General features: G+C 72.6%; 215 protein-coding genes, 1 tRNA gene, 1 rRNA gene and 1 riboswitch (1 of these 218 cut by a window edge). Of the genes, 128 read left to right on the top strand and 89 right to left on the bottom strand.

Going from position 1 to position 226,300, the window contains the following annotated elements; translation table 11 throughout:
* Both J3P41_RS18175 and J3P41_RS18170 read right to left on the bottom strand, forming a co-directional pair.
* Positions 1 to 602: the 5' portion of an LppX_LprAFG lipoprotein gene (locus J3P41_RS18175; protein ID WP_210652132.1), read on the bottom strand. 118 nt of this gene lie to the left of the window's left edge; the window shows 602 of its 720 coding nt (coding positions 1–602); the start codon lies at positions 600 to 602; the stop codon falls past the left edge of the window.
* A gap of 4 nt (positions 603 to 606) precedes the next feature.
* Positions 607 to 3,135, bottom strand: a complete 2,529-nt coding sequence (locus J3P41_RS18170) for a DNA topoisomerase (ATP-hydrolyzing) subunit A (RefSeq protein WP_210652128.1) — start codon at positions 3,133 to 3,135, stop codon at positions 607 to 609.
* Between the two features lie 311 nt (positions 3,136 to 3,446).
* Between J3P41_RS18170 and J3P41_RS18165 the strand changes: the two genes are divergently transcribed.
* Genes J3P41_RS18165 through J3P41_RS18155 form a run of 3 tightly spaced genes read left to right on the top strand, consistent with a single transcriptional unit; the run spans position 3,447 to position 7,903 of the window.
* Positions 3,447 to 6,161 carry a bifunctional GNAT family N-acetyltransferase/acetate--CoA ligase family protein gene (locus J3P41_RS18165; RefSeq protein WP_210652127.1) on the top strand — a complete coding sequence of 905 codons (2,715 nt, stop codon included), beginning with the start codon at positions 3,447 to 3,449 and terminating at the stop codon, positions 6,159 to 6,161.
* 27 nt (positions 6,162 to 6,188) lie between these two features.
* Positions 6,189 to 6,770 (top strand): DUF5998 family protein, encoded by a 582-nt coding sequence (locus tag J3P41_RS18160; RefSeq protein WP_210652126.1) that lies wholly within the window; start codon positions 6,189 to 6,191, stop codon positions 6,768 to 6,770.
* On the top strand, positions 6,767 to 7,903 hold the full coding sequence (locus tag J3P41_RS18155) for an alkaline phosphatase family protein (protein WP_210652125.1): 1,137 nt from the start codon (positions 6,767 to 6,769) through the stop codon (positions 7,901 to 7,903). Before J3P41_RS18160 ends, J3P41_RS18155 begins: the two co-directional genes overlap by 4 nt.
* A 48-nt stretch (positions 7,904 to 7,951) precedes the next feature.
* Here the strand turns inward: J3P41_RS18155 and J3P41_RS18150 are convergent, their stop codons facing one another.
* The gene (locus J3P41_RS18150; protein ID WP_210652124.1) at positions 7,952 to 8,605 is read right to left on the bottom strand and encodes a thymidine kinase; all 654 of its coding nucleotides are present in this window, start codon (positions 8,603 to 8,605) and stop codon (positions 7,952 to 7,954) included.
* Positions 8,606 to 8,659: 54 nt separating this feature from the next.
* On the opposite strand from J3P41_RS18150, the gene J3P41_RS18145 reads away from it, so the two are divergent.
* Positions 8,660 to 9,502, top strand: a complete 843-nt coding sequence (locus tag J3P41_RS18145) for a sulfurtransferase (protein WP_210652122.1) — start codon at positions 8,660 to 8,662, stop codon at positions 9,500 to 9,502.
* A gap of 27 nt (positions 9,503 to 9,529) precedes the next feature.
* Here J3P41_RS18145 and J3P41_RS18140 read toward each other — a convergent pair whose 3' ends face one another.
* Positions 9,530 to 10,363 carry an MOSC domain-containing protein gene (locus J3P41_RS18140; RefSeq protein ID WP_210652120.1) on the bottom strand — a complete coding sequence of 278 codons (834 nt, stop codon included), beginning with the start codon at positions 10,361 to 10,363 and terminating at the stop codon, positions 9,530 to 9,532.
* 2 nt (positions 10,364 to 10,365) lie between these two features.
* Positions 10,366 to 11,322, bottom strand: a complete 957-nt coding sequence (gene sepH / locus J3P41_RS18135) for a septation protein SepH (protein ID WP_210652117.1) — start codon at positions 11,320 to 11,322, stop codon at positions 10,366 to 10,368.
* Positions 11,323 to 11,511: 189 nt separating this feature from the next.
* On the opposite strand from sepH, the gene J3P41_RS18130 reads away from it, so the two are divergent.
* Positions 11,512 to 12,147 carry a trimeric intracellular cation channel family protein gene (locus tag J3P41_RS18130; RefSeq protein WP_210652115.1) on the top strand — a complete coding sequence of 212 codons (636 nt, stop codon included), beginning with the start codon at positions 11,512 to 11,514 and terminating at the stop codon, positions 12,145 to 12,147.
* Between the two features lie 419 nt (positions 12,148 to 12,566).
* On the opposite strand, the gene J3P41_RS18125 is transcribed toward J3P41_RS18130, so the two are convergent.
* Both J3P41_RS18125 and J3P41_RS18120 read right to left on the bottom strand, forming a co-directional pair.
* Positions 12,567 to 13,898: a D-arabinono-1,4-lactone oxidase gene (locus J3P41_RS18125; RefSeq protein ID WP_210652112.1), complete on the bottom strand. Its 1,332-nt coding sequence runs from the start codon at positions 13,896 to 13,898 to the stop codon at positions 12,567 to 12,569.
* On the bottom strand, positions 13,895 to 15,079 hold the full coding sequence (locus tag J3P41_RS18120) for an MFS transporter (protein WP_210652109.1): 1,185 nt from the start codon (positions 15,077 to 15,079) through the stop codon (positions 13,895 to 13,897). Before J3P41_RS18120 ends, J3P41_RS18125 begins: the two co-directional genes overlap by 4 nt.
* A 33-nt stretch (positions 15,080 to 15,112) precedes the next feature.
* On the opposite strand from J3P41_RS18120, the gene J3P41_RS18115 reads away from it, so the two are divergent.
* The 3 genes from J3P41_RS18115 to J3P41_RS18105 all read left to right on the top strand — a co-directional run bounded on the left by J3P41_RS18115 (position 15,113) and on the right by J3P41_RS18105 (position 17,556).
* Positions 15,113 to 16,228, top strand: a complete 1,116-nt coding sequence (locus tag J3P41_RS18115; protein WP_210652103.1) for a ferrochelatase — start codon at positions 15,113 to 15,115, stop codon at positions 16,226 to 16,228.
* Positions 16,225 to 17,040, top strand: a complete 816-nt coding sequence (locus J3P41_RS18110) for an inositol monophosphatase family protein (protein ID WP_307862068.1) — start codon at positions 16,225 to 16,227, stop codon at positions 17,038 to 17,040. Before J3P41_RS18115 ends, J3P41_RS18110 begins: the two co-directional genes overlap by 4 nt.
* 225 nt (positions 17,041 to 17,265) lie before the next feature.
* Positions 17,266 to 17,556 (top strand): DUF4193 domain-containing protein, encoded by a 291-nt coding sequence (locus J3P41_RS18105; protein WP_056600397.1) that lies wholly within the window; start codon positions 17,266 to 17,268, stop codon positions 17,554 to 17,556.
* An 82-nt stretch (positions 17,557 to 17,638) separates the two neighbouring features.
* Here the strand turns inward: J3P41_RS18105 and J3P41_RS18100 are convergent, their stop codons facing one another.
* Positions 17,639 to 17,932, bottom strand: coding sequence for a DUF4235 domain-containing protein (locus tag J3P41_RS18100; RefSeq protein ID WP_210652102.1), 294 nt, complete (start codon positions 17,930 to 17,932; stop codon positions 17,639 to 17,641).
* 10 nt (positions 17,933 to 17,942) lie between these two features.
* The gene (locus tag J3P41_RS18095) at positions 17,943 to 18,407 is read right to left on the bottom strand and encodes a DUF3093 domain-containing protein (RefSeq protein WP_210652101.1); all 465 of its coding nucleotides are present in this window, start codon (positions 18,405 to 18,407) and stop codon (positions 17,943 to 17,945) included.
* Between the two features lie 27 nt (positions 18,408 to 18,434).
* Here J3P41_RS18095 and dut point away from each other — a divergent pair, with 27 nt between their 5' ends.
* From dut to J3P41_RS18075, 4 genes are all read left to right on the top strand, one after another.
* Positions 18,435 to 18,893 carry a dUTP diphosphatase gene (gene dut / locus J3P41_RS18090; protein WP_210652100.1) on the top strand — a complete coding sequence of 153 codons (459 nt, stop codon included), beginning with the start codon at positions 18,435 to 18,437 and terminating at the stop codon, positions 18,891 to 18,893.
* Positions 18,894 to 18,965: 72 nt separating this feature from the next.
* Positions 18,966 to 19,607, top strand: a complete 642-nt coding sequence (locus J3P41_RS18085; RefSeq protein WP_210652099.1) for a DUF3710 domain-containing protein — start codon at positions 18,966 to 18,968, stop codon at positions 19,605 to 19,607.
* A 2-nt stretch (positions 19,608 to 19,609) separates the two neighbouring features.
* Entirely contained in the window at positions 19,610 to 19,972 is a 363-nt protein-coding gene (locus J3P41_RS18080) for an OB-fold nucleic acid binding domain-containing protein (RefSeq protein WP_210652097.1), read from the top strand.
* Entirely contained in the window at positions 19,969 to 20,670 is a 702-nt protein-coding gene (locus J3P41_RS18075) for a DUF3159 domain-containing protein (RefSeq protein WP_210652095.1), read from the top strand. Before J3P41_RS18080 ends, J3P41_RS18075 begins: the two co-directional genes overlap by 4 nt.
* A gap of 31 nt (positions 20,671 to 20,701) precedes the next feature.
* Here the strand turns inward: J3P41_RS18075 and J3P41_RS18070 are convergent, their stop codons facing one another.
* On the bottom strand, positions 20,702 to 21,373 hold the full coding sequence (locus tag J3P41_RS18070; protein WP_210652094.1) for a TrkA family potassium uptake protein: 672 nt from the start codon (positions 21,371 to 21,373) through the stop codon (positions 20,702 to 20,704).
* Positions 21,374 to 21,435: 62 nt separating this feature from the next.
* On the bottom strand, positions 21,436 to 22,098 hold the full coding sequence (locus J3P41_RS18065) for a TrkA family potassium uptake protein (protein ID WP_210652091.1): 663 nt from the start codon (positions 22,096 to 22,098) through the stop codon (positions 21,436 to 21,438).
* Positions 22,099 to 22,135: 37 nt separating this feature from the next.
* Here J3P41_RS18065 and J3P41_RS18060 point away from each other — a divergent pair, with 37 nt between their 5' ends.
* The gene (locus J3P41_RS18060) at positions 22,136 to 24,190 is read left to right on the top strand and encodes an APC family permease (RefSeq protein WP_307862067.1); all 2,055 of its coding nucleotides are present in this window, start codon (positions 22,136 to 22,138) and stop codon (positions 24,188 to 24,190) included.
* Positions 24,187 to 25,428, top strand: a complete 1,242-nt coding sequence (locus J3P41_RS18055) for a class I SAM-dependent RNA methyltransferase (protein WP_210652088.1) — start codon at positions 24,187 to 24,189, stop codon at positions 25,426 to 25,428. The genes J3P41_RS18060 and J3P41_RS18055 overlap by 4 nt, the downstream gene beginning before the upstream one ends.
* Positions 25,429 to 25,485: 57 nt before the next feature.
* Here the strand turns inward: J3P41_RS18055 and J3P41_RS18050 are convergent, their stop codons facing one another.
* Both J3P41_RS18050 and J3P41_RS18045 read right to left on the bottom strand, forming a co-directional pair.
* Entirely contained in the window at positions 25,486 to 26,562 is a 1,077-nt protein-coding gene (locus J3P41_RS18050; protein WP_210652087.1) for a GTP-binding protein, read from the bottom strand.
* Positions 26,559 to 26,813 (bottom strand): type B 50S ribosomal protein L31, encoded by a 255-nt coding sequence (locus J3P41_RS18045; protein ID WP_210652085.1) that lies wholly within the window; start codon positions 26,811 to 26,813, stop codon positions 26,559 to 26,561. Before J3P41_RS18045 ends, J3P41_RS18050 begins: the two co-directional genes overlap by 4 nt.
* 94 nt (positions 26,814 to 26,907) lie before the next feature.
* Between J3P41_RS18045 and J3P41_RS18040 the strand changes: the two genes are divergently transcribed.
* The 7 genes from J3P41_RS18040 to J3P41_RS18010 all read left to right on the top strand — a co-directional run bounded on the left by J3P41_RS18040 (position 26,908) and on the right by J3P41_RS18010 (position 33,870).
* Entirely contained in the window at positions 26,908 to 27,186 is a 279-nt protein-coding gene (locus J3P41_RS18040; RefSeq protein ID WP_210652083.1) for an HU family DNA-binding protein, read from the top strand.
* Positions 27,187 to 27,265: 79 nt separating this feature from the next.
* Positions 27,266 to 27,625, top strand: a complete 360-nt coding sequence (locus J3P41_RS18035) for a hypothetical protein (protein WP_210652082.1) — start codon at positions 27,266 to 27,268, stop codon at positions 27,623 to 27,625.
* Between the two features lie 135 nt (positions 27,626 to 27,760).
* Positions 27,761 to 30,664, top strand: a complete 2,904-nt coding sequence (locus J3P41_RS18030) for an aconitate hydratase (protein ID WP_210652080.1) — start codon at positions 27,761 to 27,763, stop codon at positions 30,662 to 30,664.
* A gap of 1 nt (position 30,665) precedes the next feature.
* Positions 30,666 to 31,238, top strand: coding sequence for a hypothetical protein (locus tag J3P41_RS18025; RefSeq protein ID WP_210652078.1), 573 nt, complete (start codon positions 30,666 to 30,668; stop codon positions 31,236 to 31,238).
* A gap of 84 nt (positions 31,239 to 31,322) precedes the next feature.
* Entirely contained in the window at positions 31,323 to 32,672 is a 1,350-nt protein-coding gene (locus J3P41_RS18020) for a hypothetical protein (protein WP_210652075.1), read from the top strand.
* On the top strand, positions 32,659 to 33,189 hold the full coding sequence (locus J3P41_RS18015) for a SigE family RNA polymerase sigma factor (protein WP_210652074.1): 531 nt from the start codon (positions 32,659 to 32,661) through the stop codon (positions 33,187 to 33,189). The genes J3P41_RS18020 and J3P41_RS18015 overlap by 14 nt, the downstream gene beginning before the upstream one ends.
* Before the next feature lie 9 nt (positions 33,190 to 33,198).
* A complete protein-coding gene (locus J3P41_RS18010; RefSeq protein ID WP_210652073.1) occupies positions 33,199 to 33,870 on the top strand; it encodes a DUF3105 domain-containing protein in 672 nt (223 codons plus the stop codon).
* Positions 33,871 to 33,888: 18 nt separating this feature from the next.
* Here the strand turns inward: J3P41_RS18010 and J3P41_RS18005 are convergent, their stop codons facing one another.
* Entirely contained in the window at positions 33,889 to 34,725 is an 837-nt protein-coding gene (locus J3P41_RS18005) for an alpha/beta fold hydrolase (RefSeq protein WP_210652069.1), read from the bottom strand.
* 218 nt (positions 34,726 to 34,943) lie between these two features.
* Here J3P41_RS18005 and J3P41_RS18000 point away from each other — a divergent pair, with 218 nt between their 5' ends.
* The 8 genes from J3P41_RS18000 (at position 34,944) to J3P41_RS17965 (ending at position 42,672) form a co-directional block, all read left to right on the top strand.
* Entirely contained in the window at positions 34,944 to 35,261 is a 318-nt protein-coding gene (locus tag J3P41_RS18000; protein WP_210652068.1) for a thiamine-binding protein, read from the top strand.
* A 55-nt stretch (positions 35,262 to 35,316) separates the two neighbouring features.
* Entirely contained in the window at positions 35,317 to 35,940 is a 624-nt protein-coding gene (locus tag J3P41_RS17995) for a DUF6518 family protein (RefSeq protein ID WP_307862066.1), read from the top strand.
* Positions 35,941 to 36,063: 123 nt separating this feature from the next.
* On the top strand, positions 36,064 to 36,468 hold the full coding sequence (locus J3P41_RS17990) for a YjbQ family protein (RefSeq protein WP_210652065.1): 405 nt from the start codon (positions 36,064 to 36,066) through the stop codon (positions 36,466 to 36,468).
* Between the two features lie 91 nt (positions 36,469 to 36,559).
* Complete coding sequence (locus J3P41_RS17985; protein ID WP_210652063.1) at positions 36,560 to 36,976, top strand: hypothetical protein; 417 nt, start codon at positions 36,560 to 36,562, stop codon at positions 36,974 to 36,976.
* Between the two features lie 20 nt (positions 36,977 to 36,996).
* Entirely contained in the window at positions 36,997 to 38,277 is a 1,281-nt protein-coding gene (locus J3P41_RS17980) for an NUDIX domain-containing protein (RefSeq protein ID WP_210652057.1), read from the top strand.
* On the top strand, positions 38,274 to 39,200 hold the full coding sequence (locus J3P41_RS17975) for an SMP-30/gluconolactonase/LRE family protein (protein ID WP_210652056.1): 927 nt from the start codon (positions 38,274 to 38,276) through the stop codon (positions 39,198 to 39,200). The genes J3P41_RS17980 and J3P41_RS17975 overlap by 4 nt, the downstream gene beginning before the upstream one ends.
* A gap of 16 nt (positions 39,201 to 39,216) precedes the next feature.
* Positions 39,217 to 41,115 (top strand): 1-deoxy-D-xylulose-5-phosphate synthase, encoded by a 1,899-nt coding sequence (gene dxs / locus J3P41_RS17970; RefSeq protein ID WP_210652055.1) that lies wholly within the window; start codon positions 39,217 to 39,219, stop codon positions 41,113 to 41,115.
* 54 nt (positions 41,116 to 41,169) lie between these two features.
* Positions 41,170 to 42,672: an amino acid permease gene (locus J3P41_RS17965; protein ID WP_210652054.1), complete on the top strand. Its 1,503-nt coding sequence runs from the start codon at positions 41,170 to 41,172 to the stop codon at positions 42,670 to 42,672.
* 112 nt (positions 42,673 to 42,784) lie between these two features.
* On the opposite strand, the gene J3P41_RS17960 is transcribed toward J3P41_RS17965, so the two are convergent.
* Both J3P41_RS17960 and J3P41_RS17955 read right to left on the bottom strand, forming a co-directional pair.
* On the bottom strand, positions 42,785 to 44,860 hold the full coding sequence (locus J3P41_RS17960; protein WP_210652053.1) for a 3-hydroxyacyl-CoA dehydrogenase NAD-binding domain-containing protein: 2,076 nt from the start codon (positions 44,858 to 44,860) through the stop codon (positions 42,785 to 42,787).
* Complete coding sequence (locus tag J3P41_RS17955; protein ID WP_210652051.1) at positions 44,857 to 46,071, bottom strand: acetyl-CoA C-acyltransferase; 1,215 nt, start codon at positions 46,069 to 46,071, stop codon at positions 44,857 to 44,859. The genes J3P41_RS17960 and J3P41_RS17955 overlap by 4 nt, the downstream gene beginning before the upstream one ends.
* Before the next feature lie 120 nt (positions 46,072 to 46,191).
* Between J3P41_RS17955 and J3P41_RS17950 the strand changes: the two genes are divergently transcribed.
* From J3P41_RS17950 to J3P41_RS17940, 3 genes are all read left to right on the top strand, one after another.
* Positions 46,192 to 47,133: a PAC2 family protein gene (locus J3P41_RS17950; RefSeq protein WP_210652049.1), complete on the top strand. Its 942-nt coding sequence runs from the start codon at positions 46,192 to 46,194 to the stop codon at positions 47,131 to 47,133.
* Entirely contained in the window at positions 47,133 to 47,999 is an 867-nt protein-coding gene (locus J3P41_RS17945) for an acyl-CoA thioesterase II (protein ID WP_210652046.1), read from the top strand. Before J3P41_RS17950 ends, J3P41_RS17945 begins: the two co-directional genes overlap by 1 nt.
* A 154-nt stretch (positions 48,000 to 48,153) precedes the next feature.
* The gene (locus tag J3P41_RS17940) at positions 48,154 to 49,371 is read left to right on the top strand and encodes a M23 family metallopeptidase (protein WP_210652044.1); all 1,218 of its coding nucleotides are present in this window, start codon (positions 48,154 to 48,156) and stop codon (positions 49,369 to 49,371) included.
* A 4-nt stretch (positions 49,372 to 49,375) separates the two neighbouring features.
* Here J3P41_RS17940 and J3P41_RS17935 read toward each other — a convergent pair whose 3' ends face one another.
* Positions 49,376 to 50,257: a MaoC/PaaZ C-terminal domain-containing protein gene (locus tag J3P41_RS17935; RefSeq protein WP_210652042.1), complete on the bottom strand. Its 882-nt coding sequence runs from the start codon at positions 50,255 to 50,257 to the stop codon at positions 49,376 to 49,378.
* A complete protein-coding gene (locus J3P41_RS17930) occupies positions 50,257 to 51,591 on the bottom strand; it encodes a 3-oxoacyl-ACP reductase (RefSeq protein WP_210652040.1) in 1,335 nt (444 codons plus the stop codon). The genes J3P41_RS17935 and J3P41_RS17930 overlap by 1 nt, the downstream gene beginning before the upstream one ends.
* Before the next feature lie 223 nt (positions 51,592 to 51,814).
* On the opposite strand from J3P41_RS17930, the gene J3P41_RS17925 reads away from it, so the two are divergent.
* The 5 genes from J3P41_RS17925 to J3P41_RS17905 all read left to right on the top strand — a co-directional run bounded on the left by J3P41_RS17925 (position 51,815) and on the right by J3P41_RS17905 (position 56,958).
* Positions 51,815 to 53,095, top strand: a complete 1,281-nt coding sequence (locus J3P41_RS17925; RefSeq protein ID WP_210652039.1) for an acetyl-CoA C-acetyltransferase — start codon at positions 51,815 to 51,817, stop codon at positions 53,093 to 53,095.
* A 145-nt stretch (positions 53,096 to 53,240) separates the two neighbouring features.
* Positions 53,241 to 53,807: a bifunctional pyr operon transcriptional regulator/uracil phosphoribosyltransferase PyrR gene (gene pyrR, locus J3P41_RS17920; RefSeq protein ID WP_210652038.1), complete on the top strand. Its 567-nt coding sequence runs from the start codon at positions 53,241 to 53,243 to the stop codon at positions 53,805 to 53,807.
* Complete coding sequence (locus J3P41_RS17915) at positions 53,804 to 54,742, top strand: aspartate carbamoyltransferase catalytic subunit (RefSeq protein ID WP_210652037.1); 939 nt, start codon at positions 53,804 to 53,806, stop codon at positions 54,740 to 54,742. Before pyrR ends, J3P41_RS17915 begins: the two co-directional genes overlap by 4 nt.
* A complete protein-coding gene (locus J3P41_RS17910) occupies positions 54,742 to 56,025 on the top strand; it encodes a dihydroorotase (protein ID WP_210652036.1) in 1,284 nt (427 codons plus the stop codon). Before J3P41_RS17915 ends, J3P41_RS17910 begins: the two co-directional genes overlap by 1 nt.
* Before the next feature lie 300 nt (positions 56,026 to 56,325).
* Positions 56,326 to 56,958 carry a pyridoxamine 5'-phosphate oxidase family protein gene (locus J3P41_RS17905; protein WP_210652034.1) on the top strand — a complete coding sequence of 211 codons (633 nt, stop codon included), beginning with the start codon at positions 56,326 to 56,328 and terminating at the stop codon, positions 56,956 to 56,958.
* Between the two features lie 15 nt (positions 56,959 to 56,973).
* Here the strand turns inward: J3P41_RS17905 and J3P41_RS17900 are convergent, their stop codons facing one another.
* The gene (locus tag J3P41_RS17900) at positions 56,974 to 58,212 is read right to left on the bottom strand and encodes an acetyl-CoA hydrolase/transferase family protein (RefSeq protein WP_210652032.1); all 1,239 of its coding nucleotides are present in this window, start codon (positions 58,210 to 58,212) and stop codon (positions 56,974 to 56,976) included.
* Positions 58,213 to 58,434: 222 nt separating this feature from the next.
* Between J3P41_RS17900 and J3P41_RS17895 the strand changes: the two genes are divergently transcribed.
* From J3P41_RS17895 to J3P41_RS17810, 18 genes are all read left to right on the top strand, one after another.
* Positions 58,435 to 60,069 (top strand): ABC-F family ATP-binding cassette domain-containing protein, encoded by a 1,635-nt coding sequence (locus J3P41_RS17895; RefSeq protein ID WP_307862065.1) that lies wholly within the window; start codon positions 58,435 to 58,437, stop codon positions 60,067 to 60,069.
* A gap of 166 nt (positions 60,070 to 60,235) precedes the next feature.
* A complete protein-coding gene (gene carA / locus J3P41_RS17890) occupies positions 60,236 to 61,339 on the top strand; it encodes a glutamine-hydrolyzing carbamoyl-phosphate synthase small subunit (RefSeq protein ID WP_210652236.1) in 1,104 nt (367 codons plus the stop codon).
* Complete coding sequence (gene carB, locus J3P41_RS17885) at positions 61,339 to 64,680, top strand: carbamoyl-phosphate synthase large subunit (protein WP_210652031.1); 3,342 nt, start codon at positions 61,339 to 61,341, stop codon at positions 64,678 to 64,680. The genes carA and carB overlap by 1 nt, the downstream gene beginning before the upstream one ends.
* A gap of 4 nt (positions 64,681 to 64,684) precedes the next feature.
* Positions 64,685 to 65,764 carry a quinone-dependent dihydroorotate dehydrogenase gene (locus J3P41_RS17880; RefSeq protein ID WP_210652029.1) on the top strand — a complete coding sequence of 360 codons (1,080 nt, stop codon included), beginning with the start codon at positions 64,685 to 64,687 and terminating at the stop codon, positions 65,762 to 65,764.
* The gene (locus J3P41_RS17875; protein WP_210652027.1) at positions 65,757 to 66,572 is read left to right on the top strand and encodes a hypothetical protein; all 816 of its coding nucleotides are present in this window, start codon (positions 65,757 to 65,759) and stop codon (positions 66,570 to 66,572) included. Before J3P41_RS17880 ends, J3P41_RS17875 begins: the two co-directional genes overlap by 8 nt.
* On the top strand, positions 66,569 to 67,408 hold the full coding sequence (locus tag J3P41_RS17870; RefSeq protein ID WP_210652025.1) for a tRNA-dihydrouridine synthase: 840 nt from the start codon (positions 66,569 to 66,571) through the stop codon (positions 67,406 to 67,408). Before J3P41_RS17875 ends, J3P41_RS17870 begins: the two co-directional genes overlap by 4 nt.
* The gene (gene pyrF / locus J3P41_RS17865; protein WP_210652022.1) at positions 67,405 to 68,235 is read left to right on the top strand and encodes an orotidine-5'-phosphate decarboxylase; all 831 of its coding nucleotides are present in this window, start codon (positions 67,405 to 67,407) and stop codon (positions 68,233 to 68,235) included. The genes J3P41_RS17870 and pyrF overlap by 4 nt, the downstream gene beginning before the upstream one ends.
* Positions 68,232 to 68,678 carry a hypothetical protein gene (locus J3P41_RS17860; protein WP_210652020.1) on the top strand — a complete coding sequence of 149 codons (447 nt, stop codon included), beginning with the start codon at positions 68,232 to 68,234 and terminating at the stop codon, positions 68,676 to 68,678. Before pyrF ends, J3P41_RS17860 begins: the two co-directional genes overlap by 4 nt.
* Positions 68,679 to 68,801: 123 nt before the next feature.
* Positions 68,802 to 69,125, top strand: a complete 324-nt coding sequence (mihF, locus tag J3P41_RS17855; protein ID WP_210652018.1) for an integration host factor, actinobacterial type — start codon at positions 68,802 to 68,804, stop codon at positions 69,123 to 69,125.
* Between the two features lie 80 nt (positions 69,126 to 69,205).
* Entirely contained in the window at positions 69,206 to 69,763 is a 558-nt protein-coding gene (gene gmk / locus J3P41_RS17850) for a guanylate kinase (RefSeq protein ID WP_307862077.1), read from the top strand.
* Positions 69,764 to 69,778: 15 nt separating this feature from the next.
* Positions 69,779 to 70,090 (top strand): DNA-directed RNA polymerase subunit omega, encoded by a 312-nt coding sequence (rpoZ, locus tag J3P41_RS17845; protein ID WP_210652014.1) that lies wholly within the window; start codon positions 69,779 to 69,781, stop codon positions 70,088 to 70,090.
* 13 nt (positions 70,091 to 70,103) lie between these two features.
* Complete coding sequence (gene coaBC, locus J3P41_RS17840) at positions 70,104 to 71,318, top strand: bifunctional phosphopantothenoylcysteine decarboxylase/phosphopantothenate--cysteine ligase CoaBC (RefSeq protein ID WP_210652012.1); 1,215 nt, start codon at positions 70,104 to 70,106, stop codon at positions 71,316 to 71,318.
* Positions 71,319 to 71,389: 71 nt separating this feature from the next.
* Positions 71,390 to 72,592, top strand: coding sequence for a methionine adenosyltransferase (gene metK / locus J3P41_RS17835; protein ID WP_210652009.1), 1,203 nt, complete (start codon positions 71,390 to 71,392; stop codon positions 72,590 to 72,592).
* Between the two features lie 78 nt (positions 72,593 to 72,670).
* Positions 72,671 to 74,680, top strand: coding sequence for a primosomal protein N' (locus J3P41_RS17830; protein ID WP_210652008.1), 2,010 nt, complete (start codon positions 72,671 to 72,673; stop codon positions 74,678 to 74,680).
* Between the two features lie 92 nt (positions 74,681 to 74,772).
* Positions 74,773 to 75,318 (top strand): peptide deformylase, encoded by a 546-nt coding sequence (gene def / locus J3P41_RS17825; protein WP_210652006.1) that lies wholly within the window; start codon positions 74,773 to 74,775, stop codon positions 75,316 to 75,318.
* A 13-nt stretch (positions 75,319 to 75,331) separates the two neighbouring features.
* Positions 75,332 to 76,258, top strand: a complete 927-nt coding sequence (gene fmt, locus J3P41_RS17820) for a methionyl-tRNA formyltransferase (protein WP_210652004.1) — start codon at positions 75,332 to 75,334, stop codon at positions 76,256 to 76,258.
* Between the two features lie 10 nt (positions 76,259 to 76,268).
* The gene (locus J3P41_RS17815) at positions 76,269 to 76,694 is read left to right on the top strand and encodes an MmcQ/YjbR family DNA-binding protein (protein ID WP_210651994.1); all 426 of its coding nucleotides are present in this window, start codon (positions 76,269 to 76,271) and stop codon (positions 76,692 to 76,694) included.
* Positions 76,687 to 77,997, top strand: coding sequence for an RsmB/NOP family class I SAM-dependent RNA methyltransferase (locus J3P41_RS17810; RefSeq protein ID WP_210651992.1), 1,311 nt, complete (start codon positions 76,687 to 76,689; stop codon positions 77,995 to 77,997). The genes J3P41_RS17815 and J3P41_RS17810 overlap by 8 nt, the downstream gene beginning before the upstream one ends.
* Before the next feature lie 21 nt (positions 77,998 to 78,018).
* Here the strand turns inward: J3P41_RS17810 and J3P41_RS17805 are convergent, their stop codons facing one another.
* On the bottom strand, positions 78,019 to 78,756 hold the full coding sequence (locus J3P41_RS17805) for an AAA family ATPase (protein ID WP_210651991.1): 738 nt from the start codon (positions 78,754 to 78,756) through the stop codon (positions 78,019 to 78,021).
* Between the two features lie 186 nt (positions 78,757 to 78,942).
* On the opposite strand from J3P41_RS17805, the gene J3P41_RS17800 reads away from it, so the two are divergent.
* From J3P41_RS17800 to J3P41_RS17775, 6 genes are all read left to right on the top strand, one after another.
* Entirely contained in the window at positions 78,943 to 80,091 is a 1,149-nt protein-coding gene (locus tag J3P41_RS17800; protein WP_210651990.1) for a hypothetical protein, read from the top strand.
* Between the two features lie 22 nt (positions 80,092 to 80,113).
* Positions 80,114 to 81,088: a non-homologous end-joining DNA ligase gene (gene ligD / locus J3P41_RS17795; RefSeq protein WP_210651989.1), complete on the top strand. Its 975-nt coding sequence runs from the start codon at positions 80,114 to 80,116 to the stop codon at positions 81,086 to 81,088.
* Between the two features lie 68 nt (positions 81,089 to 81,156).
* Complete coding sequence (locus J3P41_RS17790; protein ID WP_210651988.1) at positions 81,157 to 82,128, top strand: lipid kinase; 972 nt, start codon at positions 81,157 to 81,159, stop codon at positions 82,126 to 82,128.
* 9 nt (positions 82,129 to 82,137) lie between these two features.
* The gene (gene rpe, locus J3P41_RS17785) at positions 82,138 to 82,800 is read left to right on the top strand and encodes a ribulose-phosphate 3-epimerase (protein WP_210651987.1); all 663 of its coding nucleotides are present in this window, start codon (positions 82,138 to 82,140) and stop codon (positions 82,798 to 82,800) included.
* Positions 82,800 to 83,186 (top strand): hypothetical protein, encoded by a 387-nt coding sequence (locus J3P41_RS17780; protein ID WP_210651986.1) that lies wholly within the window; start codon positions 82,800 to 82,802, stop codon positions 83,184 to 83,186. The genes rpe and J3P41_RS17780 overlap by 1 nt, the downstream gene beginning before the upstream one ends.
* Entirely contained in the window at positions 83,183 to 83,596 is a 414-nt protein-coding gene (locus tag J3P41_RS17775; RefSeq protein WP_307862064.1) for a hypothetical protein, read from the top strand. The genes J3P41_RS17780 and J3P41_RS17775 overlap by 4 nt, the downstream gene beginning before the upstream one ends.
* A gap of 246 nt (positions 83,597 to 83,842) precedes the next feature.
* Here the strand turns inward: J3P41_RS17775 and J3P41_RS17770 are convergent, their stop codons facing one another.
* Together J3P41_RS17770 and J3P41_RS17765 are read right to left on the bottom strand one after the other, a co-directional pair.
* Positions 83,843 to 84,070, bottom strand: coding sequence for a DUF5703 family protein (locus J3P41_RS17770; RefSeq protein WP_210651984.1), 228 nt, complete (start codon positions 84,068 to 84,070; stop codon positions 83,843 to 83,845).
* Positions 84,071 to 84,093: 23 nt separating this feature from the next.
* Positions 84,094 to 85,041: an aldo/keto reductase gene (locus J3P41_RS17765; protein ID WP_210651982.1), complete on the bottom strand. Its 948-nt coding sequence runs from the start codon at positions 85,039 to 85,041 to the stop codon at positions 84,094 to 84,096.
* Positions 85,042 to 85,108: 67 nt separating this feature from the next.
* Here J3P41_RS17765 and J3P41_RS17760 point away from each other — a divergent pair, with 67 nt between their 5' ends.
* The gene (locus tag J3P41_RS17760; protein WP_210652233.1) at positions 85,109 to 85,930 is read left to right on the top strand and encodes an undecaprenyl-diphosphate phosphatase; all 822 of its coding nucleotides are present in this window, start codon (positions 85,109 to 85,111) and stop codon (positions 85,928 to 85,930) included.
* Here the strand turns inward: J3P41_RS17760 and J3P41_RS17755 are convergent.
* Positions 85,896 to 87,128 (bottom strand): MFS transporter, encoded by a 1,233-nt coding sequence (locus J3P41_RS17755; RefSeq protein WP_307862062.1) that lies wholly within the window; start codon positions 87,126 to 87,128, stop codon positions 85,896 to 85,898. The two genes, J3P41_RS17760 and J3P41_RS17755, sit on opposite strands and share 35 nt — an antisense overlap.
* Positions 87,125 to 88,105, bottom strand: a complete 981-nt coding sequence (gene corA / locus J3P41_RS17750; RefSeq protein WP_210651979.1) for a magnesium/cobalt transporter CorA — start codon at positions 88,103 to 88,105, stop codon at positions 87,125 to 87,127. The genes J3P41_RS17755 and corA overlap by 4 nt, the downstream gene beginning before the upstream one ends.
* 32 nt (positions 88,106 to 88,137) lie before the next feature.
* Between corA and J3P41_RS17745 the strand changes: the two genes are divergently transcribed.
* Genes J3P41_RS17745 through mshC form a run of 4 tightly spaced genes read left to right on the top strand, consistent with a single transcriptional unit; the run spans position 88,138 to position 91,535 of the window.
* Complete coding sequence (locus J3P41_RS17745) at positions 88,138 to 88,881, top strand: histidine phosphatase family protein (protein WP_210651977.1); 744 nt, start codon at positions 88,138 to 88,140, stop codon at positions 88,879 to 88,881.
* Positions 88,882 to 88,891: 10 nt separating this feature from the next.
* Positions 88,892 to 89,476 (top strand): DUF3090 domain-containing protein, encoded by a 585-nt coding sequence (locus J3P41_RS17740; protein ID WP_210651975.1) that lies wholly within the window; start codon positions 88,892 to 88,894, stop codon positions 89,474 to 89,476.
* Positions 89,466 to 90,260: an SCO1664 family protein gene (locus J3P41_RS17735; RefSeq protein ID WP_307862061.1), complete on the top strand. Its 795-nt coding sequence runs from the start codon at positions 89,466 to 89,468 to the stop codon at positions 90,258 to 90,260. The genes J3P41_RS17740 and J3P41_RS17735 overlap by 11 nt, the downstream gene beginning before the upstream one ends.
* Positions 90,261 to 90,296: 36 nt before the next feature.
* Positions 90,297 to 91,535, top strand: a complete 1,239-nt coding sequence (gene mshC / locus J3P41_RS17730; RefSeq protein WP_210651972.1) for a cysteine--1-D-myo-inosityl 2-amino-2-deoxy-alpha-D-glucopyranoside ligase — start codon at positions 90,297 to 90,299, stop codon at positions 91,533 to 91,535.
* Positions 91,536 to 91,960: 425 nt separating this feature from the next.
* On the opposite strand, the gene J3P41_RS17725 is transcribed toward mshC, so the two are convergent.
* Entirely contained in the window at positions 91,961 to 92,806 is an 846-nt protein-coding gene (locus J3P41_RS17725; RefSeq protein WP_210651963.1) for a PAC2 family protein, read from the bottom strand.
* A 171-nt stretch (positions 92,807 to 92,977) separates the two neighbouring features.
* Here J3P41_RS17725 and metH point away from each other — a divergent pair, with 171 nt between their 5' ends.
* Entirely contained in the window at positions 92,978 to 96,754 is a 3,777-nt protein-coding gene (gene metH, locus J3P41_RS17720) for a methionine synthase (protein WP_307862060.1), read from the top strand.
* Between the two features lie 50 nt (positions 96,755 to 96,804).
* Here the strand turns inward: metH and J3P41_RS17715 are convergent, their stop codons facing one another.
* Positions 96,805 to 98,211: a GntP family permease gene (locus J3P41_RS17715; RefSeq protein ID WP_210651961.1), complete on the bottom strand. Its 1,407-nt coding sequence runs from the start codon at positions 98,209 to 98,211 to the stop codon at positions 96,805 to 96,807.
* A gap of 129 nt (positions 98,212 to 98,340) precedes the next feature.
* Between J3P41_RS17715 and J3P41_RS17710 the strand changes: the two genes are divergently transcribed.
* Positions 98,341 to 99,045: an HAD family phosphatase gene (locus J3P41_RS17710; protein ID WP_307862059.1), complete on the top strand. Its 705-nt coding sequence runs from the start codon at positions 98,341 to 98,343 to the stop codon at positions 99,043 to 99,045.
* Positions 99,046 to 99,067: 22 nt separating this feature from the next.
* Here J3P41_RS17710 and J3P41_RS17705 read toward each other — a convergent pair whose 3' ends face one another.
* The gene (locus J3P41_RS17705) at positions 99,068 to 99,979 is read right to left on the bottom strand and encodes a PD-(D/E)XK nuclease family protein (protein ID WP_210651959.1); all 912 of its coding nucleotides are present in this window, start codon (positions 99,977 to 99,979) and stop codon (positions 99,068 to 99,070) included.
* An 82-nt stretch (positions 99,980 to 100,061) separates the two neighbouring features.
* On the opposite strand from J3P41_RS17705, the gene J3P41_RS17700 reads away from it, so the two are divergent.
* The 5 genes from J3P41_RS17700 to J3P41_RS17680 all read left to right on the top strand — a co-directional run bounded on the left by J3P41_RS17700 (position 100,062) and on the right by J3P41_RS17680 (position 105,021).
* Positions 100,062 to 101,228 carry a site-2 protease family protein gene (locus J3P41_RS17700; RefSeq protein ID WP_210651958.1) on the top strand — a complete coding sequence of 389 codons (1,167 nt, stop codon included), beginning with the start codon at positions 100,062 to 100,064 and terminating at the stop codon, positions 101,226 to 101,228.
* A gap of 34 nt (positions 101,229 to 101,262) precedes the next feature.
* Positions 101,263 to 102,222 (top strand): tRNA (adenine-N1)-methyltransferase, encoded by a 960-nt coding sequence (locus J3P41_RS17695; protein WP_210651956.1) that lies wholly within the window; start codon positions 101,263 to 101,265, stop codon positions 102,220 to 102,222.
* Positions 102,223 to 102,246: 24 nt separating this feature from the next.
* On the top strand, positions 102,247 to 102,789 hold the full coding sequence (locus J3P41_RS17690) for a GrpB family protein (protein WP_210651954.1): 543 nt from the start codon (positions 102,247 to 102,249) through the stop codon (positions 102,787 to 102,789).
* Positions 102,790 to 102,923: 134 nt separating this feature from the next.
* The gene (gene arc / locus J3P41_RS17685) at positions 102,924 to 104,669 is read left to right on the top strand and encodes a proteasome ATPase (protein ID WP_210651952.1); all 1,746 of its coding nucleotides are present in this window, start codon (positions 102,924 to 102,926) and stop codon (positions 104,667 to 104,669) included.
* 7 nt (positions 104,670 to 104,676) lie between these two features.
* Complete coding sequence (locus tag J3P41_RS17680) at positions 104,677 to 105,021, top strand: hypothetical protein (protein ID WP_210651951.1); 345 nt, start codon at positions 104,677 to 104,679, stop codon at positions 105,019 to 105,021.
* A gap of 150 nt (positions 105,022 to 105,171) precedes the next feature.
* Here J3P41_RS17680 and J3P41_RS17675 read toward each other — a convergent pair whose 3' ends face one another.
* On the bottom strand, positions 105,172 to 105,795 hold the full coding sequence (locus tag J3P41_RS17675; protein ID WP_210651949.1) for a class I SAM-dependent methyltransferase: 624 nt from the start codon (positions 105,793 to 105,795) through the stop codon (positions 105,172 to 105,174).
* A 3-nt stretch (positions 105,796 to 105,798) separates the two neighbouring features.
* Between J3P41_RS17675 and dop the strand changes: the two genes are divergently transcribed.
* From dop to prcA, 4 genes are all read left to right on the top strand, one after another.
* Positions 105,799 to 107,319, top strand: coding sequence for a depupylase/deamidase Dop (gene dop / locus J3P41_RS17670; RefSeq protein WP_210651947.1), 1,521 nt, complete (start codon positions 105,799 to 105,801; stop codon positions 107,317 to 107,319).
* Between the two features lie 79 nt (positions 107,320 to 107,398).
* On the top strand, positions 107,399 to 107,596 hold the full coding sequence (locus J3P41_RS17665; protein ID WP_210651945.1) for a ubiquitin-like protein Pup: 198 nt from the start codon (positions 107,399 to 107,401) through the stop codon (positions 107,594 to 107,596).
* Between the two features lie 4 nt (positions 107,597 to 107,600).
* A complete protein-coding gene (prcB, locus tag J3P41_RS17660) occupies positions 107,601 to 108,431 on the top strand; it encodes a proteasome subunit beta (RefSeq protein ID WP_210651943.1) in 831 nt (276 codons plus the stop codon).
* 12 nt (positions 108,432 to 108,443) lie between these two features.
* Positions 108,444 to 109,412: a proteasome subunit alpha gene (gene prcA, locus J3P41_RS17655; RefSeq protein ID WP_210651942.1), complete on the top strand. Its 969-nt coding sequence runs from the start codon at positions 108,444 to 108,446 to the stop codon at positions 109,410 to 109,412.
* Positions 109,413 to 109,416: 4 nt separating this feature from the next.
* On the opposite strand, the gene J3P41_RS17650 is transcribed toward prcA, so the two are convergent.
* Entirely contained in the window at positions 109,417 to 109,920 is a 504-nt protein-coding gene (locus J3P41_RS17650) for a hypothetical protein (RefSeq protein WP_210651941.1), read from the bottom strand.
* 98 nt (positions 109,921 to 110,018) lie between these two features.
* Here J3P41_RS17650 and pafA point away from each other — a divergent pair, with 98 nt between their 5' ends.
* The 12 genes from pafA (at position 110,019) to J3P41_RS17590 (ending at position 122,678) form a co-directional block, all read left to right on the top strand.
* Positions 110,019 to 111,380 (top strand): Pup--protein ligase, encoded by a 1,362-nt coding sequence (gene pafA, locus J3P41_RS17645; RefSeq protein ID WP_210651940.1) that lies wholly within the window; start codon positions 110,019 to 110,021, stop codon positions 111,378 to 111,380.
* A 100-nt stretch (positions 111,381 to 111,480) separates the two neighbouring features.
* Positions 111,481 to 112,437: an FKBP-type peptidyl-prolyl cis-trans isomerase gene (locus tag J3P41_RS19385; protein WP_307862058.1), complete on the top strand. Its 957-nt coding sequence runs from the start codon at positions 111,481 to 111,483 to the stop codon at positions 112,435 to 112,437.
* 69 nt (positions 112,438 to 112,506) lie between these two features.
* Entirely contained in the window at positions 112,507 to 113,463 is a 957-nt protein-coding gene (locus J3P41_RS17635; protein WP_246862422.1) for a YafY family protein, read from the top strand.
* The gene (locus J3P41_RS17630) at positions 113,460 to 114,518 is read left to right on the top strand and encodes a YafY family protein (protein WP_210651938.1); all 1,059 of its coding nucleotides are present in this window, start codon (positions 113,460 to 113,462) and stop codon (positions 114,516 to 114,518) included. The genes J3P41_RS17635 and J3P41_RS17630 overlap by 4 nt, the downstream gene beginning before the upstream one ends.
* Positions 114,515 to 114,799 (top strand): twin-arginine translocase TatA/TatE family subunit, encoded by a 285-nt coding sequence (gene tatA, locus J3P41_RS19080; RefSeq protein ID WP_210651937.1) that lies wholly within the window; start codon positions 114,515 to 114,517, stop codon positions 114,797 to 114,799. Before J3P41_RS17630 ends, tatA begins: the two co-directional genes overlap by 4 nt.
* A gap of 18 nt (positions 114,800 to 114,817) precedes the next feature.
* Positions 114,818 to 115,654: a twin-arginine translocase subunit TatC gene (gene tatC / locus J3P41_RS17620; protein WP_210651936.1), complete on the top strand. Its 837-nt coding sequence runs from the start codon at positions 114,818 to 114,820 to the stop codon at positions 115,652 to 115,654.
* Positions 115,655 to 115,666: 12 nt separating this feature from the next.
* Entirely contained in the window at positions 115,667 to 116,074 is a 408-nt protein-coding gene (locus tag J3P41_RS17615) for a hypothetical protein (RefSeq protein WP_210651935.1), read from the top strand.
* A 9-nt stretch (positions 116,075 to 116,083) separates the two neighbouring features.
* The gene (locus J3P41_RS17610; protein ID WP_210651932.1) at positions 116,084 to 116,989 is read left to right on the top strand and encodes a diacylglycerol kinase family protein; all 906 of its coding nucleotides are present in this window, start codon (positions 116,084 to 116,086) and stop codon (positions 116,987 to 116,989) included.
* Entirely contained in the window at positions 116,986 to 119,790 is a 2,805-nt protein-coding gene (locus J3P41_RS17605; protein ID WP_210651930.1) for an RNA helicase, read from the top strand. The genes J3P41_RS17610 and J3P41_RS17605 overlap by 4 nt, the downstream gene beginning before the upstream one ends.
* A gap of 87 nt (positions 119,791 to 119,877) precedes the next feature.
* Positions 119,878 to 121,242, top strand: coding sequence for a hypothetical protein (locus J3P41_RS17600; protein WP_210651927.1), 1,365 nt, complete (start codon positions 119,878 to 119,880; stop codon positions 121,240 to 121,242).
* A gap of 38 nt (positions 121,243 to 121,280) precedes the next feature.
* Entirely contained in the window at positions 121,281 to 122,216 is a 936-nt protein-coding gene (locus tag J3P41_RS17595) for a 5'-3' exonuclease (RefSeq protein WP_246862421.1), read from the top strand.
* Positions 122,217 to 122,225: 9 nt separating this feature from the next.
* A complete protein-coding gene (locus J3P41_RS17590) occupies positions 122,226 to 122,678 on the top strand; it encodes an Lrp/AsnC family transcriptional regulator (protein ID WP_307862057.1) in 453 nt (150 codons plus the stop codon).
* Between the two features lie 115 nt (positions 122,679 to 122,793).
* Here the strand turns inward: J3P41_RS17590 and J3P41_RS17585 are convergent, their stop codons facing one another.
* Positions 122,794 to 123,741 carry a type IV toxin-antitoxin system AbiEi family antitoxin domain-containing protein gene (locus J3P41_RS17585; protein ID WP_210651924.1) on the bottom strand — a complete coding sequence of 316 codons (948 nt, stop codon included), beginning with the start codon at positions 123,739 to 123,741 and terminating at the stop codon, positions 122,794 to 122,796.
* Positions 123,742 to 124,024: 283 nt separating this feature from the next.
* The gene (locus tag J3P41_RS17580; RefSeq protein WP_210651922.1) at positions 124,025 to 125,479 is read right to left on the bottom strand and encodes a KamA family radical SAM protein; all 1,455 of its coding nucleotides are present in this window, start codon (positions 125,477 to 125,479) and stop codon (positions 124,025 to 124,027) included.
* Between the two features lie 164 nt (positions 125,480 to 125,643).
* On the opposite strand from J3P41_RS17580, the gene J3P41_RS17575 reads away from it, so the two are divergent.
* The 7 genes from J3P41_RS17575 (at position 125,644) to J3P41_RS19070 (ending at position 132,746) form a co-directional block, all read left to right on the top strand.
* Complete coding sequence (locus tag J3P41_RS17575; RefSeq protein WP_246862420.1) at positions 125,644 to 126,723, top strand: L-erythro-3,5-diaminohexanoate dehydrogenase; 1,080 nt, start codon at positions 125,644 to 125,646, stop codon at positions 126,721 to 126,723.
* Entirely contained in the window at positions 126,723 to 128,321 is a 1,599-nt protein-coding gene (locus tag J3P41_RS17570) for a lysine 5,6-aminomutase subunit alpha (RefSeq protein WP_210651920.1), read from the top strand. Before J3P41_RS17575 ends, J3P41_RS17570 begins: the two co-directional genes overlap by 1 nt.
* Positions 128,318 to 129,070, top strand: a complete 753-nt coding sequence (locus J3P41_RS17565) for an OAM dimerization domain-containing protein (RefSeq protein WP_210651918.1) — start codon at positions 128,318 to 128,320, stop codon at positions 129,068 to 129,070. Before J3P41_RS17570 ends, J3P41_RS17565 begins: the two co-directional genes overlap by 4 nt.
* On the top strand, positions 129,067 to 129,465 hold the full coding sequence (locus J3P41_RS17560) for a hotdog domain-containing protein (RefSeq protein WP_210651915.1): 399 nt from the start codon (positions 129,067 to 129,069) through the stop codon (positions 129,463 to 129,465). The genes J3P41_RS17565 and J3P41_RS17560 overlap by 4 nt, the downstream gene beginning before the upstream one ends.
* Positions 129,466 to 129,882: 417 nt before the next feature.
* Positions 129,883 to 131,409, top strand: coding sequence for an apolipoprotein N-acyltransferase (gene lnt / locus J3P41_RS17555; RefSeq protein ID WP_210651914.1), 1,527 nt, complete (start codon positions 129,883 to 129,885; stop codon positions 131,407 to 131,409).
* Between the two features lie 36 nt (positions 131,410 to 131,445).
* Complete coding sequence (locus tag J3P41_RS17550) at positions 131,446 to 132,168, top strand: polyprenol monophosphomannose synthase (RefSeq protein WP_210651909.1); 723 nt, start codon at positions 131,446 to 131,448, stop codon at positions 132,166 to 132,168.
* The gene (locus tag J3P41_RS19070; protein ID WP_210651908.1) at positions 132,165 to 132,746 is read left to right on the top strand and encodes an FxsA family protein; all 582 of its coding nucleotides are present in this window, start codon (positions 132,165 to 132,167) and stop codon (positions 132,744 to 132,746) included. The genes J3P41_RS17550 and J3P41_RS19070 overlap by 4 nt, the downstream gene beginning before the upstream one ends.
* A gap of 24 nt (positions 132,747 to 132,770) precedes the next feature.
* On the opposite strand, the gene J3P41_RS17540 is transcribed toward J3P41_RS19070, so the two are convergent.
* The 3 genes from J3P41_RS17540 to J3P41_RS17530 all read right to left on the bottom strand — a co-directional run bounded on the left by J3P41_RS17540 (position 132,771) and on the right by J3P41_RS17530 (position 135,532).
* Positions 132,771 to 133,151: an RNA polymerase-binding protein RbpA gene (locus J3P41_RS17540; protein ID WP_129454004.1), complete on the bottom strand. Its 381-nt coding sequence runs from the start codon at positions 133,149 to 133,151 to the stop codon at positions 132,771 to 132,773.
* Between the two features lie 216 nt (positions 133,152 to 133,367).
* A complete protein-coding gene (locus J3P41_RS17535) occupies positions 133,368 to 134,723 on the bottom strand; it encodes an MFS transporter (RefSeq protein ID WP_210651906.1) in 1,356 nt (451 codons plus the stop codon).
* Entirely contained in the window at positions 134,720 to 135,532 is an 813-nt protein-coding gene (locus J3P41_RS17530) for a glycerophosphodiester phosphodiesterase (protein WP_210651905.1), read from the bottom strand. Before J3P41_RS17530 ends, J3P41_RS17535 begins: the two co-directional genes overlap by 4 nt.
* A gap of 45 nt (positions 135,533 to 135,577) precedes the next feature.
* On the opposite strand from J3P41_RS17530, the gene J3P41_RS17525 reads away from it, so the two are divergent.
* The gene (locus J3P41_RS17525) at positions 135,578 to 135,829 is read left to right on the top strand and encodes a zf-TFIIB domain-containing protein (RefSeq protein ID WP_210651904.1); all 252 of its coding nucleotides are present in this window, start codon (positions 135,578 to 135,580) and stop codon (positions 135,827 to 135,829) included.
* A gap of 42 nt (positions 135,830 to 135,871) precedes the next feature.
* Here J3P41_RS17525 and J3P41_RS17520 read toward each other — a convergent pair whose 3' ends face one another.
* Positions 135,872 to 137,395: a UDP-N-acetylglucosamine 1-carboxyvinyltransferase gene (locus tag J3P41_RS17520; RefSeq protein ID WP_210651903.1), complete on the bottom strand. Its 1,524-nt coding sequence runs from the start codon at positions 137,393 to 137,395 to the stop codon at positions 135,872 to 135,874.
* A gap of 120 nt (positions 137,396 to 137,515) precedes the next feature.
* Between J3P41_RS17520 and J3P41_RS17515 the strand changes: the two genes are divergently transcribed.
* Together J3P41_RS17515 and J3P41_RS17510 are read left to right on the top strand one after the other, a co-directional pair.
* Positions 137,516 to 138,532 (top strand): zinc-dependent alcohol dehydrogenase family protein, encoded by a 1,017-nt coding sequence (locus J3P41_RS17515; protein ID WP_210651902.1) that lies wholly within the window; start codon positions 137,516 to 137,518, stop codon positions 138,530 to 138,532.
* The gene (locus J3P41_RS17510) at positions 138,529 to 140,298 is read left to right on the top strand and encodes an alkaline phosphatase D family protein (protein WP_210651900.1); all 1,770 of its coding nucleotides are present in this window, start codon (positions 138,529 to 138,531) and stop codon (positions 140,296 to 140,298) included. The genes J3P41_RS17515 and J3P41_RS17510 overlap by 4 nt, the downstream gene beginning before the upstream one ends.
* Here the strand turns inward: J3P41_RS17510 and J3P41_RS17505 are convergent.
* Positions 140,285 to 140,431, bottom strand: a complete 147-nt coding sequence (locus J3P41_RS17505) for a hypothetical protein (RefSeq protein WP_210651898.1) — start codon at positions 140,429 to 140,431, stop codon at positions 140,285 to 140,287. The two genes, J3P41_RS17510 and J3P41_RS17505, sit on opposite strands and share 14 nt — an antisense overlap.
* A 226-nt stretch (positions 140,432 to 140,657) precedes the next feature.
* On the opposite strand from J3P41_RS17505, the gene J3P41_RS17500 reads away from it, so the two are divergent.
* On the top strand, positions 140,658 to 141,767 hold the full coding sequence (locus tag J3P41_RS17500) for a DNA glycosylase AlkZ-like family protein (protein ID WP_210651896.1): 1,110 nt from the start codon (positions 140,658 to 140,660) through the stop codon (positions 141,765 to 141,767).
* Positions 141,768 to 141,790: 23 nt separating this feature from the next.
* Here the strand turns inward: J3P41_RS17500 and J3P41_RS17495 are convergent, their stop codons facing one another.
* Entirely contained in the window at positions 141,791 to 143,026 is a 1,236-nt protein-coding gene (locus J3P41_RS17495; protein WP_210651894.1) for a serine hydrolase, read from the bottom strand.
* Between the two features lie 209 nt (positions 143,027 to 143,235).
* Here J3P41_RS17495 and J3P41_RS17490 point away from each other — a divergent pair, with 209 nt between their 5' ends.
* Together J3P41_RS17490 and J3P41_RS17485 are read left to right on the top strand one after the other, a co-directional pair.
* Positions 143,236 to 144,495, top strand: a complete 1,260-nt coding sequence (locus tag J3P41_RS17490; RefSeq protein ID WP_210651888.1) for a sensor histidine kinase — start codon at positions 143,236 to 143,238, stop codon at positions 144,493 to 144,495.
* Positions 144,483 to 145,130 (top strand): response regulator transcription factor, encoded by a 648-nt coding sequence (locus tag J3P41_RS17485; protein WP_210651887.1) that lies wholly within the window; start codon positions 144,483 to 144,485, stop codon positions 145,128 to 145,130. The genes J3P41_RS17490 and J3P41_RS17485 overlap by 13 nt, the downstream gene beginning before the upstream one ends.
* A gap of 11 nt (positions 145,131 to 145,141) precedes the next feature.
* Here J3P41_RS17485 and J3P41_RS17480 read toward each other — a convergent pair whose 3' ends face one another.
* Positions 145,142 to 145,936: a hypothetical protein gene (locus J3P41_RS17480; protein ID WP_210651886.1), complete on the bottom strand. Its 795-nt coding sequence runs from the start codon at positions 145,934 to 145,936 to the stop codon at positions 145,142 to 145,144.
* A 16-nt stretch (positions 145,937 to 145,952) separates the two neighbouring features.
* Complete coding sequence (locus J3P41_RS17475; RefSeq protein ID WP_210651885.1) at positions 145,953 to 146,435, bottom strand: pyridoxamine 5'-phosphate oxidase family protein; 483 nt, start codon at positions 146,433 to 146,435, stop codon at positions 145,953 to 145,955.
* Positions 146,436 to 146,586: 151 nt separating this feature from the next.
* On the opposite strand from J3P41_RS17475, the gene J3P41_RS17470 reads away from it, so the two are divergent.
* On the top strand, positions 146,587 to 148,947 hold the full coding sequence (locus tag J3P41_RS17470; RefSeq protein WP_210651884.1) for an excinuclease ABC subunit UvrA: 2,361 nt from the start codon (positions 146,587 to 146,589) through the stop codon (positions 148,945 to 148,947).
* A 10-nt stretch (positions 148,948 to 148,957) separates the two neighbouring features.
* On the opposite strand, the gene J3P41_RS17465 is transcribed toward J3P41_RS17470, so the two are convergent.
* A complete protein-coding gene (locus J3P41_RS17465) occupies positions 148,958 to 149,749 on the bottom strand; it encodes an Fpg/Nei family DNA glycosylase (protein WP_210651882.1) in 792 nt (263 codons plus the stop codon).
* Positions 149,750 to 149,847: 98 nt separating this feature from the next.
* Positions 149,848 to 152,034: an RNA polymerase recycling motor ATPase HelR gene (helR, locus tag J3P41_RS17460; protein ID WP_210652211.1), complete on the bottom strand. Its 2,187-nt coding sequence runs from the start codon at positions 152,032 to 152,034 to the stop codon at positions 149,848 to 149,850.
* A gap of 148 nt (positions 152,035 to 152,182) precedes the next feature.
* Between helR and J3P41_RS17455 the strand changes: the two genes are divergently transcribed.
* The 3 genes from J3P41_RS17455 (at position 152,183) to J3P41_RS17445 (ending at position 153,970) form a co-directional block, all read left to right on the top strand.
* Positions 152,183 to 152,611 carry a hypothetical protein gene (locus J3P41_RS17455; RefSeq protein WP_210651880.1) on the top strand — a complete coding sequence of 143 codons (429 nt, stop codon included), beginning with the start codon at positions 152,183 to 152,185 and terminating at the stop codon, positions 152,609 to 152,611.
* A gap of 60 nt (positions 152,612 to 152,671) precedes the next feature.
* Entirely contained in the window at positions 152,672 to 152,881 is a 210-nt protein-coding gene (locus tag J3P41_RS17450; protein ID WP_210651879.1) for a sigma factor-like helix-turn-helix DNA-binding protein, read from the top strand.
* 483 nt (positions 152,882 to 153,364) lie between these two features.
* Positions 153,365 to 153,970 carry an SGNH/GDSL hydrolase family protein gene (locus tag J3P41_RS17445; RefSeq protein ID WP_210651877.1) on the top strand — a complete coding sequence of 202 codons (606 nt, stop codon included), beginning with the start codon at positions 153,365 to 153,367 and terminating at the stop codon, positions 153,968 to 153,970.
* On the opposite strand, the gene J3P41_RS17440 is transcribed toward J3P41_RS17445, so the two are convergent.
* Positions 153,958 to 155,166: a radical SAM protein gene (locus tag J3P41_RS17440; RefSeq protein ID WP_210651875.1), complete on the bottom strand. Its 1,209-nt coding sequence runs from the start codon at positions 155,164 to 155,166 to the stop codon at positions 153,958 to 153,960. The two genes, J3P41_RS17445 and J3P41_RS17440, sit on opposite strands and share 13 nt — an antisense overlap.
* Positions 155,167 to 155,249: 83 nt before the next feature.
* On the opposite strand from J3P41_RS17440, the gene J3P41_RS17435 reads away from it, so the two are divergent.
* Genes J3P41_RS17435 through J3P41_RS19065 form a run of 3 tightly spaced genes read left to right on the top strand, consistent with a single transcriptional unit; the run spans position 155,250 to position 157,321 of the window.
* On the top strand, positions 155,250 to 155,672 hold the full coding sequence (locus J3P41_RS17435) for a hypothetical protein (RefSeq protein WP_210651872.1): 423 nt from the start codon (positions 155,250 to 155,252) through the stop codon (positions 155,670 to 155,672).
* A 46-nt stretch (positions 155,673 to 155,718) separates the two neighbouring features.
* Positions 155,719 to 156,558, top strand: a complete 840-nt coding sequence (locus J3P41_RS17430) for an aldo/keto reductase (RefSeq protein ID WP_210651871.1) — start codon at positions 155,719 to 155,721, stop codon at positions 156,556 to 156,558.
* A 25-nt stretch (positions 156,559 to 156,583) separates the two neighbouring features.
* A complete protein-coding gene (locus tag J3P41_RS19065; RefSeq protein ID WP_210651870.1) occupies positions 156,584 to 157,321 on the top strand; it encodes a peptidylprolyl isomerase in 738 nt (245 codons plus the stop codon).
* Here the strand turns inward: J3P41_RS19065 and J3P41_RS17420 are convergent.
* Both J3P41_RS17420 and J3P41_RS17415 read right to left on the bottom strand, forming a co-directional pair.
* Entirely contained in the window at positions 157,308 to 157,742 is a 435-nt protein-coding gene (locus tag J3P41_RS17420; protein WP_210651869.1) for an OsmC family protein, read from the bottom strand. The two genes, J3P41_RS19065 and J3P41_RS17420, sit on opposite strands and share 14 nt — an antisense overlap.
* Before the next feature lie 62 nt (positions 157,743 to 157,804).
* A complete protein-coding gene (locus J3P41_RS17415) occupies positions 157,805 to 157,948 on the bottom strand; it encodes a hypothetical protein (protein ID WP_210651867.1) in 144 nt (47 codons plus the stop codon).
* 174 nt (positions 157,949 to 158,122) lie between these two features.
* On the opposite strand from J3P41_RS17415, the gene J3P41_RS17410 reads away from it, so the two are divergent.
* From J3P41_RS17410 to J3P41_RS17390, 5 genes are all read left to right on the top strand, one after another.
* Positions 158,123 to 158,950, top strand: coding sequence for a formate dehydrogenase accessory sulfurtransferase FdhD (locus J3P41_RS17410; RefSeq protein ID WP_307862056.1), 828 nt, complete (start codon positions 158,123 to 158,125; stop codon positions 158,948 to 158,950).
* A gap of 69 nt (positions 158,951 to 159,019) precedes the next feature.
* On the top strand, positions 159,020 to 160,210 hold the full coding sequence (locus J3P41_RS19380; RefSeq protein WP_210651866.1) for an exonuclease SbcCD subunit D: 1,191 nt from the start codon (positions 159,020 to 159,022) through the stop codon (positions 160,208 to 160,210).
* A 47-nt stretch (positions 160,211 to 160,257) separates the two neighbouring features.
* Positions 160,258 to 163,191 (top strand): AAA family ATPase, encoded by a 2,934-nt coding sequence (locus J3P41_RS17400; protein ID WP_374192897.1) that lies wholly within the window; start codon positions 160,258 to 160,260, stop codon positions 163,189 to 163,191.
* Between the two features lie 17 nt (positions 163,192 to 163,208).
* A complete protein-coding gene (locus J3P41_RS17395) occupies positions 163,209 to 164,729 on the top strand; it encodes a TldD/PmbA family protein (RefSeq protein ID WP_210651864.1) in 1,521 nt (506 codons plus the stop codon).
* Positions 164,729 to 166,126, top strand: a complete 1,398-nt coding sequence (locus tag J3P41_RS17390) for a metallopeptidase TldD-related protein (protein ID WP_210651863.1) — start codon at positions 164,729 to 164,731, stop codon at positions 166,124 to 166,126. Before J3P41_RS17395 ends, J3P41_RS17390 begins: the two co-directional genes overlap by 1 nt.
* Positions 166,127 to 166,139: 13 nt before the next feature.
* On the opposite strand, the gene J3P41_RS17385 is transcribed toward J3P41_RS17390, so the two are convergent.
* The 13 genes from J3P41_RS17385 to J3P41_RS17325 form a co-directional block, all read right to left on the bottom strand.
* The gene (locus J3P41_RS17385; protein ID WP_210651862.1) at positions 166,140 to 167,429 is read right to left on the bottom strand and encodes a serine hydrolase; all 1,290 of its coding nucleotides are present in this window, start codon (positions 167,427 to 167,429) and stop codon (positions 166,140 to 166,142) included.
* Positions 167,430 to 167,462: 33 nt separating this feature from the next.
* Positions 167,463 to 170,324 carry an aminomethyl-transferring glycine dehydrogenase gene (gene gcvP, locus J3P41_RS17380; RefSeq protein WP_210652208.1) on the bottom strand — a complete coding sequence of 954 codons (2,862 nt, stop codon included), beginning with the start codon at positions 170,322 to 170,324 and terminating at the stop codon, positions 167,463 to 167,465.
* Positions 170,325 to 170,410: 86 nt separating this feature from the next.
* Positions 170,411 to 170,518, bottom strand: a riboswitch (glycine riboswitch).
* A 114-nt stretch (positions 170,519 to 170,632) separates the two neighbouring features.
* The gene (locus J3P41_RS17375; protein WP_210651861.1) at positions 170,633 to 171,244 is read right to left on the bottom strand and encodes a MerR family transcriptional regulator; all 612 of its coding nucleotides are present in this window, start codon (positions 171,242 to 171,244) and stop codon (positions 170,633 to 170,635) included.
* A 206-nt stretch (positions 171,245 to 171,450) separates the two neighbouring features.
* Positions 171,451 to 171,918 carry a bifunctional nuclease family protein gene (locus J3P41_RS17370; protein ID WP_210651860.1) on the bottom strand — a complete coding sequence of 156 codons (468 nt, stop codon included), beginning with the start codon at positions 171,916 to 171,918 and terminating at the stop codon, positions 171,451 to 171,453.
* Positions 171,919 to 172,015: 97 nt separating this feature from the next.
* Positions 172,016 to 172,765: a MerR family transcriptional regulator gene (locus tag J3P41_RS17365; RefSeq protein WP_210651859.1), complete on the bottom strand. Its 750-nt coding sequence runs from the start codon at positions 172,763 to 172,765 to the stop codon at positions 172,016 to 172,018.
* Positions 172,766 to 172,768: 3 nt separating this feature from the next.
* The gene (locus tag J3P41_RS17360) at positions 172,769 to 173,281 is read right to left on the bottom strand and encodes an FHA domain-containing protein (protein WP_210651858.1); all 513 of its coding nucleotides are present in this window, start codon (positions 173,279 to 173,281) and stop codon (positions 172,769 to 172,771) included.
* A 165-nt stretch (positions 173,282 to 173,446) separates the two neighbouring features.
* Complete coding sequence (gcvH, locus tag J3P41_RS17355; RefSeq protein WP_210651857.1) at positions 173,447 to 173,833, bottom strand: glycine cleavage system protein GcvH; 387 nt, start codon at positions 173,831 to 173,833, stop codon at positions 173,447 to 173,449.
* Positions 173,834 to 173,894: 61 nt separating this feature from the next.
* Positions 173,895 to 174,686 (bottom strand): DUF881 domain-containing protein, encoded by a 792-nt coding sequence (locus tag J3P41_RS17350; protein ID WP_210651856.1) that lies wholly within the window; start codon positions 174,684 to 174,686, stop codon positions 173,895 to 173,897.
* Positions 174,679 to 175,011: a small basic family protein gene (locus tag J3P41_RS17345; RefSeq protein WP_210651855.1), complete on the bottom strand. Its 333-nt coding sequence runs from the start codon at positions 175,009 to 175,011 to the stop codon at positions 174,679 to 174,681. Before J3P41_RS17345 ends, J3P41_RS17350 begins: the two co-directional genes overlap by 8 nt.
* Positions 175,008 to 175,895 (bottom strand): DUF881 domain-containing protein, encoded by an 888-nt coding sequence (locus J3P41_RS17340; RefSeq protein WP_210651853.1) that lies wholly within the window; start codon positions 175,893 to 175,895, stop codon positions 175,008 to 175,010. The genes J3P41_RS17345 and J3P41_RS17340 overlap by 4 nt, the downstream gene beginning before the upstream one ends.
* Positions 175,888 to 176,487, bottom strand: a complete 600-nt coding sequence (locus J3P41_RS17335) for a CDP-alcohol phosphatidyltransferase family protein (protein ID WP_210651852.1) — start codon at positions 176,485 to 176,487, stop codon at positions 175,888 to 175,890. The genes J3P41_RS17340 and J3P41_RS17335 overlap by 8 nt, the downstream gene beginning before the upstream one ends.
* A gap of 9 nt (positions 176,488 to 176,496) precedes the next feature.
* Complete coding sequence (locus J3P41_RS17330; protein ID WP_210651851.1) at positions 176,497 to 177,564, bottom strand: hemolysin family protein; 1,068 nt, start codon at positions 177,562 to 177,564, stop codon at positions 176,497 to 176,499.
* On the bottom strand, positions 177,557 to 178,915 hold the full coding sequence (locus tag J3P41_RS17325; RefSeq protein WP_210651850.1) for a hemolysin family protein: 1,359 nt from the start codon (positions 178,913 to 178,915) through the stop codon (positions 177,557 to 177,559). The genes J3P41_RS17330 and J3P41_RS17325 overlap by 8 nt, the downstream gene beginning before the upstream one ends.
* Before the next feature lie 234 nt (positions 178,916 to 179,149).
* On the opposite strand from J3P41_RS17325, the gene J3P41_RS17320 reads away from it, so the two are divergent.
* Positions 179,150 to 180,673: a sulfatase gene (locus J3P41_RS17320; protein ID WP_210651845.1), complete on the top strand. Its 1,524-nt coding sequence runs from the start codon at positions 179,150 to 179,152 to the stop codon at positions 180,671 to 180,673.
* Positions 180,670 to 181,593: a threonine/serine dehydratase gene (locus tag J3P41_RS17315; RefSeq protein WP_210651843.1), complete on the top strand. Its 924-nt coding sequence runs from the start codon at positions 180,670 to 180,672 to the stop codon at positions 181,591 to 181,593. The genes J3P41_RS17320 and J3P41_RS17315 overlap by 4 nt, the downstream gene beginning before the upstream one ends.
* A gap of 33 nt (positions 181,594 to 181,626) precedes the next feature.
* Here J3P41_RS17315 and J3P41_RS17310 read toward each other — a convergent pair whose 3' ends face one another.
* Positions 181,627 to 182,763, bottom strand: a complete 1,137-nt coding sequence (locus J3P41_RS17310; RefSeq protein ID WP_210651841.1) for a CDP-glycerol glycerophosphotransferase family protein — start codon at positions 182,761 to 182,763, stop codon at positions 181,627 to 181,629.
* A 61-nt stretch (positions 182,764 to 182,824) separates the two neighbouring features.
* Positions 182,825 to 184,303: a glutamine synthetase beta-grasp domain-containing protein gene (locus tag J3P41_RS17305; protein WP_210651839.1), complete on the bottom strand. Its 1,479-nt coding sequence runs from the start codon at positions 184,301 to 184,303 to the stop codon at positions 182,825 to 182,827.
* Between the two features lie 228 nt (positions 184,304 to 184,531).
* On the opposite strand from J3P41_RS17305, the gene J3P41_RS17300 reads away from it, so the two are divergent.
* From J3P41_RS17300 to J3P41_RS17285, 4 genes are all read left to right on the top strand, one after another.
* Positions 184,532 to 185,227: a hypothetical protein gene (locus tag J3P41_RS17300; RefSeq protein ID WP_210651837.1), complete on the top strand. Its 696-nt coding sequence runs from the start codon at positions 184,532 to 184,534 to the stop codon at positions 185,225 to 185,227.
* Between the two features lie 574 nt (positions 185,228 to 185,801).
* A complete protein-coding gene (locus J3P41_RS17295) occupies positions 185,802 to 186,116 on the top strand; it encodes an SAV_915 family protein (protein WP_210651835.1) in 315 nt (104 codons plus the stop codon).
* Positions 186,113 to 186,382: a hypothetical protein gene (locus J3P41_RS17290; protein WP_210651832.1), complete on the top strand. Its 270-nt coding sequence runs from the start codon at positions 186,113 to 186,115 to the stop codon at positions 186,380 to 186,382. Before J3P41_RS17295 ends, J3P41_RS17290 begins: the two co-directional genes overlap by 4 nt.
* A complete protein-coding gene (locus J3P41_RS17285) occupies positions 186,379 to 187,443 on the top strand; it encodes a hypothetical protein (protein WP_210651831.1) in 1,065 nt (354 codons plus the stop codon). The genes J3P41_RS17290 and J3P41_RS17285 overlap by 4 nt, the downstream gene beginning before the upstream one ends.
* 503 nt (positions 187,444 to 187,946) lie before the next feature.
* Here the strand turns inward: J3P41_RS17285 and J3P41_RS17280 are convergent.
* Entirely contained in the window at positions 187,947 to 188,132 is a 186-nt protein-coding gene (locus J3P41_RS17280; RefSeq protein WP_210651828.1) for a hypothetical protein, read from the bottom strand.
* A 131-nt stretch (positions 188,133 to 188,263) separates the two neighbouring features.
* On the opposite strand from J3P41_RS17280, the gene J3P41_RS17275 reads away from it, so the two are divergent.
* Together J3P41_RS17275 and J3P41_RS17270 are read left to right on the top strand one after the other, a co-directional pair.
* A complete protein-coding gene (locus J3P41_RS17275; protein ID WP_210651826.1) occupies positions 188,264 to 189,217 on the top strand; it encodes a GlxA family transcriptional regulator in 954 nt (317 codons plus the stop codon).
* 50 nt (positions 189,218 to 189,267) lie between these two features.
* A complete protein-coding gene (locus J3P41_RS17270) occupies positions 189,268 to 189,627 on the top strand; it encodes a hypothetical protein (protein ID WP_210651821.1) in 360 nt (119 codons plus the stop codon).
* 143 nt (positions 189,628 to 189,770) lie between these two features.
* Here the strand turns inward: J3P41_RS17270 and J3P41_RS17265 are convergent, their stop codons facing one another.
* Positions 189,771 to 191,792 carry a cell wall metabolism sensor histidine kinase WalK gene (locus tag J3P41_RS17265; RefSeq protein WP_210651819.1) on the bottom strand — a complete coding sequence of 674 codons (2,022 nt, stop codon included), beginning with the start codon at positions 191,790 to 191,792 and terminating at the stop codon, positions 189,771 to 189,773.
* A 103-nt stretch (positions 191,793 to 191,895) separates the two neighbouring features.
* The gene (locus J3P41_RS17260) at positions 191,896 to 192,594 is read right to left on the bottom strand and encodes a response regulator transcription factor (protein ID WP_210651817.1); all 699 of its coding nucleotides are present in this window, start codon (positions 192,592 to 192,594) and stop codon (positions 191,896 to 191,898) included.
* On the opposite strand from J3P41_RS17260, the gene J3P41_RS17255 reads away from it, so the two are divergent.
* Positions 192,514 to 192,687 (top strand): hypothetical protein, encoded by a 174-nt coding sequence (locus J3P41_RS17255; RefSeq protein ID WP_210652246.1) that lies wholly within the window; start codon positions 192,514 to 192,516, stop codon positions 192,685 to 192,687. The genes J3P41_RS17260 and J3P41_RS17255 overlap by 81 nt on opposite strands.
* Entirely contained in the window at positions 192,684 to 193,328 is a 645-nt protein-coding gene (locus tag J3P41_RS17250; RefSeq protein WP_210651815.1) for a hypothetical protein, read from the top strand. Before J3P41_RS17255 ends, J3P41_RS17250 begins: the two co-directional genes overlap by 4 nt.
* Before the next feature lie 162 nt (positions 193,329 to 193,490).
* Here the strand turns inward: J3P41_RS17250 and J3P41_RS17245 are convergent, their stop codons facing one another.
* The 13 genes from J3P41_RS17245 to J3P41_RS17185 all read right to left on the bottom strand — a co-directional run bounded on the left by J3P41_RS17245 (position 193,491) and on the right by J3P41_RS17185 (position 205,429).
* Complete coding sequence (locus tag J3P41_RS17245) at positions 193,491 to 194,102, bottom strand: hypothetical protein (protein ID WP_210651813.1); 612 nt, start codon at positions 194,100 to 194,102, stop codon at positions 193,491 to 193,493.
* Between the two features lie 209 nt (positions 194,103 to 194,311).
* Positions 194,312 to 194,385: transfer RNA gene (locus J3P41_RS17240), tRNA-Pro, on the bottom strand.
* 112 nt (positions 194,386 to 194,497) lie between these two features.
* Positions 194,498 to 195,853: a ribosome biogenesis GTPase Der gene (gene der, locus J3P41_RS17235; protein ID WP_210651811.1), complete on the bottom strand. Its 1,356-nt coding sequence runs from the start codon at positions 195,851 to 195,853 to the stop codon at positions 194,498 to 194,500.
* Positions 195,854 to 195,859: 6 nt separating this feature from the next.
* Positions 195,860 to 196,609, bottom strand: coding sequence for a 1-acyl-sn-glycerol-3-phosphate acyltransferase (locus J3P41_RS17230; protein WP_210651809.1), 750 nt, complete (start codon positions 196,607 to 196,609; stop codon positions 195,860 to 195,862).
* On the bottom strand, positions 196,606 to 197,298 hold the full coding sequence (gene cmk / locus J3P41_RS17225; protein ID WP_210651807.1) for a (d)CMP kinase: 693 nt from the start codon (positions 197,296 to 197,298) through the stop codon (positions 196,606 to 196,608). Before cmk ends, J3P41_RS17230 begins: the two co-directional genes overlap by 4 nt.
* A gap of 10 nt (positions 197,299 to 197,308) precedes the next feature.
* Entirely contained in the window at positions 197,309 to 198,394 is a 1,086-nt protein-coding gene (locus tag J3P41_RS17220) for a prephenate dehydrogenase (RefSeq protein ID WP_210651806.1), read from the bottom strand.
* Positions 198,387 to 198,764 (bottom strand): chorismate mutase, encoded by a 378-nt coding sequence (gene aroH / locus J3P41_RS17215; protein WP_210651805.1) that lies wholly within the window; start codon positions 198,762 to 198,764, stop codon positions 198,387 to 198,389. Before aroH ends, J3P41_RS17220 begins: the two co-directional genes overlap by 8 nt.
* 72 nt (positions 198,765 to 198,836) lie before the next feature.
* On the bottom strand, positions 198,837 to 199,640 hold the full coding sequence (locus J3P41_RS17210) for a pseudouridine synthase (protein ID WP_210651804.1): 804 nt from the start codon (positions 199,638 to 199,640) through the stop codon (positions 198,837 to 198,839).
* Complete coding sequence (gene scpB / locus J3P41_RS17205) at positions 199,637 to 200,434, bottom strand: SMC-Scp complex subunit ScpB (protein WP_307862055.1); 798 nt, start codon at positions 200,432 to 200,434, stop codon at positions 199,637 to 199,639. The genes J3P41_RS17210 and scpB overlap by 4 nt, the downstream gene beginning before the upstream one ends.
* Entirely contained in the window at positions 200,431 to 201,324 is an 894-nt protein-coding gene (locus J3P41_RS17200; protein ID WP_210651803.1) for a ScpA family protein, read from the bottom strand. The genes scpB and J3P41_RS17200 overlap by 4 nt, the downstream gene beginning before the upstream one ends.
* Complete coding sequence (locus J3P41_RS17195; protein WP_307862054.1) at positions 201,321 to 201,677, bottom strand: hypothetical protein; 357 nt, start codon at positions 201,675 to 201,677, stop codon at positions 201,321 to 201,323. Before J3P41_RS17195 ends, J3P41_RS17200 begins: the two co-directional genes overlap by 4 nt.
* On the bottom strand, positions 201,662 to 202,576 hold the full coding sequence (locus J3P41_RS17190; RefSeq protein ID WP_307862053.1) for a ParA family protein: 915 nt from the start codon (positions 202,574 to 202,576) through the stop codon (positions 201,662 to 201,664). Before J3P41_RS17190 ends, J3P41_RS17195 begins: the two co-directional genes overlap by 16 nt.
* Before the next feature lie 243 nt (positions 202,577 to 202,819).
* Positions 202,820 to 205,429 carry an RNA helicase gene (locus tag J3P41_RS17185; protein ID WP_210651802.1) on the bottom strand — a complete coding sequence of 870 codons (2,610 nt, stop codon included), beginning with the start codon at positions 205,427 to 205,429 and terminating at the stop codon, positions 202,820 to 202,822.
* Between the two features lie 82 nt (positions 205,430 to 205,511).
* On the opposite strand from J3P41_RS17185, the gene J3P41_RS17180 reads away from it, so the two are divergent.
* Positions 205,512 to 206,579 (top strand): ATP-binding cassette domain-containing protein, encoded by a 1,068-nt coding sequence (locus J3P41_RS17180; protein WP_210651800.1) that lies wholly within the window; start codon positions 205,512 to 205,514, stop codon positions 206,577 to 206,579.
* The gene (locus J3P41_RS17175) at positions 206,576 to 207,403 is read left to right on the top strand and encodes an ABC transporter permease (RefSeq protein WP_246862418.1); all 828 of its coding nucleotides are present in this window, start codon (positions 206,576 to 206,578) and stop codon (positions 207,401 to 207,403) included. Before J3P41_RS17180 ends, J3P41_RS17175 begins: the two co-directional genes overlap by 4 nt.
* Here J3P41_RS17175 and J3P41_RS17170 read toward each other — a convergent pair.
* The 4 genes from J3P41_RS17170 to J3P41_RS17155 all read right to left on the bottom strand — a co-directional run bounded on the left by J3P41_RS17170 (position 207,387) and on the right by J3P41_RS17155 (position 213,331).
* Complete coding sequence (locus tag J3P41_RS17170) at positions 207,387 to 210,530, bottom strand: BTAD domain-containing putative transcriptional regulator (protein WP_210651798.1); 3,144 nt, start codon at positions 210,528 to 210,530, stop codon at positions 207,387 to 207,389. The genes J3P41_RS17175 and J3P41_RS17170 overlap by 17 nt on opposite strands.
* A gap of 46 nt (positions 210,531 to 210,576) precedes the next feature.
* Positions 210,577 to 211,497 (bottom strand): site-specific tyrosine recombinase XerD, encoded by a 921-nt coding sequence (gene xerD, locus J3P41_RS17165; RefSeq protein WP_307862052.1) that lies wholly within the window; start codon positions 211,495 to 211,497, stop codon positions 210,577 to 210,579.
* 19 nt (positions 211,498 to 211,516) lie between these two features.
* The gene (gene ald / locus J3P41_RS17160; RefSeq protein WP_210651797.1) at positions 211,517 to 212,632 is read right to left on the bottom strand and encodes an alanine dehydrogenase; all 1,116 of its coding nucleotides are present in this window, start codon (positions 212,630 to 212,632) and stop codon (positions 211,517 to 211,519) included.
* 78 nt (positions 212,633 to 212,710) lie between these two features.
* Positions 212,711 to 213,331: an NUDIX domain-containing protein gene (locus J3P41_RS17155; protein ID WP_210651794.1), complete on the bottom strand. Its 621-nt coding sequence runs from the start codon at positions 213,329 to 213,331 to the stop codon at positions 212,711 to 212,713.
* A gap of 45 nt (positions 213,332 to 213,376) precedes the next feature.
* Between J3P41_RS17155 and pepN the strand changes: the two genes are divergently transcribed.
* Entirely contained in the window at positions 213,377 to 215,824 is a 2,448-nt protein-coding gene (gene pepN / locus J3P41_RS17150) for an aminopeptidase N (RefSeq protein ID WP_210651791.1), read from the top strand.
* Here the strand turns inward: pepN and J3P41_RS17145 are convergent, their stop codons facing one another.
* The 8 genes from J3P41_RS17145 to J3P41_RS17110 are packed head-to-tail and all read right to left on the bottom strand — an operon-like array spanning position 215,825 to position 224,409.
* Positions 215,825 to 217,519 carry a CTP synthase gene (locus J3P41_RS17145; RefSeq protein WP_210651789.1) on the bottom strand — a complete coding sequence of 565 codons (1,695 nt, stop codon included), beginning with the start codon at positions 217,517 to 217,519 and terminating at the stop codon, positions 215,825 to 215,827.
* A gap of 11 nt (positions 217,520 to 217,530) precedes the next feature.
* Entirely contained in the window at positions 217,531 to 218,427 is an 897-nt protein-coding gene (locus J3P41_RS17140; protein WP_210651784.1) for a copper transporter, read from the bottom strand.
* Positions 218,424 to 219,623 carry a putative cytokinetic ring protein SteA gene (steA, locus tag J3P41_RS17135; protein ID WP_210651783.1) on the bottom strand — a complete coding sequence of 400 codons (1,200 nt, stop codon included), beginning with the start codon at positions 219,621 to 219,623 and terminating at the stop codon, positions 218,424 to 218,426. The genes J3P41_RS17140 and steA overlap by 4 nt, the downstream gene beginning before the upstream one ends.
* 15 nt (positions 219,624 to 219,638) lie before the next feature.
* Positions 219,639 to 221,411 carry a DNA repair protein RecN gene (recN, locus tag J3P41_RS17130; RefSeq protein ID WP_210651782.1) on the bottom strand — a complete coding sequence of 591 codons (1,773 nt, stop codon included), beginning with the start codon at positions 221,409 to 221,411 and terminating at the stop codon, positions 219,639 to 219,641.
* A complete protein-coding gene (locus J3P41_RS17125) occupies positions 221,404 to 222,348 on the bottom strand; it encodes an NAD kinase (RefSeq protein ID WP_210651781.1) in 945 nt (314 codons plus the stop codon). The genes recN and J3P41_RS17125 overlap by 8 nt, the downstream gene beginning before the upstream one ends.
* The gene (locus J3P41_RS17120) at positions 222,345 to 223,184 is read right to left on the bottom strand and encodes a TlyA family RNA methyltransferase (protein WP_210651780.1); all 840 of its coding nucleotides are present in this window, start codon (positions 223,182 to 223,184) and stop codon (positions 222,345 to 222,347) included. Before J3P41_RS17120 ends, J3P41_RS17125 begins: the two co-directional genes overlap by 4 nt.
* 6 nt (positions 223,185 to 223,190) lie before the next feature.
* Positions 223,191 to 223,379, bottom strand: coding sequence for a hypothetical protein (locus J3P41_RS17115; RefSeq protein WP_210651774.1), 189 nt, complete (start codon positions 223,377 to 223,379; stop codon positions 223,191 to 223,193).
* A 10-nt stretch (positions 223,380 to 223,389) separates the two neighbouring features.
* Positions 223,390 to 224,409 (bottom strand): HAD-IIA family hydrolase, encoded by a 1,020-nt coding sequence (locus tag J3P41_RS17110; protein ID WP_210651773.1) that lies wholly within the window; start codon positions 224,407 to 224,409, stop codon positions 223,390 to 223,392.
* A gap of 48 nt (positions 224,410 to 224,457) precedes the next feature.
* On the opposite strand from J3P41_RS17110, the gene J3P41_RS17105 reads away from it, so the two are divergent.
* Positions 224,458 to 225,576 (top strand): DUF1015 family protein, encoded by a 1,119-nt coding sequence (locus J3P41_RS17105; protein WP_210651772.1) that lies wholly within the window; start codon positions 224,458 to 224,460, stop codon positions 225,574 to 225,576.
* Here the strand turns inward: J3P41_RS17105 and J3P41_RS18805 are convergent.
* Both J3P41_RS18805 and rrf read right to left on the bottom strand, forming a co-directional pair.
* A complete protein-coding gene (locus tag J3P41_RS18805; RefSeq protein WP_307862051.1) occupies positions 225,551 to 226,033 on the bottom strand; it encodes a single-stranded DNA-binding protein in 483 nt (160 codons plus the stop codon). The genes J3P41_RS17105 and J3P41_RS18805 overlap by 26 nt on opposite strands.
* 185 nt (positions 226,034 to 226,218) lie before the next feature.
* Positions 226,219 to 226,300: ribosomal RNA gene (gene rrf / locus J3P41_RS17095) — 5S ribosomal RNA — on the bottom strand; the annotation flags it as partial.

The following is a 226,300-nucleotide window of genomic DNA, read 5'->3' as shown; positions in this document are numbered from 1 at the left end:
TCGGTGATCTGCCACTCGACGTCGAAGGAGTCGCCCGACGAGGAGGGGATCACGGCGTCCATGGCGTCGCCCGGCACGGTGCCCGAGTACGTCGTGAGCACCTCGGAGTTGTCCGACCCGCCGCGCACGCTCTCGCCCGCTTCCGGGGACTCCGTGAGCTCGAGCAGGCCGGCGAAGCCGTCCTCGCCGACGAGACCGGAGGGATCCGGCGCGCCGTACTCCTTCGGGTTGACCTCGTTCCAGCCCGGGGTGAACGGCAGCTGGGCGTAGACGGTGTCGTCGACCGCGATCACCGGTACGTCGACCGTCTGTCCGGCGAAGACGACGGTGATGGAGCCGTCGAAGGCCGGCGCGCTCGTCACGGTGCCGACGGCCCGGGTAATGCCGGTGACGCCGTCCGGCAGCGCGTCGGTCGACAGCGTCACGTCGACGCCGCTCGTCTCGGCGAGCGTGGCCGACGCCTCGGCCAGCACCTTCTCGGGCGACTCGCCCTCCTCGGCCGGGGTGTCGTCGCCGGAGCAGGCGGCGAGGGCGGGCAGGGCCAGCAGGACCGCGGCCGCGGTGGCGGCGAGACGTCCGGAGGTCCGGGCACGAGCGAGCATGGGCTCAGCCTTCCACAGGAGCGGAAGCCGCACCGTCGACGTCGGAGGCGACCTGGGATGCGACCTGGGATGCGACCTGGGATGCGACCTGGGATGCGACGGGCGAGGCCACCGCTGCGATCGGCTGGGCGGCGGGGATGCCGGACCCGTCGCGCCGGCCGGTGGCCTCGGGCAGGTCGACGGGGGCACCGCTGGACGCGGCCGCGCGCGCCGGCCCTCGTCCGGCCCAGGCCGTGACCAGCGTGTCCTCGCCCTTGAGGAACCGGTGGCTGCGGACGCCGCCGGTGGCCCGGCCCTTGCCGGGGTACTCGCTGAACGGCGTGACCTTGACCGACCCCGCCTCGGTGCCCGGCAGGGCCGTCGACGAGCCGGAGGCGGTGACCACGACGGCGCCGGCGGGGTCGAAGGCGCCGAAGAAGGCCACGTGCTGACCGGCGCCGAGCTTGATCCCCGTGATGCCGCCGCCAGCGCGGCCCTGCGGGCGGACGCCGGAGGCGGGGAAGTGGAGAAGCTGCGCGTCGGTGGAGATGAAGCACAGCTCCTCCTCGCCCGTGGTGAGCTCGACCGCGCCGACGACCTCGTCGCCGTCGCGCAGGCCGATGACCTCCCACTCGTCGCGTGCGAGGACTTCCGGATTGACCCGCTTGACCACGCCGTCGCGGGTGCCCAGGGCGAGGCCGGGTCCCTCGGTGGTCAGCGACGTCAGCGCCAGGGCGCGCTCGCCGGGCGCGAGCGGGAGCATCTCGCTGAGGGGGTAGCCGCCCTGGAGGTTGGGGTCGTTGGCGGAGTCGGGCAGTTCGGGCATGTCGAGCACGCCGACCTTGACCAGCCGTCCGCGGTTGGTGACGACCCCGACCTCGCCCCGCGCGGTGGTGCGCACCGCGCTCACCACCACGTCGTGGTTGGCGCGGCCCTCGCCGTGCCCGGGCGCGGTCGCGGACGTCGTACGGGCCAGGAGCCCGGTCGACGACAGCAGCGCGAAGCACGGGTCGTCGGCCACCTCGACCGGCGTCGCGGCGGTGACGGCCGTCCCGGCCGAGGCCAGCAGGACCGTACGTCGCGGCGTGCCGTGCTCCTTGGCGACGTCGGTGAGCTCGTCGGACACGACCCTGCGGAGCAGCTGCTCGTCGGCGAGGATCGCGTCGAGGTGCTCGATGGTGCGCTCGAGCTCGTTCTTCTCCTTCTCCAGCTCGAGCTTGGAGAAGCGGGTCAGCCGGCGCAGCGGCATGTCGAGGATGTAGTCGGCCTGGACCTCGGACAGGTCGAAGACCGAGATGAGGCGCTCCTTGGCGGCGGCGGCGTTGTCGGAGGAGCGGATCACCTGGATGACCTCGTCGATGTCGAGGATCGCGATGAGCAGCCCCTCGACGAGGTGCAGCCGGTCGGCGGCCTTGGCCCGGCGGAACGCGGAGCGGCGGCGTACGACGTCGAAGCGGTGCTCGAGGAAGACCTCGAGCAGCTGCTTGAGCCCGAGGGTGCGCGGCTGGCCGTCGACGAGCGCGACGGCGTTGATGCCGAAGGAGTCCTCCATCGGGGTCTGGCGGTAGAGCTGCTCGAGGAGCGCCTCGGGGACGAAGCCGTTCTTGACCTCGATGACCAGCCGGAGCCCGTTGTCGCGGTCGCTGAGGTCCTTGATGTCGGCGATGCCCTGCAGCTTCTTGGCCAGCACGAGCTTCTTGATCTGCTCCATGACGCGCTCGGTCCCGACGCCGTAGGGCAGCTCGGTGACCACGATGCCCTTGCGGCGCGCGGTCACCGCCTCCACGCGCGCGGTGGCGCGCATCCGGAACGTGCCGCGGCCGGACTCGTAGGCGTCGCGGATCCCGTCGAGCCCGACGATCTTGCCGCCCGTGGGCAGGTCCGGACCGGGGATGAAGCGCATCAGGTCGTCCAGCGAGGCCTGCGGGTGGGTGATGAGGTGCTTGAGGGCCTGGACGACCTCGACGAGGTTGTGCGGCGCGATGTTGGTGGCCATGCCGACCGCGATGCCCGCCGAGCCGTTGACCAGGAGGTGCGGGATCGCGGCGGGGAGGACGACCGGCTCCATCTCCCGCGAGTCGTAGTTGGGCTTGAAGTCGACGGTGTCCTCGTCGATGGAGGCCGTCATCGCCACCGCGGCCGGCGCCATCCGGCACTCGGTGTAGCGCATCGCGGCGGGGGCGTCGTCGGGGGAGCCGAAGTTGCCGTGGCCGTCGACGGTCGGCAGCCGCATCGACCAGTGCTGCGCCATCCGGACGAGGGCGTCGTAGATCGCGCCGTCGCCGTGCGGGTGCAGCCGGCCCATCACCTCGCCGACGACGCGGGCGCTCTTCACGTGCCCGCGGTCGGGGCGCAGGGACATCTCGTCCATCGTGTAGAGGATGCGGCGCTGGACCGGCTTGAGGCCGTCGCGCGCGTCGGGCAGGGCACGCGAGTAGATGACCGAGTAGGCGTACTCCAGGAACGACGTCTGCATCTCGTCGCGGATGTCGGTGTCGAGGATGTGCTCCTCGAAGTCGTCCGGGAGGGGCTGCTTCGTCGTACGTCGTGCCATGCGCGCCATTCTTCCCGGTGCTCCCGCGTCTCGGGCCCGGGGCTCGCCGGTACGCCCCGAGCAGTCCTGCGGCGCGGCTCCGCTCCGCGGGCCGGCGGGGTGCGGGCGCCGGTGCCGGGCTCGGGGCGAGGTGGGGTTCCCCGGCTAGCCGGGGATCCCTGCAGGATCGTGGAGGATCCGAGTCACCCAGCGACACGGATCCTCCACGATGAGCGTTCGAGCCGATCGGGGCGCAGGAGGCGGCGCGGCGTACGGGCGACCGGTTGGTCGCTGCTCGGGCTTCGGGTGTGCGTTCCGGATAGATTGCAGCCGTGACCGAAGCGGACGCCCTGCCGACGACGCCGCCCCCGCCGCGCCACTGGGAGGCGGACGTCCTGCTGCGCGACGGCCGCACCGCGCACATCCGGCCGATCCAGCCGGAGGACCGCGAGCTGCTCGTCGAGTTCTACAGCCGGGTCTCCGACCAGTCGAAGTACTACCGGTTCTTCTCCCCGATGCCCGAGCTGTCCGACCGCGACCTCGACCGCTTCACCCGCGTCGACCACCGCGAGCGGGTCGCGATGATCCTGCTGGTCGCGGGCCAGATGATCGCCGTCGGCCGCTACGACACCATCCGCCCCGGCTACGCCGAGGTGGCGTTCCTGGTCGAGGACAAGCACCAGGGTCGCGGGATCGGCCAGCTCCTGCTCGAGCACCTCGCGCAAGCGGGTCGCGAGCGCGGGATCGAGGAGTTTGTCGCGGAGGTGCTTCCCGACAACCAGGCGATGATCCACACGTTCAAGGACGCCGGCTACCAGGTCAAGAGCGCGTTCGAGGACGGCGTGATGGAGCTGGTGTTCCGCATCGACCCGACCGACACCGCGATCGGGGTGATGGAGCAGCGCGAGCACCGGGCCGAGTACGCCTCGATCGAGCGCTTCTTCGCGCCCCGGTCCGTGGCGATCATCGGCGCCAGCCGGCGCCAGGACACCATCGGTCGTGCGCTCGTGCGCCACCTCGTGCTCGGCAACTTCTCCGGCCGTATCCACGTGGTCAACCCGAGCGCCGACTCGGTCGCGGGGATGCCGGCGTGGAAGTCGGTGGGGGAGATCCCCGGTGACGTCGACGTCGCGATCGTCGCCGTCCCCGCCGACGCGGTGCAGGACGTCGTCCTCGACTGCGCCGCCAAGGGCGTCCACGGCCTGGTCGTGATCTCCTCCGGCTTCGCCGAGACCGGCGAGGAGGGCCGGCTACGCCAGCGCCGCCTGGTCGGGCTGTCGCGATCGTACGGCCTGCGGCTCATCGGCCCGAACGCCCTGGGCATCATCAACACCGACCCCGACGTCTCGCTCAACGCGTCCCTGTCCTCCGTCATGCCGCCGCGAGGTCGCGCCGGGTTCTTCTGCCAGTCCGGCGCGCTGGGCTCGGCGATCCTGGAGAAGGTGCAGAACCGCGGTCTCGGCCTCACCACGTTCGTCAGCGCCGGCAACCGCGCCGACGTGTCGGGCAACGACCTCCTGCAGTACTGGGAGGAGGACGACGCGACCGAGGTCGTGCTGCTCTACCTGGAGTCGATCGGCAACCCGCGCAAGTTCTCCCGCATCGCCCGCCGGGTCAGCCGCCGCAAGCCGATCGTGGCGGTGCGCTCGGGCCGCAGCTCCCAGGGCGTGCCGATGGGACACGCGGTCCGCAAGATCGGTGCGCCGCCCGAGGCCGTGGACGCGATGTTCCGCCAGGCCGGCATCATCCAGGTCGAGTCGCTGGAGGAGATGTTCGACGTCGCCCAGCTGCTGGCCCACCAGCCGCTGCCACGCGGTCGGCGGGTGGCGATCGTGGGCAACTCCGACGCGTTGGGGCTGCTCGCGACCGACGCGGCCAACGCGGTCGGGCTGGTCGTCAACAAGCAGGTGGCACTCGGCGCCGACGCCACGGCCGAGGACTTCGAGGACGCCCTCGACGCCGCCATCGACGACCCCGAGGTGGACGCGGTGGTCGCGATCTTCATCCCGCCGCTCAACGTCGACGGCGCTCGCGAGGACGTGGCCAACGTGCTGGCCGCCGTCGGCGAGCAGTCCGACAAGCCGATCGTCTCGACCTTCCTCGGGACCGAGGGCGTCCCGGAGCTGCTGCGGGTCCCCGACGTCGCCGGCTCGAGCGCCGGGCGCGGGTCCGTGCCGTCGTACCCCGCCGTGGAGGCCGCCGTCCGCGCCCTCGCCCGCGTCGTGGACTACGCGGTGTGGGTGCGGGTGCCGCAGTCGCCGGCGGTGGAGGTCGCCAGCAACGATCGCGACGCCGCGCGCCACCTCGTCAACGAGGTCCTGATGAACCATCCCGAGGGGCGCGACCTCGACTTCGAGGAGCAGCGCCGCCTGCTGCGGGCCTACCACATCGACCTGTGGGAGACGTACGCCGTGGAGTCGCTCGACGAGGCGACGGCGGCGGGGGAGGCGCTGGGCTGGGACGTGGTGCTCAAGGCCACCGCCGACCACCTGCGCGACCGGCCCGACCTCGCCCACGTGTGGCGCAACATCGACAACCAAGCCGAGATGGCCGTCGCCTGGCGCTCCCTGAACTCGCTCATCACCGACCCCGAGCGCGCCGGCTTCGTCGTCCAGCGCAACGCGCCGCCGGGCGTCCCGGTCACCATCGCCACGATGGAGGACCCGCTGTTCGGGCCCGTGCTGTCGTTCGGCATCGGCGGGCCGCTGACGGAGCTGCTCGGCGACCGGTCGTTCCGGATCCCGCCGCTCGCCGACCACGACGCGCAGGACATGGTGCGCGAGATCAAGGCCTCGCCGCTGCTGTTCGGCTACCGGGGCAGCGAGATCGTCGACGTGGCCGAGATCGAGCGCCTGCTCCGGCAGGTCGCTGCGCTCCAGCACGACCTGCCGCAGGTGCGCGCGCTCCAGCTGCCGCTGGTGCTGGCCGGCGCCGCGGGCGCCACCGTGCTGGGCGCCAACGTGCGGGTCGAGCCGGTGAAGGACTCCCGTTCCGACTGGTTCGTGCGGCGGCTCAGCACGATGCCGGGGGACACTCTTCCCGACTGACGCGCGCGAGCGTGACAGACTGCGACCATGCCCCGCTCCACCCGTGACGCGGACGTCTCCTCCGAGCTCCGCCAGGCGATCCACCGCACCGGCTACTACCCCGAGGTCGTCACCGACGGCGTCTTCTCCGCCGCAGGCGGCGAGGAGGTGCTGTCGTACTTCGTGCACCACGAGACGACGTTCGACCACGAGGAGGTACGCCGCCACCTGACGGCGCTGCTGCTCACCCCGACGCGCTTGGTGATCGCCCACACCGACGAGCACCCCGGCGACGACATGCTCCCCGAGCCCTACACGTCCACCACGACCGAGGCGGTCACGCTCACTTCGATCCGCACCGTCGTGGTGACCCGGATGGTGGCCAACCCGACGGCCGGCGTCGCGCCGCCGGCCGAGGCCGTGCTGACCATCGGCTGGGGCGGCGTCGGGCGACTCGACCTCGAGCCGGCCGCCTGCTCGGACCCCAACTGCGACGCCGACCACGGCTACACCGGCACGCTCGCCGGTGACGACTACACGCTGCGCGTCTCCGCCGCGGCGGAGGGCGCCGACGCCGTGGCCGGTCTCCTCGCCTTCTCCGACGCGCTCTCCTCGCGCACGCGCGGGTGACCACGGCGCCCGACCGGCCGGGGTTCACGCCGCCGGCCTACGGTGACCGCTCGCTCGCCGACGTGGTCCCGTCGGTCGCACGCGCCCTCGGCGTCGCGCTCGACGCTCACCCCGACGGCCTCGAGCTGCCGCCCGCGCCGTCGTACGTGCTGTTCCTCGTCGACGGCATGGGCGCCGAGCTCCTCGCCCGGCACGCCCACGCTGCGCCGTACCTGTCCTCGCTGCTGGGCGAGGACTCCACCGGCACGGCGGGAGTGCCGTCGACGACGGCGACCTCGCTGACGTCCCTCGGGACCGGGCTGCCACCGGGCGCCCACGGGCTGGTCGGGTTCACCGCCCGGATCCCCGGCACCGACCGCCTGCTCAACCACCTCGGGTGGGACAAGTCCATCGACCCCCTCGAGTGGCAGCCGCACCCGACGGCGCTCGGCCGGCTCGCGCACGCCGGCGTGCACGTCACCTCGGTCAACAAGCGCGAGTTCGCGGGAACGGGGCTGACGCTCGCCTCGCAGCGCGGGGCGTCGTACGTCGGCGCCGACCGCGTCGGCGAGCGCATCGCCGCGACCGTGAGCGCCTCGGGCCACGAGCCGTCCCTGACCTACGTCTACGACTCCGACCTCGACTGGACCGGGCACAAGTTCGGCGTGGCCTCGACGCAGTGGCTGCAGCAGCTGGCCATGGTCGACGCCGAGGCCGAGCAGCTGCGCGAGGCGCTGCCTCCGCAGACCCGGCTGCTCGTGGTGGCCGACCACGGCATGGTCGACAGCCCCCGCGAGGCGCGCGTCGACGTCGACGAGGTCGACGGGATGCGCGACGGCGTGGCGCTGCTCGGGGGCGAGGCCCGGTTCCGCCACCTCTACTGCTCGGCCGGGGCGGTCACCGACGTGGTGGCCGCCTGGCGCGAGGTGCTCGGGGACGCCGCGACGGTGCTGGCGCGCGAGGAGGCGGTCGAGCGGGGATGGTTCGGCGCGGTCGCACCGGGCGTGCTGCCGCGCCTCGGTGACGTCATGGTCGCCTGCCACGGCGACACCGCGGTCGTCTCGACGCGCGACTTCGCCTACGAGGACACCCTGGTCGGGCTGCACGGCTCCCTGACGTCGGCCGAGATGCTCATCCCGATCCTGGTCGGCTGAGCCGGGCGCGCCGGCCAGCACGACGTCGCGACCGCGACCGGTGAGCGCTCAGCCGAAGGGCAGCGGCTCGGGGGCCAGGCTGACGGCCTTGGCGCGCGCCGCGGTGAGGCGGCGCCGGTGGTGCTGGCGGCACAGCACCTCGTAGGCGACGTCGGCGGCGGGCTCGTCGACCTGGTCGACGTCGCCCACGACGATCACCTCGCCTTCGACGACCATCGCGCCGTTCTCGGTGCGGGCGTTGTGGGTGGCCCGCTTGCCGCACCAGCACAGCGCCTCGACCTGCAGGACGTTCATCCGGTCCGCCAGCTCGACGAGGCGGGCGCTGCCGGGGAACAGCACGGTGCGGAAGTCGGTGAGGATCCCGAAGGCGAACACGTCGATCTGCAGCTCGTCGACGACCTTGGCGAGCTGGTCGATCTGGGCGGCGGAGTAGAACTGGGCCTCGTCGCAGATCAGGTAGTCGATGCGTCCTCCGCGCGTCAGCGTGTCGACGACGTAGCTCCAGAAGTCGAACGCCGCGTCGACCTCGAGCGCCTCGTGGGTGAGCCCCAGCCGGCTGGACAGCACGGCCTGGCCGGCTCGGTCGTGGGTGGTGAAGATGCGGCCGACGCGTCCGCGGGCGGCGTGGTTGTGGTTGGTCTGGAGCGCCAGCGTGGACTTGCCGGAGTCCATCGTGCCCGTGAAGAAGTGCAGTTCAGCCATGTCCCGGGGATCTTGTCACAGCGACCGCCCGCCGCGACGGCTACCGTGCCGCGCATGGACCAGGACTTCGCCGGGACCGCCGGATCCGGACCGCTGATCACCACCGACGAGCTCGCGGCCCGCCTCGGGGACGTGACCGTCCTCGACGTCCGCTACGCCATGGGCGGCCCGCCGGGCCGCGACGAGCACGCGGCCGGCCACGTGCCGGGCGCCGCGTACGTCGACCTCGACCGCGACCTGGCCGATCCGCCGGGCGCCGACGGGCGCCACCCGCTGCCGGACGAGGCGCGGTTCGAGGCGGCGATGCGCCGCTCGGGCGTCTGCGGCGACCGGACCGTCGTCGTGTACGACGACTGGCAGGGGCGAGCGGCGGCCCGGGCGTGGTGGCTGCTGCGCCACCACGGCCACCGCGACGTACGCGTGCTCGACGGCGGCTGGACCGCGTGGCTCGAGGACGGGCACCCGGTCGAGTCGGGGGAGAGCGCGCCGGAGCCGGGTGACTTCACCGTCTCGACGATCAAGCACATGCCCGTCGTGGAGGCCGAGACCCTGGGCGACGTGGACGTGCTCGTGGACGCCCGAGCGCCCGAGCGGTACGCCGGGGAGACCGAGCCGGTCGACGCCGTCGCCGGGCACATCCCCGGCGCGGCCAACGTGCCCACGACCGAGAACCTCGACGAACGTGGCCGGTTCCGGTCCCGCGCGCAGCTGCGCGAGGCGTACGCCCGCGTCGGCGCGCACGCCGCCGGGTCGGTCGCCGCCTACTGCGGGTCCGGCGTCACCGCGGCCCACGACGTGCTGGCGATGGAGCTGGCGGGGATCGAGGCGGCGCTCTACCCCGGCAGCTGGAGCGGCTGGATCACCGACCCGGACCGGCCCGTCGCCACCGGCCGCTGAGGTGTTGGCGCGGGCAGGCTGACGGGCTCACGAGGCGCGGACGGCGTCGCCGACCTGGATGCGGCCGCCCGCCTCGGGGACCAGGTGGACGGCGAACATCGTCTTGCCGCCGACCCGCCGGTGTCGCGCCAGCGTGCGGATCGGCTCCCGGGCCGTGGTGAGGGTGGCGGGGTCGATGGTCGTCATCACGCAGCGGCTCGTCGGCTTCGCGACGCGGAACCGCACGGCGCCCACCTGCAGTCCCGTCCAGTCGTCCTCGGCGAAGGGCTCCTCGCCGTCGACCACCAGGTTGGCGCGGAACCGCTCGACCGGCAGCGGCCCCGGTTGCTCCTCGCCCAGCTCGAGGGCCCGCTCGGCGATCCAGTCGTCGAGCCGCCGGAGAGAGGAGAGCGAGGCGAGGGTGACGGGGAAGGAGTCGGCGAAGGACGTGTGGTCGCCCGGCTGCGAGTAGCCCGGTTGCAGCACCCGTCGCGCCGGGTCGTGGCACCACACGAGCCGTACGTCCGGGCGCCCCAGCACGGCGGCGATCCAGGCGTCCGCCTCGGGCACGGGGATGGCGCGCAGGTCCAGGGAGAAGAGCCGGACGGGCACCGGATGGCCGTCGGGCCGGCCCAGCAGCAGGTCCTCCACCCCCGGCGCCCGCAGGCGAAGCGCATGACTCACCCTCGGGTCGGTCGCCGGGGTGTCCGCGACGATCCGGAACGTCGCGTGGGCCTCACGGGCCGAGACCAAGCGGCCGTCACCGTCGACGAGCATCCACGACCGGTCGTCCTGGAGGCCACCGGGGAGCACCGTGGCGGCCTCCACCGGGCGTACGGCGCCGGACTTGAGGGGGTGGACGTTGAGCCCGACCAGCCGCACGGTCAGTCGTTCTTGCCGCCGCCGAACATGATCTCGTCCCAGCTCGGCACGGATGCGCGACCGCGCTTCCTCGCCGGGCGGGAGCGGGGCTCGGCAGGAGCCTCGGCGGCGGGCTCCTGCGCGGCCGGGGCGGGCTGCGACGGGGCGGGCTCGTCGCCTCTCTCGTCGAGGGCCTCGACGGGCCGCTCGGCGCCGAGCTCGGTCAGGTCCATGGTGGTCTCGTTGGCGGTCGGGTCGGCGGTCTCGTCACCGGGGTCGCTGCCGGTCCTGTCGCCGGCCACCAGCTCGATCGCGTCCGCACCGAGGTCGTCGCCCCCGACCGCGCTCAGCCGCCGCTGGCGAGCGGCGGCGAGGTCGTCGGCGGCGGGACCCGCGGGCTCGGCGGGCGCGCTGTCGCCGACCAGCCAGCGGGCGTCCTCGTCGTCGACGGTGACGAAGCTGCCGCGCGGGTCGTGGGAGAAGGTCGCGATCCCGGAGCGGCCGGCGACGTCGTACATCGCGGTCAGGGTCCAGCGGCCGTCCTCGCGGCGCCAGGCGTCCCACTCGATCGAGTCCGGGTCGGTGTTGTGCGCGCGCAGGTGCGCGCTCACCGCGTCGCCGAGGGTGCGGGCGCCGGACTCGGTGGCGCGGCGACGCAACGAGGCGAGCTGGGCGCGCTGCGCGACGTGTGCGCGCTCGGCCAGAACGGGGGCGGCGAACGGCATGATCTTCTCGACCGACGTGCCGGCGGCGTGCGCGACCGACTCGGCGCTCTCGCCGGCACGGATGCGCGCCTGGATGTCGCGGGGGCGGAGGCTTGATTCCATCGGGATCTCCAACTGGCCGTTGCTGTCGGGCACGCCGGTGATGGCGCGGCGGAGGCGGGCGTCGACGACCAGGAAGTGCTCCTGTCCCGACCCGTCCACCAGCAGCAGGCGCTTGCCGTCCCGGCTGCGTCCGGTGAACGTCAGCTTGGCCATGGACGGCGGGCTCCTGCCTGCGTTGATGGTGGTCGTCGATGCGCCGGGCATCCGTTCCGGCGAGCCTACGCCAGCGGCGCCCGCGCGAGGGGCAGGCCCGCGGCGCGCCGGACCCCCACCCGCCCGGGGACGCCGGCCGCACGATGGCCGGCTTGGGCCGGTGCCGTCCCGCGTCCTAGCCTTCGGCACGTGCCTGACACCGAGCTCGCCACGACCCTCGTCGTGCTCGACCTCGTGGGCATCTTCGTCTTCGCCGTGACCGGTGGCCTCGTCGCGGTGCGCAAGAACCTCGACCTGTTCGCGGCCACGGTCCTCGCCGGCGTCACCGGACTCGGCGGGGGCTTCGTGCGCGACGTGCTGATCGGCGCCACGCCGCCGGCCGCGCTCGCGGACTGGCGCTACCTCCTCGTGCCGGTGGCCGCCGGGCTGCTGACCTTCTTCTTCCACCCCGCCATCGGGCGGCTCGAGCGGCTCGTGACCCTCTTCGACGCCTGCGGGCTCGCGCTGTTCTGCGTCACCGGGGCGCTCAAGGCCCTCGATCACGGGCTCGGCCCGCTGCCGGCCGCGCTGATGGGGATGGTGACCGGCATCGGGGGCGGCATCCTGCGCGACGTCCTCGCCGGCCGGGTGCCGGTGATCTTCGAGGGCGTGCTGTACGCCACGCCCGCGCTCGCCGGCGCCGGCGTCGCGGTCCTGCTCGACCGCAGCGGCGTACCTCTCGGCGTGGTGGCCGCGGCCGGCTTCACGACGTGCCTCGGGTGGCGGCTGCTCGCGCTCGTACGGGGTTGGCAGGCGCCGCTGCCTCGGGGGCCGGCCAACGTCTGAGCTCGCCGCCTCGGCGGGCGGTGTGTGAGCCACGTTCCGGGGCGCCGCGATGTGGGTGGCTCACCGCCGCCGCGGCGGGCGGTGTGTGAGCCACATTCTCGGGCGCTGCGATGTGGGTGGCTCACCGCTGGGCGCGGCGGGCGGTGCGTGAGCCACATTCCGGGGCGCTGCGATGTGGGTGGCTCACCGCTGGGGCGCCGGGCGGTGCGTGAGCCACATTCCGGGGCGCTGCGATGTGGGTGGCTCACCGCTGGGGCGGCGGGCGGTGTGTGAGCCACATTCCGGGGCGCTGCGATGTGGGTGGCTCACCGCTGGGGCGGCGGGCGGTGTGTGAGCCACGTTCCGGGGCGTCGCGATGTGGGTGGCTCACCGCTGGGCCGGGACCAGCCAGCGGGCCCCAGCCAGCGGGCGCAAGGACGTCAGTCGCCGAGCACCCGACGCAGGTACGCGTTGGCGAAGACGCGGTCGGGGTCGAGGCGCTCGCGCATCGCAAGGAAGTCGTCGAACCGGCTGTACGCCGGCGCGAGGTCGGCCGCCGTGCGCGTGTGCACCTTGCCCCAGTGCGGGCGGCCACCGGCCTCGCGCAGGACCGGTTCCAGGCCACCGAAGTACGCCGTGTGGTCGGTGTCGTGGGGCACGTGGAAGGCGAGGTAGAGGCTGTCGCGCCCGTGCGCGGTCGACAGCGGGACGTCGTCGGCCGGCGCGGTGCGGACCTCGACCGGGAAGGCGATGCGCCAGTCGCTGGCGTCGATCACCCGCCGGCACTCGCGCAGCACGTCGAGGCCGACCTCGCGGGGGACGGCGTACTCCATCTCGCGGAAGCGCACCCGCCTCGGCGACACGAAGACCCGGTGCGCGAGGTCGCTGTAGCGGCGCTCGGACAGCGCGCGCCCGGCCAGCCGGTTGATGCGGGGGACCAGGCCCGGCGCCCGCGAGCCCACCCGGCACAGCGCACCGAAGACGGTGTTGGAGACCAGCTCGTCCTCCCACCAGGCCGCGAGCCGCGAGGGCGGTTCCTGCTCGCCGGGCTCGAGGTCGGTGCGCACGTTCTGCTTGACCACCAGCCGGTCGGTGTGCGGGAACCAGTACATGTCGACGTGATGAGCCTGCGCGGTCATCTCGTCGAAGGAGCCGAGCGCCCGGTCCCAGGTCATCGGCTGCTCGTGGGCCTCGAGGACGAAGAGCGGCTCGACGTGGAAGGTGAGGCTGGTCAGGATCCCCAGTGCGCCGAGACCGACGCGAGCCACGTCGAAGACGTCCGGGTTCTCGGTGGCGGAGGCCCGCAGCACCTCGCCGGTCCCGGTGACGAGCTCGAGCGCGGCCAGCTGGGCGGACAGTCCCGCGGCCGTGCCCCCGGTCCCGTGGGTGCCGGTGGAGGTGGCGCCGGCCAGGGTCTGCTCGGCGATGTCGCCCATGTTGTGCAGGCAGAGGCCGAGCCGCTCCAGGGCGAGGTTGAGCTCCTTCAGCGGCGTGCCGGCGCGAGCCGTCACCGTCATCGCCCGGCGGTCCACCTCGAGGACCCCGGTGAGTGCCTCGGGCCGCAGCAGCGTGTCCTCGGGCGCCGCGATGGCGGTGAAGCTGTGCCCCGCGCCCGCCATCTTCACCGTGCCGCCGGCCACGCGCGCTCGCCGTACGGCGGCGACCACGGCCTCGACCGACCCGGGAGTCTCGACGTGGCGCGCGTCGGCCTCCTCGAGACCCGACCAGTTGCTCCAGTGGGCGCCGAGGCTCGGTCGGACAAAGGTCGTCATGCTCGCACGGTAGGGGATCGGGGCGCGGTCTGGGCCGCGAGCGCACCGAGGACGCCGCCGGCCAGCGCGACGACGTACGCCGCCGAGGCGCCGCTGTGGTCGACGACGAAGCCCGCGATGCTCGCGCCGGGCGCCACGCCGGCGACGATGCCGGTGTGCAGGATCGCCATCCCCTCGGTGAGCCGGCCGGACGGCACGCCCTGCTCCACCATCGTCATCGCGCTGATCATCGTGGGCGCGATGGCGAGGCCGCCGACCAGCAGCACGACGGCCATCAGCGGGACCGAGGAGATGAAGGCCAGCGGCGCCATGGCCAGCGCCATGGCGGCTGAGCCCCACCGCAGTCGGACGTCGGGGCCGCGGCGCCAGACGATCGCCCCGGTGACGAGGCCGGCGACGAGGCTGCCCAGCGACCACACGGCCAGCAGCCAACCGGCCACCCACCGCTGTCCTGCCTCCTCGGCGAACGCCACGGTCGTGACCTCCGCAGCGCCGAAGAGCGCCCCCAGGGTGAGGCAGACCAGCGCCAGCGGGAGGACCAGTCGCCACGGCATCGGGGCGCGCACGGCTGCCGCGGTGGCGCGCCCGGCGGGCGGCTCGGTGGCCCGCTGCGCGGCGAAGGCGAAGGTCCCCACCACCCCCGACAGCAGGGCGAACGTCAGACCAGCGACCGGGTGCCAGCTGGTGGCCAGCAGCGTCACGACGACCGGCCCGACCACGAACACGACCTCGTCGAGCACCGCCTCGAGGGCGAAGGCGGTCTGCTTCTCGCCGTCGTCGTCGAGCAGGTGCGACCAGCGGGTGCGCACGCTCGCGCCCACCTGCGGCAGCGCCGCCCCGGCGACGGCCGCGAAGACGTAGGTCCACACCCGCGGCCAGTCCTGCTCGACCGCGAGCATCATCAGGGCGAGCCCGGCGCCGAAGACCGAGATCGCGAGGGGCAGCACGCGCGACTGCCCGAAGTGGTCGACCCACCGACCGTGCAGCACCGCGAAGGCGGCCTCGGCCAGCACGAACACCGCGGAGACGGTGCCGGCCAGGCCGTAGGAGCCGGTGCGCTGCTCGACGAGCAGCACGATGCCCAGCCCCACCATGGAGATGGGCAGCCGCGCCACGAGGGCGGCGCTGCTGAAGGCGAGCGCGCCCGGGCGCGCCAGCACCCGGCGGTAGGAGTCGAGCATCGCGGCGATGGTAGGGCCGCCTACGCTGGCGGCATGAATCCTGCGGGTCACCCCGACGTGAAGCCGTACGACGCGCTGCTGGTGCTCTCCTTCGGAGGTCCCGAGCGGCCCGAGGACGTGGTGCCGTTCCTCGAGAACGTGACACGGGGGCGGGGGATCCCCCGCGAGAGACTGGCGCAAGTGGGGGAGCACTACTTCCTCTTCGGGGGCAAGAGCCCGATCAACGACCAGAACCGGGCACTGATCGCGGCCCTGGAGCAGGACCTCGCCGAGCAGGGCATCGACCTGCCAATCTACTTCGGCAACCGCAACTGGGACCCCTACCTCGCCGACACCCTCGCCCAGATGGTGGCCGACGGTGTGTCCCGCGCCGCGGTGTTCACCACCTCGGCGTACTCGTCGTGGTCCTCGTGCCGGCAGTACCGCGAGAACCTGTGGGACGCGGTCGAGCAGACCCCGGGCGCCCCGCAGCTGGACAAACTGCGGCAGTACTACAACCACCCCGGCTTCGTGGAGCCGGTCGTCGACGCGTGCCTCGCTGCGCTGGCGGAGCTGTCCGACGACGAGGCCGCCCGGCTCGTCTTCGTGACGCACTCGATCCCCACCGAGATGGCGGAGACCAGCGGCGCGCCGCCCGAGTCCGACGCCCAGCCGCGGGGAGCGTACGTCCTGCAGCACCGCAGTGCGGTCGAGGAGGTGGCGCGCCGGGTGCGCGAGGCGACCGGCCGCGACCACGAGCACGACCTGGTCTACTGCTCGCGATCCGGCGCCCCGTCGACGCCGTGGCTCGAGCCGGACGTCAACGACCACCTGGCCGCGCTGGCCGCGGAGGGGGTGAGGCAGGTGGTGATGGTGCCCATCGGCTTCGTCTCCGACCACATGGAGGTCATCTACGACCTCGACACCGAGGCGATGGCCACCGCCGAGGAGCTCGGCCTGCGGGCCGTCCGGGCGGCCACGCCCGGCGTCGACCACCGCTTCGTCGCCATGGTCCGCGACCTGCTGCTCGAGCGGGCGGCCGCCGAGCGCGGCGAGCACCCGGAGCGCCCCGCGCTCGGGTCGCTGCCGGCCGGCCCCGACCTGTGCGGCGCCGGGTGCTGCCCCAACCCCCGCGGCCCTCGGCCGGCCCTCTGCGGGCGCGACGCGTGACGCGCCCCGCCGACCCGGCCGAGCTGCGCGACGTCGCGCTCACCGTGGCCCGTGAGGCGGCCGCGCTCGCCCGGCGGATGCGCGAGGAGGGCGTGGACGTCGCCGACACCAAGTCCAGCGACACCGACGTGGTGACGCGTGCCGACCGTGCCGTGGAGGACCTGCTGCGCCGACGGCTGCTCGAGCTCCGGCCCGACGACGCCATCCTCGGCGAGGAGGGCGACGACCACGCGGGCACCAGCGGTGTGCGCTGGGTCGTCGACCCGATCGACGGGACGGTCAACTATCTCTACGGCATCCGGGACTGCGCGGTGTCCGTGGCGGCCGAGCAGGGTGGCGAGCCGGTCGCCGGCGCGGTGGTCGGCATCGGCGTCGACGTCGAGTACGTCGCCGCGCTCGGCCACGGCGCCACCCGCGACGGACGTCCGATCAGGGTCCGGCCGAGCCCCCCGCTCGCCCAGCGGCTGGTCATGACCGGGTTCGGCTACCGACCGGAGGTCCGCACCCACCAGGCCCGGTGCCTGGCCGCGTTGCTCCCGGTGGTCCGCGACATCCGCCGGATCGGGACCAGCTCCCTGGACATCTGCCACGTCGCCGACGGGTCCGCGGACGCCTACGTCGAGGAGGGTCCCCACCCGTGGGACTACAGCGCCGCGGCGGTGGTGCTCCGGGAGGCGGGCGGTCGGTTCGGCGTGCTGCCGGGCACCTTGGACCTCGACGACTGGCCCCACGACGGCGTGGTCGTGGCGACGCCGGCCGACGGGTGGGACGCCTTCGTCGAGGCTCTCAGGACGGCCCGGTTCCTCGCCTGAACACCCGCTGGAGACGGCCGCTCGACGGGTCTGGACAAACATTGACCAACACGCGCGAGGGCGGGGAATAGCGGGCAGTCGGGCACTGTTCAGGCGACACGTCGCGGACCGGCTCACCAAGGAGCCGGTTCATGGTGCACACTTTGGCGCCGACGACGCGCACAACTGGTTCGGCCCGAGCCGCGATCCGGCGGGTACGAGCCACTGCATGGGGAGAGGGAATCGATGGCCACCGACTACGACGCACCACGCAAGTCCGAGGAGGACCAGAGCGAGGAGAGCATCGAGGAGCTCAAGGCCCGGCGCCACGACAAGAACTCCGGCAAGGTCGACGAGGACGAGACCGAGGCGGCCGAGTCGTTCGAGCTCCCCGGTGCCGACCTGTCGCACGAGGAGCTCGCGGTCGAGGTCATGCCGCGCCAGGACGACGAGTTCACCTGCATGAGCTGCTTCCTGGTCCACCACCGCTCGCAGCTGGCGGACGAGAAGAAGCTCATCTGCCGCGACTGCATCTGAGCCGCGGCCGTTCCCGGACGGCGACGAGGCCCCGACGCTCCTGAGCAGGAGCGTCGGGGCCTCGCGCGTTCGGACTGGAGGTCTAGGCCTTGTCGCCGGCGCGCAGGCCGGGCGGGCGGTGCCCGGTGGACCTGGTGTAGTAGCCCGCGGCGCGCCGCTGGGCGAACATCCGTGCCAGCGCGACGAGGGCGCCCGTCACGGCGGCCCAGGCCACAGCCTCACCGACCGAGACGTCGGGGTCGGCGGGGTTCTCCGGGGGGTTCTTGCCGGTGGCCATCCGCCAGCCCTTGTCGATCGCCTTGCGGGCGACGCTGGCGGCGCCGAGGGCGCTCACCAGGGAGAAGACGGACCAGACCTTCGAGCTCTCCGCTGCCATGGCGGCAACCTTACCCAGCGGACTTCCGCGCGCGGGTCGCCTCTAGGGCTGAGACCAGGTCGTGGGGGCGCCGGCAGCTCACCAGCCAGTAGGGCGTGGGGTCGGCGGGGTCGGTGATCTCCACGCGTACGCCGCGCTTGAGGTAGGGACGGAGCAGGAGGTAGGCGCGCGCGTCGGCCTCGACCCCGGCCAGCCGGCGTACGGCGTCGGCGTCGAGCGCCGTGACCTCGCCGACGTGGCGCAGCGGGACGTGCGCGCGCCCCGCGCGGAGCGTGCCGTCGCTGACGACCACGCGGGGGCTGCCGTAGCCGACCAGCAGGGCGACCAAGACGGCGATCGCAACCGCGGTCACCGTCCAGGCGATCGCCTCGGCCTCCGGCGTGGCGGCGAGGACCGCCAGCCACAGGGACGCCACGAACATCGTGCCCTGCGCCCACCAGCGCAGCGGGACGGTGAGGCGTTCGGCGTAGTCCACGGCGCAGAGCCTATAGATTGCCTCCTCGTGCCCGACCACGACCTCGACATCGCCGTCGTCCGCCTCGACCCGGACCTGCCGCTGCCGTCGTACGCCCACCCCGGCGACGCGGGCGCCGACCTGCACACGACCGTCGACCTGACGCTGGCCCCCGGCGAGCGGGCCCTGGTCCCGACGGGCATCGCCATCGCGCTGCCGGACGGCTACGTCGCCCTGGTGCACCCCCGCTCGGGGCTCGCGGCGCGGCACGGGCTCTCGATCGTCAACGCCCCGGGCACCGTCGATGCGGGCTACCGCGGCGAGGTCAAGGTGCTGCTCGTCAACCACGACCCGGTCGAGCCGGTCACGCTGTCGCGCGGGGACCGGATCGCCCAGCTGGTCGTCCAGCGGTTCGAGCGCGCCCGGTTCGTGGAGGTGGGGGTGCTGCCAGCCTCGGCGCGCGGCGCCGGGGGTTACGGTTCTACGGGTACCGGTTCGCGTCCGTGAGCCGGGACGCCTCGCACGCAGGGTGACGAGACGGAGTGCTGACCAGACGGTGTGTGACGAAGGAGTGCTGACGTGAAGTTCCGCCGCAGGGCAGAGACCACCGAGACGTCCGCGGAGGCGTCCGCGGCGGCTGGGGACCGCCCCGGGTCGACCGAGCCCGTGGCGCCGAGCACCGGCCCCTTCGACGTGCGGCAGGTCGAGGGCGACGGCACCGACCGCGCCGACCTCGGCTCGCTGCTCGTGCCCCCGATCGCCGACCGGGAGCTGCGCCTGCAGGTCGACGAGGCGAGCGGCCAGGTCCGCGCGGTGATGCTCGCCGGCTCCGACGGCGCCTGCGAGTTCCAGGCCTTCGCCGCGCCTCGCAACGGCGACCTCTGGTCCGAGGTGCGGCCCCAGATCGCCCAGGACATGGTCCGCCGCGGTGGTCAGGTCACCGAGCGGGAGGGCCGCTGGGGCACCGAGCTGGTGTGCCAGGTGCCGGTGCGGCGTCCCGACGGCACCACCGCCACGCAGCCGTCGCGGATCCTCGGCATCAACGGCGACCGCTGGATGCTGCGCGCCTCGTTCCTCGGTCGCCCCGCCCTCGAGCCGGACGCCACGGGCGAGTGGGAGGACGCGCTCGCCCAGGTCGTCGTACGTCGCGGCGACACCGCCATGCCGGTCGGCGAGCCGCTGCCGGTCAAGCTCCCGGACGACGCACGACGGGTGCGGTAGCGGTGGGCGAGAAGAGCCGACTGCGGCAGGCCCTGTCGAGGTGGGCCGACAGCTCGGAGGCGCACCAGCGCGACCTGCGCCAGAGCCACGCGACCGGTGAGGCGGTGGCGATCGCCGACGCTCCCGAGCGCGAGCACGTCGTCGTCAACGGCGTGCTGCGCACCGTCACGCTCCGTCCCCGCGGGGGCGTGCCGGCGCTGGAGGCCGAGCTCGACGACGGCTCCGGGGTCATCACCATCGTGTGGCTCGGTCGTCGCCGGATCAGCGGCGTCGATCCCGGTCGGTCCGTGACGGTCGCCGGGTGCATCGGCAAGCAGAGCGGCGTGCCCATCATGTTCAACCCGCGCTACGAGCTGCGCCCATGACGACGACCGCAGACACCGACACCGTCGAGGCGGTGGTGCGCCAGCAGCTCTCGAAGGCCCTGGGCGGGCGCCGCGGCATGGCGGAGGCGGCCGTCCCCACGATCCTGTTCACCCTCACCTGGCTGACGATGCGCGAGCTCGAGCTGGCCCTGGGGGTCAGCATCGGTGCCGCGCTGGTGCTGCTCGCGATCCGTCTGGTGCAGCGCTCGACGGTGCAGTTCGTCGTCAACGCGCTGATCGGCATCGGCATCGGCTGGTTCTTCGTGCAGCGCTCGGCCGCCTCCGGCGGATCCGAGCAGGACCAGGCCCTGGCCTACTTCCTGCCGGGCATCCTCTACAACGGCGGGTACGCCGTCGTGCTGGCGTTCACCTGCCTCATCGGCTGGCCGCTCGTGGGCTTCATGGTCGGCAGCATCACCGGCGACCCGACGGCCTGGCACGCCGACCGCCAGGTCGTACGGCTGTGCAGCCGGCTCACGTGGCTGCTGGTGCTGCCGTGCCTGGTGCGCGTCGCGGTCCAGGCCCCGATCTGGCTGGCGGGGCACTCCGGGTCGATGGATCCCGACGCCGCCGTGGCGGCGCTCGGGGTGCTGAAGATCGTCCTCGGCTGGCCGCTGCAGCTGGCTGCGCTGGGCACGATGGTGTGGCTGCTCTCGCGCAACCGTACGCCGGTCTCGCCCGACGCCGCGCCCGCCTGAGGCGCAGCTCGCGGAGCCCGGCCGGCGGGTGTCAGCCCGGGTGGCTGCCGGGGGAGAGCAGACGCTCCAGCTCGGCCTCGATCTCGGCCGGCACCACGAACAGCAGCTCGTCACCGGACTCCAGCGGCTGCTCGGCGTCGGGGGTGTAGACCTGGCCGTCGCGCAGGATCGTGACGAGCGCGCAGTTGTCGGGGAAGGGCACCAGGCCACTGGGGGTGCCGACGTAGGGCGAGTCGGCGGACAGGGTCAGCTCGACGAGGTTGGCGTTGCCCTGCCGGAAGGTGAACAGGCGGACCAGGTCGCCCACCGAGACCGCCTCCTCCACCAGGGCCGACATGATCCGCGGCGTGGAGACGTTGACGTCGACGCCCCAGGCCTCGGTGAAGAGCCACTCGTTGTTGGGGTGGTTGACCCGGGCCACCGTGCGCGGCACGCCGAACTCGGTCTTGGCCAGCAGGGAGGTGACCAGGTTGACCTTGTCGTCGCCGGTGGCGGCGATGACCACGTCGCACTTGCCCAGCTGCGCCTCGGCGAGGGAGGACAGCTCGCAGGAGTCGGCGAGCAGCCACTCGGCGTCGGGGACGCGCTCGGGACGGATCGCACCGGGGTTCTTGTCGACGAGCAGGACCTGGTGACCGTTCTCGATCAGCTCGCGGGCGATCGAGCGACCCACGGCTCCGGCTCCGGCGATGGCGACGCGCATGTGTTCGGTGCTCCTGGCTGGCAGTTCGAGTGCGGTTCGGGGAGGGGCGGGTCTGGCTCGGGTCAGTCGTTGTCGGGGCCGGCCTCGAGCACGGCGTAGGCGTGCGCGGCGTGCTCCTCGCGGATCACCAGGTGCAGCATGTCGCCCTCCTGCAGCACGGACTCGCGGGTCGGCAGCATGCCCTCGCCCAACCGGTCGATCCACGCGATCCGGCTGCGCGACTGCATCTGCAGCTCGACCGTCCGGTTCCCGATCCACGACTCCGGGACTTGGACGTGGTCGACGCGGATGGTGCCCGAGGGGTCGCGGAAGTCGGGCTCGGCGCCGGCGGGCAGGATGCGCCGCAGCACCTGGTCGGCCGTCCACTTGACGGTGGCGACCGTGGTGATGCCGAGGCGCTGGTAGACCTCGGCGCGACCGGGGTCGTAGATGCGGGCGACGACCTGCTGGAGGCCGAAGGTCTCCCGCGCGACCCGGGCCGCGATGATGTTGGAGTTGTCGCCACTGGAGACCGCGGCGAACGCGTCGGCGCGGCGGATGCCCGCCTTCTCGAGGACCTGCTGGTCGAAGCCGTAGCCGGTGATTTTGTCACCGTTGAACTCCGGGCCGAGCCGACGGAACGAGTCGGGCTCGCTGTCGATGACGGACACCGTGTGGTTGCGGTCCTCGAGGCTGCGCGCGAGCGTCGATCCGACGCGGCCGCAGCCCATGATCACGACGTGCACCCCAGCACCGTACCGTGCTGCGTCTAGGCTGCGGCTCGTGAGTGTCGGCGACGTCTCGAAGCGCATCCTGCTGGGGCGCAAGCTGCGGAGCAGCCAGCTGGGGGAGACCCTCCTCCCGAAGCGGATCGCCCTCCCGGTCTTCGCCAGCGACGCGCTCTCCTCCGTGGCGTACGCGCCTGACGAGGTCTTCATCATGCTGGCCGTCGCGGGAGCGTCGACGTACGTGTGGTCGTGGAAGGTCGGCCTGGCGGTCGCCCTCGTGATGTTCACGGTCGTCGCCAGCTACCGCCAGACCGTGCACGCCTATCCCTCCGGCGGCGGGGACTACGAGGTGGCCACGGTCAACCTCGGCCGCAACGCCGGGGTCACCGTTGCGAGCGCGCTGCTCGTCGACTACGTCCTGACCGTCGCGGTGTCGATCTCCTCAGCCGCGCAGTACGCCGCCGGCGCTGTGCCGCCGCTCATCGGGCACGAGGCGACCGTCGGGGTGGTGGCGGTGGCCCTGCTGACCGCGATGAACCTGCGCGGGGTGCGCGAGTCGGGCTCGTTCTTCGCGGTGCCGACCTACCTGTTCATGATCGCCATCCTCGGCATGTGCGCCTACGGCCTGCTCCGGCTGCTGGCCGGCGACCTGCCGGCGGCCGAGAGCGCGGGTCTCGTCATCGAGCCGCAGGAGGGCTGGGAGGAGCCGCTGACCCAGGTGGGGCTGATGTTCCTGCTCGCCCGCGCGTTCTCCTCCGGCTGTGCCGCCCTGACCGGGGTCGAGGCGATCAGCAACGGCGTCCCCGCCTTCCGCAGGCCCAAGAGCCGCAACGCGGCCACCACGCTGCTCCTGCTCGGGATGATCGCGATCTCGATGATGATGAGCGTCATCGTGCTGGCCAAGCAGATGGCGATCCGCTACGTCGACCCGCACGAGCTCGACCGGCTGCGGACGGCGTCCGGCGCGGCGCTGCCCGCCGACTACGAGCAGCACCCGGTGATCTCCCAGATCGCGGCAGGCGTCTTCGACCACTTCCCGCCCGGCTTCTACTTCGTCGTCACGGTGACCGGCGTCATCCTCGTGCTGGCGGCCAACACCGCCTTCAACGGCTTCCCGGTGCTCGGCTCGATCCTCGCCCAGGACGGGCTGGCGCCCCGGTCGCTGGGCTCGCGGGGGGACCGGTTGGCCTACAGCAACGGGATCGTGTTCCTGGCCGCGATGTCGATGCTGCTCATCTGGATCTTCGACGCCGAGACCACCAAGCTCATCCAGCTCTACATCGTCGGTGTCTTCGTCTCCTTCAACCTCAGCCAGCTCGGGATGATCCGGCACTGGACCCGGCACCTGCGCACCGAGCAGGACCCGGCCGCACGTCGCCGGATGCTGCGCTCGCGGGCCATCAACACCTTCGGTCTCGGCATGACCGCCGTGGTGCTGGTGATCGTCCTCCTCACCAAGTTCCTCGCCGGCGCCTGGATCACGATCCTGGCGATGGGCTTCTTCTTCCTCCTGATGAAGGCGATCGGGCGGCACTACGCCCGCGTCGAGCTCGAGCTGGCCGCGGACGAGCAGGACAAGGTGATGCCGACGCGCGTGCACGCGATCGTGCTCGCCGCAAAGCTCCACAAGCCGACGCTGCGCGCGCTGGCCTTCGCGCGCGCCACCCGCCCCAACGTCCTGGAGGCGATCTACGTCAGCATCGACCCCCAGGCCACCAGCCGGCTGCTGGAGGAGTGGGACGAGCGCCACCTCGACATCCCGCTCAAGGTGCTGCACTCGCCCTACCGCGAGGTGGTGCGCCCGATCGTCGAGTACACCCAGGAGATCCGCCGGGCGAGCCCGCGCGGGGTCGTCGCGGTCTACATCCCGGAGTACGTCGTGGGCCGGTGGTGGGAGCAGCTGCTCCACAACCAGACCGCCCTGCGGCTCAAGGGCCGCCTGCTGTTCACGCCCGGCGTCATGGTCATCTCGGTGCCCTACCAGCTGCGCTCGTCCCAGGTCGCCCGGGAGCGCGACCTGCGCGACGAGGTGCGGGTGCACGCCGGCGACCTGCGTCGCGGCCGGGTCGGCTCGCGCAGCAGCTCCAGCGGGGCCGGCGACGACGCATGAGCCGCACCAATCGGCCCCGGAGGGCGCGCGGCCGCTCCCGCGTGGGGGAGCGCTTCGAGGTCGAGGTGGGCCCGGTCGCCCACGGCGGCCACTGCGTGGCCCGGCTGCCCGAGCCTGAGTCCCGGGTGGTGTTCGTGCGCCACGCGCTGCCCGGCGAGCGGGTCGAGGTGGAGGTCACCGACGGGACCGACGGCGACCGCTTCTGGCGCGGCGACGCCGTGTCGGTGCTCGTCCCCTCGCCGGACCGGGTGGAGCCGCCGTGCCCCGTCGCGCGTCCGGGCCTGTGCGGAGGCTGCGACTTCCAGCACGTGGCGCTCGACGCCCAGCGCGACCTCAAGACGGCGGTGGTGCGCGAGCAGCTCGTACGGCTCGGCCGCCTCGACCCGGACTCGGAGCTGGTGGCCGCGCTGCACGTCGAGGCCGTCCCGGTCCCCGGGCGCCCCGACGACGGGCTGCGCTGGCGCACGCGCCAGCGCTACGCGGTCACGCCCGACGGGCGTCCGGCGATGCGGGCGCACCGCTCCCACCGGCTGGTCCCGATCGAGGACTGCCCCATCGCCGTCGAGGAGGCCAGGCCCGTGCCGGGCGCCGAGGCGGGACAGCACGGCGGGTGGTCGCCGGGCCAGCCGGAGGCCGTCACGTCCTCGCACGACGTCACCGTGGGCAGCGCGACGCATCCGTTCAGCGTCGCGGTCGACGGGTTCTGGCAGGTCCACCCCGAGGCGCCCCGCGTGCTGGTCGAGTCCGTCATGGAGCTGCTCGCTCCGGCGCCGGGCGAGCGGGCGCTCGACCTCTACGCCGGCGTGGGTCTCTTCGCGCGGTTCATCGGCGAGGCCACGGGCGCGCGGGTCGTCGCAATCGAGGCCGACCGCACCGCCTGTCAGCACGCCCGCGCCAACCTCTCGGCCCTCGAGGGAGCCGCGGTCACGTGCGGTCCGACCGAGCGGGTGCTCGCCTCGGACCTCGACGAGCCCTTCGACCTGGTCGTCCTCGACCCGCCCCGGGAGGGTGCCAAGCGCGCCGTGGTGGAGCAGGTCGTCGACCGCCGGCCCCGCGCGGTGGCGTACGTCGCCTGCGACCCGGCGGCGCTCGGGCGCGATGTCGCGATCTTCGCCGAGCACGGCTACTCCCTGACCGCGGTCCGCGCCTTCGACCTGTTCCCGATGACGCACCACGTCGAATGCGTCGCGCTGCTGGAGACCACCGGGCCCGACCTGCGGCGCGGCGACCCGAGCTGAACCCGTACTAGCGGACAGCTCCTGCACGGCGCGTCCGCCCCGCGTGGGTCGCGTGGTTCAGGCTGCGCCGCGGATGTCGCCGAGCCAGGGCTCGAGGCCGTCCTCGAGCACGTCCCAGCGGCGCGGGTCGCGGTTGAGCTCATCGGGGGAGAGGAGCAGGTCGTCGAAGGCGGCGGCGAGCTCGGTCGGGGCTGTGCCGACGCCGGTGAAGATGAGCCGGGTCAGGGGCGTGCGGCGGCCCCAGCTGCTGTGGCTGCCGATGCTCAGCTGGCCGCCGGCCCCGGACCACTCCAGCGCGACGCCGGGTCGCGTCGGCACCCAGAAGCAGCCGCGGGAGCGGTGCGCGCCGGTGCCGAGCCGCTCGATCTGGTCGAGCAGCCGTTCGGGGTGGAACGGGCGGTCGGAGGTGAGGTGGAGCCGCCAGGCCCGGCTCTCTCCGAGCGTCGGGAGCTCTGCCGTCACGGCGGGGGAGCGCCAGGCGTCGGCCGGCCTGTGCTGGTGCCGGTGTGCTGCCAGCGCTGCGCCCTCGAGTCGGTCGAAACCTGGGACGACCGCGACCTCGGGCCGGGCGAGGGCGCGGAGCAGGTCGCGTGCCTGGCGAGTCGGGTCGCGGTCGACGACCACCAGGTCGGCGTACTCCACCTGGGCGCAGGCGACCTCGCCGACCCCGCGGTCGTCCCAGGGGTTGCTGTGCCAACCGCGCTCGCGGAGCAGGTCGTCGGCGAGCAGGTCGTGGACCAGGTGCTCCCCGCCGAGGGCGCTGACGACGGTGCTGAGCCGGATGTGCCGCGCCAGCCTGCTGTTGGTGGCCAGGACGCTGCCGAGCTGGGCGGCCTCGGTGCCGGCCGGCAGGGCGGCCACGATCGTGCTCCACCGCCGGTCGCGAGCGACTCGCTCCAGTGTGGGGAGGATGTCCTCGCGCAGGGCGCAGGAGACACACGCGTGCTCGAGCGGGATGTCCTCACGCTCCACGATGCCCTGGGCGTCGCTGACCGTCCGGGTGAGGACCTGTGACTCGGGGTCGATCACGTGCCGTACGGCGACGGCTCGGGGCAGGTCCCACGACAGGCTCAGCATCGCAGCGTCGATGGCTGCCGGGTCGACGCCGGTGACCACGACGAGCGGGACCCTCATGACGTCCTCCCGTAGCGGCGCTGGAACTTCTCCACCCGACCTTCGCTGTCCAGGGTGCGGGCGGTACCGGTCCAGAAGGGGTGGCTGTCGCTGGTGACGTCGACGTCGACGACGGGGTAGGTCTCGCCATCGATGTCGACCGTCCTGTCGATGTCGCTGCCGGCCAGCGTGGAGCGGGTCGCGAAGACCCGCCCCGTGGCCCGGTCCCGGAACGCCACCGGTCCGTAGGGGGGATGGATGTCTCGCTTCACAGCTTCCTCCTCTTAACAAGAATCATTCTCAGTATGGCATAGTCCGGGTTCCGGGCGACCAGCCCCGGGTCCACTGACAGCAAGGAGCACGTGCATGAATCGCAAGGACCTCGTCGAGACCATGGCGCGGGAGACAGGCTTGACCGCGGGGCAGGCGGACGCGGCACTGACCGCGGCGCTCGACGGTGTCGCGGCAGCCGTGGCCGCGGGGGAGCGGGTCACGCTGCCGGGCTTCGGCACCTTCGAGCGGCGCAGTCGCGCCGCGCGCACGGGACGCAACCCGCAGACCGGCGAGGTGCTGGAGATCGAGGCCAGCCAGGCGCCGGCGTTCAAGCCGGCGGCCGCCTTCAAGCAGGCGGTCGCCGGACGGTGAGCCGGCTCGGGTGGCCGCCGCTCCGGCGGCGGTCCACCCGGGGCTTGCCAGCACCCGGGTCGCCGGGTTGGCTGGTCCGGTGGCAACCTACGCCGTCAACGACGACGCCGTCACCCACGCCCGACGGCTGATCGACGCCCGCCAGTACGTGCTGGACAGCGACTGGGGGCAGGCGCAGCCGGGCGCCGCGGCGGAGAACGCCTACCTCGAGCGCCACTCGTGGCAGGACTACGCCGCCTGGCACCTCGGGCTGACCGAAGGCGCCAACGACGGGACGAAGGCGAGGTACGCGTTCGTCTACGGCGACCTGCGGCGGGTGCACCGCAGCGGGCTCATCGCCTGCGTCTACCGGGCGGCGGAGTGGCGCCACAAGCGGGTCGAGCTGGCCGCGCACGAGCTGTTGCAGCACCTGGACCGGGTCGCGGGCATCGGCGACTGACGCTCGCCTGTCGTCCGTGTGGTATCTTGACGTCAAGATAATGCGAGCCCGACTTAGGGTCGCCTGCCTTCCGGTCCCTCCGGGTACGACGGCAAGATGGGCGTGAACCCGCGAACTCCCGAGGAGATGTGGCTGATGGCCAGTCAGGACAGCTTCGGTGCCAAGGGCACCCTGGACGTGGACGGACAGTCCTACGAGATCTATCGCCTCGACAAGGTGGTGGGCGAGGGGCTCGACGTCGACAGCCTGCCCTTCTCGCTCAAGGTGCTGCTGGAGAACCTGCTCCGCACCGAGGACGGCGCCGACATCACCGCCGACCACGTCAAGGCGATCGCCGGGTGGGACGCCAGCGCGCAGCCCGACCAGGAGATCCAGTTCACGCCGGCGCGCGTGATCATGCAGGACTTCACCGGCGTCCCGTGCGTCGTCGACCTCGCCACCATGCGCGAGGCGATGGCGGACCTCGGCGGCGACCCGACGAGGATCAACCCGCTCGCGCCCGCCGAGATGGTCATCGACCACTCCGTCATCGCCGACGTCTTCGGCACGCCGGAGGCGTTCGAGCGCAACGTCGAGATCGAGTACGAGCGCAACCGCGAGCGCTACCAGTTCCTGCGCTGGGGCCAGGGCGCCTTCGACGACTTCAAGGTCGTCCCGCCGGGCACCGGCATCGTCCACCAGGTCAACATCGAGCACCTCGCCCGCGTGGTCATGGTGCGCGACGGCGTCGCCTACCCCGACACGTGCGTCGGCACCGACTCCCACACCACGATGGTCAACGGCATCGGCGTGGTCGGCTGGGGCGTCGGCGGCATCGAGGCCGAGGCCGCGATGCTCGGCCAGCCGGTCAGCATGCTCATCCCGCGCGTCGTCGGCTTCAAGCTCAACGGCGACCTGCCCGAGGGTGCCACCGCCACCGACCTGGTCCTCACGATCACGGAGATGCTGCGCGAGCACGGCGTCGTCGGCAAGTTCGTCGAGTTCTACGGTCCCGGCGTCTCGGTGCTGCCCCTGGCCAACCGCGCCACGATCGGCAACATGAGCCCGGAGTTCGGCTCGACCATCGCGGTCTTCCCCATCGACGACCAGACGATCGACTACCTGCGCCTGACCGGTCGCGACGAGCAGCAGCTCAAGCTCGTCGAGGCGTACGCCAAGGAGCAGGGCCTCTGGCACGACCCGGACGCCGAGCCCCGCTACTCCGAGCGTCTCGAGCTCGACCTCGCCACCGTGGTGCCGTCCCTCGCCGGCCCGAAGCGTCCGCAGGACCGCGTCGCACTGTCGGAGGCCAAGGACGCGTTCCGCACCGCGCTGGCCGACTACGTGAGCGCCGACGAGACCGGCGGCGAGTCCCGCAAGCCCGGGGTCCCGCAGAACGACAAGCCGTTCGGCGTGCAGTCGACGGTCGACGAGGCCTCGGCCGAGTCGTTCCCCTCCAGCGACTCGCCTGCCTCGAACGGCAGTGGCGGCGCGTCGGGGAGCAACGGCGCCGGTGCGCCCGACGACTGGCACGACCACGCGGTCGCCGCCTCCGAGGGCCGGCCGAGCAACAAGGCGTCGGTCCGGCTGGGCGACGGGACCGAGTTCGAGATCGACCACGGCGCCGTCGCGATCGCGGCGATCACGTCGTGCACCAACACGTCCAACCCGTCGGTGATGATCGGCGCCGCGCTGGTGGCCAAGAAGGCGGTCGAGAAGGGCCTGCAGCGCAAGCCGTGGGTCAAGACCACGCTGGCCCCGGGCTCGAAGGTCGTCTCGGACTACTACGAGCGCGCCGGCCTCACGCCGTACCTCGACAAGCTCGGTTTCAACCTCGTCGGCTACGGCTGCACCACCTGCATCGGCAACTCCGGCCCGCTCATCCCCGAGGTCAGCCAGGCCGTCAACGAGAACGACCTCGCCGTCGTCTCGGTGCTGTCGGGCAACCGCAACTTCGAGGGCCGGATCAACCCGGACATCAAGATGAACTACCTGGCGTCCCCGCCGCTGGTCGTCGCATACGCCCTCGCGGGGTCGATGGACGTCGACCTGTTCAACGACCCGCTGGGCCAGGACGCCGACGGCAACGACGTGTTCATGCGCGACATCTGGCCGACGGCCAAGGAGATCGAGGACGTGATCGCGCAGGCGATCAACTCCGACATGTTCGACTCCAGCTACGAGGACGTCTTCGCCGGCGACGAGCAGTGGCGCTCGCTGCCCACCCCCGAGGGCAACACCTTCGAGTGGGACCCCGAGTCGACCTACGTGCGCAAGCCCCCGTACTTCGACGGGATGCCGGACGAGCCCGAGCCGGTCATTGACATCGTCGGCGCGCGGGTGCTGCTCAAGCTGGGCGACTCGGTGACGACCGACCACATCAGCCCGGCCGGTGCCATCAAGAAGGACAGCCCCGCCGGCAAGTACCTCGCCGAGCACGGCGTCGAGCAGCGTGACTTCAACTCCTACGGCTCGCGCCGCGGCAACCACGAGGTCATGATCCGCGGCACGTTCGCCAACATCCGCCTGCGCAACCAGCTCGCGCCGGGCACCGAGGGCGGCGTGACCAAGGACTTCACCCGCGACGGCGAGGTCACCAGCGTCTTCGAGGCCAGCCAGAACTACCAGGAGGCCGGCACGCCGCTGGTCGTGCTCGCCGGCAAGGAGTACGGCTCCGGCTCCTCGCGTGACTGGGCCGCCAAGGGCACCGCGCTGCTGGGTGTGAAGGCCGTCATCGCCGAGTCCTACGAGCGGATCCACCGCTCGAACCTGATCGGCATGGGCGTCATCCCGCTGCAGTTCCCGCAGGGCAAGACCGCCGACGACCTCGGCCTGACCGGTGCCGAGATCATCAGCATCAGCGGGATCACCGAGCTCAACGACGGCACGACGCCCAAGACGGTCACCGTCAAGGTCGAGCCGGCCCCCGGCACCGACCAGGCGCACGGCGAGACCAGCGAGTTCGAGGCCGTGGTGCGCATCGACACCCCCGGCGAGGCGAACTACTACCGCAACGGCGGGATCATGCAGTACGTCCTGCGCAGCCTGCTCAAGGGCTGAGGTGCAGGAGTTCCTCGACCGGGCGCAGGCGGCCGTCGGTGACGACGGCCGCCTGCGGCTCGGCCGCATGCCGGAGTGGGAGGTGTTCCCCTTCGAGCGCGACGGGCTGCGGGCCAGGCCGCTGACCGAGTACGCCGACCCGGAGCCGGACCGTCGCCGGGATCCCGCCGACTGCCGGACGTGCCGAGCGCTGTCCAGCGCAGCGCAGGTGCTGCACACCGGCGACCGGCTCGCAGTCATCCGGCCCGGGGCCACCAGCCTGCCGTTCGTCGCCAACGTCGTGGCGCGCGAGCACGAGCTGCTCGACGACGTCGACGACGACGCCCACGCCGAGCTCGGCCGCCTGCTCGCACGCACCTACCTCGCGGTGCAGGCGCTCGACGGCGTCGGCAACGTGCACATCACCAAGTGGGAGAACGGCAGCGGGCACCTGTCGGTCAACGTCATGGCCCGACCCCGCGGCGTCCTCCAGCTCCGGGGCTCGAACCTGCCCGTGTGGGCCGACATGCTGCCCGACATCCCGCAGGACGAGTACGACGCGCGCGCCGAGGCCGTGCGAGCCGCGCTGGCCTGAGCCGCCACGGTCGCGGCGTGCTCCAACCTTTCCGCTCTGTCGAGGCGTAGGTGTCTGTGAGGATGCCGAGGGCGAGGGGGACCAGTGGATCTGCGCGAGGGCTTCGCGGTGCTCGACCGAGACGCCGGTGCGGTTGTCGAGGCGACGGTCGCGCCGCCAGCCGGCGACCTCTGGACGCGCGGTGAGCGTTGGCGGCGCCGCCGTCGGCGCGGGTCGGTGGCCGCGGCCGCGCTCGGCGCGGTCCTTCTGGCCTCACTGTCCGTGCTGTGGTGGCAGCGCGCGGCACCTGTCGCCCCCGTGGTCAGTCCCGGCAGCCGGCCGACGCTGCCGGACCGGGTCTACGACGTCTCACCGTGGCTTCCCGTCGGGATGCCCCGGGAGCCGGTGGTGGCGGCACGCCTCGCCGAGCGCCGCACGTGGACGGGGTCTGTCCCGGCGATCGCTGTCATCACAGGCTCTGGGCGCTACCTACACCTGGGTGCGCCGGACCTCGCCGGCCAGGGCGCCGTCGCGCTGTCGTCCGACGGGCGGCGGCTCGCGTACTGGCGTGGCGGCACCCCGAACGGGTCGCCGCGTACGAGTCAGGGCCGGTCGACGCCAGTGACCGGGGTGACCGTGATCGACCTCGTGACGGGCGGCGTCGACAGTCAACACTTCTCGACCGAGCACGGCCTCTCGCCGGATGCGTTGCTGTGGGCCGACCAGGACACGCTGCTCCTGGCCTACGGCCAGTGGCGCGCCGGCGACGACGGCGACCCGTTGCTCCATGGGTCGGCGGCGGGTGGCCCAGCCTTGCGCTGGGACGTGGGTGGTTCGCAAGGCCCGATCGAGCTGAGCCGGGTGCCGCTCGACGGCTTCAGCGAGTCGGCGGAAGGACGGCTGCTGGTCGGTCGTCGGTTGCACAACTTGGCCACCGGCGACGTAGAACGGCTGCCAGTCCGCAGTGGGAGCGGGGCGGTCGGGTCAACCGGGTCCAGCGCATTCCTCCGACCAGACGGCGTGCTGGCACAGCTGGGCGGACGTGGTCGGCCGGACGCCGTTCCCAACGTGGTGACGGTCTCGGACCTCGACGCTCCGGCGGCCGGGCAACGGGTGGTGCCGGGCGTTGCCGAGGCCTGGCAGGTGCTCGGATGGCGAGGCGGGGACCTGCTCGTGACCCACCGCCGGAGCGGATCCCGGGATCTCCCAGAGACGCAGCCCTGGCAGCTGCTGGCCGTGGACACCACCACGGGCGAGTCCAGTGTCGTTCTGCGCGGCGCGGACTCTCTGCTCGGCTGGAGCTGGGCGGAGGATCTCCTGGGGAACGCACCAGTCGTCGACGCGGTCGAGCCGCCCGATCCGCTTGACCCGCGGAGCGTCGTCGCCCTCGCGACCGCGATTGTGACCGGGACGGTGGCCGGCGTTGTGATCTGGAGGCGCCGTGCCCGCCCGTGACGACTTCGAGGACTTCGTCGCAGCCCGCTACGGGGCTCTGCTGCGGACGTCGTACCTCCTCACTGGGCACCGCGCCGACGCCGAGGATCTCCTGCAGACCGCACTCGCGCGCTGCGTCCCCGTCTGGCACCGCATCAGCGGTGACCCGGAGCCCTACGTCCGTACGGTGCTGGTGCGGGAGAACGTCACTCGATGGAGGCGGCGCCGCTGGCGCGAGCTCGCCACCGACCCGGTGGACCACTCGTTGGAGAGGAGCGTCGAGGATCCGTCGGTCGCTGACCGGGTGGTACTCCTCCAAGCTCTCGCACGCCTGCCTCCCCGACAGCGGGCGGCCGTGGTGCTCCGCCACGTCGAGGGTCGACCGGAGCGGGAGGTCGCTGCCGCCATGGGTTGCTCCGTCGGCACGGTGAAGTCCCAGACGCACGCCGGGCTGGCCCGGCTGCGCCTGCTGCTCGGCGATACCGGTTCGTCGTTACAGGCACCGGCTGCGGCAAGCGGGCGTGCCGCTCGCCAGTAGCCTGACGCGGTGGACGACACGGTGATCCCCGCGCCCGATCGAGCGCCTGCCGACCCGGCGACGAGACCCGCCCCGGCATACCCAGAGGAGCCGCCGCGCCCGAGCCGGCTCCCGCTCCTGCTCGCGACAGGCGCAGCGATGCTCGTCCTCGGTGCCGCTCTCGCGGCGCCGCTCGTCGACCGGGCGCTGCGCGGCGAGGAGCAGGTGCAGAGGGCGCTCGACCTGAGCCTGGTCGAGACTTGGGAGATCACCGACCGGCTGCACACCGACGGCGACGTCACCTACCCGCAGGACCCGCCCGCGGGCGGTGCCCATGCGCCGGTCTGGCTGGCGTGCGGGGTCTACGACGAGCCCGTGCGCGAGGAGAACGCCGTGCACGACCTCGAGCACGGCACAGTGTGGATCACCCACGACCCGGACCTGTCGGCAGACGACGTGGAGGAGCTGGCAGCCCAGCTGCCCGACAACGGCATCCTGTCGCCCCGCGAGGGGCTGCCCTCGCCGGTGGTGGTCACCGTCTGGGGTGCCCAGCTGCAGCTCGACGGCGCGCACGACGCCCGTCTGGGGTTGTTCCTGGAGGAGTACGGCGACGGCCACACCGCCCCCGAGCTGGGCGTCACGTGCCACGGCGGGACGCCCGACCCGCAGGGCCGCGTGCCGGGGGAGGGCGTCGACGCCTGAGCCGCTCCGCCACCGGGCTCAGCGCTCGAGGAAGTGCAGGAGCGTCCGGTTGAACTCAGCCGCATGGCTCACGTTGAAGCCGTGCGGGGCGTCCTCGACGATCACCAGGTCGGAGGAGGCGATCGCCTCGTGCGTGCGCCGACCGGAGCCCTCCACGGGAACGGTCGCGTCGCTGTCGCCGTGGATGACCAGCGTGGGCACGGTGACCTTGCCGAGGTCCTCGCGGAAGTCGGTGGTGCCGAAGGCGGCCATGCAGGCCAGGGCCGCCTTCTGGTCGCTCTGGTGGCACAGCGCCAACGCCTCCTGCCGCTGCTCCTCGCTGACCTTGAGGACACCGTTCGCCGAGAAGAAGTCGCGCATGAAGTCGTCGAAGAACGCGATGCGGTCCGCTTCCAGCGCGGCCGTCATCTCGGCGGCCGCCTCCTTCGTGAGGGGCCCCTCCGGGTTGTCGTCGGTCTTCAGGAGGTACGGCGGGACGGCGGCGGCGAACACGACGGAGCGGATGCGGTCCTCGCCGTGCCGGGCGACGTAGCGAGCCACCTCGCCGCCGCCCATCGAGAAGCCGACGAGCGTGACGTCGGTGAGGTCGAGCTCGGAGAGGACGCCGTCGAGGTCGTCGGCGAGGGTGTCGTAGTCGTAGCCCTTGGCCGGCTTGTCGCTGCGGCCGAACCCGCGGCGGTCGTAGGCGACCACGCGGTAGCCCGCGGCGTGCAGCGGGCGGACCTGCTCGTTCCAGGACTCGGCCGAGAGCGGCCAGCCGTGGATCAGCACGACCGGCCGGCCGGGCCCGCCGGAGTCCTCGACGTGGACCTTGGTCCTGCTCAGCAGTCCGGAGCTGGCGGTGATGTCAGGCACGTGGTGTCCGTTCCTTCGTTGGGGGCCCTCGCCGACGGGCCGTTCGCGGGTACTTCGAACGTAGGCACGCGCGCGGATGGGTCGTACCACCCCGGCGGGTGGTCACACCCGTGCCCTAGCGTGGCCACGTGCTCGTCTCCTCCTGGCTGCCGCCGATGCGCAGCGAGGGCTGATGGTCGCTCAGGAACATGACGTCACTTCCACCGAAGGAGTTTCCGATGCTCGTAGCGTTCTCGGTCGCACCCAGCGGGACAGGGCGGGAGGACGCCTCCGTGGCCGACGCTGTCGCGGCGGCGGTGCGGGTCGTGCGCGAGTCGGGGTTGCCGAACCGGACCGACGCGATGTTCACGACGGTCGAGGGGGACTGGGACTCGGTCTTCGACGTCGTGAAGCGCGCGACGGAGGCGGTCGCGCCGTACGGGTCCAGGGTGTCGTTGGTGCTGAAGGCCGACATCCGGCCGGGGTTCGAGGGCGAGATCGACGCGAAGGTCAGCCGACTCGAGGCCGCGCTCACCGACGACGGGCAGTCTGACTAGGTCCGTGAACGCGGTCGCGGACCGCGGGAGTGCGCACGGACACTAGCCTTCGCTCGTGCACCCGACCTCCAGTCTCGAAGAGCCCGCTACGCAGCAGCAACCGCGACTCAGCAGGATGTTCCTCGCCGTCGCACTCGGTATCGCCGTGGGCGTTCTCACCTCACTCCTGCAGAAGTACCTCGACTACCCCTGGCTGGCACTGGTCAACGCCGCGAGCCCGTGGCTCACCACCGCCTTCGTCGCAGGAGCGCTCCAGTCGCGACTCTCCATCGCGGTGGTGGTGGGGGTGGCTGCGACGATGATGCAGGTCGTCGCCTACTACGTCACCGCGGACCTGCGCGGCTTCGGCGTCTCGATGACCTACGTCGTGGTGTGGACGGTGTGCGCGGTGGTGGGTGGCCCGATCTTCGGAGCCGCAGGCCACGCATGGCGGCGCGCGGCTCCCGCCGGCGTGGGAGCCGCCCTCCTGGTCGCGGCGTACGCGAGCGAGGCCGTGGTCCTCTACCACTTCGAGCTCGGCTACACCGCCACCGCGTGGTTCTTCGGCGCCATCGGCCTCGCCCTGGCGCTCGGCCTCGGTCGGCATCGACGCCAGTACCCCGCGCTCGCGCGCTGGCTGGTCCCGGCGTTCATCGCGGGGGTAGCAGGACACGTGGTCCTGGGACTGGTGCTGGCGTGACTCCGACACGTTCGCGAGCCGCCGCGCCCGTAGACTCCGCTCCAGGAGTCCGCCTGCCGTGCCCGTGGCGCCCAGGCGGCGGTCCGGGTGACGGCGGCGGAGCGGATCGAGGAGGCCTGCGCCATGCACAGTGAGACCCGCACCTACCGCACCGGCGGCGAGGAGGTCGTGCTCGACCTGACCGACGACGCCGCCGCGATCGTGGCCGGGCGCGGCGACGGCTTGCTGCAGGTCTTCGTGCCGCACGCCACCGCCGGCCTGGCGATCATCGAGACCGGCTCCGGCTCCGACGACGACCTGCTGGCCGCACTGGGGGACCTGCTGCCGGCCGACGACCGGTGGCGGCACCGCCACGGGTCTCCCGGCCACGGCCGCTCGCACGTGATGCCGGCGATCGTGCCTCCCCACTGCACCGTCCCGGTCCTGGGCGGCCGCCTGGCGCTCGGCACCTGGCAGAGCATCTGCCTGGTGGACCTCAACGTCGACAACGCCCGGCGCGAGGTGCGCTGGTCGTTCCTGGCGGGCTGAGGGCGCCGGGCTGCGGCGCGGGGCTGCGGCACTGGGCTGGGGCACTGGGCTGCGGCGTCACTATCGAACGGGTGTTCGATAACCTGGGGACGTGTTCGGTCCTCCTCCGCCCCGGCAGCGGCCCACGCCGCCTCCCGGGCATCGCGGCGTCGCTCCTCCCGGGTGGCCGCGCCAGGTGCGGCCGCCGGACGCGCCGGACTGGGAGGTGACGGCCGCCAACTGGCTGCTCGACCTGTGTCCGCCGGACTACCGCCGGTTCTCGGGACTGCGCCGGCACGTCGTGGTGCTGGCCCGGTTCGCGGTGCTGCACGTCGAGGCCCAGCAGCTGGCCACCCGTCGGGGCCTGAGCGAGATCCGCGGCGACCTCAAGGACGTCGCCAACGAGGCGGTCGTCGAGGCAGCCGTCCAGACCTTCCGGCTGGAGGACGCACGCCTGCTCGCCGTGCGTCGCGAGGTCGGGCTCGTCGAGGACGCGCTGCGGGGGCGTCGCTACCGGGTCCGGATGTGAGCGCTGGCTAAGGTCGGGCGATGCACCGTTTCGCCGCCGTCGCGGTCGTCGACGCCCACGGCCGGCTGCTCCTGCAGGAGCGCGACGAGCGTGCGCTCCACGATCCGGAGCGCTGGGGCTACCCCGGCGGCGACCTCGAGCCCGGGGAGGACTTCCTCGCTGCCGCCGTGCGTGAGCTGCAGGGGGAGACCGGGCTCGCGGTCGAGCCGGAGCGCCTGGAGTCGCTCGGCGTACGACGCTTCCGGAGCCGGTCCTGCGGCGAGGACGACGAGTTCGAGCTCTTCGCGGTCCGGCTGGCGATCACCGATCAGGACGTGGTCTGCGGCGAGGGGCGTCAGATGCGGTTCGTCGACCCGTCGGACCTCGGCGGCCGCGACCTGCACCAGGCCACGGCGCTGACCCTCGACCGGGTGCGCGCGTGGCAGGCGCGAGCCGTGCGCACAGACTTCGTACAGGTCACGCTGGTCGACCCACGAGGACGGGTGCTGATGCAGGAACGCGACGAGCACGCCCCCGTGTGGCCGGACATGTGGTGCTTCCCCGGCGGCGGGCTCGAGGAGGGCGAGGCGCCGGCGGCCGGGGCCGTGCGCGAGCTGGCCGAGGAGACCGGCGTCGCCCTCGCAGTGGACGACCTCGCCGACCTCGGCCGCTTCGAGCTCGTCACCGACGACCGCGGCACCTTCCAGTTCCACGCCTTCGTCGCACGCACGACGCTCAGCAGCCGCGACGTGGAGTGCCACGAGGGTCGGCAGATGGTCTTCGTCGACCCCGACTCGCTGGCCGGGCTCGACCTCGTCCCATCGACCGCGCTGGTCGCGCCCGCGCTGTCGGCATGGGTCGCGGACCACCCCTACGTCCCGGTCTCGGAGCCCAGACGCTTCGCGGGCGTGCTCCTCGTCGATGCCCGGGGCTGGATCCTGCTGCAGGAGCGCGACGAGCACCCGAGGATCGACCCGGAGAAGTGGGGGCTGGCCGGCGGCCACGTCGACCCCGGCGAGGACTTCGAGGCGGCCGCGTACCGCGAGCTCGAGGAGGAGACCGGCGTGCGGCTGCCGGCCGGTGGGCTCGACCTGTTCAGGGAGTTCGTCGTCGACCACCGCCAGGCCTACGGCACCTGGGACGCCATGCAGGTCTTCGTCGCGGCCACCGACCTCACGGACGCCGACATCGACTGCCGCGAGGGCCGCCAGATCGTCTTCGTGGATCCCGCGGTGGCGCGAGGCCTCGACCTCACCGCGGCCGCCACGGACATCGTCCCGGCCTTCCTCGACAGTGACCTCTACGCCAGCATGGCGCCATGAGTCAGCGCCCCACCTTCACCGTGCATCCCGTCCCGGCCATGGGCGCGGAGGACGTGCTCGTCGGCCCGGACGGCACCGTGTACACCGGCACCGAGGACGGCGCGCTGTGGGCGCTGGACCCCCCGAGCGGCAGCACCCGACGCGTCGCGGACACCGGCGGCCGGCCGCTGGGCATCGAGCTGCTCCCCGACGGCGCCTTGCTCGTGTGCGACGCCCACCGCGGCCTGCTGCGGGTGGACCCCGGCTCCGGAGCGGTCGAGGTGCTTCTGGACCGGGTCGAGGGCCGGCCCATGGCGTTCTGCAACAACGCGGCCGTCGCGGCCGACGGCACCATCTGGTTCAGCGATTCCTCGCTCCGCTTCGGCATCGAGCGGTGGAAGGACGACTTCGTCCAGGACACCCGCACCGGCCGCCTGCTGCGCCGCGACCCGGACGGCGCCGTCACCGTCGTCCTCACCGGACTCGCCTTCGCCAACGGGGTCGCCCTCGCCACCGACGAGTCCTACGTGAGCGTGGCCGAGACGCGCGGGCGCACCGTCGTACGCCTGTGGCTGACCGGGCCGCGAGCCGGCGAGCGCGACCACCTCGCCGCCGACCTGCCGGGCTACCCCGACAACATCAGCCGCGGCAGCGACGGGCTCGTCTGGGTCACCATCGCCAGCCCGATCGACGGCCTGGTCGAGCGGCTCGGCGCCGCCCCGATGGTGCTGCGCCGGGCGATCACCAAGATCCCCGAGGGGCTGCAACCCGCGCCGGCGCGGACGATCCGGGTCCAGGCCTACGCCGACGACGGGCGGCTCGTCCACGACATCGCCCTCGACGAGCCCGGGTTCCACATGGTCACCGGCGTCCGCGAGCACCGCGGCAGGGTCTGGATGGGGAGTCTCCACGAGCCGTCGGTGGCCGTCCACGACCTGGCATGAAATAGACTCGGCCGACATGGCACTCCTCGACTCGATCGCGTCGCCGCGCGACCTCCGTGGACTCTCGGCGGAGCAGCTCGACGAGCTCGCGGTCGAGATCCGCGACGTGATGATCCGCACGGTCGCGACCAACTCGGGGCACCTCGGTCCCAACCTCGGAGTCGTCGAGCTGACCCTGGCGATCCACCGGGTCTTCGACTCCCCGCGCGACCGCGTCGTCTTCGACACCGGCCACCAGTCCTACGTGCACAAGCTCGTCACCGGCCGCCACGCCGCGTTCGGCACGCTGCGCAAGGAGGGTGGCGTCAGCGGCTACCCCAGCCAGGCCGAGTCCGAGCACGACATCGTGGAGAACTCGCACGCCTCGACGTCGCTGTCGTACGCCGACGGCCTCGCGAAGGCCTACGCGATCCGCGGCGAGGACCGCCACGTCGTCGCCGTCATCGGTGACGGTGCCCTCACCGGCGGCATGGCCTGGGAGGCCCTCAACAACATCGCGATCGCCAAGAACAGCCGGCTGGTCATCGTCGTCAACGACAACGAGCGCTCCTACACCCCCACCATCGGCGGCCTGGCTACCGCGCTGACCTCGCTGCGCACGAACCCGCGCTACGAGCAGGTGCTCGATCTCGTCAAGAAGCGTCTCAACGCCGTGCCCGGGGTCGGCCACGCCGCCTACGACGCGCTGCACGCGGTCAAGAAGGGCATGAAGGACGCCATCGCGCCCCAGGGCCTGTTCGAGGACCTCGGCCTCAAGTACGTCGGCCCCGTCGACGGGCACGACCGCGCCGCGATGGAGCAGGCGCTGACCAACGCCAAGCGCTTCAACGGTCCCGTCATCGTCCACGCCATCACCCGCAAGGGACAGGGCTACGACCCGGCGCTGCGCCACGAGGCCGACCAGTTCCACGCGCCCGGCCCCTTCGACGTGCAGACCGGCGCGGAGAAGCCGAAGGGCAAGATCTGGACCGACCACTTCTCCGAGGCGATCGTCGACCTGGGCGAGCGGCGCGAGGACGTCGTGGCCATCACCGCGGCGATGATGCACCCGGTCGGCCTCGACGCGTTCGCCGCGAAGTACCCCGAGCGCACCTTCGATGTCGGCATCGCCGAGCAGCACGCCGTGACGTCGGCCGCCGGCTTGGCCATGGGCGGCCTGCACCCCGTCTTCGCCGTCTACGCCACCTTCCTCAACCGTGCCTTCGACCAGGTGCTGATGGACGTGGCCCTGCACCGGTGCGGCGTCACCTTCGTCCTCGACCGCTCGGGCGTGACCGGTGACGACGGCGCCAGCCACAACGGCATGTGGGACATGTCGATCCTGCAGGTCGTGCCGGGCCTTCGCCTCGCCGCGCCGCGCGACGTGACCCGGCTGCGCGAGCTGCTCGACGAGGCCGTGGAGGTCGACGACGCCCCGACCGTCGTGCGCTTCCCCAAGGGCCCCCCGCCGGCCGACGTGCCCGCGATCGACCGCGCGGGCGGTGCCGACGTCCTGGTCCGCGAGGGCGCGCCGGACGTGCTCGTCGTGGCGGTCGGCGCGATGGCCACCACCGCCGTCGAGGTCGCGCAGCGGCTGACCGCCCAGGGCATCGGCGTGACCGTCGTGGACCCGCGCTGGGTCAAGCCGGTCGATCCCGTGATCGTCCAGCTGGCGCGCGAGCACCGGCTCGTGATCAGCGTCGAGGACAACGGGCGCGTCGGCGGCTGCGGCGCCGCGCTGCTCCAGACCCTCAACGAGGCGGACGTGCGTACGCCGTTCCGACTCCACGGCATCCCGCAGGAGTTCCTCGACCACGCCAAGCGCGACGCGATCCTGGCGCGGATCGGCCTCGACGCGCAGACCATCGCCCGCGCGATCGTGGAGGACGTCACCGCGCTGGACGAGGGCCTGACCCTGGTCGAGCACCCCGCCTGACCACGAGGTGGGCCCGACTAGCCGGTAACCGAGGCGGCGGCCTAGGTTGCTGCGATGAGCGTCTTCCGCACCAAGTCCGTCGAGCAGTCGATCGCCGAGACCGAGCACCCCGAGCATCGACTGAAGAAGAACCTCGGCGCGCTCGACCTCACGATCTTCGGGGTCGGGGTCATCATCGGCGCCGGCATCTTCGTCTACACCGGCCAGGTCGCCGCGACCAACGCCGGTCCCGCGATCGCGCTCTCGTTCCTCATCGCCGGCCTCGCCTGCGCCCTCGCGGCGCTGTGCTACGCCGAGTTCGCGTCCACCGTCCCGGTGGCCGGCAGCGCCTACACGTTCTCCTACGCCACCTTCGGCGAGCTGATCGCGTGGATCATCGGCTGGGACCTCGTGCTCGAGTTCACCGTCGGTGCCTCGGCGCTGGCCGCCGGGTTCTCCGGCTACCTCCAGAACGTGCTGGACGGCACGCCGCTGGAGGTGCCGGCCTCGCTCGCCTCGGCGAGCGACGGCGTCGTCAACCTGCCGGCCGTGGTCATCTCCCTGCTCGTCGCCGCCGTGCTCATCGGCGGCATCAAGCTGTCCAGCCGCGTCAACCAGCTCGTCGTCGCGATCAAGCTGGCCGTCGTCGGCCTGGTGATCGTGATGGGCATCGGCTACATCAAGGTCGCCAACTACACGCCGTTCGTCCCGCCCAGCCAGCCCGCCGGCGACTCCGAGGGCACGTTCTGGTCCCTGCCGCTGGTCACGTCGATCTTCGGCCTCGAGCCCGCGGTGTTCGGCATCGCCGGCGTCATCGCGGGGGCGGCGATCGTCTTCTTCGCCTTCATCGGCTTCGACGTGGTCGCCACGACCGCCGAGGAGACCCGCAACCCCCAGCGCGACGTACCGATCGGCGTGCTCGGGTCCCTGGCCATCGTCACCGTGCTCTACATCGCCGTGTGCTTCGTGGTCACCGGGATGCAGGACTACTCCACGATCGATCCCTCGGACGCGGCGCCGCTGGCGACCGCCTTCGACGCGGCGGGGGTCGAGTGGATCGGCAACGTCATCGCCGTGGGCGCCACCATCGGCCTCACGGTCGTGGTGCTGATCTTGATGATGGGCCAGACGCGGGTCGCCTTCGCGATGGCGCGCGACGGGCTGCTGCCGACCTCGCTGGCCAAGGTCCACCCGCGCTTCGGCACCCCGTACCGGCTCACCGCGATCACCGGCATCGGCGTCGCCCTGCTGTCCGGCTTCGTCGACTTCGAGACGCTGGGCCACCTGGTCTCGATCGGCACGCTGTTCGCCTTCGTGCTCGTCTCCATCGGCGTCGTCGTGCTACGCCGGACCCGCCCGGAGCTGCCGCGCGCGTTCCGTACGCCGGCGGTGACCGTGGTGGCGTCGCTGTCGGTGCTGCTGTGCTTCTACCTGATGCTCAACCTGACCGGCGAGACCTGGGTGCGGTTCCTGGTGTGGATGGCGATCGGCCTGGCCGTGTACTTCCTCTACGGCCGCTCCCACAGTCGGCTGGGGCGCGGCGAGCTCGCCGGCACCGCGCGGACGGACGCCGACTGAGGCTGCGGGCGGCGTACTTGCCCCAACGCGCCGAGGGGCGGTGCCCCAGCCACGATCCGTACCTACGGGATGTGGCTGGGACACCGCCCCAGCGGGTCAGCCGGTCAGCCGGTCAGTGGAAGCGGCGCCCCGTGACCTTCTCCGAGATGCCCCGGACGTCGAGCATGAAGGTCAGGCCGCCGTTCCAGAAGGAGAAGCCGGCGCCGGTGATCATCGCCAGGTCGATGTCCTGCGGGGCGGCGACGACCCCGTCGTCGAGCATCAGGCGCGCCTCCTCGGCCAGACCGGCCAGCGTCCGCTCGCGCACCTCCTCAGCGGTCAGGACGACGGGCGACGCGGGCTTCTCGAGCAGGGCCTCGACCTCGGGGTCGAGAGCGCCGTCGGGACCGTAGTACGACGCCTTCCCGGCCGCCACCAGCCGCTCGAGGGCGGGGGAGACGTAGAAGCGGTCGGGGAAGGCGGCCTTCAGCGTCTCGTTGTTGTGCAGCGCGATCGCGGGACCCACCAGCGAGAGCAGCACGAACGGCGGCATCGGGGCGATGCCCGCGAACGCGCCGTCGGCCACGGAGACCGGCGTGCCCTCGTCGACGATGCGTCCGACCTCGCTCATGAAGCGGCCGAGCAACCGGTTGACGATGAACGACGGGCTGTCCGTGACCAGGATCGTCGTCTTCTTCAGCGCCTTGCCCGTCGCGAAGGCGGTGGCCAGGGTCGCGTCGTCGGTGGCCTGACCGCGGACGATCTCCAGCAGTGGCATGACGGCGACCGGGTTGAAGAAGTGGAACCCCACGACCCGCTCTGGGTGCTGGAGGTCGGCGGCCATCTCGGTGATCGACAACGACGACGTGTTGGTCGCCAGCACGCACTCGCTGCTGACGACCTTCTCCACGTCGGCGAAGACCGACTTCTTGACCGCCATCTCCTCGAAGACCGCCTCGATCACGAAGTCGGCGTCGCCGAAGGCGACCTGCTTGTCGGTCTCGCCGGAGACCAGCGCCTTGTGCCGGTTGGCCTTGTCCTGGTTGATCCGGCCCTTCGCGAGCAGCTTGTCGATCTCCGCGTGGACGTAGGCGACGCCCTTGTCGGCGCGCTCCTGGTCGAGGTCGGTGAGCACGACCGGCACCTCGAGGCGGCGTACGAGCAGCAGCGCCAGCTGGCTGGCCATCAGTCCGGCACCCACGATGCCGACCTTGGTCACCGGCCGGGCGAGGGACTTGTCCGGCGCGCCCGCCGGGCGCTTGGCCCGCTTCTGCACCAGGTCGAAGGAGTAGAGGGAGGCCAGCAGCTCGGGGGTCTGCGAGAGCGCGTGGAGGGCCTCGTCCTCGGCCGCGAAGCCGGCGTCACGGTCGGTGTCCCGCGCGGCGGCGATGAGCTCGACGGCCTTGGCGGCCGCAGGCGAGGCTCCGCCGGTCCGGCTCGCCACGACGCCTCGGGCGCGCTCGAGGGCTGCGTCCCAGGCCGCACCGCGGTCGACGTCGGGCCGCTCGACGACGGTCTCACCGCGCAGCACGGACGCCGCCCAGAGCAGGGACTGCTCGATGAAGTCGGCGCCGCCGAAGACCGCGTCGGCCAGGCCGAAGTCGTACGCCGCCTGCCCGCCGAGCGTCCTGCCCTGGTTGAGCGGGTTCTCGAGAATGAGCGTGACCGCCTTGTCGGCGCCCAGCAGGTTGGGCACGAGCCATGCCCCGCCCCATCCGGGGACGAGACCGAGCATGACCTCGGGCAGGCCCAGCGCCGGCGCGGAGTCGATCACGGTGCGGTAGGTGCAGTGCAGCGCCACCTCCAGCCCGCCGCCGAGGGCGAGCCCGTTGATGAAGCCGAACGACGGCTTGCCGCCGTCCTGGAGCTTGCGGAAGGTCGCGTGCCCGAGCTCGGCCACGATCCGCACGGCCTCGGGCCCGCCGCCCCGGATCGAGGTGAGGTCCGCTCCGGCGGCGAGGATGAACGGCTTGCCGGTCACCGCGAGGGCGTCGACCGAGTCGTCGGCCAGTGCCTCGTCGATGGCGGCGTTCAGGGCGAGCAGGGAGGCGGGGCCGAACGTGTTGGGCTTCGTGTGGTCCTCGCCGTTGTCCAGCGTGATCAGGCCGATGGTCGCCCCGGGCAGCGCGATCCGGCGCAGGTGTGCTCGGGTGACCCGCTCCGCGTCGGAGACGATCGCCTCGGCGCGCTCGAAGATGTCGGTGCTCACTTCGCTTCTCCGTTCGACGTGTGGCCCTGCCAGTGGGGGTTCTCCCAGATCACGGTGCCGCCCATGCCGATCCCGATGCACATCGTGGTCAGGCCGTAGCGGACCTCCGGGCGCTCCTCGAACGCGACGGCGAGCTGGGTCATCAGGCGTACGCCGGAGGAGGCCAGCGGGTGGCCCACCGCGATCGCGCCGCCGTAGGGGTTCACGCGGGCGTCGTCGTCGGCGATGCCGAAGTGCTCGAGGAACGCCAGCACCTGGACGGCGAACGCCTCGTTGACCTCGAACGCGCCGATGTCGTCGATGCTCAGGCCGGCCAGGCGCAGCGCCTTCTCGGTGGCCGGGATCGGGCCCGCGCCCATCACCTCGGGATCGACGCCGACGAAGGCGTAGGTGACCAGCCGCATCCGCACCGGCAGGCCGAGCTCGCGGGCGGTCTCCTCGTTCGCGAGCAGTGCGGCGGTGGCGCCGTCGTTGAGGCCGGCGGCGTTGCCCGCCGTCACGTTGCCGTGGGCGCGGAACGGCGTCTTGAGCCCGGCGAGCGACTCGAGCGTCGTGTCGGGACGCATCGGCTCGTCGACCGTGGCCAGGCCCCAGCCGGCGTCCGCGGAGCGGGTGGCGACCGGGACGAGGTCGGGCTGGATGCGGCCGGCGTCATAGGCGGCCCGGGTCCTCTGCTGGCTGCGCACGGCGTAGGCGTCGACGCGCTGCTTGGTGATGGTCGGGTAGCGGTCGTGCAGGTTCTCGGCCGTCTTGCCCATCACGAGGGCGTCGGGGTCGACGATCCGCTCGGACAGGATCCGCGGGTTGGGGTCGACGCCCTCGCCCATCGGGTGGCGTCCCATGTGCTCGACCCCGCCGGCGATGGCGACGTCGTAGGCCCCGAACGCGATGCCGCTCGCGGTCGTGGTCACCGCGGTCATGGCGCCGGCGCACATGCGGTCGATCGAGTAGCCCGGCACGCTCTTCGGCAGGCCGGACAGCAGGGCGGCGGTGCGGCCCAGGGTCAGCCCCTGGTCGCCGATCTGCGTGGTGGCGGCGACCGCCACCTCGTCGACGCGCTCGGGCGGCAGGGCCGGGTTGCGGCGCATCAGCTCGCGGATGCACTTGATGACGAGGTCGTCGGCACGCGTCTCGGCGTACTGGCCCTTGGCCTTGCCGAACGGGGTGCGCACGCCGTCGACGAAGACGACTTCACGCTGTGGACGGGACACGGGTACTCCCAGGCTCGGGGACGGGGGACGGGCGGGCCACACGTTACCTCCCGGTAACAACGCCCGCGCGGCGGGCGGGTGTGTGTCAGGTCACTCGACGACTGTCACTAGGCTGGGGCCATGGCCGAACGTCTCGTGCACATCGTCGACGACGCCGAGGTGCTGGCCGACGCCGGCGACCTGACGATGGTCGTCGTCCTCACCGGGTTCCTCGACGCCGGCAAGTCCGCCGAGCTCGCGGCCACCCACCTCGCGGACCTGTCCGACGGCAAGGTCGTGGCGACCTTCGACGTCGACTCGTTGCACGACTACCGGGCGCGCCGGCCGCCCGTGTCGTTCGTGCGCGACCACTACGCCGACTACGAGGCGCCGCGCCTGGTCGTCCGCGCCCTGCGCGACACCGGCGGTACGCCCTTCCTGCTGCTGGCCGGACCCGAGCCCGACATCCGCTGGGAGGCGTTCGCGCGCGCCGTGCGCGAGGTCGTCGAGCACTTCGGTGTGTCGCGGGTCGTGGGCCTCGGCGCCGTGCCGATGGCCGTCCCGCACACGCGACCCATCGCCATCACGCCCCATGCCAACCGCCCCGACCTGGTCCCGGGCAAGAGCCCCTGGCAGGGCGAGCTCCGCGTCCCCGCGAGCGCCCAGGCGCTGCTCGAGGTGCGCCTGGGGGAGTGGGGCCTCGACGCCCTGGGCTTCGTAGCCCACATCCCGCACTACCTGGCGCAGATGGAGTACCCGCAGGCTGCGCTCGTGCTGCTGGAGCACCTCGAGATCGGCGGACGCCTGACCATCGACCTGACCCGACTGCGCGAGGCAGCCGAGATCACCGAGACCGAGGTCGACCGCTACCTGTCCGCGCACGACGAGGTGAGCGAGGTGGTCCGGGGCCTGGAGCAGCAGTACGACGCGTTCCGCGAGGCCGAGGCCGCCGGGTCCTCCCTGCTGGCCGGGGACGAGCCGCTGCCCACGGGCGAGGAGATCGGCAGCGCCTTCGAGGCGTTCCTCGCCGAGCTCGACGACCCGTCGAAGGACGGCGACGGCCAGGGCTGGGAGGAGCGCTGATGGCCAGCAGTGCCGAGGAGCTCTCCGGCCTGCTCGACCTCGACCGGCTCGAGGTGGACCTCTTCCGGGGCGCACAGGCGGCCACGACGCGACAGCGGGTCTTCGGCGGCCAGGTCGCCGCGCAGGCCGTCGTCGCGGCGACGCGCAGCGTGGACGGCGACTTCGCGCTGCACTCGCTGCACTCCTACTTCCTGCGTCCGGGCGACACCTCGGTGCCGATCGTCTACGACGTCGAGCGCATCCGCGACGGGCGCTCCTTCGTGACCCGCCGCGTGTCCGCACGCCAGCACGGGCGCCCGATCTTCTTCATGACGGCGAACTTCCAGATCCCCGAGCCCGGCCTCGAGCACCAGGACGCGATGCCGGAGGTGGTGCCGCCCGAGCAGGGGCTGCCCCTGGTCGAGCTGGCGCGGGCGCAGGGGCCGGAGACCGCCGCGGACTGGGAGCGCGAGTGGTCCGCGCTCGACGTGCGTCACATCGGGATCACCGGACAGGGGATCGCCGAGGACGAGGAGCACGCCGCGCGGGCGCGACTGTGGATCAAGGTCAACGGCACGCTCTCCGACGACCCGACCGTGCAGGCCGCGGCGTTCACCTACGCCAGCGACCTCACGCTGCTCGGCGCCGCGCTGGTCCCGCACGGGATGCACATCGCCTCGCCGCGCCTGCAGCCGGCGTCGCTGGACCACACGATCTGGTTCCACCGGCCGTTCCGCGCCGACGAGTGGTGGCTCTACGACCAGTTCTCGCCGTTCGCCGGCGGTGCCCGCGGTCTCGCCCTCGCCCGGGTGTTCACGCAGTCGGGCGACCTCGTCGCGACCGTGGCGCAGGAGGGCCTGATCCGCCTGCGTGAGCAGCGCCCTTAGCACTACATCGGTGTAGTTCACGGCATTTGCTGACGGGCGTGTCGTGAAGCCGTAACCTGTGAGCGCTCGTGAGGCGCATGTGGTTGTCGAGGCCGGCGTTACCAGGTCCGGGCACCGGCGCCTCTCCGTTCGCTCCCCGACGAGGACGCTCACCATGGGCCCCACCCCGCGTACGACCGCGCGCGCGATGACGCTGGCCAGCGCGGCGCTCGTGCTGGTCGCCGCGGCCGCGCCAGCCTCGTCGGCCCCGCCCGCGACGCCGTACCAGATGCCCTTCCCGTGCGGCGAGACCTGGACCGGGTCCACCCGGCCCGGCCACAGCCCCAGCGTCCACGCCATCGACTGGAACCGGAACCCGGACCTGGGGGCGCCGGTCGTGGCCGCAGCCTCCGGTGTGGTGACGACCGCGCAGGCCACGCCGAGAGGCGGCTACGGGCGGTGGGTGGTCATCGACCACGGCAACGGCGAGTCGTCGCTGTACGCCCACCTGGCCAGCGTGGTGGTAGGCGTCGGTCAGCGCGTCGACCAGGGCGCGATGATCGGCACCCTCGGCGACAGCGGCAACTCCTCGGGATCGCACCTGCACTTCGAGGAGAAGGTGGGCCGCAGCGTCGTGCCGGCCTGGCTCGACGACAGCCAGTGGCGCAGCGGCGCGCAGACCTCCCGCAACTGCGTCGACGTGCCGCTCGCAGGCAACTTCACCGGCGACCGCGTCTCGGAGGTCGCGGTCTTCCGCCGGGCGAGGAAGTCGTCGTTCGTCGTGAACCTCGGTGCGGCACCGCCGCTGACCGTGCGGTTCGGCAAGGCGTACGACGAGCCGCTGCTCGGCGACTGGAACGGCGACGGCCGCGTCGACGTCGGGGTGCGCACGCCGAAGAAGAGCATGTTCAAGCTCAAGACCCCGACCGGGATCGTCCGGCTCCGATTCGGAGTCACCTCCGACATGCCGATCAGCGGCGACTGGGACGGCGACGGCACCACCGAGATCGGCGTCCGACGTGCCGCCGAGGGCACCTTCTGGCAGCGGATGCCCGACGGCTCGTCCTCGCCGGTCTGGCTCGGCGACGCCGACGACCTGCCGGTCACCGGCGACTGGGACGGCAGCGGCACGACGGACCTCGGGGTCTTCGACCAGGCCACGGCGACCTTCACGCTGCGCAGCGTCGACGGCGCCGGCCTGTCCGTCCTCGAGGTCGTGCCGTTCGGCGCGTCCGGGGACCTGCCCGTCACCGGCGACTGGAACGGCGACGGCGTCACGGACCTCGGCGTGTGGTCACCGGCGACCGCCACCTTCACCCAGGGTGTGGCCCGCACGCCCACCGCGGCGCGCGCGGTCGTGCGCACGGTCCGCTTCGGCACCCCGCGGCGCTGACGGCTCAGGCTGGACGCGTCCGGCCGAGGAGGTGGGGCGCCCCGTCCTTCGGACTCGTCAGCGCGAACGACCAGCCGTCCTCGTCGCGCCGCGCGGCGTACGCCACGGTGCCCGGCAGGAAGACCGGCTTCTTGAACGCCACCTCGACCCTCACCGCCTCGGGCAGCCGGTTCTCGATCGCCGCCACCGAGCGGGCCTTGGTCCACATGCCGTGCGCGATCTGGCGGCGGAAGCCGAGCGCCCGCGCGGTCAGCGGGTAGAGGTGGATGGGGTTGGCGTCGCCCGAGACCGACGCGTAGGTCCGGCCCAGGTCCGCCGGCAGGCGCCACTGCACGCCTCCGGACGGCGGGTCCGGCACGGCAATGCCGGGGACGGCGTCGCCGCCGACCGTGCGGCCGCGCCGCAGGTAGGTCGAGGTGGACTCCCATGCGGTCGCGCCGTCGCCGGAGACCACGGTGACGAAGTCGAGCAGCACGCCTCTGGCGTGCGGACGGGGCGCGCCGACCTCGGTGGTGACGTCCACGGTCTCGCCGACGGCGATCGCGCGGTGCGCCGTGATCGTGTTCTCGACGTGCACCATGCCGATAGCCGGGTAGGGGAACGCCTGGTCGCCCATGATCGCCATGTGGAGGGGGAAGGCCAGCAGGTGTGGATAGGTCAGCGGCACCGTGTCCTTGCGCGGGAACCCGCACACGGCGGCGTACGCCTCGACGCGCGAGCGCTCGGCGACGACCTGTTCGCGACGGTAGGCCAGGCCGGCGACGTCGCCCGCCGACCCCTTGCGCACGCCCGGCAGCCGGTTGACGCCCGGTACGGCGGGCAGCGCCGCCCGCAGCAGCGTGCTCACCCCGCCCGGCTCGCCGCGCAGGAGCTTCGGCGTCGACATCAGGCGCCCAGCATCATCTGGCCGCACACGCGCACGACGTTGCCGTTGACGGCGCCGGAGCCCGCGCTGGCGAGCCAGGCGATGGTCTCCGCAACGTCCACGGGCAGGCCGCCCTGAGCCATCGCGTTGAGCCGCTGGCCGACCTCGCGGGTGGCGAACGGGACGGCGGCGGTCATCTGGGTGATGATGAAGCCCGGGGCCACGGCGTTGACGGTGATGCCGTCGCCGACCTCGTCGCGCAGGCTCTCCACGAACCCGATGACGCCGGCCTTGGAGGCGGCGTAGTTGGTCTGGCCGACGTTGCCGGCGATGCCGGCGATCGAGGCGACGCCGACGATCCTGCCCCCGGCGTTGACGACGCCGGAGTCGAGGAGCTCGCGGGTGATGCGCTCTGGCGCGGTGAGGTTGACGGCGATGACGCTGTTCCAGCGGTCCGCGTCCATGTTGGCGAGCTTCCTGTCGCGGGTGATCCCGGCGTTGTGGACCACGACGTCGACCCCGCCGTGGTGCTCGCGCAGGTGATGGGCGATGCGCTGCGGCGCGTCCTTGGCGGTGATGTCGAGGACGACGTGGTCGCCGTCGAGCTCGGCCATCAGCGTCTGCAGCTCACCGGCCGCCTGCGGCACGTCGAGCCCCACCACGGTCGCACCGTCACGGTGCAGCACGCGCGCGATCTCCGCGCCGATGCCGCGGCTCGCGCCGGTGACGAGGGCGACCTTGCCGGCCAGGGGACGCGTCCAGTCGGCCACCTGGTCGGTCGTCGTGGCCCCGTGCGCGCCGATGCGCACGACCTGCCCGGAGACGTAGGCCGACTTGGGGGACAGGAAGAAGGCGAGCGTGGAGTCGAGGGCGGCATCGGCGGCAGGGGAGACGTAGAGCAGCTGCACGGTGCCGCCGCGGCCGACCTCCTTGCCCAGCGAGCGGGTGAAGCCCTCGAGCGCGCGCTGGACGATGCGCTGCGAGCCCGACGTCAGCTCCGGCGGCGTACCGATCACCAGCACGCGATGGCACGTCTCGAGGCGGCGCATCAACGGCGTGAAGAACTGCTGGAGCTCGACGAGGGCGGCCGTGTCCACGAGGCCGGTGGCGTCGAAGACCAGCGCCTTGGCCCGGGCGTCGTCGGCGAGCCCGGTCGCCGAGGTGATCCCCAGGCGGTCGAGGGTCTGCGGCAGGGAGCCGGCCAGGCGCCCGGAGCCGCCCAGCACGACGAGGCCGTCGACGAGGGGCGCGTCACCGGACCACCGCTCGAGCGCGGTCGGGTTCGGCAGGCCGAGGTTCTTGACCAGCAGCCGGCCGACGGGGGTGGACACGAAGCCTTGGTAGCGGTCGCTCATCGGTGGGGCTCCCTCTGCGGTGACGGACGGGGAAGGCGGACGGGGTGGACGGACGGGTGGTCGACGGACGGGCCCGACGGGATCATGTAACTGGGAGTGCAACTCGGCGTCCACATTTCGTGACGTCCCCCTCAGGCCGTTGGCCGGGGGTGCGGCACCCGCAAGGATAGGAGTCGAGCCACCTCGACCAACCGGACCGACCCGACCGTCCCAGGAGCCCGACATGCAGTCCAGCACCCGCCCCGTCGCCGTCGTCGGCGGCAACCGCATCCCGTTCGCCCGGTCCAACACGGTCTACGCGGAGGCCACCAACCAGGAGATGCTGACCGCCGCGATCGACGGCCTGGTCGCCCGGTTCGGCCTGCAGGGCGAGCGCCTCGGCGAGGTGGTCGCCGGCGCCGTGCTCAAGCACGCGCGCGACTTCAACCTGACCCGCGAGTGCGTGCTGGGCTCGACCCTGGCCCCCGAGACGCCGGCGGTCGACATCCAGCAGGCGTGCGGGACCGGTCTGCAGGCCGCCATCCAGGTCGCCAACAAGATCGCGCTCGGCGTCATCGACGCCGGCATCGCCGGCGGCACCGACACCACCTCGGACGCGCCCGTCGCGATCAGCGACAAGCTCCGTCGCAAGCTGATGAAGGTCAGCTCGGCCAAGGACACCGCGGGCCGGCTCAAGGCACTCGGCTCGATCCGCCCCGGCGACATCGGCCTCGACATCCCGCAGAACGGCGAGCCCCGCACCCGCCTCTCGATGGGCGAGCACGCGGCCCTCACCGCGGTCGAGTGGCGCATCACCCGCGAGGCGCAGGACGAGCTGGCGGCCCGCTCGCACCGCAACCTGGCCCGCTCCTACGAGGAGGGCTTCCAGGACGACCTCGTCACGCCGTTCCGCGGCGTCGAGCGCGACAACAACATGCGGCCGGACTCCACCGTGGAGAAGCTGGCCACCCTCAAGCCGGTCTTCGGCAAGGGGGCGGCGGCGACCATGACCGCCGGCAACAGCACCCCGCTCTCGGACGGCGCGTCCGCGGTCCTGCTCGCCAGCGACGAGTGGGCCGAGGAGCGCGGGCTGCCGGTGCTGGCGCACCTCGTCGACGCCGAGACCACGGCGGTCGACTACGTCAACGGTCACGAGGGCCTGCTGATGGCGCCGGCGTACGCCGTCCCGCGGATGCTGGAGCGCAACGGCCTGACCCTGCAGGACTTCGACTACTACGAGATCCACGAGGCGTTCGCCTCACAGGTCCTCGCCACGCTGGCCGCCTGGGAGGACCCGGTGTTCTGCAAGGAGCGCCTCGGCCTCGACGGACCGCTGGGCTCGATCGACCGCGACAGGCTGAACGTCAACGGCTCCTCGCTGGCCGCGGCGCACCCCTTCGCGGCCACCGGCGGCCGCATCCTCGCGGTCGCCGCCAAGCTGCTCGCGCAGAAGGGCGAGGGCCGCGCCCTCATCTCGATCTGCGCGGCCGGCGGCCAGGGGGTCGTCGCGATCCTGGAGCGCTGAGGCGGTCCGGCGCAGTCCGCAATCGGCTTCATGCGCCGGACCGGCCGCCGGGTCGGCGACCAAGCCGCGCGTTGGTAGGGTCGACCCCGATCGACATCCTTTAACGAGCCGTCCCGTGAGGCGGAGAAGGAGGTCCGGAGCGCAGATGCCTGCCCCCGACAACGCCAGCGAGCCCGGTCCCGGCCGGGGCGACCGCACCGTCCTCGACGCCCGCGACATCTCGCGGGCGCTCACCCGGATCTCCCACGAGCTGCTCGAGCGCAACAAGGGCGCGACCGACCTGGTCCTCTTGGGCCTGCACACGCGCGGCGTGCCCCTCGCGAGGCGCATCGCCGAGAGGATCGCGGCCGTCGAGGGCGCGCCCGTCGCCGTCGGGGAGCTCGACGTGACGATGTACCGCGACGACCTCCGGAGCCAGCCCACGCGACGCGCGCACAAGACGGCCCTGCCGGCGGGCGGGATCGACCGCAAGGTCGTGGTGCTCGTGGACGACGTGCTCTTCTCCGGCCGCACCATCCGCGCGGCCCTCGACGCGCTCGCCGACCTCGGCCGCCCCGCCGCCGTACGCCTCGCGGTGCTCGTGGACCGCGGCCACCGCCAGCTGCCGATCCGCGCCGACCACGTCGGCAAGAACCTCCCCAGCGCCCTCGCCGAGCGGGTCAGCGTGCGGCTCAGCGAGATCGACGGCACCGACGAGGTGACGATCTCGTGAAGCACCTGCTCTCCGTCGACGACCTCACCACCGACCAGGTCCTCGAGCTGTTCGAGACCGCCGCCGACATGCACGACGTGCAGAGCCGCGAGGTCAAGAAGCTGCCGGCCCTGCGCGGGCGCACCGTTGTCAACATGTTCTTCGAGGACTCCACGCGCACCCGGTCCTCGTTCGAGATCGCCGGGAAGTGGCTCTCGGCCGACGTCATCAACGTCAGCGCCAAGGGCTCGAGCACCTCCAAGGGCGAGAGCCTGCGCGACACGGTGCTCACCGTCTGCGCGATGGGCGTCGACGGGCTCGTGCTGCGCCACCCCGCCAGCGGGGCGGCCCTCCAGGTCAGCCAGTGGGTCGACGCCTCGGTGGTCAACGCCGGCGACGGCACCCACGAGCACCCCACCCAGGCCCTGCTCGACGCCTACACCCTCCAGCGGCGCCTGGGCTCGCTCGAGGGCCGGCACGTCGTGATCGTCGGCGACCTCACCCACAGCCGGGTGTTCCGGTCCAACATCCAGTGCCTGACCCGCCTCGGTGCGCAGGTCACCGTCGTGGCTCCACCCACGCTGATGCCGAGCGGGATCGGCGCGTGGTCGGCGTCGGCCGGGTTCGAGACGTCGTACGACGTCGACGCGGTGCTGCCGCACGCCGACGCGGTGATGATGCTGCGCGTCCAGCGCGAGCGGATGACGGGGGCCTTCTTCCCCACCGCGCGCGAGTACACCGTCGGCTACGGCCTGACCCGTGACCGGCTGGCCCTGCTCGGCCCGGACGTGCCGATCTGCCACCCGGGCCCGATGAACCGCGGCCTCGAGATCGCCGCGGACGCAGCCGACGCCGCGCAGTCGCTCGTGCTGGAGCAGGTGTCCAGCGGGCTCGCGATCCGGATGGCCGTGCTCTACCACCTGCTCGCCGGAGAGTCCCAAGGAGGGATGGCCTGATGTCGCTGGTGATCACCGGAGCCTCGCTGCTCGGCGAGAGGACCGCCGACCTGTACGTCGACGACGCGGGGATGCTCGTCGACGCCCCGGTGCCGGGAGCGGAGACGATCGACGCCGACGGACTCGTCGCCCTCCCCGGACTGGTCGACCTGCACACCCACCTGCGCGAGCCGGGCCGCGAGGACGCGGAGACGATCCGTTCCGGGTCGCAGGCCGCGGCGCTGGGCGGCTACACGGCAGTCCTGGCGATGGCCAACACCAGCCCGGTGACCGACACCGCGGAGGCGGCGACGCGCGTGTGGGAGCTCGGCCGCGAGGCGGGGCTGGTGCACGTGCAGCCGGTCGGGGCGGTGACGCGGGGACTGGGCGGCGAGGAGCTCGCCGAGCTCGCGCTCATGCACCGCTCGCGCGCGGCGGTGCGCGTCTTCTCCGACGACGGGCGGTGCGTCCACGACGCCCGGGTGATGCGACGCGCGCTGGAGTACGTCAAGGCGTTCGGGGGAGTCGTGTCGCAGCACGCCCAGGACCCCGCCCTCGCCGGGCCGACGGCCTGCTGCCACGAGGGCGAGCTCTCCGGGCGGCTCGGCCTGCCCGGCTGGCCCGGCATCGCCGAGGAGGTGATCGTCGCGCGCGACGTGATGCTGGCGCGGCACACCGGCTCGCGCGTCCACGTCGCGCACGTGTCGACGGCCGGCTCCGTCGAGGTGCTGAGGTGGGCCAAGGCGCAGGCCGCGCGGGACGGGGGCTGGAGCGTCACCGCCGAGGTCACCCCGCACCACCTGCTGCTGACGACCGACCTGCTCGCCGGCTACGACCCGACCTTCAAGGTGAACCCGCCGCTGCGTCCGCAGGAGGACGTCGACGCGCTGCGCGAGGCGCTGGCCGACGGCACCATCGACGCCGTCGCGACCGACCACGCGCCGCACGCCCGGCACGACAAGGAGCACGCCTTCGTCGACGCCGCCTTCGGGATGCTGGGGCTCGAGACCGCCCTCGGCGTGGTCCGCACCGCGATGCCGGGGCTGTCCTGGTCCGACGTCGCGCGGGTCATGTCGATCGCGCCCGCGCGGATCGCCGGTCTCGGCGACCAGGGACGGTCGCTGGCGCCGGGATCGCCGGCCCACGTCGTGCTCGTGGACCCGGACGCCGACGTGACCGTCGATCGGGACGCCTCCGCCTCGCTCTCGCGCAACAACCCCTGGCACGGCCGGCGGTTGAGCTCACGAGTGGTGCACACGGTGTACGCCGGCCGGGTGACCGTCCGCGACGGCTCGCTGGTCTGACGCCGACGGCGCCGCCCGGCGTACACCCCGTCGTGGTGCTGGCCTCATGGTGGGCCGCTTGACGATGGGCGTGGCGGACGGGTGCTGGTGTGGGCCTTGTGGTGCTGTGCGCTGAACCCCCTGGGCGGTGCGTGAGCCACATTCGGGGGCGCGGGGATGTGGCTGGCTCACCGCCCGGCCGGGCGGGCGGTGCGTGAGCCACATTCGGGGGCGCTGGGGTGTGGCTGGCTCACCGCTAGGCCGGGCGGACGTAGCGTCGAAACCGCCGGGCCTCCTCGCCCAGGCGTAGCGTGCGGGGCCATGAGGACCGACACGAGCGAGATCACCACTGTCCAGGAGCTCGAGGCCCTGGTCGGCGCGCCGGGGGAGCGCGCGCGGACCAAGGAGCGCTCCCGGCTGACCGACATCGACCGCGCCTGGCTGGCCGCCTCACCGTTCTGCGTGCTGTCGACCTCCGACGCCTCCGGCCGGTGCGATGCGAGCCCCAAGGGCGATCCGGTCGGCTCGCTGGTGCACGTCCTGGACGACACGACCATCGCGCTCGCCGAGCGCCCCGGCAACCGGCGGGTCGACGGCTACCGCAACGTGCTGCAGAACCCCTTCGTCGGGCTGGTCTTCGTCATCCCGGGTCGTGGGGACACGCTGCGGATCAACGGTCGAGCCCGGCTCCTGAGCGACGCTCCGTTCTTCGACGCCATGGCGGTGCGGGGCAAGCGACCGATCCTCGCCCTGCTGGTCGAGGTGGAGACGGTGTTCTTCCACTGCGCGAAGGCGTTCCGGCGCTCGCAGCTGTGGGAGCCCGAGACCTGGGACCCCGAGCGGGTGCCCTCGCGCGCGGCGATCGCCCACGAGCTCGAGCCGGTCGCCGGACAGGGGCTGGCCGAGCTCGAGGACTACTACCGGCCGGAGAACTACGACCGCGGCCTCTACTGACGACCGGGCGCGCGCCTAGGCGAGACCGAGGCCGCGTGCCTCCTCGCGCAGGTCGTCACGGACGCTCGGGTGGGCTGCGTGGTCGATCAGGTTGCGCGCCTGTTCCCGCTCGTCGCGCCCCCACATCCAGGCCACCCCCTGCTCGGTGACGACCGCACCGTGCTGGAAGGACGTCACCGGCTCGTCGACCAGCGGCACGATGGTGGACACGTTCGCCTTGGGGTGCCAGCTGCGCAGCGCCATGAACGCGCGACCGCCAGGGGAGTGGCTGGCGCCCACGGTGAAGTCCGTCTGGCCGCCGAAGCCGCTGTGGATCCTGGCCTTGATCCGTGACGCGTTGGCCTGGTCGAACAGGTCGACCTGGAGGGCGGTGTTGATCGAGGTCATCGAGGGTTGCGCGGCGATGCGGGACGGGGCGTTCGTCGTCTCCGTGCGCAGCATCTGCACGCGCGGGTTGTCGTCGACCCAGTCGTAGAGCTCCTGGCTGCCGAACACGAACGACGTACGCACCGGCGTGCCCCGGTCGAGCGCACCGGCCTTCTCGAGCGTCAGCACGCCGTCGCTGAACATCTCCGTCCAGATCCGCAGTCCTCGTCGCTCCAGGACGCCGGCGATCGTGGCATCGGGCACCTCGCCGATGCCCGCCTGCAGGGTCGCGCCGTCGCCGATCTCGGCGGCGACCCGCGAGCCGATGAGGCGTGCGTCGTCGCCCGGGACGCCGGCGGTGTGTGTGGTGAGGGCGGCGTCGACCTCGACGCCGAGGTCGATGTCCTCGACCTGCAGCACGGCGTCGCCGAAGGTCCACGGCATCCGCGGGTTGAGCTGCGCGAGGACGAGCGCGCCGCGGGCTCGGGCCGCCTCGATCGCCGCCGGGAGCACGTTGACCTCCAGACCGAGCGAGACCTGCCCGTCCCGGGGCAGCGTGGTGTGCACGACCACCACGTCGGGTGCCAGCGGGCCGTGGAAGAGGCGCGGCACCATCGACAACCGGCTCGGCACGTACGACAGGCGCGGGTGCCGGCGGAAGCCCGGCCCCACGAACGTCGTCTCCGGCACGACGCCCTCGTGCAGTCGCAGGTCGGGCTGGGCGTTCAGCGCGTGGAGCCGCACCGACGGCAGCTCGGCCAGCAGCGCGTGCAGCAGCGCCACCGGCGAGGCGAAGTTGCCGCTCGCGACGACGCGTGGCACGCCCTCGACGCCACCGCAGTGGTCGCGGACGGTCCGAACGGCTCGCTCCAGGTCGACGACGCGCATGACCCCAGCGTGCCAGTGCGCGCCACGGTGCGCCCGCGCGTCGGCTGCAGCTCGCGGCTCGGCGGAAAAGCGGTTGGCGCGGGCCGCGGCGCCGCCTAGGCTCGCTCGCACCATGTGGATCCAGGACTGACCCGACTCGCGTCCGCGGCGGCGCCCCCGCGCGCCCCTCCTGCCCGGCGAGTCTCATCCGCCGTCCCTGCGGCCAGCTCCTGAGGACTCCACGTGCCCGAGACCATCACCTCCATCGCCCCGCTCGTCGTCAGCGGCCTGTCGGTGACCTACCCCGACCGTACGGTCCTGAGCGGCGTCGACCTGCTCGCCCAGCCCGGCCGGCGCATCGGCCTCGTCGGCGAGAACGGCGTCGGCAAGTCGACGCTGCTGCGCGCCGTGGCCGGGCGCCTCCCTGCGCGCGCACAGGTCTCGGGCACGGTCTCGGCGCCCCGGGACCTGGTGCTGTTGGGTCAGGAGCCCCCGTTCAGCGACGCCGCCACGGTGGCGGAGGTGCTCGCCATGACGCTCGCGCCCTTGCGGGAGGCCGTCGCGGACGTTGAGCGGCTGGCGGCAGGGGTCGGCACGCCGGCGGGCGACGCGGCGTACGCGCTGGCCCTCGAGCAGGCGCTGGCGCACGACGCGTGGGACGCAGACCGGCGCGCGTCGCTGGCCGCCGCCCGCCTCGGGCTCGACGCCCTGGACCGCGAGCGGGTCGTCGGCACGCTGTCCGGCGGGCAGCGCACCCGGCTGGCGCTCGCCACCATCATGACCTCGCGGCCGACCTGCCTGCTGCTCGACGAGCCGACCAACCACCTCGACGACGACGCCGTCGACGTGCTCACCGCCTTCCTGCGCGACCTGCCCGGTGTGGTGGTCCTGGCCAGCCACGACCGCGTGCTGCTCGACGACGTCTGCACCGACCTCGTCGATCTCGACGCCGGCGAGCTCGGCACCGACGGCAGGGGTGGTCGGCGCTTCGGCGGCGGGTGGAGCGCCTACGAGAAGGCTCGAGCGGACGCCCGGCGACGCTGGGAGGAGGCGTACGCCGCCCAACAGGAGGAGCTCGCCCGGCTGCGCGAGGCGACCCGGATCGGCACGGGCGCGATCGCGCACGGCCGTGGCCCGACCGACGGCGACAAGTTCATCCACGCGTTCAAGGGTGCACGGGTCGAGCAGACGCTCGCTCGGCGCAAGAAGGACGCGCAGCGCCGGCTCGAGGTCGTCGAGCGGGAGCAGCTGCCCAAGCCCCCGGCGCGCCTGGTCTTCCGCGGCGACCTCACCGCACCGTCCACCGGAGCGCTGGTGCTGGTCCGCGACGTGGAGGTGGCCGGGCGGATGCGCTGCGAGCGGCTCGACCTGGCAGCGGGGGAGCACCTGCTGCTCACCGGCGGCAACGGCTCGGGCAAGTCCACGCTGCTGGGTGTGCTCGCCGGCCGGGTGGCGGCGACGAGCGGCACGCTCGCGGTGTCCGCGCGGACCGTGCGGGAGCTGACCCAGGACCCGGCGGTCACCGACCCGAGGCGCTCGGCCGCGGCGACGTACGACGCCGCGGTCCGCGGTCTCCCCGACCCGCCGGCCCTGCGCGACCTCGGCCTGCTGCACCCGCGCGACCACCGCACGCCCGTGGGCGGCCTGTCGACCGGGCAGCGCCGCCGGCTCGGGCTCGCCGTCGCCATCGCGGCCGCACCCGACCTCCTCCTGCTCGACGAGCCGACCAACCACGTGTCGCTCGCCCTCGCCGGCGAGCTGGAGGAGGCGCTGGCCACGGCTCCCGGCGGGGTCGTGCTCGCCTCGCACGACCGGTGGCTGCGGCGCCGCTGGCAGGGGCCCGAGCTGACGCTCGCTCTTTGGACCGCTGCCGGGTGAGGGACAGCGGCACGCGTCGGGGCGTCGTGGACACGATGGCGGGCGGGCCGGGCTGCGCTGGTAGGCTCGGCGACGGCTCGAACATCCTTTAACGATCCGTCCCGTGAGGCGGAGAAGGAGGTACGGCGTGGCTCCGCCTGTCCGGACACTGCCTGTCCCAGCGCTCATGGTCCTCGAGGACGGACGCACCTTCCGCGGTGAGTCCTTCGGCGCCGAGGGCGAGACCTTCGGCGAAGCGGTCTTCTCCACCGGCATGTCCGGCTACCAGGAGACGCTCACCGATCCCAGCTACCACCGCCAGATCGTCGTGATGACGGCCCCGCACGTCGGCAACACCGGCATGAACGACGAGGACCTCGAGTCCTCGCGCATCTGGGTCGCCGGCTACGTCGTGCGCGACCCCGCCCGGGTGCCGTCGAACTGGCGCAGCGTCCGCACGCTGTCCGACGACCTGCGTGAGCAGGGTGTCGTCGGCATCAGCGGCGTCGACACCCGCGCCCTGACCCGCCACCTGCGCGAGCGCGGCGCCATGCGCGTGGGCATCTCCACCACGGAGACCGACCCCGAGCGCCTGCTGGCGCGAGTCCGCGAGTCCGCGGAGATGACGGGCGCGGACCTCAGCGCGGCGGTCAGCACCCCGGAGGCCTACGTCGTCCCGGCGCAGGGGACGCGGCGCTTCACCGTCGCCGCGCTCGACCTCGGCATCAAGGCCAACACCCCGCGCATGCTGAGCGAGCGTGGCATCGAGGTGCACGTCCTGCCCGCCACCGCGACGCTCGAGGGGGTGCAGGCGGTCGCGCCCGATGGACTGTTCTTCTCCAACGGCCCCGGTGACCCGGCCGCCACCACCCGCCAGGTCGAGCTGCTGCAGGGCGCGCTGGGCGCCGGCATCCCCTACTTCGGCATCTGCTTCGGCAACCAGCTCTTCGGGCGCGCGCTCGGGTTCGACACCTACAAGCTGAAGTACGGCCACCGCGGCATCAACCAGCCGGTGATGGACCGCACGACCGGCAAGGTCGAGGTGACCGCCCACAACCACGGCTTCGCCGTCGACGCCCCGCTCGAAGGCAGCACCGCGACCGAGTTCGGCGAGGCCACGGTCAGCCACGTCTGCCTCAACGACGACGTCGTCGAGGGGCTCGAGCTGCGCGGCCCCGACGGGGCGCTGACCGCCTTCTCCGTGCAGTACCACCCCGAGGCCGCCGCCGGCCCGCACGACGCGGCGTACCTCTTCGACCGCTTCACCGACCTGATGGGGGGCACCCTCTGATGCCCAAGCGCACCGACATCGAGAGTGTCCTGGTCATCGGCTCGGGGCCGATCATCATCGGCCAGGCGGCCGAGTTCGACTACTCCGGCACCCAGGCCTGCCGCGTGCTGCGTCAGGAGGGCCTGCGGGTCGTCCTGGTCAACTCCAACCCGGCGACGATCATGACCGACCCGGAGTTCGCCGACGCCACCTACGTCGAGCCGATCACGCCCGACTACGTCGAGAAGGTGATCGCCAAGGAGCGCCCCGACGCGCTGCTGGCCACCCTCGGCGGCCAGACCGCGCTCAACTGCGCCATGGCTCTCGACAAGGCGGGCGTGCTGGAGAAGTACGGCGTCGAGCTGATCGGCGCCTCGATCGACGCGATCGAGCGCGGCGAGAACCGCCAGCAGTTCAAGAAGATCGTCGAGCAGCTCGGCGGGGAGTCCGCCCGCAGCACGATCTGCCACTCCATGGACGACCTGCTCGCCGCGGCCGAGGACCTCGGCTACCCGATGGTCGTGCGGCCCTCCTTCACCATGGGCGGCACCGGCTCCGGGATGGCCTACGACGAGGCCGACCTGCGCCGCATCGGTGGCGCCGGCCTCGCCGCCAGCCCGACCACCGAGGTGCTCCTCGAGGAGTCGATCCTCGGCTGGAAGGAGTACGAGCTGGAGGTCATGCGCGACGGCGCCGACAACACGGTGATCGTGTGCTCCATCGAGAACCTCGACCCGATGGGCGTGCACACCGGCGACTCGATCACCGTCGCGCCGGCGATGACGCTCACCGACCGCGAGTACCAGAAGATGCGCGACCTCGCGATCGGCATCATCCGCGCGGTCGGCGTCGACACCGGCGGCTGCAACATCCAGTACGCCGTCAACCCGGCCGACGGCCGGCTGATCGTCATCGAGATGAACCCGCGCGTCTCGCGCTCATCGGCGCTGGCCTCCAAGGCCACCGGCTTCCCGATCGCCAAGATCGCCGCCAAGGTCGCGATCGGCTACACGCTCGACGAGATCCGCAACGACATCACCGAGGAGACCCCGGCGTCCTTCGAGCCGGCGCTGGACTACGTCGTGGTGAAGGTCCCGCGCTTCGCCTTCGAGAAATTCCCCGAGGCCGACCCGACCCTGACCACCCACATGAAGTCGGTGGGCGAGGCGATGGCCATCGGCCGCAACTTCACCGAGGCCCTGCAGAAGGCGCTGCGCTCGCTGGAGAGCAAGCACGCCCCCTTCGACTGGCACAAGCACTTCGACGACGACCTCGCCTCGGCCGAGTCCAAGGCCGCGCTCCTCGAGGAGATCAAGGTCCCGCACGACGGGCGCCTGAGGAAGGTCATGGACGCAATCTGCGCCGGCGCGACGCCGCAGGAGATCTTCGACGCCACGGCGATCGACCCCTGGTTCGTCGACCAGCTGGCCCTCATCAACGAGGTCGCCGTCCAGCTCATCGAGGCGCCCGAGCTCACCCCCGACCTGCTGCGGCTGGCCAAGCGCCACGGCTTCTCCGACGAGCAGATCGGCAGGATCCGCGGGCTCAGCGCCGACGTCGTGCGAGGAGTACGCCACGCCCTGGGGATCCGGCCGGTCTTCAAGACCGTCGACACCTGCGCCGCCGAGTTCGCCGCGCGCACGCCCTACCACTACTCCTCCTACGACGAGGAGACCGAGGTGCAGCCCCGTGCCGAGGGCAAGGAGGCGGTGATCATCCTCGGCTCCGGGCCTAACCGCATCGGGCAGGGCATCGAGTTCGACTACAGCTGCGTGCACGCCTCGCTCGCGCTGGCCGAGGCCGGCTACGAGACGATCATGGTCAACTGCAACCCCGAGACGGTGAGCACCGACTACGACACCTCCGACCGGCTCTACTTCGAGCCGCTCACGCTCGAGGACGTGCTCGAGATCGTCCACGCCGAGCAGCAGGCCGGTCCCGTCGCGGGGGTCGTGTGCCAGCTCGGCGGGCAGACGCCGCTCGGCCTGGCGCAGGGGCTCGCCGACGCGGGCGTCCCGATCGTCGGCACCACGCCCGAGGCGATCCACCTGGCCGAGGACCGCGGCGCCTTCGGCCGGGTCTTGGCCGACGCGGGCCTGCCGGCGCCCAAGCACGGCACGGCGACGTCGTACCCGCAGGCGCAGCGCATCGCGCACGAGATCGGCTACCCCGTCCTCGTGCGGCCGTCGTACGTCCTGGGCGGGCGCGGCATGGAGATCGTCTACGACGACACCGCGCTGGAGGCCTACCTCGAGAAGTACGTCGCCAACGGGCTCATCAACGAGCGGCAGCCGGTGCTGGTCGACCGGTTCCTCGACGACGCGGTGGAGATCGACGTGGACGCGCTCTTCGACGGCGAGGAGCTCTTCCTCGGCGGCGTGATGGAGCACATCGAGGAGGCCGGGATCCACTCCGGCGACTCCTCCTGCGCCCTGCCGCCGATCACCCTGGGCCGCGAGGAGATCGAGCGGATCCGCCGCTCGACCGAGGCGATCGCCCGCGGGCTCGACGTCCGCGGCCTGCTCAACATCCAGTACGCCCTGGCCTCCGACGTGCTCTACGTCCTCGAGGCCAACCCGCGTGCCTCGCGCACCGTGCCGTTCGTCTCCAAGGCGACCGCCACGCCGCTGGCCAAGGCGGCGGCGCGGGTCATGCTGGGCGAGTCGATCGCCGAGCTGCGCACCGCCGGCGTGCTGCCGGCGGAGGGCGACGGCGGCCACCTGGCCGACGGCTCGCCGATCGCGGTCAAGGAGGCGGTCATGCCCTTCGATCGCTTCCGGACCGCCGACGGTCGCACCGTCGACGCGCTCCTCGGCCCCGAGATGCGCTCGACGGGCGAGGTGATGGGCTTCGACGCGTTCTTCGGCACCGCGTTCGCCAAGGCGCAGGCCGCGGCGTACGGATCGCTGCCGCTGTCGGGCCGGGTGTTCGTCTCGGTCGCCAACCGCGACAAGCGGCACATGATCTTCCCGGTCAAGCAGATCGCCGACATGGGCTTCGAGATCCTTGCGACGGCGGGCACCGCGGAGGTGCTGCGGCGCAACGGCGTGCAGGCACGGGTCGTGCGCAAGCAGTCGGAGGGCGAGGGGCCCGACGGGGAGCCGACCATCGTGGGGCTGATCCGCGGCCGCGAGGTGGACCTGGTCATCAACACCCCGCACGGGGCGACCAGCGGCGGCTCACCGCGAGCCGACGGCTACGACATCCGCACGGCCGCGGTGATCACCGACATCCCGTGCATCACCACCATCCAAGGGCTCGGCGCCGCCGTGCAGGGCCTGGAGGCGATGCGCCGCGGCGACATCGGCGTGCGCTCGCTGCAGGACTGGGCGGCGCTGACCACGGCCGGTCGGGCCCGGTGACCCGGTGCGGCCCTACGACGTCCTCTTCGAGCGCGGGCTGACGCGGGTCGACCCCGAGCGCGCCCACCACGCGGCCTTCCGCGCGATCCGGGCCGCGAGCCCGGTGACCCGGCGGGCCCTCCGGGTGCCGAGCGCGCCGGTGCGCGCGCTGGGGCTCACCTTCGCGCACCCGCTCGGCCTGGCCGCCGGCTTCGACAAGAACGCCCTCGGCGTCGACGCCCTGGCGGCGCTCGGGTTCGGGCACGTCGAGGTGGGCACCGTCACGGGTGAGCCGCAGTCGGGCAACCCCCGGCCGCGGCTGTTCCGGCTCACCGCCGACCGCGCCATCGTGAACCGGATGGGGTTCAACAACGACGGCGCCGAGGTGGTGGCCCGCCGGCTGGCCGATCGCGCACGCCGCCTGGCCAGGGCCCGCGCGGTCCACGAGCAGGAGGGCTCCACCTCGTTCGCGGGTGGGCCCGTCCTGGGAGTCAACATCGGCAAGACCAAGGTCGTGGCGGAGGAGGACGCGGCCCGCGACTACGAGAAGTCGGCCGGCCTGCTGGCCCCCTACGCCGACTACCTGGTGGTCAACGTCTCCTCGCCCAACACCCCCGGCCTGCGCGACCTGCAGGCCGTGGAGCGGCTCGAGCCCCTGCTCGCCGCCGTACGCCGACGCGCCGACGAGGCCAGCCCGGGCCGCCGGGTGCCGCTGCTGGTGAAGATCGCGCCCGACCTCAGCGACGACGACGTGATCGCGGTCGCCGACCTGGCCCTCGCCAGCGGGCTGGACGGCATCATCGCCACCAACACCACCATCTCCCGAGACGGCCTCGCCACACCGGCCGGAGTCGTCGCGGACGTCGGCGCCGGCGGCCTGAGCGGTCGCCCGCTCACCCAGCGGGCCGAGGACGTCGTACGCCTGCTGCGCGGCCGCGTCGGCTCGGACCTCACCCTTGTCGGCGTCGGCGGGATCACGACCGTGGCGGACGCGCGGCGCCGGCTGGCGGCCGGCGCCGACCTGATCCAGGCCTACACCGCCTTCGTCTACGAGGGCCCGCTGTGGCCGCGGCGCATCGCCCGGGGACTCGCCACGCATGGCTGACGCGCCCGCACGGGGCCCGGTCCACGTCGACGGAGAGGTGGTCGCCACCAAGAAGGTCGGCGGCTACCGCCACCTGACGCTGGCGGCACCGGGCGTTCCCGAGCGGTTCCGTCCCGGCACGTTCGTGTCGGTGAGCGTCGCCGGTCACGTGACCCGGCGCGCGCTGTGGGTGCACAAGGTGCGCGCCTCCAGCGCCTTCGGGCCGACCCTCGACGTGGTCGTCGAGTCGCGCGGCAGTGGCACCGCGTGGTTGAGCGCCCAGCCGGTCGGGACGCGCGTCGCCGTGACCGGCCCGCTCGGCCGGCCCTTCGCACTTCCCAAACAGGCGGTGTCCTGCCTGCTCATCGGGGAGGGCTACGCCGCGGCGCCGCTGTTCCCGCTGGCCGAGCGGTTGCGCGAGCGGGGCTGCGCCGTGTCGCTCGTCGTGTCGGCGCCCGACGAGGCGCGCCTGCTCTCCGCTCTGGAGGCGCGGCGCTCGGCCCGCTCGGTGACCGTCCTCACCGCCGACGGCTCGGTGGGGCAGCGCGGGCAGGTCGCCGACCACGCCGAGGACCTCGTACGCCGCAGCGGCGCCGACGTCGTCTACGCCGCCGGCCCCGCCGACGTCCTCCGGTCGGCGGCGGTCGCCGCCGAGCGCACCGGCGCGTGGAGCCAGGTCGCGGTGGAGGTCCCGACCCCATGCGGCACCGGTCTCTGCCACGGCTGCCCGCTACCGGTCGTCGGCGAGGACGGCGTCGACCGCGTCGTGCGGGCCTGCACCGAGGGCCCCGTCGTCCGCGGCGACCGCGTCAGGTGGGACGCGCTGTGAGCGGGCGCATACCGGGACCGGTGATGGTGGCGTCCGGCTGTGGCGGCACGGGCCGCGAGCTGTCGGCGTACGCCGGACCCGAGGGGCTCGACGGGCTGGACTTCGTCACCCGGTCCATCACCCTCGACGCCCGCTCCGGCGCCCGCGGGCCGCGGGTCGCGGAGGTGCCGGGCGGGCTGGTCAGCGCCGTCGGCCTGCCCAACCCCGGCCTCGAGCACTTCCTGGCGACCGAGCTGCCGTGGCTGGTGCGGGCCGGCGTGCGGGTCGTGGTGTCGATCGCCGGGGCGACGATGGGGGAGTACGCCGACCTTGCCGGCCGGCTCGGCCGGGCACCGGGCGTGGTGGGGCTGGAGGTCAACGTCGGCGCGCCGGACGAGACGAGCGACGGGCTCTACGAGGTCCGCGAGCCCTACCACGCAGCGAGCGTCGTCGCCGCCGTACGGCGCGAGTTCGCCTCGGACCGGCCCGTGCTGGCCAAGCTCCGCCCCGACGTGTCGCGCGTCGTGGAGGGTGCCCGCGCCTGCCACGAGGCCGGTGCCACCGCGGTGGTGGTCGGCAACGCCGTACCCGCCGCTCTGCCCGACGGCCGCCCCGGCGGCCTGAGCGGACCGGCGCTCGCCCCGATCGCGCTGCGGTGCGTCGCCGCGGTCAGCCGGGCGCTGCCCGCCGTGCCGGTCATCGGCTGCGGCGGCGTGCACGACGTCGACTCCGCGCGCGCCTACCTGGCGGCCGGTGCCACGTCGGTCCAGGTCGGCACCGCGATGCTGCACGACCCCACCACGGTGGCCCGGCTCCGGGCCTCCCTCGACCAGCCACCCCACCAGGAGGACGCATGACATCGACCCCCTTCGGCGCCCGCCTCGCCGCAGCCATCGAGGAGCGCGGCCGCTTCTGCGTCGGCATCGACCCGCACGCCGCGCTGCTGCGCGAGTGGGGCCTGGCCGACGACGTCGCGTCGCTCGAGCGCTTCGCGCTGACCGTCGTCGAGGCGGTCGCGCCGGTCGTCAGCGTGGTCAAGCCGCAGAGCGCGTTCTACGAGCGGTTCGGCAGCCGCGGGATCGCCGTGCTCGAGCGCGTGGTCGAGGAGTCCCGCGCCGCGGGCGCGCTCGTCCTGCTCGACGTCAAGCGCGGCGACATCGGCTCGACCAGCCAGGCCTACGCCGACGCCTACCTCGATCCTTCGTCCCCGCTCGGAGTGGACGCCGTCACGGCCAGCCCGTTCCTCGGGTTCGGCTCCCTCGACCCGATGGTCGAGGCATGTCGCCGTCACGGCGGCGGGCTGTTCGTGCTCGCGCTCACGTCCAACAAGGAGGGTCCGGAGGTCCAGCACGCCCGCGCCGACAGCGGCACGGTCGCCGGCACCGTGCTCGGTCACCTGCGCACCCTGAACGCCGGCGCTGCGCCAGTGGGCTCCTTCGGCGCCGTGGTCGGAGCCACCATCGGGTCCACCCAGGAGGACCTCGACATCAACGGACCGTTCCTCGTTCCCGGCTACGGGGCACAGGGCGGGACGGTCGACGACCTCACGCGGATCTTCGGCGGCTCCGCCCGGTGGGCCCTGCCGAGCTCCTCGCGCGAGGTGCTGGGCGCCGGCCCGGACGTGGCGGCGCTGCGCGAGGCAGCGCGGCGCGGCAACGACGCGGTGCGAGGCTTGGCCGAGTGACCCGTGCCCGTCTCGCCGTGGCCGCGCCGCTGGTGGCGTGCCTGCTGGCGACGGGCTGCTCGGACGACCCGCAGGCCGCCTACTGCCAGGCGGTCGAGGAGCACCAGGCCGAGCTGGGCGAGGCGGCCGCGTCGCAGGACACCGGCGCGATGTTCGACGTCCTCGACGCCTACGACCACCTGAGCCGCGAGGCGCCGCGCGACATCACCGACGACTGGGACGCCGTGCTCGACCCGCTGCACGCCCTCGAGGACGTCCTCGCCGAGCACGGCGTGGACCCCTCGGCGTACTCCGCGAGCAAGCCCCCGGCCGGCGTCGACGACGAGGCACGAGCCGCCATCGAGTCGGCCGCGCGCGAGGTGGGCTCGGAGCGCACGGTGACGGCGATGGCGGCCCTCGAGCAGCACGCGCTCGACGTGTGCGGCACCCCGCTGTCGCGCTAGCACCGGCCCCGACATGGCGAACGTCACGACCAGCGGCGGATGTCGGGGCTCCGATTGCCTGCCTCGTCGCGCTCTGACTAGATTGACCCGCACCAGCCGGACCCCACCCTAAGGAACGCCTCCGTGGCCTTGCCCCCTCTGACGCCCGAGCAGCGCCAGGCAGCCCTCGACAAGGCTGCAGCGTCCCGCCGCGAGCGGGCGGAGGTGAAGAACCGCTTGAAGAACTCAGGCGGCTCGATCCTCGATGTGCTCGAGGAGGGCCGCACCAACGAGGTCATCGGCAAGATGCGCGTCGTCGAGCTGCTCCAGTCGGTCCCGGGCCTGGGTCGCGTGCGTGCGCGCCAGGTCATGCAGCGTCTCGGGATCGCCGAGAGCCGCCGGGTCCGCGGGCTGGGCGTCAAGCAGGTCGCCGCGCTCGAGCGTGAGTTCGGCCCCGACGCGTCGTGACCGGAGCAGCGCACGACGAGGCAGCGCACGACGAGGCAGCGCACGGGACCGCCGGTCAGCCCTCGCGTCGCTCGCGGCTCATCGTCCTGGCCGGTCCGACGGCCGTCGGCAAGGGCACTGTCGCCGCCGCGGTGCGCGAGACGCACCCCGAGGTCTGGATCTCCGTCTCCGCGACGACGCGGCCGCCCCGCCCGGGCGAGGAGAACGGCGTGCACTACTGGTTCGTCTCCGACGAGGAGTTCGACGCCATGATCGACAAGGGCGACCTGCTCGAGTGGGCGGTGGTCCACAAGGCCGCCCGCTACGGCACTCCCCGCGGTCCGGTCGACCTCGCCCTCGCCTCCGGGCATCCCGCGATGCTCGAGATCGACCTCCAGGGCGCGCGCCAGGTGCGCGAGTCGATGCCCGAGGCGCTGTTCGTCTTCCTCAAGCCGCCGTCGTGGGAGGAGCTCGTACGCCGGCTGGTGGGCCGCGGCACCGAGAGCGAGGCCGAGCGTGAGCGGCGCCTCGACACCGCCCGCGCGGAGCTGGCCGCGGAGAGCGAGTTCGACGTCACCATCGTCAACCACGAAGTTCACGCTGCCGCCGACGAGTTGGTAGCCTTGATGGTCGGACCCGTTCCACCCACCTCTGACTAGCGAGGCACCCACACCGTGGCTTCTCCCACCATCGCCGCCGAGGGCGTCACCAACCCCTCGATCGACGACCTGCTCAGCAAGACCGACAGCAAGTACAAGCTGGTGCTCTACAGCGCCCAGCGTGCCCGTCAGATCAACGCCTACTACTCGCAGCTCGGCGAGGGGCTCCTGGAGTACGTCGGCCCGCTGGTCGACACCCACGTGCAGGAGAAGCCGCTGTCCATCGCGCTGCGCGAGATCAACGAGGACCTCCTCACCTGCGAGGACATCGACCCCGCCGCCGAGGCCGCCGCTGCCGAGGCCGCAGCCGGCGACACCACGGAGTGACGCGAGCCGCGCGATGACCTCGCGGGTCGTCCTGGGGGTCTCGGGCGGCATCGCGGCCTACAAGGCCTGCGAGCTGCTGCGCCGGTTCACCGAGTCGGGGCACGACGTGACGGTCGTGCCCACGGCCGCGGCACTGGAGTTCGTCGGCGCGCCGACCTGGGCCGCCCTGTCCGGCAAGCCCGTCGCGACCGACGTGTGGACCGACGTCCACGCCGTGCCGCACGTGCACATCGGGCAGGAGGCCGACCTGGTGGTCGTCGCCCCGGCCACCGCAGACCTGCTCGCGCGGGCCGCGCACGGCCTGGCCGACGACCTGCTGACCAGCACGCTGCTCACCGCCCGCTGTCCGGTCGTGTTCGCCCCGGCCATGCACACCGAGATGTGGGAGCACCCCGCCACCCAGGCCAACGTGGCCACCCTGCGCAGCCGTGGCGCGGTGGTGGTCGAGCCGGCCGAGGGCCGCCTCACCGGCGCCGACACCGGCAAGGGCCGGCTGCCGGACCCGGCCGAGATCTTCGAGCTCGCCGTGGGTGTGCTGCACCGTGGCGCGGCCCCTCAGGACCTCGCCGGCCGCAAGGTCGTGGTCTCGGCGGGCGGCACTCGCGAGTACCTCGACCCGGTGCGCTTCCTCGGCAACCGGTCCTCGGGCCTGCAGGGCCACGCCCTGGCCCGGGCCGCCGCCTCGCGCGGCGCGCACGTCACCCTGGTCAGCGCCAATGTCTCGCTGCCCGACCCGGCCGGCGTCAGCGTCGTACGGGTCGAGACCACCGAGCAGCTGCGCGAGGCCGTCGTGGCCGCCACCGCGACCGCCGACGCCGTCGTCATGGCCGCCGCCCCGGCGGACTTCCGGCCGAGCGCGGTCAGCGACGCCAAGATCAAGAAGGCCGACGACGGGTCGGCGCCGGCGATCGAGCTGGTGCAGAACCCCGACGTCCTCGCCGAGATCTCCCACCACCGGGCGCGCGAGGACGCCGTCATCGTCGGCTTCGCCGCCGAGACCGGCGACGCCACCGGCTCCGTGCTCGATCTCGGCCGCGCCAAGCTCGCCCGCAAGGGCTGCGACCTGCTCGTGGTCAACGACGTGAGCGGAGGAGCGGTCTTCGGCAGCGCGGACAACGAGGCGGTCGTGCTGGCCGCCGACGGCGCGGTCGTCGAGGTCCCCCGCGGGAGCAAGAGCGCGCTCGCGCACGTGATCTGGGACGAGGTCGCCCGGCGATTCGCCGACTGAGACCGGGGTCCCGGATGCTGGGCAGCAGGTACCTTTCCTCCGACCGTTCCACACAAGAATCGAGAGTCACCGTGGCTGGACGCCTGTTCACCTCCGAGTCCGTGACCGAGGGGCACCCCGACAAGATCGCCGACCGGATCAGCGACTCGGTCCTCGACCACCTCATGGCCGAGGACCCCGACCGCGCCAACCTGCGCGTGGCCGTCGAGACGCTGCTCACCACCGGCCTCGTCGTGGTCGCGGGCGAGGTGCGCACCGGTGCCTACGCCCCGGTCGCCGACATCGTCCGCAAGGCGATCCTCGAGATCGGCTACGACTCCTCGGAGAAGGGCTTCGACGGCCACACGTGCGGCGTCCAGGTCGCGATCGGTGCCCAGTCGAGCGACATCGCGGCCGGTGTCGACGCCGGCCACGAGTCCCGCGTCGGCGACAGCGAGGACCAGCTCGACAAGCGCGGCGCCGGTGACCAGGGCCTGATGTTCGGCTACGCGTGCGACGACACCCCCGAGCTGATGCCGCTGCCGATCACGATCGCGCAGCGCCTCGCCCAGCGGCTGACGCAGGTCCGCAAGGACGGCGTCCTCGCCTACCTGCGTCCCGACGGCAAGACCCAGGTGACCATCGAGTACGACGCCGACGACCGGCCGGTGCGCATCGACACCGTCGTGCTCTCCACCCAGCACGACCCCGACATCGAGCACGCCCGGCTCGAGGCCGACATCCAGCAGCACGTCATCGATCCCGTGCTCGCCGGCTTCGACCTGCCCTCGGAGGGCTACCGGATGCTCGTCAACCCGACGGGGACCTTCGTCATCGGCGGCCCGATGGGCGACGCCGGCCTCACCGGGCGCAAGATCATCGTCGACACCTACGGCGGCATGGCCCGCCACGGCGGCGGCGCCTTCTCCGGCAAGGACCCCTCCAAGGTGGACCGCTCCGCCGCTTACGCGATGCGCTGGGTCGCCAAGAACGTCGTGGCCTCGGGCCTGGCCCGCCGCTGCGAGGCGCAGGTGGCGTACGCCATCGGCAAGGCCGCCCCGGTGGGCATCTTCATCGAGACCTTCGGCACCGGCGTCGTGTCGGACGAGAAGATCCAGGACGCCGTGCTCGAGGTGTTCGACCTCCGTCCGGCCGCCATCATCCGCGACCTCGACCTGCTGCGCCCGATCTACGCGCAGACCTCCGCCTACGGTCACTTCGGCCGCGAGCTGCCCGACTTCACGTGGGAGACCACGGACCGGGCCGAGAAGCTCAGGGCCGCTGCCGGCGTCTGAGCGCTGCCGGACACAGCCGGAGGTACGCGGACGCGGACGACGTCCGGTCCGTCGGTGGCCGCTGACACAATCGGCCGCATGACGTCCCGCGAAGCCCCGGAAGCCGACATGCTTCCGGGGCTTCGCGCTGCGGTGGACGATGCGCGCGCCAAGGCGGCAGCGACCCGGCGGCGCCGGGCCGCTGCCTGGGAGCCCGCGGAGACCGACCCCGTCGCCCGCGTGCTGGTCGACATCGCGCTCGCCCACCTCGACCGGCCCTTCGACTACGCCGTGCCCCGCGCCATGGCCGACACGGCCGTCCCGGGCGCCCGCGTCAAGGTGCGGTTCGCCGGCCAGGACGTGGACGGCTTCGTCGTGGAGCGGGCCGGCGAGACCGACCACACCGGCACGCTGCAGCCCCTGCGCCGCGTCGTCAGCCCGGAGCCCGTGCTGGCACCGGAGATCGCCCGGCTCAGCGAGACCCTCGCCCGGAGGTACGCCGGCGCCCGGTCCGACGTGCTCCGGCTGGCGGTGCCCCCGCGTCACGCCACCGCTGAGAAGGCCGCGTCCGAGCCTGCGCCGGCGCCGCCCGTGAGACGCGACCCGACCGCGTGGTCCGACGTGGCGCACGCTCCTGCCTTCCTGCACCACCTCGCCTCGGGCGGGTCGCCGCGAGCGGTGTGGTCCGCGGCTCCGGGCGACGACTGGCCGGTGATGCTCGCCGAGGCGGTCGCCGCGACGTACGCCGCGGGGCGGGGCGCGATCGTGTGCGTGCCCGACCGGCGCGACGTGTCGCGGGTCGACGCTGCCCTCACCGACCTGCTGGGGGAGGGCCACCACGTCTGCCTGACCGCCGACGGCGGTCCGGCGGCGCGCTACCGCGACTTCCTGGCGGTGTCCCGCGGTGCTCGCCGGGTGGTGGTCGGCACTCGCTCCGCCGCATTCGCGCCCGTCCACGACCTCGGGCTCGTCGTGGTGTGGGACGACGGGGACGACCTCCACGCCGAGCCGCGCGCGCCCTATCCCCACGTCCGCGAGGTGCTGGTGACGCGCGCCGAGCAGCAGGGGACCGCCGCGATCGTGGGTGCCGTGGCCCGCACGCCCGAGGCCGCACAGCTCCTCGCGACCGGGTGGGCCCACGAGCTCGCCGTGCCGCGCGAGGTGCTGCGCCGCCGGGTGCGGGTGGAGGCGGTGCCCGCGCAGGACCGGTCGGTGGCCACCCGCATCCCGCGGGCGGCCTACGACGCGATCCGCACCGGGCTGGCCTCCGGTCCCGTGCTGGTGCAGACGCCCCGGGCCGGCTATGCCGTCTCGCTCGCCTGCGACACGTGCCGGGCGCCCGCCCGCTGCGGCGTCTGCACCGGCCCGCTGACGGTGCCCGGACCCGCTCAGCCGCCCCGGTGCCGCTGGTGCGGCCACGTGGAGGCGGCGTGGGCGTGCCCCACCTGCGGTGGTCGCGGGCTGCGGGCGCCCGTGCGTGGCGAGGCCCGCACCGCCGAGGAGCTGGGTCGGACCTTCGCCGGCACCACGGTGCGCAGCTCGAGCGGGGAGCACGTCGTCGAGCGGGTGGGCACGTCGCGGGACCTGGTGGTGGCCACGGTCGGGGCCGAGCCGGTGGCTGCCGAGGGCTATGCGGCGGTCGTGGTGCTCGACACCTGGCTGACGCTGGCCCGCGACGACCTGCGGGCGTCCGAGGAGGCGTTGCGGCGCTGGCTCAACGCCGCAGCGCTCGTGCGCCCCGGCGGGCACGTGGTCGCCGTCGGCGATCCTGCCCACCCGGCCGTCCAGGCGCTCGTGCGGTGGGACCCGGCCGGGTTCGCCCGGCGGGAGGCGGAGGAGCGCTCCCAGGCGCACCTGCCGCCGGCCGCCCGCGTCGCCACCGTCACCGGCGAGCTCGGCGCGCTGGACGACGTGCTGCACCTCCTCGACCTGCCCGAGGCAGCCGAGGTGCTCGGGCCGGTTCCCGTCGAGGACGAGCACCGGGTGGTGCTCCGGGTGCCGTCGTGGCAGGGGACTGCGCTGTCCGCAGCACTCGGCGACCTCCAGCGGATCCGGTCGGCCCGCAAGCTCGACCCCGTGCGCGTCCAGGTCGACCCTCTTTCCATCTAGCGCCGGTTCGGCGGGTGCGGGAGCCGTCCCTAGACTTGGTCACCGCGGTCCGTCCGCGCGTCGTTCCCCCGTCCCGTCCGTCGAGGAGTTCCGTGGCCGTCCAGCCCATCCGCCTGTTCGGCGATCCCGTGCTGCGCCAGCGGGCGATCGAGGTCGACAGCTTCGACAAGGAGCTGCGCCAACTGGTCACCGACCTCACCGACACCATGCTCGCGGCGCCCGGTGCGGGACTCGCGGCGCCGCAGATCGGCGTCGGGCTGCGGGTGTTCACCTGGAACGTCCACGGCGAGATCGGGCACCTGGTCAATCCCTCGCTGGAGCTCTCCGACGAGACGCAGGACGGCGCCGAGGGGTGCCTGTCCCTGCCGGAGCTGACCTACGACTGCCTCCGGGCCCTGTCGGTGGTCGCCACCGGGTTCGACATGCACGGCGAGCCGCAGCGCATCGAGGCCTCCGAGCTCCTCGCCCGCGCGATGCAGCACGAGACCGACCACCTCGACGGCATCTTGTTCATCGACAAGCTCGACACGGCGGCCCGCAAGGCGGCGATGAAGGAGATCCGCGAGTCGGAGTGGTTCGGTCTGGAGAAGCCCACCGTGCGGGTCAGCCCGCACGCCACCCACGGGTTCGCCCGATGAAGGAGCACAGCTGATGCGCGTCGTCTTCGCCGGCACCCCCGAGGTGGCCGTGCCCGCACTCGACGCGATCGCGGCCAGTCGTCACGAGCTCGTCGGCGTGGTGACGCGCCCCGACGCACCGAGCGGCCGCGGCCGCAGGCTGGTGGCCAGCCCGGTGGCGCAGCGCGCGGAGGAGATCGGCGTACCGGTGCTCAAGCCCGAGCATCCGCGCGACCCCGAGTTCCAGGCGGCGCTGGCACAGCTGCGGCCTGACGCCTGCCCGGTCGTGGCCTACGGCGCGCTGCTGCCCCAGTCGGCGCTCGACCTCGTGCCGCACGGCTGGATCAACCTGCACTTCTCGGTGCTCCCGTCCTGGCGCGGTGCAGCGCCCGTGCAGCACGCGCTCTGGGCGGGCGACGAGGTCACCGGCGCCACGACGTTCCGCATCGTCAAGGAGCTCGACGCCGGCCCGGTCTTCGGGGTGATGACCGAGCGGATCCGCCCCGACGACACCGCCGGTGACCTGCTCGCCCGGCTCGCCGACGGCGGCGCGGGACTGCTCGTGCAGACCCTCGACGGGATCGCGGACGGCACGCTCGAGGCGCGGGAGCAGCCCGAGGACGGGGTGTCCTTCGCGCCGAAGATCGCCGTCGACGACGCACGGATCGACTGGGCGCGGCCGGCGGCCGCCATCGACCGCCAGGTCCGGGCCTGCACGCCCGCCCCGGGCGCCTGGAGCACCTTCGGCGGCGAGCGCATCAAGGTCGGGCCCGTCCGTGCGACCGATGGCGCGACGCTGGCCCCCGGGGTCCTCGAGGTCACCAAGAACGCCGTGCTCGTCGGCACGTCGACCACTGCGGTCGAGCTCGGCGAGGTCAAGGCGTTCGGCAAGAAGCAGATGCCCGCCGCCGACTGGGCCCGGGGCGTACGCCTCCAGTCGGGTGTCCGCTTCGGCGACTAGTGTCGAACCGGTGAGCACCTCCACGACGCGCCCGGCACGTCCCGAGGACGTGGACGAGATCTGCGGCGGCCTGCCGGAGACCGAGCTCGGCACCTCCTGGGGCGACCGTCCCACCTGGAAGGTCCCGCGCGGGCCCAAGGGCAAGGGCTTCGTCCTCTACCGTGCGCCGCACCGGAGCGCGGTCGACCCCTCCACGGGCGAGATGTACGACGACCTGGTCGTGATCACGACCCCGACCGAGGTGGAGAAGCAGGCACTGGTGGAGGACGCGTCCACGCCGTTCTTCACCATCGACCACTTCACCGGCCACGCCGCCGTGCTGGTCCAGCTCTCCCGGCTCGGCGAGATCAGCCGCGACGAGCTGGCCGAGGTGATCACCGAGGCGTGGGCGGCGAAAGCGCCGAAGCGACTGGTCCGGGAGCTGTTCGGTGAGTGAGCGCCGCCGGCGCGTCGACCGTCCCCGCCGTGCGGCCCTCGACGTCCTCACCGCCGTGCGCACCGAGGATGCCTACGCCAACCTCGTGCTGCCCCAGGTGCTGCGCAAGCACCGGCTCGAAGGTCGCGACGCCGCGCTGGCCACCGAGCTGGCCTCCGGTGCGATCCGCATGCACGGGCTCTACGACCCGGTCATCGACGCCTGCCTCACCAAGCCGCGGCTCCAGCCCGAGGTGCGTGACGTGCTCCGTCTGGGGGTGCACCAGCTGCTGTCCATGCGGGTGCCCGACCACGCTGCCATCTCGACCAGCGTCGACCTGGTCCGGGCGAGCGTGGGCCGCGGGCCGGCCGGGCTGGTCAACGCAGTCCTGCGCACGATCAGCCGGCGCTCGCTCGCGGAGTGGGTCGGCGAGGTGGCTCCCGACCCTGCGCTCGACCGCACCGGCCACCTCGCGGTGGCCCACTCCCACCCCCGCTGGGTGGTCGAGGACCTGGCCGACGCGCTGAGCGACGACGACGAGCTGGCGGCGCTCCTGGCCGCCGACAACGAGGCGCCGCGAGTCACCCTGGTCGCCCGTCCCGGGCTGTCGACGGTCGAGGAGCTCGAGTCGGCCGGCGGCACCCGCACCGGGCTGTCGCCGTACGGCGTGGTGCTGACCGGCGGCGACCCCGCCGCCGTGCCGGCGGTGGCAGAAGGCCGCGCCGGGGTGCAGGACGAGGGCTCGCAGCTGGTCGCACTCACCCTGGCCAAGGCGCCGCTCGACGGGCGCGACGAGCGCTGGCTCGACCTGTGCGCCGGTCCCGGGGGCAAGGCCGCACTGCTGGGTGCGCTGGCGGCGCAGCGCGGCGCGCACCTCGTCGCCCACGAGCGCCAGCCGCACCGCGCAGCGCTGGTCGCTGCAGCCGTCCGGGCGGTGCCGTCCGGGACGGTGCACGTTCTGGCCGGTGACGGCGCGCGGCCGGCGTGGGTCCCCGGCAGCTTCGACCGGGTGCTCGTGGACGCGCCCTGCTCCGGGCTGGGCGCGCTGCGCCGCCGCCCGGAGTCGCGGTGGCGCCGCAGCCCCGACGACCTGGGCGTGCTGGTGGCCCTGCAGCAGGTGCTGCTCGACGTGGCTCTGGAGTCGGTGCGGCCGGGAGGGGTCGTGGTCTACGCGACGTGCTCGCCGGTGCTGGCGGAGACCACCGAGGTGGTGGCCGCCGTGGTGGGGCGGCGCGACGACACCGAGGAGCTCGACCGGTTCCAGCTCTGGCCCCACCGCGAGGGCACCGACGCGATGTTCGCCGCCACGCTGCGGCGGCGCTGAGCCCTGCGCTGAGCAGCGGCGTCAGTCGTCCTCGAGGTGGCGCAGGTAGGCCCACGGGTCCGCGAGGTACCGACGCCAGTGGTCGACCAGGTCGAGCTCGGCCCACGACGTCTCGCGCAGGCCCCAGGGCCCCGTCTCGAGGATCCGGGCGCCCGGCATCGCGGCCAGCACGGGGGAGTGGGTGGCGCACAGGACCTGACCGCGGCGGGCCACGACCCGCTGCAGGGCTGCCACCAGCCCCAGCGTGGACGAGAACGACAACGCGGCCTCGGGCTCGTCGAGGCAGAAGAAGCCCTCGCCGGTGAACCTCGACTCGAGCACCGCGAGGAACGACTCGCCGTGGCTCATCTCGTGGAACGCGGGATCCGCGCCGCCGTGCTCCTCCATGTAGGTGTACCAGCCGTGCATCGTCTCGGCGCGCAGGAAGAAGCCCCACCTGCTGGCACCGGCCCCGCGCACGAGCCGCAGCGCCTCGCCGAGCGGGGACTCCGTCGGTCGGGTCGAGTGCCTGCTGTGGGTGCTGCCGCCCTCGGGCGACAGGCCGTACGCCGTGGCGACCGCCTCGACGAGGGTCGACTTGCCCGAGCCGTTCTCGCCGACGAGGAAGGTCACTCCGGGTGCCAGGTCCAGCCCGTCGGCCAGCACCTGTGCCACGGCCGGGATGGCGGCCGGGTAGCTGGTCGTCGGAAGCGGGTGGTCGGGGTGCGCCTCGATCCTGCGGACGGGATGGCGCGGGAAGTCGTACCCCCTCGGCGACATGGCGCCAACCTATCGGGCTCCCCCGGAGGGGCGAAGTCGCCCGACATTGCGCGGTTCACCTGCGCGTCACCTGTTCACAACCGAGGCGTACCCGCGCATGATGGACTCCACACGCGCGACGCCGAAGGGGTGTGCGCGTCAGGGGAAGTGGGACGGATGCGGCGCAACACCACGATGGTCTTGGCAGTGACGACGATGCTGGCGGCACTGGGCGCGAGCCCGGCGCAGGCGCAGGAAGCGCGCACCGTCACCGGCCCGGCCACGGGCGACGCCGATGTCTTCTTGACCTACGTCAGCTGCGACGGACTCTTCGACGCGGGCAGCGCACCGCAGTCGCGCCTCAACCTCGGCCCCTACACGGCGCCCCTCGGCCGGCGCTCGCTGGGTCTCGTCCCGTCCGGGAGCGGCACCGCCTCGGGGCCCTATGCCCGCTTCGACTCGCTCGCCGGCGTCGACTCCTCGCTGTCGGTCGCCGCGACCGGCGGCAGCCAGGGTGTCTCGCTCATCATGGCCGTCACGCCGTCCAACCCGCCCGGCACGGCGTGGGCCGGCCGCGCGAGCCTGAGCGCACCAGCCGGTTCCTGGACGCAGGTGTCCGCGGCGTCCTCGACCTACGACTGGTCCCTGGTCGACCTGGCCACCCGCGCCCCGGTCGCTCGGGCCGGCTCGGCCACTCCCGCCGCGTTCGCTGCCGAGCACGGCGACGGCGAGGGCTTCGTGGTGACCGGCTTCGGCTGCGACGGCCAGCCCTTCAACCTCGACGCGGTGCGCGCCTCGGGCTCGACGTTCGACTTCGAGGGCATCGCTCTGAGCACGGTCGCCTCCGTCGACCGCCAGCAGGCCGCCGCGGGCGACCAGGTGACCGTCACGGGCAAGGTCTCCGACGCCGCCGGCCGGGTCACCGGCGACCCGCTGGTGCTCGAGTCGCGCGCCCCGGGTGGTGCCTGGGCTCCGGTCGGCGGGACCGTCCTGGCCGACCGGGACGGCCTCGCCCGCGCCGTCGTACCCGTCACGAGGACCACCGAGTTCCGTTGGCACCGGCCCGAGAGCCAGTACGCCGACCAGGGCTGGTCGGAGCCGGTGACCGTCACGGTCGCCGAGCAAGCGCCGGCGCAGAACGCGCCCGAGCAGAACGCGCCCGAGCAGAACGCGCCCGGGGACAACGCGCCCGGGGACAACGCGCCCGGGGACAACGCGCCCGAGCAGAACGCGCCCGAGCAGAACGCGCCCGAGCAGAACGCGCCCGAGCAGAACGCGCCCGGGGACAAGGCGCCGGGGCAGAAAGCCTCCGGGGACGCGAAGGGACAGCAGGGCTCCGGTCCCGTGAAGCGCTGACCGGCGCCGCGAGGGTCGCCTCGTGGCATCGCCCTTCATCGAGATCGAGGTCGAGGACCGCGTCGTCAAGGTGACCAACCCCGACCGCGTGTACTTCCCCTCGACCGGTCAGGGACGTCCCGGGGCGACCAAGCTCGACCTCGTCGAGTACTACCTCGCCGTCGGCGACGGGATCGTCAACGCGCTCTTCGAGCGACCCTGCATGCTGCACCGCTTCCCGAAGGGTCTGGCGGGCGAGAAGGTGCACCAGAAACGCCTGCCCGCCGGGGCCCCGGAGTGGGTGGAGACCGTCCAACTGTTCTTCCCGCGGTGGAAGCGCACCGCCGACGAGCTCTGCGTGACCGAGCTGGGCAGCGTCATCTGGGCCGTGCAGATGTCGACGGTCGAGTTCCACCCGTGGAACAGCCGCCGCGACGACACCGAGAAGCCCGACGAGTGGCGCATCGACCTCGACCCCGGCCCCGAGTGCGACTGGGCGACCGTGCAGCGCGTGGCCCGCGTGACCCGTGAGGTCCTCGACGAGCTCGGCGCGGTCGGCTTCCCCAAGACCAGCGGAGGCTCCGGGCTCCACGTCTACGTCCGGATCCCGCCCGATCACGGGTTCCAGGACGTACGCCGCGCCGCGCTGGCGTTCGCGCGCGAGGTGGAGCGCCGGGCCGGGGGAGACGTGACCACCGCGTGGTGGCGCAAGGACCGCGACCCCGCGCAGCTGTTCGTCGACTACAACCAGAACGCCCGCGACCACACCATCGCAGCCGCCTACTCGGTGCGCGGGGTGCCCAGCGCCCGCGTCTCCGCGCCGGTCAGGTGGGACGAGGTCGACGCGTGCGAGCCGGACGACTTCACGATGTTCACGATGCCGCAGCGGTACGCCGAGATCGGCGACCTCCACGCCGACATCGACGCCCACCCCTTCGACATCGCGCCGCTGCTGGAGTGGGCCGAGCGCGATGAGGCGGACGGTGCCGCGGTGCCGCCGGAGGACGACCAGGGGTAGCGCGCGCTCACAGCACGAGCACAGGTCGGGCTCATCGTCCTCTCACCCCACGCACCTACCGTGGGGTCATGCCGCCCACGCCCACCCAGCCCGCGGAGCCCACGGACCCCTCGAGCCGGCGCACCGACCGGATCGCCGTCGTCGTCAACACCGCCTCGCGCACCGGCGCCCGCGCCCTTCCGTACGTCGTGGCCGCCCTGCAACGCGCCGCGCGGCAGGTCGACGTGCACCCGGCCCACGGCGGCGCGGGGCTCGCGGGCGCACTGGACGACGCACTGGTCAGCGAGCCGAACCTGCTCGTGGTTGGCGGCGGGGACGGGACGATCGGAGCGGCGGCGGACCGCGTGGCCCACACGGGCACCGCGCTCGGGGTGCTGCCGCTGGGCACCGCCAACGACTTCGCGCGCACGCTGCAGATCCCGGCGTCCCTCGACGCGGCCGTCGACACCGTGCTGCGCGGCCCCGTGGTCGACGTGGACCTGGGCCGCGTCGATGGCCGCGCCTACCTCAACGTCGCCTCGCTGGGCCTTTCGGTCGCGGTCACGCGGCGTCTGACGCCCGGCCTGAAGCGCCGCCTCGGCCGGTTCGCCTACCCCGCGGCGACCTTGGCGGCGTACTCCCGGCATCGGCCCTTCGCCGCGCGCATCGAGCTGAGCGACGGGACCGTCCTCGAGCTCGAGGACCTCATGCAGGTCGCCGTCGGCAACGGCCGCCACTACGGCGGCGGCCTCACCGTCTCGCCGGGCGCGTCGATCGACGATCACCTGCTCGACGTCTACGCCGTCGAGCAGGGGCGTCACCGCGACCACGTCTCGGTCGCCCGGCTGCTGCGCACCGGTCACCTCGTCGACCACGACCGGGTCCACCACCTCACGACGCGGAGGTTGCGCCTGGTCACCGACGAGCCGATGGAGGTCAACCTCGACGGCGAGATCGCCGCCACCACGCCGGCGACGTTCGAGGTGGACCGCAACGCCCTCCACGTCGTCGTACCGGCCGACAGCCGCGCCGCGCGGATGGACGGTCGCGTCAGTCCCTAGGATCGGGGCGTGGGTATCCAGATCACGCCGAGCATCCTCAACGCCGACCTCTCGCGCCTCGCTGACGAGGTGGCGCGGATCCCCAGCGCGGACTGGGTCCACGTCGACGTGATGGACAACCACTTCGTGCCCAACCTGACCCTCGGGCTTCCGGTCGTCGAGGCGCTCGCCCGGCACGCCTCCCAGCCGCTCGACGCGCACCTGATGATCGAGGACGCCGACCGGTGGGCGCCGGCGTACGCCGAGGCGGGTTGCGGGTCGGTGACCTTCCACGCCGAGGCGGCCCGCGCACCGGTCCGGCTGGCCCGGGAGATCCGGGCCCAGGGCGCGCGGGCGTCGATGGCCCTCAAGCCGGCCACCCCCATCGAGCCCTACGAGGCGCTGCTGCCCGAGCTGGACATGGTCCTGCTGATGACCGTCGAGCCCGGCTTCGGCGGCCAGAAGTTCCTCGACCTGTGCCTGCCGAAGATCCGCACGGCCCGTGAGCTGATGCGCAAGCACGGCGTGGAGACGTGGCTGCAGGTGGACGGCGGCATCTCCCTCGAGACGATCGAGCGCTGTGCCGAGGCCGGGGCCGACGTGTTCGTGGCCGGATCCGCGGTGTACTCCGCCGACGACCCGGACGCGATGGTGTCCGCGCTGCGCGAGAAGGCCGAGAAGGCGCGCGTCTGATGCGGTTGGAACACCGCTACGACCGACTGTGGGAGCGCCTGCTCGCGCTGCTGGACACGCTGGGGCAGGTCGACGCCGGCACGCCGGGTCGGCTGCGGCTCCAGGTGGAGAAGCACGACATCGAGATCATGATGAGCGAGAGGGACTGGAGTGAGCTGGTCGGGATCCCGCACGGCTCGTTCGTGAGTGCGGCCGCTGAGCTGCTGCTATCGATCAAGCGCGCGCAGATGGACGGTCACTCCTTCCTCGTCTACGACGACTACACGCTTCACCCGAGCAGGACGACCGTCTCGCCGGTTCGCTTCGAGGCCGAGGACCAACCGCGCCAGCACCCGGGCGTTCAGGGTGAATGGCGCGCGTACCCGCCCGGTACGGAGCCGACGTGAGTCCTCGGGCCACGGTCGACGACATCCACACCACCGCGCGCGCGATGCCGCACGTGAGCGTCCTCCGTCCGGAGCGGAACCCCGTCTACCAGGTCGGCGGCAAGTCGTTCGTCTTCTTCCGCACGCCCCGGCCCGATGCCGTCGACCCGGACACCGGCGAGCGCTACGACGACGTCATCGTCATCTGGGTGGCGTCCGAGGGCGACAAGCAGGCCCTGCTGCAGGACGAGCGCCTGCCGTTCTTCACCACGCCGCACTTCGACGGCCACGCATCGGTGCTGCTGCGCGCGTCCCGGATCGGCGAGATGGCCCGCGACGAGCTCGTCGAGATCGTGCAGGAAGCCTGGCTCGCCCAGGCCTCGGCCCGCCGCCGCCGGGCGTGGCTCGACGCGCGCGGGCTCGCGGACTAGCCCCGTACGACGGCCTTCGACCCGCCGTCGGGCGGCTGCTGGATCGCCTCGTCGTGATCCGGTCGATCGGGAGCACGTCCCGGCCTGTCGGGTTCGGGACCAGCATCGTGGAGGATCCGAGTCACCAGGTGGCACGGAACTTCCACGATCCTGCAGGGATCCCCGGCTAGCCGGGGATTCCCACACGGTCCTGCAGGGATCCACAGCTAGCCGGGGATCCCCACACCCCCGCCCCGCCCCGCCGGATCAGCCGGCGAACAGCGTCAGCCGCTGCCGGATGATCTTGCGGCGCAGGACGACGCGGCGCTTGCCGTCGTTGCCGATGCGGAGCCGGTCGAGCTCCCAGCCGCCGTGCTCGGCGCGCTCGACCAGCATCCGGGTGACCACGTTGCGGGAGAAGTCCTTGGGGAGCACGAGCGTCTCGAACTCCCACTCCACACCCCGCCCCGGGGGACGGCGCTGCGTCCTGGCCATGCGTTCCTCCTCGCTCGGTCGGTTCAGTCCGTGGAGACGTCGTCGAGCGCCTCGACGATCTCGGCGGGCAGGGCCAGCTCCTCGACGCCGAGGGCGCCCTCGAGCTGGGCGGCGGTGCGGGCGCCCACGATGGGGGCGCTCACGCCGGGCCGGTCGCGCACCCACACCAGCGCCACCTCGAGGGGCGACCAGCCCAAACCGTCCGCGGCCCGCGCCACGGCCTCAACGATGCCACGGGCACGGTCGTCGAGGTAGGCGGACACGAAGCGGGCGAAGTGCTCGCTCGCCCCGCGCGAGCCCGACGGCGTACCGGTGCGGTACTTCCCGGTGAGCACGCCCCGGCCCAGCGGGGACCACGGCAGGACGCCGAGTCCCAGTGCCTGCGCCGCGGGCACGACCTCGTGCTCGACCTGGCGGTTGAGCAGGGAGTACTCCACCTGGGTCGAGGCGAGGGGGATGCGCCCCGCGGCCGCGCGCTGCCACGTGGCGGCCTGGGCGGTCTGCCAGCCGGTGTAGTTCGAGATGCCGACGTAGGAGGCCCGGCCGGAGGTCACCGCGAGGTCCAGCGCCGACAGCGTCTCCTCCACCGGCGTCTCGTCGGTCCACACGTGCACCTGCCACAGGTCGACGTGGTCGACGCCGAGCCGCTTCAGCGACGCGTCGAGCGTGGTCAGCAGCGTGCCGCGGGAGGTGTCGGTGACGCGCTCGCCCGTACGCCGGGAGATGCCCGCCTTGGTGGCCAGGACCACCTCGTCGCGGGCGACGACGTCGCCGACGAGCGTGCCGATGAGCTCCTCGCTCGCGCCGTCGCCGTAGCCCGCCGCCGTGTCGAGGAGGGTGCCGCCGGCCTCGGCGAAGGCGATCAGCTGGTCGCGCGCCTCGTGCTCGTCGGTGTCCCGGCCCCAGGTCATGGTGCCGAGCCCCAGGCGGGAGACCTTGAGCCCGGTGGCACCGAGGGAACGCTGCTGCATGGAGGTGAGGGTAGCCACGGGTCCTGCGCGGACGAGCACGGACTCGCCCGTAGGCTCCTGCCCCGTGATCGATCTCCTCAAGGCCGTCGTCCTCGGCATCATCCAGGGACTGACGGAGTTCCTGCCGATCTCCAGCAGCGCCCACCTGCGGATCTTCCCCGAGCTCTTCGGCTGGGGCGATCCCGGCGCCGCCTTCACCGCCGTGATCCAGATCGGCACCGAGCTCGCCGTCCTGATCTACTTCCGTCACGACATCTGGCGCATCGGCACCGCCTGGGTGCGCTCGCTGTTCGGGCCGGAGCACCGCGGCACGCCGGATGCGCGGATGGGCTGGTTCATCATCGTCGGCTCGCTGCCGATCGTCGTGCTCGGCGTGCTGCTCAAGGACCTCATCGAGCGCGACTTCCGCAACCTGTGGATCATCGGCTGCACGCTGATCGTGCTCGGCGTCGTGCTCGGCGTCGCCGACCGCATCGGCAGGACCGACCGCGCACTCTCCGCGATCACCCTCAAGGATGCCCTGTTGATGGGCGCCGCCCAGGCGATGGCCCTGATCCCGGGCGTCTCGCGCTCGGGCGCCACGATCTCGATGGGCCGCTTCCTCGGCTTCGAGCGGGAGGCCGCCACCCGGTTCGCGTTCCTGCTGGCGATCCCCGCGGTCGTCGGGGCCGGGCTCTTCGAGCTCAAGGAGATCCCGCACGGTCACAACGACTTCGGCTGGGGCCCCACCATCACCGCGACCGTGGTGTCCTTCGTCGTCGGGTACGCCGCCATCGCCTGGCTGCTGCGCTACGTCAGCACCCGGTCCTACACGCCGTTCGTCGTCTACCGCATCCTGCTCGGCGCGGGCACGCTCATCCTGCTCGGCGCGGGCGTGCTGAGCGCCTGAACGTGTCGACCAGCAGCGCCAGCGCCACCGCCTGGGTGAGAGCCACCACCACGACCAGGACCAGCAACGAGCGCTCGTAGAGCCACCCGGCGCCCACGCCGCCGAGCACCGCCAGCAGTCCCTGGACGCCGGCGAAGACGCCGTACGCCGTGGCCCGCCGCGGTGCCTCGACGAGGTCGGCGACCACGGCCTTGACGGTGGAGTCCTGGACGCCCTGCGCGAAGCCCCATGCCACCACTCCGGCCAGGACGGCCGCGAGCGTCGAGCCAAGGGCGAGGGCCGGGACGAGGGCCACGAGCACCGGCACGACGAGGAGCACGCGGGTGCCGGCACGGTCGTAGACCGAGCCCACGACCACGGCGGCGACCGCCTCGACGGCCATCGAAGCGGCGTACAGGATGGGCACGGCCGCCACGGGCAGCACACCGTCGACCGTCACGTGGTAGCCGATGATGCCGAAGGTGACGAGCCCGCCCGTCGTCAGCGACGCCGCGACGGCGTAGCGGAAGAAGTCGCCGGAGAGCCCGGCACCGACCGCCTCGGCCCACCAGCCGCGGCGCTCCGCGTCGGCGGCGGCCGGCGGGGACGCGTCGTACGCGCTCGGGTCCGGCACACGCCGACGGAGGGCGAGCAGCAGCACCATCGCGACGGCGCCCGGCACCGCCAGGACCGCCAGTCCCGCCCAGAGCGAGGCGACGGCGACGGCGCCGGCGACCACCAGGGGACCGGCGAGGGCGCCCACCTGGTCCAGCGCCTTGTGCACCCCGAAGCCCCGACCGCGGCCGACCGCCGCCGCCGCGTGCGCCAGCAGCGCGGACTTCGACGGCGACCGGACGGCCTTCCCGAGCCGCTCGAGCAGGATCAGGGTGGCGGCGAACGCCAGCCCGGCGGCACCCAGCCTCGGCGCCAGGGCGAGCAGCGGCACGCAGACCGCGGTCAGGCCGTAGCCGAGGATCGTCAGGGACCAGTAGCGGCCGGTGCGGTCCGCGATCGGTCCGAACGCCAGCCGCAGGACGAGCGCGACGGCCTCGCCCGCGCCGGTCACCAGGCCGACGACCACCGCCGAGGCCCCGAGAGCGGCGAGCACCGGGCCGTGCACCGAGCGCGCGCCCTCGTAGACCATGTCGGCGGCGAGGCTGACGAAGCCGAACCACCACACCACCCGCCAGGCGGTCGGCGCCCCGGCAGGGGCGCTCACAACCACCCGGACTTCTTGAACCAGGCGAAGAGCCCGACGGACACGCCCACCATGAGCGCCAGGGCGAAGGGGTAGCCGTAGGTCCAGTGCAGCTCGGGCATGTGGTCGAAGTTCATGCCGTAGATGCCGGCGATCAAGGTCGGCACGACGACCAGCGCGGCGCCCGCGGAGATCTTGCGCATGTCCTCGTTCTGCTGGACCGAGATCCTGGCCAGGTGCGCGTCGAAGGCCGTCGAGAGCAGCGTGTCGAGGTTGTCGACGACCTCGGAGACGCGCTGCAGGTGGTCGGCGACGTCGCGGAAGTACGTGGCGGTGCGGTCGCTGGTCAGCTCGCCGCCGGGCGTCGCGAACCGCCGCATCGGCTCGCGCAGCGGCATGACGGCCCGGCGGACCTCGGCGATCTCGCGCTTGAGCACGTAGATCCGCGACGAGTCGTCGGTGCGAGCGGGGGAGAAGACCGACTCCTCCACCTCGTCGACGTCGACCTCCAGCGCTGCCCCCACCCGCTCGTACTCGTCGACGACGCGGTCGCACACCGCGTAGAGCACGGCCATCGGACCGTGCTCCAGCACCTGGGCGCGGTGCTCGAGGTCGCGCCGGGAGTCGGCGAGGTCGATCCCCTCGCCGTGCCGGACGGTCACGACGAAGTCGCGCCCGACGAACATGTTGATCTCACCGGTCTCGACGGCGTCCTCCTCGTCGACGTACCAGAGGGTCTTCAGGACGAGGAACAACGTGTCGCCGTAGTGCTCGAGCTTGGGCCGCTGGTGGGAGTCGCCGGCGTCCTCGACCGCGAGCGGGTGCAGCCCGAAGGTCTCGGCGATCAGGCGCAGCTCGTCAGGGCTGGGGTCGTGGACGCCGATCCACTGGAAGTCGCCCGCGTCGCACGGCACCCGTGCGCTGCCCAGGCTCTGGTCGTGGCCCTCGCCGACCGGGACCCGCCTGCCCTGGCGGTAGAGCGCGTTGTCGACGATCACGGCGCTCAGGCTAGTCGCACTAGTGTCTCGACGTGCCCACCGTCATCCTCGTCCGACACGGCCGCTCGACGGCCAACGCCACCGGTGTCCTGGCCGGGCGGCTGCCGGGCGTCCACCTCGACGACGCCGGCGTGCAGCAGGCCGCCGCGGTCGGGGAGCGGCTGGCCGGCGTACGCCTCGCCGCGGCCGTGACCAGCCCGCTCGAGCGGTGCCGCGAGACCGCCCGGGAGATCCTGCGCCGCCAGTCGACGCCGCTGCGGGCGAGCACCGACAAGCAGCTGTCCGAGTGCGACTACGGCGAGTGGCAGGGCCGCCAGCTCAAGGAGCTGGCGCGCGAGAAGCTGTGGAGGACCGTTCAGGCACAGCCCTCGGCGGTCACCTTTCCCGGCGGTGAGTCCATGCGGGGGATGCAGGACCGGGCGGTCGCGGCGGTCCGGCGCCACGACGCCCGGGTCGCGGCCGAGCACGGCGACGACGCGGTGTGGCTGGCGGTCAGCCACGGCGACGTCATCAAGTCGGTGCTCGCCGACGCGCTCGGCACCCACCTCGACCTCTTCCAGCGCATCCACGTCGACCCCGCGTCGGTCTCGATCGTGCGCTACACCGAGTCCCGTCCGTACGTCGTCGGGACCAACACCCACGGTGGCGACCTCGCGTGGCTGACGCCGCTCAGGAGGTCGCGACGGCGCAGCTCGCGCCCGACCCGCGCCGATGCCGAGGTCGGCGGGGGAGCGGGGCCCGGGACCGGGACCGACCCGCAGACAGCCACGCCCTAGGGTGAGTGACATGCCCGTCGTGCACCGCTTCGACCCGCCCGATCGATTCGTCGCCGGCACCGTCGGCGAGCCCGGCCAGCGCACCTTCTTCCTCCAGGCGCGCGAGGGCACCCGGCTGGTCAGCGTCTCGCTGGAGAAGCAGCAGGTACAGGCGCTCGCCGAGCGCATCGACGAGCTGCTCGACGAGCTCATGGACGCCTCGAGCGACGAGGTCGTGATCCCGGCCATCGCGCCCCGCGACCTCGTCGACGGCCAGCCGCTGGACCAGCCGATCGAGGAGGAGTTCCGCGCCGGCACCATGACGCTGTCCTGGGACGCCGCCGAGGAGCGCGTGGTCATCGAGGTCTTCCCGTGGACCGAGGCGGCGGTCGTCTCGCCGGAGCAGCTCCAGGAGGACCTGGAGGACCTGCTCGAGCCGGAGCCCGAGGAGATCTTCCTGGTCCGGATCACCGCCGCCGCGGCGCGTTCCTTCGTCGAGCGCGCCCGCACCGTCATCGGTGCGGGCCGCCCGGACTGCCCGTTCTGCGGGGAGCCGATCGACCCGGACGGCCACCTCTGCGTGCGCGCCAACGGCTTCCGGCGCCGTGATCCCTGACACCAGCTCGCCGGGAGGTCCTCCCGGCGGCTTCCCGACCGGCGAGCTCGTCCTCCACGGCCGGGTGCTGCCCGCCTCCAACGCCACCTTCGTCGGCGAGCTCGGCGGCGTACGCGTCGTCTACAAGCCGATCGCGGGCGAGCGGCCGCTGTGGGACTTCCCCGACGGCACCCTCGCCGCCCGCGAGGTCGGTGCGTACGCCGTGTCCGAGGCGCTGGGCTGGGACATCGTGCCGCCCACCGTCCTCGGCGACGGACCGCACGGCCCCGGCATGGTGCAGCTGTGGCGCGACGAGGTCGAGGACCAGGCGCCCGTCGACATCGTCGCCGAGGGCGAGGTGCCGGCCGGGTTCCGCCACGTCTTCGACGGCCTGGACGCCCACGACCGACCCGTCTCGCTCGTGCACGAGGACTCTGCGCCACTGCGCCGGATGGCGCTGTTCGACGTCGTGGTCAACAACGCCGACCGCAAGGGCGGTCACGTGCTCCCGATGGCGGACGGTCACCGGCACGGCGTCGACCACGGACTGACCTTCCACGTCGAGCACAAGCTCCGCACGGTGCTGTGGGGCTTCGTGGAGGAGCCGCTCGACGAGGAGGAGGCCGAGGGCCTGCGGGGCCTCGCGGCGGCCCTCGACGGCGACCTGGGTCGCCGGCTCGCCGACCTGCTGACCGAGGACGAGCTGGCCACCACCGTGCGTCGCGTCGCGCGGCTCCTCGACCGGGGACGGTTCCCCGCACCGGCCTCGTCGGCGTACCCCGTCATCCCCTGGCCGCCCTTCTGACCGGAGCGCTGCCGAGCGGCCGATAGGCTGCGCGACATGCGTGCCTGGACGTCTCCCGAGGTTCCCTCACTGCCCGTGACGGGCCCCGCCGTGCGGGTGCACGACACCGCGACCGGGGCGCTGGTCGAGACGCGTCCCGAGGGGCCCGCGCGCATGTACGTGTGCGGCATCACGCCGTACGACGCCACCCACATGGGCCACGCCGCGACGTACGTCGCCTTCGACCTGCTCAACCGCGCCTGGCGCAACGCCGGCCACGAGGTCACCTACGTCCAGAACGTCACCGACGTCGACGACCCGCTGCTCGAGCGGGCCACCAGGGTCGGTGTCGACTGGGCGGAGCTGGCCCTGCGCGAGACGCAGCTGTTCCGCGACGACATGGAGGCGCTGCGCGTCCTCCCGCCGGCGCACTACGTCGGCGCCGTCGAGTCGATCCCGCTGGCCGTGGCCGTCATCGAGCGGCTCCAGGCCGCCGGGGCGATCTACCAGGTCGACACGGACCTCTACTACTCGGTCACCGCCGACCACGCCTTCGGCGACGTGTCCGGGTGGGACCGCGACCGGATGCTCGAGATCTTCGGCGAGCGCGGCGGCGACCCGGACCGCGAGGGCAAGAAGGATCCGCTCGACTGCGTCGTGTGGCGCGGCGAGCGGGAGGGAGAGCCGTCCTGGCCGAGCCCCTTCGGCCCCGGCCGGCCCGGCTGGCACGTCGAGTGCACCGCCATCGCGCTGGAGCACCTCGGCGCGGGCTTCGACGTCCAAGGCGGTGGCAGCGACCTTGTGTTCCCGCACCACGAGATGGGCGCCGGGCACGCGCAGGTCGCCGAGCCGGGCGTGTCCTTCGCCCGTGCGTACGCCCACGCGGGCATGGTCGCCTACGACGGCGAGAAGATGTCGAAGTCCAAGGGAAACCTCGTCTTCGTGTCCGCGCTGCGCCGCAGCGAGGTCGACCCGATGGCGATCCGGCTCGTGCTGCTGCGTCACCACTACCGCAGCGACTGGGAGTGGACCGACGACCAGCTGTGGGACGCCGTCGACACGCTCGCGACCTGGCGCCGTGCGCTCGCGCTGGGCGCGGGGGCCGACTCCGCCCCCGTCGTCGAGCGCGTCCTCGCGGCGCTGGCCACCGACCTCGACGCGCCCGCGGCCGTGCAGGCGGTGCAGGACTGGGTCGAGGCGACCCTCGGCACCACCGGGCTCGCCGACACGTCGGACCCCGATGCCGCGGCGACCGTCCACCGGCTGCTCGACGCGGCCCTCGGCCTGTCGCTCTGACGTACGGCGCGCGCTCGGGCGTCGGTCGGGCCAGCGGTGCGTGGGCTACATCGGAGAGCTCCGGGATGTGGCTGGGCCACCGCCCGCCAGCGCCAGCGGTGCGTGAGCCACATCCGCGAGCTCCGGGATGTGGGTGGGCCACCGCCGCCCGCGTCAGCGGTGTGTGAGCCACATCTGAGAGCTCCGGGATGTGGCTGGGCCACCGCCCGCCGCACCAGCGGTGCGTGAGCCACATCGGAGAGCTCCGGGATGTGGCTGGGCCACCGCCCGCCGGCGCCAGCCACCGCCCGCCAGCGCCGGCGGTGCGTGAGCCACATCCGCGAGTTCCGGGATGTGGGTGGGCCACCGCTCGACCGCACCAGCGGTGCGTGAGCCACATCCGAGACCCGCGGAATGTGGCTAGGCCACCGCTCCGACCAGAACGCTCAGTCGGTGTCGCGGCGCTTGAGGTACCGCTCGAACTCCCGGGCGATGGCCTCGCCGCTCGCCTCGGGGAGGTCGGCGGTGTCGCGGGTCTCCTCGAGGGCGCGGACGTAGTCGGCGACGTCCTCGTCCTCGGCGGCGAGCTCGTCGACGCCGCGCTCCCACGCCTTGGCGTCCTCGGGCAGCTCGCCCAGCGGCATCGGCGCCTGGAGCAGCTCCTCGAGCTGGCCGAGCAGGGCGAGCGTCGCCTTGGGACACGGCGGCTGCGCGACGTAGTGGGGCACGGCGGCCCAGTAGGACACCGCCGGGATGTCGAGCTGGGTGCAGGCGTCGTTGAAGACCCCGACGATGCCGGTCGGCCCCTCGTAGGTCGACTGCTCGAGGGCGAGCCGGTCGACGAGCTCGGGCTCGCTCGCGGTGCCGGTGACCGGGATCGGTCGGGTGTGCGGCGTGTCGGCGAGCAGCGCCCCGAGCGTCACCACGAGCTCGGCGCCGAGGTCGTCGCACGCGGCCAGCAGCTCGGCGCAGAACTGGCGCCACTTCATGTTGGGCTCGATCCCGCGCACGAGGATCACGTCGCGGTCCAGCTCGGCGGGACGCGCGACGGCGATGCGGGTCGTGGGCCAGGTGAGGCGGCGGTGGCCGTTGTGGTCGGTCGCGATGACGGGCCGGTTGACCTGGAAGTCGTAGAACTCTTCGGGATCGATCGCGCCGATCACCTCGGCCTTCCACTGGTCCATCAGGTGGTCGACGAGGCCGGAGGCCGCGTCGGCGGCGTCGTTCCACCCCTCGAACGCCGCGATCACCACGGGGGAGACGAGGTCCTGCACGTCGTCGAACTCGATCACCTGCCCAGCCTAGGGCGGATTCCCCAACGCCACCCGGTGACACGGCTGCGGTGATTTCGCGGCCCGTGGCGGCGGTGCCACCATGTGGGAACCGTATCCGCGTCCCGGACCCCGTTCCTAGGCTGGCTGTACGCCGCGCACGGCGTGCGCCCCAGAGGAAGGCCGAGCCCTGTGAGTCCGCAGCACCGCCCCGACGCCACCGACGCCCTCACGGCGATCATGAGCGAGCGGATCATGGTGCTGGACGGAGCCATGGGCACGGCGATCCAGCGCGACCGACCCGACGAGGCGGGCTACCGCGGCGAGCGGTTCGCCGACCACCCGAGCGACCTGGTCGGCAACAACGACCTGCTCTCCCTCACCCAGCCCCAGCTCATCCGGGCCATCCACGAGGACTACCTCAACGCCGGCGCGGACATCATCGAGACCAATACCTTCAACGCCAACGCGATCTCGCTGTCCGACTACGGCCTCGAGAACCTCGCCTACGAGCTGAACCTGGAGTCGGCACGGCTGGCGCGCGCCGCCGCGGACGCGGTGGCCACCGAGGAGCGGCCGCGCTGGGTGGCCGGTGCGCTCGGCCCGACGACCCGGACCGCCTCGATCTCGCCGGACGTCAACGACCCCGGCGCCCGCAACGTCTCCTTCGACCAGCTCGCCGAGGCGTACCTGGTCGCGGCCCGTGGCCTGGTCGACGGCGGGGCCGACCTGCTGATGATCGAGACCATCTTCGACACCCTCAACGCCAAGGCCGCGATCTTCGCCGTCGAGACCCTCTTCGAGGAGCAGGGCCGACGCTGGCCGGTCATCGTCTCCGGCACCATCACCGACGCCTCGGGCCGCACGCTCTCCGGCCAGGTGACCGAGGCCTTCTGGGACTCGATCCGCCACGCCCGCCCCCTCGCGGTCGGCCTCAACTGCGCCCTCGGCGCGCGCGACATGCGCCCGTACGTCGCCGAGCTCTCCCGGCTCGCCGACTCGTTCGTGTCGGTCTACCCCAACGCCGGCCTGCCCAACGCCTTCGGCGAGTACGACGAGACGCCCGACCAGACGGCCGCGGTGCTGGCCGAGTTCGCCGACGCCGGGTTCCTCAACCTGGTGGGCGGCTGCTGCGGCACCACCCCGGACCACATCGCCGCGATCGCCACTGCGGTCGAGGGCAAGGCGCGGCGCGAGCCGGCGGCCGCCACGCCCGTGATGCGGCTCTCCGGGCTGGAGCCGCTGACGATCACCGACGAGAGCCTGTTCGTCAACGTCGGCGAGCGCACCAACATCACCGGCTCGGCGCGCTTCCGCAAGCTCATCAAGGACGGCGACTACGACACCGCCCTCAGCGTCGCCGCGCAGCAGGTCGAGGCCGGTGCGCAGGTCATCGACGTCAACATGGACGAGGGCATGATCGACGGCGTCGCGGCGATGGACCGCTTCCTCAAGCTCATCGCCGCCGAGCCCGACATCAGCCGCGTGCCGGTGATGGTCGACTCCTCCAAGTGGGAGGTCATCGAGGCCGGCCTCAAGTGCGTGCAGGGCAAGTCGATCGTCAACTCCATCTCCATGAAGGAGGGGGAGGAGTCGTTCCGCGAGCACGCCCGCCTGTGCCGCAAGTACGGCGCGGCCGTGGTCGTGATGGCCTTCGACGAGGACGGCCAGGCCGACAACCTCGAGCGGCGCAAGGCGATCTGCGAGCGTGCCTACCGGATCCTCGTCGACGAGGTGGGCTTCCCGCCCGAGGACATCATCTTCGACCCCAACGTGTTCGCGGTCGCGACGGGCATCGAGGAGCACGCGACCTACGGCGAGGACTTCATCGAGGCCACCCGCTGGATCAAGCAGAACCTGCCCGGCGCCAAGGTGAGCGGCGGCATCTCCAACGTCTCGTTCTCCTTCCGCGGCAACAACCCGGTCCGCGAGGCGATCCACGCGGTGTTCCTGTTCCACGCCATCCGCGCCGGCCTCGACATGGGCATCGTCAACGCCGGGGCGCTCGTCGTCTACGACGAGGTCGACCCCGAGCTGCGCGAGCGCATCGAGGACGTCGTCCTCAACCGCCGTCCCGACGCCGCCGAGCGGCTCCTCGAGATCGCCGAGCGATTCAACGTGGCAGCGGACCAGGTCGAGCAGGCGCAGGACGAGTGGCGCGAGCTGCCGCTGCGCGAGCGGATCACCCACGCCCTGGTCAAGGGCATCGACTCCCACGTCGAGGCAGACACCGAGGCGTTGCGCGCCGAGATCGAAGCGTCGGGCGGCCGGCCCATCGAGGTGATCGAGGGGCCGCTGATGGACGGCATGAACGTCGTCGGCGACCTGTTCGGCGCCGGCAAGATGTTCCTGCCGCAGGTCGTCAAGAGCGCGCGCGTGATGAAGAAGGCGGTGGCCTACCTCATCCCGTACATCGAGGCCGAGAAGGCCAAGGACCCGGCGATCGCGGCGCAGAAGGACACCAACGGCACCATCGTCATGGCGACGGTGAAGGGCGACGTCCACGACATCGGCAAGAACATCGTCGGCGTGGTCCTGCAGTGCAACAACTACGAGGTCATCGACCTCGGCGTGATGGTCCCGGCGCAGAAGATCCTGGACACCGCCGCCGAGGTGGGCGCCGACATCATCGGCCTCTCCGGCCTCATCACGCCCTCCCTCGACGAGATGGTCACCTTCGCCTCCGAGATGCAGCGCTTGGGGCTCGACATCCCGCTCCTCATCGGCGGGGCGACGACCTCGCGCGCCCACACCGCGGTGAAGATCGACCAGAAGTACGACGGCCCGGTGGTCTGGGTCAAGGACGCCTCCCGATCGGTCCCCACCGCGGCGGCCCTCCTGCACGCGGACCAGCGCGAGCGGCTGCTGGCAGACGTGCAGGCCGACTTCGAGGCCCTGCGCGCACGCCACGCGGCCAAGCACGACCGGCCGCTGGTGACCCTGGAGCAGGCGCGGGCCAACGCGACCCCGATCGACTGGTCGGGCTACCACCCGCCCAAGCCGCACATGCTGCTGCAGCAGGACCACGCCGTGTCGACCGTCGTCGAGACGCCGGTGACCCAGCACGTCCGGGTGCTGCGCGACTACGACCTGTCGGTCCTGCGCCGCTACATCGACTGGCAGCCGTTCTTCAACGCCTGGGAGATGAAGGGGGCGTTCCCCGACATCCTGAACAACCCCAGCTCCGGCCCGGCGGCGCGCAAGCTCTACGACGACGCGCAGGCGATGCTCGACCGGCTGATCGAGGAGAAGTGGATCCGCGCCCACGGCGTGGTCGGGTTCTTCCCGGCCAACTCGGTCGGCGACGACGTCGAGCTGTACGTCGACGGCGACCGCAGCCAGGTGCGCGCCACCCTCCACCAGCTGCGCCAGCAGGGGCAGCACCGCAACGGCATCCCCAACCGCTCGCTCGCCGACTTCGTGGCACCGCGCGAGACCGGCCTGCCCGACCACGTGGGCGCCTTCGCCGTGACGGCGGGCGACGGGCTCTCCGAGCGAGTCGCGGCGTTCCGTGCCGAGCTCGACGACTACAGCGCGATCCTGCTGGAGTCGCTGGGCGACCGCCTCGCCGAGGCCTTCGCGGAGCGGCTGCACGAGCGGGTGCGCAAGGAGCTGTGGGGCTACGCGCCCGACGAGCAGCTCGACAACGTAGGCCTGATCAAGGAGCAGTACGACGGGATCCGCCCGGCGCCGGGCTATCCCGCGTGCCCCGAGCACACCGAGAAGCAGACTCTGTGGGAGCTGCTCGACGTCGAAGAGCACACCGGCATCACGCTCACCGAGTCGATGGCGATGTGGCCGGGGGCCTCGGTCAGCGGCTTCTACTACTCCCACCCGCAGTCGCAGTACTTCGTGGTGGGCCGCCTGGCCCGCGACCAGGTCGCCGACTACGCCGAGCGCAAGGGCTGGACCCTGGCCGAGGCCGAGCGGTGGCTCTCGCCCAACCTGGGCTACGACCCCGAGGACTGACCCCCGAGGCCCGACCCCGAGGGGGCCCGGCCGTCCGGCTGGGCCGGCTCTCAGAGGGCGAGCGCTGCCAGCATCACCAGCGGCAGCGACACCACCGACGCCACCGAGGTGACCAGCGTGAGCGTCTTCAGCGTGCCCTTGGTCGAGAGCCCGAGCAGCGACTTGAACATCCAGAAGAAGTTGCTGTTGACCTGCAGCGCGAACATGGCGCCCGACGCGATGGCGAGGCCGATCACAAGCGGGGAGATGGTCAGCGAGTCGAGGATCGGCGCGATGATCCCGGCGGCGGTGATGGCCGCGACCGACACCGAACCGATCGCCAGGTGCAGCACGGCGGCGATGAACCAGGCGAGCAGGATGCTCAGCACCACCGGCGCCCCCTCGTCGGCCTGGAACAGATCGCCGAGGACCTTGTCGAGCCCGGTCGCCTCGATGACGGCGCCGAGCGAGCCGCCGACGCCGGTGATGAGCAGGATCTCGCCGGTGGTGTGGAACCCGTCCTCCATCGCCTCGTTCGTCCGCTCGGAGCCGGCGGAGGCGCGCGAGAGCGCGTACGCGCCGACGAGGCCGATGAACAGTGCGATGTTGGCGTCGCCGAGGAACGCGATGAACTCGTTGGACCAGTCGCCCAGCTCGGCGAACGCGCCGAAGGCGATGAGCAGCAGCGGGACCAGGATCGGCAGCATGAGGACCAGCAGCGGCAGGCGTCGTACGCCGCTGCCGGCCTCGGCGTCGGTGCGCCGGATCGCCTCCTCGGAGGAGGACGCCTCCCCGGTCAGGTACGCGCGGTCGGCAGCCTCCTGCTCGACCATCGCCTCGTCGACCTCCTCGTCGGTCTCGGGGTTCCAGAAGCCGCCCGCGTGGAACAGCAGCCGCATGAGCAGTGTCGACACGACCGCCGTCACCAGCCCGATGACCACGCCCCAGACGAGCCAGTCGCCCAGCCGGATGTCCAGGAGCCCGGCGATGGAGATCGCGGCCAGGCCGGGGATCACGAAGACGTAGCCCGCGAAGATCCCGCAGCCGAGCGCCGAGGCGAGCACCGGCAGGCCCACCTTGCCGATGAACGGCGAGGCCGAGCGCGCGACCGGCGCGGCCAGCACGACCTGCACGTCGACGTAGATCGACGGCATCACGACCGCCAGCATCGAGGTGAGCGCGTACGGCAGCCGGCCGGGGCCCACCCGCTGCACGAGCAGGCTCACCAGGCGCCGGAACGCACCGGTGGAGTGGAGCAGCGAGCCGATCAGCACTCCGAAGCCGATCAGGAGCCCGACCTCCGCCATGATCCCGCCGAAGCCCGTGGTGATCGCCTCGACGGTGCCGGCGAATCCGACGCCGGCGGCGAGGCCCAGGTAGAGAGAGCCGACGATCAGCGAGATGACCGGGTCGATGCGCACCCGGATGATGAGCGCGATGACCAGGAGGATCGCGATGGCGGTGTGGACGGCGACCATGGTGTGCTCCTAGCTCCCGGGGTCTCCGGGTCGGCCTCTGTCTACCGGTGTGCGCGCGCGTTGGCCAGCCGGCGTGCCGGGTCGTGGGCACGGTCGGGGGACCGGCTCGGCGGTCGATAGGGTCGTGGGGTGACTGCTCCGGCGATGTCGACCCACCTGCCCGCCGCGGTCCTGTGGGACATGGACGGCACCCTCGTCGACACCGAGCCCTACTGGATCGACACCGAGTACGCGATGGCCGAGAAGTACGGCGGCACGTGGTCGCACGAGCACGCGATGAACCTCGTCGGCAACGCGCTGCTCGAGTCCGGCGAGTACATCCGCAGGCACATGGGCATCGACCGCAGCCCGCAGCAGATCGTCGACGAGCTGCTCGACGGCGTGGTGGCCCGCGTCGAGGTCGAGGTGCCGTGGCGACCCGGTGCGCTCGAGCTGCTCTCGGACCTGCGCGAGCACGACGTGCCCTGCGCGCTGGTCACGATGTCGTGGCAGCGGTTCGTCGACCCGATCCTGGCGCGCCTGCCCGCCGCCACGTTCGCCACCGTGGTCACCGGGGACCGCGTCGAGTTCGGCAAGCCGCACCCCGAGCCCTACCTGACGGCGGCAGCGGAGCTCGGACTCGCCGCCCAGCACTGCGTGGCGATCGAGGACTCCAACACCGGTGCACGGTCCGCCGTCGCTGCCGGCTGCACGGTGCTGTGCGTCCCGCACCACGTGCCGATCCTCGAGGGGCCCGGGCGGGTGTTCGCGGACACCCTCGACGGCATCGATGCCGCCGCCCTCGGCCGGCTCACGGCGGCGTACACCCCCGCGGGGAGCGTGCCGCAGGAGTGACCAGGCCGGCCCGGTGTGTGGGTCAGCCCGCCGACTCGTCGACCGACGCGTCGACGGCTGGTGGGGCGTGCTCGGGCAGCGGGGGCACGGTGCCGCCCTTGGTCGGGCAGAACCGGTGGAACGAGCACCAGTCGCACACGCGCGACGGCCGCGGCCGCCAGTCGCCGGTCTCCTGCGCGAGCCGGATCGCGGCCCAGAGCGCCTCGACCTTGCGCTCGGTGGCGAGCAGGTCGGCCTCGTCGGGCTCGTAGCGCAGGATCTCCCCGTTGCCGAGGTAGATCAGCTGGAGCACCGCGGGCACCACTCCGCGCAGGCGCCAGATGACCAGGGCGTAGAACCGCATCTGGAACAGCGCCTTGGCCTCGTAGTCCTCGTGCGGCGACCTCGACGTCTTGTAGTCGACGATGCGGATCCGCCCGTCCGCGGCGACGTCCACGCGGTCGACGAAGCCGCGCAGGAGCAGCCGCGAGTCGAGCAGCGCCTCGACGTAGAGCTCGCGCTCGGCGGGCTCGAGGCGGCGCGGGTCCTCGAGCTCGAAGTAGCGCTGGAGCACGGTGCGGCACGAGGCGAGCCACGTCGCCAGGTCGGGCCCGGCGTCGCCGAACATCTCGGCCAGCGCGGGCTCGGCCTCCAGCAGCACGTCCCACGCCGGGACGAGCATGTCGCCCGCGCGCTCCGGCGTGCGCTCGGCGGCCGGCAGGTCGAAGAGGTCCTCGAGCACCTTGTGCACCACCGTGCCGCGCACGGCGTCGGGCGAGGGCGTCTCCGGCAGTCGGTCGATGGTGCGGAAGCGATACATCAGCGGACAGCTCATGAAGTCGGCCGCCCGGCTCGGGGACAGCGCGCCGAGCACGTCGACGCCGTCGACCGGGGTCGAGACCCGCTCGGCGGGGGAGCGGGGCGGCGCGCTGGGGGCGGAGGACTGGACTGACATGACGCCGTCACCCTAGGCGGGGGGTACGACAGCCGCCCGCGCGGGCGCAGCCGCTGTGGGCGGCATTGGCTAGGGTCGAGACGTGTCCGGTCCCGCCGATCCAGCGCCCACCCCGGGTCCCTCGCCCGTGCCGCGCGCGCCGGGCACGCTGCGCGTCGGGTCCATCGCCGGCATCGACGTGCTGATCACGCGCTCGTGGCTCCTCGTCGCGCTGCTGATCTCGCTGGCGTTCGCCCCGCGCATCGAGCTCGAGGAGCCGGGCCTGGGCTTCTGGAAGTACGTCGCCGGCTTCGCCTTCGCCGTGGTGCTCTACCTCTCGGTGCTGCTGCACGAGGCCTCCCACGCCGTCACCGCCCAGCGCCTCGGCTACGGCGTCAGCTCGATCACGCTGCACTTCCTGGGCGGCATGACCGAGGTGGACGGCGTCTCGCGCCGTCCGCGCCACGAGTTCTGGATCGCCGTGGTGGGGCCGCTGACCTCGATCGCCGTCGGCGCGGTGGCGTTCGGCGGCTCGTTCCTGGTCCCCGAAGGGCTTCTGCGGGTGGCCGTGGAGGGGCTCGGCGGCGCCAACCTGGTGATCGGCGTGCTCAACCTCGTGCCGGGTCTGCCGCTCGACGGCGGTCGCGTGCTGAAGGCCGCGGTCTGGGGCGCCTCGGGCAACCAGCACAAGGCCACCATCGTCGCCGCCTGGGGCGGCCGACTGGCCGCGCTCGCCCTGCTGGCGTGGCCGCTGGTCCAGGAGCCGCTGACGGGCGTCGCGACGACGGTGCTCGACCTGGTCCTGGTCTTCGTCCTGGGCCTGTTCCTCTGGACGGCGGCGACCGCTGCGATCGCCCACGCCCGGGTCCGTGAGCGGCTGCCCGCGCTGGTGGCGCGTCCCCTGGCCCGGCGCACGCTCACCGTCCCGGGCGACCTGCCGCTCGCCGAGGCGGTACGTCGGGCGCAGGAGGCGCAGGCCGGCAGCATCGTGACGGTCGCACCCGACGGGACCCCGCTGGGGATCGTCAGCGAGGCCGCGGTCGTCGCCATGCCGGCAGAACGGCGCCCGTGGGTGGCCGTGTCGACGGTGACGCGGGCGGTGGAGGAGGGGCTGACCCTGCCGGCCACAGTGGCAGGGGAGGAGCTGATCCTCGCGATCAGCCGGCGCCCGGCCGACGAGTACCTCCTCGTCGAGGAGGACGGGCGGATCTACGGCGTGCTGACCACCGCCGACGTCGACCGAGCCTTCCGGCACAACGCCGCCGGCTGAGTGGATCGGCCCCCGGAGCACTAGTCTTCCGGCCATGTCCGAGCCCTCTCCCGACGTTCCGCCCGAGGCCTGGTCGGGGGTGCACCGCGGCCCCCTGCGCGAGGGAGAGTGGGTGCGGCTGACCGACCAGAAGGGGCGCAAGCACAACTTCGAGCTGGTCGCCGGCAAGCGCTTCTTCTCCAACAAGGGACACCTCGACCACGACGAGCTGATCGGCCGGGACGAGGGGTTCACCGTCACCTCGTCCGCCGGCGGGCAGTACCTCGTGTTCCGCCCGCTGCTCAGCGAGTTCGTCGTGTCGATGCCGCGCGGCGCGGCCGTCGTCTACCCCAAGGACGCCGCCCAGATCGTGGCGCTCGCCGACATCTACCCTGGCGCGCGCGTGGTCGAGGCCGGCGCCGGGTCGGGCGCCCTCACCTGCTCGTTGCTTCGGGCCGTCGGTCCGTGGGGCAAGGTGACGTCGTTCGAGCTGCGCGAGGAGTTCGCCGACGTCGCCCGGCGCAACGTCGACCAGTTCTTCTCCGCCCCCGCGGGCCAGACGCACCCCGCGTGGGACCTGCGCCTGGGCGACCTCAAGGACGGCCTGCCCACTCTGGGGACGGTCGACCGGATCATCCTCGACATGCTCGACCCGTGGAGCTGCATCGACGTGGTCGCCGACGCGCTGGTGCCGGGCGGCATCGTGTGCGCCTACGTCGCCACCACCACCCAGCTGTCCCGGGTCGTGGAGACGCTGCGCGTGCACGGCGGCTTCACCGAGCCGCAGCCGTGGGAGTCCCTCGTGCGCGACTGGCACGTCGAGGGGCTGGCCGTGCGGCCGGGGCACAAGATGATCGGCCACACCGCCTTCCTCGTCACCGCCCGCCGGATGGCGCCGGGGGAGAAGGCTCCCCGCAAGACGCGCCGACCCGCTCCCGGGGCCTACGGCCGCGACTACACCGGTCCCCGTCCGGCGGACGTCCCGCCGCTCGAGCTCGGGCCCGAGGTCGAGTGAGCGCCACCGCATGAGCCTGTCCGCATGAGCACGATCGAGGTCGTCGCCTGGTCGCCCGGTTGGGCGGCGCAGTTCGAGGACGTGGCCGCCGTCCTGCGGGCCGCCCTGGCCGGCGTGGCCTCGGCCTCGGTCGAGCACGTCGGATCGACGTCCGTCCCCGGCCTGGCCGCCAAGCCGATCCTCGACATCGACGTGATCGTGGAGGCCGGCGACGTCGACGCGGCGATCACGGCGCTGGGGACGGCGGGCTACGTGCACCGCGGCGACCTCGGAGTGCCGGGCCGGGAGGCCTTCCACGCGCCCGGGCCGCCCCGCCGCCACGTCTACGTGTGCACGGCGGGCACCACCCACGTGCGCAACCACCTCGCCGTGCGCGACGTCCTGCGCAGCCGCGACGACCTGCGCGAGGCGTACGCCGCGGTGAAGCTCGCCCTGGCGGCCGAGCCCGGAATGGACATCGACACCTACGTCGCCGGCAAGTCGGCCGTGCTGCAGCAGGTCCTGGCGGTCTCCGGCGCCTTCGACCCGGTCGAGCTGGACGCGATCCGCCGCCTCAACGCCGGCTGAGCGCCGTCCGACCGCAGGCGCGTCCCGGGCGACCGGCGGGTGTCGGCGCCGTGGCGAAACGGTGACCGACTCAGGCGCGTGTCCGTGTCCGTCCCATCGGTCTGTGGGTAGTGTCACTGACCAGGAGGTGCGAGATGTCTGAGCCGACACGCGAGCAACTGACCACCCAGGTGCGCTACCTGGAGGCCGAGGTGAGCGACCTGCGCCGCCGCCTCGACGACGTCCCCGGGCAGTCCCGCGGCCTGGAGAGCCGCCTGGCCGACGCCCAACGGTCCCTGGCGGCCGTCTCCAGCCAGAACGAGCGCCTCGCGCAGACCCTGCGTGACGCGCGCGACCAGATCACCACGCTCAAGGAGGAGGTCGACCGGCTGGCGCAGCCGCCCGCCGGGTTCGGCACCTTCCTGGGGCGCAACGACGACGACTCCGTCGACGTCTTCACCGGCGGCCGCAAGCTGCGGGTGAGCGTGAGCCCCGCCGTCGAGCTCGACTCGCTCGTACGCGGGCAGGAGGTCATGCTCAACGAGGCGCTCAACGTCGTCGCCGCCCTCGACTTCGAGCAGGTCGGTGAGGTGGTGATGCTCAAGGAGGTCCTCGCCGACGGCGAGCGGGCCCTGGTCATCGCCAACGCCGACGAGGAGCGCGTCGTCCGCCTCGCGGAGCCGCTGCGCGCCGAGGGCGTCACCATCCGCGCCGGCGACTCGCTGCTGCTGGACACCCGCGCGGGCTACGTCTACGAGGTCGTGCCCAAGTCCGAGGTGGAGGAGCTCGTCCTGGAGGAGGTGCCCGACATCGACTACACGCAGATCGGCGGGCTCGCCACCCAGATCGACGCGATCCGCGACGCCGTCGAGCTTCCCTACCTCCACCCGGAGCTGTTCCGCGACCACGAGCTCAAGCCGCCCAAGGGCGTGCTGCTCTACGGTCCGCCGGGCTGCGGCAAGACGCTGATCGCCAAGGCGGTCGCCAACTCGCTGGCCAAGAAGGTCGCCGAGCGTACGGGGGCGTCCGGGAAGTCCTACTTCCTCAACATCAAGGGCCCCGAGCTGCTCAACAAGTACGTCGGCGAGACCGAGCGCCACATCCGACTGGTCTTCCAGCGGGCACGTGAGAAGGCCTCGCTGGGCACCCCGGTCATCGTGTTCTTCGACGAGATGGACTCCCTGTTCCGCACCCGCGGATCCGGTGTCTCGTCCGACGTCGAGAACACGATCGTGCCCCAGCTGCTCAGCGAGATCGACGGCGTCGAGGCGCTGGAGAACGTGCTCGTGATCGGTGCCTCCAACCGCGAGGACATGATCGACCCGGCGATCCTGCGACCGGGCCGCCTGGACGTGAAGATCAAGATCGAGCGCCCCGACGCCGAGTCGGCGCGCGACATTTTCTCCAAGTACCTCACCCCGACGCTGCCGCTGCACGCCGACGACCTCGCCGAGTTCGGCCAGGACCGTGCGGCGACGGTCAACGCGATGATCCGCGCGACCGTGGAGCGGATGTACACCGAGTCGGAGGAGAACCGCTTCCTCGAGGTGACCTACGCCAACGGCGACAAGGAGGTCCTCTACTTCAAGGACTTCAACTCCGGCGCGATGATCCAGAACATCGTCGACCGCGCCAAGAAGATGGCGATCAAGGACTTCCTCGACAGTGGCCTCAACCCTGCCCAGCGCGGGCTGCGCGTGCAGCACATGCTCCAGGCGTGCGTCGACGAGTTCAAGGAGAACGAGGACCTGCCCAACACCACGAACCCGGACGACTGGGCGCGGATCTCCGGCAAGAAGGGCGAGCGCATCGTCTTCATCCGCACCCTCATCACCGGCAAGCAGGGCACCGAGCCGGGCCGCTCGATCGACACCGTGGCCAACACCGGGCAGTACCTGTGAGCCTCCGGTGAACCAGCACGACGAGCTCGGCCACGGCGACATCGAGGCCGCGCTGGCGACCCGTCGCGAGCTCGGCGCCCGCTACGACGCCGAGCTCGTCGACGGGTTCGCCGAGCGGATCGAGCGGGCGGTGGAGCGGCGCGTCGCCGATCAGGTGGCGCTGCAGCAGCGCCGTACGGCGGCGGTCGCAGGCGCCGGCGGCCGCCAGCTCGCACTCGGGATCGTCTCGCTGGTCGCCTTCATCCCGATCAGCATCGCGCTGGGGGTCAACGGCCAGTTCCTGGCGCTCCTGGTCACGCTCGCAGGCATCGTCGCGGTGAACCTCGCCCACGCGTGGCAGTCCCGTCCGTGAGCGACACACCCCCTCAGGAAGGTGGCCCCGGCGCGTCGCGCCGCTAGGTTGAACAGATGAAGACCATCCTGATCATCGTCGTCGTCGTGCTCATCGTGCTCTTCCTCATGGGTTACCTGCGCCGCGGACGCTGATGCCCGCGACGGCCCTTCATGCCGCGAGGAGCCGGTAGCAGCACGCCCAGGGGCGGCTCATCGCCGGTCCCGGCAGGTAGGACCGCTCGACATCGATCGTCTCCCAGCCCGCGTCCCGCACGATCGCGGGGATGTCGCGGGTGAGGTGGCACCCGCCCGCGAGTGCGCGCTGCGCCGGTTCCAGCCGGCGCTGCCAGCGGCGTACGGACGCATCGGGAGCCAGACCGTGCTCCAACGCGTGGAGGTGGCCGTCGTCGCGCACCACCCGCCGCGCCTCGCGCAACGCCAGCACCGCGTCCGGGATGGTGCACAGGCTGAACGTGACCAGGGCGCAGTCGTGCGAGGCGTCCGCCAGGTCCAGGCGCTGCCCGTCGAGGCCCGCGCGCTCGACCGGCACCGTGGTGAGCGCGCGCCTGCTCGCCGAGAGCCGCCAGCCGACGTCGGACGGCTCGATCGCGGTCACGGAGGTCACCGCGGGCGGGTACCACGGCACGTTGAGGCCGCTGCCGAAGCCGATCTCGAGCACCCGTCCGGTGAGCCCGGCGCACACCGCCTCCCGCAGCTCGACGACCTCGTGCCCGCGCAGGCTCAGGTCCGTCAGTCGAGGCACGACGTGCTCGTCCCACACCCGTAGGCTCACCGTATGAGCGTACGACGCGTGATGGGCACGGAGGTGGAGTACGGCATCTCGGTGCAAGGCCAGCCCTCGGCGAACCCGATGGTGGCCTCCTCGCAGATCGTCAACGCCTACGCCACCTCGACGGTGCGGGCCCGCCGGGCGCGCTGGGACTTCGAGGAGGAGTCGCCCCTGCGCGACGCACGCGGCTTCGACATGTCGCGCCAGCTGGCCGACCCGACGCAGCTGACCGACGAGGACCTGGGCCTGGCCAACGTCATCCTCACCAACGGTGCCCGCCTCTACGTCGACCACGCCCACCCCGAGTACTCCTCGCCGGAGGTGACCACGCCGCTCGACGTCGTGCGGTGGGAGAAGGCGGGGGAGCAGGTGATGCTCGACGCCTCCCGGATGGCCGCGCAGGTGCCGGGCAGCGCACCGATCGTGCTCTACAAGAACAACACCGACAACAAAGGCGCGTCCTACGGCGCCCACGAGAACTACCTGATGCGCCGCTCGACGCCCTTCGCCGAGATCGTGCGCCACCTGACGCCGTTCTTCGTCTCCCGGCAGGTCGTCACCGGCGCCGGCCGGGTGGGGATCGGCCAGGACGGCCGCGACACCACGCCCGAGCGGGGCTTCCAGATCAGCCAGCGCGCGGACTACTTCGAGGTCGAGGTCGGCCTCGAGACGACGCTCAAGCGGCCGATCATCAACACCCGCGACGAGCCGCACGCCGATCCCGCGGTCTACCGTCGCCTCCACGTGATCATCGGCGACGCCAACCTCGCCGAGACCTCGATCTACCTCAAGTCCGGCACGACCTCGCTCGTCCTCGCCATGATCGAGGACGGCTACATCGACCGCGACCTCAGCGTCGAGGGCGCGGTCCGTGCGCTGCGCGACGTGTCCCACGACCCCACGCTGCGCCAGCTCGTCACGCTGCGCGACGGGCGCCGGCTCACCGCCGTACAGCTGCAGCTGGAGTACCTCGAGCTGGCGCGCAAGTACGTCGAGGACCGCTACGGCGCCGACGCCGACGAGCAGACCGTCGACGTGCTGGCCCGGTGGGAGTCGGTGCTCACGCGCCTCGAGCGCGACCCGATGGAGTGTGCCGCCGAGCTGGACTGGGTGGCCAAGCTCAAGCTGCTCAACCAGTACCGCGACCGCGACGGGCTCGCCTGGGACGACGCCAAGCTGCACCTCATCGACCTGCAGTACGCCGACGTGCGCCCCGACAAGGGCCTCTACCACCGCCTCGCCGCCGCCGGTCGGGTCACCCGGCTGCTCGACGACGCCACCATCGAGGCGGCGATGCACGACCCGCCGGTCGACACCCGCGCCTACTTCCGGGGTCGCTGCCTCGACAAGTACGCCGACTCGGTGGCCGCTGCGTCGTGGGACTCGGTCATCTTCGACCTCCCCGGGCGCGAGTCGCTCCAGCGGGTGCCGACCATCGACCCGCTGCGCGGGACCCGCGCGCACGTCGGCGAGCTGATCGACCGCAGCGACTCCGCCCAGGCGTTGGTCGCCGCCATCACCCGCTGACCTGTCGCGGCGCCCGGTCGGCCGCGCCCGGCAGGGTGAACCTCCTTGTCGCGTCAGTGGGAGTGGATAGGGTCGAGCCATGGCACAGGAGCAGAAGCAGCCGCGCAGGTCCTCCGAGACCGAGGAGGTGACCGAGGAGGTCACCGAGACCGACGTCGCCGAGCGCAAGGAGATGATCGACGAGGACGTCGACGCGATCCTCGACGAGATCGACGAGGTCCTCGAGACCAACGCCGAGGACTTCGTGAAGTCGTTCATCCAGAAGGGCGGTCAGTGACCGCATGACCGACTCCCGCCTGCCGGCGTCCTTCATGGCGCCCGGCACCTCGAGCTTCGCCGACTTCCTCGGCACCGAGGCGCCCGACCTGCTGCCCTCGCGTCGCGCCGTGCCCGCAGGCGCTGCCGGCGACCTCGCCCCGCACGGCACCACGATCGTGGCCGCGACGTTCCCCGGAGGGGTGGTGATGGCCGGCGACCGGCGCGCCACGATGGGCAACATCATCGCCCAGCGCGACATCCAGAAGGTCTTCCCCGCCGACGAGTACTCCGTCGTCGGCATCGCCGGCACCGCCGGCCTCGCCGTGGAGATGGTGCGGCTGTTCCAGACCGAGCTCGAGCACTACGAGAAGATCGAGGGCACGACGCTGTCCATGGACGGCAAGGCCAACCGGCTCGCTGCCCTGATCCGGGCCAACCTCGGCCTGGCCATGCAGGGCCTCGCGGTGGTCCCCCTCTTCGCCGGGTTCGACCTCGACGCCGGCCAGGGTCGGATCTTCAGCTACGACGTCACCGGCGGGCGCTACGAGGAGACCGCGTTCCACTCGGTCGGGTCCGGGTCGCTGTTCGCCCGCGGGTCGCTGAAGAAGCTCTACCGCGACGACCTCGACGCCGGTGGTGCCGTGACCGCCGTCGTCCAGGCGCTCTACGACGCCGCCGACGACGACTCGGCCACCGGGGGGCCCGACATCACCCGCCGGATCTTCCCTGTCGTCCACGTCATCACCGCCGACGGCGGCCGACGCATGCCCGACGAGGAGGTCTCCGTCATCGCCGACCGGATGATCGCCGCCCGCATGCAGCGTCCCGACGGTCCCGCCGCCGAGCTGGTCTAGGAGACCCGACACATGAGCATGCCGTTCTACGTCTCGCCCGAGCAGCTGATGAAGGACCGGGCCGACTTCGCGCGCAAAGGCATCGCCCGCGGGCGCTCGGTCGTCGCCGTCCAGTACGCCGACGGGGTCCTGTTCGTCTCCGAGAACCCCTCGCAGGCGCTGCACAAGGTCAGCGAGATCTACGACCGGATCGCCTTCGCGGCGGTCGGGCGCTACAACGAGTTCGAGAACCTGCGCATCGCCGGCGTGCGCCTGGCCGACATGCGCGGCTACGCCTACGACCGGCGCGACGTCACCGGGCGCGGGCTGGCCAACGCGTACGCCCAGACGCTCGGCACGATCTTCTCCTCCGGCGGCGAGAAGCCCTACGAGGTCGAGATCTTCGTCGCCGAGATCGGTGACAGTGCCGCCGACGACCAGCTCTACCGGCTCACCTACGACGGCCAGGTCGCCGACGAGCACGGCTATGCGGTGATGGGCGGCGCGGCCGACGTCGTCGCGGGACACCTGGCCCGGCACTACGTCGAGGGCGCCTCGCTGCCCGACACGCTGCGAGTGGCCGTGGCCGCGCTGGGGCACACCGAGACCGAGGACCGGGTCATCCCGGTCCGCGACCTCGAGGTGGCGGTGCTCGACCGCACCCGGTCGCAGCCCCGCAAGTTCCTGCGGCTGCGCGAGGCGCGGCTGGCTGAGCTCCTCGGCCAGCGCGGTGCGGAGGAGCCCGCAGCGCCCACCGCAGAGGACGCGCTCGCCGGCTCCGGTCCGCGACAGTCGGGCATCGACGACCCCGCCGACCCGACCGACCAGGTCTCCGGCGCGACGCCGCCGCTGGAGGACCCGGTGACCGGGGAGCCCCCGGTCGCGCCGCCGATCGCTCCTCCCTCGCGGCCCGCCGGCCAGACGCCCACCGACCCTGCGGCGCCGGGCGAGGCCACGCCTCCGGCCCCGCAGCCGCCGGCCCCGGAGCCGGGTAAGCCCTAGCCGCTCAGTCCCCGACGCTCGCGCGGGTCGCGGCCCGGCGGCGGTCCACGGCGCTCATCGCCAGCGACACGCCGCCCGCCGCGATGCCCATCCACAGCCGCGGGCGGCGTACGCCGCGGTCCGCCAGTCGGCGCTCCACCCACGTGTCGGCTGCCTCGCCGCCGCGGCTCAGCCCGACAGTGGCGGCACCGGCCAGCACCGCGAGCGCTGCGACCCGCGCGCCGCCGGGGCTGGCCGGCGGCGCGTCGGGGTCCTCCGGATCCGCGAGCGCACCGGCGCGAGTCACGGACCAGCCGGTCGCGACGCCGGTCAGCGCGCCCATCCCGCCGTGCGTCGCCCACCGCGCGGTCCGCGACCAGCGCTGCATCGGGAACCTCGCCGTGACGACGCCGGTGACGAGTGCCGTCGCGATGTCGACGGCCCACGACGGCGCGGTCGGGGCAGCGCCGGTGTGTGCAGCGCCGGGCGAGGAGGCGGGCGGGGGAGTGGGTGCGCTGTGGTCGTCCATGCCCGCACCGTAGGCGAGCCGGTCAAGCCGGCACGCGACGCGGCGCCGTCCACGTGCGGGTCCCCTGACCGTGACCTCCTCGCGACTAGGGTGGGCGTGTGGACCGGCGGATCTTCGGCATCGAGAACGAGTACGGCGTGACGTGCACGTTCAAGGGCCAGCGCCGCCTGAGCCCCGACGAGGTCGCGCGCTACCTGTTCCGCAAGGTGGTCAGCTGGGGCCGGTCGTCCAACGTCTTCCTCCGCAACGGCGCGCGGCTCTACCTCGACGTCGGCAGCCACCCGGAGTACGCCACCCCCGAGTGCGACGACATCGTCGAGCTCGTCACGCACGACAAGGCCGGCGAGCGGATCCTCGAGGGACTCCTGCTCGACGCCGAGAACCGCCTCCACGAGGAGGGGATCGCCGGCGACATCTACCTGTTCAAGAACAACACCGACTCCGCCGGGAACTCCTACGGCTGCCACGAGAACTACCTCGTCGGCCGGGCGGGCGAGTTCAGCCGGCTCGCCGACATCCTCATCCCGTTCCTCGTGACCCGCCAGATCGTGGTCGGCGCGGGCAAGGTGGTGATGACCCCGCGCGGGGCGTCGTACAGCGTGAGTCAGCGCGCCGAGCACATCTGGGAGGGCGTCAGCAGCGCCACGACGCGCAGCCGCCCGATCATCAACACGCGCGACGAGCCGCACGCCGACGCCGAGCGGTTCCGCCGGCTGCACGTGATCGTCGGGGACTCCAACATGAGCGAGACGACCACGATGCTCAAGCTCGCGTCGTGCGACCTGGTGCTGCGGATGATCGAGGAGGGCGTGGTGATGCGCGACCTCACGATGGAGAACCCGATTCGCGCGATCCGCGAGATCAGCCACGACCCCACCGGGCAGCGCAAGGTGCGCCTGGCCAACGGTCGTGAGGCCAGTGCCCTGGACATCCAGTCCGAGTACCTCGCCAAGGCCCGCGACTTCGTCGACCGGCGCCAGATCTCGACGCCGACGATCGAGCGAGCGCTCGACCTGTGGGAGCGCGGCCTCAAGGCGGTCGAGTCCGACGACCTCGGCCTGGTGGACCGTGAGATCGACTGGGTCATCAAGCTCAAGCTCATCGAGCGCTACCGCGCCAAGCACGGTCTCTCGCTCGGCGACGCGAGGATCGCCCAGCTCGACCTCGCCTACCACGACATCCACCGCGGTCGTGGCCTCTACTACCTGCTGGAGAAGCGCGGCGCGGTCGCCCGCGTGGCCAGCGACCTGAAGATCTTCGAGGCCAAGAGCGTGCCGCCGCAGAACACCCGCGCACGGCTGCGCGGCGAGTTCATCCGCAAGGCCCAGGAGCGGCGCCGTGACTTCACCGTCGACTGGGTGCACCTCAAGCTCAACGACCAGGCGCAGCGCACCGTGCTGTGCAAGGACCCGTTCAAGGCGTACGACGAGCGGGTGCAGAGGCTCATCGACGGGATGTGACCGGCCTGTGACCGACTCGTGCCGGTGTCGCGACGCGGCGGGTGGGGGCGGCTGGATAGGGTGACCCGGCAACGCCGACCGACTCGAACAAGGTGAACCTGTGTCCCGTGTACGTTCCGCCGCCCTCAGCGGTGTCCTCGCCCTCAGCCTGCTCGGCCTGGCCGCCTGCGGCTCCGGCTCCAGCGAGTCCGACGAGGCCGGCGGCAAGCCGCTGAACTCGGTCACGATCGAGGGCAAGCAGGGCAAGGAGCCCAAGGTGACCTTCGACGGCCGCCTCGACGGCTCCCAGGAGGAGATCGAGGTCCTCGTCGAGGGCGACGGCGAGACCGTCGCCGACGGCGACACCGTCTCCGCCAACTGGTGGATCGGCAACGGGTTCACCGAAGAGGAGGCTCAGAGCACCTACGAGTCGGGCCCGCAGTCCCTCGAGGTCGCCGACGACATCCTCCCGTTCCTGCGCGAGGCCCTGATCGGCCACCAGGTCGGTGACCGCGTGGTGATGCTGACCTCGGCGGAGGAGGCGTACGGCGAGGCCGGCAACCCCAGCATCGGGATCGGCAACAAGGACGCGGTTCTCGCGATCGTCGACATCCTCGACCGCTCGGAGACCGTGCCGCCGCTCGACGGCCCGCAGGGCGAGAAGAAGAAGCCCGCCGGGTGGGCCCCCAGCCTCATCGAGGAGGACGGCGTCATCACCGGGCTCGACTTCACCGACGCCCACGAGCCCAGTGGCGAGCTCATCGCCACGACCCTCGTCAAGGGCGACGGCGCCAAGGTGAAGTCCGGCCAGACCCTCACCGTCGACTACCTCGGGCAGGTCTACAACGCCGAGGAGCCGTTCGACGAGTCCTACAGCAAGGAGCCGGCCGAGTTCCCGATCGGTGTCGGCCAGGTCATCGCCGGCTGGGACGAGCGGCTGGTCGGGCGCACCGTGGGCTCGCGGGTGATCCTCGAGATCCCGCCGGCCAAGGGCTACGGCAAGAAGGGCAACGAGCAGGCCGGCATCAAGGGCACCGACACCTTGTTCTTCGTCGTCGACATCCTCGCCGCGTCCTAGGCGACAGCACTCACGAGCGGCACGACGGGTAGGGGAGCGGCGGTGGCACAGCCTCGGGCGGAGCGCCTGATGAACCTGCACATCCTGCTGCTCGGCGCCAAGCGGTTCATCGGCAAGGACGCGATCCGCGCGGCCTGCTACGCCGACCACCCGCGCGGGCCGGCGGGCGACGAGGCGTTCGAGCGTGCCTTCGAGCGCGACAAGGACGCCCTGCGACAGATCGGCGCCGTCATCGAGGTCGGCAGCGCCGACGCCTTCTTCGACGACGAGATCGGCTACCGCATCCCCACCGAGCAGACCTCGCTGCCCGAGATCCGGTTCGAGTCCGACGAGGCGGCCGTGCTCGGGCTCGCCGCACAGGTCTGGCAGCAGGCCACCCTCGCCAAGGCGACGGGGCGCGCCCTGGCCAAGCTCAAGGGCCAGGGCGTCGAGATCGACCCCACGCGCCTCCAGGTGGTCGCACCGGCCATCAGTGCTGACGAGCCGGCGTTCGAGCCGCTGTGGGACGCCGTCGGCAAGCGCCGCCAGGTCAGCTTTCCCTACCAGCGCCCCAGCGAGGCCCAGCCGACCACGCGCCGGCTGCAGCCGTGGGGCCTGGTGCGGTCCTCGGGACGCTGGTACGTCGTCGGCTTCGACGTCGACCGCGGCGCCGAGCGCGTCTTCCGGCTCTCCCGCATCGTCGGGCCCGTGCGCGCGAGCGGCAAGTCCGGCGCGTACGACGTCCCGGCTGGCACCGACGTGCGCGCGGTCGCCCGCCGGCTCTCGCCGTCGGCGCCGTCGGTGCGTGCCGAGGTGCGCGTGCGGCAGGGCACGGGCCTGGGGCTGCGCCGGCGCGCGGAGTCGGTGACACCGGTGCCCGACCGGCCCGGCTGGGACGCCGTCGTCGTCGAGGGTCCGGTCCACGAGCTCTCCGACGAGGTGCTCACCTACGGCGCCGACGTCGTGGTCGAGCGGCCGCAGTCCCTGCGTGACGACGTGGTCTCCCGCCTCCGTGCCGTCGCCGGTCTCGAGGAGGTCGGCCGATGAGCACGCACGCCGGCGACACCGCCCCGGACCAGGTGGCGCGACTGCTGGCCCTTGTCCCGTACCTGCTCGCTCGCGGTGAGGTGCGCCTCGACGAGGCCGCCGCACACTTCGGCACCGACGCCGACACGATCGAGCGCGACCTGCGGCTGCTGTTCATGACCGGCCTCTCGCCGGGCCTCCCCGGCGACCTGATCGAGGTCGACCTCGAGGCGCTCGAGGGCGAGCGCGTCATCCGCGTCGACAACGCCGACTACCTCGCCCGGCCCGTGCGGTTCTCCCCGGCGGAGGCCACCTCGCTCGTGGTCGCGCTGCGCACCATGGTCGAGACAGCGCCCGCGGAGGCTCGCGACGTCATCCAGCGCACGCTGGCCAAGCTCGAGGAGGCCGCCGGCCAGGACGGCGAGGGCCTGCTGCGGCTGCACGTCGCGCCCACGCCGCTGGAGGGCAGCGCCATCGTGCCGGTGCTGGAGTCGGCGATCGCGCACGGACACCAGGTGCAGATGACCTACTACGTCCCGTCACGTGACGAGGAGTCGCAACGGCTCGTCGACCCCCGTGGCCTGGCCCGGGTGGAGGACCTGCTCTACCTCGACGCGTGGTGCCACACCGCGCAGGGCGACCGGGCGTTCCGCGTGGACCGCATCGTGGCCGCCACCGAGCTGGACAGCCCCGTGGCCGATCCCGGCGCCCGGGCGCGCGACCTCACCAAGGGCTGGTTCAGCGACGCCGAGACGACCACGGTCACCCTGCGGCTCGCCCCGCCGGCACGCTGGGTGATGGAGTACTACGAGATCAGCGCCCAGCGGCCCGGACCCGACGACACCGTCGAGGTCGACCTGCAGGTCGCCAGCGAGGAGTGGGTGCGCTCGCTCCTCCTGCGGCTCGCCCCGCATGCCACCATCGTGGCGCCGGCCTCCTTCGCGGAGTCGTTCACAGCCGCGGCACGGGCGGCGCTCAGCCTCTACGAGGTCGACCGCGTAGACTCGGGCACGAACCCGCAGGACCCCTCGCACACAACCTCAGCGCCCCTCGGAAGTGACGGAGTTACCTCATGACCAACCCCTTGATCGGCATGCCGCAGGGTCTGGAGTGGCTGGTGATCCTCGCGATCGTCGTGCTCGTCTTCGGTGCCGCCAAGCTTCCCGACCTGGCCCGGAGCTCCGGCCAGGCCCTCCGCATCTTCAAGACCGAGACCAAGGGTCTGCGCGACGAGGACGACGGCACCAAGACGCCGGAGCAGCGCGAGATCGAGGCTCGCAACGACGCAGCCCAGGACGTCTCCCGGGACCCCTCGGGCGAGGTGCTGCGCCAGCGGCGCGACGACACCACCGCCTGACCCGCAGTCGCGACGCGCGTGAGGATCGCCGGACTCGTCGGCCTGTTCAGCGGCCGGCCCCGCCACGAGGTCGGCCCGGACGGCCGGATGGCGCTCTCGGACCACTTCCGCGAGTTCCGCGCGCGCCTGCTGCGCTGCCTGATGGTCTTCCTGCTGGCCTTCGCGCTGGCCATCGTCTTCCGCCACGCCCTCTACGACGCGGTCTACGGCCCCTACTCCGACGCCCAGGCCAAGCTGCCCGAGGGCAAGACGGTCGCCACCACGAGCGGCGCCGGGGCGGGTCTCCTCCTCTGGCTGACGTTGGGCGGCTTCGCCGCCGCCGTCGTCACCGCGCCCTACTGGCTCTACCAGATCTGGGCCTTCGTGCTCCCCGGGCTCTACGCCCAGGAGCGCAAGATGAGCCGGATCTTCGCGGCGATCGCCGGACCGCTGTTCATCGCGGGCGTCGCCCTCGGCTACCTGACGCTGCCCATGGCGCTCGAGGTGCTGATCGGCTTCAACCCCGAGGGCGTCACCAACCTCACCGACTTCAACGACTACCTCCAGTTCTTCACCCGCACGCTCCTGGTGTTCGGCCTAGCCTTCAACATCCCGGTGTTCGTGGTCCTGCTCAACCTGGCCGGAGTGGTCAAGGGGTCCTCCCTCAAGGCGTACCGGCCGTGGATCATCATCGGCACCTTCGTCTTCGCCGCGGTCGCCACGCCGTCGGCCGACCCGTTCTCGATGGTCCTGATGGCCGGACCGATGGTGCTGCTGTTCTTCGTCTCGGAGGCGATCGCCCGGCTCAACGACCGCCGCCGGGCCCGGACCTCACCCAACCGGGGCCTCTCGCCGGACGAGCTCTCGCCCCTCTGACAGGCTGGGTCCATGCAGGCCCCGATCACCGACATCGATCCGTTCGACCTGCCGGAGTGGCTCGGCACCGCTGACGTGGTGTGGTGCGCCGACGGCGGCCTGCGGTCCGGGCACCTGGCCCGCGGGCGACTGAGCGCGGACGGCGAGAGCGACCTGGTGTGCGACCTGCTCGCCGTCGACGAGGCCTACCCGGCCCCCGTCGTCGACGACGCCAGCCGCTCGCGGGTGCACCAGGCGTGGCGCCACGGGCAGGTCGTCATCGGCGAGGTCGACGGACGCATGGTGCTCGCTGTGCCCGGCACGCGCCTGGACCCCGACCTCGTGCTCGACGCCCTGGGACGGCTGGCCCGGGCGGTCGGCGCCCACGCTTGGAGCTACGCCGCCCTCCTGCGCCTCAGCGAGTCACGAGCCGGGGGATAGGGTCGCGCCATGCACCACCCGGCTGCGTCCGACCTCCGCGCGCGGGGACGCGAGATCGCGCTGCTGACCAATCCCACAGCAGGCCGCGGCAGGGGCGCGCGGCACCGCGACGCGGCTCTCACCCGGCTGCGCGAGAGCGGATTCGTCGTGCGCAACATCGCGGGGCGCGACGCGGACGAGGCTGCCGACCTGGCCCGGGCCTGCGTCGCCGACAGCGTCGAGGCGCTGGTGGTGTGCGGCGGCGACGGCTTGGTGCACCTCGGGGTGCAGGCGGTGGCCGGCAGCGGGGTACCGCTCGGCCTGATCCCCGCCGGCACCGGCAACGACGTCGCCCGCTACCTCGACCTGCCGCGCCGGGACCCGGTCGCGGCGGCGGACCGGGTGATCGCGTCGCGCCGCCGCCGGATCGACCTGGCGCGCAGCGGCGACCGGTACTTCGTCAGCGTGCTGGCGGCCGGCTTCGACGCCGTCGTCAACGAACGCGCCAACACGATGACCTGGCCGAGGGGGCCCTTGCGCTACAGCCTCGCGACGCTGGCCGAGCTGCGCACCTTCCGCCCGATCTCCTACGTGCTGCAGCTCGACGACGAGACCGTCGAGCACGAGGCGATGCTCGTGGCGGTCGGCAACGGGCCGTCGTTCGGGGGCGGCCTGCGGATCGCCGAGGGCGCGCTGCTCGACGACGGGCTGCTCGACGTCGTCGTGATCACCCGGATGACCAAGCGCAAGCTGGTCCGCTCCTACCCGCGCCTCTACACCGGCCGCATCGACGGTGTGGGGGAGTACGTCCACCGGCGGGTGCGGTCGGTGACCGTCGCCGCCCCCGGCATCGTGTCGTACGCAGACGGCGAGCGCTTCGGCGCGCTCCCGCTCACAGTCGAGTGCGCGCCCGGCGCGCTGGAGGTGTTCGCATGAGTGACGAAAGTCCCGCGGAGCTCGGCCCGGCCGCCCGCTACGCGGCGTTCCAGCGCGAGAAGCCCTACCCGATGCTCAAGGACTTCGCCGGCCTCTACGGCTTCGAGCTCGACGACTTCCAGGTCCGCGCCTGCCAGGAGATCGAGAACGGCCGCGGCGTCCTGGTCGCCGCGCCCACCGGCTCGGGCAAGACCATCGTCGGCGAGTTCGCCATCCACCTGGCCCTGCAGACCGGGCGCAAGGCGTTCTACACCACGCCGATCAAGGCGCTGTCGAACCAGAAGTACCACGACCTGGTCAAGCGCTACGGCGCCGACAACGTCGGGCTTCTCACCGGCGACAACGTCGTCAACAGCGAGGCCCCCGTGGTCGTGATGACCACCGAAGTGCTCCGCAACATGCTCTACGCCGGCTCTCGCACGCTGCTGGGGCTGGGCTACGTCGTGATGGACGAGGTGCACTACCTCGCCGACCGGATGCGTGGCGCGGTGTGGGAGGAGGTGATCATCCACCTGCCCGAGTCGGTGACGCTGGTGTCGCTGTCCGCGACCGTGTCGAACGCCGAGGAGTTCGGCGAGTGGCTGGCCACCGTGCGCGGCGAGACGACGACCATCGTGGAGGAGAAGCGGCCCGTGCCGCTGTTCCAGCACGTGATGGTCGGTCGCCGGCTGCTCGACCTCTTCGCCTCCTCCGACGTCGACGCCAGCGCCGGGTTCGTCAAGGAGGGCGCCCCGGTCAACGACGAGCTGACCCGCATCGCCCGCGACGACTGGGCCAGCTCGCGTCTGATGCGCGACCGGCGCTCGCCGCGCAAGGGCGGCGCGGGGTCCTCGAAGTCGCGCCCCGTCGGCAATGGGCGTCGCGTGTGGATCCCGAGCCGGGTCGACGTGGTCGAGCGGCTGGACCGCGAGGGCCTCCTGCCCGCGATCGTCTTCATCTTCAGCCGCGCCGGGTGCGACGCCGCGGTCACCCAGCTGCTCCAGGCCAACACGCGCCTGACCACCGCGGCGGAGCGCGACGAGATCTTCGCGCGTGTGGAGGAAGCCGCCCGCGCGCTCCCCGAGGAGGACCTCCACGTCCTGGGCTACCACGAGTTCCTCGACGGCCTCACCCGCGGCATCGCCGCGCACCACGCCGGCCTGCTCCCGGCGTTCAAGCAGGTGGTGGAGGAGCTGTTCCAGGAGGGGCTGGTCAAGGTCGTCTTCGCGACCGAGACCCTCGCGCTCGGCATCAACATGCCGGCGCGGACCGTCGTGATCGAGAAGCTCTCGAAGTGGAACGGCGAGACGCACGCGAACCTCACGCCGGGGGAGTACACCCAGCTCACCGGTCGGGCCGGCCGGCGCGGGCTCGACATCGAGGGCCACGGCGTGGTGCTCTACCAGCCCGGGATGAACCCGGGTGAGGTCGCCGGCCTGGCCTCCACCCGCACCTACCCGCTGCGCTCGTCCTTCCGGCCGTCCTACAACATGGCGGTCAACCTCGTGCACCAGTTCGGCCGCGCGCGCTCGCGCGAGCTGCTGGAGCAGTCCTTCGCCCAGTTCCAGGCCGACAAGGCCGTCGTCGGGCTCGCCCGGCAGGTGCACAAGGCGGAAGAGGCGCTGGCGGGCTACCAGGAGGCGGCGACGTGTCACCTCGGCGACTTCATGGAGTACGCCGGCCTGCGGCGCCGCATCTCCGACCTCGAGAAGGGCGCCGCTCGCGAGCGCCGCCAGGACTCGCGTGCGGAGGCGATGGCCTCCCTCGGCCGGCTGCGTCCCGGTGACGTGATCCGCGTGCCCGCGGGCAAGTTCAGCGGCCTGGCCGTCGTGATCGATCCCGGTCACTCCGGCGACGAGCCGCGGCCCTACGTCCTCACCGCCGACCGGCAGGCGCGCCGGCTCGCGCCGATGGACTTCCCCGTCCCCGTGGAGTCGATCGCGCGGCTGCGGATCCCGAAGTCGTTCAACGGCCGCAACCCGGCCATGCGACGCGACCTCGCCACGGCGCTGCGGGCCAAGGCCCAGGGCCTCGACGGCCCGGAGCCGCGGCGTACCAAGCAGCGCGAGTCCTTCAGCGACACCCCGACCGACCGGGAGATCGGGCGCCTGCGCGCCGAGCTCAAGTCCCATCCGTGCCACCAGTGCCCCGAGCGCGAGGACCACGCCCGGTGGGCGGAGCGCTGGTTCAAGCTCGAGCGCGACACCGAGACGCTCAAGCGGCGGGTGGAGAACCGCACCAACACCGTGGCTCGCACCTTCGACCGGGTCTGCGACGTGCTCACCGCGCTGGACTACCTCGAGGGTGACACGGTCACCGAGCAGGGTGCGCACCTGCGCCGCATCTACACCGACATGGACCTCGTCGCCGCCGAGGCGATCCGCGAGGGGCTCCTCGACGAGCTGGCGCCGTCAGAGCTGGCGGCGGTGCTCTCGGCCCTGGTGTTCGAGGCGCGGCGCGCCGACGACGCCTCCTCCCCGAAGATGCCGGGTGGCCAGGTGCGACCGGTGCTGGGGGAGCTGGTGCGCATCTGGGGCCGGCTCGACGCGCTGGAGCGCGAGCACAAGCTCGACTTCCTGCGCGAGCCCGACGTGGGCTTCGCGTGGGCGGCCTGGCGCTGGGCGGAGGGCGACGACCTCGACGACGTGCTGATGGCGACCGGTCTCTCGGCCGGCGACTTCGTGCGCTGGATGAAGCAGCTGCTGGACCTGTGCGGCCAGGTGGCCGATGCGGCCGGCGACGGCCCGCTGCGCAGCACCGCACGCGCCGCGGCCAAGTCGCTCAAGCGAGGTGTGATCGCCTACTCGGTGCTCGCCGAGTAGCGTGCCCACTGATGTGCCGCCACTGGCAACCAGACGCGGCGAGCGCGCGTCTCCACCCGCGTGAAGACACCACATCCAGGGGGCACCATGCGTCGGATCATCGTCAGTGTCACGGCTGCGGCGATGCTGCCGCTCCTGGTCGGCACCGGCGGCGCGCCCGCCACCGGTGCGTCCGTCCTCGCCGTGAAGAAGGTGGTGCGGGCCTACGGCGGCGCGCCGGTGCTGCTCGAGGCGCGCCAGGGAGTCGACGTCGCGTTCCGCGCCCGCCGCGGCGACCGGGTGCTGCTCGAGGTGCGCAGCCGCACGTCCGCCATCGCGCCGTGCTTCGGCACGCAGACGCTCGCCGACGGGAGGGGTCGCCGGACCGCGCGGATCGACGGCTCCGGCTCGGCGAGCATCATGCGGGTGCGCACGACCGGTCGCGTCGTCCTGCGGTTCCGGGGCGTGTGCTCCACCAACCGCGGCCAGACGCCCCACGACGTACGCGTGCAGCTGACCAAGGTCCGGCTGCGTGAGGTGGAGCGCGACGGGCGTACGTCGGTCCGCGGAGCCCGTCGCGGGTTCCTCGACGTCGCCTACGTCCGGGTCGGCAGCGACGGGCGCGACACGCTGACGCTCCGCAGCAGGGACGGCTCCGCCCAGCAGCCGTCCCGGGGCGCCACCGTCCTGGGCGACCGGATCGATGCCAGCTCCGGTGGCGGGTCGATCTCGGTCGAGGCCGGTCAGCGGTACGCGCTTGACCACTCGATCCCGCGACCCCGCCGCGGGCCGCGGCTGGCCCCGGGCACTCGGGTCGGACTGGTCGTCGAGGAGTCGGGCTACGCGGAGTCGCTGCGAGCGCGCGAGCACCGGGTCGAGCTGGACGACCCTGCCATCACGCTGCCGGCCGAGCCGGGCCGCGAGCACGTGCTCTCCTACGCCGCCACGGCGGAGGACCGTCCCTACGTCATCCCGGTGGGCACTCCGGTGGGCCAGGGGTCGGACCTGGACGACCCGTGGTGGTCGCCCTGGCAGACCTACTCCGGTTTCGCGGACCCCGACGACCCGGCCCGTCGCCGCACCGTCTTCGCCAGCGACCCCGACGGCGGTGGTCCTGAGGACCTGCGGGTCCGCGTGCGGCGTACGGTGCGGGTGCCGGACCTCGTCGTGGGCGGGGAGCCCGTCACCTTCGCCTCGACGGATCCCGGCACCCGGTTCGTCACGACCATCCCGGCTCACGCGGTCGGCCCCGTCCGCCTGAGCGCGAGCGACGTCTCGACGACAGGGCGGTGGCAGACGTGGTCGCCACCGGTCGTCTGCTCGCGCGACTGCTCGTACCCGGGGCTGTCGGTGGGCTCCGACGATCTCGTCGCCGACGGGTACCTCTTCCGCGCCGAGCCGCACGAGCTGCAGTTCACCTTCGAGCCCGGTGCCACGGGCAGCGTCACCCTGACCCTCACTGACGTCCCGTAGGGGCGCCGGCCGTCGGACGCATGTGGTTGGCTCTCGCCATGGCCACCGGCGACCGCCTCCTGCTGCTCGACACCGCTTCGCTGTACTTCCGCGCGTTCTTCGGTGTGCCCGACTCGATCAAGGCCCCCGACGGCACCCCGGTCAACGCCGTGCGGGGGCTGATGGACTTCATCAGCCGGCTGGTCGGGGAGTACGACCCGACTCACCTCGCCTGCTGCTGGGACGACGACTGGCGCCCCCAGTGGCGCGTCGACCTCATCCCCTCCTACAAGGCGCACCGCGTCGTGCGCGAGGTCCCCGGTCCGCGGCCGGACGTCGAGGAGGTGCCCGATCCGCTGGAGGCGCAGGTCCCGATCATCCTCTCGGTGCTCGAGGCCTTCGGGATCCCCGTCGTCGGCCACGCCGAGATGGAGGCCGACGACGTGATCGGCACCCTGGCCACCGGCGCCGGGATGCCGGTCGACATCGTCACCGGCGACCGCGACCTGTTCCAGCTCGTCGACGACGAGGCCGGGGTGCGCGTCCTCTACGTCGCCCGCGGCGTCAGCAAGCACGAGCGCGTCGACAACGCCTGGGTCCGCGCCAAGTACGGCGTCGACGCCCACCAGTACGCCGACCTCGCCACCCTGCGCGGCGACACCTCCGACGGCCTGCCGGGGGTCGCGGGCGTGGGGGACAAGACCGCGGCCACCCTCCTCTCGCGCTTCGGCTCGGTCGCCGCGATCGTCGAGGCGGCGGGCGACCCCGACTCCGACATGGGCCCCGGTCCGCGAGGCAAGATCAAGGCCGCCGCCGACTACCTCGCCGTCGCGCCGCGCGTGGTCGCCGTACGACGCGACCTCGACCTCGGCTCGCCCGACCTGACTCGCCCGCGCACGCCCGCGGACCACGAGGCCGTCCTGGCGCTGGACGAACGCTGGGGCCTCGGCTCGTCTGCCGTGCGCCTCGTCGAGGCACTGTCCGGTTCGCACTAGTCTGACGCCGTGAGCTCCTCCGAGGTCGAGTCCAAGGACCGGCAGATCCTCGCCCTGCTGGCCGCCGACGGCCGGATGTCGTTCACCGACCTCGGCAAGGCGACGGAGCTCTCGACGTCCGCGGTGCATCAGCGGGTCAAGCGGCTCGAGCAGCGCGGCCTGATCAAGGGCTACGGCGCCACCATCGACCACGACCAGCTCGGCCGGCCGCTGACGGCGTTCATCTCGATCACTCCGATCGACCCGTCGCAGCCCGACGACTACCCCGACCGGCTCGCCGGCATCCGGGAGATCGAGTCGTGCTGGTCCGTGGCCGGCGAGGAGTCCTACATCCTGAAGATCCGCGTCGCCACGCCTCGCGACCTCGAGGACCTGCTCGCCCGCGTCCGCGGCGCCGCCGGGGTCTCCACGCGGACCACCATCGTGCTGTCGACGCCCTACGAGAACCGCCCCGTCGACTGACCGCCGTTGGCCGGGGGTGCTGCGGCCGCTCGTGAGGAATCCCCGGCCGGCCGGGGATTCCTCACGTTGTCGGCCCATGCAAGGGCCGACAACCTCAGGAAGAACCGGACAACCCTCAGGCGGCAGGCGTACGGAACAGGCTGCGGATCCGGGACGCCACCTGCTCGGGCCGGTAGAGGTCCGCCCACGTCAACCGGATGCAGCGCCAGCCGGTGAGCTCGCAGATCAGCGACTCGCGCTGCTTCTCGCGGATCACGCAGTCCGAGACCGTCTCGCCCTCGCGCCGGTGCCTCTCGTACTTCACCTTGCCGTCGAACTCGAGGAACACGCCGAGTGCCGGCCAGGCGAGGTCGACCCGCGCGACTTCCACGCCGGCCGCATCTCGGACGCAGTAGTTCGGGACGGGCGCGGGAAGGTGCTGGCTCCAGCAGAGGAACCGAGCACGCGTCTCGCCGACCGACTCCGAGCGGCCATCGGCGAGCCTGAGGACGAGATCGGTCGCCAGTGTCCTCGGCCAGAAGACCATGGACTCGTATCGCGACCAGAGCTCGGCCATCGTGGTGTGTCCGTGGTGGAGCAGGTGGTCGATCTCCACCAGAGCGTGCTCGACGTCGAGCACAGTGGTGAGCTCCAGCGCAGTCCGCGTGGCGCTCATGACCGCGACGTTCTCGCGCAGCACCACGTCGCCCTCGACGACGACCCCTCGGTGCTGGACGATGCCGGCTTCGGCTCGCCCAGCGCGCTCGTCGAGCCGCGTGAGGTGCACCCTCGTCAGGTCGCAGTCCCACAGCGGCGACTGGTACGCGTTCGCCGCGCTGAGATGGCTCAGCACGACCTTCGCTCGAGCCTGGCGTACGGCGGCCCGGCACAGGACGCCGTACCGCTCGTTCGTGCTCATCTGCGCCCATGCAGCGCCGAACACGTACGCCCCTCGGCGCACGCGGACCCACTGGCCGTCACGGACCAGTGCAGCGATCGCCGTGTCGTGGTAGCCGACGGCGATCGCGTCCTTGCGCGTGAAGACGCCATGCTGTGCGATGAGGGCGCGAAGCTGAGCATCCATGCGGAGCATCCTCGGCACGGCACGACGTCATGTGCTCCTGCCGCCCTCCGAGTTTGTGGATGAGGGACGCCGAGCCAACCCTGTGGAAGCTTGGCGACCCACACCGCAGATCCGTTCGCCGGCGACTTCCGCGGGTTGTCAGGCCGTTGCGCAGGTTGTCAGGCCTTGCAAGGGCCGACAACGTGAGGGATCCCCGGCCGGCCGGGGATCCCTCAGCAAGACTCCCACGTTGACCGGGGATTCCTCATCAAGCGCCAGCGCGAAGCGCGCGGGGGGGCGAGGCTCACCAGGCCTGGAGGGCGGCGGTACGCCGCGAGGCCTCGGCCATCTCGGCGGCCTTGAGCGAGGCCTCGTCGAGGCGCCCGTGCTCCTCCCACCACCGCTGGCCGGACTCGGGCAGCGTGTGGATCGGGTCGTAGTACTCGTAGTGGCGCGAGAGGGCCTCGGCGTCGTCGGCCTCGATCGAGGTGCGGTAGTTCTTGGTCCAGTAGGAGATGCCGTGCTCGACGTCGTAGTCGGCGAGCTGGTGGACCCAACGCTTGCCGACGAACGGCACGTCGCACACGATGCGCGGCGTCGCGAAGCCCGGCAGGTAGCCCATGATGTGGTGCTGCAGGCGCTGCGCGTCGGCGACCGAGACCCGCCAGTGCTCCGAGAACGGGATCATGTCGCACATGTAGAAGTAGTAGGGCATGATTTGCGCGCCGTCGAGCAGGTTGAAGCACAGGTCGAGCAGGGCGTGCGGGTCGGCGTTCACGCCGTTGAGCAGCACGCCCTGGTTGCGTACGTCTCGCAGGCCGGCGTCGAGCATCGCCCGCGCCGCGTCGGCGACGAGCGGCGTGACGGAGTTCGCGTGGTTGGCGTGGGTGTGCATCGCGAGCGAGACCCCACGCGAGCGGGCGAGTGCCGCCACCCGGGCCACGCCGTCGACGACGTCGGGCTGCAGCCAGTGCTGGGGCAGCCCGATGAGCGCCTTCGTGGCGAGGCGGATGTCACGGATGTTCTCGACCTCGAGCACCGACGTCAGGAACGCCTCGAGGCGCGGCCACGGCATGTTGGCCACGTCGCCGCCCGAGACGACGACGTCGCGCACCGACGGCGTTCGACGCAGGTAGTCGAGCATGTCGCCGAGCCGGTCGTTGGGCTTCGCCGCGAACTTCAGCTTGTCGATGACCGGCGTCGAGTTGCCGACGAGGTCCATGCGGGTGCAGTGGCCGCAGTACTGCGGGCAGGTGGGGAGCAGCTCGGCGAGCACCTTGGTGGGGTAGCGGTGGGTGAGCCCCTCGGTGGCCCACATGTCGTGCTCGTGCAGCGAGTCGCGCGCCGCGTGGGGGTGCGAGGGCCAGTCGGTGCGCCGGTCGCTGAACACCGGCACCATGTAGTGGCGGATCGGGTCGGCGTAGAACGCCTCGGTCATCGACCCGGCGCCGGCCGGCTCGAAGGTCGGCACCATGGTGTTCATCATCTGCGGCGGCACCAGCATGGACATGGTCGCCCGCTCGGCCTGGTCGCGCTCGAGGTCGGCGTAGAACCGCTCGTCGAGGAGGTCGCCCATGAGCTCGCGCAGCTGCTTGACGTTCTTGATGCAGTGGGCACGCTGCCACTGGACCGAGGCCCAGTCCTCGGCGGTGACGTCCGACCACCCGGGGAAGCGCGTCCAGTCGGGCTCGACGAGCTCGACCCGGCGGTAGGGGTAGGGCTGTCCAGTGGCGAGCCCGATGGCGGTCTCGACAATCATGAGGTCTCCTCGCAGTGGCCCCGGTGCTCGGGGTCGGCCGACACGGCGCGCCGGTTGTGTGGGCGGCGCCACATCTGCGAGAGTACGTGGAGAACATGCGGCGCGTCCAATGCCACGCCGCAAGATTTACGGTTCGACGGCATGAGACTAGAAGGATGCCCTGCATGATGCTCTCCTCGGACACCACGGCGGAGCTCCGCGCCGGCGACCCGACCGGCCTGCACCGCGTGCTCGACGAGCGCCGGGTGCTGCCGCAGGCCGCGGACCGGCTGGACACCCGCAAGGACCTGTGGCCCGACGAGGTCCGCGTGCGGGTGGAGCGCCTCAACCTCGACGCGGCGTCGTTCCGCCAGCTCGAGCGCAAGCACAGCCGCGACGGCGAGCCCGACGGCGACGCCGTGCGCGCCGAGGTGCTCGACATCGTCGCCTCGCGCGGCAAGATGCAGAACCCCGAGACCGGGTCGGGCGGCATGCTCGTCGGCACCGTCGAGGAGGTCGGCCCCGACTCGCCCCTGGGCCTCGCGGTGGGCGACCGCGTCGCGACGCTGGTCAGCCTCACCTTGACTCCTCTCGTCATCGAGGACGGCCTCGCCGCCTGGGACGGGCGCAGCGAGCAGGTCCCGTGCGACGGCTACGCGGTGCTGTTCGGCCGCTCGATCGCCGCGGTGATCCCCGAGGACCTCGACCCGGCGCTGTCGCTGAGCGTGATGGACGTCTGCGGCGCCCCGGCGCTGACCGCCCGGATCGTGGGGGAGTACGTCGCCCGCGGCGCCGCGCCGTCGGTCGTCGTCATCGGCGGTGCCGGCAAGTCCGGCTCCCTCAGCCTCGCCGCCGCCCGCGCGGCGGGTGCCTCGCGGACCATCGGCGTCGTCCCGCACCGGGGCGAGCACGACCTGCTGGCCGGCACCGGCCTCGCCGATGCCGTGGCGATCGCCGACGCCCGCGACCCCATCGCGCTGCGCGACGCCGTGACGGCCGCCGGAGGACCGGCCGACGTGACCGTGGTGTGCGTCGACGTCCCCGGCTGCGAGGGCGGCGCGATCCTCGCCACGGCCGGGGGCGGCACGGTGATCTTCTTCTCCATGGCCACCAGCTTCAGCGCGGCGGCGCTCGGCGCGGAGGGGCTGGCGGCCGACGTGCGGATGCTCGTCGGCAACGGCTACGTCCCCGGCCACGCGGCGTACGCGATGGAGCTGCTGCGCGCCGACGCCGGCGTGCGCGGGCTCTTCGAGCGGAGGCTGTGATGGCCGCAACCGGCGGGACCACCAGCCAGCTCGGGATCGACCGCGCCGACGTACGGCGCGCGCGCACGCTCGCGCGCGAGGTCGGCAAGCCGATCGTCGACCTGGCCCAGCGCCACACGACCGTCTCGGTCGAGCGCGCCACCCTCCGCCTGGCCGGCCTCGGCGGAGCGGACCCGGACGGCACGCCGTGGGTCAACCGGCTCGCCGACGTCGTACGCGCCGACACCGGGCTCGAGCACGGCGTGAGCCTGCCGGTGTGGGACGCCCTCCTGCGCGGCGAGGCGGAGGACCTGCTGACGCTGGCCCAGAAGGCCGCGGCCGGGTCGGTCACGTTCCGACTCCCCGAAGGGCGGGACGCGACCCGGGCGAGGACCGCTGCCCGCAGGGCGGTCGCCGCAGGTGTGCGCACCATCGACCGGCAGCGCACCGCTCGCGAGAGGATGATCGCGAAGGTCGGCGACGCTCCCAGCAAGCCGTGGATCTACCTCATCGTCGCCACCGGCGACATCCACGAGGACATCCCGCAGGCGCAGGCCGCGGCCCGGGAAGGCGCCGACGTCATCGCCGTGATCCGCTCGACCGGCCAGTCGCTCCTCGACTTCGTCCCCGAGGGCGCCACCCGCGAGGGGTTCGCGGGCACCTACGCCACCCAGGAGAACTTCCGGCTCATGCGGGCCGCCCTCGACGAGACGTCGCGGGAGCTGGGTCGCTACGTCCGCCTCACCAACTACGCCTCCGGGTTGTGCATGCCCGAGATCGCGACGCTGGCCGGGCTCGAGCGGCTCGACATGATGCTCAACGACTCGATGTACGGGATCCTGTTCCGCGACATCAACCCGATCCGCACCTTCGTGGACCAGCGCTTCAGCCGCCAGATCCACGCCCGCGCCGGCATCATCATCAACACCGGCGAGGACAACTACCTCACCACGGCCGACGCGATCGAGGCAGCGCACACGGTCACCACGAGCCAGCTGCTCAACGAGTACTTCGCCAAGGAGGCCGGGCTCGAGGACTGGCAGCTCGGGCTGGGGCACGCCTTCGAGATCGACCCCGACGTGCCCGACTCGTTCCGGCTCGAGCTGGCCCACGCGATGCTCGCGCGCGAGCTGTTCCCCGACGCCCCGCTCAAGTGGATGCCTCCGACCCGTCACATGACCGGTGACATCTTCAAGGGCTACCTCCTCGACGGGTTCTTCAACCTGGTCGGCGCCCTGACCGGGCAGGGCATCCTGCTCGTCGGGATGATGACCGAGGCGGTGGTGACGCCGTGGATCTCCGACCGCGACCTCGCGCTGCAGAACGTCCGCTACGTCATGAACGCCGCCGGCAGGCTGCACGAGGACTTCCGCCCCGCGCCGGACGGCTTCATCGCCGGTCGCGCTCGCGAGGTGCTCGGCGAGGCGATCGGCCTGCTGGAGGAGATCAAGGCCGATCGCAGCGTGCCCGGCGAGCCGCCGCTGCTCTCCGCCATCGCCGACGGCACCTTCGGGCTGATGAAGCGCCCGGCCGACAAGGGCAAGGGGCTCGACGGCGTGGCGCCGAAGGCGCCCGACTACTACAACCCGGCGACCGAGATCCTGGAGGGGCGCGCATGAGCCTGATCCGCCCCTACGGCGACACCACCGGCGACGGGATGGTGCAGCTGTCCTTCACCCTGCCCATCCAGCACTCCAAGGTCGCCGAGGGCGCCGCGGTGCAGCTCGCCAACAAGATGGGCATGGACCCCGCCCTGGTCGTGCACGCCAAGCCGATGGGGGAGGGGTTCACCTTCTTCGTCGTCTACGGGCGCGTCAACCACCTCGTCGACCCCAGCACGGTCGAGGTCGTCGAGCGCGACTACCCGCTGCTGACGCCCAAGGAGGCCAACGCGGCGATCAAGCGGTCGCTGCGACGCCGGCTGGTCGTGGTGGGCGGCTGCATCGGCACCGACGCCCACACGGTCGGCATCGACGCGATCCTCAACATCAAGGGGTTCGCGGGGGAGAAGGGCCTGGAGTACTACCGCGAGCTCAAGGTGGTCAACCTCGGCGCCCAGGTCTCCGTGCCCCAGCTCGTCGAGGCGGCGCGCGAGGAGAAGGCCGACGCCGTGCTGGTCTCCCAGGTCGTCACCCAGCGCGACGCCCACCTGCTCAACACCCGGGAGATGTCGGCGGCCTTCCGCGAGGCCTACCCGGCCGCGAAGCGACCGCTGCTCGTCGTCGGGGGACCCCGCTTCGACGAGACCATGGCCGACGAGCTGGGTGTCGACCGCGTCTTCAGCCGCGGCACGACTCCCGGCGAGGTCGCCTCGTTCATCGTCCACCGGCTCACCCAGCCGCGTCCCACGAGCCAGGAGGCCTCATGACCGCGTCCCGCGAGGGCACCGCCGTCACCCACCGGCGCTACGTCCCCTACTCCCACGCCCACTACGCGGGCAACCTGGTGGACGGCGCCTACAGCCTGGGGCTGTTCGGCGACGTCGCCACCGAGATGTGCATCCTGCTCGACGGTGACGAGGGGCTGTTCGCGTCCTACTCCGACGTCCAGTTCCGGGCACCGGTGCGCGCCGGTGACGTCCTGGAGGTCACCGCGACGCTGGTCCGGGAGGGCACGCGCAGCCGGGTGATGGACTTCGTCGTGCGCGTGGTGGCGCGCGGAGCCGCGACCTCGCAGGCGCCCGGCGCGGCGACGGTCCTCGACCCGCCGCTGGTGGCCACGACCGCGACCGGCACCGTCGTCGTACCGCCCGCCCAGGCCTGAGCCGGTCGCCTCGGCGTGTCTCGGCGCGACACGCCGTGACGGCGTGAATTGCGTCGGTGGAGTTCTCGCTCGAGGACGCCTCGTTGACCTGCGAGAACGTGCGTCTGCGCAGGTCAGCGGCGTGTTGACAGCACCCGCCGGGGGAGGGAGGGTTCCGAGGTCCGCCTGTGCAGCCCGCGGGTGGCGCCTTCGGCACCGGGATGTCGAACGGGGTACGTGAAGCCAGCGATGCCCTCCGTCCGCCGACCCGCCGATCGCGCCCCGCGGGGGCCGGATGCGGGAGGAGCCTCGGGGCCGTAGACAACTTCACGCGATCGTCAGCCAGGCGGGTCGCGCGTCGGTCCGAAGCCCCCGGGTTCCTCCCGCACCGCTGCAGGCGATCCGTCCCGGCGTGCACTCGTCGGCTACCGTCTGGGCGTGTTGCTCCGCTGCCTGCTCGCCCTCGCCGGCGGCCTCGTGCTGGCGGGAGCCTTCGAGCCGGTGGGCCACGCATGGCTGATGCCGCCGGCCATCGCCGCGCTGGTGTTCTCGGTGCGCGGCCTTGCGCCCCGGCGCGCCTGGCTCCCGAGCCTGCTGTTCGGGATCACGTTCATCTACGCCGTCATGGTGTGGATGCGTGCCGTCGGCACCGACGCGTGGCTGGCCATGTGCGCGCTGGAGGCGGCGTTCTTCGTACCTCTCGGGCTGGGCCTGACGTGGAGCCTGCGGCTGCGTGCCTGGCCCGTCTGGGCCGCCCTGTGGTGGGTCGGTATCGAGACCTGGCGCAGCGGCTTCCCGTTCAGCGGCATGCCGTTCGGCCGCCTGGTGTACGCCACCGCCGACACGCCCTGGGCGGACGCGCTGCCCTGGATCGGGATGACCGGGGTGAGCTTCCTGGTCGCCCTCACCGGCACGACGCTCGCGTGGCTGCTGCTGCAGGTGCGCACGCCGACGCGGACGACGTACGCCGCCGTCGGCGGGCTCGCCGTCGTCACGCTCGCCCCGGCACTGCTGTCCTTCCCGGTGACGCAGACGGGGACAGCGACGGTGGCCGCAGTCCAGGGGGACGTGCCGGGGACCGGGCTCGACGTCCCGGCCGTGCACCGCGAGGTCACCGCCAACCACGTGCGGCTGACCCGCGAGCTGGCCCAGGCCGTGGACGCGGGCGAGCGACCCCGGCCCGACTTCGTGCTCTGGCCGGAGAACTCCACCGCCGTCGACCCCTTCCTCGATCCCGGCGTCCACGAGGGGATCATCGCCGCGACCGACGCCATCGACGTGCCCGTGATCATCGGCGGGATGTCCAACGACCCGCTCGACGAGGGGCAGGTGCTCAACCAGGGCATCGTCTACCAGCCCGGCCTCGGCAGCGGCGACCGCTACACCAAGCGGCACCCGGTGCCCTACGGCGAGTACATCCCGTTCCGCGGCAGCCTCATCCCCTCGACGTACGGCAAGCTGCGGATGGTGCCCCGCGACATGGTCCGGGGCACGGGGCTCGAGCCCCTGCGCGTCGGTGACCTGCGCGTCGCGGACGCGATCTGCTTCGACGTGGCCTACGACGAGGGCATCTCGGGCCAGGTGGCTCGGGGTGCGGAGCTGGTGGCGGTGCAGACGAGCAACGCGATGTTCAGCCGCACCGACCAGCTCGCGCAGCAGTTCGAGATCAGCCGGCTGCGGGCGCAGGAGACCGGGCGGTGGGTGGTCGTCGCGGCGATCAACGGGATCTCCGGCGTCGTACGACCCGACGGCACCGTGGTCGCCTCGGTCCCCGCCCGCGGCCAGCAGGTGCTGGTCGAGGAGGTCGGGCTGAGCACGACGATCACCCCGGCGGTCCGGCTCGGGGTCTGGCCCGCACGGCTCACCTTGGCTTTCCTCGTCTGCCACTCGGCGTTCGTCCTGGTCACCTATCGTCGTCGCCGACGAGGCGGCCGCCTCGTCGAGCAGACCGACGGAGCGAGGTAGCAGCAGGTGGCGGTGGAGGGCCTCGGCCGTTGTGTGATGGTCATCCCGACCTACAACGAGTCGGAGAACATCGAGTGGATCGTGGGCCGGCTCCGCGCCGCGCAGCCGGGCGTCGACGTGCTGGTGGTCGACGACAACAGTCCCGACGGCACCGGTGCGATCGCCGACCGGATGGCGGCCGCCGACGACGCGGTGAGCGTCGTCCACCGCACGCAGAAGGCCGGTCTGGGCGCGGCGTACCTGCACGGCTTCGACGTCGCCCTGCGCCGGGGCTACGACGTGATCGGGGAGATGGACGCCGACGGCTCGCACCAGCCCGAGCAGCTGCACCGACTGCTCGACGCGCTCCGCACGGCAGACCTGGTGATCGGCTCGCGCTACGTGCCGGGCGGATCGGTCGTGAACTGGCCGGTCCAGCGACTGGCGCTCTCGCGCGGCGGCAACCTCTACGTCCGGCTGCTGCTGGGCATCAAGGTCAAGGACGCCACGGCGGGCTACCGCCTGTTCCGGCGCTCCACGCTGGAGGCGATCGACCTTGGCAGCGTGATGTCTACTGGCTACGTGTTCCAGACCGACCTGGCCTACCGCACCGTGAGCCGTGGGCTCCGCCTGACCGAGGTGCCCATCGACTTCGTCGAGCGCGAGCGCGGCGACTCCAAGATGAGTGGCCAGGTGGCCACCGAGTCGTTGAGGAAGATCACCCGGTGGGGCCTGTCCGAGCGCCGCGCCCAGCTGCGCAGGCGTGTGAGCCGGGCGTGAGCCACCCGCAGGCTCCTCGCACCGCCGGCCGACGGCGGCGACCCTGGCTGCGCCCGGTGCTGGCGGCGGCGTTCGTGCTGGTCCCGCTCGCCGAGATCTGGGTGATCCTCCAGGTCGGGCAGCTCGTCGGTCCCTGGTGGACGATCGTGCTCCTGGTGCTCGACAGCCTGGTCGGCGCCTGGCTGATCAAGCGCGAGGGCGCTCGCGCCTGGCAGGCGCTGCGCACGGCGCTCCAGCACGGCCGGATGCCGGCGCGCGAGATCGCCGACGGAGCCCTCATCCTCATCGGCGGCACTCTGATGCTGAGCCCGGGGTTCGTGCTTGACGTCGCGGGGATCCTGCTGATCCTGCCGTTCACCCGGCCGGTCGCGCGCCGGCTGCTGACCTCGGTGGTGGAGCGACGCCTGCTCGTCGTGCCCGGCGCCGGGACGGGCCGCGCAGGGTTCGCACCCGGCTTCGGCCCGGGCTTCGGGCCGGGTTTCGGACCCGGCTTCGGTCCGGGCTCCACGCCCGGAGATGACCGACGCCCCGGACCGGGGGGCGATGGGCCCGTGGTCCGGGGCGACGTGATCGAGTAGCGCGCGACCGGGTCGAGTGATCGACTAGGACACGCGCTTCTTCTTGTTCGCGCGGTGCAGGTGCGCGGGACCGATCTCGCCGCCGCGCAGCAGCTCCAGGCGCTCCTTGAGGATGTCCTCGAGCTCCTTCTCCGAGCGACGCTCCAAGAGCATGTCCCAGTGCGTGCGAGCCGGCTTCTCCACCTTCTCCTCCGGGAGGATGCCCGCCGTGCTCAACGCCTCGGCGCCGCAGCGCGGGCACTCCCACACGGCCGGGATGTCGGCCTCGACCGACATCGTGACCTCGAAGTCGTGGCCCTGCTTGCACCGATAGCCGACCTGCTGCCGAGCGGCGAACTCGATGCCCCGCTCGTCCTCAAAGCTCTGGCCGCCGAGCCTCGCGCCGCGCAGTGTGCGCTCCGCCACCGTGCCCACCTCCAGTTGGGTTGCTGACACCCGTCGTGTGTGTACCGGGCTGTTGGTGGGACGAGCCGAACCGGGGTTCATGACGCCGCTCGGGGCGACGTGGCTCGTCCTCTGTGATCTTTCAACGGTAGCGGGGCGGGCAAGATTCCGCGGATCGCCGGTGTGCGGATCGCTCGGTACGAGACGTACGTCACCCCGCGCGCGCCGGGCGGGCGCTCAGATGACGGCGGGGACCTCGTTGCCGGCCTCGCGGATCCCGCGTGCGGTGTCGACCTTCATCAGCAGCAGCCCGCCGACGACGAAGAAGACGATGAGGGCGAAGATCGCCGGGCGGTAGGAGTCGGTGAAGGTGTAGACGAGGCCGAAGACCAGCGTGCCGAACCACGACGTACCGCGCTCCATGGCGTGGTAGAAGCTGAAGAACTCCGCCTCCTTGCCGCGCGGGATCAGCAGCGAGAAGTACGACCGCGCCAGCGCCTGCGTGCCGCCGAGCACCAGCCCGATCGCCGCGCCGAGGACGAGCAGCGGGACGAGCGACTTCTCCGGGATCACCAGCCCGGCGGTCACGATCAGCATCCACACGACCAGACCGCCGAGGATGGTCCTCTTGGCGCCCCGGGTGGCGGCGATGCGGCCGAACAGCAGCGCTCCGCCGACGGCGACGAACTGCACGAGCAGGTAGACGCCGAGCATCGTGCCCTGCGCGAAGCCGAGCTCCTCCACGCCGTAGACCGACGCCTGGCTGATCACCGTCTGGATGCCGTCGTTGAAGAACAGGTAGGCGAGCAGGAACGTGAGCGCCACCGGGTAGTTGCGCAGCTCCTTGAGGGTGATCCACAGCTGCCCGAAGCTGCGCTGCAGGACGCCGCCCTCGATGTGCTCGACGTCGGCCGGCGGGTGGTCGCGCAGGCCACGGAACGGGATGAACGTGAACGCCGCCCACCACACCGCCGCCGACAGCAGCGAGATCCGCACGGCCATGCCCTCGGTGAGCCCGAAGCTGTCGTGGAAGCTGACCAGCACGAAGTTGAGCGCGAGCAGCAGCCCGCCGCCGGCGTAGCCGTAGGCCCACCCGCGCGAGGACACCCGGTCGCGGTCGGACTCCGAGGAGATCAGCGGCAGGATCGCGTCGTTGAACACCGCCGACGCCCCGAAGCACAGGTTGGCCAGGACGAAGGTGACCGCCCCGAGCTGCCAGTTGTCGCCGGTCATGAAGAACAGCAGCGCCGCGAAGAACGAGCCGGCCCAGGCGAACCCGGCGAGCAGGTCCTTCTTGCGCGAGGTGCGGTCGGCCACGGCCCCGAGGAGGGGCAGCAGCAGCGCCGAGATGAGCGTCGAGAAGGTGATGACGTACGCCGGCAGTGCTCCGGGGGCGAGCGAGAGGCCGAGCACGGAGACGCGGTCGTCGACCGCCGCCTCCTCGGCGATGGCGATGAGGTAGGGCCCGAACAGCACTCCGGAGACAGTGGTGGCGAAGGCACTGTTGGCCCAGTCGTAGAAGTACCAGGCCTTCTGCTCCCGGGCCTGCGCCAACGGCCTCAGGTCGGCGATCCCACCCGGTGCCTCGCTCATGCGTTCTCCTCCACGGTGCCGTTCCACTGTCCGCGGGCGCGGAGCACGTCCCTGAGTATGTCCGTGCGGTCGGTCATGATGCCGTCGACACCACGGTCGAGGAGAGTGTTCATCTCGGCGGCGTCGTCGATCGTCCACGCGTGCACCTGGACGCCCGCCGCGTGGGCACGCCGCACCAGTCCGCGCGTCACGACGACGAGGCGGCCGCGCCGGTGCGGCACCTGCAGCGCCGCGGGCCTGCCCCGCGTGACGAGGCGGGCGAGACGACCGCTGGGGGACAGGACGTAGGCGACGACCTCCAGCGGGTGGGCCGAGGTCGCCACGCGTCCTCGCGTCCGGCGCCGGAACGCCCGCATCCGACGAGGCGAGAAGGAGCCGACCAGCACCCGGTCCCACGCCTCGCGGTGCTCGACGAACGCCGCCAGGGCCTCGACGGCGCCGTCGGACTTGAGGTCGATGTTGAACCGCGCCCGCGGGAAGGCGTCGAAGAGCTGCGCGAGGGTCGGCACCCTCTCGGTGCCCCCGATCTGCGCCCGCAGCACCTCGGCCCACGTGCTGTCCGCGATGCTCCCGGTGCGGTCGGTGACCCGGTCCAGCACGGCGTCGTGGAATGCCAGCAGGACGCCGTCGCTGGTCACGTGCACGTCGGTCTCGAGGTAGGTGTAGCCGAGGTCCACCGCGTGCCGGAAGGCCGACAGGGTGTTCTCCAGGCCCTCGATGTCGGGGTGGTAGGCGCCGCCGCGGTGGGCGAAGGCCAGCGGGCGGGGTGAGTCGAGGTAGCGCGGGACGGGGGAGCGCGGCGCGGTCACGCGAGAAAGTATGGGGGCCGGCGGTACCGTCGGAGGATGGAGAGCATGACGTGTCCCCGGTGCGGCGTCGAGATGGTCGAGCGCGACCTCGGTCAGGCCACGGTCGCCCAGTGCCCCGAGGGGCACGGCGTGTTCCTCTCCCGAGCCGACCTGGGCCAGCTCGTCGAGGCCGAGAACGACTGGCACCGCAACGCCGGCCAGCACACCGCCCCGCTGCCGCGGATCACCGCCGACATGACGGCCCCGCCCTCGACCGGCAAGGTGTCGCGCGCGTGGGTGGAGACCCTCTTCGGCTGAGCCGGGAGCGGGCGGCCGGCCCCGTCGCGCGCGACACCCGCCTCAGATGTCGCGGAACGTCTCGATGTTGGCGCCCAGCTCGTTGAGGCGCTCGGCGAGGTCCTCGTAGCCGCGGTGGATGACGTACGTCGAGCGCAGCACGCTGCGGCCCTTGGACGCCAGCATCGCGATCAGGAGGACGACGGCCGGGCGCAGCGCCGGCGGGCACACGATCTCGGCGCCGGAGAAGTGCGTCGGCCCCTCGACGAGCACCCGGTGCGGGTCGAGCAGCTTGACCTGGGCGCCGAGCTTGTTGAGCTCGGTGAGGTAGATGGCGCGGTTCTCGTAGACCCAGTCGTGCAGCAGGGTCTGGCCCTCGGCGACCGCGGCGATCACCGCGAAGAAGGGCAGGTTGTCGATGTTGAGGCCGGGGAACGGCATCGGGTGGATCTTGTCCAGCGGCGCCCGCAGCTCCGAGGGGTGCGTGGTGATGTCGACCAGCCGGGTCTCGCCGTTGCTGGCGACGTACTCGGGGGAGCGGTCGTAGCGGAAGCCCATCTCCTCGAGGGTGGCCAGCTCGATCTCGAGGAACTCGATCGGCACCCGGCGGATGGTGATCGAGGACTTCGTCACGATGGCGGCCGCGAGCAGCGACATCGCCTCGATGGGGTCCTCGGACGGGGCGTAGTCGACGTCGACGTCGATCGAGGTCCTGCCCGTGACGCGCAGGGTGGTCGTGCCGATGCCCTCGACGCCCACGCCGAGGCGCTGGAGGTAGAAGCAGAGGTCCTGGACCATGTAGTTGGACGAGGCGTTGCGGATGACCGTCGTGCCCGGGTGCAGGGCGGCGGCCATCAGCGCGTTCTCGGTGACGGTGTCGCCGCGCTCGGTGAGCACGATCGGGCGCTCCGGCTCCAGGGCCCGGTTGACGCTCGCGTGGTAGGCGCCGTCGGTGGCCTTGACCTCGAGGCCGAAGGGCCGCAGGGCCGCCATGTGCGGCTCCACCGTGCGGGTGCCGAGGTTGCAGCCGCCGGCGTAGGGCAGCTCGAACTCGTCGACGCGGTGCAGCAGCGGGCCGAGGAACATGATCACCGAGCGCGTACGCCGCGCGGCGCCCTCGTCGATCTGGGACAGGTCGAGCTCGGCGGGCGGGATGATCTCCAGGTCGTTGTCGTCGCCGACCCAGCGGGTGGCGACACCGAGGGAGTTGAGGACCTCGAGCAGGCGGTTGACCTCCTCGATCCGCGCGACCTTGCGCAGCGTCGTACGTCCCTTGTTGAGCAGCGAGGCGCACAGGAGCGCGACGCCGGCGTTCTTCGAGGTCTTCACGTCGATGGAACCGGACAGCGTGGTGGGGCCGTCGACCCGCAGGTGCGTGGGGCCCGCGCCGAGCGCGACGATCTCGGAGTCGAGGGCCGCGCCGATGCGGGCGAGCATCTCGAGCGAGAGGTTCTGGTGGCCCTTCTCGATGCGGTTGATCGCGCTCTGGCTCGTGCCGAGCAGCTCCGCGAGCTGGTGCTGGGTGAGTCCGCGGTGCTTGCGAGCGTCGCGGATGAGGTTGCCGATGCGGCCCTTGTAGTCAGCCATGCCCCCACGGTATCTCAGATATGAGATAACGCCACTCCGGCGCGCGCGGTGCCTGATGCGCCGCCGACCGACCGCCCCTAGGGCGGGAGGAGGCGTCCGCGTGCGTGCGAGGATCTGGGCATGCGTGCAACCACCATCCACGGTCCGGGCGACATCCGCTTCGAGGACGTCCCCGACCCGGTGATCGAGCAGCCCACGGACGCGATCGTCAAGGTCGTGGCCGGCTGCATCTGCGGCTCCGACCTGTGGCCCTACCGTGGCGAGAACCCGGTCAAGGCCGGGAGCACCATCGGCCACGAGTGCGTCGGCGTGGTCGAGGAGGTCGGCTCCGCCGTCCGGCAGGCCAAGGTGGGCGACTTCGTCCTCGTGCCGTTCTGCCACTGCGACAACACCTGCGCGCACTGCGCGGCGGGGGTGCAGTCCGCGTGCGTGAACCTCGGGATCACGCAGAGCGGGCAGGGCGAGTACGCCCGGGTGACCCAGGCCGACGGCAGTCTGGTCGCGACCGACGGCATGCCGGACGAGCACCTGATCCCCTCGCTGCTCGCGCTGACCGACGTGATGGCCACCGGCTGGCACGCCGCCGTGGCGGCCGGCGTCGAGCCCGGCCACACGGCCGTCGTGGTCGGGGACGGGGCGGTGGGCCTCAGCGGGGTCCTGGCCGCGGCCCAGATGGGCGCCGAGCGGGTGATCGCCATGTCGCGGCACGAGCCGCGCCAGGAGATCGCGCGTGCGTTCGGCGCCACCGACGTCGTCGCGGAGCGGGGCGAGGAGGGCGAGGCGCGGATCGCGGAGCTGACGGACGGCGTCGGCGCCGACGCGGTGCTGGAGTGCGTCGGCACCGACACGGCGATGCGCACCGCCTTCGCGGTGGCCCGACCCGGCTCCACCGTCGGGTTCGTCGGCGTACCGCACGGTGTGGAGCTGCCGGTGCGGCGGATGTTCCAGAAGAACGTCGGTCTGGCCGGCGGGATGGCGCCCGTGCGCCGCTACCTGCCCGACCTGCTCGAGCGGGTGCTGTCGGGTGCCATCGACCCCGGCCGGGTGTTCGACCTCACCCTGCCGATGTCGCAGTCGCCGGAGGGCTACCGGGCGATGGACGAGCGACGCGCGATCAAGGTCCTGCTCCGACCGTGACCGACACCGACCGCGCGCTCGTGCTCGGCCCGCTGCTGCGCTACGTCGACGAGACGTCCGCGGCCGTGTGGGTCGAGACCCGCGACCGTGCCACGGTCACCGTCACCCGCGGCGACGCCTCGGCCAGTGCCCCCACCTTCGCCGTGCACGGGCACCACTACGCCCTCGTGGAGCTCGGCGGCCTGGCGCCTGGCACCACCGAGCCCTACACGGTCGAGGTCGATGGCCAGACGGTCTGGCCGGAGGCAGGCTCGGCCTTCCCGGCCCCGCGGATCGCGACGCTCGAGCCCGGTCGACCCCTGCACCTCGCCTTCGGCTCGTGCCGCACCTCGGTCTCCCACGACCGCGGCGGCAACAGCTCGCACGGCGTGGACGCCCTGCGGACCTGGGCGCTCCGGCTGGCCGACCACGCACCTCCGGTGGATCCCGACGACGCCGACCTCGTCGAGGGCCGGCTGCCCGATCTCCTGCTGTTCCTCGGCGACCAGGTCTACGCCGACGAGACGACCGAGGAGATGAAGGCGTTCATCGAGTCGCGCCGCGACATCGACGAGCCGCCGTGGACCGAGCTCAAGGACTACGAGGAGTACGCCCACCTCTACGGCCTGGCCTGGTCGGACGACGCCATCCGGTGGCTGCTGTCGACGGTGCCCAGCGCGATGATCTTCGACGACCACGACATCCGCGACGACTGGAACACCTCGCTCGACTGGCGCCGGGAGATGGAGGCCACGTCGTGGTGGCACGACCGCATCGTCGCGGGTCTGGCGTCGTACTGGGTCTACCAGCACCTTGGCAACCTCTCGCCGACCGCGCGTGCCGCGGACGAGCTGTACGCCGAGGTGCTCGCGCACCGCGGCGACGGCGAGCTCGACCTCAGCGACCGGCTCGATGCCTTCGCCGCGCGGGTCGACCAGGAGCCGTCGGCGTACCGGTGGAGCTACACGCGCGACTTCGACACGCAGGCCCGGCTCGTCGTCGTGGACTCCCGTGCCGCGCGCGACCTCCGTCCGGAGTCGCGCGCCATGCTCGACGCGGAGGAGGCCGCCTGGCTCGACGACCAGCTGCGCGGCGACGTCGACCACCTGCTCGTCGGCACGTCACTGCCGTTCCTGCTGGCCCGGGGACTGCACCACCTCGAGGCTTTCGGCGAGGCACTGGCCGGGGGAGCGTGGGGCGAACGAGCGGGTCGCGTGGGCGAGCAGCTGCGCACCACCGTCGACCTCGAGCACTGGGGCGCCTTCCAGCGCAGCTTCCACGAGGTCTCGCAGCAGACCGTCGAGGTCGCGGCGGGGAAGCGCGGTCGGGCGCCGTCGACGGTGACGTTCCTGTCCGGCGACGTGCACCACAGCTACGTCAGCGAAGCGTGGCCGGCCGACGGCCGCCGTCTCGACGCCACGATCCTGCAGGCGGTCTGCTCACCGATCCGCAACCCGCTCTCGCGCGCCACCCGGTTCGCCACCGCCGTGCTGTCGTACGGCGTGGCCGGCCCCGCCGGACGGCTGGCCGCCCGCTCGGCGCGCGTGCCCGACGCGCCCCTGCGGTGGCGCTACGCCGAGGGCCCCTGGTTCGACAACAACCTCGCCTTCCTCCGGCTGGGCGGGCCGAGCCTGCGGATGTGGTGGGTCACCGGCACCGTCGTCGACGACCACCACGAGCGCCCCCGGCTCGCGAAGGTCCAGGCGTACGCGCTCGACGAGCACGGCAGGCCGCCGGCGCGCGAGCGCCTCATCGACCGCGTGCGGCAGCGCGTCAGACGGCGCTGAAGGCCCGGTCGCGCCCGTGGGCGCAGTCGCAGGTGTCCGAGCACGGCAGGTAGGTGTGCGGACCGTGCCCGCACGCGGTGCACGGCAGGTCGTGCGACAGGTGGACCGGGTTCGTCTCGACGGTGTCCCACATGGTGGTGCCCCCACGGCAGCTGGTGTTCGTAGTCGGTCGCCCGGACGGCGTCGCGAGGCTGGTCCCGCCTGCCGCCGGCGACCTCCACGGTGACACCGGCGCGAACACCAGGTGTTCAGAACGCGGCGGAATGCCTGATCTTGGGGGACAGATGACCCGATCGGGCCATGTCTCCGTGACCCGTTCGTGCGGCGGCGACCCGACAGGTCAGCCCTAGGATCGGTCCATGTCCGCCCGCTCCGGCCACGATCTGACCCGGCAGCAGGCGCGGCGGGTCGCCGTGCACGCTCAGCTGCTGACAGCCCGTCGTCCCACCGACGTGCTCGAGGTGGTGCGCCACCTCGGCTTCCTGCAGGTCGACCTGACCCGGGTGGTCGCCCACCACGCCGACCTGGCGCTGTGGACGCGTCTGGGCGCGGGCTACGCACCCGATGACCTCGAGGCGCTCGTCGGCGACGGCGCGGTCGTCGAGCTGCAGGGCATGCTGCGGCCCAGCGAGGACGTCGCGCTGTTCCGTGCCGACATGGAGTCGTGGCCCGGCGAGCCGCCCCTGGCAGCGTGGCAGGAGGACCTGCGAGACTGGGTGGCCGCCAACGACGGCTGCCGCCGCGACATCCTGGCGCTGCTCCGGTCCGAGGGCCCGACCGCCGCCCGCGACCTGCCCGACACGTGCGAGGTGCCGTGGCGCTCGACCGGGTGGACCAACGACAAGAACGTCATGAAGCTGCTGGAGTGCATGGAGGCACGCGGCGAGGTCGCCGTCGCCTCGCGCGAGGGCCGCGAGCGGCACTGGGACCTGGCCGAGCGCGTGCACCCGGGGGAGCCCGCCGTCCCGGCCGAGGTGGCGCACCGGACGCTGGCCGAGCGACGGCTGCGGGCCCTCGGCATCGCGCGCCCGCGCGCGCTGGAGGCATGGCACGAGCGCTACGACGTGCGCGACACCGGAGAGCCGGCGCGGGTCGAGGGCGTACGCGGTCTGTGGCGGGTGGACCCGGAGCTGCTCGACCACGCCTTCGAGGCCCGGACGGCGATCCTGTCGCCGCTCGACCGGCTGGTCTTCGACCGCAAGCGGATGACGGACCTGTTCGAGTTCGACTATCAGCTGGAGATGTACAAGCCGGCGGCCGCTCGCCGGTGGGGCTATTGGGCGATGCCGGTGCTCGACGGCGACGAGCTGGTGGGCAAGGTCGACGCGACCGCCGAACGCGACGCCGGGGTCCTGGTCGTCGACGCCGTCCACGAGGACGGCGACTGGTCGGCGGCGCGGCGGCGGCGGGTGGCCGCGGAGCTCGACGCGCTGGCCGGCTGGCTCGGGCTGGAGGTCGTCCGTCCCTGAGCCGGCCGGCGCAGCGCGGCGCGTCACTCGCCCGCGTCGCAGACCAGCTGCTCCACGGTGCGGCTGACGTCGGCGAGCATGTCGAGGCCGGTCGGCAGGGCGGTCACCGCCACGACCGCCCACCGGCCGTCGTCCGTGACGAGGTTGCGCGTCTCGAAGCCCTGGATGTCGCCGCCGTGGCCCCAGCCGACCACCCCGCAGTCGAGGCGGTACCGAGCCAGACCGAGGCCGTAGCGCCAGCCGGGCTCGGCGTCGAAGCCGGGCGCCTTGACGGTGCGGCGCATCTCGGCGAGCTCGCGGGGGGCGAGGAGCTCCCCACCCACCAGCGCGGCCATGAACCGGCCGAGGTCTGCGGGCGTCGACACCAGCTGTCCGGCGGCCCATCCCAGTGAGGGGTCCATCCGGGTGATGTCCTGCCACGGGGCGCCGGGTGCGTCGGCGACGTAGCCGTGGGGGTGGGTGCCCCGGATGCGCTGCTCACCGACACGCGGCCAGTACGTGTCGCGCAGCCCGAGCGGTTCGACCACGCGCCGGGCGATCACCTCGCCGATGGGACGGCCGGTGACCCGCTGCACGAGCAGGCCGAGCAGCACGTAGTTGGTGTTGGAGTACCCCCAACCGGTGCCCGGCGCGAACTCGGACTTCCCGGCCAGGGCGGCGTCGAGGAGGTCGTGCGGCTCGAAGTACGTGTGGGCGACCGCGCTGAGAGAGCCGCCGGCCTCGATCACCACGGAGTCGTAGTCGGGCAGGCCGCTGGTCTGCTGCAGCAGCTGCCGCACCGTGATCCGGCGGCCGTCGTTGCCGCCGCCGCGCACGACACCGGGGAGGTATCGCTCGATCGGGGCGTCGAGGTCGACGAGTCCCTCGCCGACCAGCTGCAGCACGACCGTGGCGGTGAACATCTTGGTGTTGCTGGCGATGCGCACGCGTGAGTCCGGGTCCACCGGACGCCCCGTGGTCGTGTCGCTGGTGCCGGCGGTGAAGGTACGGACGCGGCCGTCCGCGTCGCGCACGGTCGCGACGACGCCCGGGAAGCCGGTGCGCTCGACCAGCCGGTCCAGCAGCTGCTGCGGGTCGGCGGCCCGGTCGGCGGCCCGGTCGGCGGCGCGGTTGGCGGCGCGGTTGGCGGCGCGGTCGGCGGCCGGGTCGGCTGGCGGGGATGCCGGTCGCTCGGGGAGCACCGCGCTGGCGGGGCCGGCGAGGCTGAGGGACAGGGCGGCGGCCGCGAGGGACGCGGTGGTGCGGGACAGGACGGGCATCTGAGCTCCTTCGGTGGCATTTCCAGGTGCCTCCAGCCTCGTCCCGGGAGCGACCCGGATCGATCCCGTGGCCTGCCGTCCCGTGGTACAGCAGGCACTACTCTTCGCGCTTCCACGCCCGGCACGGGCGCCGCCGCCCCTACGCTGCCAGGCCTGGGACCGACCGGTGATGGGGCGGTGCATCGACAGGCGAGCGGCAGGAGCAGCGAGTGACGGGGCAGGAGGTCCGGGTGTCGACGTCGTCGAGGCCCCGGCCGCGAGGGGTGCCGGCCGAGCGCGTGATGTCGCTGCTGCGCACGAGCGGGCGAGCCCTGGAGCAGCTGCTGGGCGGCTTCGGGACCGCGCTGCTGGCCCTCGGACTGCTGATCTGGGCGCTGGTGGTCGGCGTGCTGACAGCGCGCCCGACTCTGCAGGCGCTGCACGCGCTGGCCGACCGCGAGCGTGCCCGGCTCGGTCGCTGGGGGCTCGAGGTACCGGTCCCGCCGCGCCGCGCAGCGGGCCTGCGCGAGGCGTGGCGCGATCCCGCCACCCGCGCCGAGGCCGCCTGGCTGGCGCGGCACGGCGTCGGCGGCACGGTGGTCGGCTTCCTGGCGGTGCTGGCACCGTTGTCGGCGGTCCAGGACCTGACCTTCCCCCTGTGGTGGTGGACCCTGCCGGACGGATGGGCGTCGCCCTCGCCGGCCCTGTGGGTGGTGCGGGACTGGTCAGGGGTGCCGGCGGTGGTCCTGCTCGGCGCCGCGTGGGCGGCCGCGACGGTGGTGCTCGGCCCGGTGCTCGCACGCCGGCAGCTGCGCCTGGGACGCCGGCTGCTGGGCCGGTCCGACGGTGACCTGGAGCTGCGGGTCGTCGAGCTCGCCCGCACCCGCGCGGCGGCACTGGACGCCCACGTGGCGGAGCTGCGCCGGATCGAGCGCTCGCTCCACGACGGAGCGCAGAACCGCATCGTCGCCACGACCGTGCTGATGGGCGCAGCCCGCCGCAGCCTCGCGGGCGACCCCGACACCACCGCGCGCCTGCTCGACCAGGCGCAGGACGCCGCCGAGCTCGCCCTGGCAGAGCTCCGCGCGGTCGTGCGGAGCATCCTGCCGCCCGTGCTGAGCGACCGCGGGCTGGCGGGGGCGGTGCACGGACTGGCCGCCGCCTCAGCCGTGCCGTGCACGGTGGAGGTCGACGTCCCCGTCCGCAGCCCGGCCTCGGTGGAGGCGACGGTGTACTCGATGGTGGCCGAGGCGCTGACCAACGTGGCGCGGCACAGCGGCGCGACGAGCGTGCACGTCGTGGTGCGCCGGCACCCCGACCGTGTGCACGCGCTCGTGCGCGACGACGGTCGCGGTGGGGCCGACGAGGCCGGGGGAACAGGGCTGGCCGGGATCAGGAGGAGGGTGGAGGCGATGGACGGGACCTGGACGCTGCGGAGCCCGGCCGGTGGGCCGACCGAGGTGGAGGTGGTCGTGCCGTGCGGATCGTGATCGCCGAGGACGACCCGTTGCTGCGCGAGGGCATCGCCGCTGTCCTCACCGCCGAGGGGCACGACGTCGTGGCCTCCGTCGGCGACGGTGAGGAGCTCCTGGCCGCCGTGGAGCAGTACGTCCCCGACGTGGCCGTCGTCGACGTACGCATGCCGCCGACCCACACCGACGAGGGCGTGCGCGCCGCGGTCGAGGCCCGGCGGCGCGTGCCGGGCCTTCCCGTGCTGGTGCTCTCGGCCTACGTGGAGCAGACCTTCGCGACCGAGCTGCTGGCGCAGGGCGGGCGAGGGCTGGGCTACCTGCTCAAGGAGCGGGTCGGCCGGGTCGAGACGTTCGTCCGAGCGCTTCAGCACGTGGCCGACGGCGGCACGGCGATCGACCCGGAGGTCGTCGCCCAGCTCGTCGCCCGTCCAGACGAGCGGCTCTCGCGACTGACGTCGCGAGAGCGGGAGGTGCTGGCGCTGATGGCCGAGGGCCGCGGCAACGCCGCCATCGCCGAGCAGCTGGTCGTGACCGAGGGAGCGGTGCACAAGCACATCCGCTCGATCTTCGCCAAGCTCGACCTGCCGCCCTCGGACGACGCCGACCGCCGGGTCACCGCGGTCCTGCACTACCTCGAGTGTGGCCGGCGGTGAGTCGCCGCAGGTCAGACGCGTAGGCCCAGTGCCTCGGCCAGGAGCTCGGGCTCGGCCACCGACAGGGTGGCGCTGGGATGCGTGACAGTCGCCGTCGGGTCGATGGCGGGAACCGGCTCGTGGAAGGTCAGGCAGAGCGCCGCGTCGCCGTTGGTGGTGAACGAGACGCCGCGGTCGCTGAACGACAGGTGCGGCGGCCCGGCGGTCTTGGCCCAGGCGAACCCACCGGTCACCTCTGCCGAGGCCACGTTGCTGCGCGGCGTGGCCAACCGCCACGGCCCGTAACGCACGAACAGCCACTGCGGGCCGACCTCGACGGCCGCGGTGCGCGGCGTGATGCCGAAGGCGCGGGCGGCGGCGGCGTACGAGGGGGCGAAGGCGAAGCCGAAGGACCGGACCGGCTCCTCGGCGGCGCCATCGGGGGACGGAGCCACCAGCCGGCGCAGCGCGGCCCCGGCTGGGAGGCGGTAGGGCTGCAGCAGCGCGGCCGCCCGTCCGGGCACCCGGAGCAGCGCTCGGCTGCCGCCGCCGGGAGCGGGCAGGACGTGGTGGTCCATGTCCACAGCCGCGCGGGCGCGTCCCGCCCTCCACGACCAGGTCCGCAGCACCGGGTCCACGCGCGTGACCTCGAAGTCGACCGCCACCCCGGGCGGTCCGTGCACCCGGCCCGTGGTGCCCGCCTCGAGCACAGGCGTCGCGACGTCGACGTCACGGATCAGGTGGGCCCACTCCGGCCAGGTCGCCGGCGTGATGAAGCGACGCCACACCGACTCGGCGTGGTCCGGTCCGTGCGCGTCGACGAGCACTGGTCGCGTGGCCTCGTCAGAGCGCGACGGTGTCGTTGTCGCCGATGTCGGGCTGCTTGTCGCTGACGAGACCCTTGACGAGCTCGACGGCGGCGGTGACCTTGCCGGGCGACTCCCAGTACTCCGCCGTGGCGCCGTCGATGCGCAGCGCCACGTTGCCGGGGTCCTGCGGGCCGCCGGTCATCCACGTGTCCGCCGAGGCGTCCCACAGCTCCTCGAGCTTGGCGCGGTCGTCGCTGACGTGGGCGGTCCCCGAGAGGGACACCCAGCCGGAGTCGCCGTGGTACGACACGTTGACGCGGGGGTCCGCCTCGATCGCACGCACCTTGTCGCTGCTGCGCTCGGTCAGGAACCACGTCGTGCCCGGGTCCGCGAAGTCCCGGGTGGCCATGGGCGTGGACACCAGGGCCCCGTCGAGCGAGACGTAGGTCAGCACGGCGATGTCGGTCTGGCGCATCAGCTCGGCAACGGTGGTGATCTGGTCGTCGTGGGTCGTCATGCTTCGACCATGGCACGGTGGACGCACGCCGGCCTCATCCCCCGGGGCGGGGATGTCACAGACCTCCCCGCGGAGGCGTCGTACTGGCAGGATGGCCGGCAGCCACCGGGCGGGGAGGCGCCGGGGGAGCAGACAGGGGAGACGCACAGCCATGACCACGCACCCGGCAGACCAGCACGACCTGATCCGTGTCGAGGGCGCCCGCGAGAACAACCTGAAGAACGTCGACGTCGAGCTGCCGAAGCGCCGGCTCACGGTGTTCACGGGCGTCTCCGGCTCCGGCAAGAGCTCGCTGGTCTTCGCGACCATCGCCGCGGAGTCGCAGCGGATGATCAACGAGACCTACAGCGCCTTCGTGCAGGGGTTCATGCCCTCGCTGGCCCGCCCGGACGTCGACCACCTCGAGGGCCTGACCACCGCGATCATCGTCGACCAGGAGCGGATGGGCGCCAACCCGCGCTCGACGGTCGGCACCGCGACGGACGCCAACGCGATGCTGCGGATCCTCTTCAGCCGCCTCGGCGACCCCTACGTCGGTCCGCCGACGGCGTACTCCTTCAACGTCCCCACCCGTCGCGCCAGCGGGGTGATGACGACCGACAAGGGCGGGCGCACCGAGCGCAGCGTCGTCAAGGGGGAGGTGTACCTCGGCGGGATGTGCCCGCGGTGCGAGGGCATGGGCAAGGTCAACGACATCGACCTCACCGCGCTCTACGACGCGGACAAGTCGCTCTCCGACGGCGCGCTCACGGTGCCCGGCTACTCGATGGACGGCTGGTACGGCCGGTTGTTCGAGGGGATGGGCCTGCCGATGGACAAGCCGATCAGGTCGTTCACCAAGAAGCAGCTCGAGACCATGCTCTACTCGGAGCCGACCAAGCTCAAGGTCGAGGGCGTCAACCTCACCTTCACCGGCATCATCCCGCAGATCCAGAAGTCGCTGCTGTCCAAGGACCCCGAGGCCATGCAGCCGCACGTGCGCCGCTTCGTCGACCGGGCGGTGACCTTCCAGACCTGTCCCGACTGCGACGGGACGCGGCTCACCCCCGAGGCCCGTGCGTCGAAGATCCGCGGCAAGTCGATCGCCGACCTGTGCCAGATGCAGATCAGCGACCTCGCCGACTGGGTGCGCGAGCTTGACGAGCCGTCGGTCGCGCCGCTGCTCAAGGGCCTGCAGCACCTGCTCGACTCGTTCTCCGAGATCGGTCTGGGCTACCTGTCGCTCGACCGGCCGGCCGGCACGCTGTCGGGCGGCGAGGCGCAGCGCACGAAGATGATCCGCCACCTCGGCTCGTCGCTGACCGACGTGACCTACGTCTTCGACGAGCCCACCATCGGCCTGCACCCCCACGACATCGAGCGGATGAACCGCCTGCTCCTCCAGCTGCGCGACAAGGGCAACACGGTCCTCGTGGTCGAGCACAAGCCGGAGACCATCGCCATCGCCGACCACGTCGTCGACATCGGGCCCGCAGCCGGCGCGGCGGGCGGCACCGTCTGCTTCGAGGGTGACGTGGACGGGCTGCGCACGAGCGGAACGATCACCGGCAAGCACCTCGACGACCGGGCCCGGCTCAAGGACACGGTGCGCGAGGCGACCGGCACGATGGAGGTACGCGGCGCCTCGACGCACAACCTGCGCGACGTGGACGTCGACGTCCCTCTGGGGCTGCTCACCGTCGTCACCGGCGTCGCCGGCTCGGGCAAGAGCTCGCTGATCCACGGCTCGCTGGCCGGCCGCGACGAGGTCATCGTGATCGACCAGGGCGCGATCAAGGGCTCGCGCCGCAGCAACCCGGCGACGTACACGGGGCTGCTCGACCCGATCCGCAAGGCGTTCGCCAAGGCCAACGGGGTCAAGCCGGCGCTGTTCAGCGCCAACTCCGAAGGGGCCTGCCCGACGTGCAACGGCGCCGGAGTGATCTTCACCGAGCTCGGCCCGATGGCGACGGTGGAGTCCCCCTGCGAGGAGTGCGAGGGCCGCCGGTTCAAGGCCGAGGTCCTCGAGCACACGCTCGGCGGCAAGGACATCGCCGAGGTCCACGAGATGTCCGTGGTCGACGCGCTCGAGCTGTTCGGCGACGGCGAGGCGAAGATCCCCGCCGCGGTGAAGATCCTCGAGCGGCTCGTCGACGTCGGCCTGGGCTACCTGTCGCTGGGCCAGCCGCTGACGACGCTGTCGGGCGGTGAGCGGCAACGGCTCAAGCTCGCCACGCAGATGGGGGAGAAGGGCGACGTCTACATCCTCGACGAGCCCACGACCGGCCTGCACCTCGCCGACGTGCAGAACCTGCTGTCCCTGCTCGACCGGCTCGTCGACTCCGGCAAGTCCGTCATCGTCATCGAGCACCACCAGGCGGTGATGGCGCACGCGGACTGGATCATCGACCTCGGACCCGGCGCCGGCCACGACGGCGGCCGGGTGGTGTTCGAGGGGACGCCGGCCGAGATGGTGGCAGCACCCGAGCCGACGCTCACCGGCAAGCACCTCAAGGCGTACGTCGGCGCCTGAGGGTCGAGGCTCAGGCCTGGCAGACCGGGCACCAGTACAGGCGCCGGGCGGCGATCTCGGCGTCCTGCACCGGCGTGCTGCAGATCCGGCACGGCAGGCCGGTGCGTCGGTAGACGTAGTGCGCGTCCTCCCGGCGCGGGCGGCCCGACGGGCGCTCGCGGTCGGCGGGCAGAGTGGTGACGATGCGACCGGCGCGCACCCCGGCCCGCAGGAGCACGACGAGGTCGTCCCACAGCGCGTGCAGCACCGCCGCGTCGTGGTCGCGCCCGGGCCGGAACGGGTCGAGGCGGTGGCGGTAGAGGACCTCGGCGCGGTAGACGTTGCCGATGCCAGCGACGACCGACTGGTCCATCAGCAGCGTGGCGATGGGCGCCCTGCTGGCGAGCACGCGGGTGACGAACGCCGTCACGTCGGGGCGGCGGCGCAGGGGATCCGGTCCGAGCCGATCGAGGATCCGCTTGCGCTCCGCGTCGGTGAGCATCTCGCACGCCGTCGGCCCCCGCAGCTCCAGCCAGTGGCCGCCAGCGATCAGGCGGAGCCGGAGGGCGCCGCGGGCCGGGGGAGCGGGCAGCACGCCGTCGGCGAACGTGCCGTACAGGCCCAGGTGGACGTGCAGCCACAGGTCGTCGTAGCGGTGGAACAGGTGCTTGCCCCAGGCGTCGGTGGCGCCGAGCGTCCGGCCGTCGATCAGGCGCGCACCCTCCTCGAACCGGCCCTGCGGGCTGTCGGCGGTCACCGCGTGGCCGAGCAGGAGCCGCGCGTGACGGCGGGCGAGTCGGTGGATGGTGTGTCCCTCTGGCACCCGCCGATCGTCGCCCATCGCGGGCAGGACCGGGCACACCCCTCGGGTGCCGGCCCCCGCTGGACGTCATGGGAATCCTCGGTGCGAACCGCGCGATCTCATGACGTCAGCACGACGAGGCGCTGCGTGGCCCGCGTCATCGCCACGTAGCGGTCGACCGCGCCGGTGATGCCCTCGCCGAGCGAGTCGGGGTCCACCAGCAGGACCAGGTCGAACTCCAGGCCCTTGGCGAGCTCGGCAGTGAGGCTGCGGACGCGATCTCCCCAGCCCGGTCGCCGCGGGACGTCGTGGGACGCGATCACGGCGGCCGTGCCCTCGGGGTGCCCGGCCAGCCAGCTCCGGATGACGGAGTCCAGCTCGGCGAGGGGCGCGTGGTGGACGGGGACGCCGCTCTCGCGGATCGAGGTGGGGACGTTGGCCTCCGGGAGCGCCGCCCGGATCACCGGCTCGGCCTCGGCCATCACCTCCGCGGGCGTGCGGTAGTTGATGGTCAGGGGAGCGACGGTCGCGTCCGGCAGGCCGACCCGCGCGAGCCGCTCGGTCCACGACTCGGTGAACCCGCGACGAGCCTGCGCACGGTCCCCGACGATCGTGAAGCTGCGCGACGGGCAGCGGCGCAGGAGCATCTGCCACTCGGCGTCGGTGAGCTCCTGCGCCTCGTCGACCACCACGTGCGCGAACGGCCCGGCCAGCAGGTCGGCGTCGGCGCCCGGCAGCGCCGCGTCGTCCACCAGCGCCGTCCGCAGGTCGTCGTGCACGAGCATGGACACCAGCCCGTCGCCGTACTCGTCGGCTCCCGACTCGCGTGCGGTGGTGCGCAGGTCGTCGATCACCGCGCTCATCCGGGCACGCTCGCGTGCCTCGGCGCTCTGCGTACGTCGTCGGCGACGCGAGGCCTCGGGGTCGCCCAGCCGGAGCCGCGCGGCGTCGAGCAGGGGCAGGTCGGCGTACGTCCATGCCTCGGGCTCCCGGCGCCGCAGCAGCCGCACCTCCTCCGGGTCCAGCCACGGCGCGCAGTGGCGCAGGTACGCCGGGACGGTCCAGAGGTCGCCCACGACGTCGGTGTGCTCGAGCAGGGGCCAGGCCCGGTCGAAGGCGTCGCGCAGCGCGCGGTGGCGGTCCAGGGCGCGCCGCGCCTGGTCGCGGGAGACGTCGTCGACGGGGAGCCGGTCGACGACGATCGTGAGGAGCTCGTCCCACACGTCGTCGCGGGCCAGGTTGTGCGGCGTGCCGGGGTCGGGGGAGTCGAAGGCCTCCGCCCAGTCGGCCGCGGTGACGCGTACGTCGCCCCACGGGGTCTCGACGAGGAGGGACTCGGTCGGCGGTTCCTCGTAGAGCGCGACCGCCGGCTCGATGGCGGCGACCATGCGCAGGTCGGCCTTGAGTGCGGCGACCCGCTCGTCGGTCTCGGGTCCTGCGTCGCCGGTCCCGGGCACGAGGTCGCGGAGCGTGCAGGTCTGCACACCTTCCTCGCCGAGGCTCGGCAGGACGTCGCCGACGTAGGCGAGGTAGGGCTGGTGCGGGCCGACGAACAGGACCCCGCCGCGTCGGTGCCCCAGGCGGGGGTCGGCGTACAGCAGGTAGGCCGTGCGGTGCAGCGCGACGACCGTCTTGCCGGTGCCGGGACCTCCGTCCACCACCAGTGCGTTGCGCGAGCCGGCGCGGACGATGGCGTCCTGGTCGGCCTGGATGGTGCCGAGCACGTCGCGCATCCGCGGGGTGCGGCTGGCGCCCAACGTGGCGAGGAACGCCGACTGGTCGTCGAGGGCGGCGGGATGGCTCAATCCCTCCTCGGTGAACGCCTCGTCCCAGAAGTCGACGATCCTGCCGCCCACCCAGCGGTAGCGGCGCCGGCTGGCGAGGCCCATCGGCCGGGCGTGGGTGGCTGCGAAGAACGGCTCGGCCGCGGGGGAGCGCCAGTCCACGAGCAGTCGCCGACCGTCGGTGTCGGCGAGCCCGAGGCGTCCGACGTACGTCGCCTCGCCGGTGCCCTCGTGGACCATCCGGCCCAGGCACAGGTCGAGGTCGTAGCGGCGCAGGGTGCGCAGGCGCGCGGTGAGGCGGTGGACCTCCTGGTCGCGCTCGAGTGCGGCTGTGCCGGAGCGGGCCGGCGTACGCCTGGCCTCGGCGAGGGTCTCCTCGAGCTGGCTGATCGTGTGCTCGAGGCTCGCGGCGACGGCGCGGAAGTGCCGCCTGTCGGTGTCGATCAGGTCGGGGTCGGTCTTGGCAGCGAGGGTGTCGGGGAGGGCGAACGGCGCGGTGTCTGGCTGGGTCTCCTGCGGCATCACGGCGAGCAGTGTGCGGGCGCGGTGGGGCCTTGCGGCAAGCCCCCTGCTGGGCTATACGTTGAGAGTGGAGGCGGTCCGGGCCGACTCGACGAAGCCCGGCGCCGGACGGTTTGACCCTCGTGCGGGTGCCCGCCATGATCCGCCCATGACAGTCATCCGAGGACTTGCGACGCTCGTTGCCGGCGCCGTGGTCGCCACCACCGTGTCCATCGCTCCCGCCCAGGCCGCGCGCGGCTGGGAGACGGCGTTGACGTGGCAGGGCGCTCGCGCACAGGTCTGTGCCCAGGTCCACCCCGACGGCACGGCAACCGTGCGCGTGCGGATGAACAACGTGCGGGGCGAGGCCAAGGTGAGCGCAGGGATCGCCAGCGTCCGGGGGAACGGCCGGCCCGATCGCACGCTGGTCACCACCAAGTACGTCGGCGCCGGGAAGATCAGCTCCGTCGTCGAACACGACGAGCTGCCGGCCGACGGCCTGTTCTACGTGGACATCGCCCACATGACCGACGAGGGCGCAGGCGTCGTCAAGACGTCGGCGAAGCCGTTCGTGGTCAGCGCCCAGACCGCCTGCTGAGCCCGGGTCGGCGCTCAACAGGCGGTTGACTACCGTTGAACGTCAAGTATGATTGACGTCATGGACACCGCACTGGACGCCGAGGAACCGTCGAGCCGGGACCCGCTGGGGGAGCTCGTCCGCATCGCCGAGGCCAAGCGCGAGCTGGCGGCGGCCGAGGCGGCAGCCGTACGGCGTGCCCGGGTGCACGGCTTCAGCTGGGCCGAGATCGGCACGCTGCTCGGCGTCAGCAAGCAAGCCATGCACCAGAAGTACGGCAAGTCCGCCTGACTCGGCGGGATCATGGAGGATCCGAGTCACCAGGAGGCACGGATCTTCCACGATGTGCGAACGTGGGACATGGGGTCGTTCCGTGACCTGAGCGTTGGACAGGCCAAGTGATTGAGTCTGATCGCCTGTGAGACGCGACGAAGAGTTGTACCGTCCGGCGGCATGAGCCTTGACGATTTGAACGACCGAGGGTGGATGCAGACCCTTACGGAGTCTCTTGCTGTCTGCCGTCACTGCGGCTCGGTAGTCGCCTCGTCTGAGGGCGACTACGACGAGTGGACTGAGCGCCACGTCGCGTGGCACATGGGTCTCGACGAGTTCTAGAGCAGACACCCTGCATCTGGCTGCGCCCGCCCGCACCGGCAGGACTCTGCCCAAAGCGCCGATAACTGACATTATGTCATTCAGCGTCGGTTCTCCCACCCCCTGCGCCTGCCGCGGTGACGCCCCCCTCGTTTGGCAAGACCTGTTCTGCTGATCCCCATGACGACGCGGATGGCACTGCTCGGTGACTCCATCGCCTGGGGCCAGGGCGCGGCGCACGAGCACGAGCGGCTCGGGCCGCGCCTTGTGCGCGGGCTCGGCCTGCGCGACGTCGACGTCGAGCTGGAGACGTACGCCGTCCCGGGCGCCCGCAGCTCGGGCCTCGCCGTGCAGGTGGACGCGGCCCTGCGGCGGCCCCCAGCGGTCGGCGTCATCGTCATCGGCGCCAACGACCTCACCCACCGCGAGCCGGTGGACCGGGCGGTGCACGCGCTCGCGGACGCCGTACGCCGCCTGCGCGCCGCCGGTTGCGAGGTGGTGGTCGCGCCGGCGCCGGACCTCAGCGCGGTCCCGCACGTCCCGCTGGCCATGCGCGCCGTCGTCCGCGCCGCCGGCGACGCCTTCCGCGAACGCCAGGTGGCGGCCGTCTCGGCGGAGGGCGCCCACGTCGCCGACCCCGACCAGCGCGCGTCGCGGGCGTTCGCGACGGACCCCTCGCTGTTCTCCGCCGACCGGTTCCACCCCTCGAGCGCCGGCTACGCGGTCATCGCCGACGCGCTGCTCCCGGCCGTCGAGGCGGCCGTGCGCACGGCTCACGTCCAGTAGAGCACCCGGCACTGCGGCAACCGCTGAGCGAGCTCGTCCTCGAACCACCGCCGCAGCTCCCCCATCACCTCACGCGGATAGACGTGCTTGCTGGTGCCGAACTTGCCGCGCTTGACCGACCGCCGCGCCTCGTCCATCTCCAGAGTGGTGCGCGGGTACCACCCGAGCAGCACCTCCTTGCTGCCGGCGGTGAAGCGATGGGTGATCAGCTCGGCCGTCAGGTCCAGCCCCGGCACTCCGTCGACGGCGCTCTCGGCCAGGTCGAGCAGGTGCCCGTAGTGCTCGCGCCAGCCCTCCAGCGGCATGATCGGCGCGATCGTCAGGCCGACCGGATACCCGGCCAGGGCGAGCCGGCGCAACGCGTCCAGCCGCTGCTCGAGCGTGCTGGTCCCGCCCTCCCACCGCCGCGTGACGGGCAGGCAGTTGACGCTGAACCGGACCCGCGTACGACGCGCGTGCGGGAGGTCGAGGAAGCGGTCGACGTCGCCGTACTTCGTCGTCCAGCGCAGCTGCACGGGCGCGTCCCACGCCCCGAAGTGCTCGATCGCCCGCTGCCAGCTGCCGGTGAGGTGGTCGAGGGCGAGCGGATCGGTGTAGCACGACGCCTCGAAGGTGGTCCCCTCCTCGCTGCGCGACGCGGACCGGCTGGTCACCGTCCCGGTGCCGACGTAGTCGGCGAGGCCGTCGAGGATGGCGTCGAGGTCCGCGTACACCCGGGTCACCGGCGGTCCGCTCAGCGAGCCGGCGAGGTAGCAGTACTGGCAGTGCGCCGGACAGCCCTCAGCCAGGTCGACGCGCCAGTCCGCACTCGGGGCGATCGGCTGGAGGCGTCGGCGGCTCGGCGGGCTGACCACGATGGCCATCGTGGACTTGGCCCGGGCGTACGTCTCCCGATCCGTCTCCCCGCGTACGCCCGTCAGCCTGTTGGCGCGCAGCCGCTCGACCTCGATGCCGAGCGCCTCCACCCGGTCCACGATGCGGCGCCCGTGCGGCTCCTCGAGGGCCGCGGGCGTCACCACGACACGCCTCGGCACCCAGCGGCGCGCCGGCCGGCTCGGCGGCGCCAGCGCCGACAGGTCGGCCTCCTCCGTCTCCTCGCCGCTCGCGCTGTGCTGCAGCGAGACGTCCTCGAGGGCGAGCGGCTCCGCGAGGTCCACGTCGGGACCGGCGGCCGCGGTCGCGGGGTCGTCGGGCATCACCGGGAGTTCCCATCCCGGCGGCGCCGCATGCGCTCGCCGCACGTCCCGTGTGATCGCGGCGGCACGGGGTACCGGGTTGCATGTCGAAGCTCGTGATGATGCTGCTCGTGGTGCAGGTGGTCGTCGGTTCGTACCTCTTCATGTCTGTCGCCTCGTCGAACTCGCGGCACAGCACCGCGCGGGCCACCCGCCTGCCGTCGCTGGTGGTCTTCGCCCACTCGCTGCTGGGCATCGTGGCTCCGACGTGGTGGATCGCCTGGCTGCTCACCGACCTGAAGATGTGGGTGTGGGTGACGCTCGGCTCCCTGCTCGCGAGCGTGGCCGGCGGCCTGGTCCTGCTGGCGCGCACCGCCGGCCACTCCGACACCCTGCACGAGCCGGCGGCCGACCCGGCCGACGTGCACGTGGTCGAGAAGCAGATCCCCAAGCCGGTGCTGCTCGGCCACGGGCTCGGCGCCGCGGCCCTCATCGGGCTGGTCCTCATCGTCGGCCTCACCGCCTGACCGACGGGCCTGCCGGCCCCGCCGGCCGCTCCCCTACGGTGGGCACATGGCACAGATCCCGACGTACGCGCTCAACGACGGCACCACCCTGCCCGCCATCGGCTTCGGCACCTATCCCCTGCGCGGCGAGGAGGGGACCGCCGCGATCGTCAGCGCGCTCGAGGTGGGCTACCGCCTCCTCGACACGGCCGTGAACTACGAGAACGAGACCGAGGTCGGCGAGGCCATCCGCCGCTCGGGGATCCCCCGCGACGAGGTGCTCGTCGCCAGCAAGATCCCCGGGCGCCACCACGCCTACGACGACGCCATCGCGTCGGTGCGCGGGTCTCTCGAGCGGCTCGGGCTCGAGCGCACCGACCTGCACCTCATCCACTGGCCCAACCCCGGGCAGGGCCGGTACGTCGAGGCGTGGCGGGCCCTGGTCCAGCTGCAGCAGGACGGACTCGTCCGCACCATCGGCGTCTCCAACTTCACCGAGGAGCACCTGCTCCGCATCATCGACGACACCGGCGTCACGCCGGCGGTCAACCAGATCGAGCTTCACCCGCGCTTCCCCCAGGCGCGCATGCGCGAGGTCCACGACCGCCTCGGCGTCCGCACCGAGGCATGGAGCCCGATGGGCAAGCGGCGCGCCCCGCTGGAGGAGGACGCGGTGACGGCGGCGGCGCGGACCCACGGCGTCTCCCCCGGTCAGGTCATCCTGCGCTGGCACGTGCAGCTCGGTTCGCTGCCCATCCCCAAGTCGGCCGACCCGACCCGGCAGGCGCAGAACCTCGACGTGTTCGACTTCGAGCTGAGCGACGAGGAGATGTCGGCCGTCTCCGGCCTCGCCGAGGACGACGGCCGGCTCTTCGGCGGCGATCCCGACACCCACGAGGAGATGTGACGGCGCGCTGGCTACGATCGGCGCCATGCCCCACGTCTCTGCGCTGAAGCGCCCCGCTGCCGCCCTGGCCTGCCTGTCCGTCCTCCTCCTCGCCGGCTGCGGCAGCGAGGACGACGGGGTGGAGACCGCGACGGACCAGTCGAGCGAGTCGACCTCCGAGTCGCCCTCCGAGTCGCCCTCGGAGTCGCCCGCCGGCGAGACGACGACCTGCGAGTACCCCGCCGACGGCCAGGAGCCGGCGCGCGAGGTGGAGGCGCCGGACACCGAGGCGCCGGCCGAGGGCACCGTCGCTGCGACCATCACCACGAACTTCGGCGACATCGGGCTCACCCTCGACGCGGCGAAGACGCCGTGCACCGTGAACTCGTTCGTCTCCCTCGCCGAGCAGGGTTTCTACGACGACACGCCGTGCCCCCGCATCGGTGACCAGGAGGGCTTCGGCATCCTCCAGTGCGGCGACCCGACCGGGACCGGCACGGGCGGCGCGGGCTACTCCTTCGCCGACGAGCTGACCGGCGACGAGACCTACCCGGCCGGCACGCTCGCCATGGCCAACGCGGGTCCGGACACCAACGGCTCGCAGTTCTTCCTGGTGTTCCGCGACTCGCAGTTCCCCCCGAGCTACACCGCGTTCGGCACCATCGACGAGGCCGGCCTGGCGGTCATCGAGGAGATCGCCGCCGAGGGCAACGACGCGTCCAACCCGGCGGGTGGCGGAAAGCCCAACAAGGAGGTCACCATCGAGTCGGTCACGGTCGGCTGACCGGCTCGTACACCACCGGCTCGCCGAGCTGGACGGTGCGTGAGACCGTGCACAGCCGGTCGCGCGACATCTCGATCGCGGCCTGGACGCGCGCGCGCGCGGCGTCGCCCTCCGGGCCGTCGGGGAACGCGACGTCGAACGAGACGCGCAGCCCGGTCAGGTGATTGCCGTCCTCGTCACGCACCTTGCGGCCCTCGGCACGCACTCCGAACGTCGTGCTGGACACCCGCTTGTGGGTGATCGCCTCGACGTCGAGCGCGCTGCACCCCGCGATGGCGGCCAGGAGCAGCTCCACCGGCGTGAAGTCGGGGTCCTCTCCCCCGGTGCCGAAGAACGTCTCGCCGCCGCGTGCGTTGGTGGCCTTGAAGCGAGCCGGCCCGATCCGGGTGAGCTCGACGCTGCGCAGGGTCTCGTCGGTCATGGACGTCACCCTGCCAGAGCGGCGTACCCGGCCGACGTCCCGGCCGCGTCCACCCGCAAGGGTCAGCGGTGCGTGCGCCGGGCCGCGCGGCGGGCGCGGCGCTCCTCGCGGCGGGCGATCTCGACGTCACGCAGGAGCGCACGGTCCTCGGCCGAGTGAGCCCGCGCGTCGACGAGGCTGAAGGCGAGGTGCAGCTGCGTGGTCATGGGAGTCGTGTCCTTCCGAGGGCCGTGGACCCTGCGCGAGTGTAAGAGGTAGCCGCCCCGTTGCGGCTCTTACAGTTTAGGTAACGATCCGGTCACGACCCTCATCCGCGCGCGCGTGATCTCGGCCACCCGCTGACCCAGTCCGGGCCACCACCGCCGGACTAAGGTCGAGGAGTGACCAGCGAACGTGTGCGTCGTCCCGGGCCATCGGTCCGGACCCGCGTCGTCGAGCACACCATCGACGATGAGACAGCTCGCGAGGACCGGCTGATCACCGAGGAGCCGCTCGAGATCCGGGTTCGCGCCGGGATCCTCGAGCCGCGACGCGCCTGGGTGACGATGCGCACGCCGGGACACGACTTCGAGCTCGCGGCCGGCTGGCTGGTGAACGAGGGCATCGCCTCACCCGGGTCCATCGCGCAGGTCGCCTACTGCACCGACGAGGACCTGGCGCCCGATCAGGAGTTCAACGTCGTGACGGTGTCGTTGAGCGACGTCGCCGACGTCCCCCACCGCCACGTCGCCGCGTCCGCGGGATCGTCGGCGTGCGGGGTGTGCGGCAAGGACAGCGTTGCCGACGCGCTCCAGACCCGGGCCGCCTCTCCGTGGACCGGCGAGCGTCCCGGCGCGGACGTCGTACGACGGCTGCCCGAGGCGCTGCGCGCACGCCAGACGCTCTTCGCCAAGACCGGCGGCGTCCACGCCGCCGGGCTCGCCGACGCCGGCGGCGACCTGCTCGTCGTGCGGGAGGACGTGGGCCGGCACAACGCCGTCGACAAGGTGGTCGGCGCCCGGGTGCTGGCGGGCGACTCCCCCGCCTCGGCGTGCCTGGTGCTCAGCGGCCGGGTCGGGTTCGAGCTGGTCCAGAAGGCCGCTGCGAGCGGCATCGGGTCGATCGTCGCCGTCGGCGCCCCGACCAGCCTGGCAGCGCGGCTGGCAAGCGAGGCCGAGATCGAGCTGTGGGGCTTCACCTCCCCGCGCCGCACCGTCCGCTACACCTGAGGACGCCCGGCCGCGGCTGGCACGGCGTGGTGACCGGCCAGTGTCGGTACGTCGTCCTACGGTCCTCGGGTGCGCATCCTCCACACCTCCGACTGGCACCTGGGGAGGTCCTTCCACCGCGAGGACCTGCTGGGCCATCAGGCGGCGTTCGTGGACCACCTCCTCGACGTGGTCGAGCAGGAGGACGTCGACGTCGTGGTGGTCTCCGGTGACGTCTACGATCGTGCGCTCCCCCACGTCGACGCGGTGGCCCTCGCCGACGAGGCGTTCGCCCGGCTGGCCGCCTCGCGGGCGCGCGTCGTCGTCAGCAGCGGCAACCACGACAGCGCGCAGCGGCTGGGGTTCGGGTCGCGACTGATGGACGCGGCCGGTGTCTTCGTGCGCACCGACGCCGCCACGGTCGGCAGCGCCGTCGTGCTGGGCGACCGACACGGCGACGTCGCCATCCACGCCATCCCCTACCTCGACCCCTCCGCACTGCTCGAGCCGTGGCGCCTGGGACGTCGCAGCCACGAGGCCGCGCTGGTCGAGGCCATGAAGCGGGTGCGTCGCGACCTGGCCGCGCGCCCGGCGGGCACCCGCTCCGTCGTCCTGGCCCACGCCTTCGTCGCCGGCGCGACACCGTCGGAGTCCGAGCGCGACATCAGCGTGGGCGGGGTCTCGCGGGTCGCGACCAGCGTCTTCGACGGCATCGACTACACCGCGCTCGGCCACCTGCACGGTCCCCACGTGCTCACCGACTCCCTGCGCTACTCCGGGTCCCCGCTCGCCTACTCGTTCTCCGAGGCCGACCAGGTCAAGGGCTCCTGGCTGGTCGACCTCGACGCGACCGGCTTCGCCGGCGCCCGGTGGGTCGACGCGCCGGTCCCGCGACGCCTGTCGCGGATCGCCGGGTCGCTCGCCGAGCTCCTCGCCGACCCCTCCCTCACCGACCGTGAGCACGACTGGGTGCAGGTGACCCTCACCGACGTGCCGCGACCGGCGCGCGCCATGGAGCAGCTGCGGCGGCGCTTCCCGCACACCCTGGTGCTGCAGTTCGCGGCTCCGGTCACCGAGCACCCGGTGCCGGCACGCCCGGCGAGCGGCACCAGCGACCACACCATCGCGCTCGACTTCGTGCGCCACGTGCGCGGCGCAGCGGCCACCCAGGGCGAGTCGGCCCTGCTCCGCGAGGCGATCGACGCCTGCTGCCACGACCCGGACCGGGACGTCCTGGTCGGCGGGCCGTCCCGGGCCGCGGCGGACGGTGACGCCCGGTGAGGCTGCACCACCTCGAGGTCGTCGCCTTCGGCCCGTTCGCCGATCCGGTGCGCATCGACTTCGACGCGCTCTCCGAGGCCGGCCTGTTCCTGCTCAGCGGCCCCACCGGAGCCGGCAAGTCCAGCGTCCTCGACGCGGTGTGCTTCGCGCTCTACGGCGACGTGCCGGGCGACCGGTCCGCCGCCAAACGCCTGCGCTCGGACCACGCCGCCGACGACGTGGCACCGCGCGTAGTGCTCGAGGCGACCCTGTCCGGACGACGCTTCCGCATCGACCGCTCGCCGGCCTGGATCCGGCCCAAGAAGCGCGGGTCCGGGACGACGACCGAGCAGGCCAGGGTGGCGATCTCGGAGCGCCGCCCCACCGCTGACGGGCCCGACGCCTGGCACCCGCTCAGCACCCGCCTCGACGAGACGGGCCACCTGGTGACCCGGCTGGTGGGCATGACGCTTCCGCAGTTCTGCCAGGTCGCGATGCTGCCGCAGGGCCGGTTCCAGGCCTTCCTGCGGGCGCGCTCATACGAACGGCACACCCTGCTCCAGCAGGTCTTCCAGACCGAGCGGTTCGACCGCGCCGAGCGGTGGCTGCGCGACCGGAGGGTCGAGCTGCGTCGCTCGGCACAGGCGCACCAGCACGCCGTCTCCGACCTGGTCAGCAGGGTCAGCGAGGTGGCCGGCGACCCCGCGCCCCACGACTGGGCGAGCGACCCGGACGCTCTTCACGAGTGGCTCGCCGAGCTCCTCGCGGCGACCGACCGGGCAGCGACGGCGCAGGCTGCCGAGGTCTCGGCCGCGACGACGGCCGAGGAGGCGGCCGAGCAGGCGTCGACCGACGGCATCGCGCTCGCCGGGCTACGAGCCACCTACGCCGCCGCCCGTCGCGACCGCGACACCCTCGAGGCCGGCGCCCGCGACCATCAGGCCCGGCGCGAGCGCGTCGAGACCGCTCGCCGTGCCGCCGCCGTACGCCCCCTCCACGACCTGGCCGTCGAGGCGGAGGCACACGCCGACGCGCTGGCCGTGCGCAGCGACGCGACCTGCGACGCCCTCGGCCGACTGCTGGGCGAGGACGCGCTCGACGACCAGCAGATCGCCGAGCACGGCCGCACCGCCACCCGGACGTTGGGCGAGCTCGCCAGGGTCCGCCCCCTGCGACAGCAGGTCCACGACCTCGAGCGCCAGCTGTCCCGGGCCGCTCGCGCGCAGGAGGAGGCGGCCGGCGAGGTGTCGCGCAGCGAGGCGCGGGCCGCGGAGATCCCGGCCCTCCTCGAACAGCTCGCTCCGGAGCTGGCGTCCGCCCGCGAGGCCGCCGCGCAGGCGCAGGCGCTCCAGGGCGACCTGGTGGTGCTGGACACGCGTCTGCGCGCCGCCCGCTCCGCGGACACGCTCGCCGACCGGGTCCTCGCCGCCGAGCGAGCGCTCGCCGAGGCCGTCGAGGCCCGCCTCGTCGCGCGCGAGGCGCTGGTGCAGATCCGCGAGCAGCGACTCGACGGGATGGCTGCCGAGATCGCGGGACGGCTCGCCGTCGGAGGGTGCTGCCCCGTCTGCGGCTCAGCCGAGCACCCCTCTCCCGCGTCGGCCGCGCCGGGCGCCCCGGACGAGGCCGCCGAGCGGGACGCACGGCGCGAGGTCGACGACCTCGAGGTCGTCGTCGAGGCCCACGGCCAGCAGCTGCGCGGTCTCGAGGCACAGCTGGCGGCCGCCCGGACCGAGGCCGGCGCCCCCGTGGACCGCCTCCTGGACGCCCAGGAGGACACCCGGGCACGCCTCGAGGCGGCGGCCGCCGAGGCTGCGACGCTCGAGGTTCGCGCCGCGCGGGTCGACGCCCTGCGGGCCGAGCTCGACGAGGTGTCCCGGCTGCGCGAGACCCTCGCCGCCACCGCGGCCCAGCACGCCACCGAGGCCGCCGTGCTGGCCTCGCGTCTCGACGACGTGCGCGAGCAGGTGGCGGCCGTGGTGCCCCCGGACGCCGACCCGGAGGCCCTGACCGCGTTCCACCAGCAGGTCGAGCGTCTCGCCGAGCAGCACGCCACCGTCACCGCCGACCTCGACCGGGCACGCACGACTGCCGCAAGCACGCGGCAGGCCGCCGACGACGTGGCGGCGGGCGCGGGCTTCGCCTCCTCCGCGGACGCCGCGTCGGCGTGGTTGCCGGCCGACGATGTCGAGGCGCTGCGGCAGGAGGTGGAGCGCCACGAGCGCGAGCTCGCCCGGTTGGACGAGCTGCTCGCCGACCCGGCCCTGGTCCACGCCGCCGCCACCGAGGCGCCCGATCTCGAAGCCCTCGCGCGAGCACACCACCGCGCCCGGGCGGACGCAGCCGCGGCGCGACAGGCCGACGCGCGGCTGCGCGAGCGCGTACGCCGCCTGCGCGGCCTCACGCAGGAGGTCGAGCAGGCGCTGGCCCAGTGGCTGCCCGCGCGCGCCGAGCTCGACCTGGTCGCCGACCTGTCGTCCCTCGTGGAGGGCAAGCATCCCGACAACCGGTTCCAGATGCGCCTGTCGGCCTACGTCCTCGCCCACCGCCTCGGCCAGGTCGTCGAGGCGGCCAACGTGCGCCTGTCGACGATGAGCGACCAGCGCTACTCCCTCGTGCACACGGGCCGCCGCGGGGCCGGCGAGACCCGCGGGGGCCTCAGCCTCCTGGTACGCGACGACTGGACCGGGGACACCCGCGACCCCGCCACGCTGTCGGGGGGCGAGACGTTCGTGGTGTCCCTGGCGCTGGCGCTGGGACTGGCCGACGTGATCACCCAGGAGGTCGGCGGCACCGACCTCGACACGCTGTTCGTCGACGAGGGCTTCGGCTCGCTGGACTCGGAGACCCTCGAGGACGTCATGGACACGCTCGACACGCTGCGCGACGGCGGGCGGGTGGTGGGCGTCGTGAGCCACGTGCCCGAGCTGCAGACCCGCATCCCGGCCCAGCTGCGGGTGCACCGCGGTCGTCAGGGCAGCAGCGCGACGCTGCGACTGGGCTGAACCGCTAGGTTCGTCCCATGAGTGCGCCCGGGCTCGACCCGTCCTTCCACGACCTGCCGCACCGGCGGCTCGGCGAGGTGGCCCTCGCCCGGGCCGAGGAGCTCGGCGCCAGTCACGCCGACTTCCGGTTCGAGCGCAACCGCTACCAATACCTCGGGGCGCGCGACGGTGTCCTCCAGACGGCCAGCGACGCCGAGGACCTCGGCTTCGCGGTACGGGTGGTGCACCAGGGGGCGTGGGGCTTCGCGTCCGGCGTGGTCCTGACCGACGCCGAGGCCCGCCGGGTCGCGGAGACCGCCGTGTCGGTGGCCCGGGTGGCCGCGGCGATGACGACGACGCCGGTTGAGCTCGCCCCCGAGCAGACCTATGACGACGTCACCTGGATCTCCGACTACGAGACCAACCCGCTCGACGTGCCGACACCGGAGAAGGCGGCGCTGCTGGTCGACTGGACCGAGCGGCTGCGCGCGGGCGCGGCCGTCGCGCACGCCACCGCCTTCCTGCAGCAGGTGCAGGAGAACAAGTACTACGCCGACCTCGCCGGCACCCGCACCACCCAGCAGCGCGTCCGCCTCCAGCCGGGCTTCGAGGCGACCGGGGAGGACGCCCAGAGCGGCATCTTCGACTCGATGGCCTCGATCGCACCTCCTGTCGGGCGCGGGTGGGAGTACCTCACCGGCTCGCACTGGGACTGGGACGCCGAGCTCGCCGAGGTGCCGGAGCTGCTCGCCGAGAAGCTCAAGGCGCCGAGCGTCGAGGCCGGCTCGTACGACCTCGTCGTTCACCCTTCCAACCTCTGGCTCACGATCCACGAGTCGATCGGGCACGCCACCGAGCTGGACCGGGCACTCGGCTACGAGGCCAACTACGCCGGCACCTCCTTCGCGACGTACGACAAGCTCGGCACCCTGCGCTACGGCTCGCCGGTGATGAACGTCCGTGGCGACCGCACCCAGGAGCACGGCCTGGCGACCGTCGGCTACGACGACGAGGGCGTGCAGACCCAGAGCTGGGACATCGTGCGCGACGGCGTGCTCGTCGGCTACCAGCTCGACCGGTCGATGGGCCACCTCAAGCCCGAGCTCAACGACGGGCGCTCCAACGGCTGCGCGTACGCCGACTCCCCAGGGCACATCCCCATCCAGCGGATGGCCAACGTGTCGCTCATGCCCGGCACCGACGGGCTCACCACCGACGACCTGATCTCTCGCGTCGAGCGCGGCATCTATGTCGTCGGCGACAAGTCGTGGTCGATCGACATGCAGCGCTTCAACTTCCAGTTCACCGGCCAGCGGTTCTACAAGATCACCGACGGCAAGCTGGACGGGATGCTGCGCGACGTCGCCTACCAGGCGACCACCACCGACTTCTGGGGCTCCATGGAGGCCGTCGGCGGCCCGGACACCTGGGTCCTGGGCGGTGCGTTCAACTGCGGCAAGGCCCAGCCGGGCCAGGTCGCCGCGGTCAGCCACGGCTGCCCGAGCGCGCTGTTCCGCGGCGTCAACATCCTCAACACCATCGACGAGGCAGGCCACTGATGACGTCCATGCGCAGCACCGCACAGCAGCTGGTCGAGCACGCCCTGGCGACCTCGACGGCGGACGACTGCATCGCGATCGTCCGCGACGTCACCAGCGCCAATCTGCGCTGGGCCAACAACACCCTGACCACCAACGGCGTGATGACCGAGCTCTCGGTCACCGTCATCAGCTTCGCGTCCGTCGCCGGGGGCGTCGCCACCGGCTCGGTGTCGGGCAGCGCGTCCACGACCGACCAGGTCGGCGCGCTCGTCGCGGCCGCCGACGCCGCCGCCCGCGCGGGCTCACCGGCCGAGGACGCCGCCGAGCTGGTCGGCGCCGCCACCTCCCCGGACTGGGACACCGAGCCGGCGACCACCGACATCGGCGTCTACGACGCCTTCGCCCCCGCCCTCGGCGAGGCGTTCCGCCAGGCCGGCGCCGAGGACCGGCTCCTCTACGGCTTCGTCAACCACGACGTCACCACCACCTACCTCGGCTCGACCCGCGGCCTGCGCCTGCGGCACGTGCAGCCGACCGGCCACTACGCGTGCACCGGCAAGGACACCTCGCTGACGCGCAGCGCCTGGACGGGCGGGGCCACCCGCGACTTTCGCGACGTCGACGCCGCTGCGATGGCGGCCACCGTCGCGCAGCGGCTCGCCTGGGCCGAGCGCCGGGTCGACCTGCCCGCCGGCCGCTACGACACGATCCTGCCGCCGTCGTCGGTCGCGGACCTGATGATCGACGCCTACTGGGGCGCCGGCGCCCGTGTGGCCCACGAGGGCGAGTCGGTCTACAGCCGCCGCGGCGGCGGGACCAGGATCGGCGACAAGGTCGCCGCACCCGGCGTCAGCCTCTTCAGCGACCCGGCCCATCCCGGTCTGGAGTGCGCCCCGTTCGTGATCGCCGGCGCGTCCGACAACACCGACTCGGTCTTCGACAACGGCCTCGGGCTCGAGCGCACCGACTGGATCCGCGACGGCCTGCTCACCGGACTGCTGCAGACCCGCCACTCGGCCGGCCTGACCGGGCAGCCGGTCACCCCGATGATCGACAACCTCGTCCTGGAGGTCGGTGACGGCGCCGGCACGATCGACGAGCTGGTCGCCGGCACCCAGCGCGGGCTGCTGTTGACCTGCCTGTGGTACATCCGCGAGGTCGACCCGCAGACGATGCTGCTCACCGGGCTCACCCGCGACGGCGTCTACGTCGTCGAGGACGGCGAGATCGTCGGGGCGGCGAACAACTTCCGCTGGAACGAGAGCCCGATCGACCTGCTCAACCGGTTCAGCGCCGCCACCGAGTCGGTGCCGAGCTTCAGCCGGGAGTGGGGCGACGACTACTTCTCCCGCACCGCCACCCCGGCGCTGCGGATCCCCGACTTCAACATGTCGAGCGTGTCGCAGGGCGTCTGAGTCCGGCAGCGCGTCAGCGCGGGTGTCCCCCGGGGATCTCGACGTCGGGGTCGTAGGGGATGCGTGTGTAGACGAACGTCGCGCACTCGAGGTTGCGGACCGACCCGTCGGGGCGGTGCACGACCTCGAGCCGCTCACCGCGGTGGTAGCCGGCGACGCCGAGCAGGGTGCCGTCGACGACCTCGAAGCGGTCGGTGACCACGCCGCAGCGGCCGGCCATCGGCCGCAGCTCGAGGCCGTCGTTGTGCCAGCGCACGTCGTAGGCGGAGTTGCCCCAGAACCACACGCCGGGCACGCCGCGCGCCTGCGTCGGCAGCACGGTCGTGGGCGTCCACGGTGCGGGCCGCTCGTCCGCGGCGTCGGGGTCGCCGTCGATCAGGGACACGGCGAGAGCGCGGGGGTCGACGCCGGTCGTGGCGTTGGTCAGCACCACGGCGCCGATGCCGCTGTCCGGGTCGACGTGGAGCGCGGCCAGGAAGCCGGGCATCGACCCGATGTGGCCGACGAGCCGTCCGCCGGGGTGCACGCCCAGCATCAGCCCCAGTCCGTAGTCCGGGGTGACCGGGCGCTGCATCTCCTCCAGCGTGGTGGGAGCCAGGATCTCCGGGTGTCCGCCGCCGAGCAACCGGCCCCAGGTCACGAGGTCGGCCAGGGTCGACCACAGCTGCCCCGCCGGAGCCATCGCGCCGGTGTCGGTGAGCGGCTCGTGCACCCGGATCCCGGTGAAGTGGTCGACGCTCCAGCCGGGCTGGGCTCCCGGGCGCGGGAGGTACGACGTCGTGCGCATGCCCAGCGGCCGCAGCAGCCGCGCCGCCACGAGGTCTCGCCACGGCGCGCCCAGCCGCCGCGCCGCCACCTCGCCCAGCAGGCCGTAGCCCAGGTTGGAGTAGTGGAACCACTGCCCCGCCCCCGCGACGCGCCCGCTGCCGTCGTTGGCGGCCACGAGCGCCTCGAAGCCGCCGCCGCGGGTGCGCTCCCACCACGGTCCCCGGGGCTCGCTCTGCATCCCGGAGGCGTGCGCGAGCGCGTCGCGGATCGTCACCTCGCCGTAGCCGACGTCGCCGAGGTGCGCGGAGAGGGGATCGGCGAGGTCGAGCAGGCCGGCGTCGCGCGCCTGCATGACCAGGACGGCGGTGATCGTCTTGGTGATGGAGCCGATCCGGTACTGGCCGTCGAGCCCGGGAGCGTCGCCGGCCCCGCCGGCCCACACCGCGCCGTAGCGGTCGAAGACCGCGCCGACCACGGACGTCAGCCGGCCCTCGGCCTGGGCCACGTCGAGCAGGCGCTGCCGCTGGTCGCTCACGGGAACGACCCTACGGGTCTCCCCCGGCGCCGGTCAGTCCTGGGCGAACGCCTCCGGCGGGGGGCACGCGCACACCAGGTTGCGGTCGCCGTAGGCCTGGTCGATCCGCGCCACCGGCGGCCAGTACTTGTCGGGGTCGATCCCGCTCGGGAACACCGCCAGCTCGCGCGAGTAGGACCGGTCCCACTCCCCCACCAGCGCGCGGGCCGTGTGCGGCGCGTGCCGCAGCGGCGAGTCCTCGGGCGTCCACTCGCCGGCCTCGACCCGGGCGATCTCGGCGCGGATGGCGATCATCGCGTCGCAGAACCGGTCGATCTCGGCGAGGTCCTCGGACTCGGTCGGCTCGACCATCAAGGTGCCCGCCACCGGGAACGACATGGTGGGGGCGTGGAAGCCGTAGTCGACGAGCCGCTTGGCGACGTCGTCGACGCTCACGCCGCTGGCCTTGGTGATGCCGCGCAGGTCGAGGATGCACTCGTGCGCGACGAGGTCGCCGTGCCCGCGGTAGAGCACCGGGAAGTGCTCCTCGAGGCGGTGCGCGATGTAGTTGGCGGAGAGCACGGCGACCGCGGTGGCGCGGGTCAGGCCCTGGGCGCCCATCATCCGGATGTAGGCCCAGGTGATGGGCAGGATGCCGGCCGAGCCGTACGGCGCGGCGCTGATGGGGCCGATGCCCTGGCGCTTCGCGGTCTCGGGGTGCGAGGCGTGCGAGGGCAGGTACGGCGCGAGGTGGGCGCGTACGGCGACGGGGCCGACGCCGGGACCGCCGCCACCGTGCGGGATGCAGAACGTCTTGTGCAGGTTGAGGTGGGAGACGTCCCCGCCGAACTCCCCCGGCCGGGCGTAGCCGAGCAGGGCGTTGAGGTTGGCCCCGTCCACGTAGACCTGGCCGCCGTGGTCGTGGACGATCTTGCAGAGGTCGGTGATCGTGTCCTCGTAGGCCCCGTGGGTCGAGGGGTAGGTCACCATGATCGCGGCGAGGGTCTCGGCGTGCTGGTCGCACTTGGCCAGCAGGTCGTCGAGGTCGACCGATCCGTCGTCGGAGGCCTTGACCACGACCACCTTCATGCCGGCCATCACCGCCGAGGCGGCGTTCGTGCCGTGCGCGGACGACGGGATCAGGCACACGTTGCGCCCGGTGTCGCCGTTGGCCAGGTGGTAGCCGCGGATCGCGAGCAGTCCCGCCAGCTCGCCCTGCGAGCCGGCGTTGGGCTGCACCGAGACCGTGTCGTAGCCCGTCACCTCGGCCAGCCAGCGCTCGACGTCGTCGACGAGCTCGCGGTAGCCGGTCGCGTCCTGGGCCGGCGCGAACGGGTGGAGGTCGGCGAAGCCGGGCAGGCTGACCGGCTCCATCTCCGTGGTGGCGTTGAGCTTCATCGTGCACGAGCCCAGCGGGATCATGCCGCGGTCGAGCGCGTAGTCGCGGCCCGAGAGCCGGGCGAGGTAGCGCAGCATCTGGGTCTCGCTGTGGTGGGAGTTGAACACCTCGTGGGTGAGGAAGTCCGTGGTGCGTCGCAGCGCGTCCGGCAGCCCGGACGCGGCCTCGTCGCCGGCGGCCGCGGCCACGCCGAAGGAGCGCAGGACGGCGGCGACCGTCGAGGGACTGGTGCGTTCGGAGGTGGACAGCCCGACGTGGTCCTCGTCGATGAGGCGCAGGTGCAGCCCGACGGCGCGCGCGGCGCCGACCACCTCGGTGGCGCGTCCGGGGACGGACACCGTGAGGGTGTCGAACCAGGTGTCGTTGGCGACGCGCACTCCCCCGGCGCGCAGGGCCGCGGCGATCCGGCTGGCGTGGTCGTGGGTGCGCTGGGCGATGCGGCGCAGGCCGTCGGGGCCGTGGTAGACGGCGTACATGGAGGCCACCACGGCGAGCAGCACCTGTGCGGTGCAGATGTTGGAGGTCGCCTTGTCGCGGCGGATGTGCTGCTCGCGCGTCTGCAACGCCAAGCGGTACGCCGGGCGGCCCTCGGCGTCGACGGAGACGCCGACCAGGCGCCCGGGCAGGTGCCGCTCGAGGCCCGCCGAGACCGACATGAACCCGGCGTGCGGCCCGCCGTAGAAGAGGGGTACGCCGAAGCGCTGGGAGGAGCCGACGACCACGTCGGCCCCGAACGTGCCCGGCGCCTCGAGGAGGGCGAGGGCGAGGATGTCCGCGGCCACCACGGCCAGCGCACCCCGCTCGTGGGCGGCGTCGATGACCGGGCGCGGGTCGCTCACGGCGCCGGAGGCGCCGGGGTACTGCACGAGCACGCCGCACAGGTCCCCGTCGGGCAGCCCGTCGGCGAGGTCGGCGACGACCACCTCGATGCCCAGCCCCTCGGCGCGGGTGCGCACGACGTCGATCGTCTGGGGCAGCGCGTCGGCGTCGACCACGAAGGGACCGTTCGCGTTGCGCTGGGCGCGACGTACGAGCGTCATCGTCTCGGCTGCGGCGGTGCCCTCGTCGAGCAGTGAGGCGTTGGCGGTCGGCAGCCCGGTGAGGTCGGCCACGACGGTCTGGAAGTTGAGCAGCGCCTCCAGGCGACCCTGCGAGATCTCCGGCTGGTACGGCGTGTAGGCGGTGTACCAGGACGGGTCCTCGAGGACGTTGCGGCGGATCACCGGCGGGGTGATCGTCGCGTGGTAGCCCAGACCGATCATCGCCTCCGCGGGGCGGTTCTGCGAGGCGAGCGTGCGCAGCGCCCGGGCGGTCGCCTCCTCGTCCAACGGGTCCGGCAGGTCCAGGGCGGCGGCCGTGCGGATCCCGCCGGGCACCGCGGCTGCCATCAGCGACTCGAGCGACTCGTGGCCGATCACCTGGAGCATGTGGGCGACGGCGGCGTCGTCGGGGCCGATGTGGCGCGCGACGAACTCACCCGCCCGCGCGCCGTCGCCGGTCGGGTCGCTGGTGGGGATGTCGGTCGAGGCGGCGTCCGGCACGAGGGCTCCTGAGGTCACAACGCTGGACCTCCCCCTCTGTCGGTCCGGTGACCTCCAGAGTGCCAGCCCGTGCGGTCCGGGTGCCTGAGAGGTTCCGGGGAGGAATTGCCCCTTCGGCGCATCACGACCGGTCGCGGGACCGGACGAGGTGACTCTCCCGCACGGGATGTCGGCGTGGCGAGTCTAGCGTCCCGGACCGCAGATGAGCGAAGCCGCCCGTCGCCGGGCGGCTTCGTCGCAGATCGGGTCGACTCCTCAGACGGGGAGCCGCTTGCTCGGGGTGCTCAGCCGGTCCGACGCGCGGCGCGACGCGCCGCCAGCTCGTCGCCGGGGACCGGCGCGGCCGCGTCGCCCGCGGTGCGCTCGCTGGGCAGCTCGGCCAGCGTGCCCTCGATCTCGCGCCAGACGCCCCCGATGGCGATGCCGAACACGCCCTGGCCGCCCTGGAGCAGGTCGATGACCTCGTCGTTGCTGGTGCACTCGTAGACCGAGGCGCCGTCGCTCATCAAGGTCACGCGGGTCAGGTCGTCGGTGCCGCGCTCGCGCAGGTGCGCGGTGGCGGTGCGGATCTGCTGGAGCGAGATCCCCGCGTCGAGCAGCCGCTTGACGACCTTGAGGATCAAGATGTCGCGGAAGGAGTACAGACGCTGCGACCCCGACCCGGCGGCACCGCGCACGCTCGGCTCCACCAAACCGGTGCGGGCCCAGTAGTCGAGCTGGCGGTAGGTGATCCCGGCCGCGTTGCACGCCGTCGGCCCGCGGTAGCCGGTGTCGCTGGGCAGCGGGGAGACGTCGTCGTCGAAGAGCAGTCCCTGCTCCTCGGCGAGCTCTGCCGCGTCGGCCGCGGCCTGCCGGCCGGCGGCGTCCGTGCCCGGTTCGTTCTCGTTGCTACCCACTGCGACCCTCCAGGTCAGTTCCTCCGCTGTGCGGTAACTCCTGGGGGAAGGGCCCGCCCTGGACGCCGGTGCGACCGACAACCACAGCGGTGGAGTTACAACGAAGACAGTTCACCGTAAGCCCGGAGACCGGGGTTGTCCATCCACGGGACGGCGTGTCGCGAACCCTCAACCTTCACTTGAGGGTGAGGGATGCTGGACAGGGGTCAGTGCGACTCGAAGTCGTCCGGCGAGACGTGGTCGAGGAACTCACGGAACCGCTCGACCTCGTCCTCCTGCTCGGCAGGCACGGCGAGCCCCGCCTCCTCGAGGACCGCCTCGGCGCACACGATGCGAGAGCCGGTGCGCAGCGCCAGTGCGATCGAGTCCGAGGGGCGCGCGCTCACCTCCACGCCGCCGTCGAAGACCAGCTGGGCGAAGAAGATGCCGTCCTGCATGTCGATGATGCGCACCTCGTCGAGGCGCTGGCCGGTGGCGACCAGCACGTCGCGCATGAGGTCGTGGGTCAGCGGCCGCGGCGGGGTGACACCCTGCTGCGCGAAGGCGATGGCGGTGGCCTCGACGGCGCCGATCCAGATCGGGAGGTAGCGCTCCCCGGTCACCTCGCGCAGCAGCACGATGGGCTGGTTCGAGGGCATCTCGACGCGGACTCCGACGACGTCCATTTCGCGCATGCCCCCACCCTACTCACGACCCCTGATCGCCGACCGGGCGCCGGTGCGGCGTGCCGGGAGCGCGCCGGACGACGCCTGCGGCGAGACCCGAGGACGGTCAGCCGCGCTCGAGCCCCACCTTGACCAGCGTCGCGTGCAGCCGCACCGACAATGCGGCGATCTCGGACGTGGCGTCCTCGGCGCGTCCCCGCGCGGCGGCGTCGCGGCCGCGGGCGAGGGGGGCGACGACCTGCTGCACCAGGCCCACCTCGCGGTCGGCCGCGGTCTTGAAGGCCCGCAGGTGTCGTGGCTCGAAGCCGTAGTCGGCCAGCTCGCGAGCGGTGCGCGCCACCACGAGCGCGTCGCTGTCGAAGTGCCCCGTCCCGGTGCGGGCGCTGACCAGCCCGTACTGCTCGAGCTGGGCGAGCAGCTCCTCGGAGATCTCGGCGACCTTGAGCAGCTCACGGCGGGAGAGCCGCAGGTCGCTGCTGCGCCGGAACGACTCGGGGCTGGGCAGGCCGTCGGAGCTCAGGGCCACCTTCGGGACGGTCGGCACGACCGAGTCGATCGGCGGCGGCTCGAGGCCGCGGTCGATGGCGTCGAGGTGGTCGCCGATGACCTTGAGCGGGAGGTAGTGGTCGCGCTGCATCAGCAGGATGTAGCGCAGCCGTGCGACGTCGTCGCCGGAGAACTTGCGGTATCCGGCGGCGGTGCGCTCGGGCTTGACCAGGCCCTTGTCCTCCAGGAAGCGGATCTTGGGGATCGTCACGCCCGGGAAGTCGGGTCGGAGCTGGTCGAGCACTTGCCCGATGTTGTAGCGGGCGCCGCGACCCGATGCCGAGGACGCCGACGACGTCGAGGCACTCACGGATCAGCTGTCCGGGTGGGAGGAGAAGAACACCAGGCGGTACTTGCCGATCTGGACCTCGTCGCCGTCGTTGAGCTCGACGGAGTCGATGCGGTCGCGGTTGACGTAGGTCCCGTTGAGGCTGCCCACGTCGCTCACGCTGTACCCCTGGCCGGAGCGGCGGAACTCGGCGTGCCGTCGCGAGACGGTCACGTCGTCGAGGAAGATCTCGCTGTCGGGGTGGCGCCCGGCGCCGACCACGTCGGTGTCGAGCAGGAACCGGCTGCCGGCACTGGGACCGCGCTGCACGACCAGCAGCGCGTGGCCCTCGGGCAGCGCGTCCACCGCCGCCGCGTCGACCGCGCTGAGCTGGCGGTCGGAGGACTCGCGCTGGTCCGGGGCGCCGAACGTGATGGTCGCAGTGGTCTCGACCGGACTCGCACCGGCGTCCTCCCCGCTGAGCAGCTTCGTGCCGCACTGGGCACAGAAGCGGGCATCGTCAGGGTTCTGCTTGCCACAGGCTGTGCAGAACGGCATGGGAACTCCTCGACGGATCGACACCCAACCCTCAGCCGAGGGTTGAGGTTGACGGTTGTCTCGAACCTACCAGCACCTCGATCGGGCCGGGCGGCGAACTCGGTGCGGGACCAGGGTGGCGGCCGGGTGGCGGCCGGGTGGCGGCCGGGTGGCGGCCGGGTCGGATCAGCCCTGCAGGCCGGCCTCGTAGGCGGCGGCGTCCATGAGCCCGTCGACCTGCGCGGGGTCGGCGACGCTGACCTCGAAGAGCCAGCCGGCCTCGTAGGGGTCGCTGTTGACCAGCTCCGGCGTCGAGTCGAGCGCGGCGTTCGTGGCAACCACCTCCCCGGTCACGGGCGCGTAGATGTCGCTGACCGACTTGGTGGACTCCAGCTCGCCGCAGGTCTCCCCCGCCGTGACCGCGTCGCCGACCTGCGGCAGGGAGACGTACACGATGTCGCCGAGCGCGTCCTGGGCGAAGTCGGTGATGCCGACCCGCACGGAGCCCTCGGCCTCGCCGGGGGTCCGCACCCACTCGTGCTCGCTGGTGTACTTCAGGTTCTCGGGATACACGGGGGCTCCTCACAAGGTGGCGACGGGGTGCGACCGGGCCGGTGTGGCACTGCCGGGCAGGCTACTGGCCCGTGCCGTGCTCCGCATACTCAGGTCGCGGCGCCTCGCGCACGCTGGTGATCTCCACCGAGTCCAGCTCCTCGATCGTGACGGTCGCGCCGTCGAGGGTCTGCATCGTCTCGACCGGTCCGGTGGAGAAGGTCAGCGCGGTGCGCAGGTTGTGCTGGTCGCCGATCACGTCGAGGACGTACGGCGGCTCCAGCAGCTGGTCGTCGAGCTCGATGCCGCCGACGGCGTTCTCGAACGAGCTCTGCGCCCCGAGGCGGATGGAGTCGTTGAACTCCATCGCCTCCGCACCGGCGGTGCGCAGCTCCTGGATCATGTCGAGGAGGGAGCCGACGCTGACGCGGCTGGCGGACTCCGTGATCGTCACCCGCAGCCCCGGCCCGGAGACCGGCACCAGCCCGGCGATGATGTTGAGGGTGCGCACGCGCTGCTCGGCCTCGTCGAGGGCGGCCGAGCGGGCCTGGTTCTCGTCGCTCAGCTCGTCGCGGCGTGCCTCGAGGCGATCGACCTCGCGACGAGCCCGCTCGGCGGTGCCGGTGAGGCCGTTGAGCACCTGGATCAGGTCGCTCTCGCGCAGCCCCGAGTAGGTGTCGTTGGCGTCGGTGTTGCGCACCTGTACGACGAAGGCGAAGCCCAGCACGGCGAGCAGGACCGCGACCACCACCTGGCGTCGTGTCGGCTTGACGAAGGCGTCGCGCAGGCGGTCCCGCCCCCGCTCGCCCACCGGCGGTGCACCCCCGGTGCGGGCGGGCGTGCGGGACGTGGAGTCGGGACCGGGGTCAGGCATGGAAGACGTGCCTGCGGATGGCTGCCACGTTGGAGAAGATCCGGATGCCGAGCACGACGACGACCCCCGTGGTCAGCTGCGCCCCGACCCCGAGCTGGTCGCCGAGGTAGACGATGGCCGCCGCGACGACCACGTTGCTCACGAAGGAGACGACGAAGACCTTGTCGTCGAAGATGCCGTCGAGGTAGGCGCGCAGTCCGCCGAACGCTGCGTCGAGGGCGGCCACCACGGCGATCGGCAGGTAGTTCTGCAGACTCAGCGGCACCTCGGGCGCGAAGACGAGGCCGGCCAGGATTCCGATGAGCAGTCCCAGGGCGGCGATCACGGTGTGCTCCCCTCTCCCTCCGTCGCGCCGTTGGGTTCGGCGTCGACCTCGATCACATCACGCAGCGGCCGCTCAGGCGCGGCCGGCAGGCGGATGTCGTCGAGGTTCTCAGGGGTGACGACGAAACCCAAGACGTCGACGAGGGCGAACCACTCCTGGCCCTGGCTGGTCTGGAGCAGTCGCGCCTGCAGCGTGCGCGGGTCGCCGATGGCCGACACGGCGTAGGGGGCGTTGACCGGCCGCCCGTTGACGTGGACGGCGCGGTTGGTGTTGCGGATGCCGCCGAGGGCGTTGATCCGCTGGTCGTTGATCGCGACGGCCTCGGCCCCCGCCTCGAACAGCCCGTCCACCAAGATGGCGAGGTCCTCGTCGCGGATCTCGCTGTCGACGTCCGCGCCGGGCGGGTTGGCGACCGTGAATCGGACGCCGGGGCCGTGCGCGGGCGCGAAGCCGGTGAGGAGCTCGGCGCGGCGCACCCGGTTGTCGATGTCCTCGAGCAGCTCCTGCAGCCGGGCGTTGCTGCTCACCGCAGCGGCGTTGGAGCGGGTGAGCTCGCCGACGGTGCGCTGGAGGGAGCGGACCTCGTCACGTCGCGACTCGATCTGGTCGACCAGCGCGGCCCGGCTGAGCTCGTCGACCTCGGCCTGACGGTCGGTCTGCGCCGCGACGATCGCCGCCATCACGCCGAGCACTGCGATCGCCGCCAGGCTCATCCAGTGGGGCCGCGTGGCCGCGGGGGGCTCCTGGCCCGCAGCCGCCCGCTGCCGGGCGACGTGCGCATAGTCCTCGTCCATCGACCGGGTGGTGATCAACGTGAGCAGAGGCGTGGTGACGTGCTCGGGGAGCCGGCGCTCGGTGTCCTGGTGCATCCGCGGCTCACCCATGGTCGCTCGCCGTCGTCGTACGCCGCGGGGTGTCGCGCAGGAGCGTGCGCACCTGCCAGGCGTAGAGCAGCCCCGCCCACCAGTAGAGGCCGATGCCCCACCAGGCGAAGGCCCACCCGAAGTTGCGCGCCAGCGTGGCGACGATGCCGTCACCCTCGCCGAGGAGCAGCAGCGGGAACGCGTACAGGAGGTTGAAGGTGGCGGCCTTGCCGAGGAAGTGGACCGGCAGCGCGGAGAACCCGCGGGTGCGCAGGATGGGCACCAGGCCCCACAGGAACAGGTCGCGCAGCGGCAGCGCGATGGCCACCCACCACGGGATGATGTCGCGCAGGTAGAGGCCCACCACGACGGCCAGGATGTAGAGGCGGTCGGCGACGGGGTCGAGGATCTCGCCGAGCTGCGAGTACTGGTCGAGCCGTCGCGCCAGCCAGCCGTCGAGGAAGTCGGTGAAGCCCGCGACCATGAGCACCACGAGGGCGACCGCGTCCCACTCCGGGCCGAGGACCAGCCAGAGGAACAGCGGCACGCCGGCGAGCCGCACCACACTGATGATGTTCGGCACGGTCCAGACGCGGGTCGCTTCCTCGGACACGAGCGCACCCTATCCAGCGGTCGCGTCGATGCCCGACACGTCGTGGTGCGCCGCGTCGCGGATCTCGCCCACCAGCTCCTCCAGCACGTCCTCGAGCGTCACCAACCCGACCACCGTGCCGTCGCGCTGCACGACTCGGGCCATGTGGGCGCCCTTGACCTGCAGGCTCTCGAGCGCGTCGTGGAGCAGGTCGTCGGGGTGGACCGTGGCGAACGGGCGGATCCACTTGTCCTCGATGACCCGGGACCGCTTCGCGTCGTCGGACTCCAGCGCGTCCTTGATGTGGAGGTAGCCCAGCAGGGTGCCGTCGGGCGCCGCCACGGGGAACCGGCTGAACCCGGTGGCCGCGCAGACCGCCTCCACGTCCGCCACGGTGGACCCCGGGGCCACGGTCGCCAGCCCGTCGGGACGCATGACGATGGAGGCCACCGACTTCTCGGTGAAGCCGAGCGCGCCGGAGAGGCGGTCGTACTCCTCGGCCTCGATCAGCCCCTCGCCCCGCGACTCCTTCACCAGCGCGGCGACCTCCTCGCGCGTGAAGCTCGAGGACACCTCGTCCCGCGGCTCGACGCGCAGCAGTCGCAGCACCCCGTTGGCGGCCATGTTGAGGCAGGCGATCACCGGGCGCAGCACGGTGACGATGACCATCATCGGCGGGCTGAGCACCAGGGCGGCACGGTCGGCCCCGGCGAGCGCGATGTTCTTGGGCACCATCTCTCCCAGGACGACGTGCAGGTAGACCACGATGGACATCGCCACCACGAAGGAGACGGGGTGGAGCAGGTCCTCGGGCAGGTGGGCCCGGTGGAACAGCGGCTCCAGCAGGTGGGCGACGGCGGGCTCGCCGACGGCGCCGAGCCCGAGCGAGCAGACGGTGATGCCCAGCTGGGCCCCCGCCATCACCAGCGAGATGTTCTCCATCGCGCGCAGCGTCGTGCGCGCCGCCCGGGACCCGTCCTGGGCCCGCGGCTCGATCTGGCTGCGCCGCGCGGCCAGCAGGGCGAACTCCGCGCCCACGAAGAACGCGTTGAGGACCAGCAGGACGACGGCGACGCCGACGCCGAGGACGTCACTCATCGCGGGCCTCCGCAGGCTCGTCGGTCACCAGGCGCAGGTCGAGCCGGTCGATGCGGAGGCCGTCCATCCGCTCGACGGTCAACGTCACCAGCCGCTCACGGAGCTCGAGCGGGTCACTGCGGTCGGGCACCGCCACCTCGATGCAGTCCCCGGGCTCCGGCACCTTGCCCAGCGTGCGCAGGACGAGCCCGGCGACCGTGTCGTAGTCCTCGTGGTGGGGCAGCTCGATGTCGGTGGCGTCCTCGACCTCGTCGGGGCGCAGCAGGCCCGACAGCGTCCAGCTGCCGTCCCGGCGCTGGCGGATCCGCGCACCGAGCCGGTCGTGCTCGTCGGAGATGTCGCCGACGATCTCCTCGACCACGTCCTCGAGCGTCACGATGCCCGCGTGCCCGCCGTACTCGTCGAGCACGACCGCCATCTGGAAGCCGTCCTGGCGCAGCAGGGCCAGGAGCGGGTCGAGCCGCAGGCTGTCCGGCACCACCACGGGCCGGACCATGACGTGCTTGACGCGCGTCGTCGCGCGCTCGTGGACGGGCACCGCGACGGCGTGCTTGACGTGGACGGTGCCGACGACGGTGTCCTCGGCGTCGAGCACCGGGAAGCGCGAGTGGCCGGTCTGGCGGGCCAGCTCGATGACCGTCGAGACGCGGTCGCCCTCCTCGAGGGTCGTCGTGCGCACCCGCGGCGTCATGATCTCGCCGGCGGTGCGGGTGCCGAACTCCACCGAGCGCTCGACGAGCTCGGCGGTCTCGGCGTCGAGGGTGCCCTGGTCGGCGGAGCGCTGCACCAGCGAGGCCAGCTCCTGGGAGCTGCGCGCCGAGCGCAGCTCCTCCTGCGGCTCGATGCCGAGCCGGCGCACGATCGCGTTGGCCGAGCCGTTGAGGGCACGGATCGGCACCCTGGTCAGCGCGGTGAAGCCGCGCATGAAGCCCTGCGTGGTGCGAGCGGTCTCCAGAGGGCGCGCGATCGCGAGGTTCTTGGGCACCATCTCCCCGAAGATCATCGTGACCACGGTGCCGACCACGAGGCCGAGCGTCACGGCGAGCGGCGTGACCGCGCGCTCGGCGACCCCGGCATCGGCGAGCGGGCCGTCGATGAGGTCGGCGACGGCGGGCTCGGCGAGGAAGCCGATGGCGAGATTCGTCACGGTGATCCCGACCTGCGCGCCGGAGAGCTGGGTCGAGAGGGAGCGGAGCGCGAGCTGTACGCCGCGGGCACCGTCGTCACCCTCGGCGGCGGCGCGCTCGACGCTGGGCCGGTCGACGGTGACGAACGAGAACTCGGCTGCGACGAAGAGGCCGCAGGCGACCACCAGCGCGAGGGAGACGAGCAACAACAGGAGGGGGGTCACGACACGCACCCGATGGTCGGTGCGGTCGTGCGGGGACTTCGGCTCTCGTCCATGGCGGGCGCTGAGGGTTCCTTCGGGTCGGGGTGCCGGAGCGTCGGCGAAGCCACAGGGTAGCCGTCCGGACCGGCTTGCCCACAGTCGTCGTGTCGCTTTGGGGCGCCGCCCCCGCCCCCTCTACTCTGGCGCGCAGCACAGGGGCGAGAGCGTGGACCGCAGGGTCTCGGGGGGACGTAGATGCGAGCGTGGGCACAGTCGATCACGGCTGCGCTCCTCGGCGTCCTGCTCGTCACCCTCGCCACCGTCACCGCCAACGAGGGGACCGGCCGGGCGGGGTCGGTGCGCATGGCGCAGGGCAGCCCGGGCTCAGGCACCGGCGCTGACGCGGCCGAGCAGGACCGCCCCAACCTCGTCTTCGTCCTCACCGACGACATGCGCGACGACGACCTCGACCACATGCCGATCACCCGGCGCCTCATCGCCGAGCAGGGCATGGAGTTCACCGACGCCGTCTCGCCCCATCCCCTGTGCTGCCCGGCGCGCGCCCAGCTGGTGACCGGGCAGTACGCCCAGAACAACGGCGTGCAGCACAACCGCGGCGTGCACGGGGGCTTCGAGGCGCTCGACCCCACCCAGGAGGCGAGCTCGTGGTTCCGCGACAGCGGCTTCCGGACCGGGTTCGTCGGGAAGTTCCTCAACGGCTACGGTCCCCGCGACGTACGCCCCGCCGGCTGGTCGCGCTGGGACGCCCTGACCGAGGGCGTCTACGACTACGTCGACTTCTCGATGACCGGGGACGGCAACCCTCAGCACTACACGGACAGCTACGTGACCTCGGTGATCGAGGACCACACCAACCGCGCGGTCCGCGACTTCGCCGCCAGCGGCGACCCGTTCGTGGTGTACGCCTGGCACCTGGCGCCGCACTACCGGATCACGCCCGAGGGTGGCCGCGGACTGCCGCCGGCCGCACCGCAGGACCGGGACCTGTTCGTCGACCAGCGGCCGGACGCCTTCGACGACCCGGCGTTCGACGAGGCCGACGTCACCGACCAGCCGGCGTACCTGCGCCGCCTCCCCCGGGTCTCCCGGGCCGAGGTCCGCGCCGAGAACACCGCGCGGCTGCAGTCGCTGCAGGCCGTGGACAGGGCGGTCGGTTCCCTCGTGGAGACGTTGGACGAGCAGGGTGTCCTCGACGAGACGTACCTCGTCTTCAGCTCCGACAACGGCTACTCCCTCGGGGAGCACCGGTTCGTCGGCAAGGACGTGCTGACCGACGAGGCGCTGCAGGTCCCGCTCCTGGTGCGCGGGCCGGGCATCGCCCCGGGCAGCCGCTCGGACCTGCCGGTCTCGCTCGTCGACCTGCCGGTCACGTTCGCCGCGCTGACGGGCGTCGACCCCGCCTGGCAGGTCGACGGCACGTCGCTGCTGCCGACGCTGATGGGCGCCGACCAGCCGTTCCGCGACACCACGCTCATCCAGACCGGCCGCACCCTCGGGACCGGCTGGTCCCACCGGGGCGTGCGCACCGACCGCTACCTCTACGGGACCGACGGCACCGACACCTTCCTCTACGACCGGCTCGTCGACCCCGACGAGATGGTCAACCTGGCCGACGACCCGCGCTACGCGGCGGTCCGCTCCGCGCTCGACCTGCGCCGCAGCGAGCTCGTGGACTGTGCGGGCTGGACGTGCAACCAGGTCTTCGGACCGCTGCCCGAGCCGGCGCCGGGCGCGGCCGGGCGGATACTGGCTCCGTGATCACGCGCGACGACGTACTGGCCGCCCGCGAGCGGATCGAGAGCCGCGTGCGCCGCACTCCCCTGCTCGCCCCGGTCGGTGCCGACGGGGTCTGGCTCAAGTGCGAGCACCTCCAGCACTGCGGGGTGTTCAAGACCCGCGGCGCCTTCAACCGTCAGCTCGCCGCCATCGAGTGCGGCGAGCTGGGAGACGCGGGCATCGTCGTCGCGTCCGGCGGCAACGCCGGCCTCGCGCAGGCCTTCGCGGCCGGGGAGCTCGGGGTGCGCGCGACCGTGTTCGTGCCCGAGACCGCGCCCGAGGTCAAGGTGCAGCGCATCCGGGGCTACGGGGCCGAGGTGGTGCGCGTCGGGACGCAGTACGCCGACGCGTACCAGGCGGCGCTCGACTTCGGCGCCGAGACCGGCGCCGCCTTCGCCCACGCATACGACCAGCCCGAGGTCGCCGCCGGGGCCGGGACGCTCGCGGAGGAGATCGTGGAGGACGAGCCCGGGATCGACACGATCGTGGTCGCCGTCGGCGGCGGTGGACTGTACGCCGGCGTGGCCGCCGCGGTCCGGGGTCGGGCGCGGGTGGTCGCCGTCGAGCCCGAGCTCTGCCCGACGCTGCACAGCGCCGTCGCAGCAGGTGCGCCGGTGGACGTCGCGGTGTCCGGGGTCGCGGCCGACTCCCTCGGAGCGCGCCGCGTCGGCGACCTGGCGTTCGCCGCCGCCGGCGCGGAGCCACCCGTGTCCGTGCTGGTCGGCGACGCCGACATCGTCACCGCCCGCCAGCACCTGTGGGACGAGTACCGCATCGTCGCCGAGCACGGCGCCGCCACGGCCATGGCCGGCCTCCTCGCAGGGGCGTACGTCCCTCAGGACGGGGAGCGCGTCGCGGTGGTGGTGTGCGGCGCGAACACCGACCCGGGCACGCTGGCGTAGCGCCGCCGCGTCGCCCGTCCTGCAAGGGCCGGCTCAGGCGGTGATGGCGGCGCCGGCCCCCTCCCCGAGGAGGCGGTCGCGGAGCGCGACCAGCTCGGAGACCGAGGCGAGGAAGCGGACGGTGCTGTCGCCGACGTGCAGGTCGTCGAAGTAGTGGTGGCGCATGGCGGTGCGCGCGAGCCGGTGCTCGTCGCGCTCGAGGCGGTCCGGCAGCAGACGCGTCAGCCGCTCGACGCCGTCCCGGTCCACGACGTCGGCGCAGCGGCTGAGCGGGACGTGCTCGTGCAGCCGGTCGAGATCGCCGTGCCGGTCGGTGAGCACGATCGGCTTGTCGGTGTGGAGGTAGAGCCAGTCGAGCCCGACGGACGAGACGTCGGTGACGATCGCGTCGCACACCGGCATGACCGCGAGGATGTCGCCCTCGAGCACCGCGGCGTGGCCGGCCCCGGGCTCGTGGAGGGCCGCTTCGGCGACCAGCGAGACGATGGCCTGGTGCGCCTGCGCGACGGCAGGCGTACGGCTGGTCGTGACCTTCGGGTGTGGCTTGTAGACGAGCCGGAGTCCGGGCGCGGCGAGCACGGCCCGCACGAGCGCCGGGCCCATGACGTCGACCGAGGTGTAGTCGTTGTAGTCCGCGTCGCCCTCCCACGTGGGCGCGTAGAGCACGGTCGGCCGCTCGCTCGCCGCCAGCACGGGCGCGGGGTGCAGGTCCAGCTGCGGTCGCCCGACGCGCACCAGCTTGCGGGCGTCGAACTCGAGCAGCTCGGTGACGTAGCGCTGGACGGCCGCCTCCCCAGCCACGAAGACCCGGTCGTAGGCCTTGGCGTTGTTGCTGGCCATCGACTGCTTGTCGCTCTCGCCGTGGTTGATGTGCACGTGCAGGCGCCGGCTGTCGAGCAGCGAGTCGAAGTTCTGCAGCGAGTTGTTGCAGTACAGCACCACCTTGGCGTCGAGCTCGGCGTAGAGCTCGGCCAGGTCCGCCAGGGTCAGCGCCGTGAAGACCGGGAGGTCGGTCCGCTGCTCGATCACGGCCGCGGACTCGGGATCGCGCAGGACCAGCCCGACCGGGTGCACCTCGTCCAGCACGTCCAGCACCTCCAGCCACTGGATGAGCTGATACGTCCTGGTGGGGTCGCCCGCGAAGTAGGCGATGACGGAGACGGCGTTCACGACGAGATCGTAGTCGTGCGGGGGGTCGCGCCCGGCAGCACCCACAGACCGCCGGGATGGCTCAGCCGACGTGCCAGTGCCGACGCACCAGCTCGGCGCGTGCGGCGTCGTCCTGGTCCAGGTCCTCGAGCAGGCCGGCGTCATCGTCCGAGCGGAGCCGATCGAGCACCGCGTCGACCAGCTCCGCGGGGAACACCCCGTCGGCCTCGAACAGCGCCCGCGCCTCCTCGAGGGCGTCGGCGGACTCCGAGCATGAGGCCGGCAGCTGGTCGAAGTCGTCGTGGCCGGCCGTGCTGAGCCGGTCCGCGAGGGCCAGGCTGTCGGGGTCCTCCAGCCCACGCCGGGCGGCGACCGCCATCCCAGCCAGCAGCAGGTGCACGTCGGCGGAGCCGTCCGCGAGCCGCAGCTCCACCGTCTGTGGGTCGATGTCAGGCTCGGCGACCGGCTCCACGTTGCCGGGGTTCGCGTCGGCGACCATGCCGGCAAGCACGTCACCGCCCCACGCCAGGGGCACACGCACGAGTCCGGTGCGGTCGGTCTCGCCCCAGCAGATGCCCTCGGGCGACTCGTCGCCCTCGGTGAAGCGCAGGTACGACGTCGGCACAGTGTTCCCGAAGGCGGTGAGGGCCTTGGCAGCCGACAGATAGCCGGCGATCAGCCGGCGTCCGGTGTCGTTGAGGCCGTCGGGTCCCACGATGGCGTTGCGGCCCTCGCGCACGAGCCGGCTGTGCACGTGCAGTCCACTGCCCGCCCCGTCGCTGCTGACTGACGGCGCGAACGTCACCTCCAGGCCATGAGCGTGGGCGACCTCGCGCACCACCCACTTGGCCAGCACGAGGACGTCCGCGGCCTCCTGCACGGGCACGGGCGCGAACTCGATCTCGTGCTGCACGAGCTGGCGATCATCCTCCTTGATGTTCCCGACCTCGCCGTGCGCGTACTTCAGCTGCACTCCCATGGCGGAGAGGTGGCCCAGCACCTGCTCTCGCACCTGCTGGCCCTTGGAGAACGGCGCCGACTCCTGGTAGCCGCGCTCCTCCTCTACCGGGAACAGGTGCTCGAGCGGCCCCACGAGGTAGTACTCGAGCTCCCCGAACGCCTCGAGGACCATCCCCGTATCCCGGGTCAGCGCCTCGGCGGCCCGGCGCACCACCTGCTCGCTCGCGTACGGCAGCGGCGTGCCGTCCTCACCGTAGAACGAGCAGAGCAGGTCGAGGGAGGGGCGCTCGCCGAACGGGTTGACGAAGGCCGTGCGTCGGCGCGGCACGATGTAGACGTCGCTGCTGGCGGCCTCGGTGCCCTCGAAGATGCTCGAGCCGTCGACCCGCTCGCCTCTGGTCAGGACCTCCACCACGTGCTGGCGCGAGTTGATCACGAAGGCCAGTGTCTTCAACCGGCCGTCGCCGCCGACGTAGCGCAGGTTCACCTGGCGCAGCTCGAGCTCCTCGACCGCCCGGACGAGGTCGCTGGTGGTGAAGTCAGCCGCGGGCTTGCCGAGCAGACGCACGATCGGGTGCGGTTCGAGGACGTCGATGGTCATGCTCCGTTGTATCAACCTCGACGACTTCGGGCGCCAGGAAGCTCGCCGCCTGTCGTCGCGCTCACCTGCGCGAGAGTTTCCGGCGGCCAGCCGCGTCGCGGATCGGGCGCTGCCCAGCAAGACGAGAGGCGAGTGCACGGGCGAGTTGAAGACAGTGACACCGTCGCGTTGGTATTGTTACACAATCGCTCAGAACGTCTCGGCGACATCGGAAGAAGGAACGGGCCCGTGTCTTCAGATCAGCTGGCGCAAGCCGTCGACACGAGTCGGGCGTGGTACACCGACATCCACGCCCTCCATGGCATCCCGACCCTCGAGCGCGACGGGCTCTGGCGCGCCCTTGGACCCGCCCTCCCCTGGCACTCCGCAGTCAAGACGTTGCGACCCGACGTCGACGTCGCCGCCGTCATGGCCGTCCTATCCGACGCGGCCGGCGGGACGGTCGCGGACTCCTACGGCTCACTCGACCTCTGCGGGCACGGATACAGCGTGCTCCTCGAAGCACAGTGGCTGCGTCTCGCACCCGAAACTGCAGTCCAGACCCGGCCCAGCAGGTACCTGCGCTGGGCCCCCATCAGCACCAGCGACGAGCTTGCCGTGTGGTCCCGCGCGCACGACTACGCCGACGTCTTGGTCCCCGGCATCCTGGAGCAGCCCCGGTTCACGGTGCTGGGCTGCTACGCCGGGGCGGAGCTGGTCGGTGGAGCCGTCCTTCACGACGCTGGGTCGGCCATGGGGCTGTCCAACGTCTGGTGGACCGAGCGGCGCGGTCTCCAGCTCCACGAAGTCGTCGAGCACGCCCGCCGGCAGCGGCCGGGACGAGCGATCTGCGGCTACGCCTCGAGCGACCAGGCGACCGTGTGGACCGACGTGGGGTTCGTACCCCTCGGGCCGCACCGCGTCTGGACACGCGAAGCGGACTGACCCCGCCCACGCACCTCCCGCGTCGACCCGGTCCCCCGTCCGAGGAGCCTGCGTGGCTCACGAGTTCTGGAACACTCGAACTGGACAACCGGGCCCGAGCGACGACTCCCGCGCACAAGGCCGATCCCGGGGCCAGCAGCGTTCGCCCTTCGAACGGTCGGCTCGACCGTCAAGCCAACCCGGGCGCCACGATGTGGAGCTCGACCGCGACGCCAGGTCGGCGTCGAGGTCGCGGTCGTTGCCAGTTGCGCGTAGGACACGTGAGCGCGCTGATGGTTCCAGGCGTCGAGCACCACTTGGCGCTCGGCGGGACCGACACCGGCTGGCTCGACCAACGCTTCCGGCAGCGCTTGCAGCGAGGCGACGTGCGGATGGGTGCGGCCTCGCACGAGGCGCTCGATGCCGTGGACGTCGGGTCTAAGAGATCGAGCCCGAGTCAGCGACCTGCCGGCGCCACCAGCCCGGCAGCGGCGTGATCGATCTTGCCGCTCGGTTGCCGGGTCCTTGCCGTTTCATCGCAGCACTTCGCGGCAAGGCTCTGCACTGTTCACCCCCCGACGCGAAGCGAGGTAGCATGCCCGAGTCGACGCCGCCCGAGCCGGGCACCGACCACCGCCGGATCATCCCTCCGGTCGTCTACCTGCCCGTGCACGAGCAGCGCGAGGACGGGGCCGTGCGTTACGTCGTCCGAGGGATGCGCGACGGCCGCGACGCCTTGCTGGCCTACACGGCGCTGGATCGGCTCGCCGACGGCTGCGGGCCCCATCAGCCTTGGCAGGTCCACGCCACCGAGAGCCTGGGCCAGGTGCGGGAGCGCCAGCCCTACGACGTGATCCTGTTCGACATAGAGGTTCCTGACCATGCCCGGGACGGGGGGCGGATTCGATGAGGCTCGACCCCGCCACGCTGACGCAGCTGGGCAACGTGCACCGTCAGGCGGCCGACTCCCTCGAGGACATGCTCGGGCAGGCACCCGGTGCCTCCGACCTCGGCCCCATGGCGACGCGGGTCTTCGAGGCCCTGAAGGTCGCCGGCGATGCCACGCGTGACGCCGCGCTCGTGCACCGGCACACGACGGCCGCCCTCGACGCCCTGGTCGCCGACGTCCAACAGACCGAGGACCAGGTCGCCGACAGGTTCAGGGGGACGCCGTGATCGACACCTACGTTCCGGGGGACGTCGACGCGATCCGGGCGGTCGCACGCTGGCTCCGAGACGACGCCGATTACCTCGAGACCGCCGCCTCCACCAGCTCGGGGCACGCGAAGAACGCCTCGATCACCGGTTTCGAGGGCGAGGCGGCGACGGCCTTCACCTCCCTGATGACCGAGCTCGGCAACGGGACCGCGCAGGCCAAGGCCGGCGCTGCTCACTGGAGCGAGAAGGTGATGGCCTACGCCGGCCAGATCGACCGCATCCAGTCCGACTTCGGCCGCAAGCTCGAGTGGGCGCGTGGCCAGTCCCTCCGCGTCGACGGCATGGTCGTGCACCCGCCCGACCCCGTACCGCAACCGGCTGACGACGAGACGGACCCGCAGGTGCTCGCGACCTACCGCGAGTACGTCACGGCGCAGTTCGCCTACAACGACCTCGACGAGCACGTGGGGACCGAGCTCGGCGAGCTCATGGTCTGGATGGAGGCCAACATGAGTGAGGCGCCCGAGCCGTCGCGGCTCGCGAAGCTGGTCACCGACCTGGGCAGCATGGCGGTCGCGTCGCCGACGACCTGGGCGGGCGAGGAGTGGAACCGGCACGTCGCGAGGTTGGACTCGAACGTCCGCGATGCCCAGCAGACGGCCAACATCTACAGCAGTGCGTGGGGCGAGCACCCCGTCGCCCGGAGGATGGTCGACGACGCATGGAACAAGATGGTCGCGAAGGAGGAGGCTGCGGCGCGGGCCGGCGAGGCGCTGCCGGTGGGCAGCATCCTCCGGCACACGGGTCCGATCGGGGACGTCATCGGCGGCATCTACGCGCTCGCCACCGGCAGTGGCGTCGGTGAGACTGGCGTGAGCACCGTCGGCGGCTGGCTCGGATCGGCGATCGGCGGCGCCGCGATGGTCGGGAGCGGTCTCGGCGCGGTCGTGGGCGGAACCGTGTTCGGCGGTTTCGTCGGGGGGCTGCTCGCGGTGGAGGGCTACGAGGCGCTGGTGCCTCAGGACATCCGCGAGGCAATCGACTCGGGGCCGATCGGCCTCTGGGACACGATCTTCTGAGCCCGCGGCGGCCTAGCGTGGGTCGGTGGCCCAGCAGGCGCTGGCGTACGCCGGGCGCGCCAAGCACGTGCCCGCATCGGTGCGCACGGTGTGATCGGCATTCGCATAGCTCCCGTTGGGCATCGTGCCGCTCGCCGAGATTCGATTCCCCTAGACGGGCACGCTGCTCACGACCCGGTCGGGGGTAGCGATGGACTGGACCCGAGATAGGTGAGGGCCCGTGGGAGGCCAGGACGGCGCAGACGATCCACCGCGTCTCTTCAGCTGCGCCCGACCAGACGAGGTCGTCGAGCACGTGGTGGACGAGGTCGGACACCCGGACATGGAGCGGGCCGTGTCTCAGCCCGGCGGCGCTACTGATGGAGTGCGACCAAGTTGTTGACTCTGAAGCGCTATTGCCCGCGGAGCCCGATACTTTGCGCGCCGCTCCGGCGCCTCAGCTGCCCTGACCCGCGACTCGACGCAGTGGCGACGGGTCCGGGCATGCCCGTGACGGGCGCAGGTCAGGTTCTCGGATGGAGCGCGGCCGGCCGGCGCTCGGCCTCCTCGCGGTCGAGCCGACGCCGGCGCGCGGGGTGGTCCGGCGGCACCTCCCGACCGTGCGCGACCAACGCGCCGGCGTCGACGCCGTGGACGACGTCGAGCACGACCTGCCAGACACGGCGGGCGATGCTGCGGTCGACGGTCACCGGTGCGGCGCTGCCGGCAGCTGGGGGCTGGACGTGGTGGATATCTGGTGTGTGGTCATGCCCTCAACGATCCCGCCGATCGATGCGCGCGAAGTAGTGGCAAGAATGACATCCACTGCTAGTTTCTTGCCATGCCATCGCAACAGTCGATCGCCATCCCGATCGTCGACGGCATGACGCTCTTCGAGATCGGCATGCCACTCGAGGCGCTGGGCTACGACTGGGACCGCAACGCCAGTCCGTTGTACGACGTCGCCCTGTACGGCGACCTCCGCGGCGTGCGCGTCCACGGCGGGCCTCGACTCGTGCCGCACCGACCGCTCGCCGCGCTCGCTGAAGCCGACACCGTCCTCGTGCCCGCGATCCGCCCCGAGGAGCCCGTGAACGCGGCACTGGTCCGCGCGTTGCGCCGGGCCGCGGCCGCCAACGTACGCATGGTCTCGCTCTGCACCGGCGCCTTCGCGCTGGCCGAGGCGGACCTCCTCGACGGCCACCGAGCCACGACGCACTGGCGCTGGGCCGACCTGCTGCAGCGCAGCTACCCGGCAGTCGACGTGGATGCGCGCGCGATCTACGTCGACGACGGGGTGCTCACCAGCGCCGGATCGGCGGCCGGCCTCGACCTCTGCCTCCACCTGATCCGCACCGACCACGGCCAGCAGGCCGCCAACACGATCGCCCGCAACCTGGTGATCGCCGCACACCGCGACGGCGACCAAGCGCAGTACGTCGCAGCGGACCCGCTGACCGAGCACGCCCACTGGCTCGACGAGCTCCGCACCTGGCTGCACGCACACCTGCACGAGGACGTCACCCTCGTGCGGCTCGCCCACGCGGCAGCGGCGTCACCCCGAACCCTCGCGCGCCGCTTCCAGCACGACCTCGGAACGACACCGATGCGCTGGGTGGCGGCCGAACGGATCGCGATCGCCAAGACCCTGCTCGAGCGGACCGACCTGTCGCTCGACCGGATCAGCCACGAGGCGGGCTACTACTCGCCCGCGACCTTCCGGGCGAGCTTCACCACGCAGGTCGGAGTCACTCCGGGGCGGTACCGGCTTCGCTTCGCGAGTGCCACCGCCTGACAGACCGGGACCCGGTTGGCCGGACGGGCGGGCCGCGCCAGCGCTGGGTCATGCGCATCCCCGAGGACGTGCCTGCACGCCTGGCACCACCGCGGCCAGGGGGTCGCGCCGAGGCGCCGCTACTCGCGCGGATGCTCGACGCGGGCGCTGACGTCAACGAGGTCATCAAGAAGTTCGGCACCCCGCTAGAGACCATCGCCGCGACGTTCACGTTCAGCGACGTCGACCTGGAGCCGTTTTACGACGTGCTCCTCGCACGTCCTGACCTTGACCTGCTGCAGCAGAGCATCGACGGGCGCACGGTGCTGGCCAACCTGCGGAAGTGGTCGGGCGGGCGTGGCGAGCTCGTCATCCGCGCCGAACAGACGCTGAGCGACCGCGGCATCCCCGTCCCGGCACCCGAGCACTAGCCCAACCGCCCGTGGGCAGTCGAGCCGAGGTGACCCCGGCGACGAGAAGGAGCTGAACCCATGGCGATCGAGTTCACCCCAGCAGCGGGCGCGTGCCTGGTCTCGAAGCACGTGCGCTGCGAACAACCTCGTCATCACGGACGTCAACTCAGTGTGCGAGCTTGAGCCGGCGCCGATCGGCATCTGGGACCTACCTGTGGGGTCGGACCTGCAGGTAGGGCGCCCCCAGCGCCCGGCGCCTCAGCCGCCCTGCCCCGCGACTCCACGCGCATGACGGGGTACGTGCCGCGGCCTGCGCCGCTTGTGCGGTCGAGGTCAACGTTCGTATCGGCGACCGGCAGCCGGACAGAGAACGTCGACCCCTCGGACACCGTGCTCGTGACGGCGACCGACCCACCGTGCGCCTCGGTCAGCTGACGCACGATGGCCAAGCCGAGGCCACTTCCGCCGCTGGCTCGCGTTCGAGACGGATCGGCGCGCCAGAACCGGTCGAACACGTGTGGCAGTTGTGACGCGGGGATGCCCTCACCGGTGTCGCGGACATCAACGGTCACCCAACCATCGGTGAGGGTCGCACTGACGCGGACGGAGCCGCCCGGCGGTGTGTGTCGCACCGCATTGGTGACGAGGTTGCCGAGCAGTTGGCGGACGCGCAACCCGTCCGCTGCAACCACCAAGCTCGCCGCGACTTCGTTGACGAGACGGACCCCGCCATCCGCTGCGTCCTGAGCGTGGGCGGCCAGGACCTGGTCGACCACCGCGGCCACAGGCAACGGCCGGATCGTGAGCCGCAGGTCGCCTGCGTCGGCGGCAGCCAGGTCGCGCAGGTCTTCCACCACGTGCTGCAGCAGCAGCGTCTCCTCGAGAAGGGAGTCCACCAACTGCGAGTCGGTGTCGAGGAGACCGTCCTGCGCGCCCTCGAGCGCCCCGCGGATGGTGCTCAGCGGGTTGCGCAGCTCGTGGGCGACGTCAGCGACCATCGCCTTGCGCAGCATCTCGTCGCGCTCGCGGCTCTCGGCCATAGCGTTGAACGCCGCCGCCAGTCCGCCGACCTCGTCGCGCCGACGTACCTCGGCCCGCGCCGACAGGTCGCCGCCTCGCATCTGCCGGACCGCGGTGGTCAGAGCGGCCAACGGACCGACCAGCTGGCGTCCGGCCACCGCAGCGAAACCGAGGCTGATCACCAGCACCAGCGTCGACAGACCCAGGATCCGCCACCAGTTCCCGGTCGACAGGTCGAGGAAGACGGCCGCCTGTTGGCGAGGGCGAGTGACGAACAGCAACGCCGGCGGGGCCACGTGCGCGGTGAGCAGTTCGCGCCGGGCGTCAGTCAAGCAGGTCTGCACCACAGCATCCGACGCCGTCGTCCGCGGCAGCCGCTGGGTCCAGCCGAGATCTGGAGTCAGGTCCACCTTCGGACCGTCTTGGCGGCGGGTGCAGGCGTTGGTCGCTGAGTTCAACAGCGCCAGGGGTCCGATCTCGGAGGGCAGCGGCGCGGCGGCCCTGGTCAGGTCGCACGACGTCGGCACCGCCGGGACCGCACCTGAGATCCGAACGACCGACCGGCCAGTAGCGGTGGTCTCCACCTGGACGTCAGATCGGGTCGTGGCGCGCAGACACGCAGCGAGCCGGTCTGCTCGGCGCCGAGACGTCTCGCGCTCGGCAGCGTTCAGTGCCAGCGGGCCCGTCGCCCGGGGATCGATGGGCGACCCGTCCGGCGGCCCTGCGGCGTAGGGGCCTCCGCTCACCGCGCACTGCCCCTGGTCGGTTGTCCCGTCAGGGCACGGTGTCGCGGCATCCGTCGCTGCCGTCGGTGTCTCGCCCCCGGTCGGGTAGGTGTTGAGCACGTCGATCCGTGCCGACGGACGGTCAGGGAGCGGCGCGCCGCTCGTCGTGGAATCGACCAGCACCGTGCCTTGAACGTCGGTGACGGTGATGCGTTGTCCGGTGCCTTCGGCAAGGCGCTGCACGAGGGGTTGCGCACCGGACCAGTCCGAGTGGGTCGACGCGTACTCACTCAGCGCGTCGGCGACCCGGTCGCTTGCTTCCAGCACGTCGCCCTGCGTCTCGCGCAGGCCCGCGATGGTGACCTGCGCGGTGAGCCATGCCGTGGCAAGAACCGAGCACAAGGCGACGACCGCGACCAGGGCGAAGAGCCGCAGCACGAGGCTGCGACGCAGAGGGACCGCACTCGACACCACCTGTGCGTCCGACCCCGAAGCCTGGCTCGAGCCGGCGCTGGGCCGCGCACTGCTTGGAGGACTGGAGTCACCCATGGGCGCCGACCAGCTTGTAACCGACGCCGTACACGGTCACAAGCCGCCGGGGCCGCCTCGGATCCGATTCGATCTTGCGTCGCAGGTTCATCACGTGAACGTCGACGGTGCGCGCGGTCAGGTAGCCGTCCACGCCGTGCACGTGCCTGATGACCTGGTCCCGGGTGAACACTCGCCCGGGCTCGCTGGCGAACAGCCTGAGCACCGCGAACTCGCCCGGAGTGAGGGGCACCAGCTCGCCCGTGACGTGGACCTCGTGGCGCCGGGGGTCGACCTCGACGTCGCCGACACGGAGCACCTCGTCCCCCGTCGCTGGAGTGCGACCGGCGCCCGAGCGGCGAAGCAAGGTACGAACCCGTGCGGCCAGCTCGCGAGGACTATAGGGCTTGGTGAGGTAGTCGTCGGCCCCCACATCGAGGCCGTGCAGGAGGTCGTCCTCGCCGATCCGCGCCGTCAGCATAAGGATGGCTACCTCCGACTCCGCTCGCAGCCGCCGGCACACGGCGAAGCCGTCGGGCGCCGGCATCATCACGTCCAGCACGACGAGATCAGGCTCGACCTGCCGCGCAGCCTCGAGAGCGGCCGCGCCGTCGTGCACGACGGTCACGTCGTGACCGTCGTGCTGCAAGTACCGCCTGACCAGATCGGCCTGCTTGACATCGTCCTCGGCTACAACTACACGGGCACCCACACCAGGATTGTGCAGCAGCGACCTCAGCGCCGACAGGATGACGACAACTCCCTGACAAGTTCACAACATCGCGTCCCTAACTTCGTGTCATGACCACCACCCAGCGCGCAGGACGCGCACCAGCCCTCGCCCTCACCGTGACGATCCTGACGATCGTCGCCGCCTTCCTCGCCCTCAGCACGACCGGCAGCAGCAAGGCCGTCACGTCCCCAAGCCCCGCGAGCGGCGCCGCCGACGCAACCGTGCCTTCGATCAGCGCGACGCCGACGAACGCCGCCTCGGGCGGCGCCGACAGCCGGAGCGAGGACTCTGCGGGGCAGATGTACCTGGACGACACCGAGGCGCGCCGCGGCGAGATGGCCCACGCCTACAACACGTGTCTGCTCGACAACGGAGCGGCTCGAGACAACGCCGCCGAGATGGCCGTGTTCCAAGGTGACCACAACCCGGTCGTCATCGCTGAGCCGGTCCCGAGCGAGGCCCTCTCGGCGTGCGCCGACCTCGAGATGAAGCAGCCCCGCGAACTGGACCCGGCCACTAACCCCGACTATCACGCCGAGGCTCAGGCCAACGTCGACTGCCTGCGCGAGCACGGCATCGCGGTCCACCTGCCCACCACAGGCGACGACGTCCCCAGCGGCCTGCTCTGGACCTACGACTCCGCGTCGACGCCTGTTCCCGACGACGCTGCCCAGATCGAGGCAACCTGCCTCATGTCGACCTTCGGACGCTGACCGCTCGCCCCCCGACCCAACACATGCATCCCCGTGCTGCCGGCACTCTCCCGAGTGCCGGCAGCACGGCTCTGCCTTAGCGCCCATGAGCGGGCCGCCGCCCTGGCGGCGGTCGCGGCGAGCTGCCTCCGCCACACGGGCGTCAGTTCGCCGCGTAACGGCTCATGAAGCGCGCGGCCGCCAAGGCCATGCTGGGGGGTTCAGCCAGACGTCGTGGGTCGCACGGGGAGAGCTAGCGTGCTCGCTCCCGTTCAGGTGCCGGCCTACCAGGACAGCGGTGGTCATGAGCGGGCTCCACAGATCGCCGCCGCCTGCCACGACCGGTTGGTTTTCGTAGGCGAATCCTGCGGTCGGGCCGTGGCCCACCTGCCAGGCCCACCCGTGTTCGACTGCGAGAACGTTGCCTAGGTGGCGGGCGACGCCGTCGATGACCCACAGGGTCGTGGGAGAGAACCGTTGCAGTCCGTGGCCGCCGTCCGCGGTGAACCAAGACGGCAGAGCATCGAGGTCGCCCAACCCGTCGAGTGGGGATACGGCAGCCGGCCTGTGCGGCGGTTGAGGAGCCTGATAACGCCCCTGCCACTCGAGCAGCGGGATCAGCGGCGCCCAGATGGCGTCGAGCGAGCCGGGGGTGAAGTCGCGTGCCAGCGCCGGATCAACGCCTTGACGCTCGAGCGCGTCAGCAAGCCGTTGCCGGCTCGCGTCCATCTCGGCCATGAACCGGGCGATGTAGGCGTCTGCCTGCTCGGGGGTGAGGCTGGCGTAGTCGGGCACCGCGGTCCTTGGTCCTAGTCGGCCGGCATGTGGTTCGTGTAGTTGACCTCGTACAGGTCGAGGAAGTCGAACAACTCCGGTGCTCCTCCGAGCGGGTGGTAGCCCCCGTGCGCGACGAATTGCCAGTGCACCGCAGAGCATCGCGTTCGCGCCCAGATGCGGAACCGGCCCTGACTCAGCGTTTCCGCTGGTCAGAGCCGGTTTCTCGGTCGGGCTGACAGGATTTGAACCTGCGACCCCTTGACCCCCAGTCAAGTGCGCTACCAAGCTGCGCCACAGCCCGAATGCTCCCGGCACGAGGCCCGCGGAGCGAGGGGAACACTACCGTAGGGTCGGCGCAGCAGCGGAATCGACCCGCCCGGTGTCGTCGCCACGGCGTGAGCGGGCCCCAGCCGTCAGCGCTTGCGCTTCTCGCGCGGCTTCTGGTTGATGACGATCGGCGTGCCGACGAACCCGAACTCCTCGCGGAGCCGGCGCTCGACGAAGCGCTCGTAGGCGGCGTCCAGCTTGCCGCTGGTGAACAGCACGAACGTCGGCGGCGACGTCGACGGCTGCGTGGCGAACAGGATCTTGGGCTGCTTGCCGCTGCGCACGGGGTGCGGGTGCTCGGCCACCAGCCGGCCGAGGAAGGTGTTGAGCGCGCCGGTGCCCACGCGCGTCTCCCAACCCTCCAGCGCGCGGTCGATGGCCGGAACGAGCCGGTCGACGTGCCATCCGGTGCGGGCGGTGAAGTTGATGCGCGGCGCCCAGCGCACCTGCACCAGGTCGCGCTCGACCTCCCGCTCGAGGTAGTGCCGGCGCTCCTCGTCGACGAGGTCCCACTTGTTGAACGCGATCACCATCGCGCGCCCGGCGTCGCGGATCGTCTGGATGATGCGCATGTCCTGCTCGGAGACCGTCTGGCTGGCGTCCAGCACCAGCACGGCCACCTCGGCGCGGTCGATGGCGGTGGTGGTGCGCAGCGAGGCGTAGTACTCGTGGCCCGAGGCCTGGTTGACCCGCTTGCGGATGCCCGCGGTGTCGATGAAGCGCCAGGTCCGGTCGCCGAGGGTGATCAGCTCGTCGACCGGGTCGACCGTCGTGCCGGCGGCGTTGTCGACGACGACGCGGTCCTCCTTGGCCAGCATGTTGAGCAGGGACGACTTGCCGACGTTGGGCTTGCCGACGATCGCGATGCGGCGCGGGCCGCCGACCTCGTCGAAGGACTCCGCGGGCGTCTCGGGCAGGGCCGCGAGGATCGCGTCGAGCATGTCGCCGGACCCGCGGCCGTGCAGTGCGGAGACGGGCCAGGGCTCCCCCAGCCCGAGGTTCCACAGCCCGTAGGCCTCGGCCTCGGTGCGCTGGTCGTCGACCTTGTTGGCGGCCAGCACCACCGGCTTGCCGGACGCGCGCAGGATGCGTACGACGGCCTCGTCGGCGTCGGTGATGCCGACGGTGGCGTCGACCACGAAGAGCACGGCGTCGGCCAGCGAGACCGCCACCTCGGCCTGCCCGGCGATGCGCTCGGCCAGGCCGCGCGCGTCGGGGTCCCAGCCGCCGGTGTCGACCACGGTGAAGGCGCGGCCGTTCCAGTTGGCGTCGTAGGACACGCGGTCCCGCGTCACGCCGGGCCGGTCCTCGACCACGGCCTCGCGGCGCCCGATGATCCGGTTGACCAGCGTCGACTTGCCCACGTTGGGGCGGCCGACCACGGCCAGCACCGGCGTCGGACCGGACTCGGTCTCGACGGCGACGGCGTCGTACTCACTCATGGGCGCTCACAGCTCTCTGTCATGCTCGACGAGCCCGGTGTCGGGGTCGTCCTCGGATTGTCCCGCAGGAAGTGGTCCCGGCAAGGATCGGCGCGTCAGCGCCAGGGCGCTGTCCAACTCGGACAGCATGTGCCCCTTGAGCAACACCGACGTGGCGGCCACCTGTTCCCGGGTGCGCGGCCAGTCGGTCTGTGTCGTCTGCCACGGTCGGCCGAAGACGATGTCGACCGGGGTGCCGCGGGCCGGCAGCGCGTTGATGCCGCCGCCGGGCGGTCGGGTCCCGATGATCGTGACCGGCACGACCGGCGCGCCCGTGACGAGCGCGAGGTACGCCGCTCCGTGGTGGAACCGGCGCAGCTCGCCGTCGCCTCGGGCGCCCTCGGGGAAGATGCCCACCGCCCCGCCGTCGCGGACCACCCGCAGGCAGGACCGGATCGCTCCGGGGTCCGGCCGATAGCGGTCCAGGGGGATCTGCCCGGTGCGTCGCAGGAAGCCGCTGAGCGGCCCGGCGAACATCTCCTGCTTCGTCAGGGCGTGCACCGGGCGAGGGGCGTAGGTCGCCAGCAGCGGACCGTCCAGCAGCCCGATGTGGTTGGCGGCCAGGATGGTGCCGCCGGCCGTCGGGACGCGATCCGCGCCGTGCACGGTGACGGGCCAGCGGCGGCGGACCAGCCACGCCGCGACCGGCCGTACGGCGCGCAGCAGCCCGGTGGGCGGGTGCACGTCGCTGCTGGTGGGCAGGTGGGTCCCGCTCACGAGCTCTCCCGGACCTCCGGGCTGGACTGGACGGCGAGGTCGACGATCCGGTCGATCACCTCGGCCAGCGTGAGGTGCGTGCTGTCGACGTGCACCGCGCCGTCGGCGATCTTCAGCGGGGCGGTGGCTCGGCCCGAGTCGATGCGGTCGCGCTCGAGGAGCGACTGCTGGGTGCTCGCCACGTCGGTGCCGCCCTGTTCGGCCGTACGCCGCTCGGCGCGGGCGTCGGGGTCGGCACTGAGGTAGACCTTGACCTCGGCCTGGGGCCACACCACGGAGCCGATGTCGCGACCCTCGACCACGATGCCGCCGGCGCCGATGGCCTCGCGCTGGAGCTCCAGGAGCCGCGCGCGCACCTCGGGGACGGCGCTCACCGGGCTCACCGCCGACGTGACCTCCTCGCCGCGGATCTCGACCGACACGTCGACGCCGTCGACGGTGATGGTGGGCGCGAGCGGGTCCGTCCCGGACTCGATGGTCGGACGCCCGGCCGCCGCGGCCACCGCGGCCTCGTCACGTACGTCGACGCCCTCGCGCAGCAGCCACCAGGTCATCGCCCGGAACATCGCGCCGGTGTCCAGGTAGCGCAGCCCGAGCCGCTCGGCGACGCCGCGCGAGGTGCTCGACTTCCCGGATCCGGAGGTGCCGTCGACGGCGACGACGAGGGACGGGGTGGCGGCGGGGTTCACGGGCGGGAGGTTACCGGTGCGTGGTCCAGCCGCGGGATTCGAGAGCGGTGAGGAGCCGGTCGGCACTGCCACGCTCGACCACCAGCTCGGTCAGGCCGACGGGCCGGGCGGGGTCGTGGTCGATGCGCACGTCCTCGATGTTGACGCCGATCTCGCCGGCGTCGCCGAACAGGCGGGCCAGCTCGCCGGGATGGTCAGGGACGGCCACGAACACGGAGCGCGTCGGGCGCGCGGGTCCGCCGTGCTTGCCGGGGATGGCCGCGGTGCCGGCGTTGCCGCGCGACAGGATCTCCACGAGGCCCCGACCGGGGTCCTGCTCGACCGCGGTCATCAGGTCGTCGAGGTCGCTGCGCACCTCTGCCAGCAGGTCCAGCACGGCAGTGGCGTTGGCCGCGAGGATCTGCTGCCACAGCGCCGGGTCGCTCGCGGCGACGCGGGTGACGTCGCGCACGCCTTGGCCCGACAGCGCGAGGTGCTCGGCCGGCGCCGCGGCGAGCCGTCCGGCGACGAGCACGGCGGCGAGGTGCGGCAGGTGCGAGATCCGGGCCACCGCACGGTCGTGCTCGTCAGGGTCCATCCGGATCGGCGCGGCCCCGCACTCCAGCACCAGCGACTCGACGAGGCCGACCGCCTCGGGATGCGCTCCGGGGTGCGGCGTGACCGCCCACGGACGTCCGTCGAACAGCGCGGCGCTCGCGGCGAGCGGGCCGGATCGCTCGCTGCCGGCCATCGGGTGCGAGCCGACGTACCTCGCGAGGTCCGCGCCGGACACCCGGGCCGACACCGCTGCCAGCGGGGCCGCCTTCACGCTGCCCACGTCGGTCACCACGGCGTCCGAGCGACGCAGCGCGTCGACGATGGCGTCGCCGATCGCAGCGGGCGGCACCGCCACCACCACGAGCTGCGGCCGGTCGCCGGGCGCGACCGGCCTGCCTGCGCCCAGCCCCGAGGCGGTGCGGACGTGCTCGACAGCGGTGTCGCGCAGGACGACGTCGAGGCCGAGCCGGCGGCACACGAGCGCGATGGACGTGCCCACCAGGCCGGACCCGACGACCTCGACCGGCCCGACGAGACCCGGCAGGGCGTCCTCAGTCATGGCTGGTGGTCCGGGCCAGGTCCCGGCGCAGGTTGGCGGCGCCGTGCAGGTAGACGTGGGTGATCTCGGCGCGGGGCAGCTCGGTCTCGACGTGCGCCATCAGCCGCACCACCCGCGGCATCGAGCCCTCGATCTCCAGCTCGCGTGCGCAGACCAGGGGGACGTCGGAGAACCCGAGCTGCCGTGCGGCGTACGCCGGGAACTCGCTGGTCAGGTCGCTCGTCGCGGTGAAGATGATCGAGATGAAGTCGTCGACGACGAGGGAGTTGGCCTCCATCACGTCGCCGACCAGCTCCGCGACCCGGGCGAGCATGTGCTCGCGCGAGTCCTCCTCCAGCTGGGTCGCGCCCCGCACTGCTCGTACTGCCATGGCCGAACCCTAGCCAGCGCGCGGGCCCGCCCCGCCGCCGTCTCGCCACCCGGGTGCGGCGACGACGCCGGCTCAGAGCTGCGCGCTGTCCATCAGCTCGCCCAGCTCGGCGACGGTCAGCTCGCGCATCTCACCGGACCGGAGACGGGCGAGGGTCACCGGACCGATCTGGGTCCGGGTGAGGCGGCGGACCGGGTGCCCGACGTGCTCCAGGAGCCGCCGCACGATGCGGTTGCGGCCCTCGTGGATGGTGAGCTCGACGATCGAGCGGTTGCTGCCCTCGCGGCGCGGGTCGCCGCCGACCACCCGGGCGTGCGTGACGCTCACGGGGCCGTCGTCGAGCTCGACGCCCGCCAGGAGGGCGCGCACGGTGCGGACGTGCACCTCCCCCTCGACCTCGGCGACGTACGTCTTGTCGACCTCGTGGGAGGGGTGCGCGAGGTGCTGCGCGAAGTCGCCGTCGTTGGTGAGGATGATCAGGCCCTCGGTGTCGGTGTCGAGCCTGCCCACGTGGAACAGCCGCTCGGGGCGGTCCGCCACCAGGTCACCGAGCGTGCGGCGGCCCTCGGGGTCGCTCATCGTCGACACGACGCCGCGCGGCTTGTTGAGCACGAGGTAGACCTTGTCGCTGATCGGCGGCAGCCGCTTGCCGTCGACGCGGATCACGGCCGTGCGCGGGTCCACCTTCGTGCCGAGGCGGGTGACCACCTCGCCGTCGACCTCGACCAGGCCGTCGAGCATCAGCTCCTCGCACTTGCGCCGGCTGGCCACCCCGGACTGGGCGAGCAGCTTCTGCAGTCGGATCAGCCCGTCCTCGTCGGTGGCGGGGCGCTGCGAGGCGGGCTGGTCGTTGTCGGGGGCGTCGTGCGGCTTCATGCGATCTCCGTCCCGCCGTCGGGCTCGGTGCCGGCGCCGCTGTGCGGGGACGGGTGCGGGGACGGGTGCGGGGACGGGTGCACGGTTGGACCAGGCGCGGCAGGATCAGGCACGGCGGCAGGTTCGGAGTCCGGCTCGAGCTGCGGGTCAGGAGACGGCTCGGGGGCGGGCGCGTCCAGGCCGGCGACGCTGGCCAGCTCGTCCTCGAGGTCGTCCATGTCGGGGAGGTACGGCGCGAGCTCGGGCAGGTCCTCGAGCGAGGTGATGCCGATGCGCTCGAGGAAGTAGGAGGTGGTGCGGTACAGGTTGGCACCGCTCTGCTCGTCCTGGCCCGCCTCCTCGACCAGGCCGCGGTTGAGCAGGGTGCGCATCACGCCGTCGACGTTGACGCCGCGGATCGCCGAGACCCGGGCGCGGGAGACGGGCTGCTTGTAGGCCACGACCGACAGCGTCTCGAGCGCGGCCTGGGTGAGCCGCGCCTGCTGCCCGTCGAGGACGAAGGACTCCACCACCCCGGCGAACTCCGGCCGGGAGTAGAAGCGCCAGCCGCCGGCGACGGCGCGCAGGTCGAAGCCGCGACCCTGCTCGGTGTACTCCGCGGCCAAGGCGTGCAACGCGGACTCCACCTCGGCGACCGGGTGGCCCACCACGCTGGCGAGGCGGACCTTGTCCAGCGGCTCGTCCGAGACCATCAAGATGGCCTCCAACGCCGGCCGCAGCTCCGCGATCGCGACGGCCAGGGTGTCGACGTCCGGCTCCGCGCCCTCGTCGCGGGCATCGGGCTGGTCGCTCACTGGTCCTCCTCGGGCGCGTCGGCGGGCGCCGACGGCGCAGGTCCATTCTCGTCGGGCGGTGGCGCTCCGTCGAACTCGTCCTGGATGTCCACCTCGCCGTCCTCCGCCCCGGTCCACCGGACCGTCAGCTCGCCGAGGGGCGTCACCTGGTCGAAGCCGACGGCGCCCTCCCGGAACAGCTCGAGGAGCGAGAGGAACCGCGCGACGGTGGTGAGCCGGTCGGGCGAGTCGCCGCACAGCGCGCGGAACGTCATCGTGCCGCTGCGGCGCAGCCGGTCGGCGACCAGCTGGGCCTGCTCGCGGACGCTCACCTTGGCGGCGTGGATGTGCTGCAGCGAGACCTCGAGGACCGGCTTGGGCTCCATCGCCTTCGCGGCCAGCCGCGCGAACTGGTCCAGGCCGATGCCGATGAGCACCTCCGGCAGCAGAGTGGCGAACCGTTCCTCCAGGCCGACGGCGCGCGGGTGGCTGCGGGCCTCTGCGGCCAGCCGCTCCGCGAGCACCGAGGCCACCTGCTTGAACGCGCGGTACTGCATGAGCCGGGCGAAGAGCAGGTCGCGTGCCTCGAGCAGCGCGAGGTCCTCCTCGTCCTCGACGTCGCCCTGCGGCAGCAGCCGCGCCGCCTTGAGGTCGAGCAGGGTCGCGGCCACCACGAGGAACGAGGTCGTCTGCTCGAGGTCCCAGGCGTCGCCGAGGTTCTTGACGTGCGCGATGAACTCGTCGGTCACCTGGGACAGCGCGACCTCGGTGATGTCGAGCTTGTGCTTGGCGATGAGTCCCAGCAGCAGGTCGAAGGGACCCTCGAAGTTGTCGAGGCGTACGGCGAACGCCGGGGCCTCGCCGCCCGGCTCGAGCGCGGTGCCCGGCGCGAGGTCGCTGGCGCCGCTCACTCGTCGAGCAGCCGCTGCACCAGCGCGCTGTCGGCGCCCTGCGCGTCGAGGTCGGCCAGGACGAGGGCGAGCGCCTCGCGCACCAGCCGCCCGCGGTCGACCGCGAGCCCGTGCTCACGCCGCAGGGCGAGTCGGGCGTGCTCGATGTCGAGCAGCTCGTCGGCGGTGACGTACACGGTCATCTTCTCGTCGTGCCGGACGCGGCCGCTGGGGCGCCGGGGACCGGCCGCCGCGGAGTCGTCGGCGACGGCACGCACCCGGCGCGGCCGCTGCTCCTGCTGCTCGCGCTGCTCGGTGTCGGAGGTCGGCCGGAACAGGTCGTCCGCGGCCGGCATGCTCACTCGGCGGGCCACCGGGTCAGCACCTCCTTGGCGAGCTGGCGGTAGGCGTCGGCCCCGGTCGAGGACGACGCGTAGGAGGTGATCGGCTCGCCGGCGACCGTGGCGTCGGAGAACTTCACCGTGCGGCGGATGACGGTGTGGAACACCTTGTCGCCCCACGCCGAGACCAGGCGCTCCATCACCTCGCGGCTGTGGAGCGTGCGGCCGTCGAACATCGTGCCGAGGACGCCGTCGATCTCCAGCTTGGGGTTGAGGCGCTCGCGCACCTTGTCGATGGTGGTCTTGAGCAGCGCGACCCCGCGGAGCGCGAAGTACTCGCACTCGAGCGGGACGATCACGCCGTCGGAGGCGGTCAGCGCGTTCACCGTCAGCAGGCCGAGCGAGGGCTGGCAGTCGATGAGGACGACGTCGTAGTGCTCGAGCGCCGGGGCGAGCACCCGCTGCAGGGTCTGCTCGCGAGCCACCTCGTGCACCAGCTGGACCTCCGCCGCCGAGAGGTCGATGTTGGAGGGCAGCAGGTCCATGCCCGCGATGCCCGAGGGCACCACGACCTCGTCGAGGCCGACCTCACGGTCCATGAGCAGGTTGTAGACGGTGAGGTCCATCTCGTGCGGGTTGAGGCCCAGGCCCACGGACAGCGAGCCCTGCGGGTCGAAGTCGACGAGCAGCACCTTGCGACCGAGCTCGGCCAGCGAGGCGCCGAGGTTGATCGTGGTGGTGGTCTTGCCCACTCCGCCCTTCTGGTTGCACATCGAGATCACCCGCGCGCCGCCGTGCTCGGTGAGCGGCGTGGGCTCGGGGAAGACCGGCATCGGCCGTCCGGTCGGGCCGAGGGTCGCTTCGGCCGCGACCTCCACGAGAGGCTCGGCCGCCGCGGGGACGGGGCGTTCGAAGGGCAGCGGCTGGGTCACGGTGTGCTCGTCTCGAGGGGTCGGGCGGGGCTCGGGGTGCTGCTGGGGGCGGGGTGGTCGGACGAGGGGTGGCATCTCGGAGGCACTGCTGCCGCCGCCGTGACCGGGTCCCGCAACGCTCATGTCCGCTCCTTCGCGCATCGTCTGGGAGCTTGATTGGACCATGCCGAGCACGCTGGAGTTTGTCGACACGTCGACAGTTCCGCCAGCACTTTCACCACTGTGCCGGCACCGGCGAGTGGCTCAGGTGTCGCCGAGGCGCCGCATCGACACCGTCGCGAGCACCAGCTCGCCGGCCTCGTCCGTCGCGTCGCAGTCGACGACCGCCTCGATCACCCAGTCGTGGTCGCCGGCGGGGTCGTGGATGGTCTGGCGCACGTCGCGCAGCCGGGCGGTCGTGCCCTCCTCGGCGCCGACCGGCTCGCCGGTGCGCTCCTCCCCCACCGCCAGCAGGTCGGGTCCGCGGGCGTCGGCATCGGTCAGCACCGAGTCGTGGTCGGCGTAGTAGCCCTCCATCGCGGCGTCCCACACCGACCGGCCGACGACGACCTGCCGCGGGGGGTCGGTGCGGTCCGCGGCGGAGCGCTCGAGCCGTACGAGCGTGTCGAGGTCGTCGCGGGCGACGGCCTCCACCCGGGCCCACATGGCGTTGCGCACCATCACCCGGAACGGCCGCTCCTGGCGCGAGAGCGGCCGCGGGGGCGGCGGCGGCTCGTGGTGGGCGACCGCGCTGGACAGCCGGTCGGGGTCCGACAGCGCCTCCCACTCGTCGAGCAGGGAGGAGTCGGTCTGGCGCACGGTCTCCCCCAGCCACTCGATGACGTCCTCGACCTCGGGCGAGCGGTGCGCCTCCGGCACGGTCTGCCGCAGCGTGCGGTAGGCGTCGGTGAGGTAGCGCAGCACCAGCCCCTCGGAGCGAGCGAGCTGGTAGCGGCCGACGAAGTCGGTGAACCCCATCCCGTTCTCCCACATCTCCCGCACGATCGACTTCGGCGCCAAGGCGTCGTCGCGGAGCCAGGGATGGGTCTGGCGATAGGTCTCGTACAGCGCCTCGAGGAGCTCGCGCAGCGGCTGGGGCCAGGTGATCTGCTCCAGCAGCGCCATCCGCTCGTCGTACTCGAGGCCGTCGGCCTTCATCTCGCCGATGGCCTCGCCCCGGGCGGCGTGCTGCTGGGCCATCAGGATCTGGCGGGGAGCCTCGAGGACCGCCTCGACCACCGAGACGACGTCGAGGCCGTAGGTCTCCGACTCCGGGTCGAGGACGTCGAAGGCGGCGAGCGCGAAGTGGGCCAGCGGCTGGTTGAGTGCGAAGTCCACGGGCAGGTCCACGGTGAGCACGAAGCGTCGGCCGTGCTCGTCGACCTCGGGCAGCCGCGTGAGGATGCCGGTGCGCTCCAGCGAGCGCGCCAGTCGCAGCGCCCGGCGCGCCAGCCGGAGCCGCCCGCGCTGGTCCTCGTGGTTGTCGGTCGTCAGCCGCCGCATGACCGCGAAGGCGTCCTCCTCGCGGGACACGACGTTGACCAGCATCGCGTTGTCGACCTTCATCCGGCTGGTGAGTCGCTCGGGGACGCCGGCGACGAGCTTGTCGAAGGTCTGCTCGGTCCACACCACGGTGCCCTCGGGCGCCTTCTTCAGCTGCGCCTTGGACTTCTTGCGCCCCGCCGCGACCCGGGCGGCGGCCTTGGCCTTCGCCTGCTCGTTCTCGATGACGTGCTCGGGCGCCTGCACGACGACGTAGCCGGCCGTGTCGTAGCCCGCGCGACCGGCGCGCCCGGCGATCTGCTGGAACTCCCGCGTGCGGAGCACCCGCTGCCGGTTGCCGTCGAACTTGGCCAGGCCGGTGAACAGGACCGTGCGGATCGGCACGTTGATGCCGACGCCGAGGGTGTCGGTGCCGCAGATGACGCGCAGCAGCCCGGCCTGGGCGAGCGTCTCGACCAGGCGGCGGTACTTGGGGAGCATCCCCGCGTGGTGGACGCCGATGCCGTTGCGGACCAGGCGCGAGAGGGTCTTGCCGAAGCCGGCGCCGAAGCGGAACGCCCCGATCCGCTCGGCGATCGCCTCCTTGTCGACCTGCTGGGGCGGGTGCCGCAGGAGGTTCGTCGCGTGCTCGACGGCCGCTGCCTGCGTGAAGTGGACGACGTACACCGGGTCCTGGCCGGTGGTGACGAGCTCCTCCAGCGTGTCGTCGAGGGGCTCCATCGACCAGCGGAAGTCCAGCGGCACCGGACGCTCGGCGTTGTCGACGACCGCGGTGTCGCGACCGGTGCGCCGCGCGAGGTCCTCGACGAAGAACGAGACGTCGCCGAGGGTCGCCGACATCAGCAGGAACTGGGCGTCGACGAGCTCGAGCAGCGGCACCTGCCATGCCCAGCCGCGGTCGTGCTCGGAGTAGAAGTGGAACTCGTCCATCACCACCAGGCCGACGTCGGCGGCACGGCCCTCGCGCAGCGCGATGTTGGCCAGCACCTCCGCCGTGCAGCAGATGATCGGCGCATCCGGGTTGACCGCCGCGTCGCCGGTCAGCATGCCGACGTTCTCCGCGCCGAACACCTCGATGAGGGAGAAGAACTTCTCGCTGACCAGGGCCTTGATGGGAGCGGTGTAGAAGCTCACCTCGTCGCGGGCCAGGGCCGCGACGTGGGCGCCGAGCGCCACCAGTGACTTCCCGGACCCGGTCGGGGTGGCCAGCACGACGTGGTTGCCCCCGAGCAGCTCGATGACCGCCTCGTCCTGATGCGGGTAGAGCTCGAGCCCCTGGTCGGCCACCCAGCCGGTGAAGGCGTCGTAGACCGCGTCGGGATCCGCGCCGGTCGGGACCCGGGTGTCGAGGCGGGCGGGACGGTCGGGCATGCCCCGATCCAACCACCCGCCGGTTTCACGCCCTCATCCGGCGCGCAACCGCGGTGAAACCGACCGGGCCCACGCTGCTGCCATGACCACACGACACGACCGAGAGAACCAACGGGAGCTGGCCGTCGCCGCCACGGGTCTCGTCAAGCGGTTCGGCGACCACCGCGCCGTCGACGGGATCGACCTGGAGGTGCGCCGCGGCGAGGTGTTCGGCGTCCTGGGCCCCAACGGGGCCGGCAAGACCACCATGATGCGGATGCTCGCCACGCTGCTGCACATCGACGAGGGCCGGGCCAGCATCTTCGGCCACGACGTGCGCGCCGAGCCGCACGCCGTACGCCGCCTCCTCGGCGTCACGGGGCAGTACGCATCCGTCGACGAGAACCTCACCGCCACCGAGAACCTCTGGCTCTTCGCCCGGCTGCAGGGACTGAGCCGCACCGAGTCGCGGGCCCGGAGCGCGGAGCTGCTCGAGCAGTTCGACCTCACCGAGGCGGCCAAGAAGCCCATCGCCGCCTTCTCCGGCGGGATGCGCCGCCGGCTCGACCTGGCGGCGAGCCTGCTCACCCGGCCGCCGCTGATCTTCCTCGACGAGCCGACCACCGGTCTGGACCCCCGCACGCGCGGCCAGATGTGGGACACCATCCGCGACCTCGTCCGCAGCGGCTGCACCGTCCTGCTCACGACGCAGTACCTCGACGAGGCCGACCAGCTCGCTGACCGGATCGCGGTCATCGACCGCGGCCGCAAGGTGGCCGAGGGCACCGCCGACGAGCTGAAGTCCTCGGTGGGCCAGTCCACGCTCCAGCTGCAGCTGGCCGACAGCGCGCTCCTGCCGCTCGTCGCCGAGCAGGCCCGGCGCCTGCTGGGCGAGGAGGCGGTGCTGACCCCGGAGTCGCGCCGCGTCAACGTCCCGCTGACACGCACCGACCAGGCGGTCGAGGTACTCCTCGCGCTGCGCGAGCGCGACGTCACCATCGAGTCGGTGACGGTGCAGAAGCCCTCGCTCGACGAGGTCTTCCTGGCCCTCACCGGACACGACACCCAGGACCCGCAGGACGGCCCGGAGGGCCAGGACGGTCCCGCCAGCGCCGCCGACTCCCGCTCGGCCGACACCGACCGCACCCACCGGATGGAGACCTCCCGATGAGCACGATGCCCGCGACGAGCACGATGACCGACCCCGCCAGCGTGAACGACGACACGCGTGTCGGCCTGGGCGACACCGTCGGGCAGGTGCTGACCCTGGCCTGGCGAGCCACCATGAAGATGCGGCGCAGCCTCGAGGTGATGTTCGACGTCACCATCCAGCCGCTGGTGTTCACCGGCATGTTCGCCTACATCTTCGGCGGCGCGATCTCCGGCGACGTGCAGAGCTACCTGCCGCTGATCATCCCCGGGCTGATCGGGCAGACGGTCCTCACCGCTTGCGTGGCGACCGGCGTGCAGCTGCGGCAGGACATGGACACCGGGGTGTTCGACCGCTTCAAGGTGCTGCCGATCGCGCGCATCGCGCCGCTCGCCGGACCGATGGTGGCGGACCTGCTGCGCTACTTCATCGCCTCGGTGCTGACCTTCGCGGTCGGCATCGCGATCGGCTACCGGCCCGGCGGCGGGGTGCTGGGCGTCACCGGCGCCGTGCTCCTCGCGATGCTCGCGGGCTGGTCGCTCGCCTGGATCTTCACGCTGTTCGGGATCGTCGGGCGCAACGCCGCCGGCGTGCAGGGCATCTCGTTGCTGGTGATGTTCCCGCTGACGTTCCTGTCCAACGCCTTCGTCCCCACCGACACCATGCCGGGACCGCTGCGCGCCTTCGCCGAGGTCAACCCGGTGTCGCTGGTGATCACCGCGATCCGCGACCTCGCCAACGAGGGCGCCGTGACCTCCGACGTGGGGTGGGCGCTGATCGGGTGCGCGGTGGTGATCGCCGTCTTCGCGCCGCTGTCGGTGCGGGCGTTCAACCGGAAGATGTGACCGCCCCGACGTGCCACGCGGTCCGCAGCCGTCCCACGATCGCCACGGCGTCCGGCAGCAGCTCGGGTCCGGGCCGGGCGGCCAGCTCCTCGACGAGCTGGCCGACCCGCCCCGGCAGCTTCTCGTCGGCGAGCGCCGCCATCGGCGCCCACGCCAGGACGGGGATGCTGCGGTTGTAGGCCCACCGGTGGGCGATCGCCAGCAGTCGTACGGCGTCGTCGTGCAGGTCGGCTTGCCCGAACCGCAGCAGCCACGCTGCCAGCGCCACGAGCATCACCCCGTTGAGCGGCAGGTCCGTGAACCACAGCGTGTCCGCCGGCGCACCCTCGCCGGTGCCGATGACGAGGTCGCGCAGCTCCGCGACCCGCGCGTCCGGTGGCACGGGTGCGTAGTGCACCCGGCTCACGAGCGCCGCCGAGGCGGCCAGCACCAGCCACGGCGTCGCGCCGGCCCCTGGCGCGGACTCCAGGGCCAGGTCGACGATGGCGTCGTAGCGAAGGATCGCGCCGGCATGGTCGCCGCGCGCGATGTCGAGCTCCGCGTGCGCCGTGAGCCACACCATTCGGGCGCCCATCTGCGCGTGCTCGCCGTCGGGAGGACCGAACTCCTCGAGCAGGGCCTGTGCGGTGTCGACGTCTCCGTCGATGAGGGGCGCGATGGCGGTCGCCACCTTGAGGCTGTAGGCGTCGGTCTCGGAGTGCACCTGCGCGAGCAGCGGCCACGCGATCGCGGCGTGGTGTGCCGCCCGGTGGTGCTCGCCGACGGCCATGGCCAGCTGGCTGAGCTCGGCGTGCACGGACGCGGTCAGGTACGGCGGCAGCCCTCCGACGGCGAGCGCGTCCTCGGCGTGAGTGCGCGCTGAAGCGACGTCGCCGAAGTTCTCCGCCACGATCGCGGCCCACAGCAGCAGCGCGCCGGCCAGCGCCGGGTCGGCCTGGGTCGCTGCGACCCGAGCCAGGCGCGCGGTGACGTCGGCGGGCTCCTCCGCGACGTAGACGGTGTGGGCGATCAGCCCCCAGGCCGTGTCCGGGCGATCGCCGTGCAGCAGCAGGGCGCGCAACCCGTCGAGGTCGACACCGGGCATCCAGCTCAGGTGGATCATCAGGACTCCCGCCGCCTCCTGGGCGTGCCGGTGGAGTGGGTCGGGCACGTCCCAGCCGGCGAGCAGGTCGGACGCGGCATCGCAGACCGCGAAGATCCTCGGCTGGTCGCCGGTGATGGTCCAGAGGCTGCCCAGCAGCGCCACCAGGCGCGCCACCAGCGCCCGGTCGCCGCCCGCCAGCGCCTGGCGCAGCACGTCGGTGAGGTTGTTCTGCTCACGGACCAGGAGCTCGACGAGTCGGACCTGGTCGGGCGAGACGACGAGGTCCTCGGACCGGTCCGCGAGGTCGCCGGCCCACCTCCGCTGCGCCGCGGCCGCTGCCTCCTGCTCCCCCGCCAGCACCAGCTGGGCCGCAGCGAACTCGCGGATCGTCTCCAAGGCACGGAACCGGGCACTCCCGCCGGTCTCCGTCATCACCAGCAGCGACTGCTCGACGAGCACGTCGAGCAGGTCCGGGCCGTTTGGGCCGAGCACGGCGCGCGTGGTGGGCCGGTCGAACCCGTCCTGGAAGACCGACAGCCATGCCAGGGCACGCTGCTGCTCGGGAGCGAGCAGCTCCCACGACCAGGCGATCACCGCCTCGAGCGTGCGGTGCCGGTCGGGAGTGGTGCGGTCACGGCTGCGCAAGGCGGAGAACCGGTCGTCCAGCGCAGTCGCGACCTCGGCCACGGTCATCGTGCGCACCCGGGCGGCGGCCAGCTCCACCGCGAGAGGCAGCCCGTCGAGGCGCTGCACCACCTCGCGGACCGCGTCCGGGTCGAGCACCGCGTCGGGCCGGGTCGCCGAGGCCCGCCGCACGAACAGGGCCTCCGCGTCGGCCGGCGAGAGCTGGCTGAGGGGGACGGCGCGCTCCGCGGCCAGGCGCAGCGGCGCCCGGCTGGTCGCGAGGACCTGCAGGTCGCGGGTCGTCGCGAGGAGGAACGCGACCAGCGCGGCGACCGGCTCCAGGACGTGCTCGCAGTTGTCGAGCACCAGCAGCGTCGGGGCGGCGTCGAGCTCCTGCGCGAGCCGACTGCGCACGTCGGCCTGCTGCGCGGGCGTGAGCGCCTGCCGGGTGGTCACCGACCCGCGTACGCCGAGCCGCGCGCCGACCGCGACCACCACGTCGTCGCCCGCGCCGACGCCGACGAGCTCCACCACGTGGACCTGGGGCAGCGTCGACTCGCGAGCCAGCACCTGGGCGACGCTGGTCTTGCCGATGCCGCCCGGTCCGAGCACCGTGACGAGTCGCGAGGAGGCGAGCGCGGAGCGGAGGCGGGCCAGGTCCTGGTCGCGGCCGAGAAGGCCCGCGCCGTCGAACCGCAGCCCCGTGCGCACCGGGTCGTCGGCCGCCAGCAGCTCGGCGTGCACGCGCTGGAGCGCCGGGTCGGGGTCGACCCCGAGCCGGTCCGCGAGGTCTGCGCGGTAGGCCTCGTAGCGGTTCAGCGCGGTCGCCGGTCCGGCGGTCGCCGCCTCCGCGCGCAGCAGCGCGACCAGCGTCTCGGTGTCGTCGGGCCGGCGCTCGTGGGCGGCCACCAGCGCGTCGCGGGCCTCGGCGTGCCGGCCCAGCCGGGCCGCGGCCAGCGCGGCGACCTCCTGCGCGGTCGTACGACGCTCGGCGCCCGCGCGCCGCAGCGCCGCCAGCGCTCCCGCCTCGCCCGGCACCGACACCTCGTGGGCAGCTGCGGCCGCGGCGAGACGGAACGCCTCGGCGGCGTCACCACCGGCGAGCGCCGTGCGCGCTGCGACGAGCTGTGCCGCCTGCGCACGGGCATCGACATCCTCGTCCCGCAGGCCGAGGCGGTAGCCGCCCTCCAGGCGCTGGATCGTCTCGGGCGCCGTGGCGGACCGGGTGCGCGAGACCAGCACCTGGAGCGCCTTGGCGGGATGGACCGGCTCGGCGTCGGGCCAGATCTCGTGCACCAGGCGCGCGTCCGCGACCCCGGCCGGCTCCTCCACCAGCACGGCGAGCAGCGCGCCGACGCGCTCGCCGGGGAGCGCGACGCCGTCCCAGGTGACGCCGTCGAGCAGCCGCAGCCTCGTCATCGACGATCCTCGGACGCGGCCGTGCGCAGCGGACGTCCGTGCGCGGTCATGCGCGGGCCCGGGGGTGGGCGACGGCGAAGACCTCGCGCAGGTTGTCCACGGTGACGAGCGTGTAGACCTGTGTCGTCGTGACGGACGCGTGTCCCAGCAGCTCCTGCACCACCCGCACGTCGGCACCGCCGTCGAGGAGGTGGGTCGCGAAGGAGTGGCGCAGCGTGTGCGGCGAGACCGACGCCGTCACCCCGGCCCGCTCCGCCGCCTTGACCAGCACCGTCCAGGCGCTCTGCCGGGACAGCCGGCCGCCGCGCGAGTTGAGGAACATCGCCGGGCCGCCCCGGCCGCTGCCCACCAGCTCGGGTCGCGCACGCGTCAGGTAGGCCGCCACCGCGTCCCGGGCGTACCCGCCCACCGGCACCAGCCGCTCCTTGCCGCCCTTGCCGCGCAGCAGCACCGTGCCGTCGACCTGGTCGAGGTCGTCGATGTCGAGACCCACGGCCTCCGAGATGCGGGCGCCGGTGCCGTAGAGCACCTCCAGCAGCGCGCGGTCGCGCAGCGCCAGCACCGTGTCGGGGGCGCCGGCCGCCTCCAGGATCGCCTCGACGTCGGAGAGCGGAAGAGCCTTAGGCAGCCGCTTGGCCGGGGTGGGCGGCTTCACCGCGGCTGCCGGGTCAGCCGTCGCGAGGCCGTCGGCGACCGCGAACTTGTGGAACCCGCGCACGGCCACGACCGTGCGGGCGGCCGAGGTGGAGCTCAGCGGGGGGTGTGCCTGGCTCCCCTCGCGCAGGCTGACCAGGAACGCGGTAACGGTCGACTCGGTGACCGCGTCCAGGTCGTCGATGTCCTGCGCGGCGAGGAACTCCTCGTAGCGGAGCAGGTCGCGTCGGTAGGAGCTGAGCGTGTTCGCCGCGAGGCCGCGCTCGACCGCGAGGTGGTCGAGATAGGTGCGCAGGGCGCGGCTGAGCGTCACGCCACCAGTCAACCGCCTCTCACCCCAGGATGCTGTCGAGTCCCACCGACTCGAGGCCGACGGCCTCTCCCACCGGCGCGTTGGTGAGCTGGCCGGCGTGGGTGTTGAGGCCGAGGGCGAGGCTGCGGTCCTCCCGCAGTGCCCGCTCCCAGCCCTTGTCGGCCAGCGCGACGGCGTACGGCAGCGTCGCGTTGGTGAGGGCGTACGTCGACGTGTTCGGCACCGCGCCCGGCATGTTGGCAACGCAGTAGAAGACCGAGTCGTGGACCGGGTAGGTCGGGTCGTCGTGCGTGGTGGCGTGCGAGTCCTCGAAGCACCCGCCCTGGTCGATGGCGATGTCGACGAGCACCGAGCCCGGCTTCATCCGCGACACCAGGTCGTTGCTGACCAGCTTGGGAGCAGCGGCACCCGGGATGAGGACCGCGCCGATCACCATGTCGGCCTCCATCACCTGCTGCTCGATGGCGAGCTTGGACGAGGCCAGGCCGTGGACGCGGTTGTTGTAGCGCCAGAACGACATCCGCAGCTTGTCCAGGTCCGTGTCGAGCAGCGTCACGTCGGCACCCATCCCGAGGGCGATGTTGGCGGCGTTCTGGCCCGACACGCCGGCGCCGATGATCACGACCTTGGCGTTGGCCACGCCGCCGACGCCCCCCATCAGCACCCCGCGACCGCCGTTGGCCTTGAGCAGGGCGTGGGCGCCGACCTGCGGCGCCAGACAGCCGGCCACCTCGGACATCGGGTAGAGCAGCGGCAGCGCGCCGGAGGGCAGCTGCACCGTCTCGTAGGCGATCGCGGTGACCTTGCGGGCCATCAGCTCCTCGGTCAGCGGCTTGTCCGCGGCGAGGTGCAGGTAGGTGAAGAGGGTCTGTCCCTCCCGCATCCGCGCGTACTCCTCGGCGACCGGCTCCTTGACCTTGAGGACCATGTCGGCGCTGCCCCACACGTCGTCGGCCGTGTCGAGCATCGTGGCGCCGGCGGCGACGTACTCCTCGTCGGGGATCAGCGAACCCTGGCCGGCGGCCTTCTCGACCACGACCTCGTGGCCGTGCTGGACCAGCTCGTGCACGCCGATGGGGGTCAGGGCCACGCGGTACTCGCGGTTCTTGACTTCCTTGGGTACGCCGACCTTCATGCCTCGCTCCTCAGGGGTCCGGGCGGCCACGACGGTGTGGCTCGCCTCACAGCGCAGCGAGACTACTCCGGGAACCGCTCAGTCGGAGTCCAGGGTCCCGCGCTGGCGGAGCACCTCGTACGCCAGCACGGCCAGCGCCAGCGGGCCCTCGCGCACCCGGCCGTCGAGCACCGCGTCGAGGAGCTCGGGCATCGGCACCCAGAAGCGCTCCATCTCCGCCTCCTCGTGCCGCATCTCGAAGTCGCCCCGCGGCGCGTGGGACAGCCCTCGCGCCAGGAAGATCTCGTGGACCTCGTCGCTGATTCCCGCGCTGGCGTACGTGCTCAGCAGCTGGCGCCAGTGCCGCGCCTCGAGCTCGACCTCCTCGCGCAGCTCGCGCTTGGCGGTCTCCACCGCCGGCTCGTCGCCGGCGTCGCGCAGGCCGGCGGGCAGCTCCACGAACTCCTGCCCGCTGGTGTGCCGGTACTGCCGCAGGCACACCACGCGCTCGTCGTCGTCCACCGCCAGCACCACGACCGCGCCGGGGTGCTCGAGGCTGATGCGGGTGAACTCCTCGGCGTGCCCGGGCCGGGTGATGACGTCCTCGCGCAGCGCCACGACCCAGTCGTCGCGGTGCAGGTCGCGGCTCGAGACGACGGGCCAGGCAGCCGGCCGGTCGGCGATGGGTGCGGGTGCGGCCTCTCCGGGCAGGTCGGACATGCCCAGACGCTAGCGCGGATGGACACGGTGAGTACGGTCACCCCCATGACGTTGTCGACCCTCACCCAGTCCGAAGCAGCGCGCCGCTCGGCCCTCGTCGAGGTGCAGCGCTACGACATCGCGGTGGACATGACAGGCCTGCTCGAGGGCGACCGCTTCGCCTCCGTCAGCACCGTCACCTTCACCTGCGCCGAGCCCGGCGCGAGCACGTTCGTGGACGTCGCGATGGACGTCAGCAGGGCCACGCTCAACGGTGCGGAGCTCGACGTCTCGACCGCCGCCGACGGGCGCCTCCCCCTGCCTGCGTTGGCGGCGGAGAACGTCCTGGTCGTCGAGGCCAGCACCACCAACACCGGCACGGGCGAGGGCATCCTGCGCACCGTCGACCCGACCGACGACCTGGTCTACGTCTGGACCAGCCTCGAGCCCGACGAGGCACGGCGGGTCTGGGCGTGCTTCGACCAGCCCGACCTCAAGGCGCCGCACCGCTTCGTGGTGACGGCACCCTCGTCGTGGCTGGTCACCTCCAACGGCGCGCCCGAGTCGGTCGTGGACGCCGAGGCCGCGGACGCCCGCGTGTGGACCTTCCCCGACACGCCCCGCCTGTCGACGTACGTCGTCGTGGTCAACGCCGGGCCGTTCCACGAGGTGCGCCGCCGCCACGACGGCTACGACCTCGGGTTCTACTGCCGCCAGTCCCTGGTCGCGGTGCTGGAGCGCGACCTCGACGAGCTGGTGACGCTGACCAGGCAGGGGCTGGCGTTCTTCGGCGAGCGGTTCGGCTACCCGTTCCCGCAGGAGCGCTACGACCAGGTCTTCGTGCCCAACCTCGGCGGCGCGATGGAGAACTGGGGCTGCGTCACGTACGGCGACGGCCAGCTGTTCCGCACTCCCCCGACCCACGCCCAGCGGGCGCTGCGTGCGGAGTTCGTCCTGCACGAGATGGCGCACATGTGGTTCGGCGACCTGGTGACCATGCAGTGGTGGGACGACCTGTGGCTCAACGAGGCGTTCGCGTCCTGGGCCGCCAACTGGGGCATGGTGGGCGCGACCGCGTTCACCGAGCAGTGGGCCACGTTCCTCGCCGCCGCCAAGCGCAGCGCCTACGAGATGGACATGAGCCCGGCTCGGCACCCGATCCGCAGCGACGTCCCCGACGTCTCGACCGCGATGTCCAACTTCGACGCGATCACCTACGTCAAGGGCCAGAGCGTGCTCCACCAGCTCGTCGCCTACATCGGCGAGGACGCCTTCGTCAAGGGGTTGCGCGACTACTTCAGCCGCTACGCCTTCACCAACACGCGGCTCGACGACCTCATGGACTGCTACTCGCGTGCCTCGGGTCGCGACCTGTCGGCGTGGACCGCCGCGTGGCTCGACGAGGCCGGCACCGACGTGATCTCGCTCGAGGGCGACGAGCTGGTGGTGGAGACCACCGACGGCCAGGAGCCTCGTCCGCACCGCCTCGACATCGCGGTGTTCGACACCACCGGCGACGACCTCGTGCCGGTCGCCCGCTCGTCCCACGAGGTCGGCGGGCGACGCACACCGGTCGACCTGCCGGACGGCGAGCTGCGACTGCTCAACGCCGGTGACCACACGTTCGCCGCGGTCAAGCCCGATCCCGCCTCCCTGGAGCTGATGCTCGCCCGCATCCAGCAGCTCGAGGACCCCCTCGACCGCGCGCTGGTCAGCGCCACGGCCGGCCAGCTCCTGCTGCTCGGCGACGTCGCGCCCCGCGACGTCGCCGCCGCGCTCACCCGCGCCCTGGCGACCGAGACCAGCCCGGCGCTCATCGAGCCGTTCCTCGGCCAGGCGCTCCAGGTCGCGGACCGCTGGGCGCCGGCCGAGGAGTCTCCCGGCTTGCTGCGCGAGCTGGCCGACGCCGTGACCGGACTCGTCGAGCTGCCCGACGCCCGGCAGGCCGCCCTGCGGACCCTCGCGGCCTCGGCGTCCACCGACGAGCACTGGGCGGTCCTGGAGGCCGCCGCCGACCAGGCCACCGACCTCGACCTCGCCTGGCGGATGGCCGTGCGCCGCGCCGAGCTCGGCGACTACGACGAGGACCGGGTGGCGCGGCTGCTGGAGGCCGACCCCGACCCCGACGCCGGGATGCGCCGGCTCGCCGTGCTCGCCGCGCGCCCCGACCGCGAGGCCAAGGAGGAGGTGTGGAAGGCGTTCTTCGTCGACTACGCCGTCCCGGCCAGCCGGGAGACCCTGGTCCTGGGCTCGACGTTCTGGCGGCCGGGGCAGGCCGAGCTGCTCGCGCCGTTCACCCACCGCTACCTCGAGGAGCTGCACACGCTCAAGGGCGGTCTGCTCAACCAGGGCCTCACCATCCGGGCGATGTACCCGCTCGGCGCCGGGGACGAGACGTTCCTCGCCGCCGCCGAGGAGGCGGCCGACGACCCGAGCCTGATGGCCTACGCCCGCAACCAGCTGCGCGCGAACTCGTTCGTGCTCGGCCGGATCCTGCAGGCCCGCCGGCTCTGATCAGGCCTCGGGGCTGTCGTCCTTGCGGCGCAGCCCCGACTCGTCGAGCGGGAAGCGCTCCGAGCGCTGACGCGCGATGGCGGCACCGATGAGCCCGGCGAACAGCGGGTGCGGCCGCGTGGGGCGCGAGCGCAGCTCGGGGTGCGCCTGGGTGGCGACGTAGTAGGGGTGCACGTCGGCGGGCAGCTCGACGAACTCGACCAGGCCGAGGTCGGGGTTGATACCGGAGAAGACCAGGCCGGCGTCGGCGAGCGTCTGGCGGTAGGCGTCGTTGAACTCGTAGCGGTGCCGGTGGCGCTCCTCGATGACGCCCGTGCCGTACGCCTGGCGCACCACGCTGCCCGCGGCGAGCTCGGCCTGCTGGAGCCCCAGGCGCATCGTGCCGCCGAGGTCGCCGGCGCCGTCGACGTACTTCTTCTGCTCCTCGATGGTGGAGATGACCGGCTCGACCGTCTCGGGGTCGAACTCCGTCGACCCGGCCTTCTCGAGCCCGGCGACGTTGCGGGCGTACTCGATCACCATGCACTGCAGGCCCAGGCACAGTCCGAGGGTGGGGATGCCATGGGTGCGGGTGTAGCGCAGCGCGCCGAGCTTGCCCTCGATCCCGCGTACGCCGAAGCCGCCGGGCACCAGGACCGCGTCGACGTCGGAGAGGTGGCGAGCGGCGCCGGCCTCGGTCCGGCACTCGTCGGAGGCCACCCAGCGGATGTTGACCTTCGCCTCGTGGGCGAAGCCGCCCGCGCGCAGCGCCTCGGCCGGCGACAGGTAGGCGTCGGGCAGGTCGACGTACTTGCCGACCAGCGCGACCGTGACCTCCTCGGACGGGTGGTGCACCCGCCGCAGCAGGTCGTCCCACGTCGTCCAGTTGACGTCGCGGAACGGGAGGTCGAGGCGGCGCACGACGTAGGCGTCGAGGCCCTCGCGGTGCAGCACCTTGGGGATGTCGTAGATCGACGGCGCGTCGGCGGCGGTGACCACGGCCTCGTCGTCGACGTCGCACATCAGCGCGATCTTGCGCTTGATCCCGTCGGGCAGCTCCCGGTCGGCGCGGCACACGATGGCGTCGGGCTGGATGCCGATCGAGCGCAGCGCGGCCACCGAGTGCTGGGTCGGCTTGGTCTTGAGCTCGCCGGACGGGCCGATGTAGGGCACCAGCGAGACGTGGATGAAGAAGCAGTGGTCGCGCCCGATCTCGTGGCGCGTCTGGCGTGCCGCCTCGAGGAACGGCAGCGACTCGATGTCGCCGACCGTGCCACCGACCTCGGTGATCACCACGTCGACGTCCGGGCCGCCCATCGCGAGGATGCGGTCCTTGATCTCGTTGGTGATGTGCGGGATGACCTGGACGGTGTCGCCGAGGTAGTCGCCGCGGCGCTCCTTGGCGATCACCGTCGAGTAGACCTGCCCGGTCGTCACGTTCGCGATCTGGTTGAGGTCGGTGTCGAGGAACCGCTCGTAGTGACCGATGTCGAGGTCGGTCTCGGCGCCGTCGTTGGTCACGAAGACCTCACCGTGCTGGAACGGGTTCATCGTGCCCGGGTCCACGTTGAGGTAGGGGTCGAGCTTCTGCATCGTCACGCGCAGGCCGCGCGCCTTCAACAGGTTGCCCAGGCTGGAGGCCGTGAGGCCCTTGCCGAGGGAGGAGGCGACGCCTCCGGTCACGAACACGTGCTTGGTCGGCGTGGGGCTCTTCACGGGCTTCGATCCTACCCGAGGGGGACGGCGCCGTCAGAACCCGACGCACCGAACGACCCGCCCGGGGTGGTGAGCGAGCGCTGCAGGGCGAAGACGGTCGCCACCCGGCCCGCCTCGGTGTCGATGCCGTCGACGCTCGCCACGGTCGCCGACGCGGGGTCGCCGCGCAGGCGCCCGAGCTGGCCCGCCTCGCCGTCCGCCGTGACGCCGGCCACCACGACACCGACGGACTGTGCCGCCAGGCCGCCGGCCAGACCGGCCAGCACCGCGTCGGCGCCCTCGTCGTGCGCGTCCTCGCCGAGGACGAGCAGCACCAGCGGCGAGCGCTGGGAGACCTCGCTGGGAAGCGCCATCAGGCCGGCGCCGGCGATGGCGTCGGCCACGGCGCGCGACCTGCCGGTGACGTCCTGCCCGGCCTCGTCCTTGCTCGCCACGGCGAGGCCGAGCAGCTGACCCATCCGGTCGTACGTCGGCGCGTCGGCGGCGACGACACCCTCGGCCTGCTGCGTCAGCAGTTGGCTGCCCAGCGTGTCGACCAGCGACTTCTGGCTCGGGTCGACCAGGTCGGCGCCCAGGTCGTAGCGGGCGCTGACGGACCCGCCGGCGGCCTCGACCAGCGCCGTGAGCGCGCTGACGTGCTGCTCGTCGGCTCCCGGAACGGTGACCACGGCGACCGACCGGTCCTCGAGGCGGCCCGCGACGATCGGCGGGCCCACCACGGACACGAACTCCTCGGTGTAGGCGGCCTGCGCCGGGTCCGCCGCAGCGGGGGCCTCCTCCGCTGAGCGACCGGCCGTCGCGACGGTCGGGCCCACGTCGGAGAGCGGGCCTCCGCCCAGGACGATGCCGGCGGCCAGGGCCAGGAACACGGCGACGATGGTGAGCAGGTGGTGACGCAGGGTGATCACGGGAGGAGTCCTCGTACGTTGTCGATCAGGTCGGAGGTGGTGCGGGAGACGGCCGGGGAGACGTCGTCGACCCATTCCTGGCCGACCGGCGTGACGCTGACGGCCGCGGCCAGGGCCAGCACCCCGGCGGCGAGAGCGCCGACGAGGTGCCGGGGCCGCACCGCGCCGTCGTAGAGCCGGGGCAGGGCGGCGGCGTCGACGAGGTCCGGGCCGAGCTTGAGCCGGGTGAGGAAGGTGCTGGCGAGGCCGGCGCGACGACGGTCGAGGAACTCGTCGAGCGTCGCGTGCATCCCCACGCCCACGATGAGCGAGGCCTGGTGAGCGGAGGCGAGGAGCAGGGCGGCGTCCTCGGTCGTCGCCGAGGTCTCGAAGCGCAGCGGGCGGATGCCCAGCCGCTCGAGGTGCTCGGTGGCGCTGCGCGGCGCCCCGCGCTCCACCAGGACGACGACGTCGCGTGCCTTGCGCAGGACCGCGGCGCTGGGTTGGTCGTCGCCGTCCCCGGTCACGACGACGACGTCGGGACGGTGCCCTGCGCTCGCCAGGGCGTCGGCGCCGCGGTCCACGCCCACCAGAACGGGACGCTGCTCGCGCACGAACGGCTTGATCCCCCGCAGCTCGTCCTCCCAGCCGTGCGAGCGCACGGCGACCACGACGGGACGCCCGGCCATCTCGGTCGCGGTGCTGGGCACGCCGTGCCCGTGCAGGAGCAGGTCCTGCTCACGTCGCAGGAACTCGGTGCTGTTGTGGGTGAAGCTCTCCAGCTGCGCTGCCAGGCCGCTGCGCGCCTTGGCCATCTCCGAGCGCACCAAGTCGGGGGTCAGCTCGCGGGCTGCCGCGACCAGGTCGTCGCCGGCGTAGACCACTCCCCCGTCGATGCGGACCTCGGTGCCGTCCTTGAGCCGGTCGAACACCTCGGGGCCGGCGCTGTCGACCACCAGGACACCGGCCTCGACGAGCCGCTCAGGACCCAGGTTGGGATAGCGGCCCGAGATCATCGGACCGGCGTTGACGACCGCGACGACACCGGCGTCCACGAGGGACTGCGCCGTCTCGCGGTCCATGTCGACGTGGTCCAGCACGGCGACGTCGCCGACTCGCAGCCGGCCGAGCAGGCTGGCTGTGCGTCGGTGGACGCGCGCGGGGCCGTGCACACCGGGACGGCTGGGGGCGGGGCGGGAGCGGACTGCGAACTTCATGGCCCCGTCATCGTCTCAGCCGCCCTGCCGCCCTTCCGGGAGGCACGCCCGCTCGGGCGCGGCGGCGGCGAGCAGCTCGCGCGCGTGGGCGCGGGCGCTGTCCGAGTCCTCCACCCCGGCGAGCATCCGCGACAGCTCACGCTCGCGCTCGGCCTCGTCGAGGGAGACCAGCCCCGAGGTGGTGACCGAGCCGTCGCTGGACTTGTGCACCACGACGTGACGGTCGGCGTACGCGGCCACCTGGGGCAGGTGGGTCACGACGAGCACCTGCGAGCTGCGGGCGAGCGCGGCGAGGCGGCGTCCGACCTCGATCGCGGCTCGTCCGCCCACGCCGGCGTCCACCTCGTCGAACACGAAGGTGGGCACGGACCCGGTCTCGGCCAGCGACACCTCGAGCGCGAGCATCACCCGGGACAGCTCGCCGCCGGAGGCGCCCTTGTGCAGCGGCCGCGCCTCGGCACCGCTGTTGGCGGCGAGCAGGAACTCCACCTCGTCCACGCCGGCCGAGCCGGCGCGCAGCCAGCGCCCGTCGACGTGCAGCACCGCTCCCGCGGGCGACTCGGGCGCCGGGACCTCGTGCTGGCTGACCGCGATGGTCACGGTGGCGTGCGGCATGGCGAGCGAGGTCAGCTCGTCGGTGACCGCCGCCGCGAGCCGGCTCGCGGCGGCGGCACGCTGGTGGCTGAGGGTGGCGGCCAGCGCGCCGAGCTCCTCGCGCAGGCGGTCGCGCCGCGAGGCGAGCTCGCTGATGCGGCTGTCGGTGTCCTCGAGGTCGAGGAGCCGCTTGGCACCGTCCTCGGCCCAGGCCAGCACCTCGTCGATGGTCTCGCCGTACTTGCGCGTGAGGGCCGTCAGAGCGGCGCGGCGCTCCGAGACGCTCGCCAGGCGGGCCGGGTCGGTCTCCAGGCTGGCGGCGTAGGAGGCGACATCCGCGGCGACGTCCACCAGCAGGTGGCCGAGCTCGGCGATGCGGTCGGCGAGCTCGCCGGCGGTCGCGTCGTGCTCGCGGACCCCCTCGAGGGCCTGGCGGGCGGCGCTGGTCGTCGCAAGGGCGTCGACTGCGCCCTCGTCGCTGGACAGGGCCTCACGCGCCGTCTCCGCAGCGGTCCGCAGCGTGTCGGCGAAGCCGAGCCGGGTCTCCTCGGCGGCCAGCTCGACGTCCTCACCCGGCCTGGGGTCGACGGCCTCCACCTCCCCGAGCCCGAAGCGCAGCTGGTCGGCCTCGCGCGCTCGCTCGCGGGCGGAGCCGACCACCTCGGCCAGCGTCCGCTCGGTCGCCGCCAGCTCTGCCCACAGACCGGCGTACGCCGCTGCGGTGCGCGCCAGCGCCTCCCCTCCGAAGCGGTCGAGCGCCGCCCGTTGCGCGCCCGCCCGCAGCAGCCGGTGCTGGTCGGACTGGCCGTGGACGGCCACGAGCGGCTCGGCGACCTCGGCGAGGGCGGTCACCGGCACAGAGGCTCCGCCCACCCAGGCGCGCGAACGGCCCTGGGCGGCCACGTTGCGCGCGAGCACCACCCGGTCCTCCTCGACCTCGCCCCCGTGCTCCTCGACCGCCTCACGGAAGCCCGCCAGCGCAGCCGTCGCGACGACTCCCTCGACCCGCGCCTGCCGGGCGCCGGTGCGTACGGCGCCGGAGTCCGCTCGGCCGCCGAGGAGCAGGCCCAGCGCGGTCACCACCATGGTCTTGCCGGCACCGGTCTCGCCGGTGATCACCGTCAGGCCCGGGCCGAGCTCCAGTGTCGAGGACTCGATCACGCCCAGCTGGGTGATCCGCAGCTCCTCAAGCATCCTCGCCTCCTTCCCGGCGGCGCCGCTCGGCTGCACCGCGCCAACCCTCGACCGGCAGGCCGAACTTGGCGACCAGGCGGTCGGTGAACGGCGCCTGGTGCAGTCGGACCAGGCGTACGGGCCGGTCGCCGCGGCGCACCTCGATGCGCGCCCCCGGAGGCAGGTCGACGGTGCGGCGACCGTCGCACCACAGCACGCCGAAGCCCTCGGTGTTGGCGAGCACCTCGACGGCAAGCACGGAGGTCGGCGCCACCACCATCGGGCGGGCGAAGAGCGCGTGCGCACTGAGCGGGACCATGAGCAGCGCCTCGACCTCCGGCCACACCACGGGGCCGCCGGCGCTGAAGTTGTAGGCGGTCGAGCCGGTGGGCGTTGCGCACACCACGCCGTCGCAGCCCCAGCGCGACAGCGGACGACCGTCGACCTCGACGACCACCTCGAGCATGCGCTCGCGAGCGGCCTTTTCGACGCTCGCCTCGTTGAGGGCGAACGTGGAGAACAGCACCTCCTTGCCGACCAGCACCTGCACACCGAGCGTGAGGCGGTCCTCGGCGGTGTAGTTCCGCGCGACGATCGAGGCGATCGTCGAGTCGAGGTCGTCGGGCTCGGCCTCGGCCAGGAACCCGACGTGGCCCAGGTTGATCCCCAGCAGCGGGGTGCAGGTCTCGTGGGTCAGCTCGGCGGCGCGCAGGATGGACCCGTCGCCACCGATCACCAGGACGAGCTCGCAGCCCTCGCCCGGCAGGTCGGGCAGCGTCGTCTCGACGAGCCCGTCGGCGTCCTCGAGACCCAGGTCGGCGGCCTCGTCCGCCAGCAGGCGCACGGCGATCCCGTGCTGGTTGAGCGCCGTGACGCACGCACGCGCCACCTCCCGCACCTCGGACCGGCCGGTGTGCGCGAGCAGCAGCACGCGGCGCTCGGGGGTCTGGTGGCTCACGGCTCCACCCTCTCACCCGCCACCCCCAGCGAGGCGGCGCGATCCACCTCGGCACGGATGTCGTCGGCGCCGATGGCCGGCGCTCCGGCGCGCAGCAGCAGGAAGAACTCGACGTTGCCCGACGGGCCCGGCAACGGGCTCACCGTCACCGCGACCGCGCCCCACCCGCGAGCGGCCGCGAGGTCGGCGATCGTGGTGACGGCCTCGGCGCGCAGTCCGAGGTCGCGCACCACCCCGCCCTTGCCGACGCGCTCCTTGCCCACCTCGAACTGGGGCTTGACCATCAGCGCGAGCTCGCCGTCGGGCCGTGTCACCGACAGCAGCGGATCGAGGACGAGGGCGAGGGAGATGAACGACAGGTCGCCGACGACGAGATCCACCGGCTCCCCCACCACGTCGAGGGTGAGGTCGCGGATGTTGGTGCGGTCGTGGACCTGCACCCGCTCGTCGCTCTGCAGGGACCAAGCGAGCTGACCGTAACCGACGTCGACCGCGACCACCTCCCGAGCACCGGCGCGCAGCAGCACGTCGGTGAACCCGCCGGTGGACGCGCCGGCGTCGAGGCACCGCTTGCCGCGCACCGTCAGTCCGTGAGCCGCGAACGCCTCGAGCGCGCCCGCCAGCTTGTGTCCGCCGCGGGACACGTAGTCGACCGTCGTCGGGTCCTCGCGCACCACGATCGCCACATCGGTCGTCACGCCCGTCGCGGGCTTGGTCGCCACGGCGCCCGACACGGAGACCCGTCCGGCCGCCACCAGCTCGCTGGCGTGCTCGCGGGAGCGGGCCAGGCCGCGACGGACGAGCTCCTGGTCGAGGCGAAGTCGTCGTGGAGGCACGGTCCGTCAGGCGCCCTGCACGCCGTCGCGCGGGGAGTCCGGCTGGGCGTCGAGCGCGCGGCGCAGCTGCTCGTGGGCCCGTTCGAACACCGCCACGTGATCAGCCACGGGTGCATCGGCGAGAGCAGCCACCTCAGCGAGGACGGCGTCCACGGCCGTCACGCCGGTCCGCTCCACGTCCGAGACCTGATCCATGGCCGCGAGCCTACTCGGAGCCCGGCGTCCGGACCGGTCCGGGCGGCGTCGTGTCGGATACGTCCGCCGCGGCGCCGGTCGTGTCGAGGTGGTGCCAGCAGGCGCTCGCCGCGACCCGCCACCAGTCGGCGTGTGCACCCTCTCCCGACACCACGAGCCGGCCCTCGGAGACCGTCGCGGCCCACCCACCGAGCGCAGCACCGGCGCCGCTCAGCACGGGGACCGGGTGCGGCTCGAACAGGCCGGCGAGCGTGGGCGAGAGGTACGTCGGCCGCAGCTCGGGCGTGGCCGTGGCCAGGTCCTCGAGCCACGTCACGCCGGTGAGGACGAGCAAGGACGGCACGGCGATCGCGTGCGCGCCCTCGATGTCGGTGTCGAGCCGGTCGCCCACCATGATCGGCCGGTCCCCGCCCACCCGTCGTACGGTCTCCGCCATCAGCGGCCGCCGCGGCTTACCCGCGACCGTGGCCTCGACGCCCGCGAAGCCGGTGATCGTCCGCACGAGGACTCCGTGTCCCGGCGCGAGGCCGTAGGGCGTGGGGACCGTCATGTCGGTGTTGCTCGCCACGTAGGGCAGGCCGTCCCGGACGAGGCTGGCGGCTCGCATGATGTCGCGCCACCGCACGTCGGGGCCGTAGCCGCTCGCGACCGCCACTGCGCCGGCGGGGTCGTCGACCGGCTCCAACCCCTCATCGAGGAGCGCGACGCGCAGGCCCTCCCCACCCAGGAGCAGCACCTTGGCACCCGTGCCGTGCTCGGCGGCGAGGAGCCGGGCGGCCGCCTGGGCGGAGGTGACGACATCGGCCGCAGTCGCACCGACGCCCAGGCCCACGAGCTTCGCGGCCACCTGCGCGGGCGTGAGCGAGGCGTTGTTGGTGACGAATGCGACGTGTCGACCGGTGTGCCTGAGTCGCTCGATGTACGCCGCGACGTCGGGTATCGCCTCACCGCCCACGTAGACGACGCCGTCGAGGTCGAACATGACCAGGTCGTGCGCGTCCACCAGCGGCGTTGCCGACTCCTCGAGCATGCTCGACCCCTTCCCGGACTGTGACGAGAGTCCCTCTACGATGCTCCGATGGACTTCGCCACCGACGTGCCGCCGTACGTCGCGAAGCCCCTCGAGCTCCGCCCGTTCCGGGCGGTCATGCTCGCCCCGGCGCGCGTCGGGGATCCCGCTTCCGCCCGGGCACTGGCGCGACCCTATCGCGATGTCGCGGACCGGTTGATGCAGTGGATCGACCAGGGACGCGCCGTCGCCGACACCGCGCCGGCCGTCTACGTCCACGAGTACACCGCGGACGGTCTCACCGTCCGCGGACTGGTCGGTGCGCTCGCGGTCTCGAAGCGCGCCGAGGCGCTGGCCGACCGCGCCGTCTGGCCCCACGAGGCCATCCATCCCGAGCAGGCCGGCGAGCTTGCCGATCGGATGCTGCAGATGGACCTGAACCCCGCACCGATCCTGTTGGTGCACCACGGTCGCGCTGAGCTTCGAGACCTCGTCGCCGGCGTCGTCCGCACACCTCCCGAGTGGAGCTACCTCGATCGCACCGGCCAGCGCCAACGCATCTGGGCCATCCGCGACCGCGAACAGCTGGCCACGCTCGCCGACCTGGTCGCCGACACCCGGTGCCTGCTCGCCGACGGGCACCATCGCTACGCCGCGTACCTGCGACTCCAGCAGGAGCACCCCGGCACCGCGTGGGACGCGGGCCTGGCGATGCTCGTGGACCAGCACGACACTCCCCTGTTCCTCGGAGCCATCCACCGGACGCTGCCCGGTGCGACGCTCGAATCCCTCCTGCACGCCGCTCGAGCCGCCGACGCCGACGTGGTCGAGCGCGACCGGCAGCAGGCGCTCCGAGCTCTGGACGGGGCCCACCTCGTCCTCACGGACGGAACGTCGTGGCACACGGTCGAGCCACGCGGCCTGGAGCGGCAGGCCGTCGTGGCGTGGCTGCACGAGCGCGTGGTCGATCGGGTGACAACGCCGGCGCTTCGGGTGACCCATCACCACACCGTCGACGAGACGCTCGCAGCCGCGAGCCCCGCCGCACCGGCGGTGCTGTTGCCCAGCCCCGACGTCGAGCAGGTGCAGGCCCTCGTCGAATCGGGAGGCCTGCTCCCGGAGAAGGCCACCTCGTTCCAGCCGAAGCCGAGCCTGGGGGTGCTCATGCGCCCGGTGAGCGACGGATGATCCGCGCACTCGAGGCCTCCACCTCGACGCGCGACCGGGTCGCCCCTCCCGCCTGGAAGAAGCGGCAGCGTACGGCGCCGACCACCTCCACGAGGTCGCCCGCGCGCCACGTCACGATGGTGCGCCGCAACCGGGGCTGCCAGGCGGTGCAGGGCACGGAGTCCACCCGCTGACCGACGGCTGGCCGGGACCCTCCCGCTGCCGGCACCGGCACCCGCGGCACCGAGATCCGGAAGGTCACGAGCGCGTCGCCGCTCGGCAGCTCGATCAGGCTCGGCTCGCCGCTGAGCCGGCCGACAAGGCGCACGTCGTTGATGGCGCCCGCTGCCTCGTCCTGGTCTGCGCGCCGATGCGCCTTCTGCTTGGGCGGCGGCCCGGCGGGGACCGTCTCGCGGGCGTTGGCGCTGGACGTCGTGCTGACTGTCTTGGTGCTCGGGTTGCTGGATGTCTTGGTCACGGTTGCACCTCCTGCGACCGAGCCTGCTGACACCCACCGACACCTCGGCCGGCCCTCGAGCCACCCTGTGGACGAGACGCGAGTCAGGAACACTGTGGACGGAAAACGGCCCGCGCGAGCCGGCTGCAAGGAGCCCACATGCAGAAGTGGGGCCACCCGAAGGTGACCCCACTTCCACAAGGTATGTCCGGCGGCGTCCTACTCTCCCACAACCTCTCGGTTGCAGTACCATCGGCGCTGAAAGGCTTAACTTCCGGGTTCGGTATG

The sequence above is a fragment of the Nocardioides sp. SYSU D00065 genome (genome assembly GCF_017916425.1).
GTDB lineage: Bacteria > Actinomycetota > Actinomycetes > Propionibacteriales > Nocardioidaceae > Nocardioides.
This window is presented reverse-complemented; position numbering and strand designations above follow the sequence as displayed.

What these genes read in the sequence shown, in the direction of transcription:
- J3P41_RS17535 (WP_210651906.1), bottom strand. Translation starts at nt 134,723, where the DNA reads ATGAGCGAGGCACCGGGTGGGATCGCCGACCTGAGGCCGTTGGCGCAG.
- J3P41_RS17900 (WP_210652032.1), bottom strand. Translation starts at nt 58,212, where the DNA reads ATGCGCGTCGTCGACCTGGAGCGAGCCGTTCGGACCGTCCGCGACCAC.
- J3P41_RS17220 (WP_210651806.1), bottom strand. Translation starts at nt 198,394, where the DNA reads ATGACTGAGGACGCCCTGCCGGGTCTCGTCGGGCCGGTCGAGGTCGTC.
- J3P41_RS17515 (WP_210651902.1), top strand. Translation starts at nt 137,516, where the DNA reads ATGCGTGCAACCACCATCCACGGTCCGGGCGACATCCGCTTCGAGGAC.
- J3P41_RS17525 (WP_210651904.1), top strand. Translation starts at nt 135,578, where the DNA reads ATGACGTGTCCCCGGTGCGGCGTCGAGATGGTCGAGCGCGACCTCGGT.
- J3P41_RS17715 (WP_210651961.1), bottom strand. Translation starts at nt 98,211, where the DNA reads ATGGTCGCCGTCCACACCGCCATCGCGATCCTCCTGGTCATCGCGCTC.
- J3P41_RS17420 (WP_210651869.1), bottom strand. Translation starts at nt 157,742, where the DNA reads ATGACCGACGAGACCCTGCGCAGCGTCGAGCTCACCCGGATCGGGCCG.
- J3P41_RS17495 (WP_210651894.1), bottom strand. Translation starts at nt 143,026, where the DNA reads ATGCCCGTCCTGTCCCGCACCACCGCGTCCCTCGCGGCCGCCGCCCTG.
- J3P41_RS17155 (WP_210651794.1), bottom strand. Translation starts at nt 213,331, where the DNA reads ATGTCCGACCTGCCCGGAGAGGCCGCACCCGCACCCATCGCCGACCGG.
- J3P41_RS17185 (WP_210651802.1), bottom strand. Translation starts at nt 205,429, where the DNA reads ATGCCCGACCGTCCCGCCCGCCTCGACACCCGGGTCCCGACCGGCGCG.
- J3P41_RS17765 (WP_210651982.1), bottom strand. Translation starts at nt 85,041, where the DNA reads ATGCAGCAGCGTTCCCTCGGTGCCACCGGGCTCAAGGTCTCCCGCCTG.
- pyrF (WP_210652022.1), top strand. Translation starts at nt 67,405, where the DNA reads ATGACATCGACCCCCTTCGGCGCCCGCCTCGCCGCAGCCATCGAGGAG.
- J3P41_RS17275 (WP_210651826.1), top strand. Translation starts at nt 188,264, where the DNA reads ATGCCATCGCAACAGTCGATCGCCATCCCGATCGTCGACGGCATGACG.
- dop (WP_210651947.1), top strand. Translation starts at nt 105,799, where the DNA reads ATGAGCGTACGACGCGTGATGGGCACGGAGGTGGAGTACGGCATCTCG.
- J3P41_RS17580 (WP_210651922.1), bottom strand. Translation starts at nt 125,479, where the DNA reads ATGATTGTCGAGACCGCCATCGGGCTCGCCACTGGACAGCCCTACCCC.
- J3P41_RS18160 (WP_210652126.1), top strand. Translation starts at nt 6,189, where the DNA reads ATGCCCCGCTCCACCCGTGACGCGGACGTCTCCTCCGAGCTCCGCCAG.
- J3P41_RS17965 (WP_210652054.1), top strand. Translation starts at nt 41,170, where the DNA reads ATGAGCGTCTTCCGCACCAAGTCCGTCGAGCAGTCGATCGCCGAGACC.
- J3P41_RS18115 (WP_210652103.1), top strand. Translation starts at nt 15,113, where the DNA reads ATGAATCCTGCGGGTCACCCCGACGTGAAGCCGTACGACGCGCTGCTG.
- J3P41_RS17600 (WP_210651927.1), top strand. Translation starts at nt 119,878, where the DNA reads ATGCGTCGGATCATCGTCAGTGTCACGGCTGCGGCGATGCTGCCGCTC.
- sepH (WP_210652117.1), bottom strand. Translation starts at nt 11,322, where the DNA reads ATGGCCAAGCTGACGTTCACCGGACGCAGCCGGGACGGCAAGCGCCTG.
- J3P41_RS17665 (WP_210651945.1), top strand. Translation starts at nt 107,399, where the DNA reads ATGGCACAGGAGCAGAAGCAGCCGCGCAGGTCCTCCGAGACCGAGGAG.
- J3P41_RS17605 (WP_210651930.1), top strand. Translation starts at nt 116,986, where the DNA reads ATGAGTGACGAAAGTCCCGCGGAGCTCGGCCCGGCCGCCCGCTACGCG.
- J3P41_RS17875 (WP_210652027.1), top strand. Translation starts at nt 65,757, where the DNA reads ATGGCTGACGCGCCCGCACGGGGCCCGGTCCACGTCGACGGAGAGGTG.
- J3P41_RS18040 (WP_210652083.1), top strand. Translation starts at nt 26,908, where the DNA reads ATGAATCGCAAGGACCTCGTCGAGACCATGGCGCGGGAGACAGGCTTG.
- J3P41_RS18000 (WP_210652068.1), top strand. Translation starts at nt 34,944, where the DNA reads ATGCTCGTAGCGTTCTCGGTCGCACCCAGCGGGACAGGGCGGGAGGAC.
- J3P41_RS17780 (WP_210651986.1), top strand. Translation starts at nt 82,800, where the DNA reads ATGCGGTTGGAACACCGCTACGACCGACTGTGGGAGCGCCTGCTCGCG.
- J3P41_RS17650 (WP_210651941.1), bottom strand. Translation starts at nt 109,920, where the DNA reads ATGGACGACCACAGCGCACCCACTCCCCCGCCCGCCTCCTCGCCCGGC.
- J3P41_RS17210 (WP_210651804.1), bottom strand. Translation starts at nt 199,640, where the DNA reads ATGAAGCCGCACGACGCCCCCGACAACGACCAGCCCGCCTCGCAGCGC.
- J3P41_RS17560 (WP_210651915.1), top strand. Translation starts at nt 129,067, where the DNA reads ATGACCGCGTCCCGCGAGGGCACCGCCGTCACCCACCGGCGCTACGTC.
- J3P41_RS17475 (WP_210651885.1), bottom strand. Translation starts at nt 146,435, where the DNA reads ATGACGACCCACGACGACCAGATCACCACCGTTGCCGAGCTGATGCGC.
- J3P41_RS18125 (WP_210652112.1), bottom strand. Translation starts at nt 13,898, where the DNA reads ATGACGACCTTTGTCCGACCGAGCCTCGGCGCCCACTGGAGCAACTGG.
- prcA (WP_210651942.1), top strand. Translation starts at nt 108,444, where the DNA reads ATGAGCATGCCGTTCTACGTCTCGCCCGAGCAGCTGATGAAGGACCGG.
- dxs (WP_210652055.1), top strand. Translation starts at nt 39,217, where the DNA reads ATGGCACTCCTCGACTCGATCGCGTCGCCGCGCGACCTCCGTGGACTC.
- J3P41_RS18050 (WP_210652087.1), bottom strand. Translation starts at nt 26,562, where the DNA reads ATGAGGGTCCCGCTCGTCGTGGTCACCGGCGTCGACCCGGCAGCCATC.
- J3P41_RS17290 (WP_210651832.1), top strand. Translation starts at nt 186,113, where the DNA reads ATGAGGCTCGACCCCGCCACGCTGACGCAGCTGGGCAACGTGCACCGT.
- J3P41_RS17705 (WP_210651959.1), bottom strand. Translation starts at nt 99,979, where the DNA reads ATGTCAGTCCAGTCCTCCGCCCCCAGCGCGCCGCCCCGCTCCCCCGCC.
- J3P41_RS17925 (WP_210652039.1), top strand. Translation starts at nt 51,815, where the DNA reads ATGCAGTCCAGCACCCGCCCCGTCGCCGTCGTCGGCGGCAACCGCATC.
- J3P41_RS17350 (WP_210651856.1), bottom strand. Translation starts at nt 174,686, where the DNA reads ATGCCTGACCCCGGTCCCGACTCCACGTCCCGCACGCCCGCCCGCACC.
- J3P41_RS17520 (WP_210651903.1), bottom strand. Translation starts at nt 137,395, where the DNA reads ATGGCTGACTACAAGGGCCGCATCGGCAACCTCATCCGCGACGCTCGC.
- der (WP_210651811.1), bottom strand. Translation starts at nt 195,853, where the DNA reads ATGAGTGAGTACGACGCCGTCGCCGTCGAGACCGAGTCCGGTCCGACG.
- J3P41_RS17690 (WP_210651954.1), top strand. Translation starts at nt 102,247, where the DNA reads ATGAGCACGATCGAGGTCGTCGCCTGGTCGCCCGGTTGGGCGGCGCAG.
- J3P41_RS18100 (WP_210652102.1), bottom strand. Translation starts at nt 17,932, where the DNA reads ATGGCAGCGGAGAGCTCGAAGGTCTGGTCCGTCTTCTCCCTGGTGAGC.
- J3P41_RS17935 (WP_210652042.1), bottom strand. Translation starts at nt 50,257, where the DNA reads ATGTCGACGCCGAAGCTCCTGCGCGGCGAGCCGGGCGGGGTGAGCACG.
- helR (WP_210652211.1), bottom strand. Translation starts at nt 152,034, where the DNA reads ATGCCGCAGGAGACCCAGCCAGACACCGCGCCGTTCGCCCTCCCCGAC.
- J3P41_RS18070 (WP_210652094.1), bottom strand. Translation starts at nt 21,373, where the DNA reads ATGCGCGTCGCCATCGCCGGAGCCGGAGCCGTGGGTCGCTCGATCGCC.
- J3P41_RS18150 (WP_210652124.1), bottom strand. Translation starts at nt 8,605, where the DNA reads ATGGCTGAACTGCACTTCTTCACGGGCACGATGGACTCCGGCAAGTCC.
- J3P41_RS17170 (WP_210651798.1), bottom strand. Translation starts at nt 210,530, where the DNA reads ATGACGAGGCTGCGGCTGCTCGACGGCGTCACCTGGGACGGCGTCGCG.
- tatA (WP_210651937.1), top strand. Translation starts at nt 114,515, where the DNA reads ATGACCAACCCCTTGATCGGCATGCCGCAGGGTCTGGAGTGGCTGGTG.
- J3P41_RS17585 (WP_210651924.1), bottom strand. Translation starts at nt 123,741, where the DNA reads ATGGATGCTCAGCTTCGCGCCCTCATCGCACAGCATGGCGTCTTCACG.
- J3P41_RS17615 (WP_210651935.1), top strand. Translation starts at nt 115,667, where the DNA reads ATGCAGGCCCCGATCACCGACATCGATCCGTTCGACCTGCCGGAGTGG.
- J3P41_RS17695 (WP_210651956.1), top strand. Translation starts at nt 101,263, where the DNA reads ATGTCCGAGCCCTCTCCCGACGTTCCGCCCGAGGCCTGGTCGGGGGTG.
- coaBC (WP_210652012.1), top strand. Translation starts at nt 70,104, where the DNA reads ATGACCTCGCGGGTCGTCCTGGGGGTCTCGGGCGGCATCGCGGCCTAC.
- J3P41_RS17910 (WP_210652036.1), top strand. Translation starts at nt 54,742, where the DNA reads ATGTCGCTGGTGATCACCGGAGCCTCGCTGCTCGGCGAGAGGACCGCC.
- J3P41_RS17930 (WP_210652040.1), bottom strand. Translation starts at nt 51,591, where the DNA reads ATGAGCGACCGCTACCAAGGCTTCGTGTCCACCCCCGTCGGCCGGCTG.
- J3P41_RS17505 (WP_210651898.1), bottom strand. Translation starts at nt 140,431, where the DNA reads ATGTGGGACACCGTCGAGACGAACCCGGTCCACCTGTCGCACGACCTG.
- J3P41_RS17975 (WP_210652056.1), top strand. Translation starts at nt 38,274, where the DNA reads ATGAGTCAGCGCCCCACCTTCACCGTGCATCCCGTCCCGGCCATGGGC.
- J3P41_RS17470 (WP_210651884.1), top strand. Translation starts at nt 146,587, where the DNA reads ATGACCACGCACCCGGCAGACCAGCACGACCTGATCCGTGTCGAGGGC.
- carA (WP_210652236.1), top strand. Translation starts at nt 60,236, where the DNA reads ATGGTCCTCGAGGACGGACGCACCTTCCGCGGTGAGTCCTTCGGCGCC.
- J3P41_RS17550 (WP_210651909.1), top strand. Translation starts at nt 131,446, where the DNA reads ATGGTCATCCCGACCTACAACGAGTCGGAGAACATCGAGTGGATCGTG.
- ald (WP_210651797.1), bottom strand. Translation starts at nt 212,632, where the DNA reads ATGAAGGTCGGCGTACCCAAGGAAGTCAAGAACCGCGAGTACCGCGTG.
- J3P41_RS17630 (WP_210651938.1), top strand. Translation starts at nt 113,460, where the DNA reads ATGAGCACGCACGCCGGCGACACCGCCCCGGACCAGGTGGCGCGACTG.
- J3P41_RS17445 (WP_210651877.1), top strand. Translation starts at nt 153,365, where the DNA reads ATGACGACGCGGATGGCACTGCTCGGTGACTCCATCGCCTGGGGCCAG.
- J3P41_RS17565 (WP_210651918.1), top strand. Translation starts at nt 128,318, where the DNA reads ATGAGCCTGATCCGCCCCTACGGCGACACCACCGGCGACGGGATGGTG.
- carB (WP_210652031.1), top strand. Translation starts at nt 61,339, where the DNA reads ATGCCCAAGCGCACCGACATCGAGAGTGTCCTGGTCATCGGCTCGGGG.
- J3P41_RS17340 (WP_210651853.1), bottom strand. Translation starts at nt 175,895, where the DNA reads ATGGGTGAGCCGCGGATGCACCAGGACACCGAGCGCCGGCTCCCCGAG.
- J3P41_RS17455 (WP_210651880.1), top strand. Translation starts at nt 152,183, where the DNA reads ATGACAGTCATCCGAGGACTTGCGACGCTCGTTGCCGGCGCCGTGGTC.
- J3P41_RS17435 (WP_210651872.1), top strand. Translation starts at nt 155,250, where the DNA reads ATGTCGAAGCTCGTGATGATGCTGCTCGTGGTGCAGGTGGTCGTCGGT.
- J3P41_RS17430 (WP_210651871.1), top strand. Translation starts at nt 155,719, where the DNA reads ATGGCACAGATCCCGACGTACGCGCTCAACGACGGCACCACCCTGCCC.
- J3P41_RS17360 (WP_210651858.1), bottom strand. Translation starts at nt 173,281, where the DNA reads ATGCCGTTCTGCACAGCCTGTGGCAAGCAGAACCCTGACGATGCCCGC.
- J3P41_RS17105 (WP_210651772.1), top strand. Translation starts at nt 224,458, where the DNA reads ATGGACTTCGCCACCGACGTGCCGCCGTACGTCGCGAAGCCCCTCGAG.
- J3P41_RS17295 (WP_210651835.1), top strand. Translation starts at nt 185,802, where the DNA reads ATGCCCGAGTCGACGCCGCCCGAGCCGGGCACCGACCACCGCCGGATC.
- J3P41_RS17180 (WP_210651800.1), top strand. Translation starts at nt 205,512, where the DNA reads ATGACCACACGACACGACCGAGAGAACCAACGGGAGCTGGCCGTCGCC.
- J3P41_RS17415 (WP_210651867.1), bottom strand. Translation starts at nt 157,948, where the DNA reads ATGACCACGCAGCTGCACCTCGCCTTCAGCCTCGTCGACGCGCGGGCT.
- J3P41_RS17990 (WP_210652065.1), top strand. Translation starts at nt 36,064, where the DNA reads ATGCACAGTGAGACCCGCACCTACCGCACCGGCGGCGAGGAGGTCGTG.
- J3P41_RS17175 (WP_246862418.1), top strand. Translation starts at nt 206,576, where the DNA reads ATGAGCACGATGCCCGCGACGAGCACGATGACCGACCCCGCCAGCGTG.
- prcB (WP_210651943.1), top strand. Translation starts at nt 107,601, where the DNA reads ATGACCGACTCCCGCCTGCCGGCGTCCTTCATGGCGCCCGGCACCTCG.
- J3P41_RS17575 (WP_246862420.1), top strand. Translation starts at nt 125,644, where the DNA reads ATGATGCTCTCCTCGGACACCACGGCGGAGCTCCGCGCCGGCGACCCG.
- J3P41_RS17450 (WP_210651879.1), top strand. Translation starts at nt 152,672, where the DNA reads ATGGACACCGCACTGGACGCCGAGGAACCGTCGAGCCGGGACCCGCTG.
- J3P41_RS17830 (WP_210652008.1), top strand. Translation starts at nt 72,671, where the DNA reads ATGACGTCCCGCGAAGCCCCGGAAGCCGACATGCTTCCGGGGCTTCGC.
- J3P41_RS17570 (WP_210651920.1), top strand. Translation starts at nt 126,723, where the DNA reads ATGGCCGCAACCGGCGGGACCACCAGCCAGCTCGGGATCGACCGCGCC.
- arc (WP_210651952.1), top strand. Translation starts at nt 102,924, where the DNA reads ATGTCTGAGCCGACACGCGAGCAACTGACCACCCAGGTGCGCTACCTG.
- pepN (WP_210651791.1), top strand. Translation starts at nt 213,377, where the DNA reads ATGACGTTGTCGACCCTCACCCAGTCCGAAGCAGCGCGCCGCTCGGCC.
- J3P41_RS17370 (WP_210651860.1), bottom strand. Translation starts at nt 171,918, where the DNA reads ATGCGCGAAATGGACGTCGTCGGAGTCCGCGTCGAGATGCCCTCGAAC.
- J3P41_RS17805 (WP_210651991.1), bottom strand. Translation starts at nt 78,756, where the DNA reads ATGTCGCCGAGGGGGTACGACTTCCCGCGCCATCCCGTCCGCAGGATC.
- J3P41_RS17905 (WP_210652034.1), top strand. Translation starts at nt 56,326, where the DNA reads ATGAGGACCGACACGAGCGAGATCACCACTGTCCAGGAGCTCGAGGCC.
- J3P41_RS17740 (WP_210651975.1), top strand. Translation starts at nt 88,892, where the DNA reads ATGCCCGTCGTGCACCGCTTCGACCCGCCCGATCGATTCGTCGCCGGC.
- pyrR (WP_210652038.1), top strand. Translation starts at nt 53,241, where the DNA reads ATGCCTGCCCCCGACAACGCCAGCGAGCCCGGTCCCGGCCGGGGCGAC.
- J3P41_RS17980 (WP_210652057.1), top strand. Translation starts at nt 36,997, where the DNA reads ATGCACCGTTTCGCCGCCGTCGCGGTCGTCGACGCCCACGGCCGGCTG.
- J3P41_RS17610 (WP_210651932.1), top strand. Translation starts at nt 116,084, where the DNA reads ATGCACCACCCGGCTGCGTCCGACCTCCGCGCGCGGGGACGCGAGATC.
- J3P41_RS18170 (WP_210652128.1), bottom strand. Translation starts at nt 3,135, where the DNA reads ATGGCACGACGTACGACGAAGCAGCCCCTCCCGGACGACTTCGAGGAG.
- J3P41_RS17250 (WP_210651815.1), top strand. Translation starts at nt 192,684, where the DNA reads ATGACCACCACCCAGCGCGCAGGACGCGCACCAGCCCTCGCCCTCACC.
- J3P41_RS17770 (WP_210651984.1), bottom strand. Translation starts at nt 84,070, where the DNA reads ATGGCCAGGACGCAGCGCCGTCCCCCGGGGCGGGGTGTGGAGTGGGAG.
- J3P41_RS17305 (WP_210651839.1), bottom strand. Translation starts at nt 184,303, where the DNA reads ATGACCATCGACGTCCTCGAACCGCACCCGATCGTGCGTCTGCTCGGC.
- J3P41_RS18055 (WP_210652088.1), top strand. Translation starts at nt 24,187, where the DNA reads ATGAGCCGCACCAATCGGCCCCGGAGGGCGCGCGGCCGCTCCCGCGTG.
- J3P41_RS17790 (WP_210651988.1), top strand. Translation starts at nt 81,157, where the DNA reads ATGCCGCCCACGCCCACCCAGCCCGCGGAGCCCACGGACCCCTCGAGC.
- J3P41_RS19065 (WP_210651870.1), top strand. Translation starts at nt 156,584, where the DNA reads ATGCCCCACGTCTCTGCGCTGAAGCGCCCCGCTGCCGCCCTGGCCTGC.
- J3P41_RS17945 (WP_210652046.1), top strand. Translation starts at nt 47,133, where the DNA reads ATGGCCAGCAGTGCCGAGGAGCTCTCCGGCCTGCTCGACCTCGACCGG.
- J3P41_RS17270 (WP_210651821.1), top strand. Translation starts at nt 189,268, where the DNA reads ATGCGCATCCCCGAGGACGTGCCTGCACGCCTGGCACCACCGCGGCCA.
- J3P41_RS18145 (WP_210652122.1), top strand. Translation starts at nt 8,660, where the DNA reads ATGGACCAGGACTTCGCCGGGACCGCCGGATCCGGACCGCTGATCACC.
- J3P41_RS17115 (WP_210651774.1), bottom strand. Translation starts at nt 223,379, where the DNA reads ATGGATCAGGTCTCGGACGTGGAGCGGACCGGCGTGACGGCCGTGGAC.
- J3P41_RS17635 (WP_246862422.1), top strand. Translation starts at nt 112,507, where the DNA reads ATGAACCTGCACATCCTGCTGCTCGGCGCCAAGCGGTTCATCGGCAAG.
- J3P41_RS17390 (WP_210651863.1), top strand. Translation starts at nt 164,729, where the DNA reads ATGACGTCCATGCGCAGCACCGCACAGCAGCTGGTCGAGCACGCCCTG.
- steA (WP_210651783.1), bottom strand. Translation starts at nt 219,623, where the DNA reads ATGAAGTTCGCAGTCCGCTCCCGCCCCGCCCCCAGCCGTCCCGGTGTG.
- J3P41_RS18075 (WP_210652095.1), top strand. Translation starts at nt 19,969, where the DNA reads ATGACGACGACCGCAGACACCGACACCGTCGAGGCGGTGGTGCGCCAG.
- J3P41_RS17940 (WP_210652044.1), top strand. Translation starts at nt 48,154, where the DNA reads ATGGGCCCCACCCCGCGTACGACCGCGCGCGCGATGACGCTGGCCAGC.
- J3P41_RS18105 (WP_056600397.1), top strand. Translation starts at nt 17,266, where the DNA reads ATGGCCACCGACTACGACGCACCACGCAAGTCCGAGGAGGACCAGAGC.
- J3P41_RS17320 (WP_210651845.1), top strand. Translation starts at nt 179,150, where the DNA reads ATGCGAGCGTGGGCACAGTCGATCACGGCTGCGCTCCTCGGCGTCCTG.
- J3P41_RS18030 (WP_210652080.1), top strand. Translation starts at nt 27,761, where the DNA reads ATGGCCAGTCAGGACAGCTTCGGTGCCAAGGGCACCCTGGACGTGGAC.
- J3P41_RS17950 (WP_210652049.1), top strand. Translation starts at nt 46,192, where the DNA reads ATGGCCGAACGTCTCGTGCACATCGTCGACGACGCCGAGGTGCTGGCC.
- fmt (WP_210652004.1), top strand. Translation starts at nt 75,332, where the DNA reads ATGCGCGTCGTCTTCGCCGGCACCCCCGAGGTGGCCGTGCCCGCACTC.
- recN (WP_210651782.1), bottom strand. Translation starts at nt 221,411, where the DNA reads ATGCTTGAGGAGCTGCGGATCACCCAGCTGGGCGTGATCGAGTCCTCG.
- J3P41_RS17330 (WP_210651851.1), bottom strand. Translation starts at nt 177,564, where the DNA reads ATGAGTGACGTCCTCGGCGTCGGCGTCGCCGTCGTCCTGCTGGTCCTC.
- J3P41_RS17110 (WP_210651773.1), bottom strand. Translation starts at nt 224,409, where the DNA reads ATGCTCGAGGAGTCGGCAACGCCGCTGGTGGACGCGCACGACCTGGTC.
- J3P41_RS17440 (WP_210651875.1), bottom strand. Translation starts at nt 155,166, where the DNA reads ATGCCCGACGACCCCGCGACCGCGGCCGCCGGTCCCGACGTGGACCTC.
- mshC (WP_210651972.1), top strand. Translation starts at nt 90,297, where the DNA reads ATGCGTGCCTGGACGTCTCCCGAGGTTCCCTCACTGCCCGTGACGGGC.
- J3P41_RS17595 (WP_246862421.1), top strand. Translation starts at nt 121,281, where the DNA reads ATGGCCACCGGCGACCGCCTCCTGCTGCTCGACACCGCTTCGCTGTAC.
- J3P41_RS18120 (WP_210652109.1), bottom strand. Translation starts at nt 15,079, where the DNA reads ATGCTCGACTCCTACCGCCGGGTGCTGGCGCGCCCGGGCGCGCTCGCC.
- aroH (WP_210651805.1), bottom strand. Translation starts at nt 198,764, where the DNA reads ATGGCAGTACGAGCAGTGCGGGGCGCGACCCAGCTGGAGGAGGACTCG.
- J3P41_RS17500 (WP_210651896.1), top strand. Translation starts at nt 140,658, where the DNA reads ATGTCCGCCCGCTCCGGCCACGATCTGACCCGGCAGCAGGCGCGGCGG.
- J3P41_RS17395 (WP_210651864.1), top strand. Translation starts at nt 163,209, where the DNA reads ATGAGTGCGCCCGGGCTCGACCCGTCCTTCCACGACCTGCCGCACCGG.